The following is a 223489-nucleotide window of genomic DNA, read 5'->3' on the forward strand; positions in this document are numbered from 1 at the left end:
TCAACGTCGGGTCGCACATCAGCCATTCAATGCTGATCGAACCGGTGCCGCCGCCGATATCCCACAAATGCTCGCCACGTTGCGGGGCCAGGGCCGACAGGGTCAGAGCGCGGATTGGGCGTTTGGTGATCTGGCCGTCGGTCTCGAATATCTCGTCTGGTTTGCCCGAGGATTTGGGCAACGCGCGCCCTTCGCCTGCGACCTCAATCGCGACACAGAGCGGGTGATCGAAGGTGCCCAGCAGCGCCTCGGTCAACGAAACGGTGCGGGCACGTTCTCGGGGTCCGCCCAAGGCCTCCATCACATGCAACTGAGTGTCGGCAAAGCCGGTTTCGGTCAGATAGCGCGCCAATTCCGCGACCGCTGCGCCATTGCGCAACAGGATGATGGCCTGCAAGCCCGGCGACAGGTGCGGGCGCAATCGGGTCAGGGGTGCCGCGTGCAGGCCGAAGGTTTGCGTGCTTTCCAACGGCCAGCCCAGACGGGCCGTCGCCAGCGAAAATGTAGACTGGCCGGGCAGGGCGGTCCATTCCGAAGCCTCAAAATTGCGCGCGATGACCGAACCCGCGCCGAACCAGAATGGATCACCAGAGGCCAGAACAACGGTGGCATGACCACGTTGCGCTTGCAGCAAGGACAGGCCGTCCGAAAAAGGGACCGGCCATTCGATGCGCTCGGCCCCAGTGTCAGGCATTAGCGACAGATGTCGGGGCGGGCCCATGATGACCGCGGCCCGGTCCAGCACTTGACGGCTTGCGGGCGACAGGCCATCAAGCCCATCTTCGCCCCAACCCAGAACGGTCAGCCACGGAGTATCAGACATGACCAACCTCCTGATCCTTGGCGGCACGACCGAAGCAAACGCTTTGGCTAAAGCCGTTTCCGAGCACGGGCTTGCGGCGACCTATTCCTACGCAGGACGGGTCGAGAAACCGCGCCCGCAGCCTTTGCCGGTTCGGGTCGGCGGGTTTGGCGGCGTGCAGGGATTGGTCGCCTATGTTCGCGAAAACGGGATCAGTCATGTGATCGACGCGACCCATCCTTTTGCCTCTCAGATAAGCGGCAATGCGATTGAGGCGTGCCGCGAGACGCAAACACCGATGGTCGCGCTGACGCGACCGGAGTGGCGCGCGCAGTCCGGCGATAACTGGCGACACGTTCCCGATATGCCCGCCGCAGTTGATGCGCTGAACGCAGAAGCGCAGCGTGTGTTTCTCGCTGTTGGCCGGATGCATCTTGAGGAGTTCGCGGCCCAGCCCCAGCATCACTATTTGCTGCGTCTGGTGGATGCGCCCGCTGAACTGCCATTGCCAAATGCCGATGTGGTTGTTGCCCGCGGCCCGTTTGCCGAGGCCGATGACCGCGCGCTGATGCAACGGCACGGGACGCAGTTGGTTGTGTCCAAGAACGCAGGCGGCACGGGCGCGCGGGCCAAGCTGGACGCGGCGCGGTCGCTGGGCCTGCCAGTGCTGATGATCGACCGTCCGGTCTTGCCGGAGCGGACCGAGCTGTCGACGATTGCACAGGTTCTGGACTGGCTGGCTCATTCTGGGGTGAACCTCGGCGTGTAGACGATCGGCGCGCCGTCGCGTTCGATCACGCGGGTGCGGGATGATCCGACAATGACCACCGTCTGCATATCCGCCATCTCGGGCGTGGCCTCGGCCAGAGTGGAAATCCGGATCGCTTCGTCCGGGCGCGATACGGCGCGCGCGAATAGGATCAAGCGTTCGGGTTCACATTCCTCGCGCAGGATTTCCAGCGTCTTTACAAAGCCTTTTGGTCGCGACTTCGAGCGGGGATTGTAAAAGGCCATCGAGAAATCCGCCTGCGCCGCCAGACGCAGCCGCTTTTCGATCAGCGACCAGGGTTTGAGGTTGTCGCTGAGGTTGATGGCGCAGAAATCATGCCCCATCGGTGCGCCCGCGCGCGCTGATGCCGCCAGCATCGCCGTGATCCCCGGCAATACATCAATCTGAATGTTGCGCCATTCAGAGGGACCGTTTTCCAACGCCTCGAACACTGCAGCGGCCATCGCAAAGACACCGGGATCGCCCGAGGACACCACGACCACGCGTTTTCCCTCGGTCGCCATCTGTAGCGCGTGTTGCGAGCGGTCGATCTCCACTCTGTTGTCGCTGGCATGCAGCGTCAAGCCGGGGCGCTCAGCCACGCGCGCGACGTAGGGGATATAGCCCACCACATCCGTCGCCTCGCCCAGTGCCGCGGTAACCTCGGGTGTGACCAGGGCGTCGTCGCCCGGTCCCAAACCCGCGATCTTGACCCAGCCCGTCATGGTCGCCGTCCCTGACCATGCACGATAATGATCGAGAAATACGGTGTGATACCGTCATGCGTTTCGGACAGCTTTGAAACGGTTTGATTGGGCATTTGCGCAAATTCCACAATCCACGCGCGGTCATAAAGACCAGCCGTTTTTAGCGCGCGTTTTACTTTGCCGATATTGCGACCGATTTTCATCACGACCAGAGCGTCGGTCTGCCTCATGCGCTGCGCCAGATCGTCTTCGGGCAGCGTTCCCATCAGAACGGTCAGCACATCATCGCCCCAGGTGATGGGATCGCCGGTGGCTGTCCACGCCCCGGACATGCCGGTGATGGCTGGGACAACCTCCACATCAGCTTCATCGCGTAACCGGCTGTAAAGATGCATGAATGAGCCGTAAAAGAATGGATCGCCTTCGCACAGAACGACCACATTCTCGCCGCGTTCGGACAAGGCCTTCAGATGCGCAGCGCAGTCTTTGTAGAACCCTGAGAGCAGTTCGTTATAGCGCGGGTCGGTCAGTGGTATCTCGGTTGTAACAGGATATTCCATCGGGAACTCGATGGCCCCTTCGGGGATCATTCCGTTGACGATCTTGCGCGCCTGACCGGTTCGCCCGGGTTTGCGAAAATAGGCCACATGGCGCGCCGCGCGCAGCAGGCGGTCTGCCCGCACGCTCATCAGATCGGGGTCTCCGGGGCCGAGGCCCACGCCGTAGATGGTGCCGCCGCTCATTCTGCGCGGCTCGCGATGGCATTGATGGCGGCCACGGTGATGGCGCTGCCGCCTAGACGGCCTTTTACGATGCAGGACGGAACCGGTTGTGCGGCCCACAAGGCGTCCTTGGATTCGACCGCACCGACAAAGCCCACCGGGCAGCCGATGATTGCGGCCGGGCGCGGACAATCGGGGTCTTCCAGCATGTTAAGCAGGTGAAACAGAGCGGTGGGCGCGTTGCCGATGGCGACCAGAGCGCCTTCGAGATGCGGACGCCACAGTTCCAGCGCGGCGGCGGATCGGGTGTTGCCCATTTTGGCGGCGAGTGGTCGCACACGCGCGTCATGCAGGGTGCAGATCACCTCGTTTTCGGCGGGCAGTCGGAACCGTGTCACACCCTCGCTGACCATGCGCGCGTCACACAGGATCGGCGCGCCGTTTTCGAGTGCTGTACGCGCGGATGTGACAAAACCGGGCGAGAAATGAACGAACTCTTCCAGCCCGACCATGCCTGCGGCGTGGATCATGCGGACGGCCACCTGTTCCTCGTCGGCATCGAACCGGGTTAGATCGGCCTCGGACCGGATGGTTGCAAAGCTCTCCTTGTAGATCGCCGCGCCGTCGGTTTGGTAGGTGTAGGGCATCAGGTGAAGTCCATGGTTTTGAGCGTTTCTTGTGTTAGGCCGGTCTGGCAGGGCTCATCCCCCGCGCGGCCCTGTTTGACAAGATCAAATCGTCCGGAATTACCGATCAGGGTTACATCGGCTGCGCCCATACGGGCGCATCCTTTGGCACAGCCCGAAACATGCAGGCTGCCGGTAACGCGCGGGGCCAAGTCGCGCGCGATGTCGCGGGTTTCCACTTGCGCCTGCGGGCAGAACGGTGCTCCGGGGCAGGCGTCGGTGGTCATAAGCGGGTCGCTGCCGTCTGTGACAAAGCCTGGGGCGGGTATCGCCGCCCCGCCTTCCAACAGGATCAGCCGCCATGGGGTGACACGCAGCCCATTGGCACCGCCTTGTGCAATCAGGTCTTTCATCGCGCGCGCGGGCAGTTGTCCGAAGGCTGCTCCATAGAGCGTCCCCTGATCACACGCACCCGGCTGCAACGGCGCGCCTAAGGGTCCCGGTGCCGTGCGTTGCCACTTTTGCGGCAGGGCCGAGACCACACGCGCCATACGGCGGTCTTCGGGCGTGTAGGTTTGGGCGAACCATGCGGCCAGGGCAATCGCTTGATCGATGGCTGCAGATTCTTGGACCAGACACCCGGTCTCGGCTCCGTCGGCGCGCAGGATCAGGCCGTCGGAGCTAGTTTCTAGCCGTATATCGGCCGAGTCTTTGCCCAGCAGGCGCTCAGGTCCGGTGTCGATGGCAAAACCGAATTTGGCGGGCAGGGCGGGCAGCTCGGACAGCCGGTCAATCAACTCCTGCGTCAGCCGCGTCGTCAGGTCTCCGGCGCGATACAGGGGCGAGACCAGAATGTTGCGGCGCACCTCGATCCCCGGCTCGGCATCCAGCAGATTCAGGGCGGCCAATTCGGCCAGCAGCGGTTGATGATCCGTCTCGGAGATCCCCCGCAGCTGCAGGTTGGCGCGGTTCGTCAGGTCGATGGTACCATTGCCGAAGCTGTCCGCCAGATCGCACAGACCCATGGCCTGCTCAGCTGTCAGACGTGCCAGCCGAGGCCGCACCCGCACCACGAGCCCATCGCCCGACATCATCGGACGGTGCGCGCCGGGGCACCAACCCTGGACGATGGGCGCGCTCATCGCAACCCCTCCAAATCGGCGCGGATCGAATTGCGCCGCGTGTTCCACAGCCCGGCCTCCAGCAAGGCGCGGAAGCGGTCCTGCATGGCCTGATGCGCCTTTGGGTTGGCCTCGGCCAGAAAAGCGTCGACCTCGGCGTTGCCCAGCGTGGCGTCGTGGTAGAGGTCGAACAGATGCGGGGCGACCGTGCCCGACAAATGCGCAAACGATGCCATGTGATCCAGCGTCGCCGCGATCTCGGCTGCGCCTCGGAAGCCATGGCGTTGCATTCCCGCAATCCATCCGGGATTGGTGGCGCGGGCGTGGACCACACGGCTGATCTCTTCGGGCAGGGTGCGCGCGCGCGGGGTGTCGGGGTTGGTGTTGTCCAGATGATAGAGTTGCGCCGTACCACCGGTGATCTTTTTGGCGGCGGCAAACCCGGCCTCATGCGTGGCATAGTCGTTGGCCAGCAACAGGTCGGTTTCGGTAAGGTCCTGCAAATGAACGAAGCTGTCGGCATTGGCGACGCGTTGTGTGATCCCATCCTTGTCCTGCGCGATATTCTCGCCCTCCAGCGCAAAAGAACTGGCGTTGAGCCATGCTTCGCCCGCCTGTGCCCGCGCCTCGTCGGTGTAGGTTTCTGACAGATGGGTCATGTTCAGGCCATAGCTGCCGGGGGCGGGGCCGTAGACTCGAGCCGCCGGTTCCTGACCGGCATAGGGGTTCCAGTCCGGGGCCTCGTCCCGTGCGGACAGGGCGCGGACGGCTTGACCGTAAAGTGCCGAAAGCGTCGGGAATACGTCGCGAAACAGGCCCGAGACCCGCAGCGTCACGTCCAGACGCGGGCGGCTGAGGTCGGTGATCGGCAGAACTTCGATGCCCGAGACCCGCTCGGATCCTTTGTCCCAGACCGGTTTGACGCCCAGAAGGTGCAGCGCCATGGCGAATTCCTCACCCGCTGTGCGCATGGTTGCGGAGCCCCAGAGGTCGACGATCAGCCCATTGGGATAATCGCCTTCCTCTTGCAAATGCCGACGTACCAGTTCCTCGGCCAGTTTCACGCCCTGAGTGTAGGCCGCGCGGGTCGGGACCGAACGCGGATCGGTGGTATAAAGGTTCCGCCCTGTCGGCAGCACGTCCGAGCGACCACGATAGGGGGATCCGGACGGCCCGGCCTCGATCCGTTTTCCGGCTAGCGCATCCAGCAGCCCGTTGCGTTCCGCTTGGGCCGAGGGCGCGGGGTCGAAATTGCCAGTGGCTTCAGGCACGCGGCCAAAGATGTGTAGCCCGTCGCCGAACTGGCTTTCCTTGATGTCACAGACAAAGCGGTCGATGCGGGTGATCGCCTCGGCGGTGCAGGTGGCCTGATCCAGACCGAGATCGCTTTCCAGCCCGATGGCCTGCGCTTCGTCGCGGATGTCTTCCTGCAGCCGGTCGCGGCGCTTTGGGTCCAGACCATCGGCGTTCGAGAACTCATCCAGCAGCGATTCCAGCCGGACCATCCTGTCGGGTGTGCCGCTTTCCTTCAACGCAGGTGGGATATGCCCCAGCGTGACGGCGCCGATCCGGCGTTTAGCCTGTGCGGCCTCGCCGGGGTCATTGACGATGAAGGGGTAGATCACTGGCAAGTCGCGGATCAGTGCCTCGGGCCAACATGTTCTGGACAGGGCAACGGATTTGCCGGGCAGCCATTCCAGCGTGCCATGGGCGCCGATATGGATCAGCGCATCTGCGCCCAAGCTTTTGCGCAGCCACAGATAAAAGGCGACATAGCTGTGGCGCGGGGTGCGCGACAGGTCGTGGTAGTCGTCATCGCGCAGCTCGGGCGTGCCGCGTTCGGGTTGCAGCGCGACCAGAGCCTTGCCCCGGCGGAGGGCGGTGAAGTGAAACGCGCCGTCGGTGACGGCGGAATCCTCCTCGGGGACGCCCCAGACGGATTGCAAGTCTGTGCACAATTGTTCGGGCAGATCGGCTAGCGCGGCTTTATACTCGGCCAGCGGCCACGAAATCCGCTCGTCCAGCAGTGTTTCGGCAATCGGTTCCGCTGGCGCGGTATCGTAGCCTTTTGCTTGCAGATCGGACAGCATCGCCTCGGCCGAGGCCAGCGCGTCCAGACCCACCGCATGGGCCATCTGCCAGTCTTTGCCGGGATAGGTGGACAGCACCAGCGCTGGCACCTGATCGGCCTTGGGTTTATCTTGAAGGTTCAGCCAACCGGTGACGCGGTCTAGGATAGCCTCGATCCGTTCCTTCTCGGCTCGGTGGGCAAAGCGGGAATATTCCAGATGTGGGTCGCGCTTGCCCGGTTCCTTGAACGAGGCGATGCCAGCCGTAATCCGCCCGTCCACCTCGGGCAGCACCACATGCATGGCAAGGTCAGCGGGCGAGAGGCCGCGCTCCGCCTCGGCCCAGGCTTTGCGGCGCGAGGTGGCCAGTGCGACCTGAAAGACCGGCACATTAGCGACGTCCAGAGGTGACGAGCCAGACGCGCCTTTGCCCGAGAACGAAGTGGCGTTGATGATCGCGGATGGGGCAAGTGATATGATGGTTTCGCGCAGCCAGTCGGCGGCGGCTGGGGCCTTCAGCGAGGGAGCGAACAAGCCTACGGCCTGAAACCCCCGCGCGCGCAGGCTGCGGATCAGGGCGGCTACTGGGGCGGTGTCAGCCGAGGTCAGATAGGCACGGTAGAAGGTCACCACAACGCGTTTTGTGTCACCGGAGAACGCCTGCTCTGCCGGGATCACCCCAAGATCAGGACACCATGCGCCGGTGTCGGGCAGGGACTTTGCGCCCATCACCGGACCTGCATAAAGCCCCGCTGCCAGTGCCATCTGTGCCAAAGCTGCTTGTGCCGCGACTTCGCCGCCGGTGTCGCAGAGATGTGCCAGCCGTCGCAAGGTTGAGACGGGAAGGGTCGAATATGCGTCCAGCCGCGTATCCTCGCGCCCGTCGGCGGGCAGCACGGCCACAGCAATCCCCTTGGCTTGCGCCAGCGACAGAACCTGCTGCAGGCCGTACGCCCAGTAGGGCACCCCGCCGATCAGACGGATCAGGATGCCCTTTGCGCCCTCCAGCGTCTGTTCCACATAGGTGTCAACGGACAGAGGGTGTTTCAGCGCCGTCAGATTGGCCAACCGCAGGGTCGGCATCCGACCGTCCGGCCCGCCACCGCGATGCCAGCCTGCCGCGAAAGCGCCAAGGTCGCTGTCGGAGAAAGACAACACCACCAGATCCGCTGGACTCTGGCCCAGATCTGTTGGGGTCTCGGTTTCCTCTAACCCGTGGCTTTCGCGGAAGACGACGTGCATGGTTTACCCTGCGCTTACTCGGCGGCTTCGGTGATGCCCGCGAGGATTTCGCGGATTTCAGCCTCTTTGATGTCGTCATGTTCAGCAATGACGACCAGACGCGAGCGGCGCGCCTCATCGGGCTGCCATGGACGGTCATATTGATGACGCACGCGTGCGCCGACGGCCTGAACCAGCAGACGCATCGGTTTGCCTTGAACGGCGGCATAGCCTTTGACTCGCAGGATGTTCAGTTCCTTGGCCAGACGTTCGATATTCGCCACGAGCGCGGCAGGATCGGTCTGTTCGGGCAGGTCGACGATGATGCTTTCGAAATCGTCATGCTCGTGGTCATCGTGACCGTCATGGTGGCTGGGGCGAGCGTCCATGTCATCTTCGGCTGCCGCCTCAAGACCCAACACGACGCGTACGTCCACCACGCCTTCGGCGACTTCGACGACGGGCAGTGGACGGGGTGCTTCGGCTGCGATGATTTCCTTGGCCCTGGAGACGCCTTCAGGACCCGCCAGATCGGGCTTGGTCAGCAGGATGATATCGGCGCAGGAGATCTGATCCTCGAATACCTCGGACAGGGGCGTTTCGTGGTCGATGGAATCGTCCGCCAAGCGCTGGGCATCCACCGCCTCGACATTCGGGGCGAAGCGACCGGCCGCCACCGCCTCGGCATCGGCCAGAGCGATTACGCCGTCGACGGTGATCTTGGACCGGATATCCGGCCAGTCGAATGCCTTCAGCAGCGGTTTGGGCAGCGCCAGACCAGAGGTTTCAATCAGGATGTGATCCGGTCGCGGTTCCAACGCCATCAAGGCTTCAATCGTGGGGATGAAATCATCGGCCACGGTGCAGCAAATGCAGCCGTTCGCCAGTTCCATGATGTTTTCTGCCGGGCAATCCGGAATGGCGCAGGATTTCAGGATGTCGCCATCGACGCCGACATCTCCGAACTCATTCACCACAACGGCCAGACGCTTGCCCTGCGGGTTCTGCATCAGGTGGCGCACCAGCGTGGTCTTGCCCGAGCCCAGAAAGCCGGTGATCACGGTTACGGGGAGTTTTTCGAGATTGCTCATTTCAGGGCTCCAATCGGGGGAATGCGGGCTGCGCAGTTTTTGCGGAAATGTTCGGGGCGCTCGCGCCATTTGACCAATCCATCCTCGGTCGCAAGATACTTTGCTGCGCCTTCGACAATGGTCTCGATGTGGTCTGTTTCGTTGAGATGTTCATAGACGAAGGTCCAGCGATCAGGTCCCCCGCGCAGCACGATCGAGCAGCCTTCGTCGCAATTCGACAGGCATTCGACGGCTTTCAGCGTTATACCTTCGGGCAGATCAGCTTGCTCCAGCGCTTTGTGTAGCAAAGCTCCGGGCCGCTGGGCGTCATCCTCGACGGGAAGGCCGCGACGGCAGGTGGTGCATACCAACAATTCGACCGGTGCGGTCTCGGTCATGTCTCTCATCCCCCCAAATCCTTTTTGTGGGGGACGGGGTTTCATGCGGGTCGCCTTTGACCCGACGCCGGAACACCCCGTCCGGTTGCATACTCGGGTGCTGGCAGGTCTCCCGGCTTGCGGATGTCAGAGGTTGAACTCTGCCGGATGTCCCGCCTTCCCGGCCTGCTGGCCAGTGGCTTGGGCACCCTCTCCGGTCACGGTCGCGGGGGCGGCTGCGTTTGACGGAAGATCCGCTGACGCATTCCCTTTTCATCCTCTCACGAGGACACCAACGCAAGGGACATGCGGTACGGGCAGGGGGGTTGTCAAGCGAGTCTCATTCAATCCACGAAAAGGGGATGAAAAGCGACCAACCAGCGTCGCAGGGCGGCATGACCGAAGAGATGCGCCGTGCTGGCATGGTGGAAAGACAAGGTTAGGGAGGCCAGGGGTATGAAGGTCGGGTTTATTGGGCTTGGAAACGTCGGGGGCAAGCTGTCGGGTTCGTTACTACGGAACGGGATCGATTTAACAGTTCATGATCTTAATCCTGATCTGGTGGCGGAGTTCGTCGGCAAAGGTGCAAAGGCAGCCACAGACCCAGCGCAAATGATGCGCGATTGCGATGCCGTGATCACCTGCCTGCCATCCCCTGCGGCTTCGGATGCCGTCATGCAGGACATGCTGCCCGAGGTTGGCGCGGGAAAAATCTGGATGGAGATGTCGACCACGGATGAGGTTGAGGTCAAACGCCTCGGCGCGCTGGTCATCGAACAAGGCGGGGCTGCGGTTGATTGCCCTGTCTCGGGTGGTTGCCATCGGGCGGCAACCGGGAATATTTCGATCTTCGCTGGCTGCGATCGCGAGACGTTTGAACGCATTCTACCTTTTCTCACCACGATGGGTCGTAGGGTTCTGCACACCGGTGAATTGGGATCCGCGTCGGTACTGAAAGTGCTGACCAACTATCTGGCCACAGCAAACTTGATCACCTGTGCCGAGGCTTTGGTCACAGCAAAGGCCGCTGGGATGGACTTGGGGACCACCTATGAGGCCATAAAAATCTCATCGGGCACATCTTTTGTGCACGAAACCGAAAGTCAGGTCATCCTGAATGGATCGCGCGATATTTCGTTCACCATGGATCTGGTGAAAAAGGACATCGGCCTGTTTCAAGATGTGGCTGACCGCGCTGGTGTGCCGTTGGAGATTAACCCTTTGATGATCGAAATCATCGAAGATGGCATCGCCCGGTACGGCGAACGCGAGCTGTCTCCGAACATCATCAGGCGGCTTGAGGATGCGACCGGGTTGGACATTCGCGCGCCCGGATTTCCGCCGGAAATGACCGATGAGGAGCCTGAAGAACCGGGGTATGAGGTGGTTCCAAAGAACCGCTGAAGCGTTTGAAATCTAAGTTGTTTCGCATTCGTTTACCCGCTTGGGTCAATATGTTATTTGAACCATGCGCAACGCTCTGACTGTACCCGTCAGGCACGTTGCTATTGAAGGTCACGAGCGGTCGATATGCAGAGAAAAGTGATATTTGCCTATCGCATCGGGCAAAAGAACATGGGCGGCAAGGCGATGCGTGTCGACCAGCTGGCCGCCATGGCCCGGGATCATTTGTCCGACAGGTATTCCTTTCAGATCGCATTAGCCCCCAAAAGCACGCGACCAAACAAATGTCGGCAGTTCATCGAAACATGTCGGGACGCGATTGTCGTTTTTCACAAAAGCGCCGCTGCCAACTTGGGGCCCGAGTTTCGCGCTGCCTTAAGAAAGTCCGCAGCGGGGGTTTGCCTGGACCATCTGGATATCGTTGCCGGGCCGTTCGAGCCCGGCTTTGTCGATATTCATCTGGCTGCCTCCCACGAAAGTGAGCGGTTCCTGTTTCAGGGCCTTCCCGCTTTGAATCCGGCGCCGGGCACCATCGTGCGTCACTTGCGCCACCATGCAGATCCCAGATTGGTCCCTGCCACGACACAGTTCGATCAATTCAAGCTCGGCTATTTCGGTTTGCCGGACAATGTGGTTCTGCCGCCCGAGCTTATCGATGGGGCGGTCGTTCCAGAGTATACCGGGCTTGGGGATGTCAGCGCCTTTATCGGGCGTCTGCATGAGGCAAACTTCCATATCTGCACGCGGGACCCGAGCCCAGCTTTGACCAGGGGTATCCTGTCCTCAAAGCCATTTACCAAGGGTTTCAATGCGGCCGTAGTTGGTGCGAATGTTCTGGTGAACCGCCAAGTTCACGATGCAGAATTCTATCTGGGCGAAGACTATCCGTATTTTATCGACAACACGGACACGGCGTCGATACTGAATGGCATTACCCGTGCGGCAAATGGCTTTGGTGGTGCCGATTGGCGCCTTGCCCAGACGCGAATGAAGGACACGGCCGCTCAGGTCACAGCGAAAGAGGTAACGTCGGAATTGGACAAAATCCTGAGGCTATTTTAAACACAAGCGAAACAATCCTCTGACGGAACAGGCAAGAGAGCAGCGAATGACGGATGAGACCTTTCTCATCGTGACTACGATGAAGAACGAAGGGCCTTTTATGATCGATTGGGTGGCTTACAACCGCGCAATCGGAATTCAGGATGTCTTGATCTATACCAATGACTGTTCGGACGGTACTGATGCGATTGGTGACCGGATGCAGGAACTCGGTTGGGCGCATCACGAGCGCAATGTGTTGGGTCCACGAGCCACGCCACAGAACCGGGCCTTTGCACAATCCAGAAGCCACCCGAGCTATCTGGCCGCCGACTGGATTATGAGCCTGGATGTGGATGAGTACATTAATATCCGTTTGCCAGAAGGAAGCATTCAATCCCTCGTCGAAGCAAGCGGCGAAGCGGATGCGATTTCAATAACATGGCGCATGTTCGGGAATGCCGGGCAGAACGATTTCGTTGACCGTCCGGTGCCCGAAACGTTCTTTTTGGCAGCCACCGAGGAAGGCTATCCACACCACAGGACAAAGGGCTTCAAAACGCTGTTCCGCAACAATGGGAAGTTCAGTCGTTTCAGGGCACATAGGCCTAGAATTGACCCCGACCATGCGCCGAACCCAGAGGCACCATATGATGGCGTATTGTGGCGGGATGCTGGTGGGAACCTGCATCCGGCGGATCAAGTGAAGTGGAAGGCGTGGCGTGGCTTTAGCCACGAATTTGCGCGCATCCACCACTATGCAGTTCGCAGCACGGACAGTTTTCTGGTGAAACGGGATCGTGGTCGGACAAATCATGTCGGGCAGGATCAGGGTCTGAAATACTGGCTGACAATGAACCATAATGTGGTTGAGGACCGGTCGATCCTTCGGCACGCGCCCGCAATGCACCAAATCCGAGCAGAAATGATGGCCGATCCGAAATTAGCCGAGTTGCACGACCGCGCCTGTGACTGGCACCGCGCGAAGGCCGAAGAACTCAAGGCACGGCCTGACTGGACCGATCTTGTCGAGGCACTGCAAAACCCCGAGTCAGGAGTGGTTTCACATGGCTGAGGCTGATACCACCCGCGATCGCCGCAAAAAGCAGGCCGAACAGCGGGAACGCAAGGACGCATTGCGGCGGGAATTGTTGAAGACAATGCCTCATGGCAAGCTGAGCCTGGAAATTGGCGTCTGGAAAGGCGAGTTTTCCCGAATTTTGCTTGAGGAGCTGAAACCGTCAAAGCTGTGCCTGATCGACCCTTGGGGCGTGCAACCTGATTCCGAAAGCGGCGCGTCTCTGGCTGGTGCCCGCAGTCAACAAGACATGGACCAGATTTTCGACTCGGTTCGCGAAACCTATGGCAAGGAGATTGCGCTGGGTCAGGTGTCCGTCATTCGCGACTTTTCTGTTCCGGCGCTTGAGCTGTTCGAAGAAGACAGCATTGGATTTGCCTATCTCGACGGCGATCATTCCTATGAAGGGGTATCGGCAGATTTGAACGCGCTTTTGCCCAAGATGATGTCCGGAGGCGTGATCATGCTGGATGACTATCATCGTCGCGGCTGGTGGAAAGACGGCGTGATGCGTGCGTTCCATGAGTTTCTGGGGCAAAACGCGGCGGACCTGCGATTGAAGGCAATCAAAGGGGCTCAGGTGGCCGTTCAAAAACTATGACGCTGAAATCGGGTGGCATGATGGCTGGAATTCGTGTTGAATTTGGCTGTCAGGCTCTGAACAAAGTGACATATTCGAGATGTCCGACAACCGCTGGGTGTGCCTTGGAGATGAAGAGTGCCTGAACGCGTCGCATCTCTGTGGATTGGCAAAAGGCTCACGATATTGGAAAAGCTGTGCCTGAAGTCGTTTCACGACGTCGGCCAGACGCCTGTCCTTTATTCCTATGAGCCGATTGAGAATGCCCCGCCCTATGTAGAAGCCAGAGATGCGCGGGACGTGTTGCCGTTGGACCCGACCGGACGGATCTATGTGGACCCGGTGTATCAATCGCCTGCGGTGCACGCGGATCTGTTTCGTCTGCATCTGATGGCCAAGACCGATGAAATTTGGGTGGATTGCGACGCCTATGCGCTGAAACCCTTCGAAACTACGGATGGCTATCTTATTGCAGGTCGCAGGGATGGTCAGCGACGTGTGCATAACGGTGTTGTGCGCCTTCCGTCCTCAAGCCCGGCACTGAAGGCTTGGTTGGAATTTGTGGCGTCCGTCCCATGCATCCCGCCTTGGTGGGATCGACAGACCGCGCGTGTCTATCGAAATCTATATGGAAAAAGAGTGACGTTCACGGCGCTGCCTCTGGGCGTAATCGGACCATTATCCGCCTATCATTTCTTGCTGGAAACCGGCGAGATCGAGCGGGTTTTACCCGAGCGGGAGCTTTACGCTTTGCCGTTTTCCAGTCGCCGGGAGTGGTTGGCCGAGGACACAGGGCAGTTGGACACATATGACTGGAAGTCCAGAACTTCCGTCCATTTCTTTTCGTCGGTCATGCGGTCCCGCCTGTCCAGATCGCGTGGTAAGGTTCTTTCCAACAGCTTGTTTGGAGGTCTTATTAATCAGCACGGGTTGGCGGACGACCCCGACGTTACCCTGATCTGATTGTGGCCCACCGATGACCGACCGAATTTTAATCTACACAACAATGAAAAACGAAGGCCCGTTCGTGATCGACTGGGTGGCCTACTATCTGTCTCTTGGTGTTGATCATATCCTGATCTACACAAATAACTGCGACGACGGCACCGATCTGATCGTAAAGAGGTTGGCCGACCTTGGCGTTGCGACCCATGTGGACAACGCGGTCAAACCCGGTCAGAGCCCGCAGAACACCATGCTGCGGCGGGTCCGCAGCCATCCTGAGTTTCTGGCCGCCGACTGGACGTTCTGTCTGGATGTTGACGAATACCTAAATATCCGACTGCCCGACGCATCCATAAGATCACTGTTGCGCAAGCTGGAGGACGTCGCCGGTCAACCGATCGATGTCGCGTCCTTCACTTGGAAGATATTCGGCTGTGGAGGTGTCGTGGACTTTAAAGACGTCCCTGTGACCGAGCAGTTTTTTCTTTGCGACCGAGAGGAAAAGTTTTCTTCCGGTGTGGCGGCGGGGTTCAAGAGTCTAACCAGAAACAACGGGGTCTTCACGCGCTATGGCCCCCATCGTCCCAAGGGTGCGGATCCTGAACGTCAGCTAGATATTTGCTGGGTGGATGGCGGCGGGCGTCGGCTTGATCCGGAAAAGGTCACATGGCGTTCAGACGGGCATTACCGGCACGACTTTGCGCGGCTTCATCACTATGTCACCCGCTCTGTCAATTCGTTTCTGGTCAAGCGGGATCGGGGAAAGACCAATCACATTCGGGACGACCAGGCCGAACGGTACTGGACCAACATGAATGCCAATTTCGAAGAGGACAGGTCGATATTGCCTCTGTGGCGGCGAGCGCTTCCTCTTAAGCGGGGGCTAATGGAGGACGGGCAATTGTCTGACTTGCATGAGCGCGCCTGCGACTGGCATGCCGCCAAGATCGAGCATTTGAACCAGCGGCCGGATTGGGAAGAGTTTCGCACATTCCTTTTGAAGAACAGATTTGGAATCGCTGGGCGACCTGATTGATCAGGTTTCCGAGACTCGTTGTTTGTGAGCGTGGTCCAGGGCCGGAAAATCCATTCAACAATGAGGGCAGGAAGCAAGCGCGCTCCGTTCTAGTGTCATTTTGATCTACGTTGCATGAATTGCTCGACAACCAAGTGACAGGTTGCGTCGCCATGTTGACTGCAAGTCTCAATCAGGCATTAACTAAAATAACTAATAAATTCAAATGGGTAATAGTCGGTTTTTCTATCTCTTATCATATTTTTGAGTTTCCTGTATATTTGTTTACAAAACTTCAGCGTCAATTGAAGGGTTTGTTGAGAAAACTCAGAACACCCTTCCATACTTGACAAGCGCAGACCTGCGTTTTGCCCCGGAAGAGGAGCCAGAGGGCGAAAAAGGTAAATGGGAGGAATGAATGACTAACAAATCTGTCACACGCCGCGGCGTGTTGAAGTCTGGTGCCGTTGCGGGCACTGGTCTGGCCCTGCCAACGATATTCACGGCATCGTCGGCTGCTGCATATACCAACGAGCCGTCGGGGTCCTCGGTTACGCTGGGGTTCAACGTACCTCAGACGGGTCCTTATGCGGAAGAAGGCAATGACGAATTGCTTGCTCAGCAGTTGGCGGTCGAGCATCTGAATGGCGAAGGCGATGGCGGTTGTCTGAACACGTTCACGTCTAAGGCCCTGCAAGGAAACGGCATTCTGGGTAAGAAGGTCGGGTTTGTAACGGGCGATACCCAGACCAAATCGGACGCGGCACGCGCATCGGCAAAGTCGATGATCGAAAAAGACGGCGCGATCATGATCAACGGCGGTTCGTCCTCGGGCGTGGCTGTTGCGGTTCAGGGGCTCTGTCAGGAAGCGGGCGTGATTTTCATGGCCGGTCTGACCCATGCGAACGACACGACGGGTAAGGACAAGAAAGCCAACGGGTTCCGCCACTTCTTCAACGCCTATATGTCGGGCGCCGCGCTGGCACCGGTGCTGGCGGCCGAAATGGGCAGCGAACGCCGCGCCTATCACCTGACGGCAGACTATAACTGGGGCTGGACCCAGGAAGAGTCGATCGTCGCCTCGACCGAAGCCTTGGGATGGGAAACGGTCAACACGGTCAAAACACCACTCGCGTCAACGGACTTCTCGTCCTACATCGCTCCGGTTCTGAATTCGGGCGCGGACGTTCTGGTTCTGAACCACTACGGCGGCAACATGGTCAACTCGCTAACCAACGCGATTCAGTTCGGCCTGCTGGACAAGGTCGCCAACGGCAAGGACTTCAAGATCGTCGTGCCGCTATATTCGGAACTGATGGCAGCCGGTGCTGGTGAGAACATCAAGGGCGTTCTGGGTTCGATGAACTGGAACTGGCAGCTGCAGGATGAGGGCACCAAGGCCTTCGTGAAATCCTTCGGTGAGAAGTACGGCAAGCCGCCGTCCAACTCGGCCCAGACCTGCTATGCGCAGGTGTTGCTGTATGCTGACGCCTGTGAACGTGCGGGCACGTTCAATCCTTGCGGCGTTGTCGAAGCGCTTGAGGACTTTGAGTTCGATGGACTTGGAAACGGCCCAACCTGGTACCGTGGCGCGGACCACCAGTGCTTCAAAGACGTGCTGGTTGTGCGGGGCAACGAGAACCCGACCAACGCCTATGATACGTTGGAAATCGTCGAGATCACGCCGCGTGCGCAGGTCGAATACGATCCGGAGCACCCGATGTTCGCCGGTGGCGAACTGGGCAAGTGTAATCCGGGCGCATAACCGGCTCACAAGAATTTTCGACGAAAATTCTTAGACTTGAGAACGGACTTTCCCGCCAGCGGGGGAGTCCGGTCAAAGGCCAAAGGTGGGGACAATGGACGCCATTCTTCTGCAAATTCTGAACGGGCTCGACAAGGGGTCGGCTTATGCGCTGATCGCTTTGGGGCTGACGCTGATCTTCGGAACGCTGGGCGTCGTGAACTTTGCCCATGGGGCATTGTTTATGATTGGCGCGTTCTGTGCCGTGACCCTGCAAAAGCTGATGAGCCTGAGCTTCGTCACCCTCGACGAGAGCCAGACCGACTTTCTGGGCAACCCGCTGAAGGTGGAAACGCCTTATATCGAGGCATGGTTCGGACCCGAGGTCGGGGCTTCAATCATAGATTGGTCGGTCCCGCTGGCCATTCTGTTCGCAATTCCGATCATGCTGTTTGTCGGCTATGTGATGGAGCGCGGGCTGATCAAGCATTTCTACAAACGAGCTCATGCGGACCAGATCCTTGTGACCTTTGGTCTGGCCATTGTGTTGCAGGAGGTCGTCAAGTATTTCTTCGGTGCCAACCCGATCCAGACACCGCCGCCCGACGCGCTGAACGGTTCTGTCGATCTGGGCACGATGATCGGTTTCGATCCGAACGCAATCATTTACCCGATCTGGCGTCTGGTCTATTTCGGCTTTGCCGTGGCGATCATCGGCGCGGTCTTCTCGTTCCTGCAGTTCACCACCTTTGGCATGGTCGTGCGGGCAGGTATGGCCGATCGCGAAACCGTTGGCCTGCTGGGCATCAACATTGACCGCCGCTTTACCATCATGTTCGGCATCGCCGCGGCGGTGGCCGGGCTTGCCGGGGTGATGTACGGGCCGCTTAACCCGCCGAATTACCACATGGGGATGGATTTCCTCGTGCTCAGCTTCGTTGTCGTGGTTGTGGGCGGCATGGGATCGCTGCCCGGTGCAGTTCTGGCCGGGTTCCTGCTTGGGATTCTGGAGAGCTTCGCCTCAACCACCTGGGCCACGACCACAATACCGGGCATCAATCAGATCATCATCTACCTGGTCGCCATCATCGTTTTGCTTACGCGTCCGCGCGGGCTGATGGGGCGCCGCGGCGTGATGGAGGAATAATCCATGTTGGGACTGAACAAAAAAGACACCAGCCTGCTGATCATCGTTGCGATCCTGACCCTGCTGGCGCCCTTCATTCTGAACCCTTTCCCCGAAGGCAGCGCCATGGCGCAGTTCAACGCGGGCTACCCGGACCTGATGCAGCGGTTCGTGATCTTTGGTATCTTCGCCATCGGGTTCAACATCCTCTTTGGTCTGACCGGATACCTGTCTTTTGGCCACGCGGCCTTTCTGGGCGTAGGATCTTATTCGGCGGTGTGGATGTTTAAGCTGCTCAGCTATAACGTCGTCCCGGCCATTGCGCTGAGTGTCGTTGTCGCCGGGTTATTCTCATTGCTGATCGGTTTCGTTAGCCTTCGGCGCTCGGGGATCTATTTTTCGATCCTGACGCTGGCCTTCGCGCAGATGAGCTTTGCACTGGCCTATTCGGTCTTGTCGAATCCCAAGTTCAACCTGACGAACGGTGAAACCGGGCTGCAGGTTTATGCGGATGACCCGCAAATCCTGCAGGGGGCCAATGCCCCGGACCTGCCGCATCTGTTCGGCCTGCCGATGCGTGCGACCTATACGATGGATGTGGGTGCATGGAGCTTTGACTTCAACGCGGGCTATTATCTATGTGCGGTAGTCATGATGGTGGTGTTCTACCTTGCCATTCGCATCTTCCGCTCGCCCTTCGGCGTCATGTTGCGTGCGGTGAAATCGAACCAGCAGCGGATGAACTATACTGGCCTGAACTCAAAGCCGTACACGCTCGCCGCGTTTGTTATCTCGGGCATGTATGCCGGTCTGGCCGGCGGCCTGATGGCTGCAATGGACCCACTGGCGGGCGCCGAACGGATGCAGTGGACCGCGTCTGGTGAGGTCGTTCTGATGACAATCCTTGGCGGCACGGGCACCTTGATCGGACCGGTACTGGGTGCGGGCTTCATCAAATACTTCGAGAACATCTTCTCGAAGATCAATGACAACGTGCTGCACAGCTGGTTTGCTTTCCTGCCCGATGGGCTTGAGGACGCAGTGGTGTTCATCATCCATCCTTTCATAGGCAAGGGCTGGCACCTGACGCTGGGTATCCTGTTCATGCTGGTGGTGATTTACCTGCCGGGTGGGCTTGTCGAAGGCGGGCAGCGTTTGCTGAACTGGTTCAAGCGCCGGAAAACCAACACCGACGATGCCCCCACGGGCAAAACGGAACCGGCGGAATAGGGGCGCGTCATGGCAATTCTAAGAGTTAAAGACGTCAGCAAACGTTTTGGTGGCCTGAAGGCCCTGACAGATGTGAACCTGAACGTGGAAGAAAACACTGTTCACGCCATCATCGGTCCCAACGGCGCAGGCAAATCCACCCTGTTGAACTGCCTGGTGGGCAAGCTGATGCCGGATACTGGGTCGGTGCTGTTCGACAACAACTCTGTTCTAGGTTTGGAGCCTTATCAAATCAATCAGATGGGCATCAGCCGCGTTTTTCAAACACCCGAAATATTCGGCGACCTGACGGTGATGGAAAACATGCTGATTCCGATTTTTGCCAAGCGTGACGGGGCCTTCCGAATGCACGCCTACGAGACGATCGCCAATGAAAAAGAGATCGTAGGGCAGGCTGAGTCTATGCTGGAAGAAATGAACATGGCCGACAAGCGCGAGATGCATGCAGCATCCCTGTCGCGGGGTGACAAGCGGCGTCTTGAGATAGGAATGTGCCTCAGCCAGAACCCGCGTCTGCTGCTGCTGGATGAGCCCACCGCCGGTATGGCGCGCGCGGATACCAACAACACCATCGACCTGCTGAAACAGATCAAGGACGAGCGTGACATCACCATCGCCATCATCGAGCACGATATGCATGTGGTATTCAGCCTGGCTGAACGCATTACCGTTCTGGCGCAGGGCACGCCGCTGGTTGAGGACACGCCCGAGAACATTCGCGGAAATCCGAAGGTCCGCGAGGCCTATCTGGGCGAGACAGCCGCGTAAGGAAAAGCTATGAATGAAAAACCGGACTTTTCGAAGAGCGCAAATATGGCCAGCACAGCGCCTGCGTTTCTGTCAGTGTGGGACATGCATTCCTACTATGGCGAAAGCTACATCGTGCAGGGCGTGAGTTTTAACGTGCATGAAGGCGAAATCCTTGCTCTGCTTGGTCGAAACGGCGCGGGCAAGACTTCGACCCTGCGCTCGATCGCGCGATTGGATGACCCCGAGGTGCGCCACGGCGAAATCTGGCTGGATCATCAACCGTTGCACAATATGACCAGCTATGAGGCGGCGGCCGCTGGTTTGGGTCTGGTGCCCGAAGATCGGCGGATCATTCCTGGTCTGACGGTCGAGGAAAACCTGCAACTGGCGCAGATCGCGCCGCCTATCGGTTGGTCCTTGGAGCGGTTGTACGAGTTGTTCCCTCGCTTGGGCGAGCGTCGAAAGCAAGAAGGTATCACGCTTTCTGGTGGCGAGCAGCAGATGTTGTCAATTGCCCGTGCGCTGGCGCGGGACATCAAAGTGCTGCTGCTGGACGAACCCTACGAAGGGTTGGCCCCGGTGATTGTGGATGAGATCGAAAAGACCCTGATCCACGTCAAACAGCAGGGGATGACCACGATCATCGTCGAACAAAACGCCGTGCGCGCGCTGGAGCTTGCCGACCGGGCCATCATTCTGGACACTGGCAGCATCGTCTTTGACGGGACAGCAAATGAGGTGCTGGAGAATTCTCAGCTTCGGGAAGAGTATCTGGCGATTTGACGACAGAGATAGATTTTCCACGACCTTCTGATGGGGTACGAGGGCCGTAGAAAACACCCGTCAGGTTTGTTGCCTGACGGGTTTTTCTTTGGGTCGCTTGCCGCGTTGTGCAGGGAGGTTTCGGACTGAAAACTCAAGTCGCGGCGAGAAGGGCAGATATGCGAATGGTCCGCGCGGGTTCGAGGGATAGGATCGACGCACTGGTCTGGGCGCTGCATGAGCTGGTTGTGGGGCCTGCGGGGTTGTTTAGAAGGCCGAAGGTGCGGAGTTTGTGAAGCAAAATTGCATCTTCAACACTTCACAATTGCCAGATGCCTAAGATGTATATTGCCGATTTGTAACGAGTTTCAAATGGGGCGCTTGATTAGTGTCACAGGCACTAGTTGCAATTGTACGCCTTTGCGTATTCATGGAAAGCGCGTGCGAGTGTTTTGGCTTGGTATTCGGAACCCACAGAAAACTGCAGAAACGGTATTGCAACGACTTCCCCAGTTAGAAAAGATTCGGCGGAAGCTTCGCCAGAGGCGAATGTGGTTGTTGTGCGATAACTTGTGGGTATCGGTATGGACTCCACGGCTTCTGTAAACCGAAAGAATTCCGGCGCATCGTCGTGAGCAGCGAGCTTTCGGGTCCCTTCCTCAGAAACTACAACTTCCGCCATGACCCGAAAGAACAATGAACTCCCTTCGGCTTCCAACAATTTCTTTGTGGCTTCTGCGTCAGAGCCGAACTGCTCTGTCATCTCATCTCCGGCATCCAAAATACTATCAACCTGAGCCAGCATACGGTCATCAACAGGTCCTCGGTTGATGTGAAGGTCAAATCTGTCAGGAAAGGGAAGAAAGCGTACAGTATCCAGATTGTAGTTCTTTAGGTCTGCTCGCATGACAACTCGCGTAAGAGCGATTGGTTTGTCTGGCAGACCTGGTGTCTCGAAAATGATAGATAGGCTACAACTTTTGAGCGAAACCGAACCTTCTTTGCCGACAACTTTCGTCAGCTCGCTGTTGAGGTGGTCTGCCGAGGATGATCTCAAATCCAATAAAAAAGCCACCACAGCGACGACAGCGCAGCAGGTTAGTAATAATAGTCTTATCAAAGTACTTTTTTCATAGTTTTACAACTCGATTTGCCGTCCCAACGATTTGTCGAGCAGAACAATCTGAAGGTGTATTGAAAACCTCTAAACAGCCCGCCGAAGTTTAACAACAGCTACCTTTGACGAAGTCGCTGCAACTAAATGCATTGTTCGCAAAGAAGAATGCGATCTCGTAGGCAAAACTAATTGCACCAAAGGGTCGAGATCGTTGTTGCCCAACCTCCGTACGCCCTATTCCCAAGCCCTAAACTTCTTTCCGTCATAACTCCTTTCAACAAGCCGGGCAGAGCGGCGGCAGAAAGGAGCACAGATGGTATTCGATTTCTTGCGTCGTGGATCGGCAGGCGAAGCGCCCGAGGCGAAGGCGAGCGCGGCGGGGCCTGTGGTGGCTTGGCAGACGGGTGGGCGCGTGGCGTGGAGCCCTCGGGATGCGGTGTCGCTGACGCGGACGGGGTTTTCGGGGAACCCGGTGGGGTTTCGATGCGTCAAACTGATTGCCGAGGCGGCGGCGGCTTTGCCGTTGGTTTTGCAGGATCAGGCGCAGAGGTTTGATACTCATCCGATCCTGTCGCTGATGCGTCGCCCGAATGCGGCGCAGGGGCGGGCGGAGTTGATGGAGGCCTTGTTTGGGCAGTTGCTGCTGTCGGGCAATGCCTATGTTGAGGCTGTTCAGGCCGACGAGGGGCTACCGGTTGAGCTGCATGTGTTGCGTTCGGACCGGATGAGCGTGGTGCCAGGAGCGGATGGCTGGCCCAGGGCATATGATTACGCGGTGGGTGGCAAGAAGCACCGGTTTGCGGCGGAAAACATTTGCCATATCAAGTCGTTCCATCCGCAGGACGATCACTATGGGTTCTCGCCCATGCAGGCGGCGGCGATGGCGATTGATGTCCATAACAGCGCGTCGCGGTGGTCGAAATCTCTGTTGGATAACGCGGCACGACCTTCGGGGGCGCTGGTGTGGAAGGGCGATGGCCATGGGGTGATGGCCGAGGATCAGTTCCGGCGTCTTTCGGACGAGATCGAGCAGAACTATCGCGGGGCGCGGAATGCAGGCCGACCGATGGTTCTTGAAGGCGGGCTGGATTGGAAGCCGATGGGCTTCTCGCCGTCCGATATGGAGTTTCAAAAGACCAAGGAAGCCGCCGCCCGCGAGATCGCGCTGGCCTTTGGGGTCCCGCCGATGCTGCTGGGGATCCAAGGCGACGCGACCTATTCGAACTACCAGGAGGCCAACCGGGCGTTTTATCGCCTGACCGTGCTGCCTCTGGTGACGCGGGTGGCGGCGGCGGTGTCGGAATGGTTGGCAGGGTTCTCGGGTGAGGATCTGGTGCTGAAGCCCGATCTGGATCAGGTGCCCGCGCTGTCCGCCGAACGGGATGCGCAATGGGCACGGGTGAGCGGGGCTGAGTTCCTGACGGATGCCGAAAAACGGGCGTTGCTGGGGCTACCGGAGCGTGCGGATGTCTGAGGGGTATCCTCCGTTCGAATGCGCGCCGGGTCTACGCCTGGCTGCGCATGAGCGGGTGACTGAGATCCAGCACGCGCATCTGTGCAGGCGGTTGGATCAGATCGAAGAGATGATGGAGCGGCTGGAGCGCCGATTGTGGCTGACGGTCTATGGCGTGGTCGCGGTGATCCTGGCGCAGGCGTTTCAATCCATCTTGGTGGTAACGCCATGAGTTCAGTAAGTTACATGGAGAAGTTCATGGATTTAGAGCATAAATTTGCCCGGTTCGGAGACGGGTTGTCCGTCACCGACGACGCTGTGATCGAAGGCTATGCCAGCCTATTCGGACAGGTCGATCAGGGCAGCGATGTAGTGCAGCGCGGGGCGTATCGCGGCTCGCTCGACGGGCTGGCAAAGGCTGGTCAGCGGGTCAAGATGCTGTGGCAGCATGATCCGGCGCAACCCATCGGCGTTTGGGACGAGGTGCGTGAGGACGACCGGGGCCTGTGGGTCAAGGGGCGTCTGCTGGAGGCCACGCAAAAAGGCCGTGAGGCTGCGGAGTTGATCCGGGCGGGCGCTATGGACGGCCTCTCGATTGGCTATCGCACCAAGCGGGCCGTGAAGAATGACAAGGGCCAGCGGGTCCTGACGGAACTGGAGCTGTGGGAGGTGTCTTTGGTGACCTTTCCGATGCTGCCCAGTGCGCGGGTGGCGGCGAAGGGTTTTGAACCCGACGTTGAAAACACCTGGCGCAGTATTGCCGAGGTGTTCAGCGACGCCCGGCAGGAGCTGGCGCGGATCTAGCGCGCCTCAAATCCACCCCGAAAAAGGAAGTGCTGATGAGCAAGACCGAAACCCCGGCCTTGACCGGAGAGGGTGCGCCCCTGGTTCAGGAGGTGAAGCAGGCGATGGCTGGCTTCGTGAATGAATTCAAGGGCCTCAAGGCTGAAGTTAAAACCCAACTGCAACAGACAGAAGAGCGACTGACTATGCTGGATCGTAAATCAACCATCGCGGCGCGCCCGCATCTTGCGGCCTCGATTGAGGACGGCGCACCACATCAGAAGGCCTTCGACGCCTATGTGCGTTCGGGCGAGGATGATGGGCTGCGCGGGCTGGAGATGGAGTCGAAATCTCTGTCGAGCGCGGTGAACAGCGATGGCGGTTATCTGGTTGATCCGCAGACCGCCGAGACGATCAAATCGGTCCTGAACTCGACCGCTTCGATCCGGTCGATTGCGTCCGTGGTGAATGTTGAGGCGAACTCGTTCGACGTTCTGATCGACCACACCGATGTGGGTGCAGGCTGGGCGGATGAGGCCTCGGCCACCACCGAGACCGCGACGCCGTCCATCGACCGCATCTCGATCCCGCTGCACGAGTTGAGCGCGCTGCCGAAAGCGTCGCAGCGTCTGCTGGATGACAGTGCCTTTGATGTCGAGGGCTGGCTGGCAGGTCGCATCGCCGACAAATTCGCCCGCGCCGAGGCGGCTGCGTTTATCGGTGGTGACGGGGCGGACAAGCCGAAGGGTATTCTGGACCACCCGGCTGTCGACAATGACGTCTGGGCCTGGGGCAATCTGGGCTACGTTGCGACCGGCACGGCGGGTGGCGTCGATGCGGACGCGATTGTGGATGTGGTCTATGCGCTGGGCGCGCAGTACCGCGTGAACGGCACCTTCGTTATGAACTCGAAAACCGCCGGTCTGATCCGCAAGCTGAAGGATAGCGATGGCCGCTTCTTGTGGTCGGATGGTCTGGCCGCAGGTGAGCCTGCGCGCCTGATGGGCTATCCCGTGCTGATTGCCGAGGACATGCCGGACGCGGCGACCGACAGCTTCTCGATTGCCTTTGGCGATTTCCAGGCAGGTTACACCATTGCCGAACGTCCCGATCTGCGCGTGTTGCGCGATCCGTTCAGCGCCAAACCGCATGTTCTGTTCTACGCAACCAAGCGCGTTGGCGGCGACGTAAGCGACTTTGCTGCGATCAAGCTGGTGAAATTCGGCACCGCCTAAAGCGGGCTGAATCCGGGGGGCCTTAGGGCCCTTCGGGCGGCGGGCGCGGGCCGGGGTGAGATCCCCCGCGTTGTCTAGCTGCTCCCCTCCGTCCGAGCAACGTGGGGCGGCGCGTGCCTGCCAATTTCTGAAGTTACGGCCCCGGAGGGGTCCGAGATTGCGGAGTGTATGGATGATGTTGATCGAAGAAACCGCCATCGCGGATGCGGCGCTGCCGGTGGATCAGTTCAAGGCGCATCTGCGGCTGGGCACGGGGTTCGCCGAAGACAATGTGCAGGACGAAGTGTTGAAGGGTTTTCTGCGCGCGGCCCTTGCGGCGATTGAGGCGCGGACCGGCAAGGTGCTGATCGAACGGGAGTTTTCGTGGAGCCTGAATGGCTGGCGCGATCCGGCGGGTGAGGTGCTGCCGGTGGCCCCGGTGGTCTCGGTTGGTCCGGTGACGCTGAGCGGTGCGGCGGGGGGCGCGACTGTGGTGGATGCAGCGGTGTATCGGCTGGAAGGCGATATGCAGCGCCCCAGGTTGCGTCCCTCTGGATCATTTTTGCCAAGGGTGCCGACCGGTGGGTCGGTGAAGATTGGTTTCACCGCGGGGATGGCTGCGGATTGGGGTGGGTTGCCCTCTGATCTGGGGCAGGCGGTGCTTCTGTTGGCGGCGCATTACTATGAATATCGCGACGAAACAGCCTTGGGCGCTGGGTGTATGCCCTTCGGTGTGACCAGCCTGATCCAACGCTATCGCACGGTGCGCTTTGGCGCGGGGGTGATGCAATGAGTACGCCGCGGCTGAACCGCAAGCTGGTGCTGGAGGCCCCGACGCGCGTGGCCGATGGCGCAGGGGGCTACACAGTGACATGGGCCGCTTTGGGCGCGCTCTGGGCCGAGGTGACGGCGCGCAGCGGGGCGGAGCGTGCGGTCGGTGGGGCTTCGGTCTCGCGCGTGGGGTATCGGATCGTTGTGCGTGGCGCGCCTGAGGGGTCGAGCATGCGGCCCGCTCCGGACCAGCGGTTCCGCGAAGGGGCCCGCCGGTTCGTGATCCGCGCAGTCGCCGAGCGGGATCCGCGCGGTCAGTACCTGACCTGTTTTGCAGATGAAGAGGTGGCGGCATGAGCTATGGCGTTTCAGCCGCTTTGCAGGCGGCGGTGTTTCAACAGCTGTCAGGCGACGCGCAGGTCAGCACGCTGTCGGGCGGCGCGATCTATGACGCGGTGCCTGCGGGAACCATGCCGCAGACTTACGTGACTTTGGGCCCGGAAGAGGTGCGAGAGGCCTCGGACCGCGCAAACGCAGGGGCTGTGCATCGCTTCACGGTCTCGGTGGTGTCCGAGGCAGCGGGCTTTGGCGCGGCCAAGACGCTGGCCGGTGCGGTGTGTGACGCGCTGGAAGGTGCTGCGCTGAGTTTGGACCGGGGCCATCTGGTGGGGCTGTGGTTCGAACGGGCCAGCGCCCGACGCACGGGAACTGGCGGCGCGATCCGCCAGATCGACCTGAGATTCCGCGCCCGCGTGGAAGACGACTAAGCAATCAACGGAGAGAGCATATGGCTGCCCAGAACGGAAAAGACCTGTTGGTCAAAGTGGATATGAACGGCACGGGCCTGTTCGAGACCATCGCGGGCCTGCGCGCCACGCGGATCAGTTTCAACGCGGAAAGTGTGGATGTCACCAGCCTGGAAAGCCAGGGCGGGTGGCGCGAGCTACTGTCGGGGGCGGGGGTCAAGTCGGCCTCGATCTCTGGCTCGGGTGTGTTCAAGGATGAAGGCACGGATGAACGCGCGCGTCAGTTGTTTTTTGACGGTGAGACGCCCGGTTTTCAGGTGATCATCCCTGATTTCGGCATCGTCGAAGGCCCGTTTCAGGTCAGCAGCATCGAATATGCAGGCTCGCACAACGGTGAGGCGACCTATGAGATGAGCATGGCAAGCGCCGGTGCGCTGAGCTTCACGGCGCTCTGATGGCCAATCCGTGGACGGGCGAGGTGGCTTTGACCATCGATGGGGAGCAGCGGGTGCTCAAGCTGACATTGGGTGCCTTGGCGGAATTGGAACAGGAACTGGGGGCCAGATCTCTGGTCGAATTGGTGCAACGCTTTGAAGGCGGTGCGTATTCCAGCCGTGACGTGCTGGCGCTGTTGGTCGCCGGTCTACGCGGCGGCGGTGCACCGGTCACCCGCGATGACTTGCTGCATGCCGAAATCGCAGGTGGGCCGATGGCGGGCGCCAAAGCGGCGGCCGAATTGCTGGCGCGCGCCTTCATGGTGCCGGAACAGTGAGCGGGTTCGACTGGCCCGCGCTGATGCGGGCCGGGATCCTCGGCCTGCGTCTGACACCGGATCAATTCTGGCGTCTGACCCCGGCTGAGTTGCGGCTGATGCTGGGGCAGGGCGCGGGATTGCCGGCGATGAACCGGGCGGGGCTGGACGCCTTGCTGGCGGCCTACCCGGACAAGACACAAGGAGAGCGTGATGACGACGGATCGTGACGGATTGGATGATCTGCAGGAACAGGGCGAGGCGCTGGGCGACTCGCTTGGGGATGCCGCGTCGATGGCGGCGGCGTTTGACGGGCAGATGAAACGCATCAAAGCCGCGTTCGAGGAAACCGGCAAGGACGTGGCCACGCTAGAGCGCGGCATGTCCGGAGGTCTGCGCAAGGCGTTTGATGGCGTGGTGCTGGACGGGATGAACCTGTCGGATGCGCTGGAGCTATTGAAAAACTCGATGATCCGCACGGCCTATTCGGCGGCGATCAAGCCGGTGACGGATCATTTCGGTGGGATGCTGGCCAACGGTATCGGTGGTCTGGTTCAGGGCATTTTACCTTTCGCCAATGGCGGAAGCTTTAGCCAGGGTCGGGTGATGCCTTTTGCCAATGGTGGAGTGGTCAGCGGCCCGACCATGTTCCCGATGCGCGGCGGCACCGGGCTGATGGGTGAGGCTGGACCCGAGGCGATTATGCCGCTGGCACGCGGCGCAGACGGAAAGCTGGGCGTCCGAACTCAGGGCGGCGGTCGCTCGGTCAATGTGGTGATGAATATCTCAACACCCGATGTTCAGGGATTCCGCCGCAGCCAGAGTCAGATCGCTGCACAGATGAGCCGCGCCTTGGGTCGCGGCAATCGCAACAGATAAGGGGAGCGGGTCATGAATTTCCACGAGGTGAGATTTCCTGCCAGCCTGAGTTTCGGCTCGGTCGGCGGACCGGAACGGCGCACGGATATCGTGACGCTGGCCAATGGGTTTGAGGAACGCAATACGCCCTGGGCGCATTCGCGCAGGAGGTACGACGCAGGGCTGGGGATGCGGTCTTTGGACGATATCGAGACATTGATTTCCTTTTTTGAGGCGCGTCGCGGGCAGATGTTCGGATTCCGCTGGAAGGACTGGTCAGACTACAAATCGGGTGCAGCGACCGCCGACGTGGACAAGGGCGATCAAGTCATCGCACGTGGAGATGGCGAACGTACCCAGTTTCAATTGATCAAAACCTACAGCTCAGGTGGGTTTGACTATGTACGCCCGATCGAGAAACCGGTTCTGGGCACCGTCACGCTTGGACTTGATCAGGATGAGTTACGTGAGGGCGTGGAATTTGAGGTGGATCTTGCGACTGGGGTAATCACTCTGGGCGCTCCACCCGCAGAGATGGTCGAAGTCACTGCCGGATTCGAATTCGATGTCCCGGTGCGATTTGACACCGACAAGATTCAGACCTCGGTCGCCAGTTTTCAGGCGGGCGATGTGCCAAATGTACCGGTCGTTGAGGTGCGGATATAATGGGCGGTGATGTACTAGGGCTGCGGTCCCACCTGCAAAGCGGTTTAACAACGACGTGTCGCTGCTGGGCGATTACGCGCGCCGACGGGCAGACCTTTGGATTTACCGATCACGATATGGAGCTGGAATTCGAAGGGTTGACCTTTAAGGCCAGTACCGGCTTGACCGCAACTGCGATCGAGCAGGCGACCGGGTTGTCGATCGACAACACCGAAGCAATGGGCGCTTTCTCGGACGCCTCTGTGCGCGAAGAAGATATCGACGCTGGCCGTTTCGACGGTGCAGACGTTCGCGCCTGGCTCGTCAACTGGACCGACACCACGCAGCGTGAATTACAGTTTCGCGGGTCGATCGGAGAGCTGCGGCGCTCGGGCGGTGCATTTCACGCAGAGCTGAGAGGGCTGACCGATGTGCTGAACCGTCCATTGGGGCGAATCTACCAGAAACCGTGCACGGCCGTTCTGGGGGACAAGTCCTGCCAGTTCAATGCCGACCTTCCGGGATATTGGGTCGAGGCTGAGATCACCGGGTTGGAAAACGCCGCGCTTCAATTGCAAGGCGGTGACGGGCCGGATCACGCTTGGTTCGAACGTGGACGCCTGGACGTATTGTCCGGCTCTGCAGTGGGGCTTTGGTCCGCTATCAAACAGGACAAGCGCGGAGACAATGGCCGCGAGATCACCCTGTGGTCCAGCATTGGCGGCGGCCTTGCGGTCGGGGATCGGGTCAAGCTGACGGCCGGGTGCGATAAGCGCATGGAGACCTGTCGACTCAAATTCAACAACTTGCTGAACTTTCAGGGATTCCCGGATCTACCAGGTGAGGATTGGGTCATGGCCGTTCCGAAGAAGGGTGGCGCCAACAAAGGTGGGAGCAGACGGTGAACAGGCAAAGGATCGTAGAAGAGACGCGCCACTGGCTTGGCACGCCTTATGTACATCAGGCTTCTGTGCGCGGTGCCGGGGCTGATTGTCTTGGGCTTTTGCGCGGGGTGTGGCGCGCCGTCAAGGGTGATGAGCCGGAGGCTGTGCCTGTCTACAGCATGGACTGGTCCGAACCGCAGGGCGAAGAGCGAATGTGGGCCGCCGCAAAACGGCACCTGATCGAAAAGGGCCCGATGCAATTTGCTCCGGGCGATGTGCTTCTTTTCCGGATGCGCGATCAAGGTGTCGCCAAACATCTGGGCATCGTCAGCGATGCCGGAAAAATACCGCGCTTCATCCACGCATACTCGGGGCACGGCGTTGTCGAAAATGCCCTGAGTGAACCCTGGTTGCGTCGTGTCGTTGCCTGTTTTGAATTCCCGCTGGAGGACAACTGATGGCCACAATTATTCTGTCAGCGGCAGGTGCTGCAATCGGTGGATCGGTCGGCGGCACCGTCGCCGGGTTATCCTCGGCCATCATCGGACGCGCCGTCGGCGCCACCTTGGGCCGAGTCATCGACCAGCGGATCATGGGGCAGTCGGTTCTGGGCAGCGGCAGCGAGGTCGTGGAAACTGGCCGACTGGATCGGTTTCGGTTAACGGAAACCGGAGAGGGCGCGCCGGTCTCGACCGTTTTCGGTCGCATGCGGGTCGGCGGTCAGGTCATCTGGGCCTCAGACTTTCTGGAAACCCGCAGCACATCGACGTCAACGCAATCGACCGGAGGCGGTAAGGGGAAACCCAAGCCTGCCAAGGTCAAGACAACCACTGTCACTTACAGCTATTCGGTGTCTCTGGCGATCTCGGTTGGCGCAGGGGAAATCGCCGACTTGCCGCGTGTCTGGGCCGATGGCGAAGAGATCGAGCGTTCGTCGCTGACCATGCGCGTCTATCACGGGACTCAAGATCAATTGCCTGATCCCTTGATCGAAGCGGTCGAGGGAACGGGCAACGTGCCCGCCTATCGCGGCACAGCATACGTGGTTATCGAAGATTTCCCGCTTGCATCCTATGGCAATCGGGTGCCGCAGTTTTCTTTTGAAGTCGTGCGTCAGGATCAGGAAAACTTGCCGGGTTTTGACGATGCGCTTTCGCAATCCGTCAAGGGTGTCGCCTTGATGCCAGGGACCGGCGAATACGCATTGGCGACGTCTCAGGTCAATTACTGGAAAGGGCGCGGGAAAAGCTGGGCGGCCAACGCGCATTCACGATCGGGGGACACTGATCTGGTAACCTCAGTGCGCGCGCTGCGTCAGGAACTACCGGGATGCGAAGCGACATCTTTGATCGTTTCCTGGTTCGGCGACGATCTCAGATGCGGGTCTTGCGATATCCGCCCGAAGGTCGAACGCAAGAGTGCGGATGGCAAGAACATGCCCTGGAGAGTGTCCGGACTTTCCCGGGCCTCGGCGCAGACAGTTCAATGGCAGGATGATCGGCCTGTGTATGGTGGTACCCCGGCGGATGCCGCCGTGGTACAGGCGATCCGGCATCTGAACAGCAACGGCAAGCGCGTCATGTTCTACCCCTTCATTCTGATGGATCAGATGGAGGGTAACAGCCTTCCTGACCCCTGGTCGGACGCGGACAGCCAACCACATCTGCCATGGCGTGGGCGCATCACCTTGGATACTGCTCCGGGAAAGGCCGGTACGCCGGATCAAACTTCGGAAGCAGATGCTCAGGTGGCTGCATTTTTCGGCAATGCGCGTGTATCTGATTTCTCGATTGGAAATGGATCGGTTGGGTATTCCGGTCCGCAGGACTGGGGCTTGCGCCGTTTCATTTTGCACTACGCCGCACTGTGCAAGGCCGCAGGTGGAGTGGATTCGTTCTGTATCAGTTCGGAAATGCGAGGGCTGACGCAGATCCGCGGGGCTTCTGGCTTCCCAGCAGTAGACGGCCTTCGATCGCTGGCGGCTGACGTGCGGCAAATTCTGGGACCCGACACCCGGATCGGATATGCGGCGGATTGGTCCGAGTATTTTGGGTACCAGCCTCAGGACGGTAGCGGGGATCGGTATTTTCACCTGGACCCGCTCTGGGCTGATAACAACATCGACTTCGTCGGGATCGACAACTATATGCCGCTCTCCGACTGGCGGGAAGGCGACGCGCATCTGGACGCGCAGGCCGGTGTCGGGTCGGTGTATGACCTCGATTACCTGCGCGGCAACGTCGAGGGTGGAGAAGGGTATGACTGGTACTACGCTTCGCCCGAAGAGGCCGAGGCGCAGATCAGAACGCCGATTACAGACACGACCCACAACGAACCATGGGTCTGGCGGTACAAGGATATTCGCAACTGGTGGGCCAACCGCCATCACGAACGGATTGGTGGCCTTCGTCAGGCGCAGTCCACGGATTGGGTGCCGGGCTCCAAACCCATTTGGTTCACGGAACTTGGCTGCGCGGCAATCGACAAAGGCACTAACCAGCCGAACAAGTTTCTGGACCCCAAGTCATCGGAATCGGATTTACCCAAGTACTCCAACGGCATGCGAGACGATTTCATTCAAGTCCAATACCTGAATGCTGTTCTGGGCTATTGGAACGATCCCGCCGCCAATCCGGTCTCGGACATCTACGGTGGCCCGATGGTCGATATGTCCAACGCCTATGTCTGGGCTTGGGATGCGCGGCCATATCCGACATTTCCGAACCTGCGCTCTCAGTGGAGCGATGGGGACAACTACGCACGCGGGCATTGGCTGAACGGGCGGTCGGGATCGCGCACGCTGGCATCCGTGGTGACCGAGATTTGTCACCAGTCGGGGCTGACCGAGATTGATGTGACGGAACTTTATGGCATCGTCAGGGGCTATGCGATCGAGGACGTCATGGACGCGCGTCAGGCACTGCAACCTTTGATGATGCGGTACGGTTTTGATGCGATCGAACGTGACGGTCAACTGGTCTTCCGAACACGCGGGACGCAACGGGCGCAAGACGTCTTGTCCGAACACTTTGCCGAAAGCTCGGATATCGAAGGCCCGGTTGAATACCGCCGCGAAGCCGAGGCCGAGATGACAGGGCGCGTAAGATTGCGTTTTGTCCAGTCGGACGCGGATCACGATTTGGTCGCGGAAGAAGCCGTCCTGCCAGACGATCAAACCCATGCGGTTGCGGTAAACGAGATGCCTTTGTCGATGACACGCGCCGAAGGAAGGCAGACCGTTGAACGGTGGCTTAGCGAATCCCGGATTTCACGCGAAACTGCGCGCTTTGCATTGCCACCATCGATGTCGCATATCGCGGCTGGTGATGTCGTGCGACTTATGGGGACCGAGCCGGGGACAGATGCGCTGTATCGTATTGATCGGTTGGAACAATCTGACCTTCGCTTGGCGGATGCCGTGCGTATCGAGCCCGAGGTCTATGCGGCAGCCGAAGTTGAAGACGACCGTCCGACCGCGCAACCCTTCGCGGCAGCAGTTCCTGTCTATCCAGTTTTTTTGGATCTTCCGCTGATTACTGGGTCCGAAGTGCCCCATGCACCGTATCTGGCGGTCTCGGCTGAACCATGGCCCGGAAGCGTGGCGGTGTATTCCTCGGCTCAGGACGAAGACTATGTGCTCAGCGAAGTGATCGCGGGACAGGCCGTTATCGGGTTTACTGAGACGCCGCTGCGGCGCGCAAGCGCCGGTGTCTGGGACGAGGGCGCGCCGCTCAGGGTTAACTTGATCGACGGTGTTCTGGAATCGCGCCCGCGCGAGGCATTGCTGAACGGCTTCAATCTGGCCGCCATCGGAGATGGGACCCCGGGTAACTGGGAGGTGTTCCAATTCGCGTCCGCCGAACTGCAGGACCCTGGTGTATATGCGCTCAGCGGGCGACTGCGGGGGCAATTGGGCACCGACGCGGTGATGCCGGATGTCTGGCCCGAAGGTTCCGCGTTTGTTTTGTTGGACGAGCGTGTCTATCAGACTGATCTGCTGCGCACCGATCGACGCGTGGCGCGACACTACCGGATTGGCCCTGGAACCCGTGGTTATGAGGATGCGTCTTACATCCACATGGTCGAAGCTTTCGACGGGATCGGATTGCGCCCCTATGCGCCCGCGCATCTCAGGGTCTCACGGTCGGTCAGCGGCGACACCTTCCACTGGATCAGGCGAACACGTTTGGACGGCGATGACTGGAGCGGGCTGGAAGTACCTCTGGGCGAGGAGAGCGAATCCTACTTGATCCGCGTGCGGGCGAACGGTGCGCTTGTGCATGAGGTGGTGACGACGACGCCGGATTGGCAATACTCGCCGGCAATGCAGGCCAGCGACGGCGTGACCGGCCCCTATCAGATTGAAGTGGCGCAGGTTTCAGCGGTCTTCGGAGCCGGTATCAGCGCCACACTAACGGTTGGCTGAGGCGGATCATGCGCCCCATCCTGCACGGCGACGTAAGTGCCGCGGCCAGAGCTCTTTTGGCCGCACCAATTGCAAATCGTGCCCGCTTGTGTGCCCGGCTCATAGCCGAAGCAGAGTTGGCCGATCTTCATGTTGCTGAAACCGGGAAATTGCACCCCGTTTTCGGCAATGGTTCTCTTATGGCGGCGGCGCGTGGCCGTAGACTGGCGAATGAGCCAAGGTTTGACGACATTCAATATTGTCAGTGTTTTGAAATGGTCCTTCAGGCGCTGATCCGCTTTCACATCAGCCGGATGCGCAGCTGACGCACTTGCTTGCGGCGAGGTCCAGTTTCAAACGGCCAGGGGAAATCGCCTCGCCGCAATCATCGCAATAACCATATTCACCATCATCGATGCGGGACAGAGCAACCTCAAGCCGGTGGGCCTCAAGGTTCCGCCGCGTTTGCTGTGCTTTTGCCATGGCCTGATTCTGAAGTGCATCCATCCGGCTCAGGCGTCCTATGGCTTGCTGGTCCAGTTCCACGACCGCCTGCGCATCCTGACCTGAGGCAGACAGGGCCTCAAGCTCTTGCAACCGAAGCAGGATCAAACCCTTGAATTGCTCCAATTCCGTGGCGTTCATTTTTTGTTGCATTCCTCATCAAAGGTTTGCGTTTGGCCTTTTTGCCCCTACTTAGCTATTCTAGGCGCAGCAAAGGATCAAAGCCATGTTCAAAAAGCGCAGCCATGTGACCACTGTTGACCCGGTTTGGGATCGTATCACAACCGAGGCGAACGCAGCGGTTGAACAGGAACCTCTGATGGGGGGGCTGGTGCATGCCTGCATCCTTCATCACCGCAGCCTCGAACGCGCCTTGTCTTATCGCGTAGCTGCCAAGCTGTGTTCAAACGAAATGTCGATGATGGTCCTGCGCGAAATCGTGGATGAGGCCTATGCCGATGATCCGTCGCTGATCGAAGCAGCGCGCGCAGACCTGATGGCTGTCTATGAACGTGACCCGGCCTGCCACCGCCTGTTGCAGCCTATCCTTTACTTCAAAGGATATCAGGCGATGCAGGCCTATCGCGTGGCGCATTGGCTGTGGAACAAGGGGCGGCACGATCTGGCCTATTTCTTCCAGATGCGCTCGTCCGAGATTTTCGGGATCGACATTCATCCGGCGGCCAAAATCGGCAAGGGCATCATGATCGACCATGCCCATTCGATCGTCATCGGTGAAACAGCCGTGGTGGGCGACAACGTCTCGATGCTGCATTCGGTCACGCTGGGCGGAACCGGCAAGGAAGAGGAGCAGCGTCATCCGAAAATCGGCAATGGTGTTCTGATCGGGGCCGGGGCCAAGGTTCTGGGCAATATAGAAGTCGGGCATTGCAGCCGGATCGCGGCAGGTTCCGTGGTGTTGCAGGAAGTGCCTGCTTGCAAAACCGTTGCAGGTATTCCGGCGAAAATCGTGGGTGAGGCGGGATGCGATCAGCCTTCGATCTCGATGGATCATATGCTGGGCAAGAACCAGTAATCCTGAATCAGTTCGACCGGTTGTTGCGCCGCTCTTGCCGTGCGCGCCTGCGTTCCTCGCGCCGTTGTTTACGCAGTTCGATACGCTGCTCGCGCTCGTCGTTCTGCCGTGCGATGACGGCGGGATCGGTGGATTTGAACTTGGAATTTTCGCCGGGATAGCTGTTGGGCTTCGCTGTTGCCACGGCGGGTAGCGCAGTCGCCGTCAGGCTCACCAACAGCAGGGTTTTGGTCAGATCAGAAAAACGCATGGTCCACCTCTGGTTTTGCAAAACCGTCTGCAACAAAGGTGGGGGACCGTGGTTTCTGGGGCAACCAGCCGGGCGATCACGCTTGCTCACATCGTGGCGGTGATCGTGAGAGCACCCGCCGGGGCCTGACCCCGGCAGGTGTTGTTTGATCAAGCCAACATGACCATCGGGTTTTCGAGGTTTTCCACGATGGCTTGCAGCAGTTGTGCACCCAACGCGCCGTCGATGACGCGGTGATCAACCGACATGGTGACGGACATGACGGTGGCAACCGTCAGCTCTCCGTCATCGCCCACAACCGGCTTTTTCAGCCCGGTGCCCACGGCGAGGATACCCGCATGGGGCGGGTTCACGATGGCGTCGAAATTGTCGATGCCGAACATGCCGAGGTTCGAGACCGCAAACGTCCCGCCCTGATATTCATGCGGGGCCAGCTTGCGCTCGCGGGCGCGCCCGGCGAGGTCCTTCATCTCGGTCGACAGGGCGGACAGCGACTTGGTGTCGGCATCCTGCAGGACCGGAGTGAAGAGGCCACCCTCGATGGCGACCGCAACGGCCACGTCTGAAGGTTTCAGTTGCAGAACCCGGTCGCCCGCCCAGACGGCGTTGCATTCGGGGACCTGCTGCAGTGCGTTGGCAACGGCCTTGATGATGAAGTCGTTGACGCTGAGCTTGACGCCCCGGCCTTCCAACTGCTTGTTCAACTGGCTGCGGAACTTGAGCAGCGCGTCCAGCTTGATATCGCGGCGCAGATAGAAATGCGGGATGGTTTGCTTGGCCTCGGACAGGCGCGCGGCAATGGTCTTTCGCATCCCGTCCAGTTTGATTTCTTCGTAGTCGCGGCCTTCGTACATCTTGGCCACGGCATCTGCCGATGGGCCAGCCGGTGCGGTCGTTGCGGGCGAGGCTGCTGCGGCAGAGGCCGGAGCGGCTGCTGCTGGAGCTGCGGTTGCGCTTTCAACATCCGCTTTGACGATGCGGCCATGCGGGCCGGAGCCGGTGATCTGTGCCAGATCGAGGCCCTTTTGCGCCGCGATGCGACGGGCCAACGGTGAGGCGAAGATACGACCACCATCGGCTTTGGCTGGCGCTGCCGGGGCAGGGGCGGGCGCCTCGGACGCCACAGGGGCGGCCTCGTTCCCCGCGGCGGCTGCAGGGGCAGCCGCTGGGGCTGCGGCCGGTGCGGCGCCAATATCATCGGCGCTTTCGCCATCTTCGAGAAGGACCGCGATGGCGGTGTTGACCTTGACCCCTTCGGAGCCTTCCGGGATCAGGATCTTGCCGATGGTGCCTTCGTCAACGGCTTCGAACTCCATCGTGGCCTTGTCAGTTTCGATCTCGGCCAGTAGGTCACCGGACGACACCGTGTCACCCTCTTTGACCAGCCATTTGGCAAGCGTGCCTTCCTCCATCGTGGGTGAAAGGGCGGGCATCAGAATTTCTGTGGGCATCTGTGTCGCTCCTTACCGGTAGGTCACTTGTTTGACGGCGGCGATCACCTCATCGGTGGTAATCAGGGCCAGCTTTTCGAGGTTCGCAGCATAGGGCATCGGAACATCCTTGCCGGTGCAGTTGATGACCGGCGCGTCGAGATAGTCGAACGCTTCCTGCATCACGACCGAGCTGATGTAGCTGCCGACCGAGCCCTGCGGCCAGCCTTCTTCGACGGTGACCAGACGGTTGGTTTTCATCACCGAGTTGATGATTGCGCCGGTGTCCATCGGACGGATGGTGCGCAGGTCGATCACCTCGGCGCTGATGCCGTCCTCGGCCAGCTTGTCGGCGGCTTCGAGTGCATATTGCATGCCGATGCCAAAGCTGACGATGGTCACATCTGAGCCTTCGCGCCAGATGCGCGCCTTGCCCAGCGGGATGGTCAGATCGTCCACCTGCGGCACGTCAAATGACCGGCCATAGAGGATTTCATTTTCCAGGAATACCACCGGATTGGGGTCACGGATCGCCGATTTCAGCAGGCCCTTGGCGTCAGCGGCCGAATAGGGCATCACAACTTTCAGGCCCGGGATCTGCATGTACCAAGCGGCATAATCCTGAGAGTGCTGCGCGGCCACGCGGGCGGCAGCACCGTTGGGGCCACGGAAGACGATGGGACAGCCCATCTGACCGCCGGACATATAGAGCGTCTTGGCGGCGGAGTTGATGATCTGGTCAATCGCCTGCATGGCGAAGTTGAAGGTCATGAACTCGACAATCGGTTTCAGGCCGCCAAAGGCAGACCCCACGGCGATGCCGGCAAAACCATGTTCGGTGATGGGGGTGTCGATCACGCGCTTGCTGCCGAATTCGTCCAGAAGACCTTGGGAGATTTTGTACGCACCCTGATATTCGGCGACTTCTTCGCCCATCAGATAGACGTCTTCGTCACCGCGCATTTCCTCAGCCATCGCGTCGCGCAGGGCTTCGCGGACGGTTTCGGATTTCATCTCTGCATCTGCGGGCCAATCGGGCGACAGATCAACCACGGGCGCGGCAGGTGCAGGCGCGGGGGCCTCAACCGCCGCCGGGGCGGCTTGGGTCACCGCTGCGGCTGCGGGCGCAGCCGCGGGCAGGGCGGAAGCGTCTTCGCCTTCGTCCACAAGGACTGCAATCGGAGTGTTTACCTTGACGCCTTCGGTGCCTTCAGCGATCAGGATCTTGCCGACGATGCCTTCATCGACGGCTTCGAATTCCATCGTCGCCTTGTCGGTTTCGATCTCGGCCATGATATCGCCGGATGATACAGTATCGCCTTCTTTGACCAGCCATTTGGCCAGCGTGCCCTCTTCCATCGTGGGCGAAAGGGCGGGCATGAGAATTTCGGTTGCCATGTCTTAGTCGTCCTCTCAGGCGTAAATGTCGGTCCAGAGCTCTTCCACGGAAGGCTCGGGGCTTTCTTTTGAGAATTCGGCGGCCTGGTTGACGATCTCTTTGATCTCTTTGTCGATCGCTTTCAGGTCATCCTCGGTCGCGTGTTTGCCCGTCAGCAGCAGCTCGCGCACATGTTCGATCGGGTCGCTTTGCTCGCGGACCTTTTGAACCTCTTCGCGGGTGCGGTACTTGGCCGGGTCAGACATCGAGTGGCCGCGATAGCGGTAGGTCTTAACCTCGAGGATATACGGCCCCTTGCCGGCACGACAGTGGGCAACCGCTTTCTCACCTGCAGCCTTGACCGCAAGCACATCCATACCGTTCACGATTTCACCGGGGATGCCGAACGCTTCGCCGCGGTGGTAGATGTCTTTCGTCGAAGTTGAACGCGCCTGTGCCGTGCCCATCGCATATTGGTTGTTCTCGATCACGAAGATCACCGGAAGGTCCCAGATGGCGGCCATGTTGAAGGTTTCGTAGACCTGTCCCTGATTGGCCGCGCCATCGCCGAAGTAGGTGAAGGTCACGCCGCCGTTTTCCTTGTACTTGTCGGCGAAAGCCAGACCGGCACCCAGCGGAACCTGCGCACCGACAATGCCGTGGCCACCGTAGAAGTGTTTTTCCTTCGAGAACATGTGCATCGAGCCGCCTTTGCCCTTGGAAAGGCCGCCTTCGCGCCCGGTCAACTCGGCCATCACACCGCCTGGATCCATGCCACAGGCCAACATGTGGCCGTGATCTCGGTAAGAGGTGATCCGCTTGTCGCCTTCTTTGGCAGCTGCTTCGAGACCGACAACAACCGCTTCCTGACCAATATAAAGGTGGCAGAAACCGCCGATCAGACCCATGCCATAGAGTTGCCCCGCCTTCTCTTCGAATCGGCGGATCAGCAACATCTCTCGGTAGTAGGTGGTGAGTTCTTCCGCAGAAACGTTTGGTTTCTTTGTGGTTTTTCGCGCAGCCATTTTGGCGATCTCCCCCTTTCGGCAAGATAGTTTAGCGTTAAACTATCTTTTAGAGCATTTGCGGCAATCTGGCGAGAGTAAATGTGACGCAGCGTCCGATCACGCGGATCCCGGCTGAAAATTTTGATTGGTGTACCGACGGTCAAGATTTTTCGACGAAAAATCTCGGATATCTCAGCGAATGACGATCTCGTCTGCGCGGATCATACCCAAAATGGTCCGGGCCTGTTGATCTAGCAGGTCGAGATCCAGGTAGGTATCAGAAAGTCGCCGGGTCAGATTCTCCATCTGCGAGATCTCGGCATCAAGACCGGCCAGATCGCGTGACAGAGCATCCCGTTCCGCCGCAATTTCAACCCGTCGAAACAGGCCATAGTCGCCCTGCACGGCGGCGAAGGTGAAATAGACACCCAGCATGAAAGCCACCATGAAGAATACGACTGCGCCCAAACCGGGCCGACTGGAACGGGACACTCTGCTTACCGCCGTATGAATACTGCCTCAATAACGGACCCTTTTTGGGTCTCTGAAATCACTATGTCACAGGTGATTCGGGTTGTGAATCCCCTGATTCGACAAAACTTTGCGATCGCGCGTTTTTATTGTTCCAGTGCTGCGACGCCGGGCAGAGTTTTTCCTTCCATCCATTCCAGAAACGCGCCGCCCGCGGTCGAGATATACGAGAAATCCTTGGCCGCACCAGACGCGTTCAGTGCTGCAACGGTATCTCCACCACCTGCGACTGACACCAACTGACCCGCACGCGTCAATGCGGCGGCCTGCAAGGCGGCGGCGTTGGTTGCGGCATCGAAGGGCTCAATCTCGAATGCGCCCAGCGGGCCGTTCCAAATCAGGGTTTGGCTTTTGGCGAAAATCTCGGATATCGCGGTCACGCTGTCAGTCCCGGCGTCCAAGATCATCCCCTCGTCTGTGCACTGATCAGCAGGGAGCACCTGATGCGGTGCGTTGGCCGCAAACGTCTCGGCGACCACGATATCCGTCGGCAAAACAATCGTGCAGCCTGAATTCCCGGCCTTGGCCATGATCTCGGCAGCAGTGTCTTTCATGGCCGTTTCCGCCAGCGATTTGCCCACGTTCAAGCCTTGAGCCACAAGGAACGTATTGGCCATGCCGCCGCCGATGATCAGGTAGTCCACCTTGTCGATCAGATTGCCGAGCAGCTCCAGTTTGGTTGACACCTTCGCCCCGCCAACAACCGCCGTTACTGGGCGCTTCGGTGCGCCCAGAGCGCCCTCCAGCGCCTGCAGCTCGGCCTGCATCAGACGACCGGCACAAGCGGGCAGCAGGCGCGCGATGGCCTCGGTCGAGCTGTGGGCACGGTGGGCGGCAGAAAATGCGTCGTTGCAATACACATCCCCCAGCTTTGCCATCCCGGCTGCCAGATCGGCATCATTCTTGGTCTCGGCCGCGTGGAAACGCGTGTTCTCAAGCAGCAGGACCTGACCGGGTTGCAGTTGCTCGGCGGCCAGTTCTGCCTCGGTGCCGACGCAATCGGCGGCGAACAGGACAGTGGCGTCAAATGCTGCCTCAAGCGTCGTGATCAGTTGTTTTAGAGACAGATTCTCGCGCCGCTCGCCGCCGGGACGACCAAAATGGGCCAGCAGGATCGGTTTGCCACCTGCCGCAAGGATGTCGCGCACAGTGGGTACGATGCGTTGAATACGGGTGGCGTCGGTCACAACACCGTCAACGACAGGCACGTTGATGTCCACCCGGACCAACACGCGTTTGCCGTTCAGGTCCATATCGTCCAGTGTTTTCCAGCCCATTGTGTGACCCTCGCTCCAAGAAACCGATTTAGGCGGTTCTTTTCCTGCATTTTGCCCTCAGGTCAATGCGTCACTTGGCATTCGTGCGCCCGCGTCATAGGTATTTGCGCAAGTTAAACGACAGGAGGGCCTCATGGCCGAGATCAAGGATCCCGAAAACACAATCATCATCGAGCTGAAAGACGGCAATGTCGTGATCGAGCTGTTGCCGGACGTGGCCCCTCAGCACGCGGCCCGGATGAAGGAACTGGCCCGGGGTGGCGAATATGACAACGTAGCCTTTCACCGTGTGATCGACGGCTTCATGGCGCAGACCGGTGACGTGCAGCATGGTGACATGGAAGACGGGTTCAACCTGCGTATGGCCGGCACGGGCGGCTCATCGTTGCCAAATGTTCCGGCGGAGTTTTCGAAGCTGCCGCATGACCGGGGAACCTTGGGTGCTGCGCGGTCGCAAAACCCGGATTCGGCCAATTCTCAGTTCTTCATCAACTTCAAGGACAACCATTTTCTGAATGGCCAGTACACCGTGTATGGCCGCGTCATCGATGGGATGGAGCACGTGGACGCCATCGTACGGGGTGAACCGCCAGCGAGCCCCGACCGCATGATCAGCGTCAAGGTGGCCGCAGATGCATAAGCTTGCCGCTGCATTTGCTCTTTTGGCCAGCCCTGCGCTTGCGACCGGCCTTGAGATCGAGATCGAAGGTGAGGGCGCCAATGGCGTCGTCACAGTCGACCTGTTCGATGATATTGCTCCGAAACATGTGGAACAAATCAGCACTCTGGCGGCCGAAGGAAAATACGATGGCGTGGTGTTCCACCGCGTGATCGACGGTTTCATGGCGCAGACCGGAGATGTCGAGCATGGCCGTCTGGGTGGCGATCTGCGTCGCGCGGGTACTGGTGGCTCGGACCGTCCGGACTTGCCTGCCGAGTTCTCTGACTTCAACTACGACCGGGGCGTTGTGGGTATGGCGCGCGCTCAGGACCCAAACAGCGCCAATTCGCAGTTCTTCATCATGTTTGAGCCGGGCCCGTTTCTGAACGGTCAATACACGGTTGTCGGACAGGTTACCGAAGGCATGGACGTGGTCGATGCGATCAAGCGCGGCGACGGGCCCAATGGCGCGGTCATCGGACAGCCGGACGTCATGAAAAAAGTCACAGTGACCGAATGAGTATCAGGCCCCGGCGGTCGGCGCCGGGGCCTGTGTATTTGGGGTCAATCGTCACCCATGGCGCGCCAGATCAGCGCCCCAATCGCCGCCCCGATCAACGGCGCAACCCAGAACAGCCACAGCTGCGCCAGCGCGGGTGAGTCCGCGAACAAGGCGACTCCGGTCGAACGTGCCGGATTGACCGATGTATTCGTCACCGGGATCGATATCAGGTGGATCAATGTCAAACCCAAGCCAATGGCAATCGGGGCAAAGCCCTCAGGCGCAAAACTGGAGGTTGCTCCCAGTATGATCACGATGAAGAACGCAGTCATGACAATCTCGATCACCAGCGCCGACATCAGCGAATAACCTTCGGGAGAGGCTTCTCCGTAGCCATTTGAAGCAAAGCCGCCCACGCCCTCGAACCCGGGCGCGCCGCTGACGATCAGGTACAGCACGGTCGCTGCGGCAATGGCCCCGATGACCTGCGCGATCCAATAAGGGATCAGGTCTTTGGCATCAAACCGTCCGCCGATCATCAGCCCCAGACTGACAGCCGGGTTGAAGTGCCCGCCAGAGATATGGCCGACGGCATAGGCCATGGTCAGGACGGTCAGGCCAAAGGCGAAAGAAACGCCTAACCACCCAATGCCTACATCGGCCACACCAGCCGCCAGAACGGCACTGCCGCATCCTCCTAAGACCAGCCAAAACGTGCCGAAGAATTCGGCCATGAGTTTTGATGACATGAAAAGCCCTCCGTAAACAATACAGCGCAAGTATAAGGAATTTCATTTTTTTGCGAAATCTTTGTGCGAAGAGATGTTTTGGCCCCAACAATTGGAGCATTGATAAACTGGATTTCTTACCACGTGAGCCGCTTTGGGAACCAGTATCCACAGGAGCTACAACAAATGACATTGTCTACACTTCATTTGAGCATTAACCACATCAGAGATTTTTTGCCGAGAGAACCATGAATACGACATCTGACTTTTCTGAGAAATCCGACTTAAAGGTAAATTTGACCCTGTTCGCAATTGTCATAGTAGCGGTTTTATTGCGCTTGGTGGGCATCACGAACCGTCCTTTTTGGTATGATGAGTTACAGTCTCTAACGCATGCAATTCAACCTGTGCGGGAAATCTTTGAATCAGTTAAACGGTTCGATCCACACCCGCCACTCTACTATTTTCAACTGCACTTTTGGCTCATACCCAATACCGAGCATGGGTGGGTTCGTCTGAACTCGGTAATGTGGAGCGTCGCAACGATTCCCGCGATTTTCTTTGCGGGTCGTAGATTGTTTGACGACGCCACAGCATTGCTGGCAGCGTGGCTGTTTTGCCTATCGCCGCTTGCTGTGTTCTACGCCCAAGAAGTGCGCATGTACGCGATGCAGATGTGCTTATTCGCCTGGGCATTCTTCTTTTTGGACAGATTTCTACTTGAACCCGCTAACCGAAGGCTCGCGATCACTACGTTGTTGCTTATTGCCGCTGCCGTCTACAACCAAGGGGCAGGTTTTTTGATCATAACTTCTGCAGCTTGCTACGTTCTCCTTAAACTTAGGTTGCGTGTGTTCGCTAAGAGCAATCGATTGGTAATTTGGGTTGGTGTTGGAACGGTTGTTCTTTCCTGTTTTTGGCTCATAGAAGCCAGAAAAACTTCGCTCGGGCACTTGTCCGCCCCAGAAATCCAGCAAGTCGTGCGAGATATGTCGATATTTGTGCTTGGTCCTGGGAATGATGTGTCGAGTGCACTTGTAAGCCTAGTCGTGCCGTTATTGGCGGTTCTTTTGTTTTTGGATAAAAAAGTCAGAATGATTACGATAAGCTTTGTCATTCTACCGGCTTTTTTAGTGTTTGTTCTTTCCTACACTATTTCCCCAATATGGCACATCAGAGCGATCGCTGGCTTCTTGCCCTTCCTTTCGTTAACCGTTGCAGGTGCAATAGGCTTCGTTTGTAGCCAATTGAATGTTAGACAAGCGGTTGTCCTGATCTGCGTATCGCTTTTCGCCCTTTCGGTTTTGCCTTTTTCTCTGAGTGTCAACGAAGGAAGTTCGGCCAGAAAAACTCGAAATCAAGTTGCGACCTATCTTAAGCAAACAATGGCGCCGGGAACGTCTGTCGCCTTCGGGAACGCTAGAGATGCTTGGGGAATCGTCTGGTACATGGCCGAGCCGGGCGCGATACGAACACGAAACAAAAGGCAGGTAGTTGAAACCGAAGATGGATTAAAAATCTACTATTTCAGCAAACCCAAATACATAAAGGAAGGTGACGATCCTACGGTTTGGGTCTACAGAAAAAACCATCCGGATGTCACTCCGGAGGCACGCAGATTTAACAATATTTACGTCGTGAAAAACTAGGATCCTGGACTATTTTATCACGTTTTGAGTATATCGAAATCAAAATTGAACGAGTGTTTGCACAAGGTGCTCCAACAAAAAAACGCATCGCAGGGGAACCCGCGATGCGCCCAAATTTGACAAATCAGCAGTTTTTTACTGCTTCACTTCCGCCGCTGGGTTCGCGCCGCCCTTGCCGCCGCGACCGGGGTTCAGGGGGTCGTCCTGACGCTGCACCGAACCTTCGAAATGCGCGCCGCTTTCGATGGCGATGGTCTTGTGAATGATGTCGCCCTCAACGCGCGCGGACGAAGTCAGGCGGACCTTCAGGCCACGTACACGGCCCACGATGCGGCCATTGATTACGACGTCGTCGGCGGTGACTTCGCCCTTGATGGTTGCGCTTTCGCCAATTGTCAGCAGATGCGCGCGGATGTCGCCTTCGACCGTGCCTTCGACTTGAATGTCGCCAGACGTCTTAAGGTTGCCTGTGATGTGCAGGTCCGAAGACAGAACCGACGCCGGAGGCTTGGCCTTTGGGGGCGCGCTTGCCTTGGTTTCTGTCGGCGCAGGTGTTGCCGGTGTTGCCGGAGCGGCGGGTTTCGGGGCCTCGGAAGCGCTGGATCCGGGCTCGTTGATTTTGCTCTTAGAAAACATTTCTCGCAGCCTTGATGTAAGTCATTGGGTTTACAGGTTTTCCGTTCACACGCACCTCATAGTGCAGATGAGTGCCGGTCGACCGTCCGGTGCTACCCATATCAGCTATATGATCCCCGCGCGAGACCCTTTGACCGACCTTTACGCGTAACTTGGTGTTATGAGCGTAAAGTGTCTCAATGCCAAAGGCGTGCCTGATCTTGACCAGTCGGCCAAAACCGGACTGCCACCCGGCATGGGTGACCACTCCATCGGCGGTTGCAAATATGTCCGTTCCTGGAGCGCCGGCAAAATCCGCGCCGTTATGCATGCGGCGTCCGCCGGTTTTTGGGTCGCGCCGGGTGCCGTAACCGCTGGTAAACCGAACCGCTGCGCGCACCGGGCTGGCGAAGGGGGCCTTTTCGGCAGCGATGCGATAGAGGTTCAGTTGGTCCATCTGTTGCAGCAGCTGGTTCGCGCGGATCTGGTCGGGGGTCAGCTCCTCACCGCGCGTGCTGAAGGATAAAGGGGTCAGCGGACCGCCCATACCGCTATATCCGCGCCGGACCTCTTCGATGATACGATCTGTGGGCATGCCAGCCTGGCGGAACATCTTATCCAGCGGCTCGACCGAGATCACCATCGCTTCTTCCAGCTGGCGGAAGATCTCGTCGCTGCGTTCCTGCATGAGACGGATTTCCAGTTCCAACTCGTCGCGCTGATCCAGCGCACCTTGCGCGTCTGATGCGATCTGGTCGCGCTGTGCGGCCGTACGGGCCAGGGCGTCGGTCATGAATGCCATTTGCGCCGGATCGGAAGTGGCCATCATATAGGCACCGCCGTCGTCACCTGCCTGTTTTAATTCCGCCAACTCATGACGCGCATCTTCACGCTGTTTCATGGTTGCGCGTAAAGTGGTCTGGATGACTTCGATACCCGTCTCCAGTTCATGCCGGCGGTTTTCTGATGCCAGAAGCTCTGACTGCATGGCCGAAACCTGCTCAAGCGCTGCGTTGAAGCGCGCATGGGCGGCCAGAGCCTCGGCGGCGCGGGCATCGCGCTCGGTCGATAGGATGTTCAGGCGTTCCTGATATGTCGCTTGATCGCGCTTTGCCTGTTCGCGGAAGTTGCCCGATCCAATGCTATCCATAAGCAAGATCGCCGTGGCGACAGTCGTCCAACCGACCATCACGGCAACGCCTGAAACGGCTGCAAGCTGGGTCTCGGAACTTAGTCGAATGAACCGGGTGTCAGAATCTGATTTCAGGAAAAGCCGGCGTTCCGGAAATCGTCGCTCGAGCCATGCGTGTAGTTGAATTGCCAGACGTGTCCGCACGCGTCTTACCTCATTGTCCCCATATCTCGGAGCCGGTCGTGAGTGAGTAGCCGCTCCTTGACCCGATTGCTTAAAGGGGCAGGTGGTGTTGGGCAAGGTTGTTAACCAATCAACGGTCTCAGGCGGGGATTTCCCGCACAAGATCGGCGGGAATTCGCCGATTGTGGTGGAAATCCCTCAGTCTGCCACAACTCCTGGTGGCGGAAGCTCTTCCGTAAGCGGCCAGTAGAAATCCGGCGGCAGCCCGGCCTCGGCGCGCTTTTCCTCATTGAACGGCGGTTTGAGGGTGCCGTGGAAGTAGCGCCGTACAAGCTGATGGAACACATCCTTTGGGTCTGCGTTCTCGCGCCCGCACAGGAAGTGGAACCATTTTGACCCATAGGCCACATGCCCGACTTCTTCGGCGTAAATCACTTCAAGCGCAGCAATGGCCTGTTCGGCCTTAGCCTTCCGGAAAATGTCGATCATGCCCGGTGTCACGTCCAGCCCGCGCGCTTCAAGCACCATGGGGACGACGGCCAGCCGACCCATCAGATCTTCGGCTGTGTCCTCGGCGGCGCGCCACATTCCTGCGTGCGCGGGCAGGGCACCATAGTGGCTGCCCATCTGTTCCAGGCAATCGCACACCATCTCGAAATGGCGCGACTCCTCTTCAGCGCATTTGACCCAATCGTCGTAGAACCCAATGGGCATCGGAACGTGACCAAAGCGTGCGATGATGTCCCAGTGCAGGTCGACCGCGTTCAACTCGATATGCGCGACCGCATGCAACAACGCGATCCGTCCAGCTTCGGACCCTGGTCGCCTGCGCGGCACGTCCCGAGGCGATAAAAGCTCGGGTTTGTCAGGGCGGGCGGGATGCAGTGGCGGGTTTGCGGTGCCAATCTCAATCTGTGGCGTGTCGCCTTTTCGGGCGGCAAACCAATCGGCGGCATAGCGTTTGGACAACGCTGTTTTGTCCCGACCGACAGGCGTGGTCAGAACCTCTGTTGCCATTTGCGTCAGTGTCTTGGTCACGCTTGCCCCCAGCCTGAGTGTCGCGCAACGGTCATAAACCCGAACGCCGCGCAGGTCGAGGCTCAGAGCGACTTGACCGCGTCCAGAACCTCTTCGACATGGCCGGGGACTTTCACCTTGCGCCAAACCTTGGCGACCTTGCCTTCGGCATCAATCAAGAAGGTCGACCGTTCGATCCCCATCGACTTGCGGCCATACATGTTCTTTTCAACCCAGACGCCGTAATCTTCGCACACCGTTTGGCCCTCGTCAGACAGCATCGTTGTGGTCAGCGAATGCTTGGCGACGAACTTGTCATGTTTCGCAACGGTATCTTTCGAAATGCCGAAAACGTGTGCACCCGCATCCGTGAATTGCTGCAAGTGCTCGGAAAAACCGATGGATTCCTTGGTGCAGCCCGGCGTATCATCGCGGGGGTAGAAAAACAGAACGACCTTATGGCCGCGTTGGTCCGATAGTTTGACCTCTCCGCCACCGTCGCGGGGCAAGGTAAAGTCGGGGGCAAGGTCTGAGACGTCGGGCATAAGCAAACTCCGGCTGACAAAATGAACGGATGCCATGTATCATAGGGCGCCGTAGGCGGGTTGAAAGACGTGAAACGCAAATTGGTCCAGCAAGAACAGCAGGATGCCGATCCCAAGGGCAAGGCGCGACCCCGAGGGTATCGCCGTCGCAAAGCCGGAAAATGGGCAGGCGGCGGCGTTCTGGTTCTGACCTTTCTGGCAATCTTCACAGCATTCATGGTTGTCGGCCAGAACATGCACGCCCCAGCCTGGGTGCGTGACCGGGTCGAGACGCGGTTGGACAAGGCACTGGGCGGGCTGCAGGTTCGGTTTGGGGACGTAAGTTTCATCATTCACAAGGGGTGGCGACCCCGGTTGCAATTGTCGGATGTGCAGATCAGCGATGCCGCAGGTCAGCAGATCGCCGAGATGTCGGACCTGCAAGCCACACTCGCCATGCGTCCACTTCTGAAAGGACAAGTCAGGCCAAAGCGCATCAATGTGCAAGGTGCGCAGATCGCACTGACCCGAGGGTTGGACGGCGCACTGTCCATGACCGTCGGAACCGGCAGCGCTCCGGTGGGGCAAGCGCCCAACCTTGCTGAACTGATCGAAGATACAGACATTGTTTTCAAATCCCCGATCCTGTCTGCGCTCGTATCCGCTGAAATGGGCGCCATCACGCTCAACTATCAGGATCTGCGTCAGGATCGGTCGTGGGTTCTGGATGGGGGGCACATTCAGATCACCCGAAATCAGCGCACTGTTCGCTTGGCCACCGGGTTTTCGGTCCTGTCCGGACGTGACTATGTCAGCGCTATTGAGGCGAACTACACAAGCACGCTGGACAGTGCCGAAGCGCAATTCGGTTTTACGATCACAGACCTGCCAGCCGAGGATGTCGCTGGTCACAGCCCCGCTTTGGCCTGGATGCAGGTGCTGACTTCTCCGATTTCGGGTGCTCTGCGCGGCAGCATGGATGACGGCGGCGCCCTTGGTCAGGTCTTTGCCACGCTGACGCTTGGGGCAGGTGCTTTGCAACCCAATCCTGAAACCCGCCCAATCCCTTTTGACAGTGCGCGCACCTATTTCACATATGACCCGAAGCAACAGCTGCTGGATTTCAACGAAGTTTCGATAAATTCGGCCTGGGGCAATGTTCAGGCCGAGGGAAAGGCCTTCCTGCATGGCGTCGACGATGGCGTTTTGGACAGCATGGCCGCTCAATTCCGGATGAGCGCGATCGAAGTGAACCCGGCGGGATTGTTCCCTGAGAAACTGAACCTGTCTCGTGCCGACTTGGATTTTCAAATCAAACTCGCGCCATTCCACATGCGTCTTGGGCAGATGACCGTGGAAGACGGAGACCATCGCCTGTACCTGAGCGGTACGTTGGACGGGCTGACGGACGGTTGGGCCGCAGATATTGACGCCCAGATCGATGGCATGTCTTCCGAGCAGGTTCTGAAGTATTGGCCGGAAAGTCTCGCGCCAAAGCCGCGCCTCTGGGTCACCGAAAATCTTTATCACGGTAAGATGTCGGATCTGGATTTTGCCTTGCGTATCCGACCTGGTGAAAAGCCCGATATCTACGCGGATTTCGAGTTTGAGGATACCGAGCTGCGGTTTGCAAAAACTCTGCCGCCCATCCAAAAGGCGCAGGGGCAAGTCAATATGCTCAATGGCCGGTTTGCCGTGACGGCGCAGCAGGGGATCGTCGAGGCCGATCAGGGCGGCATCGTTGATGCGGCTGGCACGTCGTTCATCATCCCGGACACCAGCATCAAGAAATCCACGCCGGGTATCGCCCGTATTCAGGCCAGCGGCAGTGTGACGGCCGCTCTTTCTTTGCTTGATCGACCTCCGCTCCAGTTGCTGACAAAGGCCAACCTGCCCGTCGATCTTGCCTCAGGCCAGGTTCAGTTGGCGGGCACTCTGTCCTTGCCGATGATCAAGGGGCTCAAGCTGGAAGACACCCGGTTCCACTTTGACGGAGATTTGGCGAACCTTGAAAGCGATCGCTTGGTCCCTGGTTTCAACGTCAGTGCCGGGTTGCTGAAACTGACCGGCGATCAGACCGAAGTTTCCATTGGCGGAGACGGGCTGTTCGGCGATGTTCCAGTGCAGGCCACATGGCAACAGGTCATCGGAGGGGCTGCACCGCAACGCAGTCAAGTCAGCGGAACGATAGAACTCTCACCTCGCCTGATGGACGAGCTTAAAGCCGGATTGCCGAGAGGGATGCTGACCGGGCAAGGCTCGGCGGATTTCGCGCTTGATATTGGTGCGGGTGAACCTCCGTTACTGTCTGCGCAATCCGATCTGGTAGGGGTTGGCCTGGCGATCCCCGAACTTGGGTGGCGCAAAGCTTCGGGCAGCAGCGGCTCGCTTACCGCCGAGGCAACTCTGGGCTCGGCGCTGAGCGTCGATTCATTGCAGATCGATGCGTCCGGATTGCGAATGGCGGCTTCGATCTCTTTCAAGGAAGGCGGTTTTGATCGCGTCAAGTTCAGTTCGTTTGAATTGGGCAACTGGCTGGCGGTGCCCGCGGAACTGATCGCGCGTGGAACCGCTGTGCCGGATATCCGGGTTCTGGGTGGGGTATTCAACCTTGGAAAATCGACCATTGGCGAGGGTTCCAGTGGCAGTTCGGGCGGTGCGGGACCCAAGCTGGACGTCAAGCTGGACAGGCTACAGGTGACCGAGAGCGTTGCGCTGACGGGACTGAATGGCTCATTCCAAACCACCGGAGGTCTCGCGGGCGCGTTCTCGGCCCAGGTCAACGGCGGTGCGCCTGTTCAGGGGCAGGTGATCCCACGCGGCGCGCGCAGTGCGATCGACGTGACTTCGGATGATGCGGGTGCCGTGCTGCGCTCGGCCGGGATAATCACCCAAGCGCACAAGGGCACGATGAACCTGCAGCTTGAACCAGTGGCTGCGCCTGGCAATTACGATGTCGATCTGAAGATCAAGAACACACGGATCAAGGATGCGCCCGCCATGGCGGCCCTGTTGAACGCGATCAGCCTTGTGGGGTTGATTGATGAAATGGCGGGACAAGGGATTTTCTTTTCGTCCATCGATAGCGTGATGCGCATCACGCCGACCGAAGTCAAAGTCCTGAGCGGCAGCGCAGTCGGTCCGTCGATGGGCCTGTCCTTTGATGGGACGATCAACACCGTTGCCGGAGTGCTGGACCTGCGCGGCGCGATATCCCCAATCTATCTGGTCAACGCCATCGGCAGCGTTCTGACCCGCAAAGGTGAAGGCATAATTGGCTTCAACTACACGCTCAAAGGTCCGCTGACGTCGCCCAAAGTGTCTGTGAACCCGCTATCTGGCTTGGCACCTTTGTTTTTGCGCAACCTGTTTCGGGCTCCCGCACCGACCGTCTCGGACGGTCCCAATGCCAAGCCTAAACCGGAAGACAGCCCGCATCGGTCTACAACGCCCAGAGGTGAGGACCGGTAATCAACGCTGTGGCCGAATCTGTTCGACCGCTGTAAGGCGCGCGCATGAAGCTGAGTGATTTTGATTTCCAACTGCCCGAGAACCTGATTGCCACGCGACCGGCCAGCCCGCGCTCGTCGGCTCGGTTGTTGGTTGCCCAAGGCGATGCCATCAGTGACCGGCATGTGTTCGACTTGCCAGATGTCTTGCGACCCGGTGATCGACTCGTGCTGAACGACACCCGTGTCATTCCGGCCCGGTTGAGCGGGCGGCGGCACCGTCAAAGCGTTCAGGGCCCGGTCTCAGCCGCGATCGAGGTCACTTTGCTGGATCCGCAAGCGGACGCCACATGGTCGGCTTTGATCAAGCCGCTGAAGAAGGTGAAGATTGGAGAAGAGATCGTATTCTCTGACGCGCTCAGCGCACGTTTGGTTCGCGTGGTGGAGGGTCAGGCCTTCTTGAACTTCAATCTGACCGGCGATGATTTTGACCACGCGTTAGAACACGCAGGCGCGATGCCACTGCCTCCTTACATTGCGGCCAAACGGCCCGCGGACGAGCAGGACAAGACCGACTACCAGACGGTCTGGGCCCGTAATTCTGGTGCTGTTGCCGCTCCGACTGCGTCTTTGCACTTTGATGAACCGCTGTTGCAGGCGCTTGCGGCGCGTGGAGTCAGCTTTACCCATGTCACGTTGCATGTGGGCGCGGGGACTTTCCTGCCGGTCAAGGTCGAGGACGTGGCCACGCATAAAATGCATGCCGAATGGGGGCAGGTCAGTGAACAGGCCGTGTCCGAAATCAGAGCGACCAAAGCCGCTGGCGGTCGCGTCATTCCGGTGGGCACAACCGCCGTGCGTCTGATCGAAAGCGCGGCGCGCAGCGGTGAGATTCAACCGTGGGAGGGTGATACGGACATATTCATCTACCCGGGTTTCGAGTTTCAGGTCACCGACGCGCTGATGACCAATTTCCATCTGCCGAAATCAACTTTGCTGATGCTGGTTTCGGCACTGATGGGACAAACGACCGTCCGAGGTATCTATGACCATGCCATCGCGGAGAAGTACCGCTTTTTCTCATACGGAGACGCGTCGCTTTTGATCCCTTGATTGGCAGGAATTTGACAGCCGTGGCAGAAAATTTCGTAGACAAGCGACCTTAGGGCGGTCTTTGATCGCATTACGAATTTCACATACCGGCAAGAATGGACGTAGGTCATGCTTCAGGTTCTCTCCAGCGCTTGGGCGCTTCTTCTTGGAATGGGTCTGCTGATGGTCGGCAACGGCATGCAGGGAACCTTGCTGGGTGTGCGGGGCGAGATCGAAGGGTTCTCGACCTTGCAGATGTCTTTTGTCATGTCCGCGTATTTTTTGGGCTTTCTGGGGGGGTCGCGACTGGCCCCCGAGATGATCCGGCGTGTGGGTCACGTGCGCGTGTTTGCGGCGCTCGCATCCTTTATTTCGGCCGTAATGATCATGTACCCGATGCTGACCGATCCAATCGCGTGGTTTCTGGGGCGTGTCGTGATCGGCTTTTGTTTCTCGGGCGTGTATGTGACGGCAGAAAGCTGGCTCAACAACGCGGCCAGTAACGAGAACCGTGGGCAGGCCCTGTCGCTTTACATGATGGTTCAGATGACAGGAGTCGTTAGTGCGCAGGCGTTGCTGCTGGTCGGCGATCCAGCGGGCTACGAGTCCTTCGTGATCGCGTCGATCCTGGTTTCGGTTTCGTTTGCGCCGATCCTGCTGTCAATCTCTCCCACGCCCGCCTTCGATACGACCAAACCGATGACCTTGCGAAAACTGATGGAAACATCGCCGCTGGGCTGCGTCGGTATGTTCCTATTGGGCGGGATTTTCTCGGCCCAATTCGGGATGAGCGCGGTCTATGGCGCCGAGGTTGGCTTGTCGCTCGTTGAAATCTCAACTTTTGTTGCGGCTTTCTACGTTGGGGCCGTGGTGCTGCAATACCCGATCGGTTGGATTTCGGACCGCATGGACCGGCGCATATTGATCCTGATCGTCTCGGCAATTGGAGGGATCGGGGCGCTGATTGGCATGGTATTCGGCCTGACCTTCACGGTTCTGCTGATCGCGGCCTTTATCATTGGCGGCATGACCAGCCCGCTTTATTCTTTGTTGATTGCTTATACCAACGACTATCTGGAATATGACGATATGTCCGCCGCCTCGGGCGGTCTGGTTTTTATCAACGGGCTTGGAGCAATTGCCGGTCCGATCATCACCGGTTGGCTCATGGGCGCAGGTGTTATTGGTGTCCAGGGCTTCTTCCTGTTCATCGCGGCGCTGATGTTCACTATGGCTGTCTACGCGCTCTACCGGATGACGCAACGCGCCTATGTGCCTGTGGATGAAACCGGATCGATTGCCCCGGTCTATCCAACCTCAACGCCCGTGGCCCTTGAGGTGGCGCAGGAAGTCGCTATCGAAGCCGCCCAAGATGAGGCCGAAGGGCAGGAACCTGCCTGAGCGCCGGATTTATGTCGATGATGTTGCAATATGTTACTGTAACAAATCTGTAAAACCGACTTAAATGACGTTACGTCCCTGGGGAGGGCATTTACGGAGTCAAGGGCATGGCAGGTCCTGAAGAAGTATTGAGTTTTTGGTTAGACGAGATTGGTCCCGACGGGTGGTACGAGCAGGATGACGCGTTGGATACGCAAATCCGCGATCGGTTTCTCGACACATGGAAAGCAGCGTATGAGGGCAGGTTCTCGCTCTGGCTGACTTACCCGAGCGGCGCGTTGGCATACATCATCCTGATGGATCAGTTCCCAAGAAACATGTTCCGTGGCAGTGCAAAGGCCTTTGCGTCCGACCGCGCTGCTCTGGCTGCGGCGAAAGCTGCTGTTGACCGAGGCTGGGACATGAAGATTGACGAACCGGCACGGCAGTTCTTCTATTTGCCGATGATGCACTCGGAAAACCTGTGTGATCAGGAGCGCTGCGTACGCCTGATGTGTGAACGCATGCCAGAACACGGCGCAAGTAACTTGCTGCACGCCCGTGCACATCGCGAGGTCATCCGCACGTTCGGCCGCTTTCCGTACCGCAATGATGCGCTGGATCGTCAGACCACCGAACCTGAGGCTACCTATGTCAGCAACGGCGGGTACGGCTCGACGGTGCGCGCGCTGCAGGCCGCGCTTTAAGTCGCAGGTTCACATCCTCGCATTGCGGTGACGGCGTCTGTCAGACTCTCGGCCGAGGTTGTGATGGCATAGTCGATCAGGTCCTCGGGGCTGTTTGCAAGGGCGGCAAACCGGGATTGCGTATCTTCCATTCGATCTTCAACATTTTCCAAACGCTCCAGCGCAAGGTTCAGCCTTTGTTGCAGGGCAGGGCTTAACGACCCAGGTTGCGCGCGCAATTCTGCCAGATCGCTTCGCAGGGCAGCAATCTCGTCTCTGATCCCCGCTGCCTGTTCTCGCACTGGCGAAAATGCCTTTATCTCTTCGACGAAACCGGTGCGAATGTCCTCAACGCTTTGCGCCAGTTTCCAGCCCAGAAACAGGCACAAAGCCAAAAGGATCAAAGTCGCATTGATCAGCGCAAGAAGCAGATCTTTGAAGGTCTTTGCCATGCTATGCCTTTCAAATTTCGGAATATTATCTTGGTCTGGTGATCAGTCTTACCGAGGTTCTAGCCATTGACGCACGTCACGTATAGTTTGAATTCAGTGCCACCGGCGAAAAATGACCCTGCGTCATTTATGTCGCGGTTACCAATGTTGATGCGTCAAAAAAAATAGTTTAACGGTAAACTAGTTTCTCAACCGACCTGCGCCGAGAGGTAAACATGGCTGCAAAATCCTTTGATCTGATCGTAATCGGGGCGGGCCCCGGCGGATATGTTGCTGCCATTCGCGCCGCTCAATTGGGCTTGAAGACAGTAGTGGTCGAGCGTGAACACCTCGGCGGTATCTGCCTGAACTGGGGCTGTATCCCCACCAAAGCGCTTCTGAGGTCTTCAGAAGTGTTCCATCTGATGGAGCGCGCCAAGGACTTTGGCCTTAAGGCAGACAAGGTCGGTTACGACCTGGATGCGGTGGTCAAACGCTCGCGCGGTGTGGCCGGGCAACTGTCGGGCGGCATTGGGCATTTGCTCAAGAAGAACAAGGTTACTGTGGTGATGGGAGAAGCGACAATCCCCGCCAAGGGGAAAGTCACCGTCAAAACGGATAAGGGAACCGAGGAACTGACGGCCAAGAACATCGTTCTGGCCACCGGCGCGCGCGCGCGCGAACTTCCTGGACTTGAAGCAGACGGCGATCTGGTTTGGACCTACAAACACGCGCTGCAGCCACCCCGGATGCCAAAGAAGCTGCTGGTGATCGGATCGGGCGCGATCGGGATCGAGTTTGCCAGCTTCTACAATACTTTGGGCGCGGACACGACGGTGGTTGAGGTGATGGACCGAGTACTGCCGGTCGAAGACGCTGAAATCAGTGCCTTTGCTAAGAAAGCCTTTTCGAAACAGGGTATGACCATCATGGAAAAGGCGATGGTCAAGCAACTTGATCGCGGCAAAGGAAAGGTCACCGCACATATCGAGGTGAAGGGCAAAGTCGAAAAGCATGACTTTGACACTGTGATCTCAGCCGTAGGAATCGTCGGAAACGTCGAAAATCTGGGTCTCGAAGCGCTAGGCGTTAAAATTGACCGGACCCACGTCGTGACGGATGAATTCTGCCGCACCGGCGTTGACGGGCTCTATGCCATTGGCGACATTGCCGGAGCGCCCTGGCTGGCGCATAAGGCAAGCCACGAGGGTGTCATGGTTGCCGACCTGATCGCTGGCAAACACGCGCATCCTGTCAAACCCGAGAGCATCGCCGGTTGTACTTATTGCCAGCCACAGGTCGCATCGGTCGGGTATTCTGAAGCGAAAGCCAAAGAACTGGGTTATGACATCAAGGTCGGACGCTTCCCTTTCATCGGCAACGGCAAGGCTATTGCATTGGGCGAGCCTGAGGGCCTTATCAAAACCGTGTTTGACGCCAAAACCGGAGAGCTGCTGGGCGCACATATGATTGGTGCCGAAGTGACTGAACTCATCCAAGGCTACGTGGTCGGTCGCCAGTTGGAAACGACCGAGGAAGACCTGATGAACACCGTTTTCCCGCATCCAACCCTGTCCGAGATGATGCACGAAAGCGTTCTCGACGCATACGACCGTGTGATCCATATGTAAAAGGGGGGGCTCTGCCCCCGCCGCCCGTACCGGGCGTCTCCCCCGGGATATTTCTAGCCAGATGAAGCAGGGATCCTTAATTCATCTGGCCTCAAATATCCCGGAGCGCGAGGCAGAGCCTCGCAAAAAATTCAGTCACGATGTGAGCGCGTCCAGAATCCGGGCCCAGGAGCGGATGCCCTTGTGGAAGCTATTGACGTCGTATTTCTCATTCGGTGAATGAATGGCGTCGTCATCATTGGCGTATCCGACCAGCATCGAGTCCATGCCCAGAACGGTGTCGAAATACCCAACAACCGGGATGGATCCGCCCATGCCGGTGAAGACGGCCTCGCGATTCCATTCGTTGGACAATGCACCTCGCGCGGCTTCGAATTCGGGTCGGTCGAGGTTCATCACTGACGCTGGTGAGCCGTCAAGGTCATTATCCCAGATAACTTGAACGTCGGTGGATAGGCGATCTTCGACATGTTTGCGGATTTTGTCGCGCACGGCATCGGGGTCCATGTCGCCGACCAAACGGCAGGTAATTTTACAATGCGCCTCGGACGGGATCACAGTCTTTGATCCTGCGCCATTGTAGCCGCCCCATAGCCCGTTCACTTCCAAGGTCGGTCTGGCCCATTGTTGCTCCAGTGTTGAGAACCCTTTTTCGCCGTGCGGCACGCTGTAGCCGACGGAATTCAGGTATTCGGCCTCGTCAAACCCACAGTTTTGCCATTGGCGGAGTTGATCGGCAGGCACCTCGTGAACACCGTCGTAAAACCCGTCTACCGCAACGCGCCCGGTGTCTTCGTCGTAAAACGAAGCAACGATCCGCGACAGCTCGCGCAGCGGGTTTAGGCCGGGGCCACCATAGTGGCCTGAATGCAGGTCAATCCGTGGGCCAATCACTGTGAACTCGTCCTTAACCATGCCGCGCAGTTGCGATGCGATGGAAGGCACACCACGCGAGACCATCGAGGTGTCGCAGACCAGAGCCAGGTCCGCCTGCAGTTCACTCTTATTGGCTTCAAGGAATGGAACCAGGGATGGCGAGCCCGATTCTTCCTCACCCTCGAAAAAGAAAGTGATGCGGCACGGGAATGTTCCATGCACCGCTTTCCATGCGCGGCAAGCCTCGACGAAGGTCATCAACTGCCCTTTGTCGTCTGATGAGCCGCGACCACGGATGACCTGACCGTTTTCGGTATCTTCCAGCGCTGGATCGAACGGGTCGCGGTTCCATAGCTCCAATGGGTCCACGGGCTGCACGTCATAGTGACCGTAGAACAAAAGATGCGGTCCGTCGCCTTCGCCCACATGGCCAACCACCATCGGGTGCCCCGGGGTTTCGCGCTTGCCTGCCTCAATTCCCATGCTTTGCAGGTCTGCTACCAACCAGTCCGCGGCAGCATCCACTTTATCCTCGAACTCCGGATCGGTTGAAATTGAAGGAATGCGCAGAAATTCCATCAACCGATCAATTGAGGTGGTCAGGTCGGTATCGATCTTGCTGAGAACGGCGTCGAGCGACATGGGATTCTCCCGAAATTGAGATGATTTGGATGCGAACCTATCAGGGCAGAACCGGTGGTCCAGCCTGTTTGCATGGAAATGTGGCACGTTGAGGCGTATAATCAGAGAAACAAAGGAAATAGCCTGCGTCGTTTCCCCACGTCTCATTGCCGTAACTTTACTTGTCGGCGCGGGTCCAAATCGATATTTGATGCAAATCAATGATGCGCCCCGTTCCGGTCACTAGATGTTTGATCTGAACGAACGCAAAGTCGCCGAAGCAGTACAGTCTGTTGAGCGCGACAAAATATGCCGCCCGCGCTGCCGCGAACAGAGGCCGGGCATTCAAGGAGGGTCCGGTGGACTACAGTGCTCAGCTCGATTCAGCGATTGCCAGGCTGCATGACGAAGGACGTTACCGGACCTTTATCGATATCGAACGTCGCAATGGCCATTTCCCGCATGCCGTGCGAACATGCCCGGATGGGTCGCAGCAGGATATCACCGTCTGGTGCGGCAATGACTATCTTGGCATGGGGCAAAACCCTGTCGTCCTGGAGGCGATGCACGAAGCCGTTGACGCAGCGGGCGCTGGTTCAGGCGGGACGCGCAACATTTCGGGCACCACGGTTTATCACAAACGGCTTGAGGCTGAACTGGCCGATCTGCATGGCAAGGAAGCAGCCCTGCTGTTCACCAGCGCCTATATTGCTAATGATGCGACGCTCAGCACGCTGCCCAAGCTGTTCCCCGGGCTGATTATCTATTCCGACGCGCTGAACCATGCTTCGATGATCGAAGGAGTGCGCCGCAATGGTGGGGCCAAGCGCATCTTCCGCCACAACGACGTTGCACATCTGCGCGAATTGCTTGAGGCCGATGACCCGTCTGCGCCCAAACTGATCGCCTTCGAATCCGTGTATTCGATGGACGGCGACTTTGGCCCGATCGAAGAGATCTGTGATCTGGCCGATGAGTTTGGGGCCCTGACTTATATCGACGAGGTTCATGCCGTTGGCATGTATGGACCACGCGGCGGTGGCGTGACCGAACGCGACCGGCTGGCCCATCGTATCGACATTATTAATGGCACATTGGCCAAGGCGTTTGGCGTCATGGGCGGCTACATCGCTGCCAGCGCCAAAATGTGTGACGCCGTGCGCTCGTATGCGCCGGGCTTTATTTTCACGACCTCGCTGCCACCTGCGGTCGCGGCGGGGGCTGCCGCCTCTGTTGCCTATCTCAAGCGCACGCCCGAGTTGCGCGAACAACATCAAACGCAGGCCAAGATCCTGAAACTGCGGCTGAAGGGCATGGGCCTGCCTCTGATTGACCACGGCAGCCACATTGTGCCCGTGATTGTCGGTGATCCTGTCCACACCAAAATGCTCAGCGATATGCTGCTGGACAATTACGGCATATATGTTCAGCCTATCAATTTCCCAACTGTCCCGCGCGGAACCGAACGCCTGCGATTCACCCCGTCTCCGGTCCATGGGCCAGACGAGATGAACCGTTTGGTGCAAGCGATGGACGAACTTTGGTCACATTGTGCGCTAAATCGCGCCGAACTTGCCGGTTAACCTAACGCCAAAGTGTGCAACGAGTTTGTCGCGTGTTAAGATTGCGTTAACAAAAGTATCGGACGAATCGTCAAAGGGGTGATTCGCCGATAGCGTGAAACGCGCGACGGGCAGAATGGGGCAGCAGGGATGATTGGGCGCAGATCACAGCGCGAATCCGAAGAGGACACAGACGTCAGACCCAAAGGGTTCGACGACTACGAAGTACGGCTTGGCGATGTTATGCGTGGCGAGCGCGCAACAATGGGCAAGTCGCTTCTGGATGTTCAGCGCGAGTTGCGGATCAAAGCCAACTACATCGCCGCTATCGAAAACGCAGATCCTGACGCTTTTGACACACCCGGCTTCATCGCCGGATATGTGCGTTCCTATGCACGCTATCTGGGTATGAACCCCGATCAGACCTTTGCAACTTTTTGCGAGGAAAGCGGCTTTGAGGTCGCTCATGGAATGTCGGCTCAGGCCTCTGTGGTCAAGAAAAACCCGGGCGGTTTGCCGTCGCGCGGGCCGATGGGGCGTGATCCGTTCATGTCTCCGAACACTCCGTTCGTTCCAGGCCGCGAATCCATGGTCAGCCAGATTGAACCACGGGCGATTGGATCGACGCTGGTCCTTTTGGCCGTGATTGGCGGGATTGGGTATGGTGGATGGTCGGTTTTGAACCGCATTCAACAAGTGCAGGTCACCCCGGTTGAGCAAGCGCCTGTCGTGTTGACAGATCTTGATCCGCTGGACGCAGCGCGCGTGCAGCCAACAGGCGACGACGTGGCAAGCGTAAGCAGCCCGAGCGTTGAGGCGCTCGACCGACTCTACCGTCCACAGGCGCTGGATGTACCGGTTTTGGTGGCGCGCGACGCGCCGATCTCGACCCTCGATCCGCGCACGGTTGGCACGTTCCGTGCACCCGAGCCGCCCAAGGTCGAAGTGGCCGAGGTTCATACCGTTGTGCGTCCCGACCTGCCTCAGGTTGTCGAAAAGATTGACACGACGCTCAAAATCGTCGCCGTCGCTCCGGCTTGGATGCGTGTCACTTCGGCGGATGGCAGCGTTATTTTCGAAGGCACCTTGGGCACCGTGGAACAGGGCAGCACGTTTGAAGTTCCGCTGACCGAAGAACCACCGCAATTGCGGGCCGGCGCATCGGGATCAGTGTATTTCTCGATGAATGGCGAACACTTCGGCCCGGTCGGTGCACCTGGCACCGTTGCTAAAGGCGTGGTTCTGTCAAAAGACGCTGTTGCGGAAAACTATACCGTCGCCGATCTTGAGGCTGACCAGAACAGCGCGCTCAAGCAATTGGTGGCTGAGCTGAACACCGCAGCGACCGAAGAGCCCACCGAATAATCCGGCCATTGCGGCGCAGCATCCGTCAGACTATCTAAGGCGCAACCCAGACAGACGCGAGCCCGTTTCCATGTCTCTGAACCATGTGCGCCCATGGCGCGACATCTATCGCCGCAAATCCCGTCAAATCATGGTCGGAAACGTCCCGGTTGGCGGCGACGCACCTATTGCCGTGCAAACGATGACGAACACACTGACCACCGATGTTGCGGCAACCGTTGCGCAAGTTCAGGCGGCGGCCGAAGCGGGTGCAGACATCGTGCGGGTTTCCGTTCCGGATGAGGCATCCTCGAAGGCACTGAAAGAGATCGTGCGCGAAAGCCCCGTACCCATCGTGGCCGATATCCACTTCCACTACCGACGCGGGATTGAGGCGGCCGAAGCGGGCGCCGCGTGCCTGCGTATCAATCCGGGCAATATTGGCGATGAAACGCGTGTGAAAGAGGTCATCAGCGCCGCCCGTGACCACAATTGCTCGATCCGGATTGGGGTAAATGCCGGAAGCCTTGAAAAGCACCTGCTGGAGAAGTACGGCGAACCTTGCCCCGAGGCGATGGTGGAAAGCGGGTTGGAACATATCCGCATCCTGCAGGACAACGATTTCCACGAATTCAAGATCAGCGTTAAGGCCAGCGACGTGTTTCTGTCCGCTGCAGCCTATCAGGGCATAGCCGAGGCCACAGACGCACCCATCCATCTGGGTATTACCGAGGCCGGCGGGTTGGTGTCAGGTACCATCAAATCCGCCATCGGTTTAGGCAATCTTCTGTGGATGGGCATCGGCGACACGATACGCGTCAGCCTGTCTGCCGATCCGGTTGAAGAAGTAAAGGTCGGGTTTGAAATCCTCAAATCTCTGGGCTTGCGGCATCGCGGGGTGAACATCATCTCGTGCCCCTCCTGCGCGCGGCAGGGGTTTGACGTGATCAAGACGGTCGAGGCGCTGGAACACCGGCTGGAGCACATCAAAACGCCCATGAGCCTGTCGATCATCGGTTGCGTCGTGAATGGCCCGGGCGAAGCATTGATGACCGATGTCGGTTTCACCGGCGGCGGGGCCGGTTCGGGCATGGTGTATCTTGCAGGTAAGGCCAGCCACAAGATGTCGAACGATCAGATGATCGATCACATCGTTGAGCAGGTCGAAAAGAAGGCCGCTGAACTGGATGCCGCAGCCGAGGCGGCAGAGTAAAGCCGTCCGCTGTCTTGTCTCAAAGATGGGGGTTTCAGAGGGCGACAAAATCGTCCCCCCTCATTGGGTTGCTTGAAGGTGCTATCCAATATGGTTTGGATTGTCCGACAACAATCGGGGCCGCCCCGCAGATCAATATGGACGGCCTGGCAGGCGTAAAATTCGGAAGACTTCTTCGTAGCACCAAATAAAGCAAGAAGATGCAGCGGCTTACCCGGCTATCCTAAGGCCGTTGTTCAAGGCGAATTGCTTCCCGATCCGAGGCGCGGCGTTGGGCGGCAATGCCGCCCCTAGTGCTTACCCTTGTTCCGCGCGCACTCCATCAGCGATCTGTTGCATCTGGTCTGCTTTCAGATAGCCGCGCAGCATTTCTGTGCCCAGAACGAAGGACGGCGTGCCCGAGATGTTCATGCGCTGCGCAAGTTCGCGCGTCTGGGCGATTTCGGCAGTGACCTCATCGCTGTCCATCGCGTCCAGGATCGCCGCGCTGTCCAGACCGAGCCCGTCCGCCAGACGACCGAGCGTGACGTCCGAGACGTCGCCGGTGAACTCAAGCAGGGCATCATGCACCTGTTTATAGGCGTCATCCCCGGCAACTTGCTTTGTGGCTACTGCAAAGCGTGAGGACAATACCGAAGCTTCTCCGAGGATCGGCAGTTCTTTGATGACAAGGCGGATGTTGCCGTCTGATGCCAGCAGGCTGGCAACCTCGGGCACAGCGCGTCGGCAATAGCCACAGCGATAGTCCATGAATTCGACCAGAGTAATGTCGCCATCCGGATTGCCGCCTACCCAGCTATAGCCGTCATTGAACAACTCGTCCGTGTTTGCTGCGACCAGATCCTTGTCTGCGGCGGCTTCAGCAGCAGCATTACGTTCTTCAAGTATGTTGATCGCCTCGATGATCACTTCGGGATTTTCTAGCAGGTATTCACGCACCTGCGCGCCGAACTCAGCCTTTTCGGCCTCGGTCATGGCGTTCAGGTCCAATGCCTGCGCAGGGCTGGAGATCAGGGAAAGCCCCAGAAGGGCGGGTGCGGCATGTCTGAGGATCATTTCCGTTTCCTTTTCTTTTTCTCGGCTCTTTCAGAGGCAATCAGCACATCCTGTGCCCTTTGCCAACCCGGTGAACCGACGGGGAGTTGCGCAACAGCGCGTTTGGCATGAATTCCTGCATCGTCTAGACGGCCCTGCAAGGCATATCTTTCGGCAGTCACAGCAGATGCCATTCCGTTGTTTCCGGTCTGAGCGTAAGCCAGACCCAAATCGCGCATCAGGCGTGCATTTCTGTTGTCCCGAGCGCGCGCCTTTTCAAGGGCTTGCAAGGCGCTCTTCGTCTGGCCATCCGCAAGAAGAGCACGACCATATCCTGCCAGAACCAATGCGTCATTCGGCGCCATCTCGACCGCATTTCCATAAGCTGTGATCGCTTCCTTTGCCTGGCGGTTTTCCAGCAGAATCTGGCCCTTCAACTCGTAATAAAAGGGATCGTCCGGGCGGATTTCCAGTGCGCCATCAATCGCGGCGCGCGCACGGACCAGATCGCGGTTCTGATGATGGGCCGACGCCTCGCGCATCAGGCGAATGTCCTGTGCAGTTTCTTCCTTTGCCCGTCGCAATGTCCATGTGGGTGAACGCGTAAAGGCCGAAAGCTTGCCCTTAACGCGCGCGAACCAATAATCGGCGTTCTGGTTCGGCTGGGCGCGGTCCTCAAACTCTGCCATAAACGCTTCGGCAGCCCGAAGGCGTTCCCGGCTTGTTGGGTGCGAGCGCATATAGGGGTCCTGATTGGCCTCGCTCAGCAACTCCTGACCGGCAAATTTTCTGTGCAACCGAACCATGCCGATGGGCGAGATACCAGCCGCGCGCAGGTAGCTGGCCGCGCTGCGGTCGGCGGAGGCTTCTTCGGCCCGAGTGTGGCCCAAAAAACTGCGCAAGGCGGCCGATGAGGTTCCGGCGGCTACACCAGCGGCGGCCTCTCCGCTTCCTGCGGCGGCTGCGATCAGTGCCAGAGCCGTGCCCAAACGCGCGTTGCGTTCCGCCGCGCGCAGGTTTTCGGACCGACGGGCCAGATGTCCGTTGGCGATATGCGCCGCTTCATGGGCGATCACGGCCTGCAACATCTCGGGGCTCTCAACCGTCAGAATCAGCCCGTAATTCACATAGATCGCGTTGTAGTCGATAACGAAGGCGTTGAACGTGCTGTCATTGACCACGATGATGCGCACCCGGTTGGTGTTCAATCCCGCCGCGCGAAGCACAGGGAAAGCCAGTTCCCGCAACCCATGTTCAATATCGGCATCCCGGATCAGGCTTTGAGCGTTGGACTGAACAGCACTTGCCATCCAAGTCACCGCAATCAGCAACAGGGCCGGGATTGACGCCAGCCTGGATACGCGCTCAAAAGCCATGACTGCAATGTGGGAGATGGGCATGCGAAACTCAACCCGGTCCGAGGTCGATCCCTTTATCGTGATGGACGTCATGGAGGCCGCGCGCCGCGCAGAAGAAGCCGGTCGTCACATCATCCACATGGAGGTGGGGCAACCCGGAACAGGTGCGCCAAAAGGGGCAACTGCTGCCCTTGCCAAAGCGATGGAGCAAGCGCCCTTGGGCTATACCGTTGCCCTTGGCTTGCCCGCATTGCGACAACGGATCGCGCAGCTTTATGGTGAGTGGTACGACGTCGATCTGAATCCTGAACGGGTGGTGGTCACCCCCGGTTCGTCGGGTGGATTTCTTCTGGCGTTCACTGCCCTGTTCGACAGCGGTGACCGAGTGGGCATCGGTGCACCTGGCTACCCGTCCTACCGCCAGATTCTCAAGGCGCTGGGGCTGGTTCCAGTGGATTTACCGACGGCACCTGAGAACCGCCTGCAGCCAGTTCCTTCGGATTTCGCCGGGATGGATTTGCAAGGTCTGATGGTGGCCTCTCCGGCCAATCCCACCGGTACGATGTTGGATCACACAGCTATGGGCGCTCTGATCGAGGCGGCCAAGGGGCAGGGGGCGTCCTTTATCAGCGATGAGATTTACCATGGATTGGAATATGAGGCCAAAGCCGTCACTGCGCTGGAGCTGACGGATGAATGCTATGTGATCAACTCATTCTCCAAGTATTTTTCGATGACAGGCTGGCGTGTCGGATGGATGGTCGTGCCCGAGGATCAGGTCCGAGTCGTGGAGCGGATTGCCCAAAACATGTTCATCTGCGCGCCGCACGCGAGCCAACTGGCCGCGTTGGCCGCGATGGAATGCAAGGACGAATTGCAAGCAAATCTGGACGTCTATCGCCGCAATCGCGCATTGATGCTTGAGGGGCTACCCAAAGCCGGGTTTACCAATATCGCGCCTCCGGACGGTGCATTCTACGTCTACGCCGATGTGTCGAACCTGACAGACGACAGCCGCGCATTCGCCGCTGAAATTTTGGAAATGGCCGGAGTGGCTGTTACCCCCGGCTTGGACTTTGACCCACAGCGCGGTCACTCTACGCTGCGGTTTTCTTACGCGCGTTCGACAGCGGATATCGAGGAAGGGCTGCTGCGTCTGCGTCGTTTCATGACGGAACGCGGCGCAATTGCCGAACACGCTTAGGGCGTTCACAAGATGACCCAATTGCGATAGGTTGGTGCTCAAATGATCTCGGGAACACTTGAGGCTATGAGCAGGATTTTCTACGCCATCGCGCTGGTCTTAGCGATGACAAGCGCTGCATTCGCGCATGATTTCAGCGCCTTGGCGCGCATTGTGCCGCAGGACAGCCGCATTGTGGATGACGGGCGCGCGGGTGTGCGCGTCGAACTTTCGCTCAGCCAGGGCGTTCCTTACCGCGTTTTCACGCTGCGTGATCCCTACCGCATGGTTCTGGACTTTCAAGAGGTCGACTGGACCGGTCTGGAACGAGAGGCATTCCTGCAAACCGATCGCATCAGCGGCGTTCAGTTTGGGCCTTATGTTCCCGGATGGACCCGGATGGTGTTGGAGCTTGGCGCGCCTTTGGCCGTTGATACGGCAGACATGCGCGTTGATGAAACCTCAGGCAGCGCGCATCTGACGCTGCACTTGAAAGGGACGGATTTCGACAGTTTTGTGGCCAGCGCAGGCGCACCACGCCAACCGGGGTGGGATTTACCCGAACCGGCTGTGACTGCCGCATTGTCACGCTCCTATGATGCGCGTCCATTGCGGATCATGCTGGACCCGGGTCATGGCGGAATTGATCCCGGGGCCGAGGTTGCGGACACAAATGAAAAAACCCTGATGCTGACCTTTGCCCGCGAGCTGCGCGAATTGTTGCTGCGGGCCGAGGGGTTCGAGGTGATCATGACCCGCACCGACGACCATTTCGTCTCGCTTGAACGCCGCATTGCCTTGGCGCACCGCGCTGGTGCGGACGTCTTCATCTCATTGCATGCCGATTGGCTGTCCGAGGGTCGGGCACACGGCGCGGCGGTGTACACTCTGTCAGATGACGCCTCGGATGTGGCCAGTCATAAGCTGGCGGAGCGGCATGACCGGGGCGATCTGATCGCGGGCATCGATCTGAGCGGTTCCGACGATCAGGTCGCAGATGTCCTGCTGGATATGGCCCGGCAGGAGACAAAGCCGCGAACGGACGCATTGGCGCAAGCTCTGGCGACCGGCATGACGCAACAAGGCGGGCCGATGAACAACAAACCGATCCGTACGGCGTCGTTTTCGGTTCTCAAGGCTGCTGACATTCCATCAGTTCTGGTCGAGCTTGGATTTCTGTCCAGTCGCAGAGACTTGGAAAACATTACAAATCCGGAATGGCGCATCGGCATGGCGCGCGGTATTCGCGACGGACTGGTCCAGTGGCGTCAGGACGATCTGGTCAATCGGTCCCTGATTGGTCAGTGACCCTGCGACCCAAACAGGCTAATATTGGCCATCGGGTTTTGACCCGGGGCAGGGTCATCCCTATATAGGCGGCACCGCGAGGAAAAGGCAGCAACGTGATCCGTTTTATTCTTTCGATTTTCGGGGCGATCTTCAGCCTCGTGACTCTGGGTATCTTTATGACAGCGCTGGTGATCGGTGCGGTGTTCTGGATGTACGGGCGCGATCTGCCCAGCCATGAATCGCTGGCGCAGTACAAGCCACCGACCATCAGCCGAATTTATTCCGGTGAGGGGCAACTGATCGACGAGTTTGCACAGGAACGTCGCCTGTTCACACCGTCAGAGGAAATCCCCGATCTGGTCAAACAGGCGTTCATTTCCGCCGAGGACAAGAACTTTTACACCCATCAAGGCTATGACCCTCGGGGAATTGTTGCCGCGGGCGTCGAAGCGGTGAAGTCCAAAGGCGAAAACGTGCGCGGGGCATCCACAATCACGCAACAGGTGATGAAGAACTTCCTGTTGTCGGGCGACCGTCGCGCCGAGCGAAAGATCAAGGAAATCATTCTCGCCACCCGGCTTGAGGATACGCTGGACAAGGAACAAATTCTCGAACTCTACATGAACGAGATTTTCCTTGGTCAGAACTCGTATGGTGTAACGGCCGCGGCGCAGACTTATTTCAACAAAACCCTGCAGGAATTGGCCCCGCACGAGGCCGCGATGCTGGCAGCGATGCCCAAGGCGCCTTCTGACTATCACCCGGTTTGGGAAAAACAGCGACTTCTGGACCGTCGAAACTACGTGCTGCGTGAAATGAACCAGAACGGTTACCTCGACCAAGCGACCTATCAGTCCGAGGTCGAGATGCCTCTGCGTTCCGTTCAGAATGGCGATTTCGAAAGCTTCCGCACTGCACTGCCGCCGCGCGACTATTTCACCGACGAAATCCGCCGCCAACTGAGCGAGGATTTTGGCGAAGGTGAGTTCTTTACCGGCGGCTTCACCGTGCGCGCCTCGGTCGATGAGGAAATGCAGGTCGAGGCTGCTGAGGCGCTGCGCACGGCCTTGCAGAAATATGATCGGTCCCGTGGGAAATGGCATGGCACCGGGGAAGTAATCCCCGAGGAAAAACTCAGTGACGAAGCCCATTGGCGCGAAGCACTCGCGATCATGGAAATCCCGCGCGATGTGGTGCTGCCGACGCAGTGGTATCCTGCAGTCGTGCTGAATGTCGCCGAGCAGTCTTTGACCGTTGGCATTGAGGATGGTCCGGCCGATGGCACGATCCCGCGCGCGGACATCAAGTGGATGCAGGGCAATTTCCGCGACAATTTCAAACGCGGCGACGTCATTCTGGTCATGGCCGGGGAAGAGGGCCAATGGTCCGCGCGTCAGATACCCGAAGTGCAGGGCGGCTTTGTCGCGATGGATGTGAACTCGGGCCGTGTTCTGGCGATGCAGGGCGGGTTCTCGTATCAGGACTCGGTCTTTAACCGGGCTACTCAGGCGCAGCGCCAGCCCGGTTCCAGCTTCAAACCCTTTGTCTACGCCGCCGCGCTCGACAGTGGGTACAGCCCCGCGACCATTGTTGTGGACGCTCCGATTGAGGTGAACACGCCGCAAGGCCTGTGGCGACCCAAGAACTCGTCCAACAAATTCTACGGCCCTACGCCGCTGCGCACCGGGATTGAACAGTCGCGAAACCTGATGACGATCCGTCTGGCGCAAGAGGTCACGATGCCGGTCGTGGCGGGCTATGCTGAACGGTTTGGGGTCTATGACCGTATGGGTGCGTTCCTTGCGAACTCACTGGGGTCCGAGGAGACGACGCTGTACAAGATGGTCGCGGCCTATGCGATGTTTGCCAACGGCGGTGAGCGGGTCGAACCCACTCTGGTCGACCGCATTCAGGACCGGTTCGGTAAGACGATCTACCGTCACGATGATCGCCAGTGTCTGAATTGTAACTCAAGCTGGCTGGAACCAGACGAGGCTCCGACCATTGAAACCAACCGCAGCCAGGTGATGGATGCGATTACCGCGTATCAGTTGACTTCGATGATGAAGGGCGTTGTGGATCGCGGGACGGCGTCGAGTTTTGTCAATTTGCCGGTCCCGACGGCGGGCAAAACCGGTACGACCAACGACTCCAAGGATGCGTGGTTCATCGGCTTCACGTCGAACATCGTGGCCGGTTGCTATATCGGATATGACCGCCCACGTCCGATGGGGCGCGGCGCATATGGCGGCACGATGTGCGGGCCGGTTTTCCAGAGCTTCATGGAACACGCGACCGAGAAATATGGCGGTGGTCCGTTTGAGGTGCCCGAAGGCGGTCATTTCATCAAGATCGACCGTTTCAGCGGCGCGCGTTTGCCCGAAGATGCCACCGGAGAATACGTTGTGGCCGAGTATTTCCGCGATGGTGTCGATGGCTTTATCGACCGAATCTTTGACGGCGGCTTCGCAATGGGGTCCGATCTGCCGTTGTTCGAAGAGGTCAACAATTCGGGTCGTCAGGTGACGACTTCGACCGGAGACACGATTACGGTCGGCCCAAATGCAAGCCAGGGCGAATTGCAGGGCGGCGGGCTTTACTGATCCGCTATCTCTAGGAACTTCGCCAATAGGCCGGCTTCGCGGTCGGGTCTGATAACCCCATGCCCGCGCCAGAAAATCGACAGCGCACATTTTGCTGCAGCCCATTGGGCCAGCCTGCGACGCGGCACGTTCAGAGCATCTGAGTATTGCGTCAGGCAATTCTCAATCTGATCGCGTCGCCTGACCAGATCGGGCATCCCTTTCGGATGGCGCAGCGCGTTGGCCAGTTCGAACGCCTTGTCGCCGATGTAGCCTTTGGCATCGATAACCCGAGGGCCAGCGTCGGTCAGGATCACATTGTCGGGATGCAGATCGCCGTGCAGAGGGACGATTTCGGTTTGACTGTCCAGAAGGTGACGCGCCAGATCACAGGCGCGGTTTACGTCGAATTTCAATGCCGATGGGCAATCCTCGGAGAATTGACTCGAGAAGAGCGGTTGAAATACGTCGGGGAGGGGCTTCCAGGCTTCGATATGTGAAACTGCGACTTCGTGTGCCCGAGCCGCTGTTTCAGCGAAAATATGCAGTGCTTTGATCGGGTCGCCACCGCGTGCGATATCGCCAAGCGAGGGGCCATCGAGCCATTCCATGAGGATGGCGCTTTCGGCGTCGGCCAATATAGTGACAGCACCGGCACTCTGCCACATCTGCAAAAGCCGCGTCCCGGACGCCTCGTTCCCGCGATCCGGGCGGTGATATAGTTTCAACGCCGTCGGCTGCCCGTCTTCTGTCCGGACTTTCCAAACGCGCGCGTGGCCGGTATCCGCGACGAGATGATCGACGCTCAGCGCCCATGCATTCAGGATATCCGCCGGAGGCCCATGCATTCGCGTCTCCTTCATCTTGTGGTGGCCGGAACCTCTTGCTATCACGCAGGCCTGATTGAGCAAGTTGGGACGTAACCATGCGCGCCGAAACCCAGAACATCGTGGCGGAAATCGAAAAGTCGCTGGAGCTGCTGGCGCAGCGCATGGACTATGAAACCGCGCCGCATCGGCTGGAGGAATTCAACGCGCGTGTTGAAGACCCCAACCTGTGGGACAACCCTGAAAACGCCCAGAAACTGATGCGCGAACGTCAGTTGCTCGTCGATGCCATTGAGACCTATGAGTCCATCAAAACCGATCTGAGCGACAATATCGAACTCATCGAATTGGGCGAGATGGAAGAGGACGAAGAGGTCGTCAAGGACGCCGAAGACGCCATCGCCAAGCTTGGCTCGCAAGCGGCCAAGAAAGAGCTTGAAGCTCTGCTGGACGGTGAAGCCGACGGCAATGATACGTTCCTCGAGATCAACTCGGGCGCAGGTGGTACGGAAAGCTGCGACTGGGCGTCGATGCTGGCACGGATGTATGTGCGTTGGGCCGAGAAAAAGGGCTATACGGTTGAGCTGCAATCCGAGACCTCCGGGGAAGAGGCGGGGATCAAGTCCGCCGCCTACAAGATATCCGGGCACAACGCCTATGGTTGGTTGAAGTCCGAGAGCGGCGTGCATCGTCTGGTGCGAATTTCTCCGTTCGATTCAGCGGCCAAGCGGCATACGTCGTTCAGCTCGGTCTGGGTCTATCCCGTGGTGGACGACAACATTGAGATCGAAGTGAACCCCTCGGACATTCGTATCGATACGTACCGGTCGTCTGGTGCGGGTGGGCAGCACGTGAACACCACGGACTCGGCCGTGCGGATCACCCATATTCCGACGGGTATCGTTGTGACCAGCTCGGAAAAGTCGCAGCACCAGAACCGGGATATAGCCATGAAGGCGCTGAAATCGCGGCTGTATCAGCAGGAGTTGGATCGGCGAAACGCAGATATCAACGCGGCGCATGAAGCCAAGGGCGATGCGGGCTGGGGCAACCAGATCCGGTCTTATGTGCTGCAGCCTTACCAGATGGTCAAGGATTTGCGGACCAACTTTGAAACGTCCGACACCAAAGGGGTGCTGGATGGCGATCTGGACGGGTTCATGGCGGCGACGCTGGCCATGGACGTTGCGGGCAAGTCCCGGTCCGAGGCGCAGGGCGACTAGGTCGGATAGGGGGCTCTGCCCCCATCGCGGCAGGCCGCGACTCCCCCGGGATATTTTTGGCCAGATGAAGCGGGGCAGATGTGCGCGTGAGCGTGGAAAAGATGCATCTAAACAATGGGTTTAAATGATGGTGCGGCTTGGCTAGGCTGATCGGTGACTGCCGATTGGAAAAGCGCGAGTTGTTGATGGACTTGACCCAAATCTCTGCCGAAACCCTTCTTGCCGATCTGGCAGCCCGGCGGGTGTCGTGTGTTGACGTGATGCGGGCGACCCTTGCTCGGGTCGAACAGGTCAACCCACATGTGAATGCCATTGTGGCGCTGCGCAATGCGGACGCGTTGTTGGAAGAGGCAGCGGCGATGGATGCAGGGCCGAACCGGGGTGCGCTGCATGGCTTGCCAATCGCGGTCAAGGATCTGGTCAATGTGGCGGGGTTTACGTCAACGCAAGGCTCGCCCCTGTTTCAGGATTTTGTGCCGCAGTCCGATGATCTGTTGGCCACGCGGTTGCGGGCGGCGGGGGCGATTCTGATTGGCAAGACCAATACGCCGGAATTCGGCCTGGGCTCGCACACGTTCAACCCGGTCTATGGCGCGACGGCCAATCCCTATGATGCCGAACGCACTTGCGGCGGGTCGTCTGGGGGGGCGGCGGTCGCTTTGGCGACCGGTATGTTGGCGCTTGCGGATGGGTCGGACATGATGGGCAGTCTGCGTAATCCGGCGGCCTGGAACAATGTCTACGGCTTCCGGCCAAGCTGGGGCGTGGTCCCGTCGGAACCTGCGGGCGACGGGTTCTTGCATCAATTGTCCTCGCTGGGGCCGATGGCGCGGTCGCCATCGGATATTGCCGTGCTGTTGGATGTGATGGCGGGTCCAGAGCCAAAGCAGCCTCTGAATGCCACTTACGCACCAATGGGTCGGGTCGCGCCTGCGGATCTGTCCGGCATGCGGATCGGCTGGCTGGCGGATTGGGGCGGTGCGTTCCCCTATGAAGCCGGGATTTCCGACCTGTGTCAGGACGCGCTGCGTGTTCTGTCCGATCTTGGAGCTGATGTGGAGGAGATTCCTGCACCCTTTGAAGCGGACCTGATCTGGGAGAGTTGGATCACTCTGCGGTCCTGGACTGTGGCGGCAGGGCTGGAGCCCTTGTCCGACCGCAGGGCGGCGCTGAAAGACAGCGCCCAATGGGAGTTGCAGCGTGGTCTGGCGTTAAGTGCGATGGACGTGCATCGCGCCAGTGTCATCCGGTCGGACTGGTTCCGCCGGGCTGTGGCCGTGTTCGAGGAGTATGACGCGCTGGTTCTGCCCTCTGCGCAGGTCTGGCCGTTCCAGATCGACACGCCATATCCCACCGAAATTGCGGGTCGGCCGATGGATACCTATCATCGCTGGATGCAGGTGGTGACACCGGTCAGTTTGTTGGGTTTGCCCTGCCTTGGTATGCCTGCAGGGTTTGGTGCCAGCGGCTTGCCAATGGGAGTTCAGCTGTTTGGGCCGCGCGGATCGGACAGGCGTTTGTTGTCGATCGGGGCAGCCTATCACGAGGCGACGCGCTGGCCTCAGCAGCGACCCGCGATGTAGACATCTTCTGGGGAGGAGAGACGGAGAATGGACAAACCTTTTGGCGTACCGACACTGAAATCTGTACAGCCGGATATGTTGAAACGGGCGCTGCGCCAAGCCTGGAGCGACTACCGCCGCGCCCCGCTTTTTGGTTTGATTTTCGCCGGGTTTTATGTGCTGGCCGGTTGGGTCATGGCGTGGGTCACAATCCGGACCGGAACGTCATTCTGGTTGGTTCTGGCGGCGATTGGGTTTCCCCTGATCGGGCCGTTTGCTGCGGTGGGCCTGTACGAGGTGTCGCATCGGTTAGAGCAGGGTGAGCCGCTGAAATTCAAGGCAATCTTTGGCGTTGTCGTGCAGCAAAGCCGCCGGCAGCTGCCTTCGATCTGCGCCATTATCGTGGTGATGTTTTTGTTCTGGTTTTTCCTTGGCCACATGATCTTTGCGCTGTTCATGGGGCTGTCGACCATGACCAACGTGTCCTCATCGCTCGAAGTGTTTCTGACGCTGAACGGGCTGACTATGTTGGCCGTGGGAACGGCCGTAGGCGCAGTCTTTGCGATCCTGCTGTATATGATCACAGTGCTGTCCATCCCGATGCTGCTGGACCGGGAGCTGGATTTCGTCACCGCGATGATCGCCAGCTATGCCTATGTCAACGCCAACAAAAGGGTGATGCTGGGCTGGGGTGTGTTCATCGCGGTTGTCACGTTTCTGGCGATGATACCTTGGTTTCTAGGGCTGTTTGTTGTTTTGCCCCTGCTGGGACACGCCAGTTGGCACCTGTACCGGCAGATTTCAGAGCCGGAAGCTGCGGTATAAACCGTCATCCCTGAGGAATATCGCGCCCCATTGAAATCAGACGCTTGCGCAGGTGTTCAACACTTGGCGTATTCGCCTCGAGCGCATGCACATAGGCGTGCGTCAGGAAGAAGGCGACCGCGTCTTCTTCCTCGGCCGCATCTGCGGCCTCTTCGTATAGAACGGCAAGCTTGGCTGCATCCTGGGCCTGATGCGCGTGCCAGAGGCGCGCGTCCAGATCACTCATTCAGCCGCCATTTGCGTACGGTGGGCTTGAAGCCTGCGGGCGACCCAATCGTGGAACAGATGGGTCGGCCCGTCCATTGCGGGTGAAAAGCGCCCCCCGTCAAAACCGGGTGCCGCGCGGCCACGTTGCATGCCTTCGACGACAAAGACATCCTCTTCGAACACCTCTTTCCATTGCGCCGAATTCCGTTCGCGCAAGCAGTCATCGGTGTCGGCAACAGGGTAGAACAGGTGAATATGTTCCGAGGTCTGGTCATGCGCTTCGGGCCGTAGGATGATGGCAAAGGCATGATCCCGATGGACGCCCAACAGCACATTCGGAAAGACGGCAATGTATTCAGCCGCCGTATCCCATTTGGTGCTTAGGCCTTCGAAATCCGGGAAGACCGCGCCTGTTTCGTCCTTCAATTGTCGGTAGACCAGCGTGCCTTGACCGGAATACTGCCCCGGTTCCTCGATATGATAATGATCCTCAAGCCGCGAGTAGCTGTTGAGGCCCGGATGCACCCATGGCAGGTGATAGCTTTCGCAATAATTCTCGACCGCCAGCTTCCAGTTGCACTTCACATCCAAACGGAACGAGCTGTCGGCCCCGCCGTGAAACAGAGGTTTTTCGAACTCTGCCCAACGTGCGATCAGGGCCGCGTTCGCGTCCTCAAATTCCGGAGCCGTCCCCGAGACATTTATCCATACAACCTCGCGCCAGATATGGCTGCGCACTTCGATCAGGCCCAGATCCGACCGTTTGACGTTGTCATGGGCGTTTTGGCCCGGCCCACCTACATGCGGGGTGGCAACAAGGCGGCCTTCGGTGGAATAGCACCAACTGTGATAGGGGCAGCGGATCGCGCCTTCGATCTTACGGGGCTCCTCCACTAAAATCATGCCACGGTGGCGGCAGATGTTCTGGAACACGCGTACCTGACCCGAGCGATCGCGCAGCAGCAGCAGCGGGATACCCATGAACTGCAAGGGAACCGCGTCGCCGGGTTCGGGTACATCCGCCGTCGCGGCAAGCCCGGCCCACCCATTGATCAGCAGTGCCTGGCTTTCTTCGGCATGCACGGCGGGGTCGGTATAATGTCCGTTCGGTAGCCCCAGAGCTGTTTCGATCGGTTGGCGTACTGCCGTCAGGTCGGAAGATGTGCTGGCCATTGTAATCTCCTTGCTTACCGATCAGCCTAGGCATGCAAGGGGACACGACGCATCCATAATCGCGACCTCGGCTTTTCTCACAACGACACAAAGGTCAGGAAAAGCGATCGAACCGCACGGTGGTTTTTGGGCAGACTGAAATACCATTCGGCAACGTGGGCATGCTGTGATTGCGCGGTCGAGCCACGGGAATACAGAAATCGCCAAATGGCACCCGCCTGTTTGCGGGTGCCAGACTGTGTTGTCAGTCTCCGCGCAGCAGTGCCGCAACACCGGTGCGGGCCACTTCGACCAGTCCCAAAGGTCGCATCAGATCGGCAAAAGCGTCAATCTTATCGGGCGCGCCGGTGATTTCAAAGATGAATGAATTCAACGTGCTGTCGACCACATTGGCGCGGAAAATATCGGCAAGACGCAATGCCTCGACCCGCTTGTCGCCTTCACCGACCACCTTGATGATCGCAAGCTCGCGCTCGACCGAGGGGCCTTCGACGGTCAGGTCATGCACTTCATGCACCGGAACAATTCGGCCCAGCTGCGCCTTGATCTGCTCGATCACCTGTGGGGTTCCGGTGGTGACGATGGTGATGCGGCTGAGATGGCCGGTATGGTCCACCTCGGCCACGGTCAGGCTTTCGATGTTGTAACCACGACCCGAGAACAGGCCGATCACACGGGCCAGTACGCCCGGTTCGTTTTCGACCAGCACGGCAATCGTGTGGCGTTCCTGAACGTCCGAAAAGGTGGGCCGTAGGTTATAGGCGGAATGGCGGGTTGAGCCTTTTTTGATATGTAGGGCAGACATTTATGTCCCTTTCATCATCCTGCGAATGTCGGACACAGAAGCGCCCGACAAAATTCGACGAATTTTGTTAAACCAGAACCGAACCTTTGGAATCGATCACGCCCTGCGTTTCGGCCTCGCCCAGCAGCATCTCGTTATGGGCTTTGCCCGACGGGATCATGGGAAAGCAGTTCTCGTGCTTTTCGACCAGACAGTCGAAGATCACCGGACCGTCGTAATTGATCATTTCCATAATCGCATCATCCAGATCGGCAGGATCGGAACACAGGATGCCCTTGGCGCCAAACGCTTCGGCCAGCTTGACGAAATCGGGCAGGGCCTCGGACCACGAATGCGAGTACCGCTCACCGTGCAGCAGCTCTTGCCACTGGCGAACCATACCCAGACGTTCGTTGTTCAGGATGAACTGTTTGACCGGCAGGCGGTATTGCACCGCGGTGCCCATTTCCTGCATGTTCATCAGCCAAGACGCTTCGCCGGCCACGTTGATCACCAACGCATCCGGGTGGGCCATCTGCACGCCAATCGACGCCGGGGTCCCGTAGCCCATAGTGCCAAGACCACCCGAGGTCATCCAGCGGTTGGGATCCTCAAAACCAAGGTATTGCGCGGCCCACATCTGATGCTGGCCGACCTCGGTCGTGATGTAGCGATCGTGGTTTTTGGTCAATTCTTCAAGACGTTGCAGCGCGTGTTGCGGTTTGATCGTTTTCTCGCTGTTGGTGTAGGCGAGACAGTTGATCTTGCGCCATTCGCTGATCTGGTTCTGCCACTGCTTCACGTTTGCGGCGTCAGTCTTGCGTCCGCGTGCTTTCCAGACCTTAAGGACATCCTCAAGCACGTGGGCGACATCGCCCACAATCGGGATATCAACGCGGATCACCTTGTTGATTGAAGACGGGTCGATGTCGATATGCGCTTTCTTCGAGTTCGGTGAGAACGCATCAATCCGCCCGGTGATCCGGTCGTCAAACCGCGCGCCGATATTGATCATCAGGTCGCAGTCGTGCATCGCAAGGTTGGCCTCATAAAGACCGTGCATACCCAGCATACCTAACCAATTCTCACCCGAGGCCGGATAAGCACCCAGACCCATCAAGGTCGAAGTGATCGGAAAGCCGGTCGCGTCGACGAGTTCTCGCAACAACTGGCTGGCTGCGGGGCCAGAATTGATTACCCCGCCGCCGGTGTAGAAGACGGGTTTCTTGGCGCTTTCCATGGCGGCGACCAGTTCGGTGATCTCTTCCAGATCGCCCTTTACCACAGGTTGGTAATGTGAGGTCGACGGCTTCGGTCCGATGTATTCGCCCGAGGCGAACTGTACGTCCTTGGGGATGTCGATCAGCACCGGACCGGGGCGGCCGGAGGTGGCGACATGGAACGCCTCGTGCATCGTCTCAGCCAGCGAATCCGTGTCCTTCACCAGCCAGTTGTGCTTGGTGCACGGGCGGGTGATGCCAACGGTGTCGGCCTCTTGGAACGCATCGGAACCGATCATGAAGGTCGGCACCTGTCCGGTCAAAACAACAATCGGGATCGAATCCATCAGCGCATCAGTCAAGCCGGTCACGGCGTTCGTGGCACCGGGGCCGGACGTTACCAATGCAACCCCGGGCTTGCCGGTCGAGCGCGCGTAGCCTTCGGCCGCGTGCACCGCGCCCTGTTCATGCCGCACCAGAATGTGGCGAATATCGTTTTGCAGAAAGATCTCATCGTAAATGGGTAGCACGGCGCCGCCGGGGTATCCGAATACCGTGTCCACGCCCTGATCCTTGAGGGCCTGAACCACCATCTTTGCGCCGGTCATCTCACGTGTCATCTGCTTTGCTCCGTTCGCGACATGTGTCTTGCGTTTTGCCAAAAAAAAGCCCCCGAGAGTGTCGGAGGCGCATGGGTTGGATTATGGTTAACCGTCACTGGCCCATGCGCGTGGTTCCTACGATTACGACTAGCGTTCTCATCGCCAGAGGCTCCTTTTCTGCGTGCAGGGACATTATGGGCGGGTGCAGGGGGCGTCAACAGGCAAATGCGCAAATTTTCTATCTTGCGGGCTGTTATTTGCGACATTTTGTTGCGCTGCGGTGCGTCCGACGGGAATTTTCGGGAAATTGATGGTCCAACTTGTCCGTGAATCGCTGGGAACCGAGTGTCAGAAAGCGTCAAGCGGATGTCCAAAACAGGCATGAACCGGAATGTTGCTTGCTTCACCCTGATCCAGAAGCGTGAGTTCCAGAGGTATTGGATGCTGCAAGATTTGGTGGATTTGGGGCGCTATCCGATCGATTGCCCGGGGTCGCGGGCTTATGACCGAATGATTGAGGACCTGCGGCGCGAACTGGAGCAGGATGGCTGTGCGGTGCTGCCGGGCTTTGTTCACGATGAGGGATTGACCCGCCTGCTGGCCGAGGCGGACAGGGTTGCGCCCAAGGCCCACAGGTCGTTCAACCGTACCAATGTGTATTTCACTCAGGACGATCCCAGATTTGGCATCGGGCATCCATTGCGCCGTTTCTATGACCGTTCGAATGCGTTTGTGCCGGCTGACAATTTCCCGCAAGACAGCCCGCTGAGGCGGATTTATGAATTCGAAGGGTTCATGCCATTTATCCGCGCGGCGTTGAATGAACGCGAAGATCGCTTTTTTCGGTATGACGATCCGCTGGCCGACGTAATAATCAACGTCGTCGAAGAAGGGCAGGGGTTTCCCTGGCATTTTGATACCAACAACTACACAGTGACACTCGCGATCCAGAATGGGGAAGACGGCGGCGCGTTTGAATATGCGCCAAACCTGCGCAGCGCCGAGGATGAGAACTTCCCAGCCGTCACTGCGGTGCTGGACGGCAATATGGGACGCGTTAGGAAGCTTGAGTTGCAGCCCGGCGACCTGCAAATTTTCCGAGGCAGATACTCCCTGCATCGGGTCGCGCCAGTAAGCGGACAGCGCAAACGTTATGTCGGCATCTTCTCGTTTGTTGAATCGCAGGGCATGTGCGGAGGGGTCGAACGGACGCGGCAACTCTATGGTCGCGTTCTGCCGCACCATTATGAGAAGGAAGGCAATAGATCGGATCGGTTGCTGGACTGAACTGTGGTAAACTCTGAGTGACGTCCTAGGAGGATCCCGTGCCAAAGCTCGTGCAACTTACGCCGTTTGTCCTGTGTTCTTCGCTAGAGCGCCAGATTGAGTTCTACAGTTCGAGGCTTGGGTTTACCTGCACGTTCAAGCAGGAAAACTATGCCTTCCTCAGGCGTGACCCGGTGGCCATTCGTTTGCTCGAATGTCCTCCACGCGAAGATGGAAAGCCACTTGGAGACGATCAGTCATTCTATATCGATGTCGAGGATATCGATGCGCTTTTTGAAAGTATGCGCGCCGGGTTGGCGGACTTGCCCGAGGGTCGCGTCCGCGCACCGTTCAACCAACCATATGAACAACGTGAGTTCCACGTTTTGGACGAAGATGGCACGCTGATCTTCTTTGGAGAAGACATTCGGCAGCGGCCCTGAAACGAAATGCTCCCGCCCATCGTCAATGCGCCTGCGGCGCACCTCCTCTGGTTGGGCCCGGCAGCGCGTGCCGCGCTGCGCTCAGAATCCGTGGCTGGTGCCCTGCAGAACGCCGTGTTCAAGTGCATAGCGGGTCAGCCCGGCAGTGGAAGAAATGCCAAGCTTGCGTTTGATGTTCTTGCGATGGGTTTCAACTGTGCGGACTGAGATATCCAGGGCAAGCGCAACCTCTTTGTTCGATTTGCCCTGCGCCAGTTCCAAAAGGATCGTCTGCTCGCGCCCGGTCAGCGCTTCGCGGCTGCCATCGCGTTTGGGCTCCAACGACCCGCTGGCGCCGGTGCACAGGTATTGCTCGCCACGCATCACGGCGTCGATGGCCTGCTTGATCTCTTCGGTTGGCACATCCTTGAGGACATAACCGCGCGCGCCGTGGCTGAGAGCGGTCGAGATATACTCGGGACTGTCATGCATCGACAGGATCAGAACCCGAGTGTCTGGCGCGCGTTCCAGGATCAACTCGGTTGCGCTGAGCCCGTTCAGGCCAGGCATGTTGAGGTCCATCAGAACGACTTCGGGTTTCAACTCGTTCGCGCGGTCAACGGCGTCCTGCCCATTGGACAGGGTGCCAACCACTTCGATCTCGTCATAGCTTTCAAGAATGGATTGAATACCTTCGGCCACCATGGGGTGGTCATCGACGATGAGGACACGAACCGGCTCTGACATCAGGAACCTGCCTTTCGGGTTTGAGTTGCCTCGTCTTGCGGAGACAGTAAATGGCTGAGAGGCAGCGTGACTTCGATCACGGTACCACTGCGGGGGCCGCGTGATGACAGGATGCGCAATGTTCCGTCCAGCTGGTCAATACGCTCCTGAATGTTGCGCAAACCGATCCCAGTGCTGACCTTGCCGGGTTCACTGCGCAAGCCACGACCATTGTCAGTGATGCGCATGGTTGCCCCTTTCTTGTGGCCGCGCAGATCGATCGTCACATGGGTCGCGCCCGAGTGGCGTTCGATGTTGGTCAGCGCCTCTTGCGCGATACGGTAGAGGGCGATTTTGCTATCTTGATCCAACCGGTTACGGAAAACAACCGTCGAAAAGTCGGTCTCGATCCCCGTGCGTTCTCGGAAATCATCCGTCAATGCTTTGAGGGCAGGGCCAAGGCCCAGATCATCCAGAACGCCGGGCCGAAGATCCCGGCTGATGCGGCGAACCTCGGTGATTGCCGTGCCCAGATTGTCGATGCCTTTTTCCAAAGGTCCCTGCGCGCCGTCATCATCTCCACGCGTTAGACGACGGCGCGCGTTGTCCAGCGCATAGCGGACTCCGACCAGAATTTGGCTGATGCCGTCATGCAACTCCCGCGCGACCCGCCCGCGTTCTTCTTCCTGCGCATCGAACACGCGCTGCGTCAGCTCCTTGAGCTTAGCATCTGCCAAACGACGCTCGCGAATGTTCAGCAGCATGCCCGAGAAGAATACCAGCATGAGCGCGGCAAGGGTAATCCCACCTATGTAGTAGAAAGTGCGGCGCACGCGTGCTTCGACCTCGGCCTGCGCGGCGGCAATCGAGGCGACAACGTCGTCGATAAACACGCCTGTGCCGACGGCCCATCGCCAACTGGGGAAACTGGTGACATATGTGATCATCTGGGCCTCTTCCCCGGTCGAAGGTTTGGGCCAGAGGTATGTGTGATACCCGGCGCCCTGACGGGCAATTCGGATCAGTTCATCGACGACCGGTGTGCCCTCGCTGTCGGTCAGGCCGCTCCAGTTCTTGTTGATGAACTCGGTCTGGCGCGGGCTGACCAGATTGTTGCCGTCATAATCGTAGACAAAAAAGAACCCGTCATCGCCATAGATCATCGCGGACAAAATCTGTGCCACCTGATCCTTTGAAGCCTGATCATCGGGTTGGGCCGAGCCGTAAACGAAGTAGAACCCGTTGCGGGCTTGGGTCACATAATTCCGCAGTTCGGCCTTTTTGGCCTCGATCAGTTGCGTTTCAAGTTGGGCAATCTCACGTTCGGCCAATTTGCGCGACTGATGAGCAACGAGGATCGCAATGGCTGCCACAGCCAGGATCAGCGGCAACGTCGCCAAGAGCGACAGTTTTTGCGCATAGTTCGGCCGAAAGGCGTTCCAAATCTTCCCCATATGTCTGCGATAGGCGTATTTCGCAAAAAAAGTAAAGCCGGACCAACGAAGTGCCGTCTGCGGAATTACGGCTTTTTCAAGCTCATTCGTACAAAAATAAAATTTGTTTTCAGGGGTTTGCCCTGAAATTGTGCGCCTTCTACGTAGTAGTAGGTATTTTAATCAGCGACTGCATGGATATGATCGCGCCACCGACAACGATCAGCCGCCTTTGGGGCGGTAAAAGACTTTGGGAGGAACCACTTCATGGATCGTCGTTCATTTCTAAGAACAACAGCACTCGGCAGCGGTGCAGCCGCCGCAACGGCGCTGGCCGCGCCGGCATACGCACAGGGCAAACGGACCCTGACCATGGTAACATCCTGGCCACGCGGCTTTGCCGTTCTGGATGACGCAGCAAGCTATATGGAGCAGATGGTCGGCGAGATGTCCGACGGCAATCTGACCATCGAAAAGAAAGCACCCGGCGAGCTGGTGGGCGCGCTGGAAGTATTCGACGCCGTGTCGTCGGGCCAGGCTGACATGTATCACTCGGCTGACTATTACTTCATCGGTCAGCACCCGGGCTACGCCTATTTCACCGCCGTTCCCTTTGGCGGCACCGCGCAGGAACTGACTAACTGGTACTACCATGGCGGCGGCGAAGAGATGCACGACGAGCTGGGCCAGATCTTCAACCTCAAAGGCCTGCTGGCCGGTAACTCGGGCTCGCAGTCCGGTGGCTGGTTCCGGAACGAAATCAACTCGGCCGCTGACTTCAACGGTCTGAAGTTCCGCATGCCCGGTCTGGGCGGCAAGGTTCTGGGTAAACTGGGCGCATCCGTTCAGAACATCCCCGGTGGCGAACTGTATCAAGCGCTGTCTTCGGGCGCGCTGGACGGTCTGGAGTGGGTTGGCCCGATGGCTGACGAACGCGCCGGCTTCCAGGAAGTCGCCAAGGTCTACTATACCGCTGGCTTCCACGAGCCGGGCTCGGGTCTGGCCGCATCGGTCAACCTGGACGTCTGGAATGACCTGACGCCGCAGCAGCAGGCAATCCTGCGCAATGCGTCGATGGCCGTGACCCACTACCAGTTGGCCGAAACTCTGGCCAATAACGGTGCAGCACTGGCGCGTCTGCAGTCGCAAGGCGTTAAAACGCTGCAATTCTCGGACGATGTCTGGGATGCATTCGGCAAGGCTTCGGCAGAAGTGATGGACGAAAACATGAGCGACGAATTGTTCGCTCAGATCCGTGGTTCGTTCGAAGAGTCGCTGGCAACGTCGGCATCCTGGATCAACAAATCGGACGGCTACTACGTCACGCAGCGCGTTCGCGTTCTGGGCGGCTAATTCAGCGCCGGAAAGATCAGAGGCCCCATCCTGTGTGGGGCCTCGTTTCATAACAATGCCGCTGAATCCCGCTGCGTCTGCTAAGATGTGGACCATCGGTATTCACGCGAGTGAGGGACACAATGGAAGACGGAAGCTCGGTTGGTTTGACCGACGCTCTTGCCGCTATTGGCGGCGGGATTGTCTGGACTCTGCAAAATCTGGCGCAAGCCTTTTACAATATCGGTTATGCGGTAACCCATCCGGGCCTTTGGTTGGACTGGTCCGACAAAGAAGCTGTGATGCGCTTTGTCTACTATGGCGGATCGGTTGAATTCTTCTTTGCGGTCTTTGCCGTCTTCTTGGTCATTACGATCATCGGCATGATCCGGCGCCCATTCATGTGGGGATGTGTCCGTGTGCTGGAAGGCTTTGCCAACACAACGGGTCGGTTCTTTGCCTGGGCCGGTCTTCTGATGGTGCTGCAACAGATCATCATCGTGATCATGCAGCGCATCTTTACGCGTCCCGACATCGTTTTGGCCTTTGGCATTCCCTTGCAGTACGACATCAGCTGGTATGCTGAAATGTTGAAATTTTACAACGCGTTGGTCGTATCTCTTTGCGTCGGATATACCTTCGTTCAGGGCGGGCATGTGCGTGTTGACCTGTTTTATGCACCGGCGCGGTTCCGCACCAAAAAGGTGATCGACATGCTGGGGTCGGTCTTCTTCATGATGCCGTTCGCGGTGCTTGTCTGGATGTATGGCTGGTACTTCATGTGGCGGCATCTGATCGTGCCAAAACCCTCAGCCAGTGACACGCTGGACCGCCTGATCCTCAAGGCCCGTGCGATGCGTTGGAACGTCGAGACGATCGGGTTCAGCCCCAACGGATTCACCGCTTACTTCTTGTTCAAGATCATGCTTGTTGCCTTTGCCGGGCTGGTCTTCCTACAGGCGGTTGCCTTCCTCTACCGGTCTTATCTGGAATACGTAGAGGGGCAGGGCAGTGCTGGAAAATACCTCGACAAGGACAGCCTTGGCGAGGGTGAAGAAGCCTACGAAGGCGCGCATTAGGGACGGAGAACCAGACAATGCTATTCGGACTTGATGGCGTCGAGATAGGCCTCATTATCGTATTTTTCTGCCTTTTCGGAGGCATTCTGTCGGGCTTTCCGGTGGCCTTCGCCATCGGCGGCGCAGGGATCATCTCATTCGGGATCATCGCGGCACTGGACAGTGCCGGTCTGCTGATCCACCAGGCCATCGATACAGGCTCTCAAGCCTATCGTGATCTGGTGAATTCAGGGGTGAAACCTGACACAGTGTCCCTGTTCCGATACCCGGATTTGCCCAGGATTGCCGAACCTGTCTTTGCCTCTGGCTGGGAAACCGCGCTGGATCGCAACGTCTCCTTTATCGTGAACCGCATGAACGAGCGTGTTCTGGCGGGGCAATCGATTGAGACCCTGCTGGCGGTGTTGATGTTCGTTCTGATGGGCATCACGCTGGAGCGTTCAAAAATCGCCAACGACCTGCTGACCACGATGGCGCGTGTCTTTGGCCCGCTACCGGGCGGTTTGGCCGTGTCGATTGTTGTGGTGGGCGCTTTCCTTGCTGCTTCGACGGGGATCGTGGGCGCGACCGTGGTAACCATGGGCTTGCTGGCGCTGCCGACCATGCTGCGGAACAATTATTCGCCTGAACTCGCAACCGGTGTCATCGCGGCCTCGGGCACGTTGGGGCAGATCATTCCGCCCTCCATCGTGATCGTTCTGTTGGGGACGCTTGCGGGTGACCTTTATTCGACGGCCCAGGAAACCCGCGCGGTTGAGGCCGGATGTACCGACGCGTTGACCTATCTGGGCGAACCTGCCGTTGTTTCTGTGGGTACACTGTTCCAAGCGGCGCTGTTGCCGGGGATCATGTTGGCGCTGCTTTATGCGCTCTATGCTTTTGGCTATGCCTTGATGAACCCGGACAAAGCGCCGGCCGTTGAATTGGCAGGCGGCACAGGTGAGCCGATTACTCGGTCGGAAGGCCTGATCTGGTTCTTGGGTGCGCCAATTGCTCTGATCGCAGGTGTCCTTCTGTTGGGCAGTGCCGGTGTGATCGGCAGCCAGAACATCACGGTTTCGGCGTTCTCGGATATCGGTGAAGGCGCGTCTCTGCGTACCAATGTCTCGGCTGAGTGCCAGGCTTCGATGATCGAACTGCATGGTCAGTCCGCCTGGGACCAGGCCGTCGCCGAGCAAGAAGCGCTGGATGCCGCCGGTGGAACGACCGAAGCGCAACGTCTGACCGAAGAAGAACTGGTTGCCGCACAGGAGGCCAAGATTGCGGCCACGGCACCCATCGGCAATGGAGTGGCGGTGATCGTGGTGCTGTTGGCGCTGACGCTCATTCTTGGTCGCGGTATTGCGCCGTCGAAGTCGACACAACCGCTGATCCTCGGGGCAATCGGTCTTTTGCTGCTGCTGCTGGTGGACGTTCTTTTGGTGGCTCCGACGTCATCGTCCGGAACGACCTTCCTTCTGATGGCTCTGCCGTTCGCACTGGCGATATACGGTTGCAAGGAGGCCGCGATCCGGTGTGCCGCGAATGATCTGATCCGGGTGGTCTTTCCGCCGTTGGTTTTGATCATCGCTGTGCTGGGCTCGATTCTGGGCGGTATCACAAACCCGACCCCGGCGGCGGCGCTAGGCGCTGGCGGTGCGATCATGCTGGCGGCCTATCGCAAGCTGCAGGATCAGGGCAATTCGGGTATGGTGATTATCTGGTCAACCTTTGCCATCATCATCTGCCTGCTGCTGGGTGTGAACTTTGATCTGCGGATCAATCAGGGCGATGTGTCCGTCGAAAGCTGGATCGCGTTCTTCTTTGCCTATGCCGCATACCTCTATGCGCTGTTTGGCCTTCTCTTCGGGTGCTGGGTGCTGTTCGCCAGCGGTGTTCTGACCCCTGTAGTGCGCGAGACGGCCAAGGTGACCTCGATGGTGTTTACCATCCTCATCGGCTCTCAGCTGTTGAACCTGGTGGTTATCTCGTTCGGTGGAGAGCACTACATTCAGCAGTTCCTCAAGAGCTTTGACAACGAATTCACGGTCTTCCTGATTGTTATGCTCGTGCTGTTTGTTCTTGGGTTCGTTCTGGACTTCCTTGAGATCATCTACATCGTGATCCCGATTGTGGGACCTGTGATCTACGGTGGGTCGTTTGATCCGAAATGGGTCACGATCATGGTTGCGGTGAACCTGCAAACCTCGTTCCTGACGCCGCCATTTGGTTTTGCGCTGTTCTACCTGAGGGGCGTCGCGCCGAAAGAGGTCACGACCGGGCATATCTATCGCGGGATCATTCCTTTCGTGATCATTCAGGTCGTCGGGATTGCCATTCTTTGGTCCTTCCCGTCCATCGTGACCATCGTTCCGGATCTGATTCCCAACTGATGGGTTTCGACACAATCAAATTGCAAAGGGGGCCAAATGGCCCCCTTTTCTTTGTTTTAGGAAAGGGGCCAGCCCCTTCTTGGCCTTTGGCCAATTCAACCCCGGGATATTTTTTAGCCAGATGAAGAGGCGGATCAGGTGAATTGGATCAGGTCCCAGCGATTGCCGAATGGGTCACGCCAGACTGCGACGGTGCCGTAGGGCTCGTGTCTTGGGGATTCTTCGAAGTGAACACCTGCGGCCATCATGGCTTGGTAATCGCGTTCGAAATTGTCGGTTTCCAGGAAGAAACCGACCCGTCCCCCTGTCTGTCGGCCGATAGCTGCGGTTTGGGCCGGGCCGTCGGCTTTCGCCAGCAACAGCGACCCGCTATGCGAACCCTTAGGTGTAACGCGGACCCAGCGCTTACCTTCGCCCAGGTCAATGTCCTGCGTCAGGTCGAAATGGAGAGTTTGGGTATAGAACGCGATCGCGTCGTCATAATCCGGCACCACAAGAGTGACCGCGTGCAGGATTTGACGCATCAGGGATTAGCCTTTGGTAGGATGCCGGTCGGGCAATTGGATATTGGCCACTTGTTCCGCGATCGGCGGTGACGACAAAGGGTGTTGCGTAGTGTCCTGGAATTTCTCGGGCTTAGCGATGCTCTGCCATTGACCCTGGATATAGGCCTGCAGCCCAGAGAACTTGGCCTTGTATCCCATTTTGGGACTGCCCGGCACCCAGTACCCCAGATAAACATAGGGCAGGCCCGCCTCGCGCGCGATTTCGATATGGTCGAGGATCATGTAGGTGCCCGGAGAGCTTTGTTGGAAATCTGGGTCGTAGAATGAATAAACCATGCTAAGCCCGTCGTCCAAAACGTCGGTCAGGCTTACGGCAACCAATTCATCGGTCTGGGGATCAGCATATTCCACCACGCGGCTGCGGATCGGGGTTTCCTCGATCATCGCGGCAAATTCGAAGACGTCCATATCAGCCATGCCGCCATCCGCATGTCGCGCGTCCAGATAGCGGCGGAACAGATCGAATTGTTCATCCGTGGCCCAAGGCGAGGTCGCCCGACGTTTCAGATAGGCGTTGCGTCTGACCGCGCGCTTTTGGCTTTTGGTGGGACGAAAGACCGACACGTCGATCCGGGCCGACAGGCACGCCGCGCAATCGGTGCAGGAGGGGCGGTAAAGCACGTTCTGAGATCGACGAAACCCTTGCTGTGACAGGCAATCGTTCAGTTGGTCTGCCCCGTCACCCTGTAGCGCGGTGAACAGCTTGCGCTCCATCCTGCCCTCAAGATAAGGGCAAGGCTGGGGGGCCGTCACATAGAATTGTGGCGCTATTGGCAGCGTGTGTCGCATGAAGGTTCCGCGTTTTTCCGAACCGGATGATAGCAACCGATCCGTGAACCGCCAAGCCCTTCACGCAGGTGATTTTCAGGCCCGCTGGTTGATCATTACGGTGCCCAAAAACGTGTCGGTCAGGCCCTGGCACCCGGCGCTGGTCAGCATCATGACGACCGAGATCAATTGCAGAATCGGAAACGCCATGCTGACGAAATACCCCGCCGTGTGCGCGACCGCCTTGCCGGTGTCCATCCGCTCGCCAAAGGCGTCGCGCAGTTCGATCCCCATGAAACGCATTCCCAGTGTTGCGGACCCGTTCGAGATGGTGACGACGCGATAGACAAAGCTGATCACAGCATAGATCAGGGCCAGAAAGAACAGGCCCAACCCGGCGGTGAACAGAATCGCGACGGTGCAAAGAAGCGAGATGAAGGCGATGTCGAACAACCAAGCGACAAAACGTTTGGTCGCAACGGACTGATAGAATTCAGGCTGGCTGTCGGGGTCGGGCAAGTATGTCATGGGTGTGGGTCCGGTCGTGTCATGCAGGCACCCTGTCCCGATTGTCGGAACAGGGCAATCATTTATCAGGCAGGTTCGCCGTTTTCCGCGTCTGGGTGGTTTTCGCGGGCGCGTTCGTCCATGAACTGATCGAACTCGGCCTTGTCTTTGGCGTCACGCAGGCGGCGCAGGAAGTTTTCGAATTCCTTCTGTTCGCGCTCCAACCGGGCCAGCGTATCGGCTTTGTATGCGTCAAACGCGCTGTTGCCAGACGGTTTCATCGCGCTCATGTGGCTGTGCCAGGATTTGCGGCGGCTGCAGGATTTGCTGAACATGCGTTTGCTCCAGATCATGTAGGCCAGAAGGGCCAGGCCAACCGGCCAGAAAAAGATGAAACCCAAAACCATGGCGGCGATCCAGGCCCCTTTGCCTTTGTCGTCCAGCCAGGATTCGGCGCGATATAGCCACCCCGGATTTTCAGGGGCGGCAGGTTCGGACAGTGCGGTCATTGCGGTTCTCCGGGTTGATGTAAATTGTTTTCACATTACCTAGATGGGGAGGGTCCGTCCGGATGCAAGAGGTAAATGTGAAAAAGATTTACATTCGTTCCGATCGCCGTTGATTGGTTGACCTCGGTTCCGATCAGGCGCAGGTTTCGCCTATGCAAAATACTGAAAATGCGCCGCCTCCGTCCCTTGCCGATATTCTGAATTTGGAAAAGCGGGTTTGGACCGCGCTGGTAGAAGGCAATGCCGAAGCCGACCGGGCGCTGCTGAGCCCCGATTTTCTGGGCGTCTATCCCAGCGGATTCGCCAATCGTGACGATCATGTGGGACAGTTCGCCGATGCGCCGACGATGGCGCGGTTCGAACTCAGCGATGAACGGCTGCGTGTGCTGACTTCGGATATTGTGCTGTTGTCCTATCGCGCGGACTACCAGCGACCCCAGTCCGATAGTTGGGACGCGATGCTGATCTCTTCTTTATGGGAGCGGCGGAACGGCGTCTGGGTCAACACGTTCAGTCAGGACACGCCGGTGGAGGGTCAATGACCGCGCCTTTGACTGTCCTGCGTTTGCCGCGTGCATTTGACCCTGCACTGGGCGAAGAGGCGGGACAGCAGGTTGACGTCTCGGCCGAGCACAAGGATCTGATTGCCGGTGCCGCCGGGTCCAGCCCGTATCTGAAGGGCCTGATTGAGCGCGAAAGCGACTGGCTGCCCACCGCGCTGCAAGACCCAGATCAGGCCACGGCCGAGGTGATGCAGACGGCGCGCGCCTTGCCACCCGACCAGCTAAAGCCGGGCCTACGGCAGGCCAAACGCCGCATGGCGCTGTTGACCGCTCTGGCCGATCTGGCAGGTGCTTGGCCATTGGAACGGGTCACGACAGCGCTGACCGATTTCGGGGCGCTGGCCGCCGACGTTGCCGCCAAGGCCGAGATTGCGGCCCTAATCCGGCGCGGCAAGCTGCCGGGCATGGTCGAGGACGACGTCGAGACCGCCGCAGGGATGATCATTCTGGCGATGGGCAAAATGGGGGCGCATGAGCTGAATTACAGCTCGGATATAGACCTGATCGTGCTGTTCGACGAGACGCGCTTTGACCCCGATGATTTTTACGACGCGCGCCACGGGATGGTCCGCGCCACGCGCAACTTTTGCGCGACGCTCAGCGATAAGACCGCGGACGGCTACGTCTTCCGCACCGATCTGCGCCTGCGCCCCGATCCGGCCGTCACCCCCGTGTGTATCGCGGCCGAGGCGGCCGAGCGCTACTATGAAAGCCTGGGCCGCACATGGGAGCGGGCGGCTTATATCAAGGCCCGCCCCTGCGCCGGTGACATTGCGGCGGGTCAGCGGTTTCTGGACACGCTGCGCCCGTTTGTCTGGCGCAGGCATCTGGATTTCGCCGCCATTCAGGACGCCCATGACATGCGCCTGCGCATACGCGAAAACAAAGGCACGGGCGGTGCTTTGACCATCCCCGGCCATGACATGAAGCTGGGACAGGGCGGGATTCGCGAGATCGAGTTCTTCACGCAGACCCGCCAGTTGATTGCTGGTGGGCGTGACCCCGATTTGCGCGTGCGCGGCACGGTACCGGGATTGGCGGCGCTGGCCGATAAAGGCTGGGTGCCGCAAGACGTGACCGACAGACTGACCGACCACTACCGTGCGCACCGAGAGGTCGAGCATCGCATCCAGATGGTCCACGACGCCCAGACCCACAAGGTGCCACAATCTGCCGACGGGATCGAACGTGTCGCCTGCCTCATGGGCATCGACAGCGCTGAACTCACCGCTGATCTCACCCGCCGACTGACCGAAGTTCATGAGTTGACCGAGGGGTTCTTTGCCCCCGGTACATCGGCGCCTTCGCCTTCGCCTGAGGTCACCTTTGATCAAGGCGTCATGGCGCGGTGGCCGACCTATCCGGCCCTGCGATCGCAACGCGGAGCACGGATTTTCGAGCGGCTGAAACCCGAATTGCTGTCTCGCCTTGCTAGAACCGCCAAACCCGACGAGGCGCTATTGGCACTTGATGGTTTTCTTTCGGGCCTGCCTGCCGGTGTGCAATTGTTTTCGTTGTTCGAAGCCAACCCGCATCTGATCGACCTGCTGGTCGACATTGTGGGCACTTCGCACGCGCTTGCGGGACATTTATCGCGCAACGCCTCGGTCTTTGATGCAGTGATCGGAGGCAGCTTTTTCGACGACTGGCCGGGGCAGGCGGTACTTCAGACCGATCTGGAACAGGCGTTGGGGCAAGAAGCGGATTATGAGAGACAGCTGGATTTTGCCCGACGCTGGTGCAAGGAATGGCATTTTCGTGTCGGCGTCCATCACCTGCGGGGCCTGATCGACGGGGCGCAGGCTGGGCAGCAATATGCTGAACTTGCAGGGGCTGTCATCGCGGCGATCCTGCCCTGCGTCACGGCGCAATTCGCCGGTAAACACGGACCCGCACCGGGGCGCGGGGCGGCAGTGCTTGGCATGGGCTCGCTGGGGGCGGGCCGGATCAACGCGCAATCTGATCTGGACATGATTGTGATTTACGACCCGCAGGATCAGGACATGTCGGATGGTCCGCGCCCTCTGGCCACCCGCACCTATTATGCGCGTTTCACGCAGGCGCTGATCACGGCGCTGTCTGCGCCGATGTCGCAAGGGCGACTTTACGAGGTCGACATGCGGCTGCGCCCCTCGGGCAATCAGGGGCCAGTCGCAACCAGTTGGGCCAGCTTCACCAACTATCAGCAGAATGAAGCCTGGGTGTGGGAACACCTTGCCCTGACGCGTGCGCGCGTGGTGGCGGGCGATGCCGGTTTGGCCGAGGATATCGAATCCTTCCGCACCACATTCCTATCGTGCCCCCGCGATACCGCGCAGGTTTTGCGTGAGGTGGCTGAGATGCGCGCGCGCCTGGCCGCCGCCAAATCTCCGGCCGGAATATGGGATGCCAAAAACGGAGCCGGGCGCATGATGGACATCGAACTGATGGCCGAGACCGGGGCGCTGCTGTCCGGTGTCCCGCAGCGAGATGTCCACGCCGGGCTGGATGGCGCGGTCGCTGCGGGTCTTTTGGATGTCGCGCAGGCGCAAACGCTGAAAGACTGCTATGATTTATACTGGGCGGTACAATGCGCGGCCCGGTTGCTGTCGGGTAAGGTGATCGAGGCCGACAAGATCGGCGAGGGCGGTACTGCTTTCCTGTGCCGGGCCACCGGGTTCGAACAGGTCGACCAGTTGCAGGCTGCGCTACAGGACAGATACGACACCGCAGCAGGGATTATCAGCGGTGTGATTGCGGAGGACGGGAATGGCGCGCAGTGACGACCCCAACGACCACAAGGGCCTGATCCGTGAGGCGTACAACATAGATGGCATCACCTTACCCGAATGCCGCAGCATTTTTCTGGACTGGGCGCTCAGCCTGCCTGCAGAGCGGGATCAGGCGCAGGCGCTGACCGAATTACACGCGGCCTACGCAGGGCAGGCGGATCACCCGATGACCCAGGTACTGGCCGAGGGGCTGCAGACGGCGTGCAAACCGAAACGGCGCGGTGGCTGGCGATCCCGCGCGCGCTAGGGCTTTTCCCCGGTTGCGTTCCTGACTAAGAGGGGCGCTATGACCCAATCCGCCGACCGTCCCCGTATCCGCCTGAAACCCAAAGCCAACGCGCGCGGCCTGCGCCATGGTTTTCCTTGGGTCTATGCCAATGACATCGTCACCGACCGCCGTACCCGCAAGATCCCGGCGGGTGCGTTGGCCGTGCTGGAGGATGACAAACGCGCGCCCATCGCGCTGGTGGCGGTGAACCCCGAGTCCAAGATCATGTGCCGCGTGCTGGACCGCGATCTGGATGCCAACCTAAACGCAGCGTGGTTCGAAACCCGCCTACGCCGTGCGCTTGAGATGCGCGAGCGTCTGTTTGAAGCGCCCTACTACCGCCTGATCCACGCAGAGGCGGATGGCTTTCCCGGCGTGATCATCGACCGTTTCGGCGATGCTTGCGTGATCCAGCCCAACGCCGCTTGGGCCGAGGCGTATCTGGACACCCTGACCGACGCGCTTGTCGCCGTGACAGGCGTGACCACGGTGCTGAAAAACGCCTCGGGCCGGACGCGCGGGCTTGAGGGGTTGGACGATGTGAACCTCACCCTGCGCGGCACGCCACCCGATGCGCCCCTGCCGGTGCCGATGAACGGAGCGACCTACATGGCCGACCTGACCGGCGGGCAGAAAACAGGCCTGTTCTATGACCAGCGCCCCAATCACGCCTTCGCGGCCCGGCTGGTACACCCCGGCGCACAGGTGCTGGATGTGTTCAGCCACGTGGGCGGTTTCGGTCTTGCCATGCTGGCCCAAGGGGCAGGGCAGGCGCTGTCTGTAGACGGCTCAGCCGCCGCGCTTGATCTGGCTGCCCAAGGCGCACAGGCATCTGGCTGCGCGGACCGCTTCCAAACCCGCCAGGGCGACGCGTTCGATGTGCTGACCCAACTAGGCGAAGAGGGTGCGCAATTCGACGTGGTGATCTGCGACCCGCCCGCCTTTGCGCCCTCGAAACAGGCGTTGGACGCGGGTCTGCGCGCCTATGAACGCATCGCGCGGCTGGCCGCGCCACTTGTCAAAAAAGGCGGCTATCTGGGCTTGTGTTCCTGCTCTCACGCTGCCGATCTGGGCCGCTTCCGCGATGCCTCGTCCCGCGGGATCGGCCGTGCCGGACGGCAGGCGCAACTGATCCACACGGGCTTTGCCGGGTCTGACCACCCGCAACTGCCGCAACTGGCCGAAAGCGGCTACCTCAAAGCCGTGTTTTACCGCTTATGAAGGCCGTGCTCGACACCTGCGTCATCTACCCCACGGTAATGCGAGAGATGCTGTTAGGCGCCGCCAAACTTGGCCATTTCGAACCCGTCTGGTCAGCGCGCATCCTCGAAGAATGGGCCCGCGCCGCCCGCAAACTCGGCCCGACGGGCGAAGCGCAGGCCCGCGCAGAAATCGCACTGACGCAATCACAATGGCCCAAAGCCGAACGCGCTGCCGCGCAGGGCCTGGAGAACCGCCTCTGGCTGCCAGACACGGCGGATATCCACGTCCTTGCCACTGCCGTTGCAAACTCGGCCGACACGATTGTCACTGTGAACGCCAAGGACTTTCCCCGCAACATCTTGTCGGAAGAAGGCCTGACCCGCCAAGACCCCGACGCGCTGCTGTTCAGTTTTTGGCAAACTGACCCCGTGGGTCTGTCGGACACGGCCCACCATGTCCTCGCTGAAGCCAACCGCCTTTCGGGCGACCAATGGACCCTGCGCGCGCTCATGAAAAAAGCCCGTCTCCCACGGCTCGGCAAAGCCCTCACCATGTAAGCCGATCCGATCTTCATCTGGCTAAAAATATCTCGTGGAGCCGCCATCGGGTGCGCCATTGGTTCGAGCGCCAATTGCGGCGGGGCTGGCCCCTCGCGGCCCAACCCTAGCCCTCAGCACCCCACCGCTGCTCAAGCGCTTCAAGCGCCGCAATGCGCTCATCCGTCTTGGGGTGGCTCATCAACCAGGCCGGCGTGACCCCCGCGCGCTGTTCGGTCAATTCTTCCAGCTTGTGAAACAGGGATTTCTGCGGTCCGATCCCAATCCCCGCTTTGGTCAGCAAAGCAGCCGCGTATTCGTCCGCCTCATACTCATCCCCCCGCGACAGCCGCGAGGCCAGAAGGTGGGTCAGCATGTTTGCGATCCAGGCGCCAATGAACGGAATGAACCGGTTCAGCAACATCATCAATGCAGCACGCAACGCGTTCTGGCCGGAAAAGTCGATCATCCGTCGCCGCGCGTGTCCCAAAGCCACATGTCCCAGTTCATGGGCAATGACACTCGCCATTTCCTCGGCCGAGACCTCACCATTGCTGAACTTGCGATAAAACCCGCGCGTGATGAATATGCGCCCGTCCGGCGCTGCAAGCCCGTTCACAGGGTCGATCTCGTAGATGTAAACCGGAATGCGCTCCAGCCCCAAGGACGCCGCCAATCGGTCGGTTATGCGTTTCAGCGCGGGGTCCGCCAATTCCGTGGATTTCGCGTCCAACTCGCGATGGGTGCGCCACACGGATATTCGGTACATGACAACGGCATAGGCGATAGCCAATAGGATCGGGGTCAGGCGCAGCATGTGTTAGATATGGGGCTGCGCCAGCGCCGAGGCAACAGGAAATTGACGCTGCGCAAGAGCCCGTGAGGGTGCGTTGACCGGGCGCAAGCTGCGTGCTTAACCTGCGTCATGAATCAGATCCAAACCTCTTGCACATGCGGTCAGACCAAAGTGATCGTTACAGCCGCGCCCCGGGTGCGCTTTCGCTGCCACTGCACGAAATGCCAATCCGTCTATCAGGCCCCGTTTGCGGATGCTTTGCTGCTGCGCCGAGGGCAGGCACGGCCCGCTGATCCGTCGAAAATCAAGTGGATTTACACTAAAAAACCATCGCCCTTATCGCGTGGCCTTTGCAGTGCCTGCGGAGACCCGATGATCGCTTATCTGTTCGGCGCGCTTTCGGTTGTTCCGGCACGCACAGCACCACAGATCACGCTGCCGCCGGTCGACTGTGATATCTACTACGGCACACGCGTCGAGGATCAGTTGGATGATGTTCCGAAATACTCGGGCGCGGTGTCAACCTATCTTGGCCTGACGATGCCCCTGACCCGGGTGCTTACGCTTCCAGCGCGGGCATTGGAAAACGGTTAGGGGTCTAAATGGCCCGCTGGTTCAGCGTGTTAGTTCCTTCATGCCATGTTCGAGCCCAGCCAGAGTCATCGGCACCATACGATCCTCGAAAATCTCGCGGATCATGCCGATCGAATGAGTGTAGCTCCAGTATTTTTCGGGCACCGGGTTAATCCAAAGGTTTGACGCCCACTGATCCCGCGCGCGTTGCAGCCAGACCTGTCCGGCCTCCTGATTCCAGTGCTCATTGGCCCCGCCGGGATAGGCCACTTCATAGGGGCTCATGGATGCATCGCCCACGAAGATGCATTTATAGTCGGGGCCATAAGTGCGCAGGACCTCGTGCGTCGGGGTTTGCTGATCCCAGCGGCGGGCATTGTCGCGCCAGACACCTTCATAGAGGCAATTGTGGAAGTAGTAATATTCCAGATGTTTGAACTCGGTCCGCGCGGCCGAGAACAATTCTTCGACCACCTTAATATGCGGGTCCATTGATCCGCCCACGTCCAAAAACAACAGCACTTTTACCGCGTTGTGACGCTCGGGGCGGGTCTTTACGTCCAGATAGCCATGTTCGGCCGTTGCACGGATTGTACCATCCAGATCAAGCTCGTCTGCCGCACCCTCGCGTGCCCAGCGGCGCAGGCGTTTCAAAGCGACTTTGATGTTGCGCGTACCCAATTCAACTGTGTCGTCCAAGTTCTTGAATTCACGCTTGTCCCAGACCTTGACTGCGCGCTGATGGCGGCTTTCCTTCTGACCTATGCGCACGCCCTCGGGGTTGTAGCCATAAGCCCCGAACGGAGACGTTCCCGCGGTGCCGATCCACTTGTTTCCACCCTGATGGCGGCCCTGCTGATCCTTGAGGCGCTCTTGCAATGTCTCCATCAGCTTGTCGAACCCGCCAAGCGCTTCGATTTCGGCTTTTTCTTCCGCAGACAGGTGCTTTTCGGCCATTTTCTCAAGCCACTCGGCGGGAATGTCGACGGCTTCAAGCACTTGATCAAAGCTGATCTCTTCCAGGCCCTTAAAGCTGGCGGCAAAGGCGCGGTCGAACTTGTCGATGTTGCGTTCGTCTTTCACCATCGAAACACGTGCGAGGTAGTAGAATGCCTCGACATCATAGGTCGCAAGACCCTTTTTCATTCCTTCCAGAAAGGTCAGGTATTCGCGCAGCGATACGGGGATGCCGGCTTTGCGGAGGTTTTCGAAAAAGGGCAGAAACATCGTTTACACCACCAGACGCACAAGGATGAGCGACAGTAAAAGCCCGACAAGCGCAAAGGCGATGCCGTAGCCAGCCGCGAATTGGGCAATATCCGCACCGCTGCCATTGCGTTTGCGTGCGGTCAGGGCACCCAGGATGGCACCCAGGACAGCCATTCCCAAAACAACTAACATGCGTCTTTATCCACCTGCATTGACGGTGGTCGCCTGTGCCACGCTTTGCGTGACCGACCGCACCACCAGATCCGAGCCAAAGCCGTAGCGCGCCCATCCGATGCTGTCCAGCCTGACGGCGCGTGCCTGACTGATCCGCCCGGATTGACGCAAAACCTCGGACTTCAACAATAGCAAAGTTGCCAGTTGCGCAGCGTTTTCTGCGCGGGTCATGGCGTCGATTGCTTTGTTCAATTCAGGCAGCACTTCCTGTCCGCGGCCACTTGCCAGCGCAAACGCCGCTGTCTGCGCGGTCACATGTGCCCGGTGAACCTCGGTGCCCGGTGTCGAATTGAGGAAACTCAGCGCAATCATGTACTGCTGTTGCGCCGCCACCGGGTCGTCAAAATGCGTCATACGCCCCAGCAAGAAGTGTGGGTAGGCGCGGCGGTGATCGGTCCAGCCCTGCTGCTGCCCAATGCGCGCGGCCTCTTGCAACGCCTTGATACGTCGCGGTGAGGGTCCCGCGCCTCCGATGGATCTTTGGATCGCGTTGATCCATTCTCGTGGCGTTTCAGAAATAGGTTGAACGGGTAGGGATTCGCCGCGTGGGTTCAGACGCCTGAGCACACCGGGCACCACGGCTGCGACTTGGTCCTTGGTCATGCCATTGCGCAACTCTGGCGCATAGGCGGTGCGCAGGATCAGCATGTCAAACCCGGTCAAAACTGTATGGAAGTTGTCATCGTTAAAGACAGAGTCCGGCAAGTGATACAGGTCGTTCAACGGCCCCAACGCCTGGGCCAGTTCTTCATGCAGACAATCGCGCACCTCTTGCGGGCTGACATCGTAGGGAATGAATATCCCGATCTGCTCGCGGCTTTGTAACGCGGTCCAGTTGCTTTTGCGCTTGCGTCGGTCGCGGCGGTATTCTTCGAGGCTAGAGGCATTGGGGACCACGAAACAGGCCGCTTGCGGCAAGATGCGACGGATCTGCTTTTGGCTAACCGCTTCGATCGTGATGTTGGCCTGACCGTCGGAAATCTGGCGAATATCGATCCGGGCTTCGCGCTGCAGCCGGGTCAGAAGGCGTGTCAGATCGGTCTGCATCGACGGCGGCGGCGTGCCAGTCAGCCGAACGGTGATGGGACCTTCGAAGCGGGTGAAAACGGGCAGGGGGGCACCGCTTTCCAGCGCGAAATGCAACGCCAGAAAGTCGGATGCAATATTCTTGTTCGACCGCGCAGGTGGGCTGGGTCGCGCCAACCCAAAGGACTTGCTGGGCGGCAACGAGGCTTCGACAACCTTTATGCGGGTCGGCAACTCGATCGTTCCGACTGTCGAACATGCGGACACAAAGACCAGCAGAAGAAATGCAGCCAGACGCATCATGGTCGCTGATACCTGATAAAGGGTGTCAGCTTTCCGATCCGGTCATAGAGCTTCCGGGCCGTGTGGTTGAAATCCTGTGTCAGCCAATAGACGGACGGGGCGCCTTGCCGGTCGGCTTCGCCATAGACGGCTTGAATCAGCGCGCGCCCGACACCGGTGCCGCGGGCTTCGGGTCGGGCGAACAGGTCTTGCAGGTAGCAAACGCTTTCAACTTTCCAGGCGTGGCGGTGAAACAGATAGTGGGTCAGGCCCAGCAACTGCCCGTTGGCCTCGGCCACGAAACAGGAAAAGTCGTTTGGGTCATCGCCGAGCAGGCGCGCAAACGTGCTTTCATAGATTTCGTCAGGCACCGTGGTCTCATAAAATGCCAAATAGTCGTGCCACATCTCGGACCATTCTGCGCGGTCTTCGGCTCGCAGCGGGCGGATCAGCGGGGCATCTGGCAAATTCGGGTCCTGCTCTGAACTTTTTGCGAATTGCGGCCTGAGTGTGGCCTTGTTGGAAACAATGCTGACACCCGACCTGCGCTAACGCAAGCCGAGATCACGGATTGGTCAACAAAATATGGCGGATTAGCGCTTACTGCGCGCCATAAAGGCAAGCCGTTCGAACAGATGCACATCCTGCTCGTTCTTCAGCAGGGCACCATGCAACTTGGGCAGAGCGTTGGCACCATCGCGTTTTAGATCCTCGGACGTCAGATCCTCGGCCAGCAACAATTTCAACCAATCCAGCACTTCCGAAGTCGATGGCTTTTTCTTCAGGCCCTGCGTCTCGCGGATTTCGTAGAATTGGGTCAGCGCGGTGGTCAGCAACGCGTCTTTGATACCGGGGTGATGAACCTCGACGATGCGGCGCATGGTCATCTCGTCCGGGAACCGGATGTAGTGGAAGAAACAGCGGCGCAGGAAGGCGTCGGGCAGTTCCTTTTCGTTGTTCGACGTGATGATCACGATGGGGCGATTCTTGGCCTTTATCGTCTCGCCGGTCTCATAGACGTGGAACTCCATCTTATCGAGTTCTTGCAGCAGATCGTTCGGAAACTCGATGTCTGCTTTGTCGATCTCATCAATCAACAGAACGACCTTTTCGTTGGCTTCAAATGCCTGCCACAACTTGCCTTTTTTGATGTAATTTGACACGTCGTGCACACGTTCGTCACCCAACTGGCTGTCCCGCAGACGACTGACCGCGTCGTATTCGTAAAGCCCCTGTTGCGCGCGCGTGGTCGACTTTACGTTCCACTCGATCATAGTCAGACCCAAGGCACCGGCCACCTGTTTGGCCAACTCGGTTTTACCGGTTCCGGGTTCGCCCTTGACCAGCAAAGGCCGCTCCAGCGTCACGGCGGCGTTCACCGCGATAGTCAGGTCCTCTGTGGCAACATATTCTGCTGTGCTTTGGAATCGTGCGGTCATCGGCCCTTCTTCTCCTGTCGCGGCGTGTGTTCTTCCGGTTACAGAGGGGCAGAGAATTTTACAAGACAGGCCGCAACGTCGCCTGACGCGAGATTGAGAAGCAACTCCAATGCCTTTGGTTGATTCGGGCGCTAACATGGGGTGCGACATTTTAGGTTGTGCCGCAAAAAGGCCTGTCAATTTTCACAGAAAAACAAGGTTTTGTTATTAGGTGTCTCATATTTAGACATCACATGATGACGCAACAGGCGCGCGACGTTTGCATAGTGACAATCCCCGCGCCGTCAGCTAAACGCTCCGCAGAAGGGAATGCCTCATGTCTGGTGAAAAAGATGCACTCGGCGTTGCAGGCCACACCGAGGGAGCAAAAATGAAGCAGGAAGTATTTCTGCCGGAAGACTATCGTCCAGCCGAAGACGAACCGTTTATGAATGACAGGCAGCTGGAATATTTTCGTCGCAAGCTGTTGGATTGGAAGACCGAACTTTTGGCAGGCAGCCGCGACACGATCGAAGGGCTGCAGGACAACACCCGTAACATTCCGGACGTTGCAGACCGCGCAAGCGAAGAAACCGACCGCGCGTTGGAGCTGCGCACCCGTGACCGCCAGCGCAAGCTCGTGGCCAAGATCGACTCGGCCCTGCGTCGGATTGACGAGGGCGAATACGGCTATTGCGAAGCAACCGGTGATCCGATTTCGCTGAAACGCCTCGACGCACGTCCGATCGCAACCATGACGCTTGAGGCGCAGGAACGCCACGAACGTCGCGAAAAGGTCCACCGCGACGATTGATCGCTGAAACTTTTGAAATTCTTTGACGCCGGGGCCTGTTGCCTCGGCGTTTTTGCTTCTAAGCCGGTGCCATGAAAATTAACGGTCTGAAATTCTGTGTTATCGGCGGCGGAATAGGCGGGTTGGCGTCAGCCCTTGCTTTGCGAAAACACGGCGCACAGGTCACAGTTTTAGAGCAGGCCACTGCCTTGACCGAAGTGGGCGCAGGTTTGCAGATCAGCGAAAACGGCATGAAAGTTCTGCGCGCGCTTGGCGTTGCTGGTGAACGCCCCGAAAGGGGTCAGCTGTCTCATGGAACAACTCTGCGTGACTATCGTGAGGGGCGGGTCATCAGCCATCTTCCCGGGCCAGTCGCGGGGCCGACATATTACTACCACAGGGCAGACCTGCTGGACTTGCTGCAGCAAGCCGCTGCGCGCGCTGGAGTGGATATTCGGCTGAACGCGCGAACGAAGCGCGTGCGGAAGCACCCCGCCGAGGCGGAATTGATTTTGGAAAATGGCGACCTCTTGCGCGCAGATTGTGTTATCGCCGCGGATGGTGGGCGCAGCGCAATTCGCCCGATCCTTAACGGAGACGAGTCCCCGAAATTCACCCATCAAGTCGCTTGGCGTGCGACCGTGCCCTGGTCGCAACGGGAAGACACGCCGCGCGCGTCCCTGACGATGGGGCCGGGTCGCCACGTCGTAACCTATCCGCTTCGCGATCAAAGCATCCTCAATGTGGTTGCCATTGAAGAGCGTTCGGATTGGTGTGAAGAAGGCTGGCGCCTGAAAGGTGATCCCGACGATATGCGTGCCCGGTTTGCCGACTTTGGCGGTCCGTTACAAGATGTTCTAGCGCAAGTGAACGAAACTCACCTCTGGGCACTATTCCTTCGGCCTGTTGCGCAAAACTGGCAAAACGGACGGATCGCGTTGTTGGGCGATGCAGCTCACCCAACCTTGCCGTTCATGGCGCAAGGTGCGTGTCTTGCCTTGGAGGACGCCTGTGTGTTGATCCGATCGTTCCAGGATCAGTCGGGCGTGGCAAAGGCGCTGGCATCCTATGAAGCCCACCGGGCGACACGTGCGAGAAAGGTTGTTGCCGCCGCCGAAGCAAACGCGCGAAATTTTCATTTGCGCGGACCGGTGCGTCTGGCGGCTCAGTTTGCGCTGATGGTTGCTGGTGGCCGCCTCGCTCAGAAATACGAATGGATCTACAGTTACGACGCGACGGCCTAGCACGCTACAGGTCGAGGTCGATCCAAACCGGAACATGATCTGACGGCTTTTCATGCCCACGTGTTTCCGCGTCGATCCGACAATCCCGCATCAGATCTGCCGCTTGCGGGGTCAGCAGGAAATGGTCGATGCGAATTCCATCGTTCCGGTTCCACGCGCCTGCCTGATAGTCCCAGAAGGAATAGTGACCAGGACCCTGCGTCCGCGCCCGAAATGCCTCGGTGAAGCCGAGGTTCAGGATTTTACGAAACGCGGCCCTGCTTTCGGGGCGAAACAAAGCATCCTCTCGCCAAGCATCCGGGCGCGCCGCGTCTTCTGCTTGAGGAATGATGTTGTAGTCACCTGCCATCAACGCCGGTTCTTCTGACGCGATAAGCGCCTTGGCGCGGTCATACAACCTTTCCATCCACGCCAACTTATAGTCGTATTTTGGACCCGGCACAGGGTTCCCGTTGGGCAGATAAAGACCACAAATCCGCACGGACTGCTTGCCGATCACCGTGGCCTCAATCCATCGGGCTTGTTCGTCGCTTTCATCACCTGGCAAGCCGCGCGAGACGTCTTCCAAGGGGAGTTTGGACAAAATGGCAACCCCGTTGAAACTCTTTTGCCCGTGTGTCTCGACGTTGTAGCCGCGGTCCTCGAACAATTCTCGCGGAAAGTTTTCGTCGATGGATTTAATCTCCTGCAACAACACGACGTCAGGTTGCGCGTCATCCAACCACCGGGGAAGGGCCTCGGCCCGCGCTTTGATGCCATTGATGTTGAACGTGGCGATTTTCATGCGCGATCCTCCGGTGCCTCTGGCAACCTATCGCCCAGATTGGACCCAGCAGCAAGAAGGATAGCTGGGATGCGAGGCTCTGCCTCGCGCTCCGGGATATTTTTAGCCAGATGAAGAAACGGAATCTTGATCATATAGGGCGATCAAGATTGAGCGGTACAGGCGGGGACGCCGATGGCCGCGCCAGGTGAAGCTCTCCGGCACAATGGTCGGAGAGCGGATCCGGTCTTCATCTGGCCATAAATATCCTGGGGGTGTGGGGGCAAAGCCCCCACTGGCTCTACATAGAAAAGGACGTTCCGCAGCCGCAGGAGGACGTGGCATTGGGGTTATCGATGACAAACCGCGCGCCGATCAACTCCTGTGTGAAGTCAATAACCGCGTTTTCCAGAAAGGGCAGCGAGATCGAGTCGACCACGACTTTCTCGCCCTTGCCTTCAAGAACCAGATCGTCTTCGGTTGGGGCGTCCAGTGCAATTTCGTATTGAAAACCGGAACATCCGCCGCCTTCCACCGCGACGCGCAGGGCCTGGCCCTGATCCGCGGCGCCGATTTCGGCCAGGCGTTCAAAGGCGCGTTCTGTGACTTTTGGGGGCAGATTCATGCCGGGCTCCAAAGGTTTATTTCCTTACCACACTACCATATAGAAAACCCAAGGACAGGCGACAAGGACAAGACCTTTGGAGAAAGTGGGTTTTGCCTCGGATCCCAGTCGCACCAGGGGACGTCTGGTGCCGGAGGAAGAGAGCAGTTTTCGGTCATGCTTTCAGCGGGATCGGGATCGGATCATTCACGCCAGCGCGTTTCGGCGGCTCAAGCACAAAACCCAGGTTTTTGTTGAGCATGAAGGGGATAGCTATCGCACCCGACTGACCCATTCCATCGAAGTGGCTCAGGTGGCACGAACGATTGCCGGCGCTCTAGGATTAAACCCGGAACTGACCGAAGCAGTCGCTTTGGCCCATGACCTTGGGCATACGCCGTTCGGTCACACGGGTGAGGACGCTCTGCATGAGCTTATGAAACCTTACGGCGGCTTCGACCACAATGCGCAGGCCATTCGGATCGTGACGCGGCTTGAACGGCACTACGCCGCGTTTGACGGCTGCAATCTGACTTGGGAATGCCTAGAGGGGATCGCCAAGCATAATGGGCCAGTCACAGGCGAGTTGCCGTGGGCCCTGGCCGAATGCAATGACGGGTTTGACCTGGAATTGCATACTCATGCAGGGGCTGAGGCACAGGTGGCAGCACTCTCGGATGATGTGGCGTATAACAACCATGATTTGCTGGACGGGTTGCGGGCCGGGTTGTTCACAGATGACGAAATTCAGCAATTGCCCATTGTCGGTGCGAGCTATGACGAAGTGGACCGAAAGTATCCCGGGCTTGATGCGTACCGTCGCAGGCATGAGGCTTTGCGCCGCGTTTTTGGCGTCATGGTGTCCGACGTGATCGAGACATCTCGTAGATTGATCAGCGCGTCCGGGGCGCAGACTGTCGAAGACATCCGGGCGCTCGGCTATCCGGTGGTTCGCTTCTCGGACACCTTGTGGGCGCAGCTTCAGGAAATTCGCGCATTCCTGTTCAAACGGATGTATCGCGCGCCAGCCGTGATGAAGGTACGTGCTGAGGTTGGCAAAGTGGTTGAGGACTTGTTTCCGATCTATCTTGCAGAGCCCAAACACATGCCCACACGGTGGCACGCCGATATCGAAGCGGCGGTTGATGAAACGGCCCTCGCGCGGATTGTGTCCGACTATATTTCGGGTATGACCGATCGCTTCGCCTTGCAGGACCATGCGCGGCTGACCGGATCGCCTTTACTCAGCCGTCACTCCACCGCGATGTAGGCCAACGCCCAGACCTGCTGACCGGACTGCGTCTGGGCCAGGTCTGCGTCGTCGGTTGGCGGGAATACGATCATCGTCGGTCCATACCCTCCGATACCCATCGGGGCACCATTGGCATGCGTGGCAAGGATTGGCTTGTGGACAGTGATGCTTTGCCACGAGATTTCTGCCTGATACCCGTCCATCGCCATTGGCTTTGCGGATTTACCTTCGGCTCCAGCCATCGTCATGACGTCCGACAGCAACGGTCCGCGAAAGGTAATCTCTCGTTGATGATCCTCTGGCCCATACAGAATAGTGATTTCCATCTGCGCTAGTCCGTTCAGCATCCCGGCATCAAACCCGGCGGCACCTTCGTGAGTGACTTCGAGAAAGCCCAGAAGCCCGCCATCGTTTTCTCCCCGCGCGGGGAGGTTGGTTTCAGATACCGCTCCGCCAAGCGTAAGAAGCACATGACCGTTGGGCGCGGGCATCTCGGCGGTCGCGGGAAGGGCTGTGGCCAAAAGCAGGCTCAGGGGCAGGGCAATACGCATCGGTTGATCTCCGTTTCGGGCATACCGCTGACACTAGCGGCGTACACCGCTAATCCAAGCGGAAACTGATCGCTTCCATTGACCTTGTCGCCTTGCGTGATAAACCGCGCGGCAAGCATAAGGACATCCGAAATGAACCTGTTTTCCGAGATCCGCGGCCTTGTACTGGACGCGCTGGCGCAGATGCAATCCGAAGGTACGCTGCCGCAGGGGCTGAGCTTTGACAACGTGGCGGTTGAGCCTCCGCGCGACGCCGCGCATGGCGATATGGCAACCAACGCTGCAATGGTGCTGGCGAAACCGGCCGGGGCAAAGCCGCGCGACATCGCCGAGGCTTTGGCTGGCAAACTGGCGGATGATGATCGGATCGTGACCGCCGAGGTGGCCGGGCCCGGATTCCTGAACCTGCGGATTGCCTCGTCGGTCTGGCAAAACCTGATTGGCAGCGTTCTGGCCAAAGGTGATACGTTTGGGCGTTCTGACATGGGTGCGTGGAAAACGGCGAATGTCGAATTTGTATCGGCAAACCCAACGGGACCACTCCATGTCGGACATTGCCGGGGCGCGGTGTTCGGCGATGCGCTGGCCGGGTTGCTGCAATTCGCAGGCTATGACGTGACGCGCGAATACTGGGTCAATGACGGTGGCGCGCAGGTGGATGTGCTGGCCCGGTCCGCTTACGAGCGGTACCTGGAAGCCAATGGCTTGGAGTTCGAGGTGAAAGAAGGCCTGTATCCCGGCGACTACCTTGTTGCTGTGGGCGAGGCGCTGAAGGACCAGTTCGGCGACAGTATGGTCGATAAGCCGGAGAGCGAATGGCTGGTTCCCTTCCGGGATTTCACCATCGCCGAGATGATGAAGCAAATCCGCGAGGATCTGGCGGTTCTCGGTGTTGAAATGGATGTCTGGACGTCCGAGCGGTCTTACTATGACAGCGGCAAGATCGAAAAGACGCTCGCTGAGCTTAAGGAAATGGGATTGGTCTATCGCGGCGTGCTTGAACCGCCGAAAGGTAAGGCGCCGCCTGAAGATTGGGAGCCGCGTGAACAGATGCTGTTCAAGGCGACCGAGTACGGTGACGACGTGGATCGCCCGGTGCAGAAGTCGGACGGAGGTTGGACCTATTTCGCGCCCGATCTGGCCTATCACTACGACAAGGTGAAGCGCGGCTTTGACGTGATCATTGACGTGTTTGGGGCCGATCACGGTGGATATGTCAAACGGATGAAGGCGATTGTCGCCGCTCTGGATCATCAACATCGTGTGAGTTTTGACATCAAGCTGTGCCAGCTGGTGAAGCTGTTCAAAAACGGTGAGCCGTTCAAAATGTCCAAGCGGGCCGGCACGTTCATCACCTTGCGCGATGTGCTGGATCGTGTTGGGCCAGATGTCACCCGGTTTGTCATGTTGACACGCCGCAACGATGCGCCGCTGGACTTTGACTTTGACAAGGTTCTGGAGCAGAGCCGCGAGAACCCCGTGTTCTACGTGCAATACGCGCATGCTCGGGTCATGAGTGTCCTGCGCCGCGCCGCTGAGGCCGGGATTGTCGCGGATGACACAACGCTCGGCGGTGCCGATCTGAGCAAGATCGACCATCCGACCGAACTGGTTGTCGCCAAAAAGCTGGCTGAATGGCCCCGTTTGGTCGAAATCGCCGCGCGCACCAATGAGCCGCACAGGGTCGCTTTCTATCTGTATGAACTAGCAGGGGATTTCCACGCCCTGTGGAACAAGGGCAATGACGAAACCCAGTTGCGCTTCATCCAGGATGGCGATGTTGCCACAAGTCAGTCAAAAATTGCTCTGGCTCGGTCCGTTTCTGTTGTGATTTCAGCGGGCTTGGGTATTCTTGGCGTTACCCCGGCGCAGGAGATGCGGTGACCAACATCGCCCGAACCGCCGGTACGAGGTAGGCAAGAAATGACCCGCGCGCCACTTTTTAGGCGCGAAACGGGCGGTGAGGCGGACATGGCACGTTACGATTACTCGGGGCAAATGCGTCCCGAGCAGATGCATTACACGAATCAACCCGATCCTCAGGATGGGTATGACTATTCCGATGACATGCATGGGTATGATGAAGCTCCGCGCGGGGCTGGGCTGGGGCGTATTTTGAATGCGCTGGGCGCCGTTGCGTCGCTTGCTCTGGTCGCGGGAATTGGCGTTTGGGGCTACAAGCTGGTGATGCGCGATGTCAGCGGTGTCCCGGTGGTGCGTGCCATCGAGGGGCCGATGCGCATTCAACCCGAAAGCCCGGGCGGAACACCTGCGGATCATCAGGGTCTGGCGGTCAACACTGTTGCCGCGGTCGGATCGGCCGCGCCTCCGGCGGATCGTCTGATCCTGGCGCCGCGTCCGGTTTCATTGACCGACGAAGACACGCCGGTCGCGCCGTTGAAACCCACCCCGGCTGTGCACAAGGTCGAAGAAGAGATCACCTCGCAAGAGGCCGCGAAATTGCGTCAGAGCGTTGTTGACGCTCTGGTTGCTGAATTGGCGGGTGAAGCCGCCAAGTCAGACACACCGGACGCGCCCGGCGTTCAAGTCGCAGCGTTGACGAGGCCCGAAGAAGAACCGGCGATTGATCCGGCTGATCTGGCAGCACTATTACCCGACCCGGAACTGGCCGCTTTGCCGGGCGTTCGACGCTCGTTGCGTCCACCGACCCGGCCTGCGCGTGCCACACCCAGCGGACTTGCGTCAAATAGTGCGACCGAAAGCGCGATCAATGCGGCGGTTAAGGCCTCGGTCGGTCTGGATGTCGCGCCCGAGACACTGTCGAAAGGGACGCGGCTTGCACAGTTGGGAGCCTACGAGAGCTCTGATATTGCGCGTGCCGAATGGGATCGTCTGAGTGGGCGTTTTGGAGACTATATGAAAGGAAAGCAGAGGGTTATACAGAAAACCTCAAGCGGTGGGCGTACATTCTACCGGTTGCGCGTCTTGGGATTCGATGACCTGAGCGATTCCCGCCAGTTCTGCGCCGCCCTGGTTGCGCAAGGTGCCGACTGTATCCCGGTTGCCGTGCGGTGACGTTTGGGGCGGCGATCACCGATGCCGAAGGCCTGCGCCTGACGTCAGACGAGAAAAGCCTGTTTCGCGATATGGACCCGTTTGGGTTCATACTGTTTGCCCGCAATGTCGAATCCGCCGATCAGGTTCGCGCCCTGTGTGATGATTTCCGCGAGGCGGTCGGGCGCAATTGTCCAATTACGATCGATCAGGAAGGTGGACGCGTGCAGCGTCTGCGCACGCCGATTGCGCGCGAATGGTTGCCGCCTCTGGATCATGTTATGCGCGCAGGGGAACAGGCGGAACGCGCCATGTACTTGCGCTACCGCCTGATCGCAAATGAGTTGTTCGAACTGGGCATCGACAGCAATTGTGCACCCATGGTTGATCTGGCGCGACAAGATACTCACGTCTTTCTTAAGAACCGCTGCTATGCGTCTGACGCAGATCAGGTTTCTCGGATTGGTCGGGCAGTTGCCCAAGGGCATCTGGATGGTGGTGTCTTGCCCGTCGTCAAACATATGCCGGGGCACGGTCTTTCCACCTTGGACAGCCATCACGACCTGCCGCATGTCGAGCTGACGCATGCTGAATTGGAACACGCCGATTTTGCCCCGTTTCGTGCATTGAACGACTTGCCGATGGGGATGACGGCACATCTGGTTTACGATCAGATTGACCCGCAACCAGCAACGATCTCGGGCACGATGATTGGCCTTATCCGCGACAAGATCGGTTTTGATGGTCTGATCATGACCGACGATATCTCGATGAAGGCGCTGAGCGGAGCGCCCGAAGACATCGCCCGCCAGGCTTTGGGCGCGGGATGCGATGTGATCCTGCACTGCAACGGAACCTTTGAGGCCCGCAAACGTGTGCTGGAAGCCGCCGGAGAGATGTCGCAACAGGCGCAGACCCGCGCGGATCGTGCGCTGGCGATGCGCAAAGCCCCGCAGGAACTTGACATCCAGGCTGCCGAGGCGGAACTATCTCGCCTAATGGGCGGACAGGTGTATGCAGGATAACCTTTTCAGCGAAGAACCGGTCTCGGTTGCGGATCGGCTTGCGGCCGAAGCCCTGATCGTTGATGTCGACGGGTTCGAGGGCCCGTTGGACGTGTTGCTGACCCTGTCGCGGACGCAAAAGGTCGATCTGCGTAAAATCTCGGTTCTGGCGCTGGCGCAGCAATATCTGACCTTTGTTGAGAAGGCGCGGCAATTGCGGATCGAGCTTGCCGCCGACTATCTGGTCATGGCCGCTTGGCTGGCCTTCCTCAAATCGCGTTTACTACTGCCGCCTGACCCGGATGACGAAGGGCCGTCGGGCGAGGAACTGGCCGCGCATCTGGCTTTCCAATTGGAGCGCCTTCAGGCCATGCGCGACGTTGCGGCGCGTCTGATGGCGCGGGATCAGCTGGGTCGCGACTTTTTTAAACGCGGGCAGGGTGAGGACGTCACCCGCATCCGTACTGTGACTTATTCTGCAACGCTACTGGATTTGATGCAGGGTTATGCCCGCATTCGCACGCGCGATGAATTCCGTCCGTTTGTCATGGACCGCGATGCTGTGTTCACGATGGAACAGGCGCTGGAACGAATGCGCCCTCTGATCGGGTTTGCGGGCACCTGGACGGATATGGAGACCTATCTGCCGCAAGGTTGGGACGCTGATCCGGTCCGGCGGCGTTCCGCGACGGCTGCGACCTTTGCAGCCTCGCTGGAACTGGTGAAAGAAGGACATATGGAGATCAAGCAGAGCGAGACTTTTGCCCCGATCCATCTGCGCAAAAGGACCGACACACGTGACTGAGGCCCCCGAAGAGACCGGCACCCTGTTCGAAGCGCCACCCATGGCCGAGCAGGAAAGGATGGTCGAGGCTGTTCTATTTGCCAGCGCCGAGCCTGTGTCGATTGCCGACCTTGAGGCGCGGATGCCTCATGGCAGCGATGCGGCGCAGGCTGTCGAGATGCTCCAGCGGCGCTATGAAGGGCGCGGAGTGCGCGTAGTACGCGTGGGCGAGGCTTGGGCGATCCGAACCGCACCGGATCTTGGATTTCTGATGCAGAAAGAGACGGTTGAGACGCGCAAACTCAGCCGCGCCGCAATCGAAACGCTTGCCATCGTGGCCTATCACCAGCCGTGCACCCGGGCCGAGATCGAGGAAATCCGGGGCGTCTCGGTCTCTCGCGGCACCATCGATCAGTTGCTGGAAATGGAATGGATTCGGCTGGGCCGTCGCCGTATGACGCCGGGTCGACCGGTCACGTTTGTCGTGACGCCCGAGTTTTTGGATCACTTTGGGCTAGAAAACGCGCGGGATCTGCCCGGCCTCAAGGAACTGCGTTCGGCGGGCTTGTTGGAAAATCGACCGCCGCCAGGGGCTGTGCCGCTGGGTGAAGGGCAGGACGAAGACGAGGATCAAACCGAGCTGTTCGAGGAAGAGTGATCGCGCGGCCCTTTTGTGGCCACAGGGAACACCTAGATTGAGGATCAGGGAACGGAGACGAGCAATGAATGCCAATCGATTGATCGATATGATTGTACGCCAGGTCATGCGTCGCCTTGTCAACAAGGGCGTGGACAAAGGCTTTGATGTGGCCAGCCGGATGGGGCGCAATTCGAGTGACCGTTCGGGCGACCACGAAGCGGGGCGTCATATGCAGAAAGATGCCCAGCGTCAGAAGCAGAATATGAAACAGGCGCAGCGGATGAGCCGTCAGATGCGCCGCTTTATGAAGTTTTAAACAGCCTTGAAATGCTTGGACAGTTTCAACCCCTGTCCCTGATAATTTGACGCAATGCCCGCGCCATATAGCTGCGTCGGCATTTCGGCCATCTTCTCGTACACCAAGCGCCCGACAACCTGCCCGTGTTCCAGAACAAATGGCGCCTCGTGGCAGCGGACTTCCAGAACACCACGAGAGCCCGCGCCCCCGGCAGCGGCGTGACCGAAACCGGGGTCGAAGAAACCGGCATAATGCACCCTGAATTCACCGACCATCGCCAGATAAGGGGCCATTTCGGCAGCATACATCGGCGGGATATGCACCGCCTCTCGGCTGACCAGAATGTAGAACGCGCCCGGGTCGAGGATGATGCGGCCATCTTTGGTCCGCACCTCTTCCCAGTATTCCTGCGGGTCGTATTCACCGATCCGATCGAGGTCTATGACGCCGGTATGTGGTTTGGCACGATACCCAACCAGATCGCTGTCGGGCAGTTGCAGGTCGACAGAAAAGCCCAGCCCGTCCTGAATAACGGCCGGGCCATCCACCAAGGGTGAGTCAGTGTGCAGCGCCGTTAGCTCAGCATCGCTCAGTACGGCTTGGCCCTGACGGAAGCGGATTTGGTTCAGACGCATTCCAGGTCGCACCAGAACCGAGAATGAACGCGGACAAATCTCGGCATAAAGCGGACCGGCATAGCCCGCCGGCACACGGTCAAATTCGGTTCCGCCATCAGTGATGGTTCGGGTCAAAAGGTCGAGCCGCCCGGTTGAGCTTTTGGCGTTGGCAACGGCTGTTACATCACGGGGTAGGGCCAGTGACTCCATCAGCGGCACCAGATAGACGCAGCCCTTTTCCAAAACCGCGCCGTCCGAGATATCGATACGGTGCATCTCAAACTCGGTCAGGCGGTCGGCCACGGATTGCCCTTCACCAGCCAGGAACGAGGCGCGGACGCGGTAAGCCGCTGTTCCCAAACGAAGATCAAGGCTAGCCGGTTGGATTTGCGTGGGCAAAATGTCCGGCGTGCCGGTGATCTCACCGCGAGCAATCATGCCTTCGATCTGCTGGTTCGGGCATACGCCTGTCATTCCGATCCCCTCTGATGCCAGAGCGGGATCTGGCCTGTCTGCCGTAAACGTCGGTGTGATTTGGTCGGGCTAGCAGGACTCGAACCTGCGACCTTCCGTCCCCCAGACGGACGCGCTACCAGGCTGCGCCATAGCCCGACGTTGGAGTGTTCATAAAGACTTTCCCGGCAGGGGCAAGAGGAAATCATCGCCTTTTGACTTATCCCACCGACCGGGTTTCGATTCGATTCAGAACCGCACGCAGGTCGCGGGCGACGGGTGCAATCCGGCGCAGCAGATCGTCGTCAAAATCGGTCCTGCTCCAGGCTTGTGTTGCAATCCCACCCAGCAACGGGGCTTCGTCCAGATGCCCGGGTTCAGGCGAGCCGCCAGCGCCCGCCGGACCCTCGGCATGTTTGGCCGCTTTCGGTTTCGCAGGCGTCGGCTCATCCAGGTTCAGATCAATCTGACGCGCGGTTTGTGGGGATGCAGGTTGGGCCGAGAAGGGAACGACCACTGCATCGTCCGTCGGCGGGTCAATCGCTTCGTCCAATGGCGGTGACAACGAGGCGACATAGGCCACCCCTTTTTCGCGCAGAATGCGTTGAACGCCTTTGATCGTTGTTCCGTCTTCGTGCAGCAGTCTTTTGATGCCGCCCAAAAGGCGCATGTCGGTCGGCCGATAGTACCGCCGACCGCCCGCGCGTTTGACGGGTTTGACCTGATTGAAGCGACTTTCCCAAAACCGCAGAACATGTGCCTGAACGCCAAGCCAATCCGCAACCTCACTGATTGTGCGAAAGGCGTCTGGGGATTTGCTCATAATCCTGCCGTCCTGATTTTATTTACGGTTCCCTGCAGCGACGCGATCCTTCATCAGGTGCGACGGGCGAAAGGTCAGAACGCGGCGGGGCTGAATAGGCACTTCCTCACCGGTTTTGGGATTGCGCCCGATCCGAGCGGTCTTGTCTCGAACACTGAATGTTCCGAAAGATGAAATCTTAACCTGTTCGCCACGCACCAATGCGTCAGACATATGGTTCAGCACGCTTTCAACCAGCTGCGCGCTTTCGTTGCGTGAAAGGCCAACCTCACGAAAGACGGCCTCGCTCAGATCCATTCGGGTCAGTGTTTTGTCGCCCATGCCAATTCCCCTGTTGCTGTCAAAGCATAGGGGCAGGGCAAATTCGCTGTCAATATCAATGAATTGCGCGTGGGTGTGTAAGCTGATTTGCGCTTGCTACCACCGCAGGAGGACTGACCCCCAAGCCAATCCACCGCCGATTGCTTCGGTCACCAACAGATCGCCCTTTTTGAACTGGCCCCGCTGTTTGGCAATGGACATGGCCAAGGGAATCGAAGCGGCCGAAGTGTTGCCATGGTCCTGAAGGGTTACGACCACATGATCCATAGGCACGCCCAGCTTCTTGGCCGTGCCCTGAATGATACGGATATTGGCCTGATGTGGTACAATCCAGTCTACATCTTCGTGCTTTAGCCCGACTTTTTGCAGGCAGGTTTCAGCAGTAGAAGTCAGACGCTCGACCGCTTGACGGAACAACTGATTGCCTTTCATTCGAAGAAACCCGGTGGTCTGGGTCGAAACGCCTCCATCGACATACAGCAAATCCTTGTACCGCCCGTCCGAGTTCAGGTCGGTTGCCAGGATACCGCGATCATCCGACGATCCTTCGCCTTCTTGCCGCTCCAGAATCAGTGCCCCTGCGCCATCGCCGAACAGCACGCAGGTGGACCGGTCGGTCCAATCCATGATTCGCGAAAACGTCTCGGCCCCGATCACCAGTACGCGCTTGGTCTGATCGGACAGGATCAGCGCGTTTGCGTTGGTAAGCGCGTAGACGAATCCGGCGCAGACGGCCTGAACGTCAAAGGCAAAACCCTTGGTCATACCCAGGCGCGACTGCACCATGGTCGCGGCGGAGGGGAACGTGAGGTCGGCAGTTGAGGTGGCCAGAATGATGGCGTCGATATCATCCGCCGTTAACCCTGCATCGGCCAATGCGGCCTGAGCGGCATTGGTGGCCATATCTGACGTGGTTTCACCTTCGGCGGCAAAATGGCGACGCTCAATCCCGGATCGGGTCTTGATCCACTCATCCGATGTGTCGAGCGTCTTTTCAAACTCTGCATTCGGAACGATGCGCTCCGGCAAATAATGTCCGACACCAACTACAACTGAACGGCCTGCCATTTTAGGGTACTGCCTTTTTTGTTATTCTCCCGCCGTCGGCGGTGCATGCGCGGCATCTTGTGCAAGCTCGGCTGTTGATGCAACCCGTGCGGCCAATTTTTCGGCGAAACCGGATTGCGCCAGCGTAAAGGCCAGTTTGACCGCCGCCGAAACACCCGTCGAATCCGCGCCGCCATGTGATTTGACGACGGTTCCGTTCAGGCCCAGGAAAACCCCGCCATTCACACGGCGCGGATCGATCCGCTTTTTCAGGCGGTTCAACGACGTGATCGCAAGGATCGACGCCAGCCGAGACAGAGGTGAATATTTGAACGCCTCGCGCAGCAGGTCGCCGATCAGGCTGGCGGTGCCTTCGCCGGTCTTAATTGCAACGTTGCCGGTAAACCCATCGGTTACAATGACATCTGCTTTGTCGCCGGGGATATCGCTGCCCTCGACAAAGCCCACAAAGTCAAAGCTTGCCTGATCTGCGAATTCGGAAATCAGCGTATGCGCTTCCTTGAGTTCGGCGCGCCCTTTGTGTTCTTCGGTGCCTACGTTCAACAATCCGATCCGGGGACGCTCTAAGGCCATGCCGTTGCGGGCATAGGATGCGCCCATCAGCGCGTATTGCAGCAGGTCTTTGGCATCGGCGCGCACATCTGCGCCAACATCCAGCATCACATTGAAGCCCTGCGGGTTGCGCGATGGCCACAGAATCGCAATAGCCGGGCGGTTCACACCCGGCAGCTTGCGCAGACGCATCATCGACAAAGCCATAAGCGCGCCGGTGTTACCGCAGGAAACGGCGCCATGAGCTTCGCCCGCGCGCACCGATTCCAGCGTCGACCACATCGAGGTCTGCTTGCCGTGGCGCACAACCTGGCTGGGCTTGTCCTCCATCGTGACCACGTCGGGGCAATCACGAAAAACGACGCGCCCGTTCAGGACACGCCGTTTGGCGACAAGTTTGCGCAACATCTCTTCAGGCCCGTGCAGGACAAACCCGATATCGGGGTTTTTGTCCGCCGATTTGGCAATGCCCGCCACAACAGCTGCGGGCCCCGAATCTCCGCCCATAGCGTCAACCGAGATGGTGATCCGTCCGGCTTGCGAGGGCTGTTCCGTCATGCCTTTGCCTGCGCTTCGAAACGCTTAGGCCGCGTCTTCGTCCAGGTCGATTTCGTCGGCCTGAGCAACGACTTCACGGTCGTCATAATGGCCGCAGGCCGCGCAGACGTGGTGCGGGCGCTTCAGCTCACCGCAGTTTGCGCATTCGTTCGGGTTTGCAGCAACCAGAGCGTCGTGCGCGCGGCGGTTGTTGCGGCGCGACTTGGAAACTTTGTTCTGTTGGACAGCCATGGTCTCAACCTTTGTCTATTAAAGGGGCTGCAGATTCGCTGCAGACCGGGTTACATTCTTCGTTTTCTCGTGGTTTGACGCGCGTTTAGGCCACGAGCCCCGCAATGTCCAACCCAAATTCCGATGAGCGCGCGAAAATACTGCGATTCTCGACATGTTCAAGCGATTTTTCTGAGGGCGTGCTATGACAGGAAATCCGCCCCCTGTCACTCGTCTTTTTTCAGCGCGTCGCGCAGGCCAGCCAGCCCAGCGAATGGCTTTGCGTCCTCATCCGTCATCGCCTGTTTGCCTGGTTCGGTATAGTCCGCCTGTTCCAGTTCCGCCCCATCCTTGCGCGGGTATTGGGGCAGGGCGAGCGACAAGGCCTCGACCATCACTACGAACGGGTCAATCTCGGCACCGAGCGGTTCGGATTCGTCGCCTTCCGGAATCTCGAATTCCTCTTCGTCAGGATCGGTCCAATCAGACAGATAGGCCCTTGTTACCGGCACATCGATGCGGGTCGTCACCGGTTCCAGCGTCACCACGCAAGGCTGAATCACCGTTGCGCCTAATTTACCCGTCAGCACCCAGTCTCGTTTACCCTGCGCCTGCACGTCTCCGACAAAGCTGAGCTTTCTCAGGCCGAGCAGCGCCAGATCGTCCTTAATCGCGTCCAACGCCTTTGCGTCCGGGCGCAGTTCGAACGGTGTTGGCGCGTTCTGTGGCAGGTCGGCCACCCGCAAGGCTGTCTGGTTGCTCATTCGTGACCCTTTCCTGTGTTGAACCGGGGCAGCGGTTTGATGTAAGCGGATAGGGCCCGTAAGGGTCCAAGGCAAGAGGGTGTGAATGTTGATGGTTGGGAACAGGTTGATTTCGGCATCCAGGCCGCTTGTTTTTGCGGTTTGTTTGGCGGTTGCCGCTGCGTGCTCACCGGTATTCAAAAACCACGGCTATATCCCTCCGGCCGAAGAGCTGGCCGAAATCAAGGTCGGCGTGGATACGCGCGACAGTGTGATCGAGACCGTCGGCGCGCCCAGCTCGGCCGGAGTTGTCAGAGATTCGGGCTTTTATTACGTTCGCTCGCGAATCCGCCATTACGGCCCCAGAAAGCCCGAGGTTGTAGAGCGTGAGCTGTTGGCGATCAGTTTCGATCAGCGCGGCGTCGTTCGCAACATTGAACGATTTGGGCTGGAAGACGGCATCGTGATCCCGCTGGAACGGCGGGTCACGGAATCGAGCGTGCAGGACAACAACTTCCTGCGGCAGCTGCTGGGCAATATCGGCAACTTCAACCCAGCCAATATCCCAGGCGCGACAAACTAATATTTGTTCCGGAACTTGTTTTGGTCACAGGACGTTCACACGTTTTGTGGTACTGAACCCGTAGTATGAACCGGGTCAGCCATCGCGGAGGATGCGACCATGGCAATTTTGCTTGGCAAGGGCCGATACCGTGCGAAACAGGCGCAGTCGCCCGCTGACGTAGCGGCGGCGCAAAGGCTGCGCACGCTGGCCTTTGGCACCAAGCAGATGGATCAGGACGAATACGACAAGGCCTGTGACCACATTCTAGTCGAGGATACGCGCGCCGAGGGGCAATTGGTCTGCTGTTTCCGCATGCTCACGATGGAGTGCGGGGCTGACATTGGGCGCAGTTATTCGGCGCAGTTCTACGATTTGTCCACACTCAACGATTTCGACGGGCGCATGGTCGAGATGGGCCGCTTTTGCATCCATCCGGACTGGAGTGATCCCGACATTCTGCGGGTCGCCTGGGGTGCGATGACCGGGTTTGTCGATCAGAATGACGTTCAGATGCTGTTCGGATGCTCTTCGTTTGCAGGAACTGAGACGGGAGAATACCTGGATGCGTTCGCCATGCTGAAGCACCGTCATCTGGGGCCGAAACGCTGGCTGCCTCGGGTCAAAGCGCCCGATGTGTTCCGATTTGCCGCCCGGCTGCGGCGGCGACCGGACGTGAAGAAAGCGATGCTGCGGATGCCGCCTTTGCTGCGCACATATCTGATGATGGGCGGTTGGGTCAGCGATCATGCGGTGGTGGATCGTCAGATGAACACGCTGCACGTCTTTACGGGGCTTGAGATTGGGGCGATTCCCCCAGCCCGCAAACGTGCGCTGCGGGCAGTCGCCGGGTAATCGCCGTTGACGCCCTGCGCCCGCCGGTTTAGCTGGCGGGCATGGCGAGAATTCCTTTGTTGCAGATGTCCGGCATTTCCCTGACTTTCGGGGGCGATCCGGTGTTTTCCGACCTTGATCTGGTGGTTCAGCCGGGCGACCGCGTTGCGCTGGTGGGGCGAAACGGGTCCGGCAAGTCGACCCTGATGAAAGTGATGGCGGGGCTTGTCGAGGCCGATCAGGGCGACATTGTCATCCCGCCTGGCAAATCCGTTGGGTACATGGAGCAGGACCCGGGGATGGAAGGTTTTGCAACTCTAGGCGACTATGCGTCCAGTGGCTTGGAGCCGGGGGAATTGTACAAGGTCGAACGTGCCGGAGAGGGGCTGAAGTTTGATCCCTCGCGCCCGGTTGAAACGGCCTCGGGCGGGGAAAGGCGGCGCGCGGCACTGGCCAAGCTGATGGCCGAAGCACCAGATTTGATGCTGCTGGACGAGCCGACCAACCATCTTGATATCGAGGCGATTGCGTGGCTCGAACGTGAGCTTGGTGCAACCCGAACGGCCTACGTCCTCATCTCGCACGACAGGGCCTTTTTGCGCGCCCTGACTCGCGCAACCCTGTGGATCGACCGTGGCGCTGTACGGCGGCAAGAACAGGGCTTTGACGCGTTCGAGGCATGGCGCGACAAAGTTTGGGATGAAGAGGACCAGCAGCGTCACAAGCTGAACCGGCTGATAAAATCCGAGGCCAAATGGGCGGTTGAAGGCATCAGCGCCCGCCGCAAACGCAATCAGGGCCGGGTCCGGGCCTTGCAAGCGCTGCGGGTCGAGAAGGCGGCGCAGATCAAACGGCAGGGCTCGGCCGCAATGACATTGGAGGCAGGGCCAAAATCCGGGCGCAAGGTGATTGAAGCAAAGGGCCTATCCAAGTCCTTTGGCGATCAACGGATCGTCCGCAACTTTGACCTTCTGGTTCAGCGCGGTGATCGGGTGGCGTTTGTCGGACCAAACGGGGTCGGCAAGACAACACTGCTAAAAATGTTGCTGGGTCAGGAGCAGCCGGATGAGGGTTCGGTCTCGCTTGGCACCAATCTCGAAATCGCGGTGTTCGACCAAACCCGCGCGCAGTTGGACCCCGAGATGACCCTTTGGGACAGCCTGACCGGTGACCCCGAGATGCGGGTTTCAGGTAAGGCCGATCAGGTGATGGTCGGCGGACAGCCGAAGCATGTTGTCGGGTATCTCAAGGAATTTCTGTTTGATGAGCGGCAAGCAAGAGCGGCCGTTAAGTCCTTGTCGGGTGGCGAAAAAGCCCGATTGTTGCTGGCTAAACTGATGGCGAAGTCATCCAACCTGCTGGTGCTGGACGAACCGACGAACGACCTGGATGTCGAGACGCTGGACCTGTTGCAGGAGCTGTTGGATGACTATGACGGCACGGTCCTATTGGTCAGCCACGACCGGGACTTTTTGGATCGCGTTGCCACCACGACTATCGCCATGGAGGGCATTGGCCGCGCGACCGTCTATGCTGGTGGCTGGTCCGACTACATCGCGCAACGTGGTGATGTGTTTGAGAAGAAGGTCGAAAAAACAAAGGTATCCAAGCCGAAGGTAAAGCAAGAGGCGCAGCCGAAATCCGGGCTCTCGTTCTCAGAGAAACACCGGCTGGAGAAACTGCCATCCGAAATCGCGCGCCTTGAAGCAGAGATTGGGAAGCTTGAGGAACTGATGTCCGATCCGGAGCTATTCACGCGCGAGCCGGTGAAATTTCAGAAAGCCACCGAGGCTTTGGTAGAGCGGCAAGAAAAGCTCTCGGCTGCGGAAGAAGAATGGCTGACGTTGGAAGAAAAGGCTGAGGGCGCCTAGTTAGCCGTTTCCGATAGGCTTCGCCGGATTCCCGACCACGGTTTCCCCGGCAGAAACATCCTTGGTCACGACACTTCCCGCACCAATGATGGCGTCATCTCGGACAGTGACACCGGGCATGATGATCGCGCCGCCGCCAACCCAGACGTTCCGGCCAATGATCACAGGCAGAGCGATTTCCAACCCCTGCGCCCGTTCAGCGGGGTCTTTTGCATGCTGGGCGCAGTAGATCTGAACGTTCGGGCCAAACATCGTATCGTCTCCGACGTATACTGGTGCGGTGTCCAGTACCACGCAGCCTGCGTTGAAAAAGACGCGATGGCCGAGGTGGATATTGATGCCATAGGCGCAGTGAAATGGGGCCTCGAGGAAACAATCGTCACCGGTTGAACCGAAAAGGGTTTCAAGTTCCGGGGCCAGCGCCCCTCGGGCATCCGGATGACAGGTGTTGTGCGCATGAACAGCCCGGCGCGCCGTGGTGCGCAGGGCCTCAAGCTCATCATCCAGACAGCAATACCACTGCCCGGCTTCCATCTTGTCCCGTTCCGTCATGCAAGATGCTTAACGCATCCGCAGCGCACCGTCGATGCGAATGACCTCTCCGTTCAGGTAACCCATTTCGACGATGAACCCGGCCAGCCGTCCATATTCGCGCGGATCCCCCAGGCGGGTCGGGTTAGGCACGTCGGCGGCGAGTTGCTGCTGCACCTCTTCGGGCAACCCAGCCAACATCGGGGTCATGAAAATGCCCGGCGCGATGGTCATGACGCGAATACCGGTCGAGGCCAGATCGCGGGCCATTGGCAGGGTCATTCCAACCACGCCGCCCTTTGAGGCCGCATAAGCGGATTGACCCTTTTGCCCGTCAAACGCGGCGATCGAGGCCGTGTTGATGATCACACCGCGCGCGCCGTCGGTTTCAGGCTCATTGCGCGCCATCTCGGCAGCCGCAAGGCGCGAGACGTTGAAGGTGCCGACCAGATTGATGTCAATCGTGCGCTGGAATGCGTCCAGAGGGTGGGGGCCTTCCTTGCCGACCGTTTTGATGCCGTAAGCAATGCCCGCGCAGTTCACGGTTGCAGTAATCTTGCCCATTTTTTCCATGGCCAGTGTGATGGCGGCGGCGACCGAGTCCTCGTCCGTTACATCGGTTTGCGCAAAGTGACCGCCGATTTCGGCGGCGACCTGCGGTCCGCGTTCGGCGTCCCGGTCCAAAATGGTGACCTGCGCGCCTTGATCCGCGAAGTATCGCGCGGTCGCTTCACCCAGGCCCGACGCGCCGCCGGTGATGACTGCGGCTGTGGTGGAGAGTTTCATTGTTGGCGCCTCCGGCAATATGAACACTTGTTCATTTAATCTGATCGCCGCTTGCCTGTCTAGCCCGTCAAAGAGTCAATCCAAACGGCTGCGCTGCTGCATCGGCGTAATCCCATATGTGGCGCGGTACACTCGCGAGAAATGCCCGGCGCTTTCAAAGCCGCAGGCAAATGCGACTTCGGTGACGGAAGATTCTGTTTGCAATAGCAGGTTGCGCGCCCGCTCCAGCCGGAGTTCCATGAAGTATTTTTTGGGCGACGTGTTCAGGAACTTACCGAACAACCGTTCCAATTGGCGGGTGGAGATGCCGATCTCTTCTGCGATGAGCGAGGGCGATATCGGGCTTTGGATATTGTCGGTCATCATGTGGATGGCCTTGGCCAAATGCGCGTTCCGCATGCCGTTTCTGGATTGCAACGAGACGCGCTGATCAGCCGTGGCATTGCGCACCGCGTTGTAGACCATCTGATCGGCGACAGCGACTGAAAGGTCATGACCATGATCCCGCTCAATCAAATGCAGCATCAGATCCGCGGTTGCCGTACCGCCCGAGGCCGTCATGTGCTTTTCGTCGGCCACGAAGACGCTGCGGACGAGATTTGTTTCGGGGAAGGCCTCCATGAACGCGTCGTGATATTCCCAATGGATCGCGGCTTGCATTTCGTCCAGAAACCCGGCTTGAGCAAGAACCCACGCCCCGGAACACAGCGCCCCGATCAACGTTCCACGCGCCCGTTCGCGGCGCAATGCGGCCAGCAAAGGGCGCGAGACATGATTGCGCATGTGGATACCGGACAAAACAAACAAATGATCGCATTTTGGCAATGCGTCGAGGCCGCCGTGGACAAGGGTCACCGATCCATTCGAACACACGGCCTGTGCGCCGTCTTCCGAGGCAAATGACCAGCGGTACAGATCTTCACCGCTGACCAGATTGGCAATACGCAGCGGCTCGACCGCGCAGGAAAACGCCAGGTGAGAGAACTCCTCGACCAGAATGAAGGAAAAGTGCTGGGTCTGGCTCATACTGCTGGTCCGTGCATTGGGGCAAATCCCCCGGATCGATAGACTAGCGTATGCTGCACGAAAACTAATTGTATACAAGATGTATTTTTATCGTGTAGCAAGGCGTAACCACAGATTCGTGAGGGCAGAAATGAGGGATGGGGGTGGAACTCCGAAAGAGGAACTGGCCGAACATCTGAAGATGTCGGTTCTGACCTTGCACCTGAGACCAGGTGAGGACCTGGACGAGGCGCAGTTGTCCGAGGCTTTCGGGCTGTCGCGCACCCCCTTACGTGAGGTGTTTCGCCAACTTGCGGGCGAGGGGTATCTGGACCTGCGTACCCATCGCGGGGCACGCGTCTCTGAGATGTCGCACACGACGCTGCGCGATTTCTTCTTGGTTGCGCCGATGGTCTATGGCGCGGTTCTGCGTCTGGCGGCCGCAAATGCAACGTCGGGGCAGGTCGATCAACTGAAGGAAGCACAACGAGCCTTTTGCGAGGCATTGCGTACAGGGTCCGCCGAGGACCGAACACTGGCCAACACCCGTTTTCATGCGGTGACTGGTGAGATGGCGGGGAACGTCTATTTGTCGCCGTCTTTCAATCGGTTGCTGATCGATCACGCGCGGATCGGGATGACGTTCTATCGCCCAAAAACCGCAGAGATGACCGAGAACCTGTCCGAAGCCAGCCGCCAGCACGACGCCATCATCGCCGCCATCGAGGCGGGCGATGAGGCGGCTGCTGCGCAGCTTGCCGACGACCACTGGACCTTGTCTCGGGACCAGATCGAACTTTTTGTGATGCCGCCGTCCTTGGACCTGCCTTTGGGGCAAGCACCGGGCACGAAATCCACATGAGGACCCAATGAACCCGATTTTCAGATTTGAGGGGATCTATACCCCGGTCATCACGCCTTACAGCGCCGATGGCAGTGTGAATTGGGACGCACTGGCAAAGGTGATCGCATACCTGATCGAGAATGGGGTGCACGGGCTGATTTCCGGTGGTTCGACCGGTGAGAACTATGCGCAGACCGTTGAGGAACGTCTCGCACTGGCGCGCTTTACGCACGAGCAACTGAAAGGCCGTTTGCCCTTGGTCGTGGGGACGGGCGCGATGCTGACGGTGGATTCGATTGCGCTGGCCACAGGCGCGCGCAAGATCGGCGCGGATGCAATCTTGCTGGCCAGTCCGCCTTATGCGGTGCCGACTGACCGCGAGAATGCGTTGAATGCGTTGGCGATCGACAAGGCCGCTGATCTGCCGGTGATGTTGTACAACTATCCGCACCGCACCGGAACGATGATGGGAGAGGAGTTCCTTGACCGTGTCGGTCGCAGCCGGAATTTCTGCGGCATCAAGGAAAGCTCGGGCGATATCAATCGGGTGCATCTTCTGGCGCGGGATTACCCGCACATTCAAATGGGCTGCGGCATGGATGACCAAGCGCTGGAGTTTTTCGCGTGGGGCGCGCCGTTTTGGGTCTGCGGCGGATCGAACTTTCTGCCTGCTGAGCATGTAGCCCTGTATCAGGCCTGCGTGGTCGAAGGGGATTTTGCCAAGGGCCGCCGGATCATGTCGGCCATGATGCCATTGATGCGGGTGCTGGAACAGGGCGGCAAGTTCATCCAGACGATCAAGCATGGGGTAAACATGAACGGGATTGATGCAGGGGGGATGCGGCCACCGTTGAAAGGTCTCAATAAAGATGACAAGCGCGCGCTGGAACAGGTGACGCGGGTGCTGAAAAAGACAATCGCTGACATCGTGGCGGAAGGGTAAGGCAATGGAACTGCTGACACAGGACGAATACACATCCATCGCCGCAGGGCTGGACCTGCCTACTGGGGCCTTCATCGACGGCGGCTATCGCCCTGCGATCTCGGGTCGGACGTTCGAAACGGTAAACCCTGCAACTGGTGAGAAACTGGCAGATATCGCCGCCTGCGGCGCGGCGGATGTGGACTTTGCTGTCGAAAAGGCGCGCGAGGCATTTGATGACGGCCGGTGGTCGAAGCTTCACCCATCCGAGCGCAAGGACGTGCTGATCCGACTGTGCAAGCTGATGACGCGCAACGCCCACGAGTTGGCGGTGATCGAGAGCATCGACAGCGGCAAAACCATCTATGACTGCGAAACGGTGGACGTGCCTGAGACGATCCATTGCCTCAAATGGCACGCCGAGGCGATTGACAAGATTTATGATCAGGTCTCGCCTGCCAGCGACGATCACATCGCCATGGTGGTGCGTGAGCCGATTGGTGTGGTGGGTCTGGTGTTGCCTTGGAACTTCCCCTTGCTGATGCTGGCCTGGAAGATCGGGCCTGCCTTGGCGGCGGGTTGTTCGGTGGTGGTGAAACCGGCAGAGGAAACCACGCTGACAGCGCTGCGGCTGGCCGAACTGGCAATGGAGGCCGGTGTGCCGCGCGGTGTCCTGAATATTGTTCCGGGCGGCGGGGCCGAAGTGGGTGAACCCATTGGTCGGCATATGGATATCGACATGGTGTCCTTCACCGGCTCGACCGCCACGGGCAAGCGTTTCCTGTCCTATTCGGCGGAAAGCAACGCCAAAGAAGTGGTGCTTGAGATGGGCGGCAAGAACCCCGCCATCGTGATGGACGATGCCGAAAACCTCGACCGTGTGGCCGCACATATCGTCAATGGTGCCTTCTGGAACATGGGTGAGAATTGCTCGGCCACATCCCGGCTGATCGTGCACAAGGACGTGAAAGCGGACCTGCTGGAACGCATTGCTCATCACGCCAAGCAGTGGAATGTCGGTGATCCTCTGGACCCCGAAACCCGCTTGGGTGCATTGGTCAGCGACGGGCATTTCAACAAAGTTTGCGGGTATCTGGAACAGGCGGAGAACGTCGTGTTTGGCGGCAACGCCAAGAACGGGTTTGTCGAGGCCACGGTTGTCGAAGTCCCCAGCAACGATGCGACGCTGGCGCGGGAAGAGATCTTTGGGCCCGTCCTTTCGGTGATCGAAGTCACGGGGTTCGATGAGGCGATAAAAATCGCCAATGACACTGATTATGGCCTCTGTGCTTCGATCTTCACTGCCAACGCGAAACGAGCCATTCGCGGTGCTCGGGCGATCCGCGCAGGTACTGTGACGGTTAATAGCTTTGGCGAAGGCGACATCACCACGCCGTTCGGCGGCTACAAGCAATCGGGCTTTGGCGGACGGGACAATTCCATGCACGCACATGATCAGTACACCCAGCTCAAGACGATCTGGATTGATTTGGCCGATGACTCGGACGAGGCCGTGGATTGAGCACCTACGCGGCGAGGTCCCTGCCGGTCCATCGTGGACCTGCTGCGTGGAGCGCTATTCTGGGCGCTCAGCCCCCGGCACAAGAATTGGACGATAACGTCACCGCCGACTTTACAATCGTTGGTGCCGGATTCGCCGGATTGTCCGCGGCCAGGCGCTTGGTCCAATTGCAACCCGGAGCCAAAATTATTGTTCTGGATGCCGGGCGAGTAGCGGAAGGTGCCGCCGGACGAAACTCAGGCTTTATGATCGACCTCCCTCATGATCTCGCATCGGACGATTATGCGGGTGGGGGCGATGACCGGGCAATGATCGCTCTGAATCGGCAGGCCATTGCATTCGCGCATGAGGCGGTGGAGCAATACCAAATCGATCCGAACTATTTCGATCAAACGGGCAAGGTGAACGGCGCGGCCAGCGCAACGGGGCAAGCGCACAACGAAAGCTATGCGCAGCACCTAAGCAGCCTGGGCGAACCCAGCGAAGTGCTCGACCCGCAGCAGATGCGCGAGCTGACCGGTTCGGGCCACTATCAATCAGGCCTCTACACACCAGGAACGGTCATGTTGCAACCGGCAGGGTATGTGCGCGGGCTGGCGGCAGGGCTTGTCGGCGAAGGCGTGGCGTTGTTCGAGAACTCTGCCGTGACCGGGTTTTCGAAACAAAGCGGCACTTGGCGAGTGGCGACCGAACGCGGCTCTGTCGATACCGGAGCGGTAATCCTGACGGTCAACGGGCATCTTGAAAGTTTCGGGATTGAGACCGATCGCCTTATGCAATTGTTCTTGTTTGCCGCCATGACACCGGAATTGGATGCTGATCAGCTGAAACGCTTAGCCGGGCAGTCGCGTTGGGGCGTTACGCCGTCTGATCCGATGGGCACCACGATGCGCCGGATTGATACCGGGCAGGGCGGCAATCGGATCATTACTCGCACTTGCGCGGCATTGCGACCGGGAATGGTGGCCAAGTCTCGCGATTTGGCGCGGGCGTCTGGGGTGATGCAGCGCAAGTTCGACCGGCGTTTTCCGCAATTGGCGGGCTTGGAAATGGAATACCGTTGGGCTGGCCATTTGTGCCTGAGCCTCAATGGTGTTGCGGTCGCGCGCGAGATTGAATCGGGTGTCTATTCGGGGTGCGTTCAGAACGGGTTGGGGACAGCGCGCGGGACACTGACGGGAATTGCGGCGGCAGAACGGGCGTGTGGGCATAGTTCCGAAATCACCCGCCACTTTGACGGTGAAAACGCTCCGAAACGCTTGCCGCCGCAGCCCTTCCGCGAGATCGGTGCAAATGCGGTCCTGCGTTGGAAGGAATGGCGCGCCCGAGAAGAGTGAGCGGCCGCGCCGTTCCTCAATAGCTCTGGTTCAACTCATCCGCAGCTGGGATTTCCCGCTCGCGACGGGCGATATAGTCCAGCAGCGCTTCGTTCTTGGCTTCATCCAGTTTCGGTTCCTGATACTCGGCCAGCAGCGTGCGCGCGCGGTTCAGGGCCCGTTCAGTGATCTCAACCTCGCCTTCAGCCACCCATTGCTCGATCGAGTTGTTGTCAAACATCTCTGGCATGAAGAAGGCGCGTTGGAAGTTGTCCTGCGTGTGCGGATGGCCAAGGTAGTGACCACCGGGGCCGATATCCGGAACGGCCGCGACCGCCTGATCGAAGTCATCCCACTTGGGACCTTCGGCCATGCGATAGGCCATCGCGCATTGTTCGGCATCAACGATGAACTTGGCGACTGAACAGTGCATCCCGGCCTCATTCCACCCCGCCGAATGCCAGATATAGTTGGCACCGGCATGGATCACCGCCTGCAAGGTCGTTGCGGATTCGTACCCGGCCTGAGCGTCAAAGGTCTTGGCTCCGCCCAAGGTGTTCGAGGTGCGCCACGGCACGTCGTAGTGCCGCGCCATCTGACCGATCATGAAGTTCATCAGGCTGATCTCGGGCGTACCAGCCATCGGTGCGCCGGATTTCATCGAAACAGTCGACAGGTAGTGGCCGTAGATCGCTGGTGCGCCTTTGCGAATGACCTGCGTATAGGCCAACGCGCTCAGGGCCTCGGCGTTCAGCTGAGCCACCGTGGCTGGAACCGAAGCGGGCGTGTTCGCTCCGCCCAGCACGAAGGGCGAGCACAACACCGGTTGGTTGCGCCGACAGAAAGCCCGCATCGCCCCAAGCATGGTTTCGTCCCAAACCAGCGGCGAATTACCGTTGCAGTTTCCGGTGGTTACAGGGTGGTCCTCAAGGTAATCGTCGCCGAACAGGATTGCACACATGTCCAAGACATCTTCGGCGTTCTTGGGCGAAGTGGTCATACCCATGAACGTCTTGTCCGAATACTTCATCGACGAATAGGTGATCCGCAAATGGCGCTGGCTAATGGGGTGGTCATAAGGTTCCACGATATGGTGGGCCGAGGAATGCAGGGCGGGCATCATATGGCTGAGCTTGTGGAACATCGCCAGATCATCCAGCGTCGGGTTGCGGCGCACATCGTCCAGATCTCGCAGGAAAGGCGCGCCGGTCATCGGCACAAAGATCGAATGCCGCCCGCCGAGGCGCACGTTCTTTTTCGGATCGCGCGCGTGGTAGGTAAAGTCGCTGGGAATGGTTGAAATCAGCTCTCGCACCAACCCGCGATCCAGATAGACCAATTCACCGATGACCTTTGCACCCACCTTCTTCCAGTCATCCAGCGCGATGGGGTCGCGGAACTGAACGCCCACATTCTCGAGGATGTCCATCGAGGCCGCATCAATGCGCTCAACTTGTGCGCCGTCCATAACTTCGCACAAGGGAATGCCTCGGGTCAGGCCCGGCAACATGTCGAAATTCGGGGCGGTGCGCAGGGCGCGGCGGGCATGGCGTCCCCCGGCGCGGGTCGCGGTTGCGGTTCTTGGCATTGTCGGCCTCCTTCCCCGTAAGTCTGGCCGAGGAGCGGGCACTGGCACATGCAGGAATGCGAAATACTGGCGCGAAATGCGACGCGATGGGGCGTGGGAAACGGCTCTCGTTTGGGTCGCTGTTTCGTGAATGAACAACCTGACGGATCGCGGTGTTTGACTGTCAGGAGGTACCGATATGGTTATGTTAACGAATGTGAAGCGCGGGCTGGGTGCGCTGGTGACGGCTCCTTTGTTGGGGGTGATGATGACGGGTGGCGCTGCAGCCGCTCCGGAAACATGTGATCGGCGCACGGCGCGGGATCTGATGAGAGCCGGAGATTATGCAGGCTTGTGTGATTGTACTCAGGTGACCCCGAGCTTTTTGCAAAGGCTGCAACGTGGGTCGAATTTTGAGGCCGTTCTGGGTGTGACTGGTGAGCAGTGCCCTGGCCTTGCGGCTCTGCTTTCGGATTTTGCGACCGCGAGCGGTGCGCCTGTGGCGGCGTTCCGCGGCGAAGACCGTAGTTCTGATGGCAACGAAACCGGTGGTGATGCACCCGGGGGGGCGCCCGCAGGACAGCAAGCTGGCGCGCCTGGAGGTGAACCCGATGGTGGACCAGACGGCGGTGAACCCGATGGTGGACCTGATGGTGGACCAGAAGGCGGCGATCCAGGTGGTGAGCCCGGTGGGGACACTGGCGGCAAACCCGGTGGAAATGCCGATGAAGCGGCAGAAGGCGCAGACCGAGCCGCAGAAGCCCGTGCCAGAGCGGACGCAGCAAGGGAAAAAGCCAATGCCAAAGTTGCCGAGGCCCGTGCCCGAGCCGAAGCTGCGCGGTCAGGATCAGGGTCCAATTCCAAAGGCAAAAAGAACTGAGGCCAAAGTCGGTTGTTAAGGCATTACTGGAACGAGTTTGACATGACCCTTGGGTCGGTCAAATCGTCCAGACGATCTGACCGCCGAGCGATAATTCTCAGAAACGAGAACGGCCACCTACACGAAGGTGGCCGTTTTCTTTATGGTTCTGTTGCGGGATTACCCCAGTTGCACCAGCGCATGCCGTTTTTTGCCTGCGCTCAGTTTGATCGGCGAAGACAGCGCACCCGCGTCGACCATAAGCCCGGCATCGGTCAATGGGGCGTCGTCCAACTTGGCCCCGTTTTCGGCGATCAGGCGCTTGGCCTCTTTGCCGGATTTGGCGAGGCCGGTTTTGACAATCAGCTGAACGATGGAAATCGGCAACTCATCTGCCGTCAGTGTCAAGGTGGGTAGGTCGCCACCAATGCCACCTTTTTCGAACACTTCCCGCGCGGTGGCTTCCGCAGTCGCGGCGGCTTCGGCCCCATGCAGCAGGGTTGTGACCTCGTTTGCCAATAGGATTTTGGCCTCATTGATCTCGGACCCCGCCAATGCAGCCAAACGGTCGCATTCGTCGACCGGAAGCTCGGTGAAGATTTTCAGGAACCGTCCAACGTCTGCATCGGTTGTGTTGCGCCAGAACTGCCAGAACTCATAGGGCGAAAGCATGTCGCCGTTCAGCCAAACTGCGCCACCCTGTGATTTGCCCATTTTGCGACCATCGCTGGTGGTCAGCAGCGGCGTGGTCAGGCCGTAAATTTCATGGTCCAGCACGCGACGAGTCAAGTCGATCCCGTTGACGATGTTGCCCCACTGGTCCGAGCCTCCCATCTGCAGTACGCAGTCGTAACGCCGGTTCAGCTCAAGGAAGTCATAGGCCTGCAGGATCATGTAGTTGAATTCGAGAAAGCTCAGCGATTGCTCGCGATCCAGCCGGGATTTCACGGATTCAAACGACAGCATTCGGTTGACCGAAAAATGCCGACCAATGTCGCGCAGGAAATCGAGGTAATTCAGGCTGTCGAGCCACTCGGCATTGTTCAGCATGAGCGCGCCGGTCTGGCTGTCGTCATAGGACAGGTATTTGGCGAAGACCTTCTGCATCCCGGCGATATTGGCGTCGATCTGTTCGGGGCCCAGCAGGGGGCGTTCATCCGACCGGAACGAGGGGTCGCCCACCTTGGTCGTGCCGCCGCCCATCAGGGTGATGGGTTTGTGCCCAGTCTTCTGAAGCCAACGCAGCACCATGATATTCATCAGGTGGCCCACATGCAGTGACTGCGCCGTCGCGTCATAACCGATATAAGCCGTCTGCACCCCACTGATCAGCGCCTCATCAAGGCCCTGATAATCGGTGCAGTCGGCAAGAAAGCCGCGCTCGATCATCGTGGCGATGAAATCCGATTTGGGGTGGTAGGTCATGTCGTGCCCTTTGGGTTTATGTTGCGGGGCACTGTATAGGGGGCGGTTTCACCGAGGAAAAGACGCCATTTTCGTCTGCGGGCGTTTCTGAGTGTCAGCCGGAGTTGCTGCGCGTTGATTCCGGGGTGCCGGGCAGTCGGAATGCGACAAACATCGCAGCAATATTCAAAGCCGCAAGGATGAATATCGGGGTAACAGGATCGTGCAGATGCGCCAATGCTCCCAAAGCTGCAGCAAAGGCGATCCCCACCACCCCGGCGGTTACGTCACCAAGGGCTACAAGGTAGGGGCGTTCCTTTTCCTTGGTCATTTCGATGGCATAAAGATAGCGGCCATAAATCACGCCATTGCCGCCCAAGGACAATAGAAGGATCACAAAGGCATAGAGCCAAACGTTTTGGGCCAGGCCCATCAGCGTAAAGCTCAGTGCAAAGACCGCTGAGGCCGCCGAAATCAGGCAGCCCAACCACATCACGGGTTTGACGGATATCCGACCGCTCAGCCATCCCCATATCAACGAACCAAGCACCATTCCTGCGCTCGCGGCGATCACGAAATAGCTGAGCGAGTGCTTTGTTCCCACGTGGTATGTGGCCGCGTGAATCGTATAGAACGGCATGGCGAGTTCGACCGAGATAAAGACCAGTCGGGCAAACAGAAACTTGCGATACCACGTGTAGGCCATGCCGGTGCGAAAACCCGTTTTCAGCTCGGCCAGCGGCTTTGGTTTTTTGACAGGCTTGGGTGGGGCAGACAATTCATCTTCGAGAATTCGCACTCCGGCGAAACTGATCCCTGCGGCGAACATGGCCACAACGCCGCACCACATGACCACGATATGCCGCTGCATCGGCTGGTCCGAAGCTAACAGGTCGCGTGTCACCCAAACAACTGCGATGGCCAGCATGCCCGAGATGGTGGCCTGCGCAAATACCATCCGGTTGCGTTTGGAATCCGGCACTGACGCGCCGTAGATCTGACTGGTTCCAAGGCTGGTTATGCCCTGGCAGAGGCCCATCACGATGGCCGTTGTCAGAAACAGCAACACCACAAGAAGTTGCGGTAGTTCTGTGGCGAACAGCGCAACCACGGCCAGAATGGCAGCGGTCAGGATATTGGGAATATAGACGGCCAGTTTGGCGCGGGTCGCGCGATTGACAAAGGGTGAGACAAATATTTCGGCGATCAGCCGCGCCGCTGTCACGAAGGGCAACAATAATCCGGCAATAAACGTGGGGGCACCCAATGCGAGATACAAAAAGGGCAGCACTAAGCGGGGATTGACAAGTTGGCCTCCGATCGTCGCCAGAGCACCGGACCAAAAAATAAGCTGATAGTTGCGCGCATCGGTCGGTTCTTGGGTTTTCTCGAGCGCCTGTTTCTTGTTGTCAGCGGTCATGCACACAAACGCCTTTTTGATTTCCATTGTCCGGATCGGGGGCTTCGGACGGTCCTGTCTGCACCAGATGTTTGCGCAGATATCGTTTCACCGCAACGGTTCAGCGACCGCTGTTGGCCCATTTATTGGCCGGTGTGGCGGCGCGATACACGTGACTGTTTGATGAGGCTTGCTTTGCGGCGGCGATTGCGGGCAGGGTGTTCGCGTTGCACCACAGGGTTGAATCGCGGGCTGAGGTCACAGCCGCTTGGGGTGCGTCGAGCAGGGGATACAGGCGTGAAACGCACCTTGAAAAACGCAAAAGCTGTACGGGCTTTGGGGACCATGTCCGGAACATCTCTGGATGGTGTGGACGCGGCTGTGGTCGAGACGGACGGTCGCGCAATATTTGGGTTTGGAAAGACGCGCTATCGCGCGTATTCCGCAGCCGAACGCGTCACGCTGCGCAGCGCATTGGGACACTGGCGGGGAGATCAGGTCGAACAGGCAGCAGAGTTGGTGACACTTGCCCATGCCGAAGTTCTGTCGAGCTTTGAAGATGTTGATCTGATCGGGTTTCACGGTCAGACGCTTGCGCATGATCCGAGGGGTCAGGGGACCTTGCAAGTTGGCGACGGGCTTGGGCTTTCGCAGGCGTTGGGCCTGCCGGTGGTCTGGGATTTTCGCAGTGACGACGTCGCACTGGGTGGCGAGGGTGCGCCGCTTGCGCCATTCTTTCATTTTGCTTGCGCCAAGTGGATTGGGGCCGCAGAGCCGCTTTGCTTTCTGAACCTTGGGGGCGTCGGGAACCTGACATACGTCGATCCCAGCTTTGATGGGCCAGAGGTTGAGGGGGCCGTTCTGGCCTTTGATACTGGTCCGGCAAATGCACCCGTTGACGATTTGATGCAGGCGCGACTTGGGCTGCCAATGGACAAAGATGGTGCTCTGGCCCGTGAAGGTACGGTGGAAACCGGCGCGTTGGAGCTGTTTCTGGCTGAGCCCTTTTTTGCTCGGATGCCCCCGAAGTCTTTGGATCGCAATGATTTTGCGGAAATGATCGGGCTGGTCAAAGAACTGAGCGACCCGGATGCGGTCGCGACACTGACTGCAATGTGCGCAGCTGGCGTTTTGCAGGGCATGGAGCATTGTCCCAAGCAACCCGCGCGCGTGCTGGTCACCGGCGGTGGGCGTCGCAACCCGGTGCTTATGGAGATGCTACGTGTCTCGCTGGATTGCCCGGTGGAACCGGTTGAGGCCGTCGGTCTGGATGGGGACATGCTCGAAGCGCAGGCCTTTGCCTATCTCGCCGTGCGGGTCGCGCGGGGTATGCCGACGTCCTGTCCCGGCACAACCGGTGTTCGGGCTCTGGTGGGTGGCGGAATTGTTTCAACCCCGACGCGTGGTGCTGTGGCCAGCGGGTAGGGGGCTCTGCCCCCGTCGCCATGGGCGACTCCCCCGGGATATTTTTGGCCAGATGAAGGGCGGATCCTAGGAATTGAGGCTTTGGGCGTACTCGACGGAGAACTCGGAATAGCCTTGGGATGTGGATTTCAGATGCGCGCGGGTCCAGTGGTGAAGCGTTGGAAGCTGGTGAAACGGTACGTTCGGGAAGGCGTGGTGTTCCGCGTGGTAGGGCATATTCCAGGCCAGAAATCGGATCATACGATTGGTGAAGGTTGTGCGGGAATTCTCAAGCATGTTGGCAACGGGCGGGCATAGCCCATGTTCTGCCAAAAGGTAGAGGCGTAAGGATGGTTGTCCGAGGATGACGGGTAGCAGCCAGGCCCAAAACAGCACTGGTGAGAAGAACAGGCTTGCTGCGCAGACAGTGTAAAGCGCGAGTAGGGCCAGCGCCTCGAGTTGCATGCTGCGGTGCTGGCGCGGAGGAAGGTAGGGGGCTTCGAAGTTGCCGCATGCGTTTTTGACCAGAACCGCTGCCATCCCGGACCAGTAAGGCCAACCGCTGAGGTAGATCAGGAGGCTTACCCAATTGTCCGGTCTGGGCTTGCCGCCCAACTCGGGGTCATTGTCTGGGTGGTTGGTCCATTTGTGATGAGCCATGTGGAAGTAGCGAAACCACGTAAAGGGAAGCGCGATTGGTATGGATACAAGATGCCCTACGATGTCGTTCAACCAACCGCTGCGAAACGGCGTTTTGTGGGTGCATTCGTGGCTGAGGGTGAACAGAAAGACCAACAGGACCCCTTGGGGTAATATCAGCGCAGGCCAGAGCGGGATTTGCAGAACGATGCAGGTCGTGCAGATGCCGAGGCCGAGAAGGTAGTAAGACAAGTTCCGCAGACCTGCGCGATCCGACCGTCGCTGCAATCGGTCTTTCACGTCCGGAGGGAGAGAGGAGACAAGCGCGCGGTGGTCCATATTACCTCTGCGGAATGTCAAAACCGGGCTGTGCAAGTTCAAAGCCCGCGAATTCGAATCCCGGTGAGACAGTGCAACTGACCAGTGTGTAGTCGCCCGTTGATTTGGCGGCTTGCCAGTGACCCTTGGGCACTATGTGTTGCGGTGCGCCTTTGGTCAGATCAGGGGTCAGGAGATAATCGCTTGCCGGGCCCTCGTCATGTGCGCTGATCGACAAAACAAGGGGTGCTCCGGCGTGATAGAGCCAAATCTCGGTCGCGTCGACGCGATGCCAATGACTGCGCTCATCGGCTTGCAGCAGGAAGTAGATGCAGGTGCCCGTGGCGCGGCCTGCGTTATCGGCGCGCCAGGTTTCGCGGAACCAGCCGCCTTCGGGGTGGCGTTGCAGGCCCAGATGGTCGATGATTTCTTGTGCGGTCATTTTGCCCTCATGTCTCGGGGTCAATTATGCATGCGCTCGTATGATCCGCTATGGTATTCGTGCACGGGCACCATATGTTTGCCACATGACCCTGACGATCCCTTTTGACAACAGCTATGCCCGCCTTCCCAACAGCTTTTATGCGCGGCAGGCGCCTGTGCCTGTGCGGTCGCCGCAGCTGATTGCATTCAACACCGATCTCGCGCGTGTATTGCGCGTGACCCCGGGCGACGTGCGCGAGATGGCGGATGCGTTTGCCGGAAACGCTTTGCCCAAAGGGGCCGAGCCAATTGCACAGCTCTATTCAGGGCATCAGTTCGGCACGTATAACCCTCAACTGGGTGACGGCCGCGCGGTCCTGTTGGGTGAGACAGTCGGCATGGATGGCGTTCGCCGCGATATCCAATTGAAAGGGTCAGGGCCAACTCCGTTTTCGCGGCAGGGTGACGGGCGGGCTTGGTTGGGGCCGGTTCTGCGCGAATACGTTGTGTCCGAGGCGATGCATGCGCTGGGCATCCCGACCACACGCGCATTGGCGGCAGTCGAAACCGGTGAAGTCGTTTTGCGCGAAGGCCCGATGCCGGGGGCGGTCTTGACACGCGTCGCGCAAAGCCATCTGCGTGTCGGCACGTTTCAGGTGTTTGCCGCGCGCGGACAATTGGACAGCCTGCGCCGTCTGACGGAGTATGCCATTCAGCGCCACTACCCCGAAGCGGTTGGACCGATGGGCCTGTTGCGCGCGGTTGTTGAGGCGCAATCCAAGCTGATTGCGGCCTGGATGGGCGTTGGCTTTATCCACGGTGTGATGAACACCGACAATTGCTCTATCGCGGGTGAAACGATCGATTATGGACCTTGCGCGTTTATGGACAGCTATCACCCGAATACAGTGTACAGCTCGATTGATCGCATGGGGCGTTATGCCTATGCCAACCAGCCTGAGATTGCTGTGTGGAACATTGCCCAATTGGCCACAGCTCTGATTCAGCAGATGGAGGATAAGGACGAAGCCGTTGCTGAGGCCACCGAGATTGTGCACGCCATGCCCGATCTGTTGCAGCAGAACTGGTTAAGCACCTTTCGGGCCAAGGTGGGTCTGGCGACTGCTGAGGACGGTGATCTGGACTTGATTTCGGATCTCCTGACGCGAATGGCGCAGAACCAGGCGGATTTCACGAACACCTTCCGGGCGCTGGGCGGCGATCAGGCGCGGGACCAGTTCACCGACCCTGAGGCCTTTGACCAATGGGCCAAAGGTTGGCAGTCACGGCTGGAACGCGAAGCCGATCCGTCATCTATTATGGCGGCGGCCAACCCGGCGTTCATCCCCCGCAACCATCGGATCGAACAGATGATTCAGGCGGCGGTTCAGGGCGACTATGCGTCGTTTGATCGGCTGAATTCGGTGCTGGCGAAGCCATACGAAGACCAGCCTGATGCGGTTGACCTCATGCGCCCTCCTGCCGAGAACGAAGTGGTTCACGCGACCTTTTGTGGGACCTGATCGCTTGGGCTATTTCCGAATGATCTCCAGCACGGCCGCGCTGACGATCAGGATTGCGCCGAACAACTCGCGCAGGCCAAATGGTTCACCTGACAGGGCGGCGGCGGACGCAAGCCCGACGACCACTTCGCTCATCAGCAGCAAACCAACGCGTCCAGGCGACAGCAAAGTGGCTGGCCAGATCGTCATGTAGATCATCGGTAGTGTGTAGAGCGCCGACAAAAGGACGAGTTGCAAAACCCGGACCTGATCACCCGGTGCGATTGACGGCAGAGCTGACCCGCCAAGAAACAGAAGGCTGAACAGCGACAGGATCAGTGCCCCGGAGACGAAGGCGAAGACTTGCCCGGATACAGATATGCTGCTGGTTTTATACAGGCCCAGCGTGCCAAGCGCCCAGCACATGCCCGAGGCCAGGGCCAGCCAGTCTCCGACGTTCTGGGGCCAAGGGACAAAACCCGTGTCGCCGAGAACAACCAATAACCCTCCGAGCCCGCAAGCCAACCCTGCGCACCGCTGCCAGCTTAGGCGCTCGCCCAGAAAGATCACGCCCAAGACCGTGCCCCAGATCGGAGTGAGATAGAACAGAAGGATCGAACGCACGACTTCGGTGTAAACAAGGCTGATCGAATACAGGCTGAACGCCGCACCGGTGAACATGCCACTGAACAACAGGTTTCTCCAGTGTCGCGTCAGGGCATGGCGTTCTCGCCAGATCAGCGGGACCAACGCAACCAGTGCAACGCTGTACATGGCCAGCCCGGGCCAAGGGCCTGTCAGACCGATGTCGAGAAAGAACCGGACGGGAATCCAATACAGGCCCCACATCATGCCACCAACAATCAGCGTCAGGCTTGCAACTGTGGTTCTGTCGGCATGGGCTTCGTTCAATGCCATGGGGTCTCCGAAAACTGCCCAGATCGCGGCGCTTGATGTCAATGGAATCGGTCCGCCCGGGGTGTGTGTTTTGCGGAAACTGAACCTGTAAAGGCCGCCGATCAAGTAGAACCTTCTTTGTCGGTGAACCCCGCCTGAGATCGCACAATACCCGAGCAAACTGTGGCAAAACGATAGAATCCTGAGATTTGTTCCGTGCCGCCTTGTCCAAGGGGTTGCAGCCGCGGTTCTGCATGGCAATTTGGTCCCTACGTCACGGATCGGAGCACTATGGAACCCTTCGCGTCTCTGCGCATCGCCAGCTATAATATCCAGAAGTGTGTCGGTCTCGATTTCCGCCGCCAACCACAGCGAATCCTTCAGGTCATCGAAAGCATGAAGGCGGATATTGTTGTGTTGCAGGAGGCCGACAAACGGTTACCACCGCGACCTGCTGCGTTGCCTCATTTCATGCTGGACGAAGCCGGATGGCAGGTGGCCGATCTAGGTGGGGCAGGCAGTTTGGGATGGCACGGCAACGCGGTGATCTATCGCGGCGACGCGGTCTCGCTGCGGCAAACGGCGCACCACGATTTGCCAGGTCTGGAACCCCGCGGCGCGGTTAGGGCCGAGTTCGACACCCGGATCGGCCCATTGCGGGTCATGGGCATGCACCTTGGTCTTTTGCCGGCCTCTCGGCGATTGCAGATTATTCATATCCTGCGGTGTGCTGCTGAATTGGACCAAATGTCCACAGTCTGGGCCGGGGATTTCAATGAATGGTCTCGCCAGCCCGTGTTGGATCATCTGGCACCTGATATGCGCTTTCTGCCTCCGATACCAAGCTTTCCGGCCGCGCAGCCGCTGGGCGCGCTGGACCGGATTGCGCTGGGGCAGGGGGTCGAGGCACTGGCGCATGGCGTGCAAGGAGACCGCCCGGCGCATATCGCGTCGGACCATTTGCCGATCTGGGCCGACCTAAGGCGCGCGGCGTAACGCGCAAATCGCCTGTGGCGCCAGCCGCGCAGACAGTTTAAGACAGAAGCCCGAATATGTTCTTGGGGTCAAAATGTCCGATACGATCATCTCTCGTTGCGAAGCCAAGGGTCTTCGCATGACGGGCCAGCGCCGCACGATCGCGCAGGTTTTGCAGCAAAGCGAAGATCACCCCGATGTCGAGGAATTGTATACGCGGGCCTCGCAGGTCGATTCGGGAATTTCTATCGCAACGGTCTACCGAACGGTGAAGCTGTTCGAGGAAGCGGGCATTCTGGAGCGTCTGGAATTCGGCGATGGCCGCGCGCGATACGAGGATGCTGAGCGTGACCACCACGATCACCTGATCGACATGCAATCCGGCAAAGTGATCGAATTCGTCGATCCTGAAATCGAGGCGCTGCAGGAAAAAATCGCGGCCAAGCTGGGGTATAAGCTCAAAGGCCACCGGCTGGAACTTTACGGCGTCCCGCTCGAGCAGGACTGAACCATCACGAAATGCGAACGATCTGCGCACGGGATATCATGAATCCGGCGTGGATAACGCTTGCCAGATCGTCCGGCTTCGGCTTTTGGTGAAAGCAATAGCGGCAATTGAGGCCGCAGAACTCCGCGGACAAGAAAATGAACAACGTGAACGGTATTTTACTGGTCGTTGGCGCTATGGCGGCCTTTGCGCTTGAGGATATGTTCATCAAGCGTCTTTCGGTCGTCGTGCCGACCGGACAGATCATGGTGTTGCTGGGCCTGGTTTGCGGATTGATTTTCGCCGCCATGGCCGTTGTCACGCGCAAACCGATCTTCGATGCGGCGGCGTGGCAACCCCTGCCGTTGATCCGAGCCGCCAGTGAGGGCGTCGGGGCAGTGACCTTTGTGACGGCGCTTGCCTTGGTTGAGCTGTCCACCGTTGCCGCGGTCTTTCAGGCGCTTCCGCTGGCGGTGACCATGGGTGCGGCGTTGTTTCTGGGTGAACATGTCGGTTGGCGGAGGTGGAGCGCCATTGGTGTGGGATTCGCCGGTGTTCTTATGATCATCCGCCCCGGCCTAGAAGGGTTCCAGCCGGAAACTCTGTTTGTCGTGGCGAGCGTCATCGCTATTGCCGCCCGCGACTTGATCACCCGCCGTCTGGACGCGCGGGTTGCATCGGCTGTGGTCGCGTTGCAGGCCTATATTGCGGTCACTCTGGGCGGGCTGGTGCTGATTGTCTTTTTTGCCCAGCCGGTCGTGCCGTTTGGTGCAACGGAAGTCGGACCGTTCCTTGGTGCGGTCGGGTTCGGCGTTCTGGGATATTACGGTATCGTCACCGCAATGCGGATCGGGGACGCCTCTGCGCTGACACCCTTTCGCTATACACGGCTGATCTTTTCAATGGCTGCAGGCATGTTGATGTTTGGCGAACAGCCCGACGTGGTGACGATGGCTGGGGCCACATTGATCATCGGTTCGGGTCTGTACACATTCCTGCGCGAACGCCGTCTTGCACGCGAACTGCTGGTCGCCGCCTGACGGATCGTCGCAGGTTTGCGCAAACACTTACCGACACCTGCGTTAGCGGTAACATGGGCGGTTTACTTTTCGTGCCGTGCTGCTATGACGCCTGCAACGGAACGCAGCCACAGGGACGGGCCTCATGAGCACCATCATCGACATCCACGCACGCGAGATTCTGGACAGCCGGGGCAACCCGACCGTCGAAGTGGACGTGATTCTGGAAGACGGCACCATGGGCCGCGCCGCTGTACCGTCGGGGGCGTCAACCGGCGCTTATGAGGCTGTCGAAAAGCGCGACGGTGACAAGTCCCGTTACTTGGGCAAGGGCGTTCTCGAGGCGGTCGCCGCCGTAAACGGAGAGATCGCCGAGGAACTTGTGGGCTTTGATGCGACCGAGCAGGTCGCCATCGATCAGGCTATGATCGAACTCGACGGGACCGAGAACAAGGGCCGTCTGGGCGCAAACGCCATTTTGGGCGTCTCGTTGGCGACCGCAAAGGCGGCCGCAGATTTCACCACGCAGCCCCTGTTTCGCTATGTTGGTGGCACGTCGGCGCGGGTTCTGCCGGTTCCGATGATGAACATCATCAACGGTGGGGAACACGCCGATAACCCTATCGACATTCAGGAATTCATGATCATGCCGACTTCGGCCCGCAATATCCGCGAGGCGGTGCGTATGGGGTCCGAGGTATTCCACACGCTGAAGAAAGAACTGTCGGCGGCGGGTCTGGCCACCGGTGTGGGCGACGAAGGTGGTTTTGCCCCGAACATCGCCAGCACCCGCGAAGCTTTGGATTTCATCCTGAAATCCATCGAAAAGGCGGGCTACAAGCCGGGTGAGGAAATCCATCTGGCTTTGGACTGCGCAGCGACCGAATATTACAAAGACGGTAAATACGTTCTGGCGGGCGAGGGCACGACCCTGTCGTCCGAAGAAAACGCGGCTTATCTGGCCGCTCTGGTCAACGACTACCCGATCATCTCAATCGAAGACGGCATGTCCGAAGATGATTGGGACGGCTGGAAAGCCCTGACGGACGCAATCGGCGCCGAGGTCCAACTGGTCGGTGATGACTTGTTTGTGACCAACCCTGAACGCCTGGCCGAAGGGATCGACCGTGGATGCGCGAATTCGATGCTGGTGAAAGTCAACCAGATCGGATCGTTGACCGAAACCCTGCGCGCCGTCGATATGGCGCACCGTGCAGGTTATACCAACGTGATGTCGCACCGCTCGGGTGAAACCGAGGATGCGACGATTGCCGATCTGGCTGTCGCAACCAACTGCGGACAAATCAAAACCGGATCATTGGCGCGGTCGGACCGGTTGGCCAAGTACAACCAACTGATCCGTATCGAAGAAGCGCTGGGAGAGGTCGCGGAATACGCGGGCGCGTCGATCCTCAAACGCTGACCCGCATCAACAGTGTCGCAAGGTCCCGGTCGCAAGCTCGGGACCTTTTTTCTTTGCGTATGTGCCAAACCGTCTAAGCTGGCCGTGGAATCACGGGTCGGGTTCCGATTTCCCTGCCCGAAAATTGGCGGAGTTCTTGATGATTACGTACAAATATTTTTTCGCTTCAGCGGCGCTGATTGTTCTACCGCAGATCGCTGTTGCTGACAGGGCACCCGACGCCATATGTCAGAAGATGGTCGAAGGAGACCCCAGCGGACAGATCACGATGGAGGAATGTTTGTGCACGTATAACGTGGCAGACACGGTGCTGGACGACGACATCAAGGCGCTGCTTTTTGAGTCGTGGTACACCGGTGAAAACGTCACTGACCGACTGAATCAACTTCCAAACCCGAAAAGAGTCAAAAAACAGTTCGGAAAGATGGACCGCACCATGCGGGTGAATTGCTAACGATTTCTTTGGTTTATCGCGCATTTGCACTCAATATGCCTCACGTCGGCTAACAAAAGTTGAATTATGTGTGAACTTGTTCCTACAAGGCGCACCACGTCACCCGTATTCTGCAGGCATAGCAGAAAGGAGAACGTGATGTCTGCTTCAAGATTCCTTCTCGTGATTTCAGTGCTTTCCGCTGGCTTTCTGGCCGCGTGTTCCGAGCCTGGCACCTACCCGATCACCGGGATGGAAGTCTCTCAGGACGACCCGGTGAAGGAAATGTACAACCCGAACCTGATTTTCCGCGGAGAATCCCGCTAGAGCGTTTTGCTCATCAAAGAATAGCGGTCGCGCAACCTGAAACCTGATCGAAGATACAGCTTTTGCGCGGCCTCGTTGGTTCTGTCCACTTCCAGATGAAGGGCGGTTAGGCCCGCCCCGGCCAGTGCTTTGGGTAGATCGTGCAGAACTTCGGTCGCGATGCCGCGGCCTCGGACAGCGGGGCGGACATAGATTTCGTCGACAAACGCGTCCATTCCGCCAAACTCAATCGACCAGCCAAAAGTCAGTATGATATAGCCCAGCGGCGCGCGCCCCGGGCCTATCAGATAGACGCATCCGTGGGGAATACCCTCCAGCAACGGTGCAATCGCGTTCCGGCGTTGGTCGTCTTCCTGCGATATCCCTTCTTCCGAATGAAACGCTGCGACCAGCGCCATCAGGCGGTCCATATCCTCGGGGCGGGCCAGGCGGAGTGCGGCGCTCATAGCCGGGCCAATCGTTCGGTGAGAAGGTTGAAGAACCCATTGGCGTCCACGTCGCCCATGAACATGGCATTGGGTGCGCGATCCGTGACCCGCCACCAATCGGCGACAGTCATGCCTAGCGTCAGTTCGGACTGGGTTTCGATCTCGACATTGATGTGCCGACCCGAGAACAGTTCTGGCTGGATCAGGTATGCGGTCACGCATGGGTCGTGCAGCGGCGCGCCTTCCGATCCATATTTTTCCTTGTCGAAACGTTCGAAGAAATCGGTCATCTCGGCAACGGCGTGACCGACTTTGCTGTTCAAAGCGCGGAATGCATCATTGCGATGAGGTGTAACCAGCGCGTCGTGGGTGACATCCAGCGGCATGACCACGATGTGAATGCCGGATTTGAATACGATATCAGCGGCTTCAGGGTCGACATAAATGTTGAATTCAGCCGCAGGGGTGATGTTGCCAACCTCGAAATACGCCCCGCCCATCAGCACGATTTCCTGAACCCGGTCGACGATATCCGGAGCCTTCTGAAACGCAGTTGCGATATTGGTCAGTGGTCCCAAAGGGCAGAGTGTGACGGTGCCCGGCTCATGCGAACGCAGTGTATCGATGATGAAATCGACACCGTGACCCTTGGACAGTGGCATTTCGGGTTCCGGAAGCACCGGTCCGTCCAGTCCGGTTTTGCCGTGAACGTGTTCGGCGGTGACCAGGGGGCGATTCAATGGGCGATCACATCCGGCATAGACTGGGACATCCGTATGTCCGGCCAGCTCGCACACAATGCGGGCGTTCTTGGCAGTCAGTTCCAGAGGTACGTTTCCAGCGACTGCGGTGATGCCCAGAACCTCAATCTCGTCAGGGCTGGCAAACGCCAGCAGGATCGCGACAGCGTCGTCCTGACCTGGGTCCGTGTCGATGATAATTTTACGAGGGGGCATGGTCTTCTCCGGGGGTCTTGAGGGTCGGACACTGGCAAGTGTTAACGCCCTTGTCCACCCGTTTTACGTGTCTGCAACGGCGCTCACCGGCGGGAGTTTGCCATTGGCTCGATGCTCTTCGATCTTCACTTCGTCCCAAAGGGCATCCATCTCGGCCAGATCGCTTTGGCTGGGCGTTTTGCCCCGTTCGGACAGACGTTCTTCGACCCTTTCAAAGCGTCGGGTGAATTTGGCATTGGTGCGGCGCAGGGCGGCCTCGGGTTCGATGCCCAGATGGCGGCCTAGGTTGACCATGACGAACAGGAGATCCCCGAATTCGTCCTCCAGCGCGTCGGCATCCATGCTGTCACGCGCCTCTTCCAGCTCGGCGGCCTCTTCGGTGATCTTGGCCAGCACATGGCTGGCATCGGGCCAGTCGAACCCCACGCGCGCGGCGCGTTTCTGCAGCTTATGGGCGCGCAGCAGGGCGGGCAGGTTCGAAGCAACACCGTCCAGCGCGCCTTTCTGTTCCTTACCCGCGCGTTCAGCGGCTTTGATGGTTTCCCAGTCCAGTGTCTGCTGCTCTGCCGACTTATCGCGGGATTCGTTTCCGAACACATGCGGGTGCCGGGCGACCATCTTGTCGGACATGGTGCGCACGACGTCTTGGAAGGTGAAATGCCCAGCCTCTTCAGCCATTTGCGCGTGGAAGACGGATTGGAACAGCAGGTCGCCCAATTCTCCTTTCAACTCGTCATAGGCCTCGCGTTCTATGGCGTCGGCGACCTCATAAGCCTCTTCGATCGTATAGGGGGCAATGGTCGAAAAATCCTGTTCGATGTCCCACGGGCAACCGTTTTCGGGGTCGCGCAACCGGCGCATGATCTCCAGCAGGCGTTCAATGCCAGCGTCGGTATCGTGGATCAGAGGATTTTCGGCCATTGCGAACCCTTTCGTTCCGGTGTCAGATGCATCCATCCCGCAGTCCCGATCAGGAGTCCAGCCCAGATGCCCGTCGTCAACCGAATTGCCGATTACGCCGCCGATATGGCCGCATGGCGCCAGCACCTGCATACGATCCCCGAGTTGGAGTTCGAATGCTATGAGACCGCCGCCTTCGTGGCCGAGCGTCTGCGTGAATTTGGCGTGGATGAACTACATGAGGGCATCGCCAAGACCGGTATGGTCGCGATCATCAATGGGCAAGCCGAGGGTCCGACGATTGGCCTGCGCGCGGATATGGATGCCCTGCCGATAACAGAAGAAACGGGTCTGGACTATGCCTCGACAAACCCCGGCAAGATGCATGCCTGTGGCCATGACGGCCACACCACGATGTTGCTGGGCGCGGCCCGGTATCTGGCGGAAACGCGAAACTTCGCGGGTCGCGTGGCGCTGATCTTTCAACCTGCCGAGGAAGAGGGCGGCGGTGCAGGGGTGATGGTCGAAGAAGGCATCATGGAGCGGTTCGATATCTCTCAAGTTTACGGGCTGCACAATGATCCCGGTAATGCCGAAGGTGCGTTCCACACCACGCCCGGGCCGATCATGGCGGCGGTAGACACCTTTGAAATACATGTTCAGGGCGTCGGTGGCCACGGAGCCATGCCGCACCAGACCAAAGATCCGGTCATGGCGGCCTGCGGCATTGCGCAGGCGATCCAGACAATTGTCAGTCGAAATCACTATGCGGTGGACGACCTTGTGGTATCGGTTACCCAAATCCACGCGGGGACCGTGAATAATGTAATCCCGGATACGGCCTATCTGAATGGGACGGTCCGAACATTTGACCCTTCCGTACAGAAGATGGTCATGGAGCGGATGGAACAGATCGTGGCAGGGCAGGCGGCCTCGTACGGCGTTGAAGCAACGCTGGATTATCAGGTGGGGTATCCAGCGACGATCAATGACGCAGACAAGGCCGCGTTTGCGGCTGAGGTCGCGCGCGAAGTGTCCGGCCCCGAACGCGTTGTCGACAATATGGGCCGCGATATGGGGGCCGAGGATTTCTCTTACATGTTGCAGGCGCGGCCTGGGGCTTATCTGTTCCTTGGGCAGGGCGACAGCGCGGGCCTGCATCATCCGAAATACAACTTCAACGACGAGATCGCCCCGGTCGGTGCGTCGTTTTTTGCGCGCATCGTCGAAACGGCGCAGCCGCTGGGGTAACGAGGGTAATATGGCACTGGAAGACGCAAAGACTCAGGTGGACGAGGCGTTCACCAATCCCGATCTCAAAGGCTTGTCGTTTGAAAATACATTCGGCGGCGCGACCTCGTTCCTAAGACGGCTTTATACCAAAGACCTTAAAGGTGTGGACATCGCCGTCACCGGGGTGCCCTTCGATCAGGCCGTGACCAACCGACCCGGCACACGTCTTGGCCCCCGTGCCATTCGCGAGGCCAGCGCGCTGCAATCCCCCGATGCGCCTTATGGCTGGCCGTTTGATGCGCTCAGCGAACTGGCCATCGTGGACTACGGCGATATGGCCTATGACTATGCCAATATCCCGGCCTTTCCGGATACTCTGACCGATCACATCAGCACCATTCTGGCCGCCAATGTCGCTTCGGTCACGCTGGGTGGGGATCACTATATCAGCTTTCCGATCCTCAAGGCTTATGCCGAGAAATACGGGCCGATGTCGCTGCTGCAGTTTGATGCGCATACAGACACCTGGGCCGACGACGACATGTCCCGCGTGGATCACGGAACGATGTTCTACAAGGCCGTGAAGTCCGGGATCGTGGACCCGAAACGCTCGGTTCAGGTCGGTATCCGCACGACCAACGAAGACACGTTGGGCGTCAACATCATCGACGCGCGAGAGGTTTATGAGTCCGGTCCCGCCGCAGTGGCGCAAAAGATCAAAGGTATTCTGGGGAACAGTCCCGTCTATCTTAGCTTTGACATCGATGGCCTGGATCCGGCCTTTGCTCCCGGCACCGGAACCCCGGTCTGGGGCGGGTTGAGCTCGATCCAGGCCCAGATCATCCTGCGCGACATTGCGGGGATAAATATCAAGGGCGGCGATGTGGTCGAGGTCTCTCCACCCTTCGATACGTCCGGAGCAACGGCGATTGCAGGCGCGCATGTGGCGACACAGATTATTTGCCTGCTGGGATGGAACAAGCTGGTAAAGCCTTAACCTTTGGTTAGGCATAATTCCGGTATGTGCTTGGTGCAGTGACCGGATCGGAGTGAGGACCAAATGACCCAATTCAACCAACCGATTGGCGGCAATGATCTGGCGCGGTTTTCGGGGCCGAATACGTTCATGCGCCTGCCGCAGGCGGCGTCGCTTGAGGGGCTGGACGTGGCCGTATTGGGCATTCCCATGGATATCGGTACCTCGTGGCGATCCGGTACGCGGTTCGGGCCCAAACAAATCCGAAGCGAAAGCGCGATGATCCGGCCCTATAACATGGCAACATCCGCATCGCCCTTCGACTGCCTGCAGATCGCGGATATTGGAGACCTGGCGATTAACACGTTCTCGCTGGCCGAGAGTTTGAAGATTATCAAGGACAGCTATGATGGCATTCTGAACCAGAACGTCATTCCGGTTGCGATGGGGGGCGATCACTCGATCACACTGCCGATCCTGCGCGCCGTCGCGGCCAAACGCGGTCCGGTTGCTTTGGTCCACGTAGATGCCCACGCGGACGTGAATGATGAAATGTTCGGCGAGAAAGAAACCCATGGCACCGTCTTCCGTCGCGCCTATGAGGAAGGGTTGATCGTGCCCGACAAAACCTTCCAGATCGGCATTCGCGGGTCGGGTTATGCCTCAAGCGATTTTACCGAGGCCAAGGACTGGGGATTCCGGCAGTTTCCGGCCTGGGAGTTGTGGCAGCAGAACCTGACCGAGGTTGGATCGCTTGTTCGAAAAACCATTGGCGATCACCCGGTCTACATCACGTATGATATCGACAGCCTTGATCCGGCGTATGCCCCCGGCACTGGAACGCCCGAAATCGGAGGGTTGACGACCCCCCAGGCGCTGCAATTGATCCATGCTCTGGGCGGGATGAATATCGTGGGTTGCGATCTGGTCGAGGTGTCTCCGCCTTATGACCCTTCTGGCAACACGGCGCTGACTGCGGCGAACCTTTTGTTTGAGATGCTATGTATTCTGCCGGGCGTGACGTCACGTTAGCGCGGGCGTTACGGTCTTGTTCCACTGCCTGAACCGAATAGGTTTTCACAAGCATGAGGTTGGGGATGAAGAAAATGATTGTGTTGCTGCTGGTCGCGGGCGTGATCCTGATCGGAGCCTATGTCAGACTGGCGCCATCCGACCCGGCGAAATGGCATGTTGCTCCGATTGCCGAAGCTGATCGCGACCTGCGGGGCGGTGTGATCCGCATTGTCGATGCCGGTCCGGACGGTTTGAAAAAGTTCGACACCATCGCACGGGCTGCGCCGCGAACCTCGGCTCTAGCAGGCTCGGTCGACGATGGGATGATCACTTACGTGACGCGGTCCCGTGTCATAGGCTTTCCCGACTACACAACGGTTCAGCAGGACGGTGATATTCTGCGTATCCACGGACGCCTTCGTTTTGGTCGTTCAGATTTTGGGGTAAACCGAGACCGTGTTGATGGGTGGCTTGGCGCGCTTCAGCCCTGAAGACAGGCAACCTTCCTGAACTTCCCGCCACATTGGAACGTTCAAAGACATCTGGCATTGCGCCGTAAACATTCGGCCATCGACCTGCAGGCAGATCATCTCGCCCAGTTCGATGCGTGTCCCGGATGTATCGGTGCAATAGCAATCGCGAACCTTGCCGTCCGGGCCGACATAGTCTGCCGTGGCAGGCACTGCAATCAGCGATAATACGAAAACCAACCCCTTCATGTTGGGCACCTTAGCACACGGTCGGCCCTTGACCAAAGCCCCGGATTAAGAGACACCGCCCGGATGATCCCCGAAGAACGCCTTGAACAGATAACCCAGCGATTCCAATACCTCGAAGCGGCCATGGCCGATGGAGCTTCGGGTGGGGATATTGCGGCATTGGCCAAGGAATATTCGGACCTCAAGCCGGTGGTCGATCAAATTATGGCCTGGCGTCAGTTGGTCGTCGATCTGGGCGAAGCCAAAGCGATGCTGTCCGACCCGGACATGAAAGAACTGGCCGAGGAAGAAATTCCCGCGTTGCAGGCCCGCATCCCCGAGGCCGAGCATGCCTTGCAACTGGCGCTGCTGCCCAAGGACGCGGCAGATGCACGCCCGGCGATGCTGGAGATTCGCCCCGGAACCGGCGGCGACGAGGCGGCCCTGTTCGCGGGCGATCTGTTGCGCATGTACCAACGCTATGCCGAAGCGCACGGCTGGCGCTTCGAGATCATCGAGGAGCAGGCCTCGGATCTGGGCGGCATCAAAGAGGTCGTGGCCCATATCAAAGGGGACAACGTCTTTGCCCGCATGAAATACGAATCCGGGGTGCACCGCGTTCAGCGCGTGCCCGAAACGGAAAGCGGCGGGCGTATCCACACCTCGGCAGCCACCGTTGCCGTATTGCCCGAAGCTGAAGACGTGGACATCCAGATCGATGCGAATGATCTGCGGATTGACACGATGCGCTCATCCGGTGCAGGCGGGCAGCACGTAAACACCACGGATTCCGCGGTTCGCATCACTCACCTGCCAACCGGCCTTGTGGTGACAAGTTCCGAGAAATCCCAGCACCGCAACCGTGAAATTGCGATGCAGGTGCTGAAAACGCGGCTCTATGATCTGGAACGCCAGCGGATCGACAGTGAACGGTCTGCGGATCGGGCCAGTCAAGTCGGGTCGGGCGACCGATCCGAGAGGATCAGGACCTATAATTTCCCGCAAGGTCGAATGACAGATCATCGTATCAACCTGACGCTCTACAAGCTGGACCAGGTGATGCAGGGGGACTTGGATGAAGTGATTGATGCGTTGACCGCAGATGATCAGGCCCGCCTGTTGGCCGAGATGACGCAATGATCGCGGCACTGACAGCTGCGCAGGCGATGGTTGCTGCAACGGCACGCCTGCGGGCCGCCGGAGTGGCCGACCCGGCGCGCGACGCGCGGGTATTGCTGGCGCATGCGGCGCGTATAGAAGCCAGCCGCGTCACACTGATCGCGCCCGAAGAATTACCGCCCGATATTGCCGAACGCTACGAGCAATTGATTTCTCTGCGCGCCATTCGCGTTCCGGTCTCGCATCTTTTGGGCGAGCGTGAATTCTACGGTCGGCGCTTTCGCGTTAGCCGCGACGTGCTGGACCCCAGGCCTGAAACTGAGGCTTTGATCGAGGCGGCGCTGAGCGAGCCGTTCGATCACATACTGGATCTGGGCGTCGGCTCGGGGTGCATCCTGATTACCTTGCTGGCCGAGCGCGCCAGTGCAACAGGTTTGGGGATCGACCTGAGCGAATCTGCCTGCCTGCAAGCAAGCGCCAACGCTGTTCAGCATCAGGTTCAGAACCGGGTTGAAATCCAGCGCGCCAACTGGTTCGAAGACATTGACGGTAAGTTTGACCTTATTGTTTCCAATCCCCCCTATATTTCTCTGGCCGAGATGGACGCTTTGTCCCCGGAAGTTCGGGAACATGAGCCACGAATGGCGCTGACCGATGAGGGGGATGGGCTGGGTGCGCATCGCCGGATTGCAGCAGGCGCGCCTGATTTTCTGATGCCGGGCGGGCGGCTAATGGTAGAGATCGGTCCGACGCAAGGCGCGCAGGTATCCGCGCTATTTGACGCAACCGGCTTGGTTGAGGCCCGGATCATTCCTGACCTGGACGGCCGAGATCGTGTTGTTTCCGCCAGAATGCCGCGGTGACGGCACGTTCTGAGGCCGAAAAGTGCCGATTGATGCAAAAAAGCGTCGAATTTTGGGACAAAGCCCTTGTCTGGACGCGCAGGACGTGTTTACTCAAGTCTAGTCAGAGAGGTTGACGCTGGTTCAGCGGGCCCCTGACGCCAAGCCCAAAAACGTCGACATCGCGTCACAGCTAAAGCCTTTGAGCAGTGTAAGACGCGGGTTGATCGACAGTGTAAGACAAGGCTGACGTAAAGTAAGATGAGATCTTCCAAATCCCGCTCGCGGGCCAAGAACAACCGCAATCGTCCTTCCGGCGGTAACGTCGTAAACCGAGTTTTTGACAGCTCGGGGCCAGAGGGTAAAGTGCGTGGCACGCCCCAGCAGATCATAGACAAATACAATCAGCTTGCGCGGGACGCGCAGTTGTCCAACGACCGCGTGGCCGCTGAGAATTTCCAGCAACATGCCGAACACTACCTGCGCTTGCTAAGCGAAGCGCAGCGCGAGATGGAGGCGCGTCGGGAGGAGCAAGAGCGGCAGAACCGCGAACGCCAGGCCGAGCGTGACCGTGAGCGCGCCGAGCGCCAGGAGCGCGAGGCAGCGCGCCAGGCCGATCCGGCAGAGGCGCCACAGCCAGATGTGATGGGGTTCTCGGCTGACGATGCTGCACGGGAATCGGGTCTGGTGGAAACGCCCGAGAACAAAGGGGCCGAGGCTGCTCCTGAGAAAAAGGAAAAGCCGGCCCGGAAGCCGCGCGCGCGAAAGCCCAAACCGGCACCGGACGCAGCAGACGCCCCAGCGGACAAGGGCGACGCGCCCGAGGCGGCCGAGTAAGTTCCAGGCAAATCCTAATAAGCAAGGCCTCGGGTGTTTCCGGGGCCTTTGTTGTTTCAGGGGGCTTTGATGTTGCGGGCAAGCGCACAGAACGCCTCGAGCGGAACCTGTTCCGCGCGTTCCGTGGGCTGAATACCTGCGGCCAGCAATCGATCTTCGATATCCGGTGCGACACTTTTCAATGAGGCGCGCAACATTTTTCGCCTTTGATTGAACGCGGCAGCGACGACGCGGGATAGGGTGGCGGCATCTGCGTCAAAGCGTGGCGCGGGCAGGGCGGTCAAATGAACCACAGCGCTGGAAACCTTGGGCGGCGGGGTGAACGCACCGGGCGGTAAAGACATGGCAATGCGCGCTTCGGCCCGCCATTGCGCGAGAATCGCCAGACGGCCATAGGCCTTGCTGCCGGGCTGGGCGACGATGCGCTCGGCGACCTCGCGCTGGAACATCAGCGTCAGGCTTTGCCAGAAGGGCGGCCATTCGGGTGGCGTCAACCAGCGCACCAACAGCTCGGTTCCGACGTTATAGGGCAGGTTGGCGGCGACGCGGATCGGCGGCGTCAGATGGGTCAGGGGGTCGATTTCCAGCGCGTCGCCGTTGATGACCTCAAGCCGACCGGGATAGGCCGAGGCGATATCGTTCAAAGCAGCAATGCAACGGGTGTCTTTTTCGACGGCCACCACCTTGCGCGCACCTTCGGACAGTAGGCCGCGTGTCAGACCGCCGGGTCCGGGACCGATTTCGAGCACATCACACTGGGTCAGGTCTCCGGCCTGACGTGCGATTTTGGCGGTCAGGTTCAGATCCAACAGAAAGTTCTGACCCAGGGATTTGCGGGCCGACAACTGGTGCGTTGCGATGACGTCGCGCAGCGGGGGAAGGGTGTCGATGGCGCTCATGGTACTATCGTGACGTGGATTGGCGGTCGCGCGCCAGAGAATTTTTGCCTCCGGCGGGGATATTTTCCGCCAGGTGAAGGGTCATGCGCTTTGTGCCATGCGCTGCGCGAGCTTTAAGGCTTCGATAAGGCTGGTTGGGTTGGCAATGCCTTGACCGGCGATGTCCAGGGCGGTGCCATGGTCGGGCGACGTTCGGATGAAGGGCAGGCCCAGCGTAACGTTTACGCCGCGGTCAAAATCCAGCGTTTTGATCGGGATCAGTGCCTGATCGTGATACATGGCTATTGCCGCGTCATAGCGTGCACGCGCAGCGGCGTGAAACATCGTGTCAGCCGGGTGCGGTCCAGAGAGTGTAAAGCCTTCTGCCGGAAAATCAGCAATCAGGGGGGCGATCCAGTCGATCTCTTCGCGGCCCATCTTTCCGCCTTCGCCTGCATGCGGGTTCAGTCCGGCAACTGCAATGCGGGGGCGGGCAATCCCGAACTGATCGCGCAGCCCTGCGGCGGTGATCGCAATGGTGTCACGCAGCAGGTCCGGGGTCAGTGCAGTGGGCACTTGCGATAGCGGGATGTGGATTGTTGCTGGAACAACGCGCAACTGGTCGCTAGCCAGCATCATGACCACACGGTCCCGGTTTGCGAGGGCACCCAAAAACTCAGTGTGGCCAGGATATGCGAATCCAGCGCCGTCAATCAGTGCCTTCTTGTGGATCGGCGCGGTACAGAGCGCACTGGCGCGTCCGGTTCTGACAAGCTCAACGCCCAATTCGATCGCGCGGATGACGTGTTTCGCGTTTCGCGGCTCTGGCTGACCAGGCGTGTTGGGGGTGGGAAAGTCCAGATGGTAAACCGGTAGGGCGGATGCGCTGACGGCCATAGCCTCGGACGGGTCGTCGATCTGGGCTGTCGGTGTTCCGGGGGGCAGGTGGCCTAGGTCGCCGATGTAAAAGAACGGGCACGACGCGCGAAGCTCGGTCCAGGCTTTTGCTGCGATTTCCGGTCCGATCCCCGATGGCTCACCGCAACTGAGCGCAATAGGCCCGGTCATTGTTCGATAATGATGGCGTCCGCCCTGAGCTGTTCGAGCAGACTATCGGAAAAGGCCTGCAGACGCTGTTGGGTCAGGGCGTTGGCGACATCCCCACGAGAGGTTTCCTCACCCAGATCGCGGGTCCGACTGCACAGCATCAGGAACATCAGCGTCTGACCATTGTTGCGGGTCAGGGCCGTGGACACTTCGTTGGGATCAAGTTTGGCCAGTTCCAGCGCCACATCGCGCGGAATCTCGGACGGGCTAGCGGTAATGCGGTCCAGAACCTCGACCGGCTGGTCCTTGGCGAGGCCGTAAAGGTCATCGCAGGTGTCGACCTCTTCCTTGAGTTTGGCGGCGGCGGCTATCGCCTCGGCGCTGCGCCCGCCCGGAAGGTAATAGGCTGCATAGTCAATCTCGGAATAGCGCGGCGCGCCGGTTGAAACCTCGCGCAGACCGCGCATTTGAAACAGAGCGACGGCGTTTGGCAGCGAGATTGGTTCCGTGATTTCGCCGTTCTTCAACTCAAGTATGACGGGTTGAAGCGCTGGCGGCAGATCGGTCAAAGACAACCAGTCCAAGCGTCCGCCATCGGCGCGTGTCGCGGCCGCCGAGTATTGCGCCGCAGCGGATGCAAAGGCGTCCTGTCCGGACACCCGTGAGATTTCGTCCGCCAGCGCTTCGGCCTGGGCCAATGTCTGCGGCGTGACGGGGATGATGATCTCGGACAACAGAACCTGTAGCCCGCCACCGCCACCCTGACCCAAAGCGCGGTTGATTTCATCCTGGGTCGGGCGGGCCTGCGACAGGAAACGCGAGCTGATATAGTCGCGCCAGGACAGCTGATCTTCGACAAAATCGCGGACCGTTTCCTGATCGATTCCCGCGTCGCTGAGCAACTGAAGGAACTCTTCGGTGCTCAGGCGTCCGCGCGCAGCAAACTCGTCGATTCCGGTTTGAACGTCCTCGGGGGTGGCGGAGATTCCGGCCTCTCGCATTGCCTGCTCGCGCAGACGGTCATCGATCAGCGCTTGCCGCACTTCGGCCTCGGAACTGCCTGGGACGCCGAGCAATTCCATGAATTGTTGGCGCTGCTGCAATTCATACCAGGTCACAATGTCCTGATTGACGCGCACGGCGGGCGAGAACAAGCTCTGGCCATGGACCTGTGTTGCAGCAACAAAGCACAGGGCAAAAGCCAGCAATGAGCCAAGCCAGTCAAAGCGGAACATATTTGAAAACCCAGAGATCACCCGCATGTCTTTTTGAACTTTTTACCTTCGCTTTCGACGGAGTAGCCCGTCAGAGCTACGGTAAAGCCGAATTCCGTCGAAGGCTCAATACTTGATGTCGAAGTAAACCGCCGACTCACGGTCATATTCACTTGAACACACTCATTTCGATAGGTCAGGCCAAGCCCATAACGCAGAGGTTCGGATTCGCTGATGTCATAGCGCCAATTGGCCCGGGTCAGCCAGTTCTGATCGATTGCATACCGTCCGGTTAGCCACAATTCGGAAATCTCATCTCCGCCTGTCTCTGCCGGGTCGGGTTCCAACCAGACATAGCTGCCGGTTAGCAGTGTTTCGTCTTTTGCCCATGCCGTTCTAAGCTCGGCCTTGGTGAAACTGAAATCGCTGTTCAGCAGGCCGCGCCCTGCCAGAGAAAGACCGTTGCCGTTGTCCAGTTGTCCTGCCAACAGAATATCTGACTTGGTGCCCTGAAGCCCCGAGGTCAAAGTGAAATCCCGGTTCGACTTGTTGCGGAACACCTGGCCGACGGTCGCCAATGCCCTCCAGCCATTTGGGGCGAAGCGCGCCCAGTTGACAGCTGCAACAGCGGTTGTTCCATCCTCGCGAACGTCCTCGGCGGGAAAACGGGACAGGGACAGCAGGTTTCCCTGATCAAATTCCTGAAAGGTACTTTCGTCATTAGGCACATCCGTGTCCGAGACTTGGGTCCATCCCATTTGAAAGATGGGTTCGAGGAACTGAGTCGCTCCGCTCTTTTCCCGGCGTTGCATCGGATAGCGCAGGGTCAACGCGGCGCGTGGTGTGGCGCGGGTCAGATCTTCGGGGAATGTGGTGTCGTCGCTGATATTGAACGTATCAACCGAGGTGCCCAGCCGGGCATCCGCGCGCAGTCCGGTGGCAAAGGTCCAGCTTCGCAACCATTCTGCGTCAAACGTCGCGCGCGCCACGTCGCGGCCAACAACGTTCTGGCTGCTGGTTCTGTGATGGGTATGTCCGATGAACGCCAGTTCAATTTCGCCGCCGACAAGGCTGGGAAAAAACCGTTTTCTGTAATCGATGTCGAATACGCGTGACGGAATTTCATCCTGATCTTCGCTGTCTCGCAGAGTCTTGAAATGGGTGAAACTGGTTCGAAACGCGGTGTCACGTTTGATGCGTTCCAGCGCGATTTCGCTGCGCAAACGGTCCAGATCGGGGTTTCCGAACCCATAATCCGCCAGATACGCGTCATCCGACGTAGTTTCGATGTCGAAGGTCAGACGAAAATCGTTTTTGAGAACAAACCAGCCATCCGCGAAGAAATAGCCTCGGTCCTGGTTCTCTTGTAGATCGTCCCGCGTATAGGCTCCTTGGATTCTGATCCGACCGTTCTTGAATGCCTGCCGATACCGGTATCCCAATGTACGGGTCTTGGGCGAGATATAGGGCGTAAGAGTCAGGTCTTTGTGATCGCCCAGCTTGAAAAAGTAGGGGACCTGTACACCCGTTTCCAATTGCGACGTGGTTCGAATGGATGGAACGAGAAAGCCTGTCGCGCGTTCCAGTGTCGGGTCGGGCAGGCGCAGGGCGGGGAAGTAGAACACAGGCACGTCCAGGATGCGGAACTGCGCGCCCTCAAAGTACAATTGCCGCTCTAACTGGTCATGGGTAACCTTGCGCGCCCTGATCTGCCAAATCGGAGGTTTACCGTTGGTGCAAACATGGCAAGACGTTGCCGCAACCTTGCTGAACTGCGTGTAGCGACCGGCGGCTCGGGTGGCCTGAACAGATGCGATTTGCACCTGTTGGTCAAAGACCATCCGGGCACCGGTCAGCAGACCGTTTTGTATTCCGCTGTCCAACTGGGCTGAATCCGCCAGAACCGTCGATTGTCCGTCTTGATCAATGCGGATCGGCCCCTTCAGCGTCAGTTCACCGGTTTCGCGATCATAGGTGACGCTGCTGGCGGTCAGTTTGGTATCACCCTGATAAGCTTCGACATTCCCTTCGGCCACAAGCTTTCGGTCGGGGGTGATGAAAATTTTGTCGGCCACCAGAAGGGCAGGTTGGTCCTGTGTTTCATCGGTCTGTGTTGTGGCCGCGTTGGGTGGGTTACTTTGGGCCGTGGTCTTGGTCGACAACGACAGGACCAATGCGCCAGTGAGAAGCATGGAAAGCGCAACCCGCATCAACCGTCCTCCGCGTGCAGCAGAAGGCCCAGCGACAAGAGAATTGCGGCAAGTGGCGGCGCCCAGGCGGCGACCATGATTGGCAGTTGGCCATTCTCACCCAAAATTTGGGCAAAGTTCCGAATGAAATAGATGCCGAATCCAAGCAAGACGGCGGCCAATATCGCAATGCCGGTCCCACCAAAGCGCACGTGGCGCATGGTGAAGGCGGCTCCGATCAGCACCATCGAGACCAAGAACAGGGGACGGGCCAGTTGGACCTGCAACCAGACCTCATATTGCTTGGTCGAAAAGCCAGCCTCACGCAGATCGCGGATCAATTGCGGCAGGTCGTAAACCGAGACTGAATCTTGTTGGCCGAGAGTGTCCAGAATCCGGTCGCGGGTCAGTGTCGTGGGCAAGTTCAGAATTTCGTGGGTGACGGAATTTGATTCTGGGTTCAAGTCGTCACGGATGATCCAGACCTTGGCATCATAAAGCGCCCAATGGCCGTTTTCCAACTGAGCGTTTTTTGCGGCTATCTGTTCGTTGGGCTTACCATCTGCCGAGAACGTGGTGATCGTCACATCGCGTAGGCCGAATTTGTCGCCGTTCAGGGTGCCTGTCGCATGGATCACTGATTGTCCGGTGGCGGCCCCCTGGCGAAGCCACAGACCCTCGCGGCTAATGGACAGGGTTGAGCTTCCGTCATTGCGGTAGTCGTCCGACAGGCGCTGATACTCTTCAGACGTAGCGGCCGAGATTGGGTTCAGCAGAGCAACCGCCATCACTCCGACAGCAAGTGCAATCAGCGCCGGTGCGACCAAAGCACGGATGCCAGATCGGCCAATGGCGCGCGTCACGACCAGTTCGGAACTGCGCGCCAGTCCGACAAACAGTGCGATCGTCGCCAGGATCGTCAACAGGGGCAGCATCTCGCTGATGGCCGCCGGCGTGTTTAGAAGGGTCAGCCCAAGAAGCTGGGCAAAGGTTAGGTTGGCGTCGTCAAAACGTCTGACCTGCTCGATCAGGTCGATCAGAATCATCAGAGTCAGGAAAATCCCGCCGATCACGACAAAGCTCTGGATAAACCGCCGGGCAAAATAACGGTCAAGGATCACTTGGTTGCCCTCGTGTTTCTGTTGTCGAAGGGAATCGCGCTGGCCTCGCCCTGGCGCATACGTATGCGCGACGGCCTATGCCTGCCGAATGGTGCCAAGTTTTCTCCCCCGAACCTGCCTGTTATTTTCGGGCGACCTTAATGCAAATGTAGCGCGGGGAAAACTGCTATCTGGTCAAGGGGCGCGGCGCGGGCTAGGTCTTGGGAAACAAATTCAGCAGGAGCATGGCATGAGCAGTTTGGTACCCGTCAGATTTACCCCGTTTGATCTGGAGGCAATGGCCACAGCCGAAGGCCGCGTTGCCATTATGATCCCTGACGATGGCAAGCTGAGCCCCGCCGCCCGCCGCGCCAATCGTCTGACCAAGGGGGCCATCGCGCGTCTGGTCGAGAGTGAACGGTTCAGCAAGGTCAAAACCGGCGATGTGATTTCGTTGGCCTGGCCCGCAGGGATGGTTGCCGAGGCGTTGGATGTTCTAGTCCTGCCGCGCCGTCCCAACGCGGATGAGGCGCGCAAGGCGGGTGCGTCTCTGGCCAAGCTGTCCGGCGGCAAGAGCCTACTTGTTATGGCCACCAATCAGGCGAAGGCAGAAGACCTGGCCATGGGCATGGTTCTACGCAGCTATGATTTCGATGCGCACAAAACCAAGGATTCAGACCCCATGGGCGAGATCGTCATCAGCCACTCCAAAGCTGACGAGGCCGAGGCTGCCTTTGCGCCGCTTTATGCTGTGGCCGATGGCGTGCGCATGACGCGGGACCTGACCAACGAGCCAGCCAACATCCTGACTACGACTGAATTTGCGGATCGTTTGGCCGGGATGCGGGATCTGGGTCTTGAGGTCGAAGTTCTCGAAGAGGACAAACTGGCCGAGTTGGGCATGCGCACATTGCTGAGCGTCGGGCAGGGTTCTGTCAGCCCGTCGAAAGTGGTCGTGATGCAATGGAACGGTGGCGACAAAGATGACGCGCCGCTGGCTCTGGTCGGTAAGGGTGTGGTGTTCGACACCGGTGGCATTTCCTTGAAACCCGCGGGTGGCATGGAGGACATGACTATGGACATGGGCGGTGCCGGCGTGGTCGCCGGTACCATGCGCGCGCTGGCTAAGCGCAAGGCGAAGGCGAACGTTGTTGGGCTGGTCGGTCTGGTCGAGAACATGCCTTCGGGCAATGCCACGCGTCCGGGTGATGTGGTGACATCCATGAAGGGCGACACGGTTGAGATCATCAATACCGATGCCGAGGGCCGTTTGGTTCTGTGCGACGTGATGTGGTATGCGCAGGATCGGTTCAGCCCGGTGGGTATGATTGATCTGGCAACGCTGACTGGCGCGATCATCATTGGGCTGGGGCATGAGAACGCCGGGGTCTTTTCGAACAATGACACCTTCTGCGATGCCTTCCTGAAGTCGGCCAAGGCCGAGGATGAAGGCGCGTGGCGGATGCCCCTGGGCGACGCTTACGACAAGATGCTGAAGTCGCGGATTGCCGATATGAAGAACGTCGGCGGACGGCCAGCAGGCTCGATCACGGCGGCGCAATTCCTGCAGCGTTTTGTGAAAGAAGAAACGCCTTGGATCCATCTGGATATCGCGGGCGTGGCCTCGGTCGCGGCGGAGACGCCTTATGCGCCGAAGGGGGCGACAGGGTGGGGCGTCCGTGCGCTTAGTCGGTTTGTTCAGGACAATTTCGAGTAAGCACATGGGAGCCGCATATTTCTACCACCTGACCCAACGCCCGCTTGAGCACACTTTGCCCGTGCTTTTGGACAAGGCGCGGCAAGCAGGGTGGCGGATTGCCGTGCGGGGCACCGACCCCGCTCGGATGGACTGGCTGGATGAAAAACTGTGGTTGGGGCCTGAGGACGGGTTCCTGCCGCATGGCCGCGCGGGCGGTCCGCATGACGCTGTGCAGCCGATCCTATTGACGACTGAGGCGCAGGCGGCGAATGACCCGACCTGCCTGATGACAGTTGATGGCGCAGCGGTAAACGCGGAGGAGGTCAGCGCCCTGGAACGTGTGTGTATCCTGTTCGACGGCAATGACGGGCAAGCAGTGCAAAATGCGCGGGATCAGTGGAAAGCCCTCACGGGCGCGGGATGCTCGGCGCAGTATTGGTCCGAGGAGTCGGGTCGGTGGGAAAAGAAAGCCGAGGCGTAAGCTATTCGGCGGTACTTTCAGGAGAATGACGGATGGAAATGAAGCCTTTGGGCCGCACCGGCATCATGGTGAGCGACCTGTGTCTCGGTACGATGACATTCGGGTCCCAGACCCCCGAGACGGATGCGCATCGCCAGATGGACATGGCGCTGGACGCAGGGATCAATTTTGTTGATGCCGCCGAAATGTACCCGGTGAATCCGATCTCCAAGGAAACCATTGGGCGCACCGAAGAGATTCTGGGCAATTGGAACGCTGCGAATAAAGCGCGGCGGGATCAATATGTGTTGGCAACAAAGCACTCGGGCGCGGGTATGGCGCATATGCGGGATGGGGCGCCGATCTCGGGCGTGACTATCCCTGAAGCGATTGAAGGTTCGTTACGGCGATTGCAGACCGATTGCATCGACCTTTATCAATTTCACTGGCCCAATCGCGGCAGTTACATGTTCCGGCAAAACTGGGACTATGCCCCCTCTGGTCAAAATACAGAAAGCGTGCTGGAGAACATGCAGGAGTGCCTTGTCGCGCTGCAAACGCAAGTCGACAAGGGCAATATCCGGGCGTTTGGCCTGTCCAACGAAAGTGCCTGGGGCACGGCGCAGTGGGTGCGTCTGGCCGAAGAGACCGGCGCGCCAAGGGTCGCGTCCGTGCAGAACGAATACTCATTGCTGTGCCGTCACTTCGATACGGATATGGCGGAACTCAGCGTGCATGAGGATGTGGGGCTGATGGCTTTTTCGCCGCTTGCGACGGGGTATTTGACGGGCAAGTATCAAGGCGGGGCCGTGCCAGAAGGCTCTCGTATGTCGATCAATGCCGAGATGGGAGGACGCAAATCCGGGCGGGTTCTGGATGCGGTCGCAGCCTATCTTGAAATTGCCGAACGGCATGGGCTGGACCCGATCCACATGGCATTGGCCTGGTGCCGGACGAGGCCATTCATGATGTCAGCCATTTTCGGGGCGACGACGTCGGATCAGTTAGCGCGGATATTGGAAGGTAAGGATCAGCGCCTATCCAAAGAGGTTCTGGACGAGATTAATGCGGTGCATCGGGCACACCCCATGCCGTTTTAGGGGGCTCTGCCCCCGCCGCGCTGCGCGCGCCTCCCCCGGGATATTTTTAGCCAGATGAAGGGGATCCGGTCAGTGCGGGGTGGGGTGCGCGCGCTCTTGCCTAAGGTCGCGGGCCGAGAGGCCATGTGAAGTGCGAAAGGCGCGCGCGAAACTGGATTGGGACGCGAAGCCAGTGGCCAAGGCAACATCCATCAAGGGTGTATCGGTTTCGGTGACCAGACGGCGGGCTTCGGCCAACCGAAGTTGCAGATAATGATCCTGCGGTGTGGTGTTCAGGCGCAGACGGAATTGTTGTTGCAGGGTGCGCGGGCTTGTGCCCAGGGTCGCGGCGATATCGGCCAGCGGCAGGGGATTGTCGAGCGAGGCTTGCATCAGGCTGTTGGCTTTCGCCGTCAGGGCCGTGTGGCGATGAGGGGCACCGGTGCGGCTTTGGGGTTTTGAGGGTGCCGGCGCGCCGTCATAAAGAAACAGGCCAGACACGCGGGCGGCAAATCCGGCGCCGTGCCGGGCGGCAATGATATGTAGCATCATCTCGACGGCCGGAATCGCGCCACCTGAGGTCAGGCGATTTTGCGAGACTGTGAACCTGTCGGGGCGCACGTCGACTTCTGGAAAACGCGTGGCGAAATTGTCGAGGTCTTCCCAATGCGTCGTTGCGGCGTGGCCTTCCAGCAACCCCGCTTCGGCCAGCAACCAGGGGCCGCCGTCGATGCCGGCCATTGTTGCCCCTGTTCCTGCGATGCGGCGCAGACCGGCCAGCAAGCTGGGGGTCGCATGTCGGGCCAGTTGGAAACCGGCCACGACAATCATCAGATCGCAGCTTTGCAGGCGCGCCAGAGGGATACCGGGGACCGTCAAGGCACTGGTGAGCATTGCGGGCTCGGTCGTGGCTGTAACGTAGTCCCAGTCAAACGCCGGGCAATCGGCCAGACGGTTGGCCGCCCGCATCGGATCGACGGCGGACGCAAAGCTGAGTGTATTACAGTCGTCCAGCACCAAAACCGCCGTTTTCAGGGCGTGATGTTCGGGCTGAAGGATGTTTTTTGCGGATTTCATCAAGTCTGATTCGCATTCTGGCAAGTGTTTTTCCAAGGCTGCGCCAGACTTGGGCACGAACGCAAATCGATTGCCGGGGAGAAGTCTGGGGAAAACACCAGGCACAAGACGGTATAAGCTGGGGAAAAGTCATGCCTTTGGAAATGAACCGCGAAGTCTTCATCACTTGTGCAGTCACTGGGTCAGGCGGAACCCAGGATCGCAGCCCGCACGTGCCGCGCTCGCCTCAGCAGATCGCCGAAAGCGCGATTGCCGCTGCCAAGGCCGGGGCGGCCGTGGTGCATTGCCATGTACGAGACCCTGAGACCGGAGCCCCCAGCCGTCGTTTGGATCTGTATCGTGAGGTGACGGACCGCATCCGCGATGCCGATGTGGATGTCGTTCTGAACCTTACCGCCGGGATGGGCGGCGACATGGTTTTTGGTCCGACCGAGGCGCCTTTGCCGTTGCGCGAGGACGGAACCGACATGATCGGTGCAGCTGCGCGGGTCGAGCACGTGGCCGAGTGTATGCCAGAGATCTGCACTTTGGACTGTGGCACCATGAATTTTGCCGAAGCTGACTATGTCATGACCAACACGCCAGGCATGTTGCAGGCGATGGGGCGCATGATGACGCATTTGGGTGTGAAGCCCGAGATCGAGGCCTTCGACACAGGTCACCTCTGGTATGCCAAACAGTTGGTCAAGGATGGCATTCTGGACAGCCCGGCGCTGGTGCAGTTGTGTATGGGCGTTCCATGGGGAGCACCAGATGATCTGAACACGTTCATGGCGATGGTGAATAATGTGCCCGATGACTGGACGTTCAGCGCGTTTGCGTTGGGGCGTCATCAGATGGCCTATGTGGCGGCCTCGGTTCTGGCGGGTGGAAACGTGCGCGTTGGGCTTGAGGATAATCTGTGGCTGGACAAAGGCGTTCTAGCTGAGAACTGGCAGCTTGTGGAACGCGCGGGCACCATCATTGAAAACATGGGCGCGCGGGTGATTGGCCCACAGGAGGTGCGTGACAAGCTTGGGCTTGAGAAGCGCGCGCCGGTGGCGAAGTAAGGGCGGATTGGGGGCCAGCCCCCAAACCCCCGGGATATTTTGGGCCAGATGAAGGGGCGGATCGTGGGCAGGGAACAGCAGATGAAAACAGCGGCAATCATTGGTGGTGGCGTGATCGGCGGCGGGTGGGCAGCGCGGTTTCTGCTGAACGGTTGGAATGTGCGGGTCTTTGATCCGGACCCTGAAGCCGAACGCAAGATCGGCGAGGTTCTGGACAATGCGCGGCGGTCTTTGCCGGGACTGAGCGACGTGCCTTTGCCGCCCGAGGGAGCGCTTACCTTCCATGATAATATGGCGGATTCGGTGCAAGGTGCTGATTGGATTCAGGAAAGCGTGCCTGAGCGACTTGATCTTAAACTGAAGGTTTACAAGGGATTGCAGGACGTTTGCGAACCTTCTGCAATCATTGGGTCGTCGACCAGCGGGTTTAAGCCTTCGGAACTGCAGGAGGGGGCGCTGCGACCAGAACAGATTGTAGTGACGCACCCCTTCAATCCGGTTTACTTGTTGCCGCTGATCGAACTGGTGCCGTCTGACAAGACCCCGCCCGAAATGGTAGAGCGCGCGCAGAAGTTGCTGAAATCCGTGGGCTTCTTCCCGCTGCATGTCCGCAAAGAAATCGATGCGCATATTGCTGACCGATTTCTTGAGGCCGTTTGGCGTGAGGCTTTGTGGTTGGTCAAGGATGGTGTCGCCACCACGGAAGAGATCGATGAGGCGATCCGCATGGGCTTTGGCATTCGCTGGGCGCAGATGGGGCTGTTCGAAACCTACCGCGTGGCCGGGGGCGAGGCCGGGATGCGGCATTTCATGGCGCAGTTTGGCCCCGCGCTCAAATGGCCATGGACGAAACTGATGGACGTGCCAGAATTCACCGACGAACTGGTTGACATGATTGCGGATCAGTCGGACGCGCAGTCGGGGCAGCACTCGATCCGCGAGTTGGAGCGTATTCGGGACAACAATCTTGTCGGGATGATGCGGGCGCTCAAAGCGCAGAATTGGGGCGCGGGGGCGGTGCTCAACCAGCATGACGCGCTGCTGAAACCCGGCGCACTTCCGACTCTGGATCAGGCGGATCTAAGCCAGCCGATCCTGACGTTGTCGCGTGCAGTCCCGCTGGATTGGACCGATTACAACGGTCACATGAACGAAGCAAAATATCTTGAGGCCTTTGCTGCCGCTACGGATCGGTTCATGGAGATCATCGGCTGCGATATGCAATACATCTCGACCGGCGGCAGCTATTTCACCGCCGAAAACCACATCCGATATATCAACGAAGTGCATGCGGGTGCAAAGATTGATGTGCGGACGCAGATGCTGCTGGGGCAGGGCAAAAAGCTACATGTTTTTCACAGCATGTACAATGGCGAGACGCTGCTGGCGACAGGTGAAAGCTTCTTGCTGCATGTCAGTCTGGAAACACGGCGGCCAAGCGCGCCTTCGCCTGACATCGAAGCAGCCATGGCCAGAATTGCCGAGGCTCAGGCCGATTTGCCTTACCCCGAAGGCGCGGGTGCAGCGATCCGCAAACCCGCATGAGTGGACGTGTATTGATTACGGCCGGTGCCTCGGGCGTTGGGCGTGCCATGGCCGAAGCGTTCGATGCTGTTGGTGCGCAAATTTGGGTGGCCGACGTGGATCAGGCTGCTCTGTCGACCTGTCCGGTGCATTGGCGGGCGACCCGCGTTGACGTCGCCGACGAGGATGACGTTGCCGCATTATTTGCACAGATTGACGCGGAATGGGGCGGGCTGGACACGCTCTGCTCCAATGCAGGTATCGCTGGGCCAACGGCCATGATCGAAGATGTGTCGTTGAAGGACTGGCAGGCCTGCCTTGCTGTAAACCTAGAGGGTGCATTTCTGTGTGCCAAATATGCCGCACCCCTCTTGAAACGGCAAGGCAGCGGAACGGTCTTGATCACATCTTCGACCGCAGGTCAGTACGGCTATCCCAGCCGCGCGCCCTATGCGGCAGCAAAATGGGGTGTGATCGGGTTGGGCAAAACTCTGGCGATGGAACTGGGGCCGCATGGCGGGCGTTGCAACGTGATATGCCCAGGCGCCGTCGAGGGCCCCAGAATGGAAGGCGTGTTGCAGCGTGAGGCCGCAGCCAAAGGAATGACCCGCGATCAGGTTTACAGCGGTTACGCGTCCGGCACCTCAATGGGTCGCTTTATCGAAGGCAGGGACATCGCCGATATGGCCGTTTTCCTTGCCTCAGATGCGGCGCGGTTGGTGTCGGGGCAGGTGATCGCCGTGGATGGGCATACGGTCAACCCCGACCCAAAGCTGTAATCACCCCTGATTGGGACCGCGAATCTGGCGGATCGTCCGGCGAACGGCCTGCCAATCCTGCGCTTGTCGCATGTTCCCGGCAGCCTCGCATTCGCGCATTTTCTTTGCGGCCTCTGCCTCGGCCCGGTCGCCATGCGCCGAGTAAAGCGCGCGTGCGTATTGAGAGGTTTGAAGTGCGTCCATTCCTGTGCTCCTCCGTCTGTGATCGGAATGCCCGAAAGTTCGCGCCAGACGACGATACCACAGGTTCGGGTTCAGCGCATCCTTTCACGCAACTGCCTCAAGTGCGTCGGGAAATTCCGCGCGCTGACATCAGCTTCCCGTACTAACGTATCGAAATGACGGGTAAATATCTCAATCCTGTCGCGATCCCGAAAGGCCATATAGTGACTTCCAGCGTAAAACACGCAGAGCAATGGGCCGAAGATCGTTACGGGCGCGGAGTACAAGCGTTTGGCGTCGAACAGGTAAATACGCATGCGTGGATAAAGCTGTTCGCACAGGTCCAGAAGATGATCGATTTGATCCAGACGGATTTGCAGGTCCAGCCCCTCGTAATACCCTGTCGCTTGCGTGAAACTGTCGATTTCGTAAAGCGGCATCGCGATTTCATAGTCCGACTGGGCGCTGCGCATCCATGTCAGTCGGTCGGCTGAGGCTCCTATTGCCTGATCCGCCGTGCGGCCCAAATGCGGTGCATATTCCCATTCCAGCACCGCGCGGGTTTTTAGCATATCGGGCAGAGTGGCCGGGACATAGCGGATTTTGTAGCCCGCAGCCTCTTTGTGCCATTCAAAGATTCGCTCATCGACCAACGCTCGCGGCGCCTCTGCCATCGTCAGTGAACTCGCCAATAACTCAGCCGCGCTTTCGGGGCGATCCGAAAGACTGAGCAGCCAATCTGCGGAAATCCCAAGAGCCGAGGCGCAGCTGCCAACAACATGCGCATTGGGCAATCGCGCGCCTTCGTCCGTCAAAAGCTGTGACACGGTTGAACGGTCCACGCCGATGTCGCGGGCCAGCGCGCTTTGGGTGGTGTGTCGCGCCTCCATCGCGCGGGCAAGGCGGTATCGGAATTGCGCGGCGCGATCACGTTTGTCGATTTTTTCCTGCATGTGTTTTAAAATATCAACTTTGATGAGTTTTGTTAATCATATTCAGAATTTTCAACGCACACATGATCCGCAATTCTTGAACCATAAGAAGACGAAGGGTGACGGAATGGAAACGCGACGAAGATCGGTCGTGAAGGCGGTGTTGTGGAATGCGATAGGCCTGATCGTGACGACGCTGGTGGGTTTGGTCGCCACTGGATCGGCGGCGATAGGTGGTACGCTGGCCGTGGTGAATACGGCCATCGGGCTGACGCTCTATGTGGTCTACGAACGAGTTTGGGCAGGCATCGCCTGGGGCCGTAATGTCTGAGCGCGTGGGGCCCGAATGGTGCACCTTGGCCCTGATCGTCGCGTGCTACGGACTTTGGCTAGCAGCTATTTTCCTGTGTCCGCTGTGGTTGGCGATCCCGGCGATGGCGACGATAGCCGCGTTGCATTCATCGCTGACCCATGAGGCCTTGCACGGGCATCCGTTTCGGACAACGTGGTTGAACGAAGCGCTGATGGCGCTGCCACTGTCTCTTTTCATTCCGTATCAACGATTTCGCGATCTGCACCTGGATCATCATCGCGACGCAACCCTGACTGATCCTTATGATGACCCCGAGTCCAATTATCTGGACCCGAAGGTCTGGCAAACCTTGCGAAACTGGCAGCGACAGGTGTTGACCGTGAACAACACGCTGCTGGGCCGGATCGTGTTAGGGCCGGCAATTGGGCAGGTCGTGTTCATGCGCGCCGAATTGCGCGCCGCCAAACGCGGCGATCGCAGAGTATTGCAGGCGTGGGCGCTGCATTTGGCCGGAGTTGCCGTGGTTTTTTGGGTCGTGGCGCAATCCGCGATGCCATACTGGTCCTATATTCTATCCGCCTATTTAGGTCTTGGACTCGTCAAAATCCGTACGTTTCTTGAACATCGTGCACATGAAAATGCGGCTGCCAGAACGGTTATCGTCGAAGACCGAGGCCCGTTGGCGTTCCTGTTTTTGAACAATAACCTGCATGTCGTTCATCATATGAATCCCTCCGCGCCATGGTATCGGTTGCCCGCGTTGTATCACGAAGGCAAAGACATGTACCGGGACAGAAACCAGGCCTATGTCTACCGCTCCTATGCGGAAATCTTCCGCGCGTATTTCTGGCGCGCGAAGGATCCCGTGGCGCATCCGCTCTGGCCAAAGGGCTGATTTCACGACAAAAGGGAGCCCATGAGCCTGTGGATTCCCGTCACCATCGCTGCTGCGTCATTCCAGACCGTGCGCTTCATGCTGCAAAAATCGCTGAGCAGCGTGAAACTGTCCGCTGCCGGAGCGACCTTTGCGCGGTTTGCCTATTCGCTGCCGCTGGTGCTGGTGGCCCTGTTCGTTGCGCTCAGACTTACCGGGTTTGGCGTGCCGCAGCTGACGGGGTGGTTCTGGCTCTATGCGATGATTGGCGGCACTGCGCAGATCCTGGCTACGATTTGCGTGGTTGCGCTGTTCAAACAACGCAACTTCGCCGTCGGGATCACCTTCAAGAAAACCGAGGTTATTCAAACCGCCATCGTTGGGTTTCTTGTACTGGGAGATCAGATTTCGGGCGCGGCGCTGGTAGCCATTCTGCTGGGGCTCTGCGCCGTTCTGCTGCTGTCAAAGAACCCCGGTGGGGACGGAGTATGGTGGCGGCACCTGACCAATCGCGCCTCGCGCCTTGGGCTGGGGTCCGGAGTGTTGTTCGCCTTTTCCTCGGTGGGCTATCGCGGAGCATCACTGGAACTGGGTGACATCGACGCGTGGTTCCGCGCGCTGGTCACGCTGGCCTTCGTTGTTACCTTCCAGTTTCTCAGCATGGGGCTGTGGCTGCTTTTACGAGACCGGGCCGAGCTGCGCGCCGTATGGGATACCCGCGGAACCGGCGTCTTTGTCGGCCTGACCAGCTTGTGCGGTTCGTTCTGCTGGTTCTTTGCGTTCACATTGCAGAACGCAGCCTATGTGAAAGCCTTGGGGCAGGTGGAGTTGATCCTAAGCCTGTTTGCTTCGATCCTGTTTTTTCGCGAAACTATCACCCGGCGCGAGATCGCCGGGATGACTTTGCTGGGCGCATCAATTCTGGCGCTGATCCTGACGATCTAACCCGCGCGCCGTTCATCAAAGCTGAGCGCGATAAAGCTGGGCAGGTGATCACCCATGCCGACAACCGCCGGGCCGCCCTCGTTACGGCGATTGCGCCCGCGGCCCTTAGGCTCACGATCCTTCCTGTCTTCGCTCTTCTTGGGTTCGGAGGATATGGCTTTCTTCTCGGGCTTCGGCTTCTCGGTCTTGGGCTCGTCCTTGACCGGATTTTCGACGCGCGGAATTTCTTTCTGGATCAGCTTTTCGATCGCATCCAGCGCCTTTTCATCCCGGCCCGAGCAGATTGTATACGCTTTGCCTTCGCGACCGGCACGCCCTGTTCGCCCAATTCGGTGAACATAGTCTTCGGCGTGGCCGGGCACGTCAAAGTTGAACACATGGCTGACGGACGGAATATCAAGCCCACGTGCGGCCACGTCCGAGGCCACCAGCAACCGCAGTGACCCGTCACGGAACCCGTCCAACGTTTTCATTCGCTGCGACTGATCCAAGTCACCATGAATGGCAGCGGCGTTGTAGCCGTATTTCTTCAGCGATTTGGCGCAGATGTCCACGTCGGTCTTGCGATTACAGAAGATAATCGCGTTGGTGCATTTTTCGCCCTCAGAGTCGATCAGTGCGCGCAGAACCTTGCGCTTGGCGCTGGCTTCACGGTCGCGGCGACCGCCCTTGAACATGACCACGCCCTGTTCGATGGTCTCGGACGCAGTGGCCTGACGGGCAACCTCGACCCGGGCCGGGGCCGACAGGAACGTGTCGGTGATGCGTTCGATCTCGGAAGCCATGGTGGCCGAGAAGAACAGCGTCTGGCGGGTGAACGGGGTCAGAGAGAATATGCGCTCGATATCGGGGATAAAGCCCATATCCAGCATCCGGTCAGCTTCGTCCACCACCATGATCTGAACACCGGTCAGCAGCAGTTTGCCGCGTTCGAAATGGTCCAGCAGGCGGCCCGGAGTAGCGATCAGCACATCGACGCCCCGGTCGATCAACGCGTCTTGCTCCTTGAAGCTGACACCGCCGATCAGCAGCGCTTTGGTCAGTTTCAGATGCTTGGAATAGGTGTCAAAATTCTCGGCCACCTGCGCGGCCAGTTCCCGCGTCGGGCACAGCACCAGCGAACGCGGCATGCGGGCACGCGCGCGGCCACGGGCCAGCATGGTGATCATCGGAAGGGTAAAGCTGGCGGTTTTGCCAGTGCCGGTCTGAGCGATACCCAAAACATCGCGCCCTTCAAGAGCGGGTGGAATCGCGCCCTCCTGGATCGGTGTTGGAGTTTCGTAGCCAGCTTCCTCAATAGCCTTGAGGACCTTCGGGTTCAGGTTCAGTTCGTTGAATTTTGTCATGTATGTCCGGTTGATGCGGACACTAGACCTGGCCCGCGCGAGTGATAAATGCCGGGCCCGGATGGCCACACGCCCAATGCGCGGTTCGGCTGCGGGGGGCATAACAAAATTGTGGGGCAGGGTCAAATCATGTCGGGGTTTGTCGCGCATCAACCCAAACAACCGGGAATTAATGCAACAATTCAGATGGTTCCGGGAAAGTGTTTCGCAACTTTTTGGTCCAGATCCAACGGTCTGTGACGGATCATATCATGATCCTCAAGCCGCATCATCACGTCGGTATCGGTGGCGCTGATCTCATTGTAGAAATCCCTCAGACCTTCTTCGCCTTGCTCGGCTTCGATCCAGCTGAGCAATTCGAACTTGTTCAATCCACCAATTTTCCTTGGCCGGTTCGTCGTCGGGCTGGCCTGATAGGAGCCGCGTTCCATGCGGAAACGATAGTTCGCCAACCAATGATCCCAATCCGGAGCATGGTGGTGGCACAGGTCGATCTGGGGAACCTCGGTTGTGCAGGGCAAAAATGCGCCGTTCTGGTAGAGATTATGGATCCGATCGCTCAGGTTCTTTTGGCCGCGCCGCACGAACAGCTTTCCCTGAATGTGGCTCATGAACCCCCCAAGAAGAAAGGCTCCGTATTTGGGGTAGAGCGTCTCAACCAGTGCATGTCGGTTCGGGCTTTCGGGGATGAAGGCCTTGTAAAGGTCCTTGCCACCAGCCAGCGCTTCAATTGGGCGGATGCGCACGGCGGGAATATCTTGGGGGATATCCTTCAGCAATTCGGCAATCGGTGTATGAGGCCAAAGAAATTCGTCCACATCGATATGCGTCACCCAATCCAGATCGGTTCGCGCGTACACAAGATTGGCGTTTTGCGACTGCCGGACCTGATGCTTGTCGGGCCGCTGGCGACCCCGACGCTTCCAAAATGCAGCATCGCATACGCGAACTCTGATCTTTGGGTGTTCGCGCAAGGCGGTCAGGTCTTCGGTCGGAGCCTCGTCCAGAAAGATGTGAATTCTTTCCGCCCCGATATCGAGGTGGTGTGCGGCAAATCGCAGGATATCCACGCGCGGGGCTCGGATCGTCGAAACGATACCCCATGTCGTCCTTTCCTGCGTCATATGCGCCTCGTGATGTCCATCGGTTCCGGTGTCAGGTCATCATTTCCTTGGTCGCGGTCAGGTTCAGTGCCGGGTAGTCCCGCACCACCCGATCAATATCCCATTGCAGGCGGGTCAGATACACGATGTCCCCATCATGGTCATGCGCGATGTGCTGCTTGTTGGCGTTGACGAATTTCTCAACCTCGACCTTGTCGCCGCTGACCCAGCGGGCGGATGTGAACTGAGAAGCTTCGAACCGCACCGGCAGGCCGTATTCCATCTCAATGCGGCTGGCGAGCACTTCGAATTGCAGCGCGCCGACGACACCGACAATAAATCCCGATCCGATTGAGGGTTTGAACACCTTAGCCGCGCCTTCTTCGGCAAATTGCATGAGGGCCTTTTCCAGATGCTTGGCTTTCAATGGATCGCCCGCACGGACCGTCTGCAGCAATTCCGGCGCAAAAGACGGGATGCCGGTCACCCGGATCGCCTCACCTTCGGTCAGCGTGTCTCCGATGCGCAGTTGCCCGTGGTTCGGGATACCGATGATGTCTCCGGCCCAGGCTTCCTCGGCCAGTTCCCGGTCCGAGGCCAGAAACAGCACAGGATTCGAAATCGCCATCGGCTTTTTCGACCGCACATGGGTCAGCTTCATGCCGCGTTTGAAATGCCCCGAGGCCATACGCACAAACGCCACCCGGTCCCGGTGTTTGGGGTCCATATTGGCCTGAACCTTGAACACGAACCCAGCGACTTTCTTTTCGTCCGGCGCAATCTGACGCGGTTCGGCGGACTGTATTTGCGGCTGCGGACCGTAAGCGCCGATGCCTTCCATCAATTCCTTCACACCGAACGAGTTGATCGCCGAGCCGAACCAGATCGGGGTCATATGCCCCTCTAACACCGCCTGGGGGTCGAGCTTGGGTAGCAACTCGCGCGCCATCTCGACCTCTTCCAGCAGCTTCTCCAGCAGATGTTCGGGCACGTGTTCGGCCAGTTTGGGGTCGTCCAAGCCGTCGATCTGGATGCTCTCGGCCACTTTGTTGCGGTCGGCGCGGTCCATCAGTTCCAGCCGATCGCGCAGCATGTCGTAGCAGCCGATGAAGTCGCGGCCCACGCCGATAGGCCACGCCGCCGGTGTGACGTCGATGGCCAGCATTTCCTGAATTTCGTCGATGATCTCGAACGTATCGCGGCTTTCGCGGTCCATCTTGTTACAAAAGGTCAGGATCGGCAGATCGCGCAGGCGGCAGACCTCGAACAGTTTCTGCGTCTGACTTTCCACGCCTTTCGCGCCGTCGATCACCATGACGGCGGCATCAACGGCGGTCAGCGTGCGATAAGTATCCTCGGAGAAATCCGAGTGACCGGGCGTATCGACCAGATTGAATCGGAAGTTCCCATAGTCAAACGACATGGCCGAAGCAGAAACCGAAATACCCCGATCCTTCTCCATCTGCATGAAGTCCGACCGCGTGCGCCGCGCTTCACCCTTGGCGCGCACCTGACCGGCCATCTGGATCGCGCCCCCGTACAGCAGGAACTTTTCGGTCAGCGTCGTCTTACCCGCATCGGGGTGCGAGATGATGGCGAAGGTCCGGCGCCGGGCGATCTCGGGCGGCAAAGTTGGTTGGTTCGAGGTATCAAGCATATTCGCGCGTATAGGCGGGGAATCCTGCTGAGGCAAGACAAAGGGGTGGTTCGAATCGTCTACTTGTGGCAATAGGAACATATAGTGAACAAAAAGTGGAGTGACCCAATGAATTTGAAAGAAATCGCTGACGAGCTTGTGGCCGGTTGCCGTGAAAATCGGGCCAAGGCGAACCTTGAAAAGCTGTATGCCGAGAATGCTGTTTCGGTAGAGGCCGCGGATGCGATGGGCATGGGTCGCGAAACCCATGGCCGGGATGCGATCGGTGGCAAGCATGATTGGTGGGAGAGCGCGCATGAGGTATCCGGCGCGTCGGTCACCGGTCCGTTTGCACATGGTGATGATCGTTTTGCCGTGATCTTTGAAGTTCAGGGTAAGGTGAAAGAAAGCGGCGAATCCTTTGATATGAAAGAGGTCGGCGTCTATCACGTTGCCGATGGCAAGATCGTGCGTGAAGAGTTCTATTACTGACGCAGTTTGACTTCTGGTCTTCCCCGTCCGGCCGATGCTAGACAATTGGATGACATAAGACGGGGAGGATCAGATGGATCTTGGAATTCGTGGAAAGCGCGCTTTGGTCTGTGCCAGCAGCAAAGGTTTGGGTCTGGGATGCGCCGAGGCTCTGGCGGCGGCTGGAGTTGATCTGGTGATGAACGCCCGCGGGGCGGAGGCATTGGAGAGCGAGGCCGCGCGCTTGCGGTCGGAACACGGCGTCGACGTGCAGACTGTAGCTTGCGATGTGACGACGGTTGAGGGGCAAAAGCAGGTGATCAATGCGGCGCAGGGTGTTGATATACTTGTTACAAATGCGGGTGGTCCCCCTCCGGGCATGTGGTCGGACTGGGAGCGCGAGGATTTCATCAATGCGCTGGACGCCAATATGCTGACGCCGATTGCCTTCATGAAGGCGTTGCTGCCAGGGATGATGAACAAGGGTTGGGGTCGGGTGGTCAACATCACCTCGCAATCCGTGCGCACGCCAATTGCTGTTCTTGGCTTGTCGAATGCCGCGCGGACCGGGCTGACCGGTTATGTGGCCGGAACCTCGCGCCAGGTCGCGCCTCATGGGGTAACAATCAACAACCTGCTGCCCGGCATTCACGCGACCGACCGCGCGGATGCGCTGGACGGGGCCGTTTCGCTGCAGAAGAACATCTCGATCGAGGACGCGCGCGCCGAGCGCGCCCAGACGATCCCCGCACGGCGTTATGGCACGCGGCAAGAGTTTGGCGCAGCCTGTGCTTTCCTCTGTTCGCAGCACGCCGGGTTCATTGTGGGGCAGAATATCCTTTTGGATGGCGGTAGCACCAATTTGACGATTTAGGCGATGGCACAGAATTTCTCACTGAAAGATCAGCTGTTTAATGCCGAAAAGACTCATTATCTGGCGGGGCTTTTTGCTGCGGCGGACCCGCGCTTTGATGCCGTAGCGTTCAAGGCCCGGGTTATGTCCCGCTTGCTCGACTTGGAACTGAAAGAGCGTATGGCATGGATCGCCGACTGCCTTCAAAACGCAGTGCCCGGGGACCTTCCGACCATCGCACCGACCCTATTGCGCGCCCTGCCACCCGCGTTGGACCCGAACAAAACGGATGACGATTTCGGCGATTTCATCTTTGCCCCGCTGGGTGATTGGGTCGTAGCCGTCGGACTGGATCATCCCGATCTGGCTTTGGATGTTCTTGAAGAACTGACGCAGAGATTTTCGATGGAATGGGCCATTCGTCCGTTTCTGAACCACCATCAGGAACAGGTGATGACCAGGTTGCGGGCGTGGTGCGACCATCCCAACTATCATGTGCGGCGTCTGGTTAGTGAAGGCACGCGGCCGCGGCTGCCATGGGGGCAGGCGGTGGGTTTGGACCTCGGTGATCCGCTGCCGCTGCTGGATCGGTTGCATGCAGATAAATCGCGGTACGTGACGCGGTCTGTCGCGAACCACCTGAACGATATCACCAAGAAAGACGCCGACCTGGTTTTGGACCGTCTTGCGCGTTGGCGCGAGACCGACCGTCAGGACGCCGATGAATTGCGCTGGATGACTTCGCATACCCTGCGCGGTTTGGTGAAGTCCGGCCATCCCGGCGCGATGACAATGCTGGGCTATGACCCAAACGTCGATATTTCCGCCACTGTAAACGTGATTGGCGATGCGCGGATCGGCGGCGCGCTAGAGTTTGATGTCTCTCTGACTGGTGAAGATGAACAACCCGTTCTGGTGGATTATATCGTTCACTTTCAACGACCTGGAGGGAAAACATCATCCAAAGTGCATAAGCTGAAACAGACGGCATTGAAGGGCGGCGCGCTGACGTTGAGCAAGACTCACAAGCTCAAGGGAAATGCAACCACATTCAAACTTATGCCCGGCTCGCATCGGCTTGAGGTTCAGGTAAACGGGCGTGTGCATGCAGGTGTGGATTTCGAATTGCTAGAGTAACGCTTTTGTAAAATCTCGCCTGCGTGAATTGCGCCAAAGCCATTGCTGCATTAGCTGGGCGGTAGCCGGAGAAAAGGGATACCAGCGATGAAGCATGAATCGGTGCAAAACTACTATGGCGAGGTCCTGCAGGGCAGCGCGGATTTGCAGACTAACGCGTGCTGCACGCCGGATGACATGCCGGATCATGTGAAGAAGATTCTCTCAAAAGTTCATGACGATGTGCTGACCCGATATTACGGCTGCGGGCTGATTGCTCCGCTTGACCTTGAGGGGATGAGCATCCTGGATCTGGGTTGTGGCGCCGGTCGGGATGTTTACGCCTTGTCCGCGATGGTGGGCGAGACGGGCCGTGTGGTTGGCGTTGATATGACTCCCGAACAACTGGATGTCGCCCGGGCGCATCAGGACTATCACGCGCAGGCGTTTGGCCACGCCGCCAGCAATGTGGAGTTTCATCACGGCTATATCGAAAAGCTGGACGCCTTGGACCTTGAGCCGGGTTCGTTTGATATCATTGCTTCGAACTGCGTTATCAACCTGGCCACGGATAAAGAAGCTGTTTTGCGCGGCGCGTATCGCCTGTTAAAGGATGGCGGCGAGATGTATTTCTCGGACGTCTACGCCGATCGTCGAATACCGGCCGAAATGGCCGAAGATGAAGTGCTGTACGGCGAATGCCTGTCCGGCGCGCTGTATTGGAACGACTTCCTATCTATGTCACGCAAAGCGGGTTTTGGTGACCCGCGCCGGGTGACACACCGTCCGCTCACCATTGAAAACCCCGTTCTGGAAGAGCGTGTTGCGCCATTGAACTTTCTGTCGGCCACGTATCGTCTGTTCAAACTGCCTGAGCTGGAACCAGCCTGTGAGGATTATGGACAGGCCGTGATCTACAAGGGCACGATCCCGAACGCGCCGCATCTGTTTGAACTGGACGATCACCACGCCATTGAGGCTGGCAAGGTCTTTCCGGTTTGCGGAAACACTTGGATGATGCTCAAAGACACGCGGTTTGCCCGGCATTTCGAGTTCATTGGCGACTTCTCAACCCACTATGGCATCTTCGAAGGTTGCGGTGGGGAAAGCCCGTTCGAAGCGACTGGTGAAGCCGCGCCAGGCGGCTGCTGCTGATCTCTTGCGCCTGAAGGGCGGGGTTGCTATCCCCGCTCAAGCCCGATGGTTTTGATCGGGAAAGGCATGGGGTTGTTTGGTGGCAGTGAATACAGTTCCTCCTCGGCTGGAAATCCGCAATCTGATCGCCCGGTTCGACGGGCGGACAGTTGTGGACGATGTTTCGCTGAGCGTACAGGCCGGGCAAGTGACCTGCCTGCTGGGGCCATCGGGCTGCGGTAAATCAACGACATTGCGCATGATTGCGGGCGTCGAGATGCAGAGCTCGGGCGAGATTTATGTCGATGGCAAGCTGATCTGCGACACTGTGTTTCGCGTGCCACCCGAGCGGCGCGAAATTGGGTTGATGTTTCAGGATTTTGCCCTGTTTCCACACCTGAGCGTCGCCGACAACGTGGCCTTTGGGCTGAAAGGCGGCAAGCAAGACAAACGCGCCCGGGTCGAAGAGTTGCTGACCAAGGTCGATCTGATGCGGTTCATCGATGGGTTTCCGCATCAGCTTTCGGGGGGCGAGCAGCAGCGGGTCGCGCTGGCCCGCGCTCTGGCACCGCGACCCCGGATCATGCTGATGGATGAGCCGTTCTCGGGTCTTGATAACCGCTTGCGCGACGGGATCAGGGATGAAACGCTTGCCATCCTAAAGGAAGAAGATGCCGCCGTACTGCTGGTGACACATGAGCCGGAAGAGGCCATGCGCATGGCTGATGAAATTGCGTTGATGCGGCGCGGTAAGATCGTTCAGCAGGGTGCGCCCTACAACGTTTACACGCGCCCCGCGGACAAAGCGGCCGTTGCTTTCTTTAGTGATATCAACGTACTGCAAGCCCAAGTTAATGGCGCATTGGCGGAAACCCCGTTTGGGCAGTTTCTGGCCCCGGGTATTCCGGATGGCACGGATGTCGAAATCGTGTTTCGGCCCCAGCACGTCAAACTGGATTTCGACCGAAACGGTAAGGGTCCTTCGCCGACGCCGTCCGATGGAGTTGCAGCGCGGGGCGTGGTCGAGCGAGCTCGGTTTTTGGGCAATGAAAGCCTGGTCGAATTTCGGATGGACTATGATGGCTCAATCCTGAAGGCCACGGTGCCAAACGTGTTTGTCCCAGCGCCGGGGCGAGTCATGTGGCTGACCATTCGCCGGGACCGCTGTTTCGTTTTCCCGTCCTGAATTCTGGAACTTTCCAGCCAAGTGGTGCGCGAATGCCGCAGAATGCACCCGCCCACAGCTTGCCGCAGCGCGGGGGCGTGTTTATCAAGGGCAAAACACGGGGTGGACCGGCGATGAGAATTCTTTTGACAAACGATGACGGGATCAATGCGCCGGGTCTGATCGCGATGGAGCACATTGCCCGAGATTTGGCTGGCCCGGACGGAGAGGTTTGGATCGTAGCGCCCGCGTTCGAGCAGTCTGGCGTCGGGCACTGCATCAGCTATACGCATCCAATGATGGTCGCCAAGCTGGACGAGCGCCGCTATGCCGCCGAAGGTTCCCCAGCGGATTGCGTTCTGGCGGGTTTGCATGACGTCATGAAGGACGCGCCGCCTGATCTGGTGCTGTCCGGGGTGAACAGGGGCAATAACTCGGCTGAAAACACGCTCTATTCCGGGACAATAGGCGGCGCGATGGAGGCGGCATTGCAAGGCGTACCCGCGATCGCTCTGTCGCAATACTATGGCCCCGGAAACCTTGGTCTCGATGACCCGTTCGAGGCCGCAACCCGCTATGGTGCCGACCTTGTGCGGCGCATTCTGGATGCGACGCCCAAGCAGCAGGGTGACTACAAGCTATTCTACAACGTGAATTTTCCACCGGTTGCGGCAGATGATGTACTAGGAGCGCGCGTGGTCCCTCAGGGGTTCCGAAGGGACACGCATTTCAGCGTGGAGCCGCATAGCTCGCCTTCGGGACGGCGGTTCCTGTGGATTAAGGGCGGGTATCAACATAACCCCACCGCCCCCGGCACAGACGCGGCGGTGAATCTGGAAGGGTATATCTCGGTCACGCCAATGCGCGCCGATCTGACAGCCTATGACGCGCTGGAGGCGCTGAAGGTGGTCGAATGAGCGGATTGAACCCCGAAACCACTATGCAATTCCTGTTCGCACTGCGTTCGCGCGGGGTGACGGATGCACGTGTGCTGGCCGCCATGGAGCAAGTCGACCGGGGTCTTTTCGTCAAAGGGCTGTTTGCCGATCGCGCCTATGAGGATACGCCTTTGCCGATTGCCTGCGGGCAGACGATCAGTCAGCCTTCGGTGGTGGGTTTGATGACGCAGGCGTTGCAGGTCCGGCCACGGGACACGGTGTTGGAGATCGGAACAGGCTCGGGCTATCAGGCGGCAATCTTGTCGAAAATGGCGCGCCGGGTGTACACGGTCGAGCGTCACAAGCGGCTGTTGCAGGAAACCGGGCAGGTTTTCCGCCAGATGGGGCTGACCAACGTGACGGCAATGTTGTCGGACGGATCCTTTGGGTTGCCGGAACAAGCGCCGTTTGATCGTATCATTGTGACCGCTGCTGCCGAGGACCCGCCCGGGCCGCTCTTGGCGCAACTGAAAATCGGCGGTATCATGGTGCTACCGGTGGGACAGTCGGATGCGGTGCAGACATTAATTCGCGTCACGCGCACCGAAACCGGCTTGGACTACGATGAATTGTTGCCCGTCCGTTTTGTGCCTTTGCTGGAAGGGCTGGGAAAGGACGGACGTTAAAGGTATAGTATTTGATAAGCGCTAGAACCCCGGCAAAATGGGGCAGGTGTTGAGGACAGTAAAAATGAGAGCAGTTTCTAAATCTTCCCTGTGCAAGAGCGCGACCAGCGTTGCCTTGCTGGCATTTCTTGCCGGTTGCGAGGGCCCGCTGGACTATGACCTGCGCGGCCAGGTGGGCGGCTTTTCGACCGCGGATGCGGTTCAAAGTGCGACCGCCAATCGCCCGACGCCCGACGCCCGAGGTGTAATTACCTATCCGAATTACCAGGTTGCCGTCGCCAAACGCGGCGATACCGTGAACGATGTGGCCGCGCGCATTGGGCTGCCCGCCACCGAACTCGCCCGTTTCAACGGACTAAAGGTCACGGACCCGCTGCGTGATGGCGAAGTGATCGCGTTGCCGCGCTCAGTCGGCGGTGGCAGCAATGTTGACATCGCATCAATTGCGGGCTCTGCAATTGATGAAGCGCCGACCACCGGCGGGGTTCAGACCTCGACGTTGGAGCCAGTCAAGCCCGCGCCGGCCCCGGCACCCGCGCCGACCGGCCCGGAGCCGATCCGTCACAAAGTCAAACGAGGTGAGACAGCTTACACGATTTCGCGGCTGTACGAAGTGCCGGTTGAATCGCTGGCCGAGTGGAATGGTCTAGGATCGGATTTTATGGTGCGCGAAGGGCAGTTCCTGTTGATTCCCATAAAGAACCAACCCGCCCCGGCGCAGACCGCAACGGCAGCCCCAGCGACGAATGTGACGCAGCCGGGCGAGGGCTCTCCGACGCCAACACCCCCAAGCGCGACACAGCCCTTGCCGGACGAGCAAATTGCCGCGCCGACACCAGCGCCGGACGTGACGGCGGATGCGCCGACCAATCAGAGCAGCTCGGCGCTGGCTTTGCCGGTGGGCGGGACGATCATTCGCACCTACGAAAAGGGTAAGAACGAAGGGATCGACATTGCGGCGGCACCTGGAACAACGGTGACTGCGGCAGAGGCGGGCACTGTGGCCGCGATTACAGCGGATGCCGATCAGGTGCCGATCATTGTGGTCAAACACAATAGCGACCTGCTGACGGTTTATGCCAATGTCGACGAGATTACGGTCAAAAAGGGTGATCGGGTCCGCCGGGGGCAGAAGATCGCCGCGCTGCGGGGCGGGGACAATGCCTATGTCCATTTCGAGGTTCGCAAAGGGTTCGAATCCGTTGATCCGGAACCCTATCTACGGTGAGGGGAATGGCCCGTTCCGGGCCATGCCTCCGGCGGGGATATTTGGGGCCAGATGAAGAGCGGATCACTGGTGCGGGTCATAGTCTCTAAGCCGTTTGCCGGGCTCGTCGGTGAAGATTTCGGGCAGGGGCGAGACCGCTTCGATCAGGTCAATGCGGAAGACCCGGAACCCATCGCGCAACTCACACCAGGCGGTCAGGGTCCAGACTCGGCCCCAGTATTCCATGTGTAGCGGCCGGATGGTGCGTTCGGTCAGGATGTCATCGATACGGCGATAAGTCAGATGCAGCTTTTGACGCGATTTGATCGCTGCGCGAATAGGCGCCATATGGGCCAGGCCGCGCGCGGCATCGGCAAAGGGGTAGACGGCAAATCTCCAGGTATCGGCTTCGGCCACGACCTGCGTGGGCAGCACCGCGTCGATTTTGTCGGCCAGCGTTTCGGCAGCGGCCTTCAGGTCGGGATCAGCGGCCTCGGCCACGATGGCCATGCCCAGGTTCAGGGCTTCCAGTTCAGCGGTTGTCAGGTTCAGCGGGGGCAGGGTGATCTGCTCGCGTACCATGTAGCCGACGCCGCGCTCGCCCTCGACCGGGACGCCCGAGGCCACCAGCGTGTCCATGTCGCGGTAGATCGTGCGAACCGACACTTCGAGCCGGTCCGCTATGTCCTGCGCGCGGTGTAATTTGCCGTCGCGCAGGATCTGAATGATGTCAAACAGGCGGTCAGTGCGGCGCATGACACACCGTCCGGACCGCGATCAGGCGGTCATGTTCCATAGCACATTCTCGTGGCGCATCTGGATGCTGGACGGGTCGATGGCGGTCATCAACCCTGCAGCGAAGTCCTGTTTTGGGAACTGAGTTGCAGCGTCCTTTGCAGCTTTCATGTCTTTCCAGATCACATAGTCGGTCCAGCGGCCATCCTCGCCTTGGCTGAGCTGTCTGTGCGCAAATCCGGGCGCTGCGCGAACGAAGGCTTCGGACGCTTGGCTGAGTTTGACGAACTCCTCCGGCGAAGTGCCTTCTGTCAGGGTGAAAGTGACAATTTCTGCGACATGGGTCATGTGAGTCTCCGTTGACCAGGTTTCGATGACCTCTGCCTAGCCGGCTTCAACTGACATAAACCTGTCAGTTGAAGATTGCGAGTCCTGAAAAACCACCCATTCGCGTCAAATTTGAACGCCAAATTGATCTGTCTCACTTTTTCCTGCGCCCATCCGAGCGTACACACGGCCTCAGATTGCTTTCCGGCGCGTGGCGCCGAAGGAAAAGGAGAGAAGACATGCTTAACAATATTGGCCTTCCCGGCCTTCTGCTGATCGCCGTCGTGGTTTTGGTGCTGTTTGGCCGTGGCAAGATCAGCTCATTGATGGGCGAAGTGGGCAAGGGCATTACTTCGTTCAAGAAGGGCGTCAAAGAAGGCGCGGACGAGTTGGAAGAGGATGCTTCCGAGTTGGCCAAGGACGTCACGCCGGACTCTGAGAAAGACAAGGTCTAAGTCCGCATGTTTGATCTGGGTTGGACCGAGCTTCTGGTCATTGGCGTCGTGGCGCTGATAGTTGTGGGGCCGAAAGACCTGCCGGTGCTGTTCCGCAATGTTGGACGGTTTGTCGGCAAGGCGCGCGGCATGGCACGCGAATTCAGCAGCGCCATGAACGAGGCCGCAGATCAGGCCGGTGTCAACGAGATCAAGAAAGGTCTGAACGCGGCCTCAAATCCCGTGAGCACGGCAATGGACAGTGTCAACGAAGCCGCACGGGATGTCGCCAAAAGCATGGACCCGACCAAGTTCGACCCCGATAGCGAAACGGGCAAGCTTGCCGCCGAGCGTGCCGAGCAGGCCAAGAAAATCCAGGCGTCTACCGCCCGCGCCGCTGCAGAGCGCAAAGCCAAAGAGGCTGCCGACGCATTGGCCAAAGCCGAGGAGGCCGAGGCGGCACTTAAGACCGAAAGCAAGACATGACCAAGACCGAAGAGATCGAAGACAGCTCGGCCCCTTTGATCGAGCATCTGGCAGAGCTGCGGACGCGGTTGATACACTGTGTGGTTGCCTTTCTGATAGGGATGATCATCTGTTTTTCGGTTGCAAAGCCGATCTTCAATTTTCTGACCTTGCCCCTGTGTGAGGCTTTAGCCGAGCGGGGACAGGATTGCGGTTTGATCTTCATCGCACTGCAGGAAGGCTTCTTCGTCTACATCAAGGTTTCACTTTTGGGCGGCTTTGTTCTGGCATTTCCTTATATCGGCATGCAGATGTGGCGGTTCGTGGCTCCGGGTCTTTACAAGTCAGAAAAGAACGCGTTTCTGCCGTTCCTGTTGGCGTCTCCGTTCATGTTTCTGTTGGGCGCAAGCTTTGCCTTTTACGTCGTTACGCCACTGGCCTACGACTTTTTCTTGGGCTTCCAACAGTTCGGATCAGAAGGTGAAGCCGTTGTTGATACGGCGACTGCGGCACCTCATAGCGTGGTGTTCCAGGGCTCGGCGCAGGAATACCTGAACCTGACCATCAAATTCATCGTTGCCTTTGGCCTGTGCTTTCAACTGCCCGTGTTGCTTACCCTGATGGGCAAGGCCGGTCTGGTCAGCGCGCAAGGGCTGGGCGAAGTTCGCAAGTACGCGGTGATTGGAATTCTGGTACTGGCCGCTGTGGTGACGCCGCCAGACGTGATCACCCAGGTCATCCTGTTTACGGTGGTCTATGGCCTCTACGAAATATCAATCTTCCTTGTCGCCCGCGTCGAGAAGAAGCGCGAGGAAAAGCTGCGCGCGGAAGGGTACTATGACGACGAAGCCGAAGCGGACGCTGATATCGCCGAGGAAGAAGCCAAGTAACGTGGTGAAAACCCCAAAAAGGCGCGCCCTTGCACGGCGCGCCTTTTTCATGACCAGCCCTTGTCGCCCGCCCCCGATCATGGTTTGAACCGCGCAAATATCCCGGAGGAGCCAATGGACGACCAAGCCCTGAACCGTATTGCAGACGCGCTGGAGCGTATGGCTCCGGCCCCTTTGGCGACGCCAGATTTCGAGGCTGCGCCTGCCTTTGTGTGGCATGTCGAACCGGATCGGTTAGAGCCGGTGGTTCAGGTCAATCGTGTTGATCTGGACTTGCTTGTGGGCATAAACCGGTCGCGCGACACATTGTTGGACAACACCCGACGCTTTGCCGCAGGGTTCAAGGCGAACAACGCGCTGCTTTGGGGCGCGCGGGGCATGGGGAAATCCAGCCTTGTCAAGGCGGTGCACGGCACCCTGCAAGAAGAGCATCCCAACCTGAAACTGGTCGAGCTTCAACGGGAAGACATGGGCTCGGTCGCCCGCTTGCTGAACCACCTGCGCGCCGCACCGCACCGGTTCATCCTGTTCTGCGATGATCTGTCCTTCAGCCATGACGACCAGCATTACAAATCGCTCAAGGCCGTGTTGGACGGCGGTATTGAGGGGCGTCCGGAAAACGTGGTTTTCTACGCAACTTCGAACCGCCGCCACCTTATGCCGCGGGATATGATCGAAAATGAACGCTCCAGCGCCATCAACCCGTCCGAGGCGGTCGAGGAAAAGGTCTCATTATCGGACCGTTTCGGTCTGTGGTTGGGTTTCCACCCCTGCGATCAGGATGAATACCTGGCGATGATTGACCGGTATTGCGCCGCCTATGGCTTGTCGGTCGACGCCGAGACGCTGCGGGCCGAAGCCATCGAATGGCAAGCCACCCGAGGTGCGCGTTCCGGCCGCGTGGCTTGGCAGTTTTTCGTTGATCTCGCCGGACGTAACGGCATCCACATCGAATAACCCGCCCGCTTCATCTGGCTAAAAATATCCCCGCCGGAGGCATGGCCCAAAGGGCCATCCCTACAGTAGCGCCAGAATCCGAGCGGCCTCATCTGCCGTGCTGGTCAACCCGTCGCGGTCCTCTCCGGGGTGGAACCGAGCGCGCACCGCTGTTGGCATCGGCGCAGGTTCGACAATCGAAACACGCGGCCCGGTACGCTCAGTCTCGGCAGCCCAGCTGCGGGCCAGCGCCATCTGCGCCCCCTTGGTTGCGCCGTAAATGCCGTAGAACTTCTCACCCGCCTTGGGATCGTCAAAGAACACGGCGTGGCCGGACTCACCCAACAGGGGCGCGACATATGGGATCAGAATGGACGTCGCAGTAGCATTGATTCCGACGGCCTTGGTCCATTCCTTTGGATCGACGAAGTGGGCGGGTGTCAGGGCCGAAGTGTGAATGGCCGTATGCAGCCACAGATCCACCTTGCCCCAGCGATCATGAATGCCCCGGCACAGGGTTGCCATTGCGTTTGGGTCTGCGATGTCCATTGGTGCCAGTGTCGCCGCGCCGCCTTTGGCTTGAATGCGGTCGTCCAACTCTTCCAGCCCGCCAGTGGTGCGGGCGACGGCGACGATGTGGTATTCCGGTGCCAGTGCTTCGGCAAGGGCAGCCCCCAAGCCGCGCGAGGCTCCGGTTACAAGGGCTATTTTGGTCTGATCAGTCATATCTGGGGTTTGAACCTGCGCGCTGGCAGCGTCAAGCCCGGATCAACCGCCGGGGATGGCTATCCGGTGTGTCTGACCGCTTTTTTGCAGGATGACGCCATCGGCATCAATGGCCACGACCTTGCCCGAGGACACGCGGGTTCCCAACCTGACCTCTTTCACGCGGCCCGAAGACAGGCGCATCAGCGCGCGCATTTCGGCCTTGGGGCCGAATACCCCCAGCAGTGAGACGGAATTCTTCTTTAGCGCGCCCTTTTGAGTGGCCGCGCCGTTGACAGTGATGTTCGACATGATGAGCGGTTCGGGCGTCAGCACCCGAACCCCTTTGAGTGAGTGGCTGTTGGCCCGCTCGCTAGCACCGCCGGGGTGCGAACAAAAGAGATGGCGTTCCGGCGGGTGCAGTCGCGTCGCCCTGTTTGCTCAGAAGCTATTGCGATTGCGACCGCTTCATCGCGGAGTTGTGCGCGGATTTCCACCGACGGTTTCGCCCGCGCCAGCGGAACCAGCACCCAGCCTTTGAACACGCGTTCAAATTCGCGAATCGCTCGCGTCAGCCCGAAGCCAGTTTGGCTGCGTTCCACGAAGTTCCCGGAATTTCCATGTCGCGTTTCTTTTTGCTGACGCGGCTGCTGTTTTCCAGACTATCAAGATAGTCGCCACTCACGCTGCCGGTGATGTAATTGCCATCAAAGCACGAGCAATCGAACGCCTCGATTTCCGGGTTGCCTTCCTTTGCCGCCCAGATCAGATCGTCGAGGTCCTGATAGAACAAGGCGTCTGCACCCAGCTCTTGCCGGATCTCTTCAACGTTTTTGCCGTTGGCGATCAGCTCATGTTTTGTTGGCATGTCGATGCCATAGACATTGGGAAATTTCACTGGTGGTGAAGCGCTGGCGATATAGACTTTCTTCGCTCCAGCTTCTCGGCACATCTGCACGATCTTCTTGATCGTGTTGCCGCGGACGATTGAGTCGTCGATCAACAGCACGTTGTGCCCTTCGAATTCCAACGGAACAGCATTCAACTTACGGCGGACGGATTTTTGCCGTTCTTCCTGTTCCGGCATGATGAAGGTCCGACCCACATAGCGGTTTTTCACCAGCCCCTCGCGATAGGGGATGCCGGTTATTTTGGCGGCCTCAAGCGCCACGGGACGGGCGCTGTCGGGGACGGGGATGATCCGGTCGATCTCAAGCCCTGAATCCTGGATCTGTTTGGCCAGGGTCTGACCCATGCGCATCTGAGTTTTGTAGACCGAAACGCCATCCAGCAATGAGTCCGGACGCGCGAGATAGACATACTCAAAGATGCAGGGCGTCAGCTTGCCTTCGACCGCCTGAAATTCGTGCTTGTTGCCTTCTAGATCGATCAGGATCGCCTCACCGGGGCGCAGGTCACGCAGCTTTTCAAACCCATTGATGCCAAAGGCGACGTCTTCAGAGGCGAAGGAGTAATCTGCACCAGCGCCTTCCGCTTCGCGAACCGCAACGGACAGCGGTCGAATGCCGTAAGGATCACGGAAGGCCAGCATGCCCACACCGGCGATCAGGCAGATGACCGAATAGGCGCCCTGCACGCGTTCCATGGTCATTTTGACGCCGGCAAAGATGTTGCGGATAGGATCGGCGTTGCCGTTCACCTTGATGGCGTCAGCGACTTTGTCGGCCAGCACGTTCAGCAGGATTTCCGAATCGGACGTGGTGCGCAAATGACGACTGTACTTGCCGGTCACCTTCTCACGCTGCTCGGCGGTATTGGTGATGTTGCCGTTGTGGACCAGATAGATGCCATAAGGCGCATTTACGAAAAATGGCTGCGCCTCGGCTGCGCTGAGAGATCCGGCCGTTGGATATCGCACATGGCCCATGCCGACTTTGCCCAAAAGCGTCTGGGCGTCGCTGGCATTGAAGACATCCTTGACCAGCCCGTTTGACTTCTTTTCGCGAAAGAATTCGCCGTTGTAGGTGACGATCCCCGAGGCATCTTGCCCCCGGTGCTGCAACATCAGCAGCCCGTCATAGATTTCCGCAAACACATCATGCGTTCTGCTTGCGATCCCCAAAATCCCACACATGTACGGGCTCCAATTTCTATGACGTTGCGGCGGTGAGCACGGTTACTACATCGAAGCGCTGCGATTTCGAGCCTGTATCTGAACCCTTTGTCGCCCATCATCAAGTCGGATCATGCACATAATATGGCAAACGGCGAAGGCGAGAGTGAAAAGATACAGCAAGATCGGCAGCTCCGATTCCATGTCGGTATGGACTTCACATAATGCCTAACGACGCGTGTGTCATCAAAGGATCACATTCCGGATTTGCCTTGTGGTTCAAATGCGGATTTCAGGGCACCAAGGGTGACAAAACCGGGCATCTATGCTGTCGTAAATTCGGGCTGATCAAGTATTGAAGCCTCTGAACGGACTGGAGTCCTGATATGTGGCAACGCAAACGTCCCCTCAAAACGCCCGAACCCGTCAAACGACGCTGCCATCGTTGCCGAGGTGCGGGGCGCGCGCCCTGTCAGATTTGCAATGGTGCCGGAGAAATCGTCAAAAGTCGTGACATTCTTGGCAAACCAATCTCGAGCCGTTGCGACGGTTGCTTTGGATTAAAAACAATCCGCTGCACGACCTGTGGTGGAGAAGGTTTTCTGTAACAATTTTCAAACAAAAAAAGCCCGGCCAAGCCGGGCTTTTGGATGATCAACTTGCGCGAATTTAACCGTCCGTACCCTCGGTCTCGGTGCCGGATGTGCAGCTGGCAACCAGTTCTTCGTATTGCGCTGTGACCCAGCCCAGGGCGGCCTCGGGGTTTTGTTCCTCGATCTGGCCGCTGAACTGTTCAAAGACCTTTGCGGACCGGCTTTCGTCAACCAGCGTGTAAGACTGGCCTGTCATAACAGTGTCGTAGACAAAGAAGGCGATCGCCACCAACAGGATGCCGCGTGCGATGCCGAAAAAGAACCCAAGCGCCTGATCCAGCCCGCCAAGGGCCGAGCGCTGAACCAGCGATGAAAATAGAGGCGTGAAAATGCTGACCACAATCAGCGCGACCGCAAATACCGCAGCAAACCCGGTAATGACAGACAATTCGCAACTGTCGCGCAGGAATTCACCAACGACCGGGACCTCTTTGACCAAAGGCACAACCTGCGGCGCGAAGATAAAGGCCAGAACGGCCGCAGCAACCCAACCGGCGATGGCCAGAACCTCGCGCATGAAGCCGCGCGAATAGGCCAGAATGCCTGACAGCACGACGATCAGGGCAACGACCCCGTCAATTATTGTAAAACCTTCCATGGCCCTCGCCTGTTCTTTTTCTGCCCCTTGCGGCGCGACTTTAACCTGCTCCGAAGGTTTCGCCAACAAACCCAACCAAATCAGAGGGTCGGGTGAGTGTCAGACCTGCCACAGTGCCGGTTTTGCCGCCTGCCGGGGCAATTGCTGCCGTGAAACCAAGTTTTTGCGCTTCTTTCAACCTGTTTTCCGTCTGCGGGGCCGGTCTAAGTGCCCCGGACAGCGAGATTTCTCCGAAAACGACGGTGTCGGCGGGCAGGGCGGTGTCTTCGCGCGCGCTGAGTAACGCAGCGGCAACAGCGAGGTCAGCTGCGGGTTCGCTGACTTTCAGCCCTCCGGCCACATTCAGATAGACGTCGAGCCCCGCAAATGGGATGCCGCAGCGCGCTTCGAGGACGGCAAGGATCATGGCGAGCCGTCCACTGTCCCAACCAACAACCGTGCGGCGAGGTTGAGAATGCGGTGACGGGGCGACCAGAGCTTGCAGTTCCACAAGGACGGGGCGGGTGCCCTCGATGCCTGCAAACACGGCCGAACCGGGGCTGGGCGCGCCACGCTCGGACAAGAACAGGGCCGATGGGTTGGTGACCTGTGCAAGCCCTTTGCCGGTCATCTCAAACACGCCGATCTCATCCGCTGGGCCAAAGCGGTTCTTGACCGCGCGCAGGATGCGGAACTGGTGGCCGCGCTCGCCCTCGAAGTAAAGCACCGTGTCGACCATATGCTCGACCACGCGCGGGCCTGCGATCTGACCTTCTTTGGTAACGTGGCCGACCATGATGATTGAGACGCCGTGTCGTTTCGCAAACGTGGTCAATTCATGTGCTGCGGCCCGGACTTGTGACACCGAGCCAGGCGCGCTGTCTACATTGTCGGCCCACATGGTCTGGATCGAATCGATGATTGCGAGACCGGGCTTTTCTGCCTCAAGCGTGGTCAGGATATCGCGCAGGTTGGTCTCTGCGGCGAGATGAACCGGGGCGTCTTCAAGCCCCAATCGGCGCGCGCGCATGCGAACCTGCGCGCTGGCTTCCTCGCCCGAGACATAGACCGTCTTGACGCCAGCGCGGGCAAAACGCGCGGCGGCTTGCAGCAGAAGGGTGGACTTTCCGATGCCAGGATCTCCGCCCACCAGCAAAGCCGAGGCGGGGACGAGGCCACCGCCCAGCACTCGGTCCAGTTCCTCGACCCCGCAGAGGGTGCGGGGTGGGGGTGTTTCCTCGGTGGACAGGTCCGTGAGTGTGATGGACTGGCCCCGCTTGCCACCGAGAGACTTCTTGGCCGGTCCGGCCGAGAGCGGGACGTCCTGTGTAATCGTGTTCCATTCGCCGCAGGCGTCGCAGCGCCCGGACCAACGGGTATGAGTCGCTCCGCAGGCCGTGCAGGAGAAAGTGTTCGTCTTTGCCATGCGGCCTTTGGTGCCCGAGCTTGGGCGGTTCTTCAAGCCCTTGCGGGCTTTCCTCTCCGCCGATGGGGCGTCGTGCCCTCAGGCCCTGCGGGCCATCGGTTTCGACGGGCGCTGTCGCGCCTATTCCGCTGCACGCGGCGGCATTGGGACCACGCTGGATTTGTTTTCGGCGTTGTCATCGGGCGCGGTCTGCAATTGAGCGGATAGTTCCGGCAACAGCTCGAACAATTCATCGCGCAATCGGGTCAGTTGTGACTTGGCGATAGACTCCTCGATCTCGATATCGCGTGTCCACTGTCGCAGTTCGTGCTGGATGGTCTGCGCGTTTTCGATCCGCTGCTGGAATTGCTCGATTTCTTCTTGACGCTGCTGCAAGAACATCCGAGCGCGGTTAACCTTGTCGTCTCCGTAAGTTTCGGCCAAATCGCGGCTGATTTGGCTCATCTGCGCGGCGAGTTCCAGAATTTCGGGCTCAAGCGACTGCAGGTTCGGGTGGTGCCGCAGGAAGGAGAGACGCTCTTTCACGGCGTCGAATTCGGAGGACATAAAAAACAGGCCCTCGCGGTCGGCGGCATGGGCCATGTGATAGGCCTCGGTGATGTCGCGCATGGTCAGGGCGAAATTGCGATGGTTGTTTTCCAGCGCCATCATCCGCGCGTTGGCGGGCAGGTAAAAGGCCAACATAAGGATCAGAGCGGTCACGCCGATCTGAATGAACATCCCCGCATCGACCGACGGCGCAGGCCCAAAGCCGGCCTGCATGGACAGCCACGGAAGCACACCCAGCGCAGAGAGCATGGTGGTTGCAACGGCCAGAAACGCCGCCGCGCAAATAAGGGCAAAAGTCGCGCGCAAAAATATGTTTTGCATCTGCAATGTCATTGAATGGAGGGCGGCCATGATCGTCGTACTCCTTCTGAAACCGGTACACACCGGGCCGAAGCGGAGGACAGATCAAACACGTATTACGATCCGCTACGGACCCGAAAACTACAAAAACTTGCTGCTCGAAATATTAAGATGATACTCAGATAATTGTTTTCAATCAATTAGGTCTGAGGATTTCGTGATCTGGATGTCATCTCGGTAATATATCCCAGCGCGATTGAGGCCAGAATACAGCCTGTAAACAGGTAAAGACCCCACGCTGTTTCGATGGTGGCATACGAGATGCCCTTGGCCAGCGTGATGTAGAGCGCAATAAGGAAGATGTCGGCCATCGCAAGCTTGCCGAGGATGTTCAGAGCAGGCTGTACGCGCGGGTCCAGCAGGTCCCATTGGATCAGGGCGGTTCCGATGGTTTTGATGTATGGGGCAAAGAGGGCAAAGACGGTTACGACCAGCGCGAGGAAGATGTCGGATTTCCAGAGCGATTGGAGACCCGTGATGACGCTGATCTCGCTGAGGCCGAAGATAGGGAGGAGCCCGGCGCGCATCAGTGGGGCGAACCACGCGATTGGGTAGAGGATGAGGAGGGAGAGGGTGGCGAGGCGGAGGGTCATTCCTCTTCTTCTTGCTCAGGTGCGGGGAGTCTTCTCAGTTGTTCTGGTGCTGGAATCTGATCATACTCCTTTGAGTTTGAGCGAGCGATCTGAGCAACTTCTTTCATTCTGTCCGTTAGTGGTTTGATATCTGTTCCAAATTTACCCAGCGTTTCTCCAACATCAGAAACACCCGCTCTTACGACATCCAGCAGGCCTTTAGGTTGCTCTACTTGGTGTTCGATACCAGCTATCCTGTTAAGCAATCGACGTTTGTGTGGCTGGTCAAAGACCGTAGTTGCCAAAACGATTTTTCGCATCTGCGCGCAAAGGCCCAAGACTTTCGCTTTGTCTTTCTTTCCAAGATGAAACGTGGGTGCAAGCTCATCTGTATCGAGGTCACTTTTGATTGAGGTAACCAAGTCATACGTTGCGGACACTTCCAAAATCTTTGAAAGCCGATTAGCAATTGTTATGAGGTCGACTGGCGCAGATGGAAACTTGTTATCGGTCGCCCTTACGATTTGGACGAACTTGGTTGGCAAGTTTCTTTCATTCGCATCAGTGAGCATAACGAGCTCATCAAAATCTGGACGTTTAAACTCCAATTTTGCTCGAAATTCGGCAACAATTTCGTAAACTCTTTCAAGTGAATTTGCCATTTGACTACCTTACCGCCTCAATCGGCCCCTCCGCACTCCCGCTGATGAACTGCTCCACATAAGGATCACCCGAGTTATCCATCTGACCGACCGGGCCGGTCCATTGGATCACGCCTCCGTGCAGCATGGCGACGTTGTCGGCAATTGCGCGGACGGAACTCATGTCGTGGGTGATGGTCATCGCGGTGGCGCCCATCTCGGTCACGATCTCGCGGATCAGGTCGTTGATGACGCCGGACATGATCGGGTCCAACCCGGTGGTGGGTTCGTCGAAAAAGATGATTTCGGGCTCGGCGGCGATGGCGCGGGCGAGGCCAACGCGTTTTTGCATGCCGCCCGACAGTTCAGACGGAAAGCGGTCGGCGACGTCGGATTTCAGGCCCACGCGGCGCAGTTTTTCGATGGCAATCTCGCGTGCATAGTCGGCGGGGCGCTTGAGAGGGCCGCGTAGCAGGCGGAAGGCGACGTTTTGCCAGACCGGCAGGGAATCAAACAGCGCTGCGCCCTGAAACAGCATCCCGAACCGGGCCAGAAACGCGTCGCGATCCCCTGTGCTGGCGTCCTTGCCGTCGACATAGATCATGCCGCTATCGGGTTTGATCAGGCCAAGGATACACTTCAGCGCCACGGACTTCCCGGTGCCCGAACCGCCGATGATGACCATCGAGGTGCCCTTGGGGATATCAAGACTCATGCCCTGCAGCACATGGTTGTACCCAAAGGCTTTATGTACGTTCTCCATCCGGATCATATCGAGAAGAACACCCCTGTCAGAATGAAGTTGGCGGCCAAAATCATGATGGCGGCGGATTCGACCGAGGACTTTGTCGCCCGGCCCACGCCCTGCGCGCCGCGACCCGAGTTCATGCCGTAGTAGCAGCCCATGATGGCGGTGATCAGACCAAACGCGGCCCCTTTGGCCAGGGACGAGATGATGTCGTGCAGTTCGAGGAAGTTCATCGTGTTCTGCAGGTAGACCGCAGCGTTGAAGCCCAGGTTCTGCGTCGCCACGAAATATCCGCCCGCGATTCCGATCACGTCGCCAACTGCGACCAGCATAGGCACGGTAATCACCGCGGCCAGCACCCGCGGCGCAGTGAGGTATTTCATCGGATGCGTGGACAAGGTAACCAACGCGTCGATCTGCTCGGTCACTTTCATAGTGGCGATCTCGGCCGCGATGGACGAGGTCACGCGCGCCGCGATCATCAAGCCGCCCAGAACGGGGCCCAATTCGCGCACCATGCCGATGGCTACGATCTGCGGCACAACGGCTTCGGCATTGAAGCGCGCACCGCCAGCGTAAATCTGCAGCGCAAGCGCACCGCCGGTGAAAATCGCGGTCAGGCCGACGACAGGAAGGGACAGCCAGCCGATGTTCAGCAGCGCCATCCCGAATTCGCGCGGGTAATAGGGCGGCCGAAATATGTGTGAAACCGCGTCCACCGTGAACAGGGCGACGCGGCCAAATGTTGCCAGCAGGGACAGGACGGCGCGTCCCAGCCCGCCAAGCAAATTAAGAGGGTTCATTCAACATAGCCCCGTGAAAAACGGCTTCCTAACGATGTCAGGACCTCATACCCGATCGTACCTGCGGCCTCGGCCAGATCATCGACGGTCTGGTGTCCGTTGAGGATGCGCAGGCTTTCAGGATTAAAGGACAGGTCGGTGACGTCAATGGTAATAAGGTCCATCGAGACGCGTCCGACCACAGGGCAGGGCGTATTCCCGGCAAATGCATCAATACCACCTCCGATTGCCCGGTGCAGTCCGTCGGCATACCCGGCCGCGACGGTGGCGATCCGCGAGGGGCGGCGCGCAGACCAGCTGTTGCCGTAACCCACGGTCTCACCGATGGCGACATCGCGAATCTGTATGACCGGCAGGTCGACCGTCACCACAGGGCGGGCTTCGGCAAAGGGCATGCCGCCGTAAAGGCCAACACCAGGGCGGCACAGATCGAAATGATATTCAGACCCCAGCAATATCCCGCCAGTCGCAGCGAGAGAACGGGGAACCGCCAGGCCGTCTGTCATTTGCCGGAACGCCTTAAGTTGCTGGGCGTTCATGGAGTGTTCAGGTTCATCCGCGCAGGCCAGATGGGACATCACAAGACTGGGGTTTGCAGCCAGCACCTCAGATCGCATGTCCTCCCATTCGGCGGGTTCCACACCCAGCCGGTTCATGCCGGTATCAAGTTGAATGCCGAACGGATGGCCCGGAAGGGATTGCATGTGGCGCTGAAACTGCTCGGGCGCGTTGATCAGCGGCGTAAGGTTGTGGTCTTTCAGAAGATCGGTGTCGCGCTCCATATGGCCCGAGAACACAAAGACTGTCGCCTCGGGTCCAACGGCCTGACGCACGGTCGCGCCCTCTTCTGCGACCGCTACGAAGAACTTGCGCACGCCTTCATCCGCCAGTGCAGCAGCCACCGGTCCTGCACCTAGCCCATAGGCGTCGGCCTTGACGACGGCACCGGTTTCGACTTCGGTTTTGGCGTCCAGCGCCTGCCAGTTCTGGATCAGCGCGTGAAGGTTGATTGTCAGGTGTGCGGTACTCATGCCCCTGTTCATGCCACCGCACCCCATGAGGTCAAGAGGGAATGGACCAAAACCGCGCGTCACGCGACCAATCGCAGGCGGATTGTCCCGAAATCCTAAGGAAACTCATTGATAATAGGGGTTTGCTACTTTAGCGAGAATGCGCGGGATTGTGTGCATTCAGAGAGAAAAAAACCCGCCAAGTCATGATCGTCTCTGATAGCCTTGCATCCGGCTGGCTTGATTTCGGACCGAAATGAAGCCCTAGGACAAACGGAGAAGGACACCACGCTGTGATCAAACGCGACTATGAGACCGAAAAGGATCAAATCGCGGCGCTGTTTGAACAGGTCTTCACGGCGTCGGAAGGGGCCGCCGAGGGGCAATTGATCCGATCATTTGTGACCGACCTGATGACCACCCCCGACGCAGATCTGTTCGTTTTCACCTCTTGGGACCAAGATGTTTTAGCGGGCTGTATCTGTTTCTCACGGCTGACATTTGATCAAGATGACAGGCAAGCATTCATCCTGTCCCCGGTCGCAGTCAAAACGGATCGGCAACGTGGCGGTGTGGGGCAGGACCTTATTCGCTTTGGGCTGAACACACTGCGGGATGTGGGTGTGGATTTTGTGGTTACCTATGGTGATCCGGCGTATTACGTCAAAACTGGCTTTAGTCAGATCAGCGAGGATTTTGCGCAAGCCCCGCTGAGCCTAAGCCATCCTCATGGCTGGTTGGGTCAATTCCTCTCGGATCAGAATACTGGCCCCTTGCGCGGCCAGTCGCGCTGTGTCGAAGCGCTGAACCGGCCGGAGCTTTGGTAGAGGTCAGTACCCTTCGATCTGACCTTCCTGTTGCCAGGGTTTGACCAGGTTGCCAAAGCGTGTGAATTGCGCTTCGAACGAAAGTTCGACCGTGCCGATGGGGCCATGGCGCTGTTTGCCAACGATAATCTCGGCCTTGCCATGCAGGTGCTCCATCGCCTGCTTCCACTCTTCCATCTTTTCCAGCTCGTGATCTCCGGGCTTTTCGCGCTCTTTGTAGTATTCCTCGCGGAATACGAACATCACCACGTCGGCGTCCTGTTCGATCGAGCCTGATTCCCGCAGGTCACTCAACTGCGGGCGTTTATCATCGCGGTTTTCAACCTGACGGCTGAGCTGAGACAATGCGATCACGGGAATATTCAGTTCCTTGGCGATGGCTTTCATACCCATCGAAATCTCGGCGATTTCGTTGACACGGTTGTCAGACATGCCCCGGCACAGCTGCAAATAATCGATGACCAACAAATCCAGCCCATGCGTTCTCTTCAGCCGCCGCGCACGCGCGGCGAGCTGAGAGATCGGGAGGGCGGGGGTGTCGTCTATGAATAGCGGGCAGGCCTCCAGTTCCTTTGCGGCGTCCACGAAACGGCGGAACTCGGCCTCGGTCATGTCGCCCTGGCGGATCTTGTGGCTGGAAATTTCCGAGGCCTCGGCCAGAACACGACCGGCAAGCTGTTCGGCGCTCATCTCCAATGAGAAGAACCCAACAACGCCGCCATCGACCGCACCTTCGGACCCATCCGATTTAGTGCCGCGTTTGTAAGCCTTGGCAACGTTGAACGCCACGTTGGTCGCCAGCGAGGTTTTCCCCATCGAAGGACGCCCCGCAAGGATGATCAAGTCCGAGGGGTGCAGACCCCCAAGTTGCTTGTCCAGATCGGCCAGACCGGTGGAAATCCCCGCCATGCCACCACCGCGCTGGTACGCTTCGTTGGTGACATTGACGGCTTCTGTGACCGCCTTGAGGAAGGATTGAAAACCCTGTTCGGTCTGGCCCTGCTCGGACAACTGATAAAGCTGTTGCTCGGCCTCGACGATTTGCTCTTTCGGTTCGCTGGATACATCGACCCGCGCTGCCTTGTCCGAGATGTCACGGCCCAACCGAATCAACTCGCGCCGGATGGCGAGGTCATAGATCATCTGGGCATAGTCATGTACCGCGAAGGCACTGATCGAGGCACCGGCCAATTTGACCAGATAGGCGGGGCCGCCCAGTTCTTTCAGGCCGTCATCCTCGGCCATGAAAGATTTCAGCGTCACGGGTGAGGCCAGCGCATTCTTGGCGATGCGTGCGGCCGCCACCTCGTAGATCCGCGAGTGGACCGGGTCAAAAAAGTGCTCGGCCCCGATGATCGAGGCGACCCGGTCATAGAGGTCGTTATTCGTCAGGATTGCGCCCAGAAGCTGCTGCTCGGCCTCAATCGAATGCGGCATTGTTTCAGCATTTTGAATCTGTGCTGCCGCCTGCTCGATACTGCTTATCTCGTTCATTTTGTCCCCGCTGCCCGTGCTGAGGTTCTATACGCCAAACCCTTGTTCAAGCTATCTGCAAATGAATGGGGGTAAGTTGGGATAACCGCCCACGGCTTTGGGATAACTGCCCATCTGAATGGGGATAACTTCCGCCCATTTTTGCACGAGAACGGTGCTATCGCAACATTTGGTGTTAGGTGTGTATTCGCAGACTAGATAGGCGTGGTTGGGGACGATTCGAATATCAACTATCCCCAAGCTGCCCACAGGCCGAAATTCAAGATTTATGCGTTTCCTGCCAGCCCCGAGGGTCCCTCAGGAAGGCCTCGACACCGCTAAGGGTCTCTTCATCAAAGGCCTTTTGCGCCTTGGCCTCGGCCAAGACATCCCACCATGTGCACAAGGAATGCAGCTTTATCCCGTGATCGCCCAACGTCTTCTCGGTCTCAGGGAAAATGCCATAGTAGAAGATTACCGCTGTATGGCCGCAGGTTGCGCCAGTTTCGCGGATCGCATCCACGAAAGACAGCTTAGATCCGCCGTCGGTGGTAAGGTCCTCGACCAGCAGCACCCGTTCGCCTTCGCTCATCGCGCCTTCGATGCGGGCGTTGCGGCCGTAGCCTTTGGGCTTCTTCCGTACATAGGTCATCGGCAGCGCCATGCGCTCGGCGACCATAGCGGCGAAGGGGATGCCTGCGGTCTCACCACCCGCAATATTGTCAAACGCCTCAAAGCCTGCGTCGCGCATCACGGTGACGGTCAGGAAGTCCATAAGGGTCGAGCGGATGCGCGGGTATGAGATCAGCTTGCGGCAGTCGATATAGGTCGGGCTGGGCAGGCCGCTGGCCAGTGTGAACGGCTCGCGTGAGTTAAAGTGAACGGCCTTGATCTCCAGCAGCATCCGCGCGGTCAGGCGGGCGATTTCGGTGCTGTCGGGGAAGGAACTGGGGATCATGGCGCAAACCTCTGGGCTGGAAGGGTGTCGCTGGCTGATAGCCTGCTTGCGACCCAAGAGTCGATAGGACGAAAAAGAAGAGCGGGCCATCAAGGCCCGCTTTTTGTGAAGGTGCAGAAACCTACTTAGCTGGTCATGTCGTAGGCCCGTTCGCCATGCACCGACAGGTCGAGCCCGTTGGTTTCGGTCTCGGCATCGACCCGCAGCGGGGTGATCAGGGAAACGACCTTGATCAGGACAAAGGTGACGACGACCGTGAAGATGCCGACGATGACCAGGCCACCCAACTGAGCCGTCCATGCTCCCAAACCAAAGACGGCGATCATGATCGTACCAAAGATACCACCGACACCATGCACGGCGAAAACGTCGAGCGTGTCGTCGATGTTCAGCTTGTTGCGGATGATGTTCACCGCCTCCTGACACAGCACACCGGCGACAGCGCCAATGATCAGCGCCTGCACCGGCCCGACATAGCCCGACGCCGGGGTGATCGAGGCCAGGCCCGCAATCGTGCCCGTCACCAGACCAACCATCGAAGCTTTGCCATACTTGATCCGTTCGTAAAGTGCCCATGTCAGCGACGCAGTGGCGGCCGAGATATGTGTCACTGTCATCGCCATCGCGGCCCCACCGTCGGCGGCCAGTTGCGAGCCTCCGTTGAAGCCAAACCAGCCGACCCACAGCATCGCAGCGCCGATCATGACAAAGCCGGGGTTGTGCGGAGGCGTTGTGCGGTTCAGGCGCGGCCCTAGCGCCACGGCGATCACCAGCGCTGCCAGACCTGCGGTTTCGTGCACCACGATGCCTCCGGCAAAGTCGCGCACGCCGATTTCACCCAGGATGCCGCCATCGGTCAGGATGCCTCCGCCCCAGATCCAATGCACCACGGGCGCATAGCAAAGCAGCATCCACAGGGCCGAGAAGGTCAGCACAAAGCCGAAGCCCACGCGCTCGACATATGCGCCGACGATCAGGGCGGGTGTGATAATTGCGAAGGTCATCTGGAAAGCGAAGAACAGGACCTCGGGCAGGGTGCCCGACAAGCTGTCCGCATCGACACCGTTCAGAAAGGCTTTGCCCAGACCGCCCCACAGGCCCGATCCGCCGTCGCCGAATGCAATGGAATAGCCTGCGACCAGCCATAGAATGCTCATTAGGCAAGCAATGCTGAAGCAGTGCATGAACACGCTCAGGACGTTGCGGGCGCGCACGAGGCCGCCATAGAAAAGGGCCAGGCCCGGAAGTGTCATAAATAGGACCAGTGCCGTTGCCACTATGATCCAGGCTGTATCGGCTCCATTCATCAGCCGCTCTCCTCTTCAGCTTGCGTGGCGGGGCTTGAAGCGGAGTGTGGGCGGGGAAAAAAGAGGCAAGACCCCAAAAAGCCGCCCATTTTCGGTGCTTTTTGCAAAGCGGTGATTAAGTGTGCGTCAAATCTGAGTCATTGCACTATTTTTGTGCGATGTTGGAAAGCGCCGTCGAGAGCAGTTTCAAAGCATGATTCCGTGCCGCAACGCGCACCAGTTCGCGCCCGAGCGGGCCAAACTCAAACGTTTCTGTTGTTGTCGGCAATGCATCCGCCGCTGTTCCGAAGCATACGCGCCCTTCCGGTTTGAATTCAGAGCCACCAGGGCCCGCAATGCCGGTGATTGAAACGGTCAGTTGCGCTTCTGAATGCTGCAATGCACCTTCGGCCATCTCACGCGCGACCTCTTCAGACACCGCGCCGTAAGCGTTCAGCGTATCGGCCTTCACGCCAAGCATCTGTTGCTTGGCGGTGTTGGTGTAAGTGACAAACCCGCGCTCAACCACCGCAGAGCTGCCGGGAATATCAGTCAAAGCCGCAGCGACCATGCCGCCCGTGCAGCTTTCAGCGGTGGCGATCATCACGCCCTGCGCTTTGGCGCGGTCCAGCAGGTCGGCGATGGTCATAGACCTAGAACTCCATGTGCTACTCCCGCCAAAACCAGCACGCCGATTGCGGCGAAGACGCCAGCGATCACGTCATCCAGCATCACACCCATGGCGTCGTTGCGCCGGTCGGCCCAGCCGACGGGGCCGGGTTTGGTGATATCAAGCAGGCGGAACAGGAAGAAGCCCGCGACCCAGCCGGGCCACAGCGCCGTGATATCGATCCCGTGCGCCCAGGACGGGTAGGAAATCGCCCACAGAGCGATGAATTGCCCGGCGACTTCGTCGATGACAATCTCTGACGGGTCGTGGTTCTCCTGACCGGCGGTCATAACGCGCGTCGCCCAAAGACCACCGAAGAAAGCAGCGAGCGTTGCGATCACCAGCAGTGGAAAGCCGCCCAGCGTATGCAGGCCCCAAACAAGGGGTAGGGCAGCCAATGATCCCCACGTCCCTGGCGCGGGGCGCAGGTAACCGACGCCACAGACAGTTCCGATCAGACGCGCGGCGTTCATGATTTCACCAGACAGGCTGTGGCGAGCGACGCGATTCCTTCACTGCGCCCGGTAAAGCCCAGCCGTTCCGAGGTGGTCGCCTTGATCGAGACCTGATCGGCGCGCAGGCCCATGATACGGGCCATTTCATCCTGCATCACCTGTGCATGCGGGCCGATTTTGGGATACTCACAGACTAGGGTGCAGTCGACATTCGAGATCGCGTAGCCCATGTCTTCGGCAAGATCGACCGCGTGGCGCAGGAAAATCTCACTGGCCGCGCCTTTCCATTGCGGATCCGACGGGGGAAAGTGCTGGCCGATGTCACCTTGCGCCAGCGCGCCATAGATCGCGTCGGTCACGGCGTGCATTCCGACGTCCGCATCCGAGTGACCTTGAAGACTGCGATCATGCGGCACTTTCACGCCACACAGGATCACGTGATCGCCGTCTCCAAACCGATGCACGTCATAGCCGTTGCCCAACCTTACATCCATATTCATTCCCAATATGCGTTCCGCCCGGGTGAAATCCTCGGGCCTTGTGATTTTCAGATTGTCGGCGTCGCCCGGTACAATCGCCACGTCCAGCCCTGCCGAGCGGGCGACCTCGACATCATCCGCAGCCGCGCCGGAATGCGCCGCATGGGCGGCCACGATTGCGTCGTAGTGAAAGCCCTGCGGAGTCTGCGCCGCATAGAGACCACTCCGGTCCTGTGTGCCGGTGACGATCGCTCCATCGCCGGTCCAAAGAGCGTCTGTTACCGCCAATCCAGGGGCCGCCGCTGGCATCGTGCTGAGCGCGGCCAGAACGTCCTGAATGATCCTGTCGCTAACGCAGGGGCGCGCAACATCGTGAATCAGCACGTTGGAGACGTTCATTCCTGCCAAAACCGCTAACCCGTTACGCACGGATTCAGCCCGGTCCGAACCCCCGGATGTCAGGATCAGGTCGGTGTCCTCGAACTCCTGCCACGCCGCGCTATCCTCTTGAGATAAGACAAGAACAAGGTGATCGACATGCCCGCGAAACCGCTCAATCGTCCAGTCCGCGACGCGGCGTCCGGCTAGCGGTCGCCATTGTTTCGGGGTACCTCCGCCAGCGCGCAGGCCGCGTCCTGCGGCGACGATGATGGCGGCGGTGGTCATAGGGCGGATTCTCCGGCGATTTACCGGCAATGTTTAGGGCGCGGTGAATGGAGAGGCAATCACCCGCGTAAACGTGCCTAAAAAATGTGCATATGATGATTTTGCGGGCTTAAACGCCGTGGATTTGTTGTTCATATACGCTCAATTCGATATCACAGCCACAACTGCCCAAGGATTAAGCAAGTTGACACTGCTACTCGCCGACAAAGACCTCAACCCACCGGTTTTGCTCGCCCCCATGGCCGGAATCACGGATCGACCCTTCCGCGATCTGGTGATGCGCTTCGGCGCAGGGATGGTCGTGAGCGAGATGGTTGCCAGTCAGGAAATGGTGCAGGCCAAGCCCGGTGTGCGGGAGCGGGCTGAACTGTCGGCGGATGTGGAAAACACCGCTGTTCAACTGGCTGGACGTGAAGCGCACTGGATGGCTGAGGCCGCGCGTCAGGTTGCGGATCGGGGTGCGCGTGTAATCGACATTAATATGGGATGCCCGGCCAAGAAGGTGACGAACGGCTATTCCGGTTCGGCTTTGTTGAAAACACCGGATCACGCGTTGACGTTGATCGAGGCCGTGGTCGAAGCCGTGGACGTCCCGGTGACTCTGAAAACACGATTGGGCTGGGACGATGACCTTTTGAATGCGCCGGATGTAGCGCGGCGCGCGCAGGATGCCGGTATCAAGATGGTAACGATCCACGGGCGTACGCGATGCCAGTTCTACAAAGGGCAGGCGGACTGGAAAGCAATTCGGGCTGTTAAGGATGCCGTTTCGATCCCGGTGATTGCCAACGGCGATATTGTCAACACCAACGCCGCGCGCACTGCGCTAGGGCACTCAGGTGCAGACGGCGTAATGATTGGCCGTGGCGCGCAGGGAAAGCCATGGCTTTTGGCGCAGATTTGTCATGACCTCTATGGCGCAGTTGCGCCTGAGATCCCAAGCGGAGCAGAGCTCATCCAAATGGTGCAGGCGCACTATGAGGCCATGCTTGAGTTCTACGGCGCCGACTTGGGGCTGCGCGTCGCGCGCAAACATCTGGGTTGGTACATGGATGAGGCCGGAACACCCGCGCAATTGCGCCGCGCCATTCTGACATCCCGCGACCCGGTCGAGGTGACACGTATGCTCGGCGACGCCTTGGGTAATGAGACAGAGGCGGCGGCATGACTTCCGATCACAGCATCTGGGCGTCCCTGCCTGTTCCCGCCTTCATCATCGACGGCGATGACCGGATTTCCGATGTCAATTCCTCGGGTGAGGGGTTTTTGAATGCCTCTCGAAAGGCCGTTGTTGGCCATCCGGTTTGGGATCAGATCGCTGTCGATGCGCCACTGGAGGAAGCGTTTCAGCGTGCGAGAGAACAGGGAACGCCGTTGTTCGTTAACGACGTGGATGTGGGCTCGGGCAGCCGTGCGCCGTTACAGTGTGCTTTGCAAATCGCTCCGTTGGTTGGCCATCCGGGATTGATGATCATGATTATCTCGCCACGGGAACTGGCCGGGCGCATGACTCGCGGCAATACGGTGAAATCGGCTGCGCAATCGGCGATCGGCATGGCCGAGATGTTGGCGCATGAGATCAAGAACCCTTTGGCTGGGATCACGGGTGCTGCGCAGTTGCTGAGCATGAATATCCCCCCGCAAGATCTTGAACTGACGGACTTAATTGTCGCAGAAAGTCGTCGCATCGTGAAGTTGTTGGAACAGGTCGAGCAATTCGGAAACCTGTCTCAGCCGGATTTCAAACCCGTCAACATCCACGATGTGCTGGACCGCGCGCGCAGGTCTGCCTTGCTGGGCTTTGGGGCGCATATGACCATCATTGAGGACTATGATCCGTCATTGCCTTTGGCCTACGGTGACCCGGATCAATTTCTTCAGGTCGTTCTGAATTTGTTGAAGAACGCCTCGGAAGCGGCTGATCCCAAAGGCGGAACGATCCGTCTGCGCACCTATTTCGAACATTCGTTCCGCCTGCGCCGCAGCGATGGCTCGGGTCATTCCCTGCCATTACAGGTTGAGATCATAGACGACGGGCCGGGTCTGCCCGAGAAGATCCGTAGCGATATCTTCGACCCGTTTGTATCCGGCAAGGAAAACGGCACCGGACTTGGCCTGGCGCTGGTCAGCAAGATCGTCTCGGATCATGACGGCTGGATTTCGGCAGACTCTGTTCCGGGCCGAACCGTTTTTCGCCTGTCGCTGCGCCGGGCACCCAGAGAAAACAATAATAAGGAGAGCACCTGATGGACGGCACAGTCCTGGTCGCGGATGACGACCGCACAATCCGCACGGTATTGACGCAGGCATTGACCCGAGCAGGGTGCAAGGTTCACGCAACATCTTCACTGACCACGCTGATGCGTTGGGTTGGTGAGGGCAAGGGCGACGTTGTGATTTCGGACGTTGTCATGCCGGACGGCAATGGTCTGGAGATGCTGCCAAAAATCTCTCAGGACCGGCCTGGATTGCCGGTGATCGTGATCTCGGCGCAGAATACAATCATGACAGCCATACAGGCGGCCGAGGCGGACGCCTATGATTACCTTCCCAAGCCTTTTGACTTGCCGGACCTGATGAAGCGCACGGCGCGCGCGCTGGACCAGAAACAGCGCGCCCAGATTGAGCCCACTGAGGACAATAAAGACCGACCGGACGACTTGCCGTTGGTTGGGCGTACGCCGGTTATGCAGGCCCTTTACCGGTTGGTCGCGCGGGTGATGAATACGGATCTTTCCGTGATGATTTCCGGCGAAAGTGGAACTGGTAAGTCTTTGATTGCAAGGGCAATACACGATTTCTCAGATCGTCGCACATTGCCATTTGTAACGGCTACCGCAGTTGATCTACGGGATTTGGAAGGCCCTGCGCGGGTGATGGCACGGGTGCGCGGTGGCACGTTGTTGATTGATGAAATCACCGATATCGACGATGAAATTCAGGCGCGCATTGTCCGGATGATGGACACTCCGGGCGATCACATGCCCCGGTTCATGGCCACCAGCCAGTCGAACTTGACCGATGCGATGGAAAGCGGGCGCGTGCGACAGGATTTGTACTATCGCCTGTGCGGCGCAACGATCCACGTGCCGGCGCTGCGCGAGCGTGTGGACGACATTGCCCTTCTCGCGGAACATTTTCTGGCACGGGAAGAGCGCGAAAGCGGCACCAAGCGCTGGCTCAGCGCTGAGGCTATCGAATTGGTGCGCATGTATTCCTGGCCCGGCAATGTGCGTCAGTTGGAGAATGCGGTAAGGCGCTTGAGCCTGACGAGCCGATCTGACGAGATCTCGAAGACCGAAGTCGAGATGGTTTTGGGCAGCCAGCCCGAGGCAGAGCCTGTTCTGGGCGAGGGTGAGCGCGAAAAGCTGTCGACCTCGGTCGAGCGTCACCTTCGGCGCTACTTCGATCTGCACGGTAACATGTTACCGCCGCCGGGATTGTATCAACGCATTCTGCGTGAAGTTGAGGCACCGCTGATCGAAATAGCGCTGGATGCGACCGGGGGAAATCAGGCAAAATGTGCTGATCTTCTGGGTATTAACCGGAATACGCTGCGCAAAAAGATAACAGACCTCGATATTCAGGTGACACGTCGACGCAAACTGATGTAATATCGCCACACAAACCGTGGCATCCGGGTTCGCGCCCGGCAACGACCACGATATATGGCGGTTCGTCGCGCAAGCGACACTTTAGAATGAGGGCAGACGGTGGCAACCCGGGCACAGTACGGGCCAATCCTATCGATCTTCCGGTGGCGTAAGTCCCGGAGAATGCGCAATATCGGCACATTGGGTCTGGTTATTCTGGGCCCTTTTCTTACGCTCGCAACATACCTTGTCATCGGACCCTTTGATCTGGGTGCGAACGCGCCGACTCTGCGACTGATTCTTCTGGCTGATCTGGTCTACGTTCTGGTGGTTGCCGCGCTTGTGCTTGGGCAACTGGGTAGTTTGATCGCGGCGCGGCGGGCCAAATCCGCAGGTTCCCGACTGCACTTGCGCCTGATCGGTGCATTTACCTTTGCGGCCCTTGTCCCAACTGTGACCGTCGCAGTATTCGCCGGCCTGACCGTCAATATCGGGCTTGAAGGTTGGTTTTCTGACCGGGTGCGCGAGGTTGTCGGCTCATCCCTGACGGCCGCCGAGGCCTATGAACAGGAACATCGCGAAGGTTTAACACAGGACGCGGCTGTATTGGCGCGGTTTCTGGACAATGCGCGGGCACTGGATTTCTACATCTCAGACGCTGAACTGCGCGAGGTTCTGGCGCAGGGGCAGGCGCAGATTCAACGCGGATTGCGCGAAGCCTACGTGATTGACGGAAGCGGCGAAATTCGGGCGCGCGGTGACCGGTCGTATTTGTTCAACTATGAAGCACCGACGCAAGAAGACATCATCAAGGCCAACGATCAGGGCATGGCGATCATTGCCGATTGGGAAAACAGCGAATTTCGGGCCTTGGTGCCTTTGTTGGCCTATCTGGACCGATACCTCTATGTCAGTCGCGAGGTTGACGGCCAGTTGCTCACTTTGCTGGACGACACCAAGGAAACAGCCCAGTTCTACAGCCAATTGGAAAGTGAACGCGGCAGGGTGCTGTTCGAGTTCGGCCTGTTGTACCTGGCTTTCGCGGTCATCCTGATTCTCGCCGCCATGTCGCTGGGCATGTGGTTCGCTGAACGTCTGTCGCGCCCCGTGGGCCGACTGACGACCGCCGCGCAGCGCGTCGGTGCAGGTGATCTGAGCGTTCAGGTCATCGAAGAGGCCAGCGAGGATGAAATCGCCATGCTGGGCCGTTACTTCAACCAGATGACGCGCCAGCTGAAGGGGCAGCGCGACACGCTGCTGGAAAACACCCGCCAGATTGAGCGTCGCCGCCGGTTGTTCGACTCGGTTCTGAGTTCGGTGACTTCGGGCGTTGTCGGCGTGGACTCGGACGGGTGCGTCACATTCGTCAACCGATCCGCCGAACGTCTGCTCGACTGGTCGCGCGCCGGGGATAGCCTTGCCATAGGTATCGCGGTGCCCGAGTTCCTTCCACTTTTCGAAAGCCTCAAGGAAAGCGGGCAAGAGGCGGTACAGGGCGAGGTCAAGGTCACGCGAAAGGGGCGGTTGGAGAACCTTTTGGTGCGGATGGCCACGCGGCGCGGCGAAGATGGTGGGCTGGAAGGTTACGTGGTCGCTTTTGATGACGTCACCGATCTGGTGAGCGCGCAGCGCATGGCCGCATGGGGTGACGTCGCCCGCCGCATCGCCCATGAGATCAAGAACCCTCTGACCCCGATCCAACTGAGTGCGGAACGGATAAAACGCAAATTCTCACGCAAACTGGACGAGGACGACTGCGACACACTGGTTTCCATGACCGATGTCATCGTGCGGCAGACGAACGACTTGCGGCGCATTGTGGACGAGTTCTCGAAATTCGCCCGGATGCCCGAGCCGGACCGTCAGGAAGAAAATGTTGTTGCCCTCGTGCGTGAGGCCGTGCTGTTGCAGCAGGCGGGCCAACCTGACGTCCGGATTGAGGCTGATCTGCCCAACACTCCAATCCTTGCGGATATTGATGCCACGATGATGAGCCAGGCGCTGACCAACCTGATCAAGAACGCAGGTGAAGCCATAGAGACCCTTAAGAAAAAGGGAGCGCCGGGCAATCTGGAACCACAAATTCGGGTGGTCGTTTCAAGCGACGATGCGGTTACAGTTGTCACGATTGCCGACAACGGTATTGGTCTGCCGGAAGACAGGGCGAGGCTTTTTGAACCCTATGTGACCACACGGGATGAGGGCACGGGTCTTGGCCTGCCCATCGTCAAGAAGATTATCGAAGAACACGGCGGCGTGCTGACCTTGGAAGATGCGCCCGTCTTTGACGGACAGGACCATTTCGGCGCGATGGCTGTGATCCGTTTGCCCGGAGCCGTCGGCGCTCCGGCAGTCGCGCCACCCAAACAGGCGATTAAAACCAACAAACTGAAAGCAGGCCAAAGATGAGCGACATTCTGATCGTAGATGACGAACGCGATATTCGCGAATTGGTGTCCGACATTCTGGAGGACGAAGGCTATTCCACCCGATTGGCGGGCAACTCGGATGATTGCATGGCGGCAATCAATGCCGAACCGCCGGGGCTTTTGATCCTTGATATCTGGCTCAAAGACAGCCGTATGGACGGGATCGATATCCTCAAGGCGGTGAAACGTGACAATCCGGATGTCCCGGTGGTGATCATTTCCGGCCACGGCAATATCGAGATCGCCGTGGCGGCGATCAAGCAGGGCGCGTACGACTTCATCGAAAAGCCCTTTAACATTGACCAGTTGATGGTCGTGATCCGCCGCGCCATGGAAACCTCGCGCCTGCGCCGCGAAAACGCGTCGCTGAAGCGCAAAGAGGTCAGCTGTTCGGATATGATCGGCAAATCGGCCTCATTCCGCGCGATGCAGAGCCATTTGGACAAGGTCACCAAGTCCAACGGTAGGGTGATGCTGACTGGCCCCGCCGGTTCAGGCAAAGAGATCGCCGCGCGGTATATTCATGCGCATTCCAACCGCGCGAACGCTCCGTTCGTGACGGTCAATTGCGCCGGGGTCGAGCCGGAGCGGATGGAAGAAGTTCTGTTCGGGCGGGAATCTTCGGAACGCGGGATCGAGTCCGGACTGTTGGAAGAGGCGCATGGCGGCGTAGTCTATTTCGACGAGGTTGCCGATATGCCTTTGGGCACCCAGTCCAAAATCCTGCGTGTGTTGGTAGACCAACAATTCCAGCGCGTTGGTGGCACCGACAAGGTGCGGGTAGACCTGCGGGTAATTTCCTCGACCAATCGGTGTCTTGAAACCGAGATCGCGGCCGACCGGTTCCGCGAAGAGCTTTATCACCGGCTGAATGTCGTTCCGATTGCCGTGCCTTCGCTGGAGGAGAGGCGCGAGGACATTCCTGTTCTGGCGCAGCATTTTATTGAGATGTGCAATGAATCTCAGGGCTTGCCTGTGCGTGAATTGTCGGACGAGGCCGTTGCTCTACTGCAGACAATGACGTGGCCCGGAAATGTGCGTCAACTAAAGAACCTGATTGAACGTGTGCTGATTTTGGGCGACGGCACAGGTCCGATTGAAGCCCGTGAATTGCCGAGCGAGGAAGAAAAGTCAGACGATCCGGGCCGTGTGGTCCTGTCCGGCGCATTGGCGACCTTGCCGCTGCGCGAGGCGCGCGAAGCATTCGAACGGGAATACCTGCTGACCCAGATCAATCGCTTTGGTGGAAACATCAGCCGAACCGCGAGCTTTGTCGGCATGGAACGCAGCGCATTGCACCGCAAACTGAAGTCGCTGGGCGTGGTCACGTCGAACAAGTCCGGCGCGCGCGTGGCGCAGATCGATGAACCGGAACCGGCAGAGTAATCAGCCGGTTTGCCCCGGCGTGATGATCTGAAATGTTCCGTCGTCGAACTTCACAAAACACGACGCGCCGCTCAACGGTGGTAGCGTTGTGGTCCGCGCAGGCGTGACGCGAGACTTCACGCCTTGCTTGCAAGGGGGCAGGCTGATGGGGCGAAAGCCTTTTTGGGCCATGCATTGCGCCTCGACCTTGTTTCTCAGGCCCTGGTTGACATCGACGGTATAAATGCGCCCGGGCTCCCACCAGCCCGGGTTGCGATAGCAGCGCCCGCGACTGTCACAATAGCTTCGCCCCGGCCAATAGACCGGAGGGCTCTGCCGCACCTGATTGGCCACCGGAACATCCCGCAGCGCCTGCACCTGGCATGCGGTCGTCTCGGTCTGCATGCGCGCTACGCTTTCCCCCTCTTGATAATAAAGCGACAGGGGACCGCACGCGGACACCCAAATCAATGAAAAGAACAGGCGTAGCATTGTTTTCATGCAGTTATTCTGCCGCAGTTTCGACCCGGTTACAAATCAATTGACCGCTTGTGGGGCATCTGTCATTCAATGCTTTCAGGCAGAAGGGCCAGAAACATGAAGGTCATCATTTGCGGTGCCGGTCAGGTCGGCTGGCAGATTGCGCGTCACCTGTCAGGTGAATTGAATGATGTGACCGTGGTTGACAACAACCCCGATCTGGTGCGCCGCGCGACCGAGACGTTGGATGTTCAAGGGATTGCAGGTTTTGCCAGTTATCCCGATGTGCTGGAGCGCGCAGGCGCCCGCGACGCGGATATGATCATCGCGGCGACACACTCGGATGAAGTGAACATGGTCACCTGCCAGATGGCCCATTCCGTGTTCTCGATCCAGCGCAAAATCGCGCGGTTGCGGTCAAAATCGTACCTTGAGGCTATTCACTCGGATCTTTACCGCCGTGATCACCTGCCGATTGACGTGGTGATCAGCCCGGAACGCGAGGTCGCCGCCGCGGCCATGCGTCGCCTGTCGGCCCCGTCGGCGTTTGACACCGAGATATTCATGGACGGCAAGGCTCAGCTTTTGGGTCTGCGGGTCGATGAAGACTGCCCGATTGTAAACACGCCGCTTCGGCAATTGACGGACCTGTTTTCGACGCTCAGCTCGATTGTCGTTGGTGTGCGGCGTGAAGGCACGCTATTCGCGCCAGAGTCCGAAGACCAGCTTTTCGTCGGCGACGAATGTTATGTCTTCACCAACGCAAAGGACGTGGACCGTACTGTCGAAGTCTTTGGCAAAGCGCAGCGCAAGCAGGACAGGGTCGTTATCGTGGGCGGCGGTAACGTGGGCCTCGAAGTGGCTCGATCGCTGGAAGAACGTGAAAGCCGGGTGCGGGCGAAAGTCATCGAACGTGATCGCAGATGTGCGGAACTGGCGGCAGAAGCGTTGGAGCGGACAATTGTGCTGAATGGCGACGGTCTGGACGCTGCTTTGCTGCGCGAGGCCGGCATTGAACGGGCCGACGCGATGCTGGCGGTCACTGACGACGACCGAGCCAATATGCTTGCAGCAGTGCGCGCAAAGGCCGAAGGTTGCGCGCTGGCCATCGCGCTGATCAACGATCCCAGCATGGTTGCGCTGATGGCACCGCTTGGGATTGATGCCTATATCAACCCGCGCGCCACCACTGTTAGTTCGATCCTGCGCCATATCCGGCATGGGCGCGTGCGACAGGTTTATTCCATTGGGGATGCCGAGGCCGAAGTCATTGAGGCCGAAGTCCTCTCTACCTCGCCCATGGCTGGGCAGCGTTTGCGCGATATCGATTTCCCTGAAGGTGTTCTGGTCGGGGCGGTGCGAAAAGGCGATGAGGTCGTTCGCCCGACCGGCAGTCTAAGGATCGAGGAAAAGGACGTCGTCGCCATTTTCGCCATGGCAAATGATGTCCCCGAGGTTGAGCGGCTGATGCAGGTCTCGATCGACTTTTTCTGATGGCACAGGCGCGTGGACAGCAGATCGGGGTGATACGGCGTCTGCCGCTGCTGCTGCTGATCTGGGGCATCACCTCCCTGTCGATGTGGATCCCGGCCGTCTACGCGCTGGCGTTGGACAACCATGCGACCTCGCGGGCGTTCTTTTATTCGGGTTTGCTGGGTCTGTTTTCGGTTGCAATGATCGCGCTGGCGCAAATGAACCGCCACCCGCGTCGGGGAACGTTGGGCCAGCTGGCGGCGTTACTGGCGACGTTTACGGTGCTACCCGTTTTTTTGGCCATACCGCTGCACGATGCATTGGGCACGACGAGCTTTCTGAACGCCTATTTCGATATGGTCAGCGCGTTGACGACAACTGGTGCCAACCTGTTTCCGGACCCCGCGCGCCTGTCAGGTCCACTGCATCTATGGCGCGCGATGGTCGGATGGATGGGCGGTTTGCTGATGTGGATCGCAGCCGCCGCGATCCTTGCGCCCTTGTCTCTGGGCGGGTTTGAAGTCACCGCGCGCGGGCAACCCGGCCGTCCGGTCTCTGGCGTGGCGCAGAGCGAAAAGATGGACCCGCGCGGATTGTTGATCCGCGTGACGCTTACGCTGACGCCGGTTTACGCCGGGCTGACCGCCGTCATTTGCCTTTTGCTTCTGATCGCGGGCGAGCAGGGTCTGACCGCGGTGTGTCACGCGATGTCCACTATGGCAACGTCTGGCATTTCGCCCGTCGGCGGTCTTGACGGGTCAACAGCAGGCCTGACGGGTGAGGCCATCGTGTTTCTGTTTCTGTTCTTTGCTCTATCGCGCCTGACATTTTCAACCGATACGGCGACGACAGGGTATTCGCGTCTGGACAAAGATCCCGAGTTTCGGATCGGAATTTTCATCGTTTTGGCGGTCGCGTCTTTGTTGTTTATTAGAACCTTGGCGGGGATTGCTGAACTGAACGTCCAAGCAACACCGCTTCAGGCGCTCGGTGTTGCCTGGGGCATGGTTTTTACCGTGATGTCTTTTCTGACCACCGCCGGGTTCGAAAGCACCAACTGGAATGACGCGCAACAGCTGTCCGGTCTTGGCACGCCCGGGCTGATCCTCATGGGGCTGGCTTTGGTCGGCGGCGGAGTGGCCACGACTGCCGGAGGGGTCAAGTTGCTGCGCGTCTTCGCGCTCTACCTGAATGGCAAACGCGAGATTGACCGGTTGATTTATCCATCCTCGGTCAGCGGCGAAGGCGGCGGCAACCGCCGTATTCAAAGCGACGGAGCGTTTATCGCCTGGATCTTCCTGATGATGTTTGCGTTGACGCTTGCGGCTTTCAATCTTTTGCTGGCCATGATGGGTGTCGCGTTCGAGCATGCGATGGTCCTGAGCGTGGCCACGCTCAGCACGACCGGGCCGTTGATTGAGCTTGCAACGGATGATCCCATTCGCCTGATCGACCTGTCGCAGCCTGCCAAACTGACATTGTGCGCCGCCATGGTCATCGGACGTTTGGAAACTTTGGCGATTATCGCGTTGATCACGCCTTCTCTGTGGCGGGATTAACCTAGCGTCATCGCATTGTTGTTAGTGCCTGATTTTTCGTCTGGAATATCTGCGCGTGCCGCTTCATAGTACGCCGGAGGGAGCGCGTTGGTCCGCAGCGCGTAGCAAGAACAACGGCGAGATTATAAAAATATGGCTTCGGACAGACAGAATCTGCAGGACGCGTTCCTGAATAACGTACGGAAAGCAAAGGTCCCGGTCACAATTTTCCTGATCAATGGCGTAAAATTGCAGGGTGTCATCACCTGGTTCGACAATTTCTGCGTATTATTGCGCCGCGACGGACAGTCGCAGCTTGTTTACAAGCACGCGATCTCGACCATCATGCCGTCGCAACCGATCAGCCTGTATGAGGGCGAAGACGCCTCTTGATGGAACATGAAAGGATGCGCACCCGCGCTTGGGTGCTGCATCCGGAGATCAAGTCAGATGACCAGCGCCGTGTCCCGGAACCAGCGCTGGAAGAAGCGGTGGCATTGGCTGCCGCTTTGCCCGATTTGGATGTCATCGGATCTGAAATCGTGCGCCTTCAGCGCGCGCAGCCGGGCCTGTTGTTCGGCAGCGGCAAGATCGACGAACTGGCCGAACGGTTGCACGACAGTGAGGTTGAACTGGTTCTGATCGACGGACCAGTGAGTCCGGTCCAGCAGCGCAACCTTGAAAAAGCGTGGAAGGTCAAAATCCTCGACCGGACGGGTCTGATTTTGGAAATTTTCAGCGACCGCGCCCGCACGCGCGAAGGCGTGTTGCAGGTCGAAATGGCCGCGCTCAGCTATCAACGCACGCGACTGGTGCGGGCCTGGACCCACCTTGAGCGGCAGCGGGGTGGATTAGGGTTTGTCGGCGGTCCCGGTGAAACGCAAATCGAGGCCGACCGGCGTGCCATTGACGAACAACTGGTTCGGCTGCGCCGCCAGTTGCAGAAGGTGGTCAAAACCCGAACGCTGCATCGGGCCGCGCGGGCAAAGGTGCCATATCCGATTGTCGCGCTGGTCGGCTATACAAATGCCGGGAAATCGACGCTGTTCAACCGCCTGACCGGGGCCGAAGTTATGGCCAAGGATATGCTATTTGCCACGCTCGACCCAACGATGCGGCGTGTGGAATTGCCAGATGGGCCAGAGGTGATCCTGTCAGATACGGTGGGGTTTATCTCGAACCTCCCCACAGAACTGGTGGCGGCGTTTCGCGCCACACTGGAAGAGGTTTTGGGCGCGGACCTTGTCGTCCATGTGCGCGATATCAGCCATGAGGAATCAGAGGCTCAGGCGCTGGATGTCGAAGCAATCCTGACCTCGTTGGGCGTCGATGAGGAACGCCCGCGCCTGGAGGTCTGGAACAAAATCGACCTGCTGAGTGCCGAAGAGCGCGACGCCGCACTCGCGCGGGCGGAACGCGAACCATCGATCTTTGCCATCTCGGCGGTGACGGGCGAGGGCGTATCACCGCTTCTGTCCCGCATCGCGACGGAATTGCAAGGGGCGCGACACGAAAGCGTGCTAAGCCTTAGCTTCGCCGAGGGTGACAAACGCGCATGGCTATACCGACAGGATGTCGTCAGGTCCGAGGAACAGACGGAAGACGGCTTTGAGATAACGGTTTTCTGGACGGACAAACAGGCAGCCCGGTTCGCCGCAATCTGATCGCTATGCCCCGTCAATCTGTCGCTGATAGCTGTCAGCGTCGAACCAGCCCAATGAGGTCTGAACTTTAAAGTCGGATGTCAGCTCCCACTCTTCCCAACCGCGCGCAACGACATGGTTGCCGGTTTCGGCATGATGGCCTTCAAGCGTCCAGACAAAGATCGCGTGGCTGCCTGCCCAACGCATCATGTCGCAACGCACCTCCAGATCCGGAAATTCCTTGTAGAACCCTTTAACCATCTCGGAAATTGCGGGGCGACCCTGAAGTGGCTCACCTTTGTTGATCGTAATCTGGCCGTCGGGCGCGTAAAATTCCACAACAGCGTCGGGATCGCCAGAGCTCCAGGCTATGGCATAATCCCGCGCAATATTGTTCAAGATGTCTTGAATGCTGGCCAATTTTGCCCCCGGTAACAAATCGTTCGCCATTGGATCGTAGGCAAATGACCCAGCGGCGTCCACGACCGCCGAAAAAAGGGGCGGTGTTTCGCCGAGCAAATCCTAGCGCGGGATTAGGTTCGTAACACCAACAGCAGCGGCGCGCGCCAGGTCAATGTCCAGCGACATCGGGATGTACTCACCCCGCCGCCAAAGCTGTGCCTGATCGTCGTAGTAACGCGACAGGAAGTGGCCGGATTGGCCGGTTGCGGTGATGAACACCGAACTGTCGGGATCCGCAAAGTCATACACGCCGCGATAGCCCGCCCCATGCACGTTTTGGAACGGGTCGGGACCTTCACCCGACGTTCGACCCCGCAGCAGAGTGTTGTCGCCGCCGCTGGTCGATTGGCGAATATTGACGAAGAACCGCAGCACTGGCACTTCGCCCAGAACGGGGTGGTCATGGGTGGCCTGATGCGCATCACCCCAGCGCAGGGATTCAAGCGCACTGCCATAGCGTTCCGAAATCCAAATCAGCGCATCATCCAAAGCCAGGCGCGCCATGTCTGTGCAGGTCTCGACCGGAGCGCTTTGGCGTACATCGCACCAGACGGACGCGCCATCGATGTCGCGATAAACGCGCTCAATAAACAAGGGCTCGACATGCTTGTACTCGGTAGCCAGCGGACCCAACTCATCCGCGATCAACCGGATTTGAAGTGCCCGCAGCCAGGCCGCGTAAATCAGTGGTTCTGGCAGGTGTTCATTCATTTCGCCATTCCAATCCGCCAGCAAAGACAGCGCGATCTGTCGCTGGCGTTCCGGTGTGCCTTCTGGTGCAGACTCACCCGTGTACCAAAGATCGGCGCCGATCAGCGGCAGCAAGGAGCGGGCTGTGAAACTGACTGTGTCCAGTTGTGCTTCGATAAAGCTGTCTCGGGTGTGTACTTCTCGCGATTGCATCAGCCGTTCCCAACGATGGACACGCTGGGTGTCGCCCCACTCGTACGAGACATGGTCGGGAAAGGGCCGGTCGATGATCTTATTGTTGGTGTTTCCAAGAACACCGCCAGCGGGGGCGACAAATTCAGGGTTGTTTGCATAGGGCAGGCGGCCTTGCCAGCGATTGCGGTTCAACCAACCGGGCGTTGGAATGCGGCCGCGGCTTTGATTGTTCAGATCGCGTTGGGGCATCGCGCCGATCAGCTTAAGGCCAATGGTGTCCTTATCAACCAAAGACAGGTTTTGCGACGGGGCGAGGAAGTCTTCGGCGACAGCAATAGCCTGCCGCACCGTATCCGCGTTCATAAGGGCCATCGACGCCGTCATCGATGTGTCACGCGGGCTAAGCGCGCTCCACGAAAGTGAGGCCACATGACCCGGCGGAGTGATCGTTTCCAGATCGTAATGCGTGCCAGGCAGGACAGGGCCGTTCTCGGTCCACCGAAGGGTCAGGGTGATGGGTGCGGCGTCCTTGATCTCAATAATCGAGGGGCGGGTGCGGAATTTCTTGAAGCCATCAGGCGTCAGGTATTCTTCGGGATTGTCCGGGTTCAGACGCTCAATATGGACGTCCTGGTCGTCCAGATACGATGAGGTCAAACCCCATCCCAAACGGTCACTGCGTCCGGTCATCACCGCCGGAATACCCGGAATGGTCGCGCCGATCACACCGCCTTTGGCCAATTCCAACCGGGCCAGGTACCATGTGCCGGGGGCTGTGAACCCGAGATGCGGGTCGTTGGCCAGAAGGGTGCCTCCGCTTGCCGATCGCGAAGGTGCGGCGGACCAGGCATTGCTTGCTCCCGCCAGTCCGCGTTGTGGGAAAGGTGACAAGGGTGTTTCCTGCATAGATGTGCCAGCGGCATAGCGGGGCAGATTCGGAAACAGGGCGGCATATTCTGGCAGCGCGGCGATACCGGGGCCGGGGACATTTGGCAGGATGTCCGAAAGACGGGCGGTATCGTCCAGCATCAGCGAAGTTCGGGCGCGCAGAATTTCGTCTTGCAAATGCCCCGACAGTTGCAGACTCATTAGCTTGATGATCGCCAGACTATCGCCCGGTTGCCACGGCGGAACCGGGGCATTGAACAAGAACATTTCAGGCGCGCCACGTCCCAGCGCCATTTCGTTGATCTCGTTCAGGCGTGCATTCACACCGGCGGCGTATCCCCGCAGCGCTGCCTTGGTGTAGTCGTCCTGCACCTCAACCGAGCGGTGAGCCAGCCCGTACAGGTCGAACCGGCGCAGCAGCTTATCGATATGCACAGTCCTCTGGCCGAAAACCTCGGACAGTCGCCCCTGAGCGGTTCGGCGCAAAACGGTCAATTGCCAAAGCCGGTCCTGTGCATGAGCGTAGCCAAGGCCAAAGAACACGTCAGGGTCGCTTTCGGCCAGAATATGGGGCACGTTGGCGGTGTCTCGGACGATTTCGACCGGGGCATTCAAGCCATCGACTGCAAGCGTTTGGTCATAGTCAGGCAGCGATTGCCCCGCCAGAAAATAGATCAGGCAAATCACTGCGACCACCAGCACGATCAGACCCGTCGTAATTCTAATCAGCCAGCGAAAAACAAGACCCATCGACGCACCATTTCCTGCGGGTTTTCCTGCGTCAAAGACTAGTGGAACGTCCGGCAGATCGAAAGGGGCGAACCACAGTAATTTGCGTCAACCGGGCGAAAAATCAAACCCCGCCACAAGATGTAGCGGGGTCTGAATTCGGGGGTGTTTTATCAGGGAATGATGCGCGTGTATTTCGTACCCTCGACCGTGGCACCGAATTTCAGTCCCGCCTGCCCAAAGACAGCGGCAAGAACTGGTTTGCGCAACGTGTTGGTGTCCGTCGAGATCGATTCACCCGTGGAATCGACCACATAACCGATGTCCGCACCGGCGGTCCAACCGCTTGACCGGCGGAAATCGTTCAGCGCCTCTTCGGTCATGAAGAACAGAATATGCGTGTATTGCTGCGCACCGATCTGTAGCCCGGCACTGCCGGAAACGGCCGAATAATAGTCGACCGTCGCACCTTGAATGCGCAGTGCGCCTTGGCCATAAGCGCCGCCGAAGATAAACCCGGCCTCGGTGATCAGCGGCATTACCAGCATGCCGTTGGCTTTGTCGGCAATCTCAGCCGTATTCGGATAGCGGCTGTACATTTCATTCAATGTCGCATCGACGCGGGCATCAATTGTCGCCGCATTCGAGTTTCCGACACCGTTACCGCAAGCCGCGGTCACGGTCAGACCGGCCATGCCAAAGGCAAAGCCGCGACGGCTTAGTCGGAGAGAAGAGGAACTGCTCATGGTTTTTATGTCTCTGTATATAGCTGCCTGAAGTGTCGGGTGGACCCGATCTTGTGTGCAAGATTACGCCGATTGTGTCCGTCTGTCACGGGAAAGCTGATCCCGCACCGCTGGTAATCGGCAAAAAACCGCGAAAATTATAGGTTTAACCCTGCATCAACCGCGCCACCTCGGGCGCGAAGTAGGTCAGGATGCCGTCGCAGCCTGCGCGTTTGAAGGCCAGCAGGCTTTCCAGCATCACCTTTTCCCCGTCGATCCAACCATTTTGCGCCGCGGCCTGGATCATCGCGTATTCGCCTGAAACCTGATAGGCATAGGTCGGCGCGCCAAACGCGTCCTTTACGCGGCGGCAGATGTCCAGATAGGGCATGCCCGGTTTGATCATCACCATATCCGCGCCTTCTGTCAGATCACGCTCGATCAGTCGCAGCGCTTCATTCGAGTTGGCCGGGTCCATTTGGTAGGTCTTCTTGTCGCCCGTCAGAGCGCCCGACGCGCCGACAGCATCCCGGAACGGGCCGTAGAAAGCGCTGGCGTATTTGGCGGCATAGCTGAGGATCATAACGTTCTGATGGCCGGCCGCCTCCAGCGCCCGTCGCATCTCGCCAATGCGTCCGTCCATCATATCCGACGGCCCGATGATGTCGGCCCCGGCATCCGCTTGCGCCAAAGTCATCTTCACCAATGCTTCGACTGTTTGGTCGTTCACAATCTCGCCATCGACAACGTAACCGTCATGGCCGTTGATGTTGTAGGGATCCAGCGCCACATCTGTCATCACAGCGATGTCGGGCGCGGCGGATTTGATGGCGCGGATCGCCCGGTTCGACAGGTTGTCGGGGTTCCAGGCCTCGGCGCAATCCTCAGTTTTCAAGCTGGGATCGGTATAGGGAAAAATGCAAATCGCCGGGATCCCCAGCGCCTGTGCTTCGACTGCGGCCTGAGCGATCAGGTCGACCGAGCGGCGCATGACACCTGGCATCGAGGGCACGGGCTCTTCTATCCCTTCGCCATCGCGCACGAACACGGGCCAGATCAAATCATCGGTGGTCAGAGTGTTTTCACGCACCAAACCCCGGATCGCTTCGGATTTGCGCGCCCTGCGAAAACGGGTCAGAGGATAGGGGGCTATGGTTGGTTTCATGGCGCGCTCTCCTTGAATATTCCCGCATTGGGTGGCATGAATTGCCGGTAGTCTCAAGGGTAACGATGGACGCGTCTGTGCAAACAGGGTCCCTAAAGACAATGAACAAAGGGCTGACGCTTGGACTTATACTCTTCGATCTTCGAAATCATCGACATGCGCAGCTTTTCGAATCTGTGGTTTTGGATCGGATTGGCAGTTCTGTGGTCCTCGGCCAGCCATTGGGCGATGGGCGTGCCCTATGATCTTGTGGTGCGCGCACGCCGTGTCGGCGGCCAGTCCGAGCAGGATTTGCTGGACATCGCACGGATCAACATGAATCGAATTCTCTACATCGTGGATGTGTCAGGTCTGGCGCTTTTGGCGATCTGCTGTTTCCTGTTTACCGGGCTGGCGACGCTGGGTTTTTACTACGGTGTCGAATTCGCGCAGGCGGTGTTTCTGTTGCTGTTTCCGATGTCCATCGTAATGCTCGTCAATATTGCTGCCGCGCGAAAGATGCAGCGCCAGGAAGCAACGGTGGATGTGGTGTCCAAAACACTGAATCGATGCAGGATATATACGCAAGTTATTGGAATGTTTTCGATTTTGGTGACGTCGCTTTGGGGCATGTATCAGAACTTTACGATTGGTGTTCTGGGTTTGTGACACTGGAAAGGTGAGGTGATGAAGGCTCCGAACCACGTAATAGTTGGCGGCGCCCCCGAGGGGTTTGACGCGCAGCTTGTGCTGAACGAGATCGCCCGGTCGGGCGGTCCGGTCTGCCATGTTGCGCGCGATGACAAGCGGATGGAGGCGATGCGTGCAGCGCTTGCCTTCTTTGCCCCGGACATGCCCGTCTTTGTGTTTCCGGGCTGGGACTGCTTGCCTTACGATCGTGTGTCGCCAAATGCCGACATTGCGGCGGCAAGGGTGGCTACACTGGCGGCGCTGGTGCACCAGATGCCGGATCGGTTCGTATTGCTGACCACGCTGAACGCCGCAACGCAACGTGTGCCGGCACGAGAGGTGCTGCGTGAGTCCGCATTCACTGCGAGGGTTGATCATCGTATAGACGAAAACGCTTTGCGGAACTTTCTGGTCCGCATGGGGTTTACCCAAAGCCCTACGGTGATGGAACCGGGCGACTATGCTGTCCGGGGTGGAATCATCGATATCTTCCCTCCGGGTGAATCCGGTCCCGTGCGGTTGGACCTGTTCGGAGACGTTCTTGATGGTGCGCGGCGGTTCGATCCGGTGTCACAGCGCACGACCGAAAAGCTGGAGGTGGTCGAACTCGCCCCGGTCTCCGAAGTTATCTTGGACGAGGCCGCCATTACTCGGTTTCGCCAGAACTACCGGATCGAGTTTGGCGCTGCGGGCACGGATGACCCGCTGTATGAAGCGGTTAGCGCAGGTCGCAAGCATCAGGGCATCGAGCACTGGCTGCCATTTTTCCACGAAAAGCTGGAGACCCTGTTCGACTACCTTCCCAAAGCCACGATTTCGCTGGACGACCAAGTCACACCAGCACGCTTGGCGCGTTGGGATACGATTGCCGATCAGTATGAAACCCGGCGTCTGGCGCTGGAAAACCGCTCACGCATGGACACGGTTTACAAACCGACGCCGCCGGGGTTGCTGTATCTTGACGAGTCCGCGTGGGAACAGGCGGTGCGCGACCGGCGGGTTCTGCATTTCAGTCCTCTGCCACAGGCGAGCGGGCCAGGAGTGATCGATGCAGGCGGTCGCATTGGGCGCAACTTTGCGCCTGAACGGCAACAGGAAAGTATAAGCTTATTTGGCGCTTTGGCCGCGCATATCACCGATAAGATGGCCAAAGGCCCAGTGTTGATTGCGTCCTATTCCGAGGGCGCGCGCGAACGTCTGACCGGGTTGATCGAAGACGAAGGTCTAGCCGAAGCGATCCCTGTTGGCGATGGCACGCGTATCGGAAAACGGGGTCTTCACCTGGCGGTCTGGGCGCTGGAAAACGGGTTCGAAACGCCCGATCTGACGGTCATAGCCGAACAGGACGTACTGGGTGACCGTCTAATCCGCCAACCCAAGAAACGCCGCAAGGCCGAGAATTTCCTGACCGAGACGCAATCTTTGTCCCCCGGTGATCTGGTGGTCCATGTGGATCATGGCATCGGCCGCTATCAGGGGATGGAAGTTGTCACCGCCGCTGGCGCTGCCCATGAATGCCTGCTGCTGGAATATGCCGAACAGGCGAAACTGTATCTGCCAGTCGAAAACATCGAACTACTCTCGAAATATGGTCACGACGAAGGGTTGCTTGACCGCTTGGGTGGTGGCGCATGGCAGGCCAAGAAAGCCAAGCTGAAAGAACGCATTCGCGAGATGGCGGACAAGTTGATCCGCATCGCCGCCGAACGCGCCTTGCGCAAAGCGCCCGTGATGGACCCGCCGCCCCACGCGTGGGAGGAGTTCAGCGCACGTTTCCCCTATCAGGAAACCGACGACCAGTTGCGGGCCATTGCCGAGGTCATGGAGGACATGCATTCCGGCGCACCGATGGACCGTCTGATCTGCGGTGATGTGGGTTTTGGCAAAACCGAAGTCGCAATGCGCGCCGCTTTTGTTGCCGCCATGTCTGGCGTGCAGGTGGCGGTGATTGCGCCAACCACGCTGTTGGCACGCCAGCACGCGGCCAGCTTCAAAGACCGTTTCCGGGGCTTCCCGCTGGAAGTCCGGCAATTGTCGCGGTTTGTGTCTGCGAAAGAGGCCCAGCAAACCCGCGACGGCCTGGCGCGCGGCACGGTCGATATCGTCATTGGCACCCATGCGCTGCTGGCCAAGGGGATACGGTTTCAAAATCTGGGTCTGTTGATCATCGACGAGGAACAGCATTTCGGTGTCGGCCACAAGGAACGCCTGAAACAACTGCGCAGCGACGTCCACGTCCTGACCCTAACCGCGACGCCGATCCCGCGCACGCTGCAATTGTCCCTGACCGGAGTGCGAGACTTGTCGATCATCGGTACGCCGCCCATCGACCGACTGGCGATCCGCACCTATGTCAGCGAGTTCGACGCGATAACGATCCGTGAGGCGCTGCTGCGCGAGCACTATCGTGGAGGTCAGAGCTTCTACGTGGTCCCGCGTATCTCGGACCTGCCGGAGATTGAGGAATTCCTGAAAGAACAATTGCCGGAACTGACTTATGTGGTCGCGCATGGGCAGATGGCAGCCGGTGAACTCGACGACCGGATGAACGCCTTCTACGACGGCAAATATGATGTTCTGCTGGCGACAACGATTGTCGAAAGCGGGCTGGATATTCCCACCGCAAACACGATGGTTGTGCACCGGGCCGACATGTTCGGCCTAGCGCAGCTGTACCAAATCCGGGGCCGGGTAGGGCGCTCGAAGACCCGTGCCTACGCCTATCTGACCACCAAGCCGCGCGCGCGCCTGACGGCAACTGCCGAGAAACGGTTGCGGGTGCTGGGTTCACTGGACACGCTAGGGGCGGGGTTCACGCTGGCCAGCCAGGACCTTGATATTCGCGGCGCGGGCAACCTGCTGGGCGAAGAACAGTCGGGCCAGATGCGCGACGTGGGCTATGAACTGTATCAGTCGATGCTGGAAGAGGCGATTGCCAAGATCAAAGCGGGTGAGATGGAAGGGCTTTCAGATGCCGATGACCAATGGGCCCCGCAGATCAATCTGGGCGTGCCGGTTTTGATCCCTGAGGATTATGTGCCCGATCTTGACGTGCGTCTTGGCCTCTATCGCCGTCTCTCGTCCCTGTCGACCAAGGTGGAGTTGGAGGGCTTTGCCGCCGAGTTGATTGACCGTTTCGGGACCTTGCCGAAAGAGGTCAATACCCTGATGCTGGTCGTGCGCATCAAGGCCATGTGCAAGCGGGCCGGGATCGCCAAACTGGATGGCGGACCAAAGGGGGCGACGATCCAGTTCCACAACGACAAATACGCGTCACCCCAGGGACTGGTTGAGTTCATTCAGAATCAGCGCGGGCTAGCCAAGGTTAAGGACAACAAGATCGTTGTACGCCGGGACTGGAAGAAAGACAGCGACAAGATCAAAGGCGCATTCGCAATTGCTCGCGATCTGGCCGAGAAGCTGATGGCTGAAAAGAAAAAGGCGAAAGCCTAGTCGCCGGTGACAAAGGTGCAAAGCTGCCAATCGCCGTTTTCCGACTTTGCGATCGCGGCCCGGTAGCCCGTCATGGGGTGCAAAAAGCCCGTCAGAATATGGCCGGCTGTACCATCGGTCAGGCGTATGCTTTGATACTCTTTCTCGGGCTGAAAGTTCGGGACGATGACGACCTCATGGCTTACGAGGGCCAGTATTACTGCCGCTCGAGATGGATTCTGGCGAAGGGTAATACTCTCACCTTGAACGAAGAAGGCCGTGAACGGGTTTAGTGAAGCAGGCAGGGACAATTGCCAGTGATAGGGCATCCAGAACTCACCCTGATCGTCAAAGTATCCGGGTTGAGACAGCGTCTTTTGCAGTTCGGTCCAGTAGAAATCGCTGAGTTCTTCGGCCTCGTCGCGAAAATCTTCGGCTAGGGTTTCCGGAGGAACGGTCAGGTTCAGGCGGAATTCGTCCGGTCCGCCACTGCTGCCGTGGCTGAGGTAGATGTCGGGGCAAGCCGCAGCGACAACGGCGTCCGTGTTTCGGGCGTTTACGTTGTTCAGCAGTTCCGAACGAAACGCC

The 223489-nt window shown here is 58.7% G+C and carries 223 protein-coding genes, 1 tRNA gene, 1 pseudogene and 1 riboswitch (2 of these 226 running past the window's edge); of the genes and pseudogenes, 123 read left to right on the forward strand and 102 right to left on the reverse strand.

Annotated features, from left to right (window positions below):
- On the reverse strand, positions 1-823 hold the 5' portion of the coding sequence (cbiE, locus tag ACR0CR_RS07230; RefSeq protein ID WP_480597903.1) for a precorrin-6y C5,15-methyltransferase (decarboxylating) subunit CbiE. 377 nt of this gene lie to the left of the window's left edge; the window shows 823 of its 1200 coding nt (coding positions 1-823); its start codon is at positions 821-823; the stop codon falls past the left edge of the window.
- Here cbiE and ACR0CR_RS07235 point away from each other — a divergent pair.
- A complete protein-coding gene (locus tag ACR0CR_RS07235) occupies positions 822-1571 on the forward strand; it encodes a cobalt-precorrin-6A reductase (RefSeq protein ID WP_480597905.1) in 750 nt (249 codons plus the stop codon). The genes cbiE and ACR0CR_RS07235 overlap by 2 nt on opposite strands.
- Here the strand turns inward: ACR0CR_RS07235 and cobJ are convergent.
- The 7 genes from cobJ to ACR0CR_RS07270 are packed head-to-tail and all read right to left on the reverse strand — an operon-like array spanning position 1544 to position 9505.
- Entirely contained in the window at positions 1544-2296 is a 753-nt protein-coding gene (cobJ, locus tag ACR0CR_RS07240) for a precorrin-3B C(17)-methyltransferase (protein WP_480597906.1), read from the reverse strand. The genes ACR0CR_RS07235 and cobJ overlap by 28 nt on opposite strands.
- The gene (locus tag ACR0CR_RS07245; RefSeq protein ID WP_480597907.1) at positions 2293-3021 is read right to left on the reverse strand and encodes a precorrin-2 C(20)-methyltransferase; all 729 of its coding nucleotides are present in this window, start codon (positions 3019-3021) and stop codon (positions 2293-2295) included. Before ACR0CR_RS07245 ends, cobJ begins: the two co-directional genes overlap by 4 nt.
- A complete protein-coding gene (locus tag ACR0CR_RS07250) occupies positions 3018-3647 on the reverse strand; it encodes a precorrin-8X methylmutase (RefSeq protein WP_480597908.1) in 630 nt (209 codons plus the stop codon). The genes ACR0CR_RS07245 and ACR0CR_RS07250 overlap by 4 nt, the downstream gene beginning before the upstream one ends.
- Positions 3647-4768 (reverse strand): precorrin-3B synthase, encoded by a 1122-nt coding sequence (gene cobG / locus ACR0CR_RS07255; RefSeq protein WP_480597909.1) that lies wholly within the window; start codon positions 4766-4768, stop codon positions 3647-3649. The genes ACR0CR_RS07250 and cobG overlap by 1 nt, the downstream gene beginning before the upstream one ends.
- Entirely contained in the window at positions 4765-8058 is a 3294-nt protein-coding gene (gene cobN / locus ACR0CR_RS07260) for a cobaltochelatase subunit CobN (protein ID WP_480597910.1), read from the reverse strand. The genes cobG and cobN overlap by 4 nt, the downstream gene beginning before the upstream one ends.
- 14 nt (positions 8059-8072) lie before the next feature.
- Positions 8073-9128, reverse strand: coding sequence for a cobalamin biosynthesis protein CobW (gene cobW / locus ACR0CR_RS07265; RefSeq protein ID WP_480597911.1), 1056 nt, complete (start codon positions 9126-9128; stop codon positions 8073-8075).
- Positions 9125-9505 (reverse strand): DUF1636 family protein, encoded by a 381-nt coding sequence (locus ACR0CR_RS07270; protein ID WP_480597912.1) that lies wholly within the window; start codon positions 9503-9505, stop codon positions 9125-9127. Before ACR0CR_RS07270 ends, cobW begins: the two co-directional genes overlap by 4 nt.
- A gap of 85 nt (positions 9506-9590) precedes the next feature.
- Positions 9591-9796, reverse strand: a riboswitch (cobalamin riboswitch).
- A 105-nt stretch (positions 9797-9901) separates the two neighbouring features.
- Between ACR0CR_RS07270 and ACR0CR_RS07275 the strand changes: the two genes are divergently transcribed.
- The 11 genes from ACR0CR_RS07275 to ACR0CR_RS07325 all read left to right on the forward strand — a co-directional run bounded on the left by ACR0CR_RS07275 (position 9902) and on the right by ACR0CR_RS07325 (position 21180).
- Positions 9902-10888: an NAD(P)-dependent oxidoreductase gene (locus ACR0CR_RS07275; RefSeq protein WP_480598240.1), complete on the forward strand. Its 987-nt coding sequence runs from the start codon at positions 9902-9904 to the stop codon at positions 10886-10888.
- Between the two features lie 126 nt (positions 10889-11014).
- Positions 11015-11950 (forward strand): hypothetical protein, encoded by a 936-nt coding sequence (locus tag ACR0CR_RS07280; RefSeq protein ID WP_480597913.1) that lies wholly within the window; start codon positions 11015-11017, stop codon positions 11948-11950.
- A gap of 46 nt (positions 11951-11996) precedes the next feature.
- Positions 11997-13004 carry a glycosyltransferase family 2 protein gene (locus ACR0CR_RS07285; RefSeq protein WP_480597914.1) on the forward strand — a complete coding sequence of 336 codons (1008 nt, stop codon included), beginning with the start codon at positions 11997-11999 and terminating at the stop codon, positions 13002-13004.
- On the forward strand, positions 12997-13608 hold the full coding sequence (locus ACR0CR_RS07290) for a class I SAM-dependent methyltransferase (RefSeq protein WP_480597915.1): 612 nt from the start codon (positions 12997-12999) through the stop codon (positions 13606-13608). Before ACR0CR_RS07285 ends, ACR0CR_RS07290 begins: the two co-directional genes overlap by 8 nt.
- A 117-nt stretch (positions 13609-13725) precedes the next feature.
- Complete coding sequence (locus tag ACR0CR_RS07295; protein ID WP_480597916.1) at positions 13726-14550, forward strand: hypothetical protein; 825 nt, start codon at positions 13726-13728, stop codon at positions 14548-14550.
- A gap of 13 nt (positions 14551-14563) precedes the next feature.
- A complete protein-coding gene (locus ACR0CR_RS07300) occupies positions 14564-15568 on the forward strand; it encodes a glycosyltransferase family 2 protein (RefSeq protein ID WP_480597917.1) in 1005 nt (334 codons plus the stop codon).
- A gap of 397 nt (positions 15569-15965) precedes the next feature.
- Positions 15966-17312, forward strand: coding sequence for a substrate-binding protein (locus tag ACR0CR_RS07305; RefSeq protein WP_480597918.1), 1347 nt, complete (start codon positions 15966-15968; stop codon positions 17310-17312).
- 94 nt (positions 17313-17406) lie between these two features.
- Positions 17407-18438, forward strand: a complete 1032-nt coding sequence (locus ACR0CR_RS07310; protein WP_480597919.1) for a branched-chain amino acid ABC transporter permease — start codon at positions 17407-17409, stop codon at positions 18436-18438.
- A 3-nt stretch (positions 18439-18441) separates the two neighbouring features.
- Complete coding sequence (locus tag ACR0CR_RS07315; protein ID WP_480597920.1) at positions 18442-19647, forward strand: branched-chain amino acid ABC transporter permease; 1206 nt, start codon at positions 18442-18444, stop codon at positions 19645-19647.
- Between the two features lie 9 nt (positions 19648-19656).
- A complete protein-coding gene (locus ACR0CR_RS07320; protein WP_480597921.1) occupies positions 19657-20415 on the forward strand; it encodes an ABC transporter ATP-binding protein in 759 nt (252 codons plus the stop codon).
- Between the two features lie 9 nt (positions 20416-20424).
- Positions 20425-21180, forward strand: a complete 756-nt coding sequence (locus ACR0CR_RS07325; RefSeq protein ID WP_480597922.1) for an ABC transporter ATP-binding protein — start codon at positions 20425-20427, stop codon at positions 21178-21180.
- A 379-nt stretch (positions 21181-21559) separates the two neighbouring features.
- On the opposite strand, the gene ACR0CR_RS07330 is transcribed toward ACR0CR_RS07325, so the two are convergent.
- On the reverse strand, positions 21560-22066 hold the full coding sequence (locus ACR0CR_RS07330) for a hypothetical protein (protein WP_480597923.1): 507 nt from the start codon (positions 22064-22066) through the stop codon (positions 21560-21562).
- Positions 22067-22589: 523 nt separating this feature from the next.
- On the opposite strand from ACR0CR_RS07330, the gene ACR0CR_RS07335 reads away from it, so the two are divergent.
- The 16 genes from ACR0CR_RS07335 (at position 22590) to ACR0CR_RS07410 (ending at position 35112) form a co-directional block, all read left to right on the forward strand.
- Complete coding sequence (locus tag ACR0CR_RS07335) at positions 22590-23750, forward strand: phage portal protein (protein ID WP_480597925.1); 1161 nt, start codon at positions 22590-22592, stop codon at positions 23748-23750.
- Entirely contained in the window at positions 23743-23961 is a 219-nt protein-coding gene (locus ACR0CR_RS07340) for a GTA head formation protein, RCAP_rcc01685 family (protein ID WP_480597926.1), read from the forward strand. Before ACR0CR_RS07335 ends, ACR0CR_RS07340 begins: the two co-directional genes overlap by 8 nt.
- A gap of 14 nt (positions 23962-23975) precedes the next feature.
- Entirely contained in the window at positions 23976-24533 is a 558-nt protein-coding gene (locus ACR0CR_RS07345) for an HK97 family phage prohead protease (protein ID WP_480598241.1), read from the forward strand.
- 35 nt (positions 24534-24568) lie between these two features.
- The gene (locus tag ACR0CR_RS07350) at positions 24569-25747 is read left to right on the forward strand and encodes a phage major capsid protein (RefSeq protein ID WP_170488935.1); all 1179 of its coding nucleotides are present in this window, start codon (positions 24569-24571) and stop codon (positions 25745-25747) included.
- Between the two features lie 172 nt (positions 25748-25919).
- Positions 25920-26519 carry a head-tail connector protein gene (locus ACR0CR_RS07355; protein ID WP_480597927.1) on the forward strand — a complete coding sequence of 200 codons (600 nt, stop codon included), beginning with the start codon at positions 25920-25922 and terminating at the stop codon, positions 26517-26519.
- The gene (locus tag ACR0CR_RS07360) at positions 26516-26854 is read left to right on the forward strand and encodes a phage head closure protein (protein ID WP_480597928.1); all 339 of its coding nucleotides are present in this window, start codon (positions 26516-26518) and stop codon (positions 26852-26854) included. The genes ACR0CR_RS07355 and ACR0CR_RS07360 overlap by 4 nt, the downstream gene beginning before the upstream one ends.
- The gene (locus ACR0CR_RS07365) at positions 26851-27264 is read left to right on the forward strand and encodes a DUF3168 domain-containing protein (protein ID WP_170458824.1); all 414 of its coding nucleotides are present in this window, start codon (positions 26851-26853) and stop codon (positions 27262-27264) included. Before ACR0CR_RS07360 ends, ACR0CR_RS07365 begins: the two co-directional genes overlap by 4 nt.
- Positions 27265-27284: 20 nt before the next feature.
- A complete protein-coding gene (locus ACR0CR_RS07370) occupies positions 27285-27698 on the forward strand; it encodes a phage major tail protein, TP901-1 family (RefSeq protein ID WP_170374021.1) in 414 nt (137 codons plus the stop codon).
- The gene (locus ACR0CR_RS07375; RefSeq protein WP_480597929.1) at positions 27698-28015 is read left to right on the forward strand and encodes a gene transfer agent family protein; all 318 of its coding nucleotides are present in this window, start codon (positions 27698-27700) and stop codon (positions 28013-28015) included. The genes ACR0CR_RS07370 and ACR0CR_RS07375 overlap by 1 nt, the downstream gene beginning before the upstream one ends.
- Entirely contained in the window at positions 28012-28224 is a 213-nt protein-coding gene (locus tag ACR0CR_RS07380) for a rcc01693 family protein (protein WP_480597930.1), read from the forward strand. Before ACR0CR_RS07375 ends, ACR0CR_RS07380 begins: the two co-directional genes overlap by 4 nt.
- On the forward strand, positions 28208-28873 hold the full coding sequence (locus ACR0CR_RS07385; protein ID WP_480597931.1) for a phage tail tape measure protein: 666 nt from the start codon (positions 28208-28210) through the stop codon (positions 28871-28873). The genes ACR0CR_RS07380 and ACR0CR_RS07385 overlap by 17 nt, the downstream gene beginning before the upstream one ends.
- A 12-nt stretch (positions 28874-28885) precedes the next feature.
- Positions 28886-29518: a phage distal tail protein, Rcc01695 family gene (locus ACR0CR_RS07390; protein ID WP_480597932.1), complete on the forward strand. Its 633-nt coding sequence runs from the start codon at positions 28886-28888 to the stop codon at positions 29516-29518.
- Complete coding sequence (locus ACR0CR_RS07395; RefSeq protein WP_480597933.1) at positions 29518-30402, forward strand: DUF2163 domain-containing protein; 885 nt, start codon at positions 29518-29520, stop codon at positions 30400-30402. The genes ACR0CR_RS07390 and ACR0CR_RS07395 overlap by 1 nt, the downstream gene beginning before the upstream one ends.
- Positions 30399-30839: an NlpC/P60 family protein gene (locus ACR0CR_RS07400; RefSeq protein ID WP_480597934.1), complete on the forward strand. Its 441-nt coding sequence runs from the start codon at positions 30399-30401 to the stop codon at positions 30837-30839. The genes ACR0CR_RS07395 and ACR0CR_RS07400 overlap by 4 nt, the downstream gene beginning before the upstream one ends.
- Positions 30839-34807 carry a baseplate multidomain protein megatron gene (locus tag ACR0CR_RS07405; RefSeq protein ID WP_480597935.1) on the forward strand — a complete coding sequence of 1323 codons (3969 nt, stop codon included), beginning with the start codon at positions 30839-30841 and terminating at the stop codon, positions 34805-34807. The genes ACR0CR_RS07400 and ACR0CR_RS07405 overlap by 1 nt, the downstream gene beginning before the upstream one ends.
- An 8-nt stretch (positions 34808-34815) precedes the next feature.
- A complete protein-coding gene (locus ACR0CR_RS07410) occupies positions 34816-35112 on the forward strand; it encodes a DUF7742 family protein (protein ID WP_480597936.1) in 297 nt (98 codons plus the stop codon).
- Here the strand turns inward: ACR0CR_RS07410 and ACR0CR_RS07415 are convergent.
- A complete protein-coding gene (locus ACR0CR_RS07415) occupies positions 35093-35431 on the reverse strand; it encodes a TraR/DksA family transcriptional regulator (RefSeq protein ID WP_480597937.1) in 339 nt (112 codons plus the stop codon). The two genes, ACR0CR_RS07410 and ACR0CR_RS07415, sit on opposite strands and share 20 nt — an antisense overlap.
- An 85-nt stretch (positions 35432-35516) precedes the next feature.
- Between ACR0CR_RS07415 and cysE the strand changes: the two genes are divergently transcribed.
- Positions 35517-36326: a serine O-acetyltransferase gene (gene cysE / locus ACR0CR_RS07420; RefSeq protein ID WP_480597939.1), complete on the forward strand. Its 810-nt coding sequence runs from the start codon at positions 35517-35519 to the stop codon at positions 36324-36326.
- 7 nt (positions 36327-36333) lie between these two features.
- Here cysE and ACR0CR_RS07425 read toward each other — a convergent pair whose 3' ends face one another.
- The 6 genes from ACR0CR_RS07425 to ACR0CR_RS07450 all read right to left on the reverse strand — a co-directional run bounded on the left by ACR0CR_RS07425 (position 36334) and on the right by ACR0CR_RS07450 (position 42199).
- Positions 36334-36576, reverse strand: coding sequence for a hypothetical protein (locus ACR0CR_RS07425; protein WP_480597940.1), 243 nt, complete (start codon positions 36574-36576; stop codon positions 36334-36336).
- A gap of 149 nt (positions 36577-36725) precedes the next feature.
- Complete coding sequence (locus tag ACR0CR_RS07430) at positions 36726-38027, reverse strand: pyruvate dehydrogenase complex dihydrolipoamide acetyltransferase (protein WP_480597941.1); 1302 nt, start codon at positions 38025-38027, stop codon at positions 36726-36728.
- Positions 38028-38039: 12 nt separating this feature from the next.
- On the reverse strand, positions 38040-39404 hold the full coding sequence (locus tag ACR0CR_RS07435) for a pyruvate dehydrogenase complex E1 component subunit beta (protein WP_480597942.1): 1365 nt from the start codon (positions 39402-39404) through the stop codon (positions 38040-38042).
- A 15-nt stretch (positions 39405-39419) separates the two neighbouring features.
- Positions 39420-40409: a pyruvate dehydrogenase (acetyl-transferring) E1 component subunit alpha gene (gene pdhA / locus ACR0CR_RS07440; protein WP_480597944.1), complete on the reverse strand. Its 990-nt coding sequence runs from the start codon at positions 40407-40409 to the stop codon at positions 39420-39422.
- Between the two features lie 174 nt (positions 40410-40583).
- Positions 40584-40883, reverse strand: coding sequence for an FtsB family cell division protein (locus ACR0CR_RS07445; RefSeq protein WP_480597945.1), 300 nt, complete (start codon positions 40881-40883; stop codon positions 40584-40586).
- Between the two features lie 125 nt (positions 40884-41008).
- Positions 41009-42199 (reverse strand): phosphoglycerate kinase, encoded by a 1191-nt coding sequence (locus ACR0CR_RS07450; protein ID WP_480597946.1) that lies wholly within the window; start codon positions 42197-42199, stop codon positions 41009-41011.
- 133 nt (positions 42200-42332) lie between these two features.
- Here ACR0CR_RS07450 and ACR0CR_RS07455 point away from each other — a divergent pair, with 133 nt between their 5' ends.
- A complete protein-coding gene (locus ACR0CR_RS07455; protein WP_480597947.1) occupies positions 42333-42839 on the forward strand; it encodes a peptidylprolyl isomerase in 507 nt (168 codons plus the stop codon).
- Positions 42832-43380, forward strand: coding sequence for a peptidylprolyl isomerase (locus tag ACR0CR_RS07460; protein ID WP_480597949.1), 549 nt, complete (start codon positions 42832-42834; stop codon positions 43378-43380). Before ACR0CR_RS07455 ends, ACR0CR_RS07460 begins: the two co-directional genes overlap by 8 nt.
- A 44-nt stretch (positions 43381-43424) precedes the next feature.
- On the opposite strand, the gene aqpZ is transcribed toward ACR0CR_RS07460, so the two are convergent.
- A complete protein-coding gene (gene aqpZ / locus ACR0CR_RS07465) occupies positions 43425-44111 on the reverse strand; it encodes an aquaporin Z (RefSeq protein ID WP_480597950.1) in 687 nt (228 codons plus the stop codon).
- 227 nt (positions 44112-44338) lie between these two features.
- On the opposite strand from aqpZ, the gene ACR0CR_RS07470 reads away from it, so the two are divergent.
- Positions 44339-45739, forward strand: coding sequence for a glycosyltransferase family 39 protein (locus tag ACR0CR_RS07470; RefSeq protein ID WP_480597951.1), 1401 nt, complete (start codon positions 44339-44341; stop codon positions 45737-45739).
- Between the two features lie 135 nt (positions 45740-45874).
- Here ACR0CR_RS07470 and ACR0CR_RS07475 read toward each other — a convergent pair whose 3' ends face one another.
- From ACR0CR_RS07475 to ACR0CR_RS07490, 4 genes are all read right to left on the reverse strand, one after another.
- Positions 45875-46375 (reverse strand): bactofilin family protein, encoded by a 501-nt coding sequence (locus tag ACR0CR_RS07475; protein WP_480597952.1) that lies wholly within the window; start codon positions 46373-46375, stop codon positions 45875-45877.
- Positions 46365-47690 carry a DUF5930 domain-containing protein gene (locus ACR0CR_RS07480; RefSeq protein ID WP_480597953.1) on the reverse strand — a complete coding sequence of 442 codons (1326 nt, stop codon included), beginning with the start codon at positions 47688-47690 and terminating at the stop codon, positions 46365-46367. Before ACR0CR_RS07480 ends, ACR0CR_RS07475 begins: the two co-directional genes overlap by 11 nt.
- 177 nt (positions 47691-47867) lie before the next feature.
- Complete coding sequence (locus ACR0CR_RS07485; RefSeq protein ID WP_480598242.1) at positions 47868-48686, reverse strand: ferritin-like domain-containing protein; 819 nt, start codon at positions 48684-48686, stop codon at positions 47868-47870.
- 83 nt (positions 48687-48769) lie between these two features.
- Complete coding sequence (locus tag ACR0CR_RS07490) at positions 48770-49231, reverse strand: peroxiredoxin (RefSeq protein WP_480597954.1); 462 nt, start codon at positions 49229-49231, stop codon at positions 48770-48772.
- Between the two features lie 69 nt (positions 49232-49300).
- On the opposite strand from ACR0CR_RS07490, the gene ACR0CR_RS07495 reads away from it, so the two are divergent.
- From ACR0CR_RS07495 to ACR0CR_RS07510, 4 genes are all read left to right on the forward strand, one after another.
- Positions 49301-52681, forward strand: a complete 3381-nt coding sequence (locus ACR0CR_RS07495) for a YhdP family protein (protein WP_480597955.1) — start codon at positions 49301-49303, stop codon at positions 52679-52681.
- A gap of 44 nt (positions 52682-52725) precedes the next feature.
- Complete coding sequence (gene queA, locus ACR0CR_RS07500; RefSeq protein WP_480597956.1) at positions 52726-53772, forward strand: tRNA preQ1(34) S-adenosylmethionine ribosyltransferase-isomerase QueA; 1047 nt, start codon at positions 52726-52728, stop codon at positions 53770-53772.
- Positions 53773-53880: 108 nt separating this feature from the next.
- On the forward strand, positions 53881-55152 hold the full coding sequence (locus ACR0CR_RS07505; protein WP_480597957.1) for an MFS transporter: 1272 nt from the start codon (positions 53881-53883) through the stop codon (positions 55150-55152).
- A 107-nt stretch (positions 55153-55259) separates the two neighbouring features.
- Complete coding sequence (locus ACR0CR_RS07510) at positions 55260-55838, forward strand: DUF924 family protein (protein WP_480597958.1); 579 nt, start codon at positions 55260-55262, stop codon at positions 55836-55838.
- Here the strand turns inward: ACR0CR_RS07510 and ACR0CR_RS07515 are convergent.
- The gene (locus tag ACR0CR_RS07515; protein WP_480597959.1) at positions 55835-56269 is read right to left on the reverse strand and encodes a hypothetical protein; all 435 of its coding nucleotides are present in this window, start codon (positions 56267-56269) and stop codon (positions 55835-55837) included. The two genes, ACR0CR_RS07510 and ACR0CR_RS07515, sit on opposite strands and share 4 nt — an antisense overlap.
- A gap of 215 nt (positions 56270-56484) precedes the next feature.
- Here ACR0CR_RS07515 and lpdA point away from each other — a divergent pair, with 215 nt between their 5' ends.
- Complete coding sequence (gene lpdA / locus ACR0CR_RS07520; protein WP_480597960.1) at positions 56485-57879, forward strand: dihydrolipoyl dehydrogenase; 1395 nt, start codon at positions 56485-56487, stop codon at positions 57877-57879.
- Positions 57880-58014: 135 nt separating this feature from the next.
- On the opposite strand, the gene ACR0CR_RS07525 is transcribed toward lpdA, so the two are convergent.
- Positions 58015-59397 (reverse strand): M20/M25/M40 family metallo-hydrolase, encoded by a 1383-nt coding sequence (locus ACR0CR_RS07525; RefSeq protein ID WP_480597961.1) that lies wholly within the window; start codon positions 59395-59397, stop codon positions 58015-58017.
- Positions 59398-59735: 338 nt separating this feature from the next.
- Here ACR0CR_RS07525 and hemA point away from each other — a divergent pair, with 338 nt between their 5' ends.
- The 3 genes from hemA (at position 59736) to ispG (ending at position 63495) form a co-directional block, all read left to right on the forward strand.
- Positions 59736-60959 carry a 5-aminolevulinate synthase gene (gene hemA / locus ACR0CR_RS07530; protein WP_480597963.1) on the forward strand — a complete coding sequence of 408 codons (1224 nt, stop codon included), beginning with the start codon at positions 59736-59738 and terminating at the stop codon, positions 60957-60959.
- Positions 60960-61088: 129 nt separating this feature from the next.
- Positions 61089-62303 (forward strand): helix-turn-helix domain-containing protein, encoded by a 1215-nt coding sequence (locus tag ACR0CR_RS07535; RefSeq protein WP_480597964.1) that lies wholly within the window; start codon positions 61089-61091, stop codon positions 62301-62303.
- Between the two features lie 70 nt (positions 62304-62373).
- Positions 62374-63495 (forward strand): flavodoxin-dependent (E)-4-hydroxy-3-methylbut-2-enyl-diphosphate synthase, encoded by a 1122-nt coding sequence (gene ispG, locus ACR0CR_RS07540; RefSeq protein ID WP_480597965.1) that lies wholly within the window; start codon positions 62374-62376, stop codon positions 63493-63495.
- 297 nt (positions 63496-63792) lie between these two features.
- On the opposite strand, the gene ACR0CR_RS07545 is transcribed toward ispG, so the two are convergent.
- Both ACR0CR_RS07545 and ACR0CR_RS07550 read right to left on the reverse strand, forming a co-directional pair.
- Entirely contained in the window at positions 63793-64551 is a 759-nt protein-coding gene (locus tag ACR0CR_RS07545) for a DsbA family protein (protein WP_480597966.1), read from the reverse strand.
- Positions 64548-65930, reverse strand: a complete 1383-nt coding sequence (locus tag ACR0CR_RS07550; RefSeq protein ID WP_480597968.1) for a M48 family metalloprotease — start codon at positions 65928-65930, stop codon at positions 64548-64550. Before ACR0CR_RS07550 ends, ACR0CR_RS07545 begins: the two co-directional genes overlap by 4 nt.
- On the opposite strand from ACR0CR_RS07550, the gene ACR0CR_RS07555 reads away from it, so the two are divergent.
- The 3 genes from ACR0CR_RS07555 (at position 65929) to ACR0CR_RS07565 (ending at position 70964) form a co-directional block, all read left to right on the forward strand.
- The gene (locus ACR0CR_RS07555) at positions 65929-67092 is read left to right on the forward strand and encodes a pyridoxal phosphate-dependent aminotransferase (protein ID WP_480597969.1); all 1164 of its coding nucleotides are present in this window, start codon (positions 65929-65931) and stop codon (positions 67090-67092) included. The two genes, ACR0CR_RS07550 and ACR0CR_RS07555, sit on opposite strands and share 2 nt — an antisense overlap.
- A gap of 66 nt (positions 67093-67158) precedes the next feature.
- Complete coding sequence (locus ACR0CR_RS07560; protein ID WP_480597970.1) at positions 67159-68379, forward strand: N-acetylmuramoyl-L-alanine amidase; 1221 nt, start codon at positions 67159-67161, stop codon at positions 68377-68379.
- 95 nt (positions 68380-68474) lie between these two features.
- Positions 68475-70964, forward strand: a complete 2490-nt coding sequence (locus ACR0CR_RS07565; protein WP_480597971.1) for a penicillin-binding protein 1A — start codon at positions 68475-68477, stop codon at positions 70962-70964.
- Here the strand turns inward: ACR0CR_RS07565 and ACR0CR_RS07570 are convergent.
- Positions 70958-71791 (reverse strand): aminoglycoside phosphotransferase family protein, encoded by an 834-nt coding sequence (locus tag ACR0CR_RS07570; protein ID WP_480597972.1) that lies wholly within the window; start codon positions 71789-71791, stop codon positions 70958-70960. The genes ACR0CR_RS07565 and ACR0CR_RS07570 overlap by 7 nt on opposite strands.
- Positions 71792-71868: 77 nt before the next feature.
- Between ACR0CR_RS07570 and prfB the strand changes: the two genes are divergently transcribed.
- From prfB to ACR0CR_RS07585, 3 genes are all read left to right on the forward strand, one after another.
- On the forward strand, positions 71869-72993 hold the full coding sequence (gene prfB / locus ACR0CR_RS07575) for a peptide chain release factor 2 (protein ID WP_480597973.1): 1125 nt from the start codon (positions 71869-71871) through the stop codon (positions 72991-72993).
- Positions 72994-73178: 185 nt separating this feature from the next.
- The gene (locus ACR0CR_RS07580; RefSeq protein WP_480597974.1) at positions 73179-74576 is read left to right on the forward strand and encodes an amidase; all 1398 of its coding nucleotides are present in this window, start codon (positions 73179-73181) and stop codon (positions 74574-74576) included.
- Positions 74577-74603: 27 nt separating this feature from the next.
- Positions 74604-75380 (forward strand): DUF2189 domain-containing protein, encoded by a 777-nt coding sequence (locus tag ACR0CR_RS07585; RefSeq protein ID WP_480597975.1) that lies wholly within the window; start codon positions 74604-74606, stop codon positions 75378-75380.
- 4 nt (positions 75381-75384) lie between these two features.
- On the opposite strand, the gene ACR0CR_RS07590 is transcribed toward ACR0CR_RS07585, so the two are convergent.
- From ACR0CR_RS07590 to ACR0CR_RS07605, 4 genes are all read right to left on the reverse strand, one after another.
- Positions 75385-75606, reverse strand: coding sequence for a hypothetical protein (locus ACR0CR_RS07590; RefSeq protein ID WP_480597976.1), 222 nt, complete (start codon positions 75604-75606; stop codon positions 75385-75387).
- On the reverse strand, positions 75603-76760 hold the full coding sequence (locus ACR0CR_RS07595) for an aromatic ring-hydroxylating oxygenase subunit alpha (RefSeq protein ID WP_480597977.1): 1158 nt from the start codon (positions 76758-76760) through the stop codon (positions 75603-75605). Before ACR0CR_RS07595 ends, ACR0CR_RS07590 begins: the two co-directional genes overlap by 4 nt.
- Before the next feature lie 244 nt (positions 76761-77004).
- On the reverse strand, positions 77005-77565 hold the full coding sequence (gene ilvN / locus ACR0CR_RS07600) for an acetolactate synthase small subunit (protein ID WP_480597978.1): 561 nt from the start codon (positions 77563-77565) through the stop codon (positions 77005-77007).
- A gap of 67 nt (positions 77566-77632) precedes the next feature.
- The gene (locus ACR0CR_RS07605) at positions 77633-79384 is read right to left on the reverse strand and encodes an acetolactate synthase 3 large subunit (protein WP_480597979.1); all 1752 of its coding nucleotides are present in this window, start codon (positions 79382-79384) and stop codon (positions 77633-77635) included.
- A 423-nt stretch (positions 79385-79807) separates the two neighbouring features.
- On the opposite strand from ACR0CR_RS07605, the gene ACR0CR_RS07610 reads away from it, so the two are divergent.
- The gene (locus ACR0CR_RS07610) at positions 79808-80653 is read left to right on the forward strand and encodes a HalD/BesD family halogenase (protein ID WP_480598243.1); all 846 of its coding nucleotides are present in this window, start codon (positions 79808-79810) and stop codon (positions 80651-80653) included.
- A gap of 38 nt (positions 80654-80691) precedes the next feature.
- On the forward strand, positions 80692-81075 hold the full coding sequence (locus tag ACR0CR_RS07615; protein ID WP_480597980.1) for a bleomycin resistance protein: 384 nt from the start codon (positions 80692-80694) through the stop codon (positions 81073-81075).
- 81 nt (positions 81076-81156) lie between these two features.
- Here ACR0CR_RS07615 and ACR0CR_RS07620 read toward each other — a convergent pair whose 3' ends face one another.
- Together ACR0CR_RS07620 and ACR0CR_RS07625 are read right to left on the reverse strand one after the other, a co-directional pair.
- Positions 81157-81801, reverse strand: coding sequence for a response regulator transcription factor (locus ACR0CR_RS07620; protein WP_480597981.1), 645 nt, complete (start codon positions 81799-81801; stop codon positions 81157-81159).
- Positions 81801-83234 carry a cache domain-containing protein gene (locus tag ACR0CR_RS07625; protein ID WP_480597982.1) on the reverse strand — a complete coding sequence of 478 codons (1434 nt, stop codon included), beginning with the start codon at positions 83232-83234 and terminating at the stop codon, positions 81801-81803. Before ACR0CR_RS07625 ends, ACR0CR_RS07620 begins: the two co-directional genes overlap by 1 nt.
- Positions 83235-83480: 246 nt before the next feature.
- Here ACR0CR_RS07625 and ACR0CR_RS07630 point away from each other — a divergent pair, with 246 nt between their 5' ends.
- From ACR0CR_RS07630 to ACR0CR_RS07640, 3 genes are all read left to right on the forward strand, one after another.
- Positions 83481-84566: a TRAP transporter substrate-binding protein gene (locus tag ACR0CR_RS07630; RefSeq protein ID WP_480597983.1), complete on the forward strand. Its 1086-nt coding sequence runs from the start codon at positions 83481-83483 to the stop codon at positions 84564-84566.
- A gap of 122 nt (positions 84567-84688) precedes the next feature.
- Positions 84689-85624 carry a TRAP transporter small permease subunit gene (locus tag ACR0CR_RS07635; protein ID WP_480597984.1) on the forward strand — a complete coding sequence of 312 codons (936 nt, stop codon included), beginning with the start codon at positions 84689-84691 and terminating at the stop codon, positions 85622-85624.
- A 17-nt stretch (positions 85625-85641) separates the two neighbouring features.
- A complete protein-coding gene (locus ACR0CR_RS07640; protein WP_480597985.1) occupies positions 85642-87996 on the forward strand; it encodes a TRAP transporter large permease in 2355 nt (784 codons plus the stop codon).
- A gap of 134 nt (positions 87997-88130) precedes the next feature.
- On the opposite strand, the gene ACR0CR_RS07645 is transcribed toward ACR0CR_RS07640, so the two are convergent.
- The 4 genes from ACR0CR_RS07645 to ACR0CR_RS07660 form a co-directional block, all read right to left on the reverse strand.
- Positions 88131-88520 (reverse strand): VOC family protein, encoded by a 390-nt coding sequence (locus tag ACR0CR_RS07645; RefSeq protein WP_480597986.1) that lies wholly within the window; start codon positions 88518-88520, stop codon positions 88131-88133.
- A 6-nt stretch (positions 88521-88526) separates the two neighbouring features.
- On the reverse strand, positions 88527-89351 hold the full coding sequence (locus ACR0CR_RS07650; RefSeq protein ID WP_480597987.1) for an arginyltransferase: 825 nt from the start codon (positions 89349-89351) through the stop codon (positions 88527-88529).
- A gap of 75 nt (positions 89352-89426) precedes the next feature.
- Positions 89427-89858: an RDD family protein gene (locus ACR0CR_RS07655; protein ID WP_480597989.1), complete on the reverse strand. Its 432-nt coding sequence runs from the start codon at positions 89856-89858 to the stop codon at positions 89427-89429.
- A gap of 65 nt (positions 89859-89923) precedes the next feature.
- Positions 89924-90346: a DUF2852 domain-containing protein gene (locus ACR0CR_RS07660; protein WP_480597990.1), complete on the reverse strand. Its 423-nt coding sequence runs from the start codon at positions 90344-90346 to the stop codon at positions 89924-89926.
- A 152-nt stretch (positions 90347-90498) separates the two neighbouring features.
- On the opposite strand from ACR0CR_RS07660, the gene ACR0CR_RS07665 reads away from it, so the two are divergent.
- The 5 genes from ACR0CR_RS07665 to ACR0CR_RS07685 are packed head-to-tail and all read left to right on the forward strand — an operon-like array spanning position 90499 to position 95708.
- Entirely contained in the window at positions 90499-90888 is a 390-nt protein-coding gene (locus ACR0CR_RS07665; RefSeq protein ID WP_480597992.1) for a nuclear transport factor 2 family protein, read from the forward strand.
- Entirely contained in the window at positions 90885-93671 is a 2787-nt protein-coding gene (locus ACR0CR_RS07670; protein ID WP_480597993.1) for a [protein-PII] uridylyltransferase family protein, read from the forward strand. Before ACR0CR_RS07665 ends, ACR0CR_RS07670 begins: the two co-directional genes overlap by 4 nt.
- A complete protein-coding gene (locus ACR0CR_RS07675; protein ID WP_480597994.1) occupies positions 93658-93927 on the forward strand; it encodes a hypothetical protein in 270 nt (89 codons plus the stop codon). The genes ACR0CR_RS07670 and ACR0CR_RS07675 overlap by 14 nt, the downstream gene beginning before the upstream one ends.
- A 39-nt stretch (positions 93928-93966) precedes the next feature.
- Positions 93967-95169 (forward strand): RSP_2647 family RNA methyltransferase, encoded by a 1203-nt coding sequence (locus tag ACR0CR_RS07680; protein WP_480597995.1) that lies wholly within the window; start codon positions 93967-93969, stop codon positions 95167-95169.
- Positions 95166-95708, forward strand: a complete 543-nt coding sequence (locus ACR0CR_RS07685; RefSeq protein ID WP_480597996.1) for an RSP_2648 family PIN domain-containing protein — start codon at positions 95166-95168, stop codon at positions 95706-95708. Before ACR0CR_RS07680 ends, ACR0CR_RS07685 begins: the two co-directional genes overlap by 4 nt.
- 106 nt (positions 95709-95814) lie before the next feature.
- Here the strand turns inward: ACR0CR_RS07685 and ACR0CR_RS07690 are convergent, their stop codons facing one another.
- A complete protein-coding gene (locus tag ACR0CR_RS07690) occupies positions 95815-96504 on the reverse strand; it encodes a M48 family metallopeptidase (RefSeq protein ID WP_480597997.1) in 690 nt (229 codons plus the stop codon).
- A gap of 108 nt (positions 96505-96612) precedes the next feature.
- Here ACR0CR_RS07690 and ACR0CR_RS07695 point away from each other — a divergent pair.
- Together ACR0CR_RS07695 and ACR0CR_RS07700 are read left to right on the forward strand one after the other, a co-directional pair.
- Positions 96613-96852: pseudogene (locus ACR0CR_RS07695) on the forward strand (GFA family protein); the annotation flags it as partial.
- A gap of 3 nt (positions 96853-96855) precedes the next feature.
- Positions 96856-97077 carry a hypothetical protein gene (locus tag ACR0CR_RS07700; RefSeq protein WP_480598249.1) on the forward strand — a complete coding sequence of 74 codons (222 nt, stop codon included), beginning with the start codon at positions 96856-96858 and terminating at the stop codon, positions 97075-97077.
- 21 nt (positions 97078-97098) lie between these two features.
- On the opposite strand, the gene ACR0CR_RS07705 is transcribed toward ACR0CR_RS07700, so the two are convergent.
- From ACR0CR_RS07705 to ACR0CR_RS07725, 5 genes are all read right to left on the reverse strand, one after another.
- On the reverse strand, positions 97099-98283 hold the full coding sequence (locus ACR0CR_RS07705; RefSeq protein ID WP_480597998.1) for a vWA domain-containing protein: 1185 nt from the start codon (positions 98281-98283) through the stop codon (positions 97099-97101).
- 3 nt (positions 98284-98286) lie between these two features.
- Positions 98287-98457, reverse strand: a complete 171-nt coding sequence (locus ACR0CR_RS07710) for a hypothetical protein (protein WP_480597999.1) — start codon at positions 98455-98457, stop codon at positions 98287-98289.
- Positions 98458-98463: 6 nt separating this feature from the next.
- Positions 98464-99828, reverse strand: a complete 1365-nt coding sequence (locus tag ACR0CR_RS07715) for a DUF2927 domain-containing protein (protein WP_480598000.1) — start codon at positions 99826-99828, stop codon at positions 98464-98466.
- A complete protein-coding gene (locus ACR0CR_RS07720; RefSeq protein ID WP_480598244.1) occupies positions 99825-100214 on the reverse strand; it encodes an N-acetyltransferase family protein in 390 nt (129 codons plus the stop codon). The genes ACR0CR_RS07715 and ACR0CR_RS07720 overlap by 4 nt, the downstream gene beginning before the upstream one ends.
- A gap of 186 nt (positions 100215-100400) precedes the next feature.
- The gene (locus tag ACR0CR_RS07725) at positions 100401-101246 is read right to left on the reverse strand and encodes an AAA family ATPase (RefSeq protein ID WP_480598001.1); all 846 of its coding nucleotides are present in this window, start codon (positions 101244-101246) and stop codon (positions 100401-100403) included.
- A 370-nt stretch (positions 101247-101616) separates the two neighbouring features.
- Between ACR0CR_RS07725 and dksA the strand changes: the two genes are divergently transcribed.
- Together dksA and ACR0CR_RS07735 are read left to right on the forward strand one after the other, a co-directional pair.
- On the forward strand, positions 101617-102039 hold the full coding sequence (gene dksA / locus ACR0CR_RS07730) for an RNA polymerase-binding protein DksA (RefSeq protein WP_170654634.1): 423 nt from the start codon (positions 101617-101619) through the stop codon (positions 102037-102039).
- Positions 102040-102110: 71 nt separating this feature from the next.
- Positions 102111-103262 (forward strand): FAD-dependent monooxygenase, encoded by a 1152-nt coding sequence (locus ACR0CR_RS07735; protein ID WP_480598002.1) that lies wholly within the window; start codon positions 102111-102113, stop codon positions 103260-103262.
- Positions 103263-103266: 4 nt separating this feature from the next.
- On the opposite strand, the gene xth is transcribed toward ACR0CR_RS07735, so the two are convergent.
- Together xth and ACR0CR_RS07745 are read right to left on the reverse strand one after the other, a co-directional pair.
- Positions 103267-104046 carry an exodeoxyribonuclease III gene (gene xth / locus ACR0CR_RS07740; RefSeq protein WP_480598003.1) on the reverse strand — a complete coding sequence of 260 codons (780 nt, stop codon included), beginning with the start codon at positions 104044-104046 and terminating at the stop codon, positions 103267-103269.
- Between the two features lie 280 nt (positions 104047-104326).
- Positions 104327-104650, reverse strand: a complete 324-nt coding sequence (locus tag ACR0CR_RS07745; RefSeq protein ID WP_480598004.1) for a HesB/IscA family protein — start codon at positions 104648-104650, stop codon at positions 104327-104329.
- A 76-nt stretch (positions 104651-104726) separates the two neighbouring features.
- On the opposite strand from ACR0CR_RS07745, the gene ACR0CR_RS07750 reads away from it, so the two are divergent.
- Positions 104727-105899: a deoxyguanosinetriphosphate triphosphohydrolase gene (locus tag ACR0CR_RS07750; protein ID WP_480598005.1), complete on the forward strand. Its 1173-nt coding sequence runs from the start codon at positions 104727-104729 to the stop codon at positions 105897-105899.
- Here ACR0CR_RS07750 and ACR0CR_RS07755 read toward each other — a convergent pair.
- Entirely contained in the window at positions 105881-106432 is a 552-nt protein-coding gene (locus ACR0CR_RS07755; protein ID WP_480598006.1) for a putative pterin-binding protein, read from the reverse strand. The genes ACR0CR_RS07750 and ACR0CR_RS07755 overlap by 19 nt on opposite strands.
- Before the next feature lie 132 nt (positions 106433-106564).
- Here ACR0CR_RS07755 and argS point away from each other — a divergent pair, with 132 nt between their 5' ends.
- The 6 genes from argS to ACR0CR_RS07785 all read left to right on the forward strand — a co-directional run bounded on the left by argS (position 106565) and on the right by ACR0CR_RS07785 (position 112191).
- Positions 106565-108316, forward strand: a complete 1752-nt coding sequence (gene argS / locus ACR0CR_RS07760; RefSeq protein ID WP_480598007.1) for an arginine--tRNA ligase — start codon at positions 106565-106567, stop codon at positions 108314-108316.
- Positions 108317-108403: 87 nt separating this feature from the next.
- Positions 108404-109468, forward strand: coding sequence for an SPOR domain-containing protein (locus tag ACR0CR_RS07765; protein WP_480598008.1), 1065 nt, complete (start codon positions 108404-108406; stop codon positions 109466-109468).
- Complete coding sequence (nagZ, locus tag ACR0CR_RS07770; RefSeq protein WP_480598009.1) at positions 109465-110472, forward strand: beta-N-acetylhexosaminidase; 1008 nt, start codon at positions 109465-109467, stop codon at positions 110470-110472. The genes ACR0CR_RS07765 and nagZ overlap by 4 nt, the downstream gene beginning before the upstream one ends.
- Entirely contained in the window at positions 110462-111256 is a 795-nt protein-coding gene (locus tag ACR0CR_RS07775) for a segregation and condensation protein A (protein WP_480598010.1), read from the forward strand. The genes nagZ and ACR0CR_RS07775 overlap by 11 nt, the downstream gene beginning before the upstream one ends.
- Positions 111249-111893, forward strand: coding sequence for an SMC-Scp complex subunit ScpB (scpB, locus tag ACR0CR_RS07780; RefSeq protein WP_480598011.1), 645 nt, complete (start codon positions 111249-111251; stop codon positions 111891-111893). The genes ACR0CR_RS07775 and scpB overlap by 8 nt, the downstream gene beginning before the upstream one ends.
- A 64-nt stretch (positions 111894-111957) precedes the next feature.
- Positions 111958-112191 (forward strand): hypothetical protein, encoded by a 234-nt coding sequence (locus ACR0CR_RS07785; protein WP_480598012.1) that lies wholly within the window; start codon positions 111958-111960, stop codon positions 112189-112191.
- Here the strand turns inward: ACR0CR_RS07785 and ACR0CR_RS07790 are convergent.
- From ACR0CR_RS07790 to ACR0CR_RS07825, 8 genes are all read right to left on the reverse strand, one after another.
- The gene (locus tag ACR0CR_RS07790; RefSeq protein ID WP_480598014.1) at positions 112188-113264 is read right to left on the reverse strand and encodes a 2'-deoxycytidine 5'-triphosphate deaminase; all 1077 of its coding nucleotides are present in this window, start codon (positions 113262-113264) and stop codon (positions 112188-112190) included. The two genes, ACR0CR_RS07785 and ACR0CR_RS07790, sit on opposite strands and share 4 nt — an antisense overlap.
- 61 nt (positions 113265-113325) lie before the next feature.
- A tRNA-Pro gene (locus tag ACR0CR_RS07795) sits at positions 113326-113402 on the reverse strand.
- 61 nt (positions 113403-113463) lie between these two features.
- Entirely contained in the window at positions 113464-114066 is a 603-nt protein-coding gene (locus ACR0CR_RS07800; RefSeq protein WP_480598016.1) for a MerR family transcriptional regulator, read from the reverse strand.
- Positions 114067-114084: 18 nt separating this feature from the next.
- On the reverse strand, positions 114085-114387 hold the full coding sequence (ihfA, locus tag ACR0CR_RS07805) for an integration host factor subunit alpha (protein ID WP_008755922.1): 303 nt from the start codon (positions 114385-114387) through the stop codon (positions 114085-114087).
- 96 nt (positions 114388-114483) lie between these two features.
- Positions 114484-115455, reverse strand: coding sequence for a beta-ketoacyl-ACP synthase III (locus ACR0CR_RS07810; protein WP_480598017.1), 972 nt, complete (start codon positions 115453-115455; stop codon positions 114484-114486).
- Between the two features lie 21 nt (positions 115456-115476).
- Positions 115477-116565, reverse strand: a complete 1089-nt coding sequence (gene plsX, locus ACR0CR_RS07815; protein ID WP_480598018.1) for a phosphate acyltransferase PlsX — start codon at positions 116563-116565, stop codon at positions 115477-115479.
- Between the two features lie 24 nt (positions 116566-116589).
- Positions 116590-116796 carry a 50S ribosomal protein L32 gene (gene rpmF, locus ACR0CR_RS07820; protein ID WP_092361763.1) on the reverse strand — a complete coding sequence of 69 codons (207 nt, stop codon included), beginning with the start codon at positions 116794-116796 and terminating at the stop codon, positions 116590-116592.
- Between the two features lie 206 nt (positions 116797-117002).
- Positions 117003-117539 carry a YceD family protein gene (locus ACR0CR_RS07825; protein ID WP_480598019.1) on the reverse strand — a complete coding sequence of 179 codons (537 nt, stop codon included), beginning with the start codon at positions 117537-117539 and terminating at the stop codon, positions 117003-117005.
- 85 nt (positions 117540-117624) lie between these two features.
- Between ACR0CR_RS07825 and ACR0CR_RS07830 the strand changes: the two genes are divergently transcribed.
- From ACR0CR_RS07830 to ACR0CR_RS07840, 3 genes are all read left to right on the forward strand, one after another.
- The gene (locus ACR0CR_RS07830) at positions 117625-118101 is read left to right on the forward strand and encodes an outer membrane protein assembly factor BamE (RefSeq protein ID WP_480598020.1); all 477 of its coding nucleotides are present in this window, start codon (positions 117625-117627) and stop codon (positions 118099-118101) included.
- 99 nt (positions 118102-118200) lie between these two features.
- Positions 118201-118935 carry a GNAT family N-acetyltransferase gene (locus ACR0CR_RS07835; protein WP_480598021.1) on the forward strand — a complete coding sequence of 245 codons (735 nt, stop codon included), beginning with the start codon at positions 118201-118203 and terminating at the stop codon, positions 118933-118935.
- A gap of 41 nt (positions 118936-118976) precedes the next feature.
- Complete coding sequence (locus ACR0CR_RS07840; protein WP_480598023.1) at positions 118977-120785, forward strand: ABC-F family ATP-binding cassette domain-containing protein; 1809 nt, start codon at positions 118977-118979, stop codon at positions 120783-120785.
- On the opposite strand, the gene ACR0CR_RS07845 is transcribed toward ACR0CR_RS07840, so the two are convergent.
- From ACR0CR_RS07845 to ACR0CR_RS07855, 3 genes are all read right to left on the reverse strand, one after another.
- Positions 120786-121337: a sugar O-acetyltransferase gene (locus tag ACR0CR_RS07845; RefSeq protein ID WP_480598024.1), complete on the reverse strand. Its 552-nt coding sequence runs from the start codon at positions 121335-121337 to the stop codon at positions 120786-120788.
- Positions 121338-121346: 9 nt separating this feature from the next.
- On the reverse strand, positions 121347-122102 hold the full coding sequence (locus ACR0CR_RS07850) for a 3-hydroxyacyl-CoA dehydrogenase (protein WP_480598026.1): 756 nt from the start codon (positions 122100-122102) through the stop codon (positions 121347-121349).
- A gap of 75 nt (positions 122103-122177) precedes the next feature.
- On the reverse strand, positions 122178-123128 hold the full coding sequence (locus tag ACR0CR_RS07855; RefSeq protein WP_480598028.1) for a GlxA family transcriptional regulator: 951 nt from the start codon (positions 123126-123128) through the stop codon (positions 122178-122180).
- A 130-nt stretch (positions 123129-123258) separates the two neighbouring features.
- Here ACR0CR_RS07855 and ACR0CR_RS07860 point away from each other — a divergent pair, with 130 nt between their 5' ends.
- The 4 genes from ACR0CR_RS07860 to ACR0CR_RS07875 are packed head-to-tail and all read left to right on the forward strand — an operon-like array spanning position 123259 to position 127732.
- Positions 123259-123969 carry a GntR family transcriptional regulator gene (locus ACR0CR_RS07860; protein WP_480598029.1) on the forward strand — a complete coding sequence of 237 codons (711 nt, stop codon included), beginning with the start codon at positions 123259-123261 and terminating at the stop codon, positions 123967-123969.
- 7 nt (positions 123970-123976) lie between these two features.
- On the forward strand, positions 123977-124894 hold the full coding sequence (locus tag ACR0CR_RS07865) for a dihydrodipicolinate synthase family protein (RefSeq protein WP_480598030.1): 918 nt from the start codon (positions 123977-123979) through the stop codon (positions 124892-124894).
- A gap of 4 nt (positions 124895-124898) precedes the next feature.
- A complete protein-coding gene (locus ACR0CR_RS07870) occupies positions 124899-126395 on the forward strand; it encodes an aldehyde dehydrogenase (RefSeq protein ID WP_480598031.1) in 1497 nt (498 codons plus the stop codon).
- The gene (locus tag ACR0CR_RS07875; protein WP_480598032.1) at positions 126392-127732 is read left to right on the forward strand and encodes an NAD(P)/FAD-dependent oxidoreductase; all 1341 of its coding nucleotides are present in this window, start codon (positions 126392-126394) and stop codon (positions 127730-127732) included. Before ACR0CR_RS07870 ends, ACR0CR_RS07875 begins: the two co-directional genes overlap by 4 nt.
- 16 nt (positions 127733-127748) lie before the next feature.
- Here ACR0CR_RS07875 and ACR0CR_RS07880 read toward each other — a convergent pair whose 3' ends face one another.
- Entirely contained in the window at positions 127749-129299 is a 1551-nt protein-coding gene (locus ACR0CR_RS07880; RefSeq protein ID WP_480598033.1) for a trimethylamine methyltransferase family protein, read from the reverse strand.
- A gap of 178 nt (positions 129300-129477) precedes the next feature.
- On the opposite strand from ACR0CR_RS07880, the gene ACR0CR_RS07885 reads away from it, so the two are divergent.
- On the forward strand, positions 129478-130158 hold the full coding sequence (locus ACR0CR_RS07885) for a hypothetical protein (protein WP_480598034.1): 681 nt from the start codon (positions 129478-129480) through the stop codon (positions 130156-130158).
- A 159-nt stretch (positions 130159-130317) separates the two neighbouring features.
- Here the strand turns inward: ACR0CR_RS07885 and tyrS are convergent, their stop codons facing one another.
- The gene (gene tyrS / locus ACR0CR_RS07890) at positions 130318-131562 is read right to left on the reverse strand and encodes a tyrosine--tRNA ligase (RefSeq protein WP_480598035.1); all 1245 of its coding nucleotides are present in this window, start codon (positions 131560-131562) and stop codon (positions 130318-130320) included.
- Positions 131563-131656: 94 nt separating this feature from the next.
- Positions 131657-132961, reverse strand: a complete 1305-nt coding sequence (locus tag ACR0CR_RS07895; RefSeq protein WP_480598036.1) for an MFS transporter — start codon at positions 132959-132961, stop codon at positions 131657-131659.
- Positions 132962-133237: 276 nt separating this feature from the next.
- Here ACR0CR_RS07895 and ACR0CR_RS07900 point away from each other — a divergent pair, with 276 nt between their 5' ends.
- Positions 133238-134365 (forward strand): anhydro-N-acetylmuramic acid kinase, encoded by a 1128-nt coding sequence (locus tag ACR0CR_RS07900; RefSeq protein ID WP_480598037.1) that lies wholly within the window; start codon positions 133238-133240, stop codon positions 134363-134365.
- 66 nt (positions 134366-134431) lie between these two features.
- Here ACR0CR_RS07900 and ACR0CR_RS07905 read toward each other — a convergent pair whose 3' ends face one another.
- Both ACR0CR_RS07905 and ACR0CR_RS07910 read right to left on the reverse strand, forming a co-directional pair.
- Positions 134432-135322: a fatty acid desaturase gene (locus ACR0CR_RS07905; protein WP_480598038.1), complete on the reverse strand. Its 891-nt coding sequence runs from the start codon at positions 135320-135322 to the stop codon at positions 134432-134434.
- 1 nt (position 135323) lies between these two features.
- The gene (locus tag ACR0CR_RS07910) at positions 135324-135743 is read right to left on the reverse strand and encodes a cupin domain-containing protein (protein WP_480598039.1); all 420 of its coding nucleotides are present in this window, start codon (positions 135741-135743) and stop codon (positions 135324-135326) included.
- 85 nt (positions 135744-135828) lie between these two features.
- Here ACR0CR_RS07910 and ACR0CR_RS07915 point away from each other — a divergent pair, with 85 nt between their 5' ends.
- Entirely contained in the window at positions 135829-137247 is a 1419-nt protein-coding gene (locus tag ACR0CR_RS07915; protein WP_480598040.1) for a protein adenylyltransferase SelO, read from the forward strand.
- Between the two features lie 9 nt (positions 137248-137256).
- On the opposite strand, the gene ACR0CR_RS07920 is transcribed toward ACR0CR_RS07915, so the two are convergent.
- Positions 137257-138144: a DMT family transporter gene (locus tag ACR0CR_RS07920; protein ID WP_480598041.1), complete on the reverse strand. Its 888-nt coding sequence runs from the start codon at positions 138142-138144 to the stop codon at positions 137257-137259.
- A gap of 270 nt (positions 138145-138414) precedes the next feature.
- Here ACR0CR_RS07920 and ACR0CR_RS07925 point away from each other — a divergent pair, with 270 nt between their 5' ends.
- The 6 genes from ACR0CR_RS07925 (at position 138415) to ACR0CR_RS07950 (ending at position 142787) form a co-directional block, all read left to right on the forward strand.
- A complete protein-coding gene (locus ACR0CR_RS07925; protein WP_480598042.1) occupies positions 138415-139119 on the forward strand; it encodes an endonuclease/exonuclease/phosphatase family protein in 705 nt (234 codons plus the stop codon).
- A gap of 73 nt (positions 139120-139192) precedes the next feature.
- Complete coding sequence (locus ACR0CR_RS07930) at positions 139193-139606, forward strand: Fur family transcriptional regulator (RefSeq protein ID WP_170653810.1); 414 nt, start codon at positions 139193-139195, stop codon at positions 139604-139606.
- Positions 139607-139743: 137 nt separating this feature from the next.
- Positions 139744-140625: a DMT family transporter gene (locus ACR0CR_RS07935; RefSeq protein ID WP_480598043.1), complete on the forward strand. Its 882-nt coding sequence runs from the start codon at positions 139744-139746 to the stop codon at positions 140623-140625.
- 124 nt (positions 140626-140749) lie between these two features.
- Complete coding sequence (eno, locus tag ACR0CR_RS07940) at positions 140750-142027, forward strand: phosphopyruvate hydratase (RefSeq protein WP_480598044.1); 1278 nt, start codon at positions 140750-140752, stop codon at positions 142025-142027.
- A 139-nt stretch (positions 142028-142166) separates the two neighbouring features.
- Positions 142167-142481 carry a hypothetical protein gene (locus ACR0CR_RS07945; protein WP_480598045.1) on the forward strand — a complete coding sequence of 105 codons (315 nt, stop codon included), beginning with the start codon at positions 142167-142169 and terminating at the stop codon, positions 142479-142481.
- A 138-nt stretch (positions 142482-142619) separates the two neighbouring features.
- Complete coding sequence (locus ACR0CR_RS07950) at positions 142620-142787, forward strand: hypothetical protein (RefSeq protein WP_480598046.1); 168 nt, start codon at positions 142620-142622, stop codon at positions 142785-142787.
- Here ACR0CR_RS07950 and ACR0CR_RS07955 read toward each other — a convergent pair.
- From ACR0CR_RS07955 to mazG, 3 genes are all read right to left on the reverse strand, one after another.
- Entirely contained in the window at positions 142784-143233 is a 450-nt protein-coding gene (locus tag ACR0CR_RS07955) for a GNAT family N-acetyltransferase (RefSeq protein WP_480598048.1), read from the reverse strand. The genes ACR0CR_RS07950 and ACR0CR_RS07955 overlap by 4 nt on opposite strands.
- On the reverse strand, positions 143230-144171 hold the full coding sequence (locus tag ACR0CR_RS07960) for a nucleoside hydrolase (RefSeq protein ID WP_480598049.1): 942 nt from the start codon (positions 144169-144171) through the stop codon (positions 143230-143232). Before ACR0CR_RS07960 ends, ACR0CR_RS07955 begins: the two co-directional genes overlap by 4 nt.
- A gap of 63 nt (positions 144172-144234) precedes the next feature.
- The gene (gene mazG, locus ACR0CR_RS07965; protein WP_480598245.1) at positions 144235-145092 is read right to left on the reverse strand and encodes a nucleoside triphosphate pyrophosphohydrolase; all 858 of its coding nucleotides are present in this window, start codon (positions 145090-145092) and stop codon (positions 144235-144237) included.
- A gap of 66 nt (positions 145093-145158) precedes the next feature.
- On the opposite strand from mazG, the gene ACR0CR_RS07970 reads away from it, so the two are divergent.
- The 4 genes from ACR0CR_RS07970 to ACR0CR_RS07985 all read left to right on the forward strand — a co-directional run bounded on the left by ACR0CR_RS07970 (position 145159) and on the right by ACR0CR_RS07985 (position 148785).
- Positions 145159-146322 (forward strand): M20 aminoacylase family protein, encoded by a 1164-nt coding sequence (locus ACR0CR_RS07970; protein WP_480598050.1) that lies wholly within the window; start codon positions 145159-145161, stop codon positions 146320-146322.
- Between the two features lie 10 nt (positions 146323-146332).
- Complete coding sequence (speB, locus tag ACR0CR_RS07975; RefSeq protein WP_480598051.1) at positions 146333-147301, forward strand: agmatinase; 969 nt, start codon at positions 146333-146335, stop codon at positions 147299-147301.
- A gap of 63 nt (positions 147302-147364) precedes the next feature.
- Positions 147365-148312, forward strand: a complete 948-nt coding sequence (speB, locus tag ACR0CR_RS07980) for an agmatinase (RefSeq protein ID WP_480598052.1) — start codon at positions 147365-147367, stop codon at positions 148310-148312.
- A 65-nt stretch (positions 148313-148377) separates the two neighbouring features.
- Positions 148378-148785, forward strand: a complete 408-nt coding sequence (locus tag ACR0CR_RS07985) for a DUF1499 domain-containing protein (RefSeq protein WP_480598053.1) — start codon at positions 148378-148380, stop codon at positions 148783-148785.
- On the opposite strand, the gene ACR0CR_RS07990 is transcribed toward ACR0CR_RS07985, so the two are convergent.
- Positions 148726-149013 carry a hypothetical protein gene (locus tag ACR0CR_RS07990; protein WP_480598054.1) on the reverse strand — a complete coding sequence of 96 codons (288 nt, stop codon included), beginning with the start codon at positions 149011-149013 and terminating at the stop codon, positions 148726-148728. The genes ACR0CR_RS07985 and ACR0CR_RS07990 overlap by 60 nt on opposite strands.
- A gap of 63 nt (positions 149014-149076) precedes the next feature.
- On the opposite strand from ACR0CR_RS07990, the gene prfA reads away from it, so the two are divergent.
- From prfA to ACR0CR_RS08005, 3 genes are all read left to right on the forward strand, one after another.
- Complete coding sequence (prfA, locus tag ACR0CR_RS07995) at positions 149077-150132, forward strand: peptide chain release factor 1 (RefSeq protein ID WP_480598055.1); 1056 nt, start codon at positions 149077-149079, stop codon at positions 150130-150132.
- On the forward strand, positions 150129-150974 hold the full coding sequence (gene prmC / locus ACR0CR_RS08000) for a peptide chain release factor N(5)-glutamine methyltransferase (RefSeq protein WP_480598056.1): 846 nt from the start codon (positions 150129-150131) through the stop codon (positions 150972-150974). Before prfA ends, prmC begins: the two co-directional genes overlap by 4 nt.
- A gap of 240 nt (positions 150975-151214) precedes the next feature.
- A complete protein-coding gene (locus ACR0CR_RS08005; RefSeq protein ID WP_480598057.1) occupies positions 151215-151790 on the forward strand; it encodes a DUF4167 domain-containing protein in 576 nt (191 codons plus the stop codon).
- Between the two features lie 56 nt (positions 151791-151846).
- On the opposite strand, the gene rsmA is transcribed toward ACR0CR_RS08005, so the two are convergent.
- The 5 genes from rsmA to lptG all read right to left on the reverse strand — a co-directional run bounded on the left by rsmA (position 151847) and on the right by lptG (position 158239).
- The gene (gene rsmA, locus ACR0CR_RS08010; protein ID WP_480598058.1) at positions 151847-152689 is read right to left on the reverse strand and encodes a 16S rRNA (adenine(1518)-N(6)/adenine(1519)-N(6))-dimethyltransferase RsmA; all 843 of its coding nucleotides are present in this window, start codon (positions 152687-152689) and stop codon (positions 151847-151849) included.
- A gap of 81 nt (positions 152690-152770) precedes the next feature.
- Complete coding sequence (gene pdxA, locus ACR0CR_RS08015) at positions 152771-153736, reverse strand: 4-hydroxythreonine-4-phosphate dehydrogenase PdxA (protein WP_480598059.1); 966 nt, start codon at positions 153734-153736, stop codon at positions 152771-152773.
- Entirely contained in the window at positions 153733-154950 is a 1218-nt protein-coding gene (locus ACR0CR_RS08020) for a peptidylprolyl isomerase (RefSeq protein ID WP_480598060.1), read from the reverse strand. Before ACR0CR_RS08020 ends, pdxA begins: the two co-directional genes overlap by 4 nt.
- A 17-nt stretch (positions 154951-154967) precedes the next feature.
- Positions 154968-157139, reverse strand: a complete 2172-nt coding sequence (locus ACR0CR_RS08025) for an LPS-assembly protein LptD (RefSeq protein WP_480598061.1) — start codon at positions 157137-157139, stop codon at positions 154968-154970.
- Positions 157139-158239 carry an LPS export ABC transporter permease LptG gene (gene lptG / locus ACR0CR_RS08030; RefSeq protein ID WP_480598062.1) on the reverse strand — a complete coding sequence of 367 codons (1101 nt, stop codon included), beginning with the start codon at positions 158237-158239 and terminating at the stop codon, positions 157139-157141. Before lptG ends, ACR0CR_RS08025 begins: the two co-directional genes overlap by 1 nt.
- A 229-nt stretch (positions 158240-158468) precedes the next feature.
- Between lptG and ACR0CR_RS08035 the strand changes: the two genes are divergently transcribed.
- The 3 genes from ACR0CR_RS08035 to ACR0CR_RS08045 are packed head-to-tail and all read left to right on the forward strand — an operon-like array spanning position 158469 to position 161477.
- Positions 158469-159935, forward strand: coding sequence for a leucyl aminopeptidase (locus tag ACR0CR_RS08035; RefSeq protein ID WP_480598063.1), 1467 nt, complete (start codon positions 158469-158471; stop codon positions 159933-159935).
- 4 nt (positions 159936-159939) lie between these two features.
- Entirely contained in the window at positions 159940-160398 is a 459-nt protein-coding gene (locus ACR0CR_RS08040; protein ID WP_480598064.1) for a DNA polymerase III subunit chi, read from the forward strand.
- A gap of 32 nt (positions 160399-160430) precedes the next feature.
- Entirely contained in the window at positions 160431-161477 is a 1047-nt protein-coding gene (locus tag ACR0CR_RS08045) for an aldo/keto reductase (RefSeq protein WP_480598065.1), read from the forward strand.
- 69 nt (positions 161478-161546) lie between these two features.
- On the opposite strand, the gene ACR0CR_RS08050 is transcribed toward ACR0CR_RS08045, so the two are convergent.
- Positions 161547-162533, reverse strand: coding sequence for a GlxA family transcriptional regulator (locus tag ACR0CR_RS08050; RefSeq protein WP_480598066.1), 987 nt, complete (start codon positions 162531-162533; stop codon positions 161547-161549).
- Positions 162534-162664: 131 nt separating this feature from the next.
- On the opposite strand from ACR0CR_RS08050, the gene bcoG reads away from it, so the two are divergent.
- From bcoG to ACR0CR_RS08065, 3 genes are all read left to right on the forward strand, one after another.
- A complete protein-coding gene (gene bcoG, locus ACR0CR_RS08055; RefSeq protein WP_480598067.1) occupies positions 162665-163582 on the forward strand; it encodes a 3-dehydrocarnitine:acetyl-CoA trimethylamine transferase BcoG in 918 nt (305 codons plus the stop codon).
- 81 nt (positions 163583-163663) lie between these two features.
- The gene (locus ACR0CR_RS08060) at positions 163664-165127 is read left to right on the forward strand and encodes a carnitine 3-dehydrogenase (RefSeq protein ID WP_480598068.1); all 1464 of its coding nucleotides are present in this window, start codon (positions 163664-163666) and stop codon (positions 165125-165127) included.
- Positions 165124-165885, forward strand: a complete 762-nt coding sequence (locus ACR0CR_RS08065) for an SDR family oxidoreductase (RefSeq protein ID WP_480598070.1) — start codon at positions 165124-165126, stop codon at positions 165883-165885. The genes ACR0CR_RS08060 and ACR0CR_RS08065 overlap by 4 nt, the downstream gene beginning before the upstream one ends.
- On the opposite strand, the gene ACR0CR_RS08070 is transcribed toward ACR0CR_RS08065, so the two are convergent.
- Positions 165886-166068: a hypothetical protein gene (locus ACR0CR_RS08070; RefSeq protein ID WP_480598072.1), complete on the reverse strand. Its 183-nt coding sequence runs from the start codon at positions 166066-166068 to the stop codon at positions 165886-165888. It lies immediately after the preceding gene.
- Between the two features lie 71 nt (positions 166069-166139).
- Positions 166140-167000 carry a helix-turn-helix domain-containing protein gene (locus ACR0CR_RS08075; RefSeq protein ID WP_480598074.1) on the reverse strand — a complete coding sequence of 287 codons (861 nt, stop codon included), beginning with the start codon at positions 166998-167000 and terminating at the stop codon, positions 166140-166142.
- 106 nt (positions 167001-167106) lie between these two features.
- On the opposite strand from ACR0CR_RS08075, the gene ACR0CR_RS08080 reads away from it, so the two are divergent.
- Genes ACR0CR_RS08080 through ACR0CR_RS08090 form a run of 3 tightly spaced genes read left to right on the forward strand, consistent with a single transcriptional unit; the run spans position 167107 to position 169111 of the window.
- Positions 167107-167310, forward strand: coding sequence for a DUF2061 domain-containing protein (locus ACR0CR_RS08080; RefSeq protein ID WP_480598076.1), 204 nt, complete (start codon positions 167107-167109; stop codon positions 167308-167310).
- A complete protein-coding gene (locus tag ACR0CR_RS08085) occupies positions 167303-168187 on the forward strand; it encodes a fatty acid desaturase (protein WP_480598078.1) in 885 nt (294 codons plus the stop codon). The genes ACR0CR_RS08080 and ACR0CR_RS08085 overlap by 8 nt, the downstream gene beginning before the upstream one ends.
- A 21-nt stretch (positions 168188-168208) precedes the next feature.
- Positions 168209-169111, forward strand: coding sequence for an EamA family transporter (locus ACR0CR_RS08090; protein WP_480598079.1), 903 nt, complete (start codon positions 168209-168211; stop codon positions 169109-169111).
- Here ACR0CR_RS08090 and ACR0CR_RS08095 read toward each other — a convergent pair.
- The 3 genes from ACR0CR_RS08095 to ACR0CR_RS08105 form a co-directional block, all read right to left on the reverse strand.
- Positions 169108-170457, reverse strand: coding sequence for a DEAD/DEAH box helicase (locus ACR0CR_RS08095; protein ID WP_480598081.1), 1350 nt, complete (start codon positions 170455-170457; stop codon positions 169108-169110). The two genes, ACR0CR_RS08090 and ACR0CR_RS08095, sit on opposite strands and share 4 nt — an antisense overlap.
- A 182-nt stretch (positions 170458-170639) precedes the next feature.
- Positions 170640-171581, reverse strand: a complete 942-nt coding sequence (locus tag ACR0CR_RS08100) for a glycosyltransferase family 2 protein (RefSeq protein ID WP_480598082.1) — start codon at positions 171579-171581, stop codon at positions 170640-170642.
- Between the two features lie 31 nt (positions 171582-171612).
- Entirely contained in the window at positions 171613-173217 is a 1605-nt protein-coding gene (locus ACR0CR_RS08105) for a peptide chain release factor 3 (protein ID WP_480598083.1), read from the reverse strand.
- A 108-nt stretch (positions 173218-173325) separates the two neighbouring features.
- On the opposite strand from ACR0CR_RS08105, the gene ACR0CR_RS08110 reads away from it, so the two are divergent.
- The 8 genes from ACR0CR_RS08110 (at position 173326) to ACR0CR_RS08145 (ending at position 180727) form a co-directional block, all read left to right on the forward strand.
- Positions 173326-173688, forward strand: a complete 363-nt coding sequence (locus tag ACR0CR_RS08110) for a SnoaL-like domain-containing protein (RefSeq protein ID WP_480598084.1) — start codon at positions 173326-173328, stop codon at positions 173686-173688.
- A gap of 73 nt (positions 173689-173761) precedes the next feature.
- Complete coding sequence (locus ACR0CR_RS08115) at positions 173762-174541, forward strand: SDR family oxidoreductase (RefSeq protein WP_480598086.1); 780 nt, start codon at positions 173762-173764, stop codon at positions 174539-174541.
- Between the two features lie 3 nt (positions 174542-174544).
- The gene (locus ACR0CR_RS08120; protein WP_480598088.1) at positions 174545-175657 is read left to right on the forward strand and encodes a hypothetical protein; all 1113 of its coding nucleotides are present in this window, start codon (positions 174545-174547) and stop codon (positions 175655-175657) included.
- An 87-nt stretch (positions 175658-175744) separates the two neighbouring features.
- Positions 175745-176791 carry a methyltransferase domain-containing protein gene (locus ACR0CR_RS08125; protein ID WP_480598090.1) on the forward strand — a complete coding sequence of 349 codons (1047 nt, stop codon included), beginning with the start codon at positions 175745-175747 and terminating at the stop codon, positions 176789-176791.
- A gap of 79 nt (positions 176792-176870) precedes the next feature.
- The gene (locus ACR0CR_RS08130; RefSeq protein ID WP_480598091.1) at positions 176871-177956 is read left to right on the forward strand and encodes an ABC transporter ATP-binding protein; all 1086 of its coding nucleotides are present in this window, start codon (positions 176871-176873) and stop codon (positions 177954-177956) included.
- A gap of 113 nt (positions 177957-178069) precedes the next feature.
- Positions 178070-178852 (forward strand): 5'/3'-nucleotidase SurE, encoded by a 783-nt coding sequence (surE, locus tag ACR0CR_RS08135; protein ID WP_480598092.1) that lies wholly within the window; start codon positions 178070-178072, stop codon positions 178850-178852.
- Entirely contained in the window at positions 178849-179499 is a 651-nt protein-coding gene (locus ACR0CR_RS08140; protein ID WP_480598093.1) for a protein-L-isoaspartate(D-aspartate) O-methyltransferase, read from the forward strand. Before surE ends, ACR0CR_RS08140 begins: the two co-directional genes overlap by 4 nt.
- Before the next feature lie 64 nt (positions 179500-179563).
- Complete coding sequence (locus ACR0CR_RS08145) at positions 179564-180727, forward strand: peptidoglycan DD-metalloendopeptidase family protein (RefSeq protein WP_480598094.1); 1164 nt, start codon at positions 179564-179566, stop codon at positions 180725-180727.
- A 63-nt stretch (positions 180728-180790) separates the two neighbouring features.
- Here ACR0CR_RS08145 and ACR0CR_RS08150 read toward each other — a convergent pair whose 3' ends face one another.
- Positions 180791-181462, reverse strand: coding sequence for a helix-turn-helix transcriptional regulator (locus ACR0CR_RS08150; RefSeq protein WP_480598096.1), 672 nt, complete (start codon positions 181460-181462; stop codon positions 180791-180793).
- A 21-nt stretch (positions 181463-181483) separates the two neighbouring features.
- Positions 181484-181789: a hypothetical protein gene (locus tag ACR0CR_RS08155; RefSeq protein ID WP_480598097.1), complete on the reverse strand. Its 306-nt coding sequence runs from the start codon at positions 181787-181789 to the stop codon at positions 181484-181486.
- Between the two features lie 218 nt (positions 181790-182007).
- Between ACR0CR_RS08155 and ACR0CR_RS08160 the strand changes: the two genes are divergently transcribed.
- The 4 genes from ACR0CR_RS08160 to ACR0CR_RS08175 all read left to right on the forward strand — a co-directional run bounded on the left by ACR0CR_RS08160 (position 182008) and on the right by ACR0CR_RS08175 (position 184514).
- Positions 182008-182223, forward strand: coding sequence for a twin-arginine translocase TatA/TatE family subunit (locus tag ACR0CR_RS08160; protein WP_480598099.1), 216 nt, complete (start codon positions 182008-182010; stop codon positions 182221-182223).
- A gap of 6 nt (positions 182224-182229) precedes the next feature.
- Positions 182230-182688, forward strand: a complete 459-nt coding sequence (gene tatB / locus ACR0CR_RS08165) for a Sec-independent protein translocase protein TatB (RefSeq protein ID WP_480598101.1) — start codon at positions 182230-182232, stop codon at positions 182686-182688.
- A complete protein-coding gene (tatC, locus tag ACR0CR_RS08170) occupies positions 182685-183557 on the forward strand; it encodes a twin-arginine translocase subunit TatC (RefSeq protein ID WP_480598103.1) in 873 nt (290 codons plus the stop codon). Before tatB ends, tatC begins: the two co-directional genes overlap by 4 nt.
- Before the next feature lie 114 nt (positions 183558-183671).
- Positions 183672-184514, forward strand: coding sequence for an ATP-binding protein (locus tag ACR0CR_RS08175; protein WP_480598104.1), 843 nt, complete (start codon positions 183672-183674; stop codon positions 184512-184514).
- Positions 184515-184574: 60 nt separating this feature from the next.
- On the opposite strand, the gene ACR0CR_RS08180 is transcribed toward ACR0CR_RS08175, so the two are convergent.
- The 11 genes from ACR0CR_RS08180 to alr all read right to left on the reverse strand — a co-directional run bounded on the left by ACR0CR_RS08180 (position 184575) and on the right by alr (position 194632).
- Positions 184575-185219 carry an SDR family NAD(P)-dependent oxidoreductase gene (locus ACR0CR_RS08180; RefSeq protein ID WP_480598105.1) on the reverse strand — a complete coding sequence of 215 codons (645 nt, stop codon included), beginning with the start codon at positions 185217-185219 and terminating at the stop codon, positions 184575-184577.
- 42 nt (positions 185220-185261) lie between these two features.
- On the reverse strand, positions 185262-185534 hold the full coding sequence (locus tag ACR0CR_RS08185) for a hypothetical protein (RefSeq protein WP_480598106.1): 273 nt from the start codon (positions 185532-185534) through the stop codon (positions 185262-185264).
- A 235-nt stretch (positions 185535-185769) separates the two neighbouring features.
- Positions 185770-187293, reverse strand: coding sequence for an amidophosphoribosyltransferase (purF, locus tag ACR0CR_RS08190; protein WP_480598107.1), 1524 nt, complete (start codon positions 187291-187293; stop codon positions 185770-185772).
- Positions 187294-187941: 648 nt separating this feature from the next.
- Positions 187942-188523, reverse strand: a complete 582-nt coding sequence (locus ACR0CR_RS08195) for a CvpA family protein (protein ID WP_480598109.1) — start codon at positions 188521-188523, stop codon at positions 187942-187944.
- A gap of 40 nt (positions 188524-188563) precedes the next feature.
- A complete protein-coding gene (radA, locus tag ACR0CR_RS08200; RefSeq protein ID WP_480598110.1) occupies positions 188564-189928 on the reverse strand; it encodes a DNA repair protein RadA in 1365 nt (454 codons plus the stop codon).
- A gap of 120 nt (positions 189929-190048) precedes the next feature.
- Positions 190049-190798, reverse strand: a complete 750-nt coding sequence (locus ACR0CR_RS08205; RefSeq protein ID WP_480598111.1) for a DNA repair protein — start codon at positions 190796-190798, stop codon at positions 190049-190051.
- Positions 190799-190977: 179 nt separating this feature from the next.
- Entirely contained in the window at positions 190978-191430 is a 453-nt protein-coding gene (locus tag ACR0CR_RS08210; RefSeq protein ID WP_480598112.1) for a paraquat-inducible protein A, read from the reverse strand.
- Complete coding sequence (locus ACR0CR_RS08215) at positions 191427-192071, reverse strand: hypothetical protein (protein ID WP_480598113.1); 645 nt, start codon at positions 192069-192071, stop codon at positions 191427-191429. The genes ACR0CR_RS08210 and ACR0CR_RS08215 overlap by 4 nt, the downstream gene beginning before the upstream one ends.
- Positions 192072-192075: 4 nt before the next feature.
- Entirely contained in the window at positions 192076-192822 is a 747-nt protein-coding gene (locus tag ACR0CR_RS08220) for an ABC transporter ATP-binding protein (RefSeq protein ID WP_480598114.1), read from the reverse strand.
- Entirely contained in the window at positions 192819-193601 is a 783-nt protein-coding gene (locus ACR0CR_RS08225; protein WP_480598115.1) for an MlaE family ABC transporter permease, read from the reverse strand. Before ACR0CR_RS08225 ends, ACR0CR_RS08220 begins: the two co-directional genes overlap by 4 nt.
- Entirely contained in the window at positions 193598-194632 is a 1035-nt protein-coding gene (gene alr / locus ACR0CR_RS08230; RefSeq protein WP_480598116.1) for an alanine racemase, read from the reverse strand. The genes ACR0CR_RS08225 and alr overlap by 4 nt, the downstream gene beginning before the upstream one ends.
- A 272-nt stretch (positions 194633-194904) precedes the next feature.
- On the opposite strand from alr, the gene ACR0CR_RS08235 reads away from it, so the two are divergent.
- Positions 194905-195438 carry a GNAT family N-acetyltransferase gene (locus ACR0CR_RS08235; RefSeq protein WP_480598117.1) on the forward strand — a complete coding sequence of 178 codons (534 nt, stop codon included), beginning with the start codon at positions 194905-194907 and terminating at the stop codon, positions 195436-195438.
- A 3-nt stretch (positions 195439-195441) separates the two neighbouring features.
- Here ACR0CR_RS08235 and ACR0CR_RS08240 read toward each other — a convergent pair whose 3' ends face one another.
- From ACR0CR_RS08240 to ACR0CR_RS08265, 6 genes are all read right to left on the reverse strand, one after another.
- Complete coding sequence (locus ACR0CR_RS08240; RefSeq protein WP_480598118.1) at positions 195442-196932, reverse strand: replicative DNA helicase; 1491 nt, start codon at positions 196930-196932, stop codon at positions 195442-195444.
- A gap of 259 nt (positions 196933-197191) precedes the next feature.
- Positions 197192-197869 (reverse strand): orotate phosphoribosyltransferase, encoded by a 678-nt coding sequence (locus ACR0CR_RS08245; protein ID WP_480598119.1) that lies wholly within the window; start codon positions 197867-197869, stop codon positions 197192-197194.
- 125 nt (positions 197870-197994) lie between these two features.
- Positions 197995-199176: an ammonium transporter gene (locus ACR0CR_RS08250; protein ID WP_480598120.1), complete on the reverse strand. Its 1182-nt coding sequence runs from the start codon at positions 199174-199176 to the stop codon at positions 197995-197997.
- A 145-nt stretch (positions 199177-199321) separates the two neighbouring features.
- Positions 199322-199804 (reverse strand): CinA family protein, encoded by a 483-nt coding sequence (locus ACR0CR_RS08255; protein WP_480598121.1) that lies wholly within the window; start codon positions 199802-199804, stop codon positions 199322-199324.
- Positions 199801-200298: a phosphatidylglycerophosphatase A family protein gene (locus ACR0CR_RS08260; RefSeq protein ID WP_480598122.1), complete on the reverse strand. Its 498-nt coding sequence runs from the start codon at positions 200296-200298 to the stop codon at positions 199801-199803. Before ACR0CR_RS08260 ends, ACR0CR_RS08255 begins: the two co-directional genes overlap by 4 nt.
- Positions 200295-201425: a bifunctional 2-C-methyl-D-erythritol 4-phosphate cytidylyltransferase/2-C-methyl-D-erythritol 2,4-cyclodiphosphate synthase gene (locus ACR0CR_RS08265; protein WP_480598124.1), complete on the reverse strand. Its 1131-nt coding sequence runs from the start codon at positions 201423-201425 to the stop codon at positions 200295-200297. Before ACR0CR_RS08265 ends, ACR0CR_RS08260 begins: the two co-directional genes overlap by 4 nt.
- Before the next feature lie 184 nt (positions 201426-201609).
- Here ACR0CR_RS08265 and dusB point away from each other — a divergent pair, with 184 nt between their 5' ends.
- From dusB to ntrX, 5 genes are all read left to right on the forward strand, one after another.
- On the forward strand, positions 201610-202593 hold the full coding sequence (gene dusB, locus ACR0CR_RS08270; RefSeq protein ID WP_480598126.1) for a tRNA dihydrouridine synthase DusB: 984 nt from the start codon (positions 201610-201612) through the stop codon (positions 202591-202593).
- Positions 202590-203672 carry a two-component system sensor histidine kinase NtrB gene (locus tag ACR0CR_RS08275; RefSeq protein ID WP_480598127.1) on the forward strand — a complete coding sequence of 361 codons (1083 nt, stop codon included), beginning with the start codon at positions 202590-202592 and terminating at the stop codon, positions 203670-203672. Before dusB ends, ACR0CR_RS08275 begins: the two co-directional genes overlap by 4 nt.
- Positions 203672-205039, forward strand: coding sequence for a response regulator (locus tag ACR0CR_RS08280; protein WP_480598128.1), 1368 nt, complete (start codon positions 203672-203674; stop codon positions 205037-205039). Before ACR0CR_RS08275 ends, ACR0CR_RS08280 begins: the two co-directional genes overlap by 1 nt.
- Before the next feature lie 162 nt (positions 205040-205201).
- Positions 205202-207427 carry a sensor histidine kinase NtrY-like gene (locus tag ACR0CR_RS08285; RefSeq protein WP_480598129.1) on the forward strand — a complete coding sequence of 742 codons (2226 nt, stop codon included), beginning with the start codon at positions 205202-205204 and terminating at the stop codon, positions 207425-207427.
- Positions 207424-208833, forward strand: a complete 1410-nt coding sequence (ntrX, locus tag ACR0CR_RS08290; protein ID WP_480598130.1) for a nitrogen assimilation response regulator NtrX — start codon at positions 207424-207426, stop codon at positions 208831-208833. The genes ACR0CR_RS08285 and ntrX overlap by 4 nt, the downstream gene beginning before the upstream one ends.
- Here the strand turns inward: ntrX and ACR0CR_RS08295 are convergent, their stop codons facing one another.
- Positions 208834-209217: a hypothetical protein gene (locus ACR0CR_RS08295; RefSeq protein ID WP_480598131.1), complete on the reverse strand. Its 384-nt coding sequence runs from the start codon at positions 209215-209217 to the stop codon at positions 208834-208836.
- Positions 209218-209409: 192 nt separating this feature from the next.
- Here ACR0CR_RS08295 and trkA point away from each other — a divergent pair, with 192 nt between their 5' ends.
- The 4 genes from trkA to hflX all read left to right on the forward strand — a co-directional run bounded on the left by trkA (position 209410) and on the right by hflX (position 213967).
- Positions 209410-210786 carry a Trk system potassium transporter TrkA gene (gene trkA, locus ACR0CR_RS08300; RefSeq protein WP_480598132.1) on the forward strand — a complete coding sequence of 459 codons (1377 nt, stop codon included), beginning with the start codon at positions 209410-209412 and terminating at the stop codon, positions 210784-210786.
- Positions 210786-212324, forward strand: coding sequence for a TrkH family potassium uptake protein (locus tag ACR0CR_RS08305; RefSeq protein WP_480598133.1), 1539 nt, complete (start codon positions 210786-210788; stop codon positions 212322-212324). Before trkA ends, ACR0CR_RS08305 begins: the two co-directional genes overlap by 1 nt.
- 132 nt (positions 212325-212456) lie before the next feature.
- A complete protein-coding gene (gene hfq, locus ACR0CR_RS08310; RefSeq protein WP_010440340.1) occupies positions 212457-212696 on the forward strand; it encodes an RNA chaperone Hfq in 240 nt (79 codons plus the stop codon).
- Positions 212696-213967, forward strand: coding sequence for a GTPase HflX (hflX, locus tag ACR0CR_RS08315; RefSeq protein ID WP_480598134.1), 1272 nt, complete (start codon positions 212696-212698; stop codon positions 213965-213967). The genes hfq and hflX overlap by 1 nt, the downstream gene beginning before the upstream one ends.
- Before the next feature lie 3 nt (positions 213968-213970).
- Here hflX and ACR0CR_RS08320 read toward each other — a convergent pair whose 3' ends face one another.
- The 4 genes from ACR0CR_RS08320 to hemB form a co-directional block, all read right to left on the reverse strand.
- The gene (locus ACR0CR_RS08320) at positions 213971-214366 is read right to left on the reverse strand and encodes a nuclear transport factor 2 family protein (protein ID WP_480598135.1); all 396 of its coding nucleotides are present in this window, start codon (positions 214364-214366) and stop codon (positions 213971-213973) included.
- Positions 214367-214468: 102 nt separating this feature from the next.
- Entirely contained in the window at positions 214469-216931 is a 2463-nt protein-coding gene (locus ACR0CR_RS08325; protein ID WP_480598136.1) for a penicillin acylase family protein, read from the reverse strand.
- A gap of 152 nt (positions 216932-217083) precedes the next feature.
- On the reverse strand, positions 217084-217656 hold the full coding sequence (locus ACR0CR_RS08330) for a lipid-binding SYLF domain-containing protein (protein ID WP_480598137.1): 573 nt from the start codon (positions 217654-217656) through the stop codon (positions 217084-217086).
- A gap of 145 nt (positions 217657-217801) precedes the next feature.
- Entirely contained in the window at positions 217802-218800 is a 999-nt protein-coding gene (hemB, locus tag ACR0CR_RS08335) for a porphobilinogen synthase (protein ID WP_480598138.1), read from the reverse strand.
- A gap of 120 nt (positions 218801-218920) precedes the next feature.
- On the opposite strand from hemB, the gene ACR0CR_RS08340 reads away from it, so the two are divergent.
- The gene (locus ACR0CR_RS08340) at positions 218921-219448 is read left to right on the forward strand and encodes a component of SufBCD complex (protein ID WP_480598139.1); all 528 of its coding nucleotides are present in this window, start codon (positions 218921-218923) and stop codon (positions 219446-219448) included.
- Between the two features lie 18 nt (positions 219449-219466).
- Positions 219467-222922, forward strand: a complete 3456-nt coding sequence (mfd, locus tag ACR0CR_RS08345) for a transcription-repair coupling factor (RefSeq protein ID WP_480598140.1) — start codon at positions 219467-219469, stop codon at positions 222920-222922.
- Here the strand turns inward: mfd and ACR0CR_RS08350 are convergent.
- A protein-coding gene (locus ACR0CR_RS08350; RefSeq protein WP_480598141.1) for an SH3 domain-containing protein crosses the window boundary here: on the reverse strand, positions 222919-223489 show its 3' portion. 107 nt of this gene lie beyond the right edge of the window; the window shows 571 of its 678 coding nt (coding positions 108-678); its start codon lies off the right edge, out of view; its stop codon occupies positions 222919-222921. The genes mfd and ACR0CR_RS08350 overlap by 4 nt on opposite strands.

It is taken from the genome of Ruegeria sp. AM2 (assembly GCF_056540685.1).

What these genes read in the sequence shown, in the direction of transcription:
- ACR0CR_RS07235 (WP_480597905.1), top strand. Translation starts at nt 822, where the DNA reads ATGACCAACCTCCTGATCCTTGGCGGCACGACCGAAGCAAACGCTTTG.
- cobJ (WP_480597906.1), bottom strand. Translation starts at nt 2,296, where the DNA reads ATGACGGGCTGGGTCAAGATCGCGGGTTTGGGACCGGGCGACGACGCC.
- ACR0CR_RS07245 (WP_480597907.1), bottom strand. Translation starts at nt 3,021, where the DNA reads ATGAGCGGCGGCACCATCTACGGCGTGGGCCTCGGCCCCGGAGACCCC.
- ACR0CR_RS07250 (WP_480597908.1), bottom strand. Translation starts at nt 3,647, where the DNA reads ATGCCCTACACCTACCAAACCGACGGCGCGGCGATCTACAAGGAGAGC.
- cobG (WP_480597909.1), bottom strand. Translation starts at nt 4,768, where the DNA reads ATGAGCGCGCCCATCGTCCAGGGTTGGTGCCCCGGCGCGCACCGTCCG.
- cobN (WP_480597910.1), bottom strand. Translation starts at nt 8,058, where the DNA reads ATGCACGTCGTCTTCCGCGAAAGCCACGGGTTAGAGGAAACCGAGACC.
- cobW (WP_480597911.1), bottom strand. Translation starts at nt 9,128, where the DNA reads ATGAGCAATCTCGAAAAACTCCCCGTAACCGTGATCACCGGCTTTCTG.
- ACR0CR_RS07270 (WP_480597912.1), bottom strand. Translation starts at nt 9,505, where the DNA reads ATGACCGAGACCGCACCGGTCGAATTGTTGGTATGCACCACCTGCCGT.
- ACR0CR_RS07280 (WP_480597913.1), top strand. Translation starts at nt 11,015, where the DNA reads ATGCAGAGAAAAGTGATATTTGCCTATCGCATCGGGCAAAAGAACATG.
- ACR0CR_RS07285 (WP_480597914.1), top strand. Translation starts at nt 11,997, where the DNA reads ATGACGGATGAGACCTTTCTCATCGTGACTACGATGAAGAACGAAGGG.
- ACR0CR_RS07290 (WP_480597915.1), top strand. Translation starts at nt 12,997, where the DNA reads ATGGCTGAGGCTGATACCACCCGCGATCGCCGCAAAAAGCAGGCCGAA.
- ACR0CR_RS07300 (WP_480597917.1), top strand. Translation starts at nt 14,564, where the DNA reads ATGACCGACCGAATTTTAATCTACACAACAATGAAAAACGAAGGCCCG.
- ACR0CR_RS07305 (WP_480597918.1), top strand. Translation starts at nt 15,966, where the DNA reads ATGACTAACAAATCTGTCACACGCCGCGGCGTGTTGAAGTCTGGTGCC.
- ACR0CR_RS07310 (WP_480597919.1), top strand. Translation starts at nt 17,407, where the DNA reads ATGGACGCCATTCTTCTGCAAATTCTGAACGGGCTCGACAAGGGGTCG.
- ACR0CR_RS07315 (WP_480597920.1), top strand. Translation starts at nt 18,442, where the DNA reads ATGTTGGGACTGAACAAAAAAGACACCAGCCTGCTGATCATCGTTGCG.
- ACR0CR_RS07320 (WP_480597921.1), top strand. Translation starts at nt 19,657, where the DNA reads ATGGCAATTCTAAGAGTTAAAGACGTCAGCAAACGTTTTGGTGGCCTG.
- ACR0CR_RS07325 (WP_480597922.1), top strand. Translation starts at nt 20,425, where the DNA reads ATGAATGAAAAACCGGACTTTTCGAAGAGCGCAAATATGGCCAGCACA.
- ACR0CR_RS07330 (WP_480597923.1), bottom strand. Translation starts at nt 22,066, where the DNA reads ATGCGAGCAGACCTAAAGAACTACAATCTGGATACTGTACGCTTTCTT.
- ACR0CR_RS07335 (WP_480597925.1), top strand. Translation starts at nt 22,590, where the DNA reads ATGGTATTCGATTTCTTGCGTCGTGGATCGGCAGGCGAAGCGCCCGAG.
- ACR0CR_RS07340 (WP_480597926.1), top strand. Translation starts at nt 23,743, where the DNA reads ATGTCTGAGGGGTATCCTCCGTTCGAATGCGCGCCGGGTCTACGCCTG.
- ACR0CR_RS07345 (WP_480598241.1), top strand. Translation starts at nt 23,976, where the DNA reads ATGGAGAAGTTCATGGATTTAGAGCATAAATTTGCCCGGTTCGGAGAC.
- ACR0CR_RS07350 (WP_170488935.1), top strand. Translation starts at nt 24,569, where the DNA reads ATGAGCAAGACCGAAACCCCGGCCTTGACCGGAGAGGGTGCGCCCCTG.
- ACR0CR_RS07355 (WP_480597927.1), top strand. Translation starts at nt 25,920, where the DNA reads ATGATGTTGATCGAAGAAACCGCCATCGCGGATGCGGCGCTGCCGGTG.
- ACR0CR_RS07360 (WP_480597928.1), top strand. Translation starts at nt 26,516, where the DNA reads ATGAGTACGCCGCGGCTGAACCGCAAGCTGGTGCTGGAGGCCCCGACG.
- ACR0CR_RS07365 (WP_170458824.1), top strand. Translation starts at nt 26,851, where the DNA reads ATGAGCTATGGCGTTTCAGCCGCTTTGCAGGCGGCGGTGTTTCAACAG.
- ACR0CR_RS07370 (WP_170374021.1), top strand. Translation starts at nt 27,285, where the DNA reads ATGGCTGCCCAGAACGGAAAAGACCTGTTGGTCAAAGTGGATATGAAC.
- ACR0CR_RS07375 (WP_480597929.1), top strand. Translation starts at nt 27,698, where the DNA reads ATGGCCAATCCGTGGACGGGCGAGGTGGCTTTGACCATCGATGGGGAG.
- ACR0CR_RS07385 (WP_480597931.1), top strand. Translation starts at nt 28,208, where the DNA reads ATGACGACGGATCGTGACGGATTGGATGATCTGCAGGAACAGGGCGAG.
- ACR0CR_RS07390 (WP_480597932.1), top strand. Translation starts at nt 28,886, where the DNA reads ATGAATTTCCACGAGGTGAGATTTCCTGCCAGCCTGAGTTTCGGCTCG.
- ACR0CR_RS07395 (WP_480597933.1), top strand. Translation starts at nt 29,518, where the DNA reads ATGGGCGGTGATGTACTAGGGCTGCGGTCCCACCTGCAAAGCGGTTTA.
- ACR0CR_RS07405 (WP_480597935.1), top strand. Translation starts at nt 30,839, where the DNA reads ATGGCCACAATTATTCTGTCAGCGGCAGGTGCTGCAATCGGTGGATCG.
- ACR0CR_RS07410 (WP_480597936.1), top strand. Translation starts at nt 34,816, where the DNA reads ATGCGCCCCATCCTGCACGGCGACGTAAGTGCCGCGGCCAGAGCTCTT.
- ACR0CR_RS07415 (WP_480597937.1), bottom strand. Translation starts at nt 35,431, where the DNA reads ATGAACGCCACGGAATTGGAGCAATTCAAGGGTTTGATCCTGCTTCGG.
- cysE (WP_480597939.1), top strand. Translation starts at nt 35,517, where the DNA reads ATGTTCAAAAAGCGCAGCCATGTGACCACTGTTGACCCGGTTTGGGAT.
- ACR0CR_RS07425 (WP_480597940.1), bottom strand. Translation starts at nt 36,576, where the DNA reads ATGCGTTTTTCTGATCTGACCAAAACCCTGCTGTTGGTGAGCCTGACG.
- ACR0CR_RS07430 (WP_480597941.1), bottom strand. Translation starts at nt 38,027, where the DNA reads ATGCCCACAGAAATTCTGATGCCCGCCCTTTCACCCACGATGGAGGAA.
- ACR0CR_RS07435 (WP_480597942.1), bottom strand. Translation starts at nt 39,404, where the DNA reads ATGGCAACCGAAATTCTCATGCCCGCCCTTTCGCCCACGATGGAAGAG.
- pdhA (WP_480597944.1), bottom strand. Translation starts at nt 40,409, where the DNA reads ATGGCTGCGCGAAAAACCACAAAGAAACCAAACGTTTCTGCGGAAGAA.
- ACR0CR_RS07450 (WP_480597946.1), bottom strand. Translation starts at nt 42,199, where the DNA reads ATGGGCTGGAAAACACTGGACGATATGGACCTGAACGGCAAACGCGTG.
- ACR0CR_RS07455 (WP_480597947.1), top strand. Translation starts at nt 42,333, where the DNA reads ATGGCCGAGATCAAGGATCCCGAAAACACAATCATCATCGAGCTGAAA.
- ACR0CR_RS07460 (WP_480597949.1), top strand. Translation starts at nt 42,832, where the DNA reads ATGCATAAGCTTGCCGCTGCATTTGCTCTTTTGGCCAGCCCTGCGCTT.
- aqpZ (WP_480597950.1), bottom strand. Translation starts at nt 44,111, where the DNA reads ATGTCATCAAAACTCATGGCCGAATTCTTCGGCACGTTTTGGCTGGTC.
- ACR0CR_RS07470 (WP_480597951.1), top strand. Translation starts at nt 44,339, where the DNA reads ATGAATACGACATCTGACTTTTCTGAGAAATCCGACTTAAAGGTAAAT.
- ACR0CR_RS07475 (WP_480597952.1), bottom strand. Translation starts at nt 46,375, where the DNA reads ATGTTTTCTAAGAGCAAAATCAACGAGCCCGGATCCAGCGCTTCCGAG.
- ACR0CR_RS07485 (WP_480598242.1), bottom strand. Translation starts at nt 48,686, where the DNA reads ATGGCAACAGAGGTTCTGACCACGCCTGTCGGTCGGGACAAAACAGCG.
- ACR0CR_RS07490 (WP_480597954.1), bottom strand. Translation starts at nt 49,231, where the DNA reads ATGCCCGACGTCTCAGACCTTGCCCCCGACTTTACCTTGCCCCGCGAC.
- queA (WP_480597956.1), top strand. Translation starts at nt 52,726, where the DNA reads ATGAAGCTGAGTGATTTTGATTTCCAACTGCCCGAGAACCTGATTGCC.
- ACR0CR_RS07505 (WP_480597957.1), top strand. Translation starts at nt 53,881, where the DNA reads ATGCTTCAGGTTCTCTCCAGCGCTTGGGCGCTTCTTCTTGGAATGGGT.
- ACR0CR_RS07510 (WP_480597958.1), top strand. Translation starts at nt 55,260, where the DNA reads ATGGCAGGTCCTGAAGAAGTATTGAGTTTTTGGTTAGACGAGATTGGT.
- ACR0CR_RS07515 (WP_480597959.1), bottom strand. Translation starts at nt 56,269, where the DNA reads ATGGCAAAGACCTTCAAAGATCTGCTTCTTGCGCTGATCAATGCGACT.
- lpdA (WP_480597960.1), top strand. Translation starts at nt 56,485, where the DNA reads ATGGCTGCAAAATCCTTTGATCTGATCGTAATCGGGGCGGGCCCCGGC.
- ACR0CR_RS07525 (WP_480597961.1), bottom strand. Translation starts at nt 59,397, where the DNA reads ATGTCGCTCGACGCCGTTCTCAGCAAGATCGATACCGACCTGACCACC.
- ACR0CR_RS07535 (WP_480597964.1), top strand. Translation starts at nt 61,089, where the DNA reads ATGATTGGGCGCAGATCACAGCGCGAATCCGAAGAGGACACAGACGTC.
- ispG (WP_480597965.1), top strand. Translation starts at nt 62,374, where the DNA reads ATGTCTCTGAACCATGTGCGCCCATGGCGCGACATCTATCGCCGCAAA.
- ACR0CR_RS07545 (WP_480597966.1), bottom strand. Translation starts at nt 64,551, where the DNA reads ATGATCCTCAGACATGCCGCACCCGCCCTTCTGGGGCTTTCCCTGATC.
- ACR0CR_RS07555 (WP_480597969.1), top strand. Translation starts at nt 65,929, where the DNA reads ATGCGAAACTCAACCCGGTCCGAGGTCGATCCCTTTATCGTGATGGAC.
- ACR0CR_RS07550 (WP_480597968.1), bottom strand. Translation starts at nt 65,930, where the DNA reads ATGCCCATCTCCCACATTGCAGTCATGGCTTTTGAGCGCGTATCCAGG.
- ACR0CR_RS07560 (WP_480597970.1), top strand. Translation starts at nt 67,159, where the DNA reads ATGAGCAGGATTTTCTACGCCATCGCGCTGGTCTTAGCGATGACAAGC.
- ACR0CR_RS07570 (WP_480597972.1), bottom strand. Translation starts at nt 71,791, where the DNA reads ATGCATGGGCCTCCGGCGGATATCCTGAATGCATGGGCGCTGAGCGTC.
- prfB (WP_480597973.1), top strand. Translation starts at nt 71,869, where the DNA reads ATGCGCGCCGAAACCCAGAACATCGTGGCGGAAATCGAAAAGTCGCTG.
- ACR0CR_RS07580 (WP_480597974.1), top strand. Translation starts at nt 73,179, where the DNA reads ATGGACTTGACCCAAATCTCTGCCGAAACCCTTCTTGCCGATCTGGCA.
- ACR0CR_RS07585 (WP_480597975.1), top strand. Translation starts at nt 74,604, where the DNA reads ATGGACAAACCTTTTGGCGTACCGACACTGAAATCTGTACAGCCGGAT.
- ACR0CR_RS07590 (WP_480597976.1), bottom strand. Translation starts at nt 75,606, where the DNA reads ATGAGTGATCTGGACGCGCGCCTCTGGCACGCGCATCAGGCCCAGGAT.
- ACR0CR_RS07595 (WP_480597977.1), bottom strand. Translation starts at nt 76,760, where the DNA reads ATGGCCAGCACATCTTCCGACCTGACGGCAGTACGCCAACCGATCGAA.
- ilvN (WP_480597978.1), bottom strand. Translation starts at nt 77,565, where the DNA reads ATGTCTGCCCTACATATCAAAAAAGGCTCAACCCGCCATTCCGCCTAT.
- ACR0CR_RS07605 (WP_480597979.1), bottom strand. Translation starts at nt 79,384, where the DNA reads ATGACACGTGAGATGACCGGCGCAAAGATGGTGGTTCAGGCCCTCAAG.
- ACR0CR_RS07610 (WP_480598243.1), top strand. Translation starts at nt 79,808, where the DNA reads ATGCTGCAAGATTTGGTGGATTTGGGGCGCTATCCGATCGATTGCCCG.
- ACR0CR_RS07620 (WP_480597981.1), bottom strand. Translation starts at nt 81,801, where the DNA reads ATGTCAGAGCCGGTTCGTGTCCTCATCGTCGATGACCACCCCATGGTG.
- ACR0CR_RS07625 (WP_480597982.1), bottom strand. Translation starts at nt 83,234, where the DNA reads ATGGGGAAGATTTGGAACGCCTTTCGGCCGAACTATGCGCAAAAACTG.
- ACR0CR_RS07630 (WP_480597983.1), top strand. Translation starts at nt 83,481, where the DNA reads ATGGATCGTCGTTCATTTCTAAGAACAACAGCACTCGGCAGCGGTGCA.
- ACR0CR_RS07635 (WP_480597984.1), top strand. Translation starts at nt 84,689, where the DNA reads ATGGAAGACGGAAGCTCGGTTGGTTTGACCGACGCTCTTGCCGCTATT.
- ACR0CR_RS07640 (WP_480597985.1), top strand. Translation starts at nt 85,642, where the DNA reads ATGCTATTCGGACTTGATGGCGTCGAGATAGGCCTCATTATCGTATTT.
- ACR0CR_RS07645 (WP_480597986.1), bottom strand. Translation starts at nt 88,520, where the DNA reads ATGCGTCAAATCCTGCACGCGGTCACTCTTGTGGTGCCGGATTATGAC.
- ACR0CR_RS07650 (WP_480597987.1), bottom strand. Translation starts at nt 89,351, where the DNA reads ATGCGACACACGCTGCCAATAGCGCCACAATTCTATGTGACGGCCCCC.
- ACR0CR_RS07655 (WP_480597989.1), bottom strand. Translation starts at nt 89,858, where the DNA reads ATGACATACTTGCCCGACCCCGACAGCCAGCCTGAATTCTATCAGTCC.
- ACR0CR_RS07660 (WP_480597990.1), bottom strand. Translation starts at nt 90,346, where the DNA reads ATGACCGCACTGTCCGAACCTGCCGCCCCTGAAAATCCGGGGTGGCTA.
- ACR0CR_RS07665 (WP_480597992.1), top strand. Translation starts at nt 90,499, where the DNA reads ATGCAAAATACTGAAAATGCGCCGCCTCCGTCCCTTGCCGATATTCTG.
- ACR0CR_RS07670 (WP_480597993.1), top strand. Translation starts at nt 90,885, where the DNA reads ATGACCGCGCCTTTGACTGTCCTGCGTTTGCCGCGTGCATTTGACCCT.
- ACR0CR_RS07675 (WP_480597994.1), top strand. Translation starts at nt 93,658, where the DNA reads ATGGCGCGCAGTGACGACCCCAACGACCACAAGGGCCTGATCCGTGAG.
- ACR0CR_RS07680 (WP_480597995.1), top strand. Translation starts at nt 93,967, where the DNA reads ATGACCCAATCCGCCGACCGTCCCCGTATCCGCCTGAAACCCAAAGCC.
- ACR0CR_RS07685 (WP_480597996.1), top strand. Translation starts at nt 95,166, where the DNA reads ATGAAGGCCGTGCTCGACACCTGCGTCATCTACCCCACGGTAATGCGA.
- ACR0CR_RS07690 (WP_480597997.1), bottom strand. Translation starts at nt 96,504, where the DNA reads ATGCTGCGCCTGACCCCGATCCTATTGGCTATCGCCTATGCCGTTGTC.
- ACR0CR_RS07700 (WP_480598249.1), top strand. Translation starts at nt 96,856, where the DNA reads ATGATCGCTTATCTGTTCGGCGCGCTTTCGGTTGTTCCGGCACGCACA.
- ACR0CR_RS07705 (WP_480597998.1), bottom strand. Translation starts at nt 98,283, where the DNA reads ATGTTTCTGCCCTTTTTCGAAAACCTCCGCAAAGCCGGCATCCCCGTA.
- ACR0CR_RS07710 (WP_480597999.1), bottom strand. Translation starts at nt 98,457, where the DNA reads ATGTTAGTTGTTTTGGGAATGGCTGTCCTGGGTGCCATCCTGGGTGCC.
- ACR0CR_RS07715 (WP_480598000.1), bottom strand. Translation starts at nt 99,828, where the DNA reads ATGATGCGTCTGGCTGCATTTCTTCTGCTGGTCTTTGTGTCCGCATGT.
- ACR0CR_RS07720 (WP_480598244.1), bottom strand. Translation starts at nt 100,214, where the DNA reads ATGTGGCACGACTATTTGGCATTTTATGAGACCACGGTGCCTGACGAA.
- ACR0CR_RS07725 (WP_480598001.1), bottom strand. Translation starts at nt 101,246, where the DNA reads ATGACCGCACGATTCCAAAGCACAGCAGAATATGTTGCCACAGAGGAC.
- dksA (WP_170654634.1), top strand. Translation starts at nt 101,617, where the DNA reads ATGAAGCAGGAAGTATTTCTGCCGGAAGACTATCGTCCAGCCGAAGAC.
- ACR0CR_RS07735 (WP_480598002.1), top strand. Translation starts at nt 102,111, where the DNA reads ATGAAAATTAACGGTCTGAAATTCTGTGTTATCGGCGGCGGAATAGGC.
- xth (WP_480598003.1), bottom strand. Translation starts at nt 104,046, where the DNA reads ATGAAAATCGCCACGTTCAACATCAATGGCATCAAAGCGCGGGCCGAG.
- ACR0CR_RS07745 (WP_480598004.1), bottom strand. Translation starts at nt 104,650, where the DNA reads ATGAATCTGCCCCCAAAAGTCACAGAACGCGCCTTTGAACGCCTGGCC.
- ACR0CR_RS07755 (WP_480598006.1), bottom strand. Translation starts at nt 106,432, where the DNA reads ATGCGTATTGCCCTGCCCCTGAGCCTGCTTTTGGCCACAGCCCTTCCC.
- argS (WP_480598007.1), top strand. Translation starts at nt 106,565, where the DNA reads ATGAACCTGTTTTCCGAGATCCGCGGCCTTGTACTGGACGCGCTGGCG.
- ACR0CR_RS07765 (WP_480598008.1), top strand. Translation starts at nt 108,404, where the DNA reads ATGGCACGTTACGATTACTCGGGGCAAATGCGTCCCGAGCAGATGCAT.
- ACR0CR_RS07775 (WP_480598010.1), top strand. Translation starts at nt 110,462, where the DNA reads ATGCAGGATAACCTTTTCAGCGAAGAACCGGTCTCGGTTGCGGATCGG.
- ACR0CR_RS07785 (WP_480598012.1), top strand. Translation starts at nt 111,958, where the DNA reads ATGAATGCCAATCGATTGATCGATATGATTGTACGCCAGGTCATGCGT.
- ACR0CR_RS07790 (WP_480598014.1), bottom strand. Translation starts at nt 113,264, where the DNA reads ATGACAGGCGTATGCCCGAACCAGCAGATCGAAGGCATGATTGCTCGC.
- ACR0CR_RS07800 (WP_480598016.1), bottom strand. Translation starts at nt 114,066, where the DNA reads ATGAGCAAATCCCCAGACGCCTTTCGCACAATCAGTGAGGTTGCGGAT.
- ihfA (WP_008755922.1), bottom strand. Translation starts at nt 114,387, where the DNA reads ATGGGCGACAAAACACTGACCCGAATGGATCTGAGCGAGGCCGTCTTT.
- ACR0CR_RS07810 (WP_480598017.1), bottom strand. Translation starts at nt 115,455, where the DNA reads ATGGCAGGCCGTTCAGTTGTAGTTGGTGTCGGACATTATTTGCCGGAG.
- plsX (WP_480598018.1), bottom strand. Translation starts at nt 116,565, where the DNA reads ATGACGGAACAGCCCTCGCAAGCCGGACGGATCACCATCTCGGTTGAC.
- rpmF (WP_092361763.1), bottom strand. Translation starts at nt 116,796, where the DNA reads ATGGCTGTCCAACAGAACAAAGTTTCCAAGTCGCGCCGCAACAACCGC.
- ACR0CR_RS07825 (WP_480598019.1), bottom strand. Translation starts at nt 117,539, where the DNA reads ATGAGCAACCAGACAGCCTTGCGGGTGGCCGACCTGCCACAGAACGCG.
- ACR0CR_RS07830 (WP_480598020.1), top strand. Translation starts at nt 117,625, where the DNA reads ATGTTGATGGTTGGGAACAGGTTGATTTCGGCATCCAGGCCGCTTGTT.
- ACR0CR_RS07835 (WP_480598021.1), top strand. Translation starts at nt 118,201, where the DNA reads ATGGCAATTTTGCTTGGCAAGGGCCGATACCGTGCGAAACAGGCGCAG.
- ACR0CR_RS07840 (WP_480598023.1), top strand. Translation starts at nt 118,977, where the DNA reads ATGGCGAGAATTCCTTTGTTGCAGATGTCCGGCATTTCCCTGACTTTC.
- ACR0CR_RS07845 (WP_480598024.1), bottom strand. Translation starts at nt 121,337, where the DNA reads ATGACGGAACGGGACAAGATGGAAGCCGGGCAGTGGTATTGCTGTCTG.
- ACR0CR_RS07850 (WP_480598026.1), bottom strand. Translation starts at nt 122,102, where the DNA reads ATGAAACTCTCCACCACAGCCGCAGTCATCACCGGCGGCGCGTCGGGC.
- ACR0CR_RS07855 (WP_480598028.1), bottom strand. Translation starts at nt 123,128, where the DNA reads ATGAGCCAGACCCAGCACTTTTCCTTCATTCTGGTCGAGGAGTTCTCT.
- ACR0CR_RS07860 (WP_480598029.1), top strand. Translation starts at nt 123,259, where the DNA reads ATGAGGGATGGGGGTGGAACTCCGAAAGAGGAACTGGCCGAACATCTG.
- ACR0CR_RS07865 (WP_480598030.1), top strand. Translation starts at nt 123,977, where the DNA reads ATGAACCCGATTTTCAGATTTGAGGGGATCTATACCCCGGTCATCACG.
- ACR0CR_RS07870 (WP_480598031.1), top strand. Translation starts at nt 124,899, where the DNA reads ATGGAACTGCTGACACAGGACGAATACACATCCATCGCCGCAGGGCTG.
- ACR0CR_RS07880 (WP_480598033.1), bottom strand. Translation starts at nt 129,299, where the DNA reads ATGCCAAGAACCGCAACCGCGACCCGCGCCGGGGGACGCCATGCCCGC.
- ACR0CR_RS07885 (WP_480598034.1), top strand. Translation starts at nt 129,478, where the DNA reads ATGGTTATGTTAACGAATGTGAAGCGCGGGCTGGGTGCGCTGGTGACG.
- tyrS (WP_480598035.1), bottom strand. Translation starts at nt 131,562, where the DNA reads ATGACCTACCACCCCAAATCGGATTTCATCGCCACGATGATCGAGCGC.
- ACR0CR_RS07895 (WP_480598036.1), bottom strand. Translation starts at nt 132,961, where the DNA reads ATGACCGCTGACAACAAGAAACAGGCGCTCGAGAAAACCCAAGAACCG.
- ACR0CR_RS07905 (WP_480598038.1), bottom strand. Translation starts at nt 135,322, where the DNA reads ATGGACCACCGCGCGCTTGTCTCCTCTCTCCCTCCGGACGTGAAAGAC.
- ACR0CR_RS07910 (WP_480598039.1), bottom strand. Translation starts at nt 135,743, where the DNA reads ATGACCGCACAAGAAATCATCGACCATCTGGGCCTGCAACGCCACCCC.
- ACR0CR_RS07915 (WP_480598040.1), top strand. Translation starts at nt 135,829, where the DNA reads ATGACCCTGACGATCCCTTTTGACAACAGCTATGCCCGCCTTCCCAAC.
- ACR0CR_RS07920 (WP_480598041.1), bottom strand. Translation starts at nt 138,144, where the DNA reads ATGGCATTGAACGAAGCCCATGCCGACAGAACCACAGTTGCAAGCCTG.
- ACR0CR_RS07925 (WP_480598042.1), top strand. Translation starts at nt 138,415, where the DNA reads ATGGAACCCTTCGCGTCTCTGCGCATCGCCAGCTATAATATCCAGAAG.
- ACR0CR_RS07930 (WP_170653810.1), top strand. Translation starts at nt 139,193, where the DNA reads ATGTCCGATACGATCATCTCTCGTTGCGAAGCCAAGGGTCTTCGCATG.
- ACR0CR_RS07935 (WP_480598043.1), top strand. Translation starts at nt 139,744, where the DNA reads ATGAACAACGTGAACGGTATTTTACTGGTCGTTGGCGCTATGGCGGCC.
- eno (WP_480598044.1), top strand. Translation starts at nt 140,750, where the DNA reads ATGAGCACCATCATCGACATCCACGCACGCGAGATTCTGGACAGCCGG.
- ACR0CR_RS07945 (WP_480598045.1), top strand. Translation starts at nt 142,167, where the DNA reads ATGATTACGTACAAATATTTTTTCGCTTCAGCGGCGCTGATTGTTCTA.
- ACR0CR_RS07950 (WP_480598046.1), top strand. Translation starts at nt 142,620, where the DNA reads ATGTCTGCTTCAAGATTCCTTCTCGTGATTTCAGTGCTTTCCGCTGGC.
- ACR0CR_RS07955 (WP_480598048.1), bottom strand. Translation starts at nt 143,233, where the DNA reads ATGAGCGCCGCACTCCGCCTGGCCCGCCCCGAGGATATGGACCGCCTG.
- ACR0CR_RS07960 (WP_480598049.1), bottom strand. Translation starts at nt 144,171, where the DNA reads ATGCCCCCTCGTAAAATTATCATCGACACGGACCCAGGTCAGGACGAC.
- mazG (WP_480598245.1), bottom strand. Translation starts at nt 145,092, where the DNA reads ATGGCCGAAAATCCTCTGATCCACGATACCGACGCTGGCATTGAACGC.
- ACR0CR_RS07970 (WP_480598050.1), top strand. Translation starts at nt 145,159, where the DNA reads ATGCCCGTCGTCAACCGAATTGCCGATTACGCCGCCGATATGGCCGCA.
- speB (WP_480598051.1), top strand. Translation starts at nt 146,333, where the DNA reads ATGGCACTGGAAGACGCAAAGACTCAGGTGGACGAGGCGTTCACCAAT.
- speB (WP_480598052.1), top strand. Translation starts at nt 147,365, where the DNA reads ATGACCCAATTCAACCAACCGATTGGCGGCAATGATCTGGCGCGGTTT.
- ACR0CR_RS07985 (WP_480598053.1), top strand. Translation starts at nt 148,378, where the DNA reads ATGAAGAAAATGATTGTGTTGCTGCTGGTCGCGGGCGTGATCCTGATC.
- ACR0CR_RS07990 (WP_480598054.1), bottom strand. Translation starts at nt 149,013, where the DNA reads ATGAAGGGGTTGGTTTTCGTATTATCGCTGATTGCAGTGCCTGCCACG.
- prfA (WP_480598055.1), top strand. Translation starts at nt 149,077, where the DNA reads ATGATCCCCGAAGAACGCCTTGAACAGATAACCCAGCGATTCCAATAC.
- prmC (WP_480598056.1), top strand. Translation starts at nt 150,129, where the DNA reads ATGATCGCGGCACTGACAGCTGCGCAGGCGATGGTTGCTGCAACGGCA.
- ACR0CR_RS08005 (WP_480598057.1), top strand. Translation starts at nt 151,215, where the DNA reads ATGAGATCTTCCAAATCCCGCTCGCGGGCCAAGAACAACCGCAATCGT.
- rsmA (WP_480598058.1), bottom strand. Translation starts at nt 152,689, where the DNA reads ATGAGCGCCATCGACACCCTTCCCCCGCTGCGCGACGTCATCGCAACG.
- pdxA (WP_480598059.1), bottom strand. Translation starts at nt 153,736, where the DNA reads ATGACCGGGCCTATTGCGCTCAGTTGCGGTGAGCCATCGGGGATCGGA.
- ACR0CR_RS08020 (WP_480598060.1), bottom strand. Translation starts at nt 154,950, where the DNA reads ATGTTCCGCTTTGACTGGCTTGGCTCATTGCTGGCTTTTGCCCTGTGC.
- ACR0CR_RS08025 (WP_480598061.1), bottom strand. Translation starts at nt 157,139, where the DNA reads ATGCGGGTTGCGCTTTCCATGCTTCTCACTGGCGCATTGGTCCTGTCG.
- ACR0CR_RS08035 (WP_480598063.1), top strand. Translation starts at nt 158,469, where the DNA reads ATGAGCAGTTTGGTACCCGTCAGATTTACCCCGTTTGATCTGGAGGCA.
- ACR0CR_RS08040 (WP_480598064.1), top strand. Translation starts at nt 159,940, where the DNA reads ATGGGAGCCGCATATTTCTACCACCTGACCCAACGCCCGCTTGAGCAC.
- ACR0CR_RS08045 (WP_480598065.1), top strand. Translation starts at nt 160,431, where the DNA reads ATGGAAATGAAGCCTTTGGGCCGCACCGGCATCATGGTGAGCGACCTG.
- ACR0CR_RS08050 (WP_480598066.1), bottom strand. Translation starts at nt 162,533, where the DNA reads ATGAAATCCGCAAAAAACATCCTTCAGCCCGAACATCACGCCCTGAAA.
- bcoG (WP_480598067.1), top strand. Translation starts at nt 162,665, where the DNA reads ATGCCTTTGGAAATGAACCGCGAAGTCTTCATCACTTGTGCAGTCACT.
- ACR0CR_RS08060 (WP_480598068.1), top strand. Translation starts at nt 163,664, where the DNA reads ATGAAAACAGCGGCAATCATTGGTGGTGGCGTGATCGGCGGCGGGTGG.
- ACR0CR_RS08065 (WP_480598070.1), top strand. Translation starts at nt 165,124, where the DNA reads ATGAGTGGACGTGTATTGATTACGGCCGGTGCCTCGGGCGTTGGGCGT.
- ACR0CR_RS08070 (WP_480598072.1), bottom strand. Translation starts at nt 166,068, where the DNA reads ATGGACGCACTTCAAACCTCTCAATACGCACGCGCGCTTTACTCGGCG.
- ACR0CR_RS08075 (WP_480598074.1), bottom strand. Translation starts at nt 167,000, where the DNA reads ATGCAGGAAAAAATCGACAAACGTGATCGCGCCGCGCAATTCCGATAC.
- ACR0CR_RS08080 (WP_480598076.1), top strand. Translation starts at nt 167,107, where the DNA reads ATGGAAACGCGACGAAGATCGGTCGTGAAGGCGGTGTTGTGGAATGCG.
- ACR0CR_RS08085 (WP_480598078.1), top strand. Translation starts at nt 167,303, where the DNA reads ATGTCTGAGCGCGTGGGGCCCGAATGGTGCACCTTGGCCCTGATCGTC.
- ACR0CR_RS08090 (WP_480598079.1), top strand. Translation starts at nt 168,209, where the DNA reads ATGAGCCTGTGGATTCCCGTCACCATCGCTGCTGCGTCATTCCAGACC.
- ACR0CR_RS08095 (WP_480598081.1), bottom strand. Translation starts at nt 170,457, where the DNA reads ATGACAAAATTCAACGAACTGAACCTGAACCCGAAGGTCCTCAAGGCT.
- ACR0CR_RS08100 (WP_480598082.1), bottom strand. Translation starts at nt 171,581, where the DNA reads ATGACGCAGGAAAGGACGACATGGGGTATCGTTTCGACGATCCGAGCC.
- ACR0CR_RS08105 (WP_480598083.1), bottom strand. Translation starts at nt 173,217, where the DNA reads ATGCTTGATACCTCGAACCAACCAACTTTGCCGCCCGAGATCGCCCGG.
- ACR0CR_RS08110 (WP_480598084.1), top strand. Translation starts at nt 173,326, where the DNA reads ATGAATTTGAAAGAAATCGCTGACGAGCTTGTGGCCGGTTGCCGTGAA.
- ACR0CR_RS08115 (WP_480598086.1), top strand. Translation starts at nt 173,762, where the DNA reads ATGGATCTTGGAATTCGTGGAAAGCGCGCTTTGGTCTGTGCCAGCAGC.
- ACR0CR_RS08120 (WP_480598088.1), top strand. Translation starts at nt 174,545, where the DNA reads ATGGCACAGAATTTCTCACTGAAAGATCAGCTGTTTAATGCCGAAAAG.
- ACR0CR_RS08125 (WP_480598090.1), top strand. Translation starts at nt 175,745, where the DNA reads ATGAAGCATGAATCGGTGCAAAACTACTATGGCGAGGTCCTGCAGGGC.
- surE (WP_480598092.1), top strand. Translation starts at nt 178,070, where the DNA reads ATGAGAATTCTTTTGACAAACGATGACGGGATCAATGCGCCGGGTCTG.
- ACR0CR_RS08140 (WP_480598093.1), top strand. Translation starts at nt 178,849, where the DNA reads ATGAGCGGATTGAACCCCGAAACCACTATGCAATTCCTGTTCGCACTG.
- ACR0CR_RS08145 (WP_480598094.1), top strand. Translation starts at nt 179,564, where the DNA reads ATGAGAGCAGTTTCTAAATCTTCCCTGTGCAAGAGCGCGACCAGCGTT.
- ACR0CR_RS08150 (WP_480598096.1), bottom strand. Translation starts at nt 181,462, where the DNA reads ATGCGCCGCACTGACCGCCTGTTTGACATCATTCAGATCCTGCGCGAC.
- ACR0CR_RS08155 (WP_480598097.1), bottom strand. Translation starts at nt 181,789, where the DNA reads ATGACCCATGTCGCAGAAATTGTCACTTTCACCCTGACAGAAGGCACT.
- ACR0CR_RS08160 (WP_480598099.1), top strand. Translation starts at nt 182,008, where the DNA reads ATGCTTAACAATATTGGCCTTCCCGGCCTTCTGCTGATCGCCGTCGTG.
- tatB (WP_480598101.1), top strand. Translation starts at nt 182,230, where the DNA reads ATGTTTGATCTGGGTTGGACCGAGCTTCTGGTCATTGGCGTCGTGGCG.
- tatC (WP_480598103.1), top strand. Translation starts at nt 182,685, where the DNA reads ATGACCAAGACCGAAGAGATCGAAGACAGCTCGGCCCCTTTGATCGAG.
- ACR0CR_RS08175 (WP_480598104.1), top strand. Translation starts at nt 183,672, where the DNA reads ATGGACGACCAAGCCCTGAACCGTATTGCAGACGCGCTGGAGCGTATG.
- ACR0CR_RS08180 (WP_480598105.1), bottom strand. Translation starts at nt 185,219, where the DNA reads ATGACTGATCAGACCAAAATAGCCCTTGTAACCGGAGCCTCGCGCGGC.
- purF (WP_480598107.1), bottom strand. Translation starts at nt 187,293, where the DNA reads ATGTGTGGGATTTTGGGGATCGCAAGCAGAACGCATGATGTGTTTGCG.
- ACR0CR_RS08195 (WP_480598109.1), bottom strand. Translation starts at nt 188,523, where the DNA reads ATGGAAGGTTTTACAATAATTGACGGGGTCGTTGCCCTGATCGTCGTG.
- radA (WP_480598110.1), bottom strand. Translation starts at nt 189,928, where the DNA reads ATGGCAAAGACGAACACTTTCTCCTGCACGGCCTGCGGAGCGACTCAT.
- ACR0CR_RS08205 (WP_480598111.1), bottom strand. Translation starts at nt 190,798, where the DNA reads ATGCAAAACATATTTTTGCGCGCGACTTTTGCCCTTATTTGCGCGGCG.
- ACR0CR_RS08210 (WP_480598112.1), bottom strand. Translation starts at nt 191,430, where the DNA reads ATGACCCTCCGCCTCGCCACCCTCTCCCTCCTCATCCTCTACCCAATC.
- ACR0CR_RS08215 (WP_480598113.1), bottom strand. Translation starts at nt 192,071, where the DNA reads ATGGCAAATTCACTTGAAAGAGTTTACGAAATTGTTGCCGAATTTCGA.
- ACR0CR_RS08220 (WP_480598114.1), bottom strand. Translation starts at nt 192,822, where the DNA reads ATGATCCGGATGGAGAACGTACATAAAGCCTTTGGGTACAACCATGTG.
- ACR0CR_RS08225 (WP_480598115.1), bottom strand. Translation starts at nt 193,601, where the DNA reads ATGAACCCTCTTAATTTGCTTGGCGGGCTGGGACGCGCCGTCCTGTCC.
- alr (WP_480598116.1), bottom strand. Translation starts at nt 194,632, where the DNA reads ATGAGTACCGCACACCTGACAATCAACCTTCACGCGCTGATCCAGAAC.
- ACR0CR_RS08240 (WP_480598118.1), bottom strand. Translation starts at nt 196,932, where the DNA reads ATGAACGAGATAAGCAGTATCGAGCAGGCGGCAGCACAGATTCAAAAT.
- ACR0CR_RS08245 (WP_480598119.1), bottom strand. Translation starts at nt 197,869, where the DNA reads ATGATCCCCAGTTCCTTCCCCGACAGCACCGAAATCGCCCGCCTGACC.
- ACR0CR_RS08250 (WP_480598120.1), bottom strand. Translation starts at nt 199,176, where the DNA reads ATGAATGGAGCCGATACAGCCTGGATCATAGTGGCAACGGCACTGGTC.
- ACR0CR_RS08255 (WP_480598121.1), bottom strand. Translation starts at nt 199,804, where the DNA reads ATGACCATCGCCGACCTGCTGGACCGCGCCAAAGCGCAGGGCGTGATG.
- ACR0CR_RS08260 (WP_480598122.1), bottom strand. Translation starts at nt 200,298, where the DNA reads ATGAACGCCGCGCGTCTGATCGGAACTGTCTGTGGCGTCGGTTACCTG.
- ACR0CR_RS08265 (WP_480598124.1), bottom strand. Translation starts at nt 201,425, where the DNA reads ATGACCACCGCCGCCATCATCGTCGCCGCAGGACGCGGCCTGCGCGCT.
- ACR0CR_RS08275 (WP_480598127.1), top strand. Translation starts at nt 202,590, where the DNA reads ATGACTTCCGATCACAGCATCTGGGCGTCCCTGCCTGTTCCCGCCTTC.
- ACR0CR_RS08280 (WP_480598128.1), top strand. Translation starts at nt 203,672, where the DNA reads ATGGACGGCACAGTCCTGGTCGCGGATGACGACCGCACAATCCGCACG.
- ACR0CR_RS08285 (WP_480598129.1), top strand. Translation starts at nt 205,202, where the DNA reads ATGCGCAATATCGGCACATTGGGTCTGGTTATTCTGGGCCCTTTTCTT.
- ntrX (WP_480598130.1), top strand. Translation starts at nt 207,424, where the DNA reads ATGAGCGACATTCTGATCGTAGATGACGAACGCGATATTCGCGAATTG.
- ACR0CR_RS08295 (WP_480598131.1), bottom strand. Translation starts at nt 209,217, where the DNA reads ATGCAGACCGAGACGACCGCATGCCAGGTGCAGGCGCTGCGGGATGTT.
- trkA (WP_480598132.1), top strand. Translation starts at nt 209,410, where the DNA reads ATGAAGGTCATCATTTGCGGTGCCGGTCAGGTCGGCTGGCAGATTGCG.
- ACR0CR_RS08305 (WP_480598133.1), top strand. Translation starts at nt 210,786, where the DNA reads ATGGCACAGGCGCGTGGACAGCAGATCGGGGTGATACGGCGTCTGCCG.
- hfq (WP_010440340.1), top strand. Translation starts at nt 212,457, where the DNA reads ATGGCTTCGGACAGACAGAATCTGCAGGACGCGTTCCTGAATAACGTA.
- hflX (WP_480598134.1), top strand. Translation starts at nt 212,696, where the DNA reads ATGGAACATGAAAGGATGCGCACCCGCGCTTGGGTGCTGCATCCGGAG.
- ACR0CR_RS08325 (WP_480598136.1), bottom strand. Translation starts at nt 216,931, where the DNA reads ATGGGTCTTGTTTTTCGCTGGCTGATTAGAATTACGACGGGTCTGATC.
- ACR0CR_RS08330 (WP_480598137.1), bottom strand. Translation starts at nt 217,656, where the DNA reads ATGAGCAGTTCCTCTTCTCTCCGACTAAGCCGTCGCGGCTTTGCCTTT.
- hemB (WP_480598138.1), bottom strand. Translation starts at nt 218,800, where the DNA reads ATGAAACCAACCATAGCCCCCTATCCTCTGACCCGTTTTCGCAGGGCG.
- mfd (WP_480598140.1), top strand. Translation starts at nt 219,467, where the DNA reads ATGAAGGCTCCGAACCACGTAATAGTTGGCGGCGCCCCCGAGGGGTTT.